Genomic DNA, 185,040 nt, shown 5'->3' with positions numbered 1-185,040 from the left:
CCAGCCAGGTACCGGTCGAGCGCTGGTACGAAATCATCGGCGATCCAACCATCGCCGACGCCATCCTCGACCGCCTCGTCCACAATGCCTATCGCATCGAACTCACCGGCGAGAGCCTGCGCAAAAAGCGCGATCAGGCTACCGCTACCGCCTGAACTTGACCCCAAACAAGGACCCGATAATCATTCAACCAGACCCAAACGAAGACGTTCAGGTGGCCGACATCAAATCGGAACGCTGGCCGGCTTCAATTCGGAATCAGTGGCCGGATTCAAGTTGGAATGCATGGCCGGCTTCGTCGGAATCCGCAGCTGAGCCGAGCGGTGAACACCTCCCAGGATTTTTTGGTTCCATAGGGTCCCATACCGGGGGCCGGGGGTGGGCTGGCCGGTTCCTGGAAATGACCGGGAGGGTGTTTTCTGGTTCCCCTCAGGCTATCCAGGGCCGAGACCACCACCCGCAACGAATGATACATTATATCATCAACTCACGAGCCGTCCGCTTTTCTCGGTGGCGTCTTGTCCTTCATGACACCCAAGGAGCCGAATCGGTGCCGATGGGCGGCTTGACATGTTCCCACAAAACTTCCCACATGGGTCAAATTCAGCCCCCGGCTTGTCCGCTAAGTCATTGATTTTCATAGATCCGATACTGAGGGACTGCTCGTCCAGGTCCCCCAGCCATCCTTCGGTCACTCATCTCATTGCGGATACGGACCCTGGGGTGGCTTGCCGCGTTGGCCAAATCCCCCCCCCGCCCGCAACACAACATTACAGGAAAGCGAGGCAGGGTTTTGCCCGCCATCTCGACCCTGCGGCGCGAGCGCGCTATGTGCGGTGCCGCTGGCAGCGCGTCTCCGGCGGGCCGGCCGGGGCGGACTCTCACGTGCCATCCACGCCCCGGCAGCGCGGCTGATGGCACGATGCCGATCTATTTTGAGGGGTTTGATATATATGGCGGAGCTCGCGCCACCGGACAGCACGCTCAGGACGCTGAAAACACCGACCCGTTTCGCGCTCTCCGCCGATCGCGGCTGGGGCCAGCGCTTCGGCCTGGCCTTCGTGGATCTGCGCGAGGGCGCGTCGCTCTACCGGCTGATCTGGGCCCTGGCCTTTTCTGAAATTAAGTTAAGATATCGCGGCTCGGCGATCGGCCCATTCTGGCTGACCATCTCCACCGGCATCCAGATCGGCGCCATGGCCTTCCTCTATGCCGATCTATTCCATACCGTCATCAAGAGCTACCTGCCCTATCTGGCGATCTCGCTGATCCTCTGGAACTATCTCAGCTCGCTGGTGGTGGAAGGCTGCACCTGCTTCATCAGCGCGGACGCGCTGATCAAAGGCACCCGCATGCCGCTGATGGTGCATGCGGTGCGCACGGTGCTGCGCAACACGATCATCCTGGCGCATAACATCATCGTCGTCATCGTCGTGCTGGTGGTCTTCCAGGTCAAGCAGAGCCTCTTCTCGCTGGCGGCAATCCCGGGCTTCGCCTTGTGGCTGATCGACGGGGTGTTTCTCTCTTTGCTGCTGGGCGCCATCTGCGCGCGCTTTCGCGACATTCCCCAGATCATCGCGGCGCTGATGCAGGTCGCCTTCTTCCTGACCCCGATCATCTGGCAGATCAGCGCCCTCAACGGCCACCCGGCGGCGCAACATCTCATCGAGATGAACCCGTTCAATTTCATTCTCAGCGTCGTCCGCAACCCGATTCTCGGCCTGCCTTTGACCTCCACGGATATTTTCGGCGCGCTTGGCGTCTCCGCCGCCATCGTCATCATCTCCCTGGTCGGCTTCGCCCGGTTCCGCGGCCGTATCGCGTTTTGGGTCTAGCAGCGTGACACATCTGACAGCCTTCAATCTCTCGATCGACTTTCCGCTCTATCATTCGGAGAGCCGCTCGCTCAAAAAAGCCCTGCTGGGCAAAATGTCCGCGCGCTTCGGCGTCGACAAGAAAAGCCGGCCGACGGTGCAGGCGCTGCGCGACATCTCTTTCTCCCTGAAGGAAGGCGACCGGCTCGGCCTGGTCGGCTCCAACGGCGCCGGCAAGACCACGCTGCTGCGCACCCTCTCGGGGATCTATCAGCCCACGATGGGTTCGCTCTCGATGGAGGGCAAGCTGGTCTCGCTGCTCGATCCCGGCCAGGGCATGAATATGGAGCTCTCCGGGCGGGAGAATATCCATCTGCGCGGCTATTTCCTCGGCCTGTCCAAGAGCCAGATCCGCTATCTGGAGCAGGATGTCGAGGAGTTCGCCGAGCTGGGGCAGTTTCTGGATATTCCGGTGCGCAACTATTCCTCCGGCATGGTCGTGCGTCTCGCCTTCGCCATGGCCACGGCCTTCCCGCCGGAAATTCTGCTGATGGATGAATGGCTGCTCGCCGGCGATGCCGCCTTCATGACCAAGGCGAAGGCGCGGGTGGAAGGCATGGTGCGCCATGCCGACATCCTGATCCTGGCCAGCCACTCCGCCTCCACCCTGGCCGAATGGACCAACCGGCTGATTTGGCTGGATAACGGCCAGATCCGGGCGGATGGCAAGCCGATGGACGTCTTCGAAGCCTATCTGCCCCGGCATGATTTCGAAGAGCTGCTGCGCGGCCAGCAGATGGCGAATCTTTGAGCCCCCGGCCAGCAGCTTGACGACGCCGACGGCCAGGATCGAGACGATGGGCGCCCGGCTGCATGCGGTGATCGTGACCTATAATCCGGACCTGGCCGGCTTCACCCAGGTGCTGGCGAACCTGGCGCGGCAGGTGGAGCGCGTTTCCATCATCGATAACGGCTCCGCCAACATCCAGGCGCTCGAAACCCTGGCCGCCGCGCACGCGGCGCGCCTCACCCGCTTTCCCGAGAATCGCGGCATCGCCGCCGCCCAGAACCAAGGCATCGCCGATGCCGCCGCGCAAAGCGCCGATTATGTGCTGCTGATGGACCAGGACACGGTGCTGCCGGACGGCACCGCCGCCTCCCTGCTCCAGGACAGCATCGATCTCGCCAACCAAGGCGTCAGGATCGGCGCCGTCGGCTGCGCCTATCGCGATACGCATGATGGCCGCCTCACGCAGATCTGGCGCGCGCGGGGCCTGCTGCTGCGCCGGCAGCGCGTCCACCCCGGCGATCCGCGCCTGCAGGAGGTCGATTGCGTCATCGCCTCAGGTTCGCTGATCCCGATGGCGACATTGCGCGCGGTCGGCGACATGGAAGCAGATCTCTTCATCGATCTGGTCGATATCGAATGGGGACTGCGGGCGAAGTCCCTTGGCTATCGCAGCTTCGTCAGCTTCAACCGGATCATGGCGCACACGCTGGGCAATGGCCGGCTGAAACTCTTCGGCAAAACCATTTCCGTGCACAGCCCGATCCGCAATTACTACTCGATCCGCAACAGCATCATGCTGGCGCGCAGAGACTATATCGGCATCGCCTGGCGCCTTTATTTCATCCGCCGGATCATTCCCTATTTCATCGTCTTCGGCCTGTTCGGCGGACAGACAAAATCCCGCCTGCGGATGATGACACGTGGGCTGCTCGACAGCCTGCGCGCCCGCACCGGCGGGCTCGGCCGGTGACCAAAAAACGCCTGCTCAGCCCTGCAATTTTCGATTGATGATCTGCGCCGCCCTGACCACCAGCCGCGACTTGGTGCGCAACACCATCGCTTGCATCCGCAACCGCTTCTTGACCTTCGCCGGCAGGAACGGATTGGCGCTCATCAGCCCCACATAATCCTCCATGATCTCGATCAGCTCGTCGCGATGCTTGGCCATCTTCTGGTCCTGCGGCGAGTTGGACGGCACGATGGCCCGCATCGCCTCGCCGAGCACCAGAGGGTTGAAGCGCGGCAGCAACAGATCCTTGACGAAAAACCGGTTCTTATCGGCATCGTCAGGGAAATTTTTCACGAGCTTGTGGATGTAGCGCAGCCGGCTGCGGCTCATCTTGATGCTGTAGGAGGTGCTGTTATTATTGATGCACCAGACCGTTACCGGTTTTTTCACGAAATAATTCGTATAGCCCTTGCGGAACATCCGCAGGAACAGATCGTCATCCTCGTAGCCGGTGAATTGCGGGTCGAACCCGCCGACGGCCTCGAACGCCTCACGCCGGATCAACGAGGCGGAGGGCAGCACATGCATATCCTGGCCCAGCATGTCGTTGAGGAATTTTTTCGGATGCTTGGAATGGTGAATCACGGTCTCGCGACGAACCACCAGCCCATCCTCGTCGGCCTCGACCAGATCCGCGTAAACCCAGCCAAAATAAGGGTCTTTACGTTTAACGCCGTCCAGCAGAATTTCGATATGGGTCTTCAGATAAAAATCGTCCTGGTCAAGAAACGAAATGAAATTGGAACGGGTCTGCTGCACACCGAAATTGCGCGCCGACCCCTGGCCGCCATTTTCCTTGTGCAGAACCGTAAACCCCATGCGCGCCGCGATTTCGTCCAGCGCCTGGGCTTCCGCCGGCGAGGAACCGTCATCCACCACGATGAATTCCGCCGGCGGGATGCTCTGCTCCAGCACGCTGCGCGCCGACCGCTCGATATATTTCGAGCCATTATAATAGGGGATGATGACGCAAACGGACATATCCATCGGGGTTTCCCCAAAACTCTGCTGCATACTGGCGGGACCTGCTGACCTGAAAACGTCTGATAAACTGGCACTTTACTTCGCAAGAACCAATGCAACCGTCTATAGACACCGCCGACCTTCCCGAATTTTAACGCATCGCACCAAAGCCCGGGCCGCCGCCGGCCCGCTGGCGTGCGGGATTGCCTTGCGGCTGGCGGCTGCCTTAAATCTTGCACATCTCTCCATCTCCGGACGCGCCCGGACCCACATCACGGAGTTGCCCCATGCCGCCCTTGACCCCGCCTTTCACGCTGGAGACTGCCATCGCCAAGGTTCGCCTCGCCGAGGATGGCTGGAACAGCCGCGACCCGGCGCGGGTTTCGCTGGTCTATACCCCGGACAGCGTCTGGCGGAACCGCGCCGAATTCGTCACCGGCCGGGAGGAGATCGTCGCCTTCCTCACCCGCAAATGGGCGAAGGAGCTGGATTACCGGCTGATCAAGGAACTTTGGGCCTTCACGGATCACCGCATCGCCGTGCGCTTTGCCTATGAATGGCACGATGATAGCGGCACCTGGTTTCGCTCCTACGGCAACGAGAACTGGGAATTCGACGCCCAGGGGCTGATGCAGCGCCGCTTCGCCAGCATCAACGACCTGCCGATCCGCGCCGAGGACCGTAAATTCCACTGGCCGCTCGGCCGCCGGCCGGACGATCATCCCGGCCTCAGCGCGCTGGGATTGTAAAGGATCCATCGCTTGCCAAGTTGAGGGGCGCTGCTAATCCTGCGCGAGGATGAAGGACCAGACATGCTGAAAGCCTATGCTTGCCACCACGCGCGGCTGCAGAGCCTGCCCCCGGCCGATTTCACCGATGCGGTCTGGTTCGATCTGGAAAACCCGACCGCCGAGGAATATGCCTTCGTCACCCGCCTGACCGGCAATTCCCTGCCGCATTACGATGATCTGGCCGAGATCGAGAATTCCGCCCGGCTGTCGGTGGAGGATGACGTGCTCACCCTGTCCCTGCCGGTGGTCACGCGCGTCGAGGGGCTGCTGGAGGACGGGGTGTGCGGCTTCGTGCTTTCGCCCAAGCATCTGATCACGCTGCGTTTCGCCCCCAGCGCGGTGTTCGCGCAATTCACCTCGCCGCCGCCGCCCGAAAACGTGCCGCCCAGCGCCCATCTCTTCGCCGGGCTGCTGGAGGCGATCTCCGACAAGCTGGCCGATGCGCTGGAGAAACTGCGGACCGAGCTGAACGATCTCAGCCACCAGATCTTTCATCACCGCATGGGCAGCCGCACCCCCTCGCGCAATGCCGAGCGGGAATTACAGGCCATCCTGGTCAAGCTCGGGCTCGATTACGACTCGCTCTCCTATCTGCGTGACTGCCAGCTCGGCATCGCCCGCATCGCCCCCTATGCCAGCGTGGCCGCGCCCTGGCTGGGCAAGCCGGTGCGCGAGCGGCTGAAATCCGTGCAGAAGGATGTCTCCTCGCTCAACGAATTCTCCACGCATTTGACCGACAAGATCCAGTTCCTGATGGATGCGACGCTGGGCTTCATCAACATCGCCCAGAACAGCCTGATCAAGGTGCTGACCATCGTGTCGATCATGGGCATCCCGCCGACGCTGATCGCCGGCATCTATGGGATGAATTTCAAGATCATCCCGGAGCTGAGCTGGACCTATGGCTATGCCTATGCCTGGGCGCTGATGATCATTTCCGCGGTTGCGCCGCTGATCTGGTTCCGTAAAAGAGGGTGGATATGACCGTTTTTTACACCCCCGAAGACGCCAGCGCCGCCAGCGCCATCGAAGCCATCGGCGCCGAGCTTGAGATGTTCGACGATTGGATGGAGCGCTACGAATTCATCATCGAGCTGGGCCGCAAACTGCCCCCCTACCCGGCCGAATGGCAGGATGAGGCGCATCGCGTGCGCGGCTGCCAATCCCAGGTCTGGCTGGCCGCCGAGGAGCAGGATGGCAAGCTGTTTTTCACCGGCGCCTCGGATGCCGCCATCGTCTCCGGGTTGGTGGCCCTGGTGCTGCGGGTGTTTTCCGGCCGCACACGGGCGGAAATCCGCGCCACCCCGGCGAAATTCCTGCATGATCTCGGGCTGATCGGGGCGCTCTCGACCAATCGCGGCAATGGCGTCGCGGCGATGGTGGAGCGGATCCACGATCTCGCCAGCGCCCCGGCGGCCGGCTGAACGCACCGGGGGCGCGCGGCCCCCGGGCAGATCACATCAATACCAGCCGCCCGGCACCCAGCGCCAGGCGCCATCAATCAGCGTCCAATGGCCGTCGCGCCAATGGTGCCAGCCGGGGCGGCGGCGGACATAATGGCCACGGATCCAGAGATAGCGGTCGCCATTCCAGTGCCAATGGCCGGGTACCCAGACAAAGGCGGCGCCGGGCGGGGGTGGCGGCGGCGGCTCGAAGCGCGGCGGCGGGACCGGGCGGAAGCCAGGCGGGGGCGGCGGGCCACCCGGCGGGGGCATCGGCTGGGCATTCGCGGCACCGGGCGCCAGCGCCAAGGCCGGCGCGGCGATCAGCGCCCCCACAAGCAGGCGGGACAACATGCGGCGTGTGGTCATGAACTCCTCCTGATACGCTGTTCAGGAGGGTTAGGCCCCAATCATGACAAAGCCGGGACGCTTGGGTAAGAAAGCGTTACGGGGTCGCCTGCGGCGCCAAGCGGCGGCGGTTGGCGCGCACTTTCTTGCGGTAAAGCTGCATCACTTCCGGCGCATTCAGCCCCGGCTTGCCGGACATCGCGGCATCGAGCATCAGCGCCCCGCTTTCATGCGCCGCCATCAGCTTTTCGGAGACCATCAGCAGCGTCTCATGCGGCGCGTCATGCCCGCCTTGCGCCAGCTTGGCCAGACGCAGCGCGATCACCTGCTGCGCCTCAAAGGCCAGCATCGCGCTCTGCATCGCCAGATTGGGCAGATCCAGACCAGGCCAAACCGGCCAAAAACCGGACTCAAAGGAAGGAAATTTCGTCATAACATCGATCTATATGGGTTTATGCTGCGCCGCAGCAATAAAAAACCACGCAATGCCCCCCTGCCCGGCTGGCATGGGCCCCCGCGCCCTATGCTCCTGCCTCTTGCGCGATCAGCTCCGCCTGCCGCGCCAGCCGCACCAGATCCGCCGCCCCGGGGCCGATCGGCAGCGCCGGGCGTGGTGCCGCACGCCCGTCCTCCAGAATCTGACGCAACCAGACCGCCCAGCCCCGCCACACATCGCGCTCCTGCGGGGCGATGGCGGGGCGCTCCAGCGCCAGCAGCGAAAGCCGCCCGGCCATGCGGCGCAAAGCCGCATCGGCGGCGGCAACCTTCACCATCGCCGGCTCGTGGCGCCCATGCGGCTCGGAGAGTATGCGCTGCAACGCGGCTTCGAGATTATTGCTGGCCAGGCCCGCGGCACGCCGCGCCGTCTCCGCCGCCCCCCAGCTCCCCTGCCCCAGCAAAGCGTCGATCACCGCCTCCACATAAGCGGCATGGGCGCGCCGCACGGTGCCGAGGAAGCTCTCCAGCTTCGGCGCTTCAAAGCCCGGCCAGAGCAGCGCGCTGCCCAGAACCGCCAGCGCCCCGCCGAGCAGCGACCACAGCACCCGCGAGGCAGCGACGAAGAATTCGCTCTCGCCCGGGCGCAATTTTTCCACCAGCAGCACCACCATCGGGGTGAGCACGGCGATATAGAGGCTGAAATTCACCGGCCGCAGCGCGAAGGCGCACAGGCTGAGCGGCAGCATGGCAAGCGCCAGCTGCAGATCGGTATGCACAAAAAACCCCAACGCCGCCGCCAGCACCCCGCCCAGCACGGTGCCCGCACAGCGCTCCGCCGTGCGCGCCCAGGTGGCGGCGAAATAAGGCTGCAGGCAGAAGACCAGCGTGATCGTCGCCCAATGTGAATAGATGCCGCCGAAGCGCGTGGTCACCGCCAGTACCGGCAGCGCGATCACCGCCGCCCGCAGCGCGTGCCGGAAGGCGACGGAGGACAAGGTGAAATTCTGCCGGATCGGTGAGAGCACCCGCCGGCGCAGCCCCACCGGGCTTGGCGCCGGCAGTGCCGCCCCTGTGGGCGGCGCCACCGCGATCAGCACCGCGAACTGCTCGGCAATCGCCGCCAGCACATGGCGCTCGGGCGCATCCGGCAAATCCCGCAGCGCCTGGCGCAGCCGCTTCAGGCTGGCGCGCTTGCGCGGCGTATCCAGCGGCCGGTCGGCGAGGATTTCCGGCTCCATCGCAGCCAGCCAGCCCGAGATCAGCCGCAGCGGCGCCACGCAGTCATCGCGCACCGCCGGGTCCTGCTCCAGCTGTTCGGAGAGCGCGATCAGCGCCCCGAAAATCCGGTCGAAACTCTCCAGCCGCAGCGAAAGCTGCGCCCCGCGCGGCGAAACCGGCCCGCGCCGCCGGAAGGTGGCATAGGCCACGGCCCGGGCATTTTCGATCGCCTCGCGCACCTGGCCGCGATATTCCAGCGCATGGGCGGAAAACGCCGCTTCGCCCTCGGCATGGCGGGCAAAGCGCACCAGCTCATTATTCAGCCGCGCCAGCCGCCGCGCCACCTCCGCCAAAGCCCGGCGTGAGGCGGCGTAAGGATGCGTCTCCCAGATCACCAGCGTCAAAATCACCGCCCAGCCGGCGCCGGCCAGGAAGTTCAGCCCGTGCAGCAGCGCCCAGCCCATGCCGGACTCCGGCGCCCCCAAAGCCAGCAACGCGGCGACGCTGCTGAGATTGCCCACCTGCATCCCGGCCTGGCCGTAAATCCGGGCAAAACTCGTGCAGAACACCAGAAACGCCGCCAGCGGCGCCGAAACCCAGGGGCTCTGCGCCCCCACCCAGCTGAACAGCGCATATAGGCTTGCCCCCAGCAGCGCATAGCTGATCACCGCCGGCGCGCGGCGTGCGGCCGGCCCGCCAGGGTCGGCATAGCAGGTCAGCAGCGCCCCCAGCGCCGCCAGCCCGAGCTGGGGCACGTCGAAGACCTGCCCCAGCAGCAGCGGCAGCGCCACCGCGCAAAAGGCCCGCAACCCTTCGGAGAGCGACAGACCCCGCAAATCCGGCTTCAGATTGGGGGCCGCCAGCTTCATTCAGCCAGCCTCAGCCGCCGAATTTGTTGGATTTGGGGAAGCCATTCGGCGGCAGCCGCCCGGCCGCCGCGCGCGCCCCCAGCCATTCGGTCAGCTTGCCCTCATTGCGCACGCGCTCGCCGATGCTCCAGCTCAACCCCTCGGCCAAGGTGAACACCTTGGCATCCGAAAGCCCGCCATCCTTGTATTTCTGCAGCTGCACGCCGGTGCCGCGCGGCATCTCCGGCAGCTGCTCCAGCGGGAACACCAGCAGCTTGCGGTTCTGGCCGATCACCGCGACATGGTCGCCATTCGCCGGCACGCACAGCACCCATTCCTCGCCGGGCTTCACCACCAGAATGGTCTTGCCCGCCCGCCGCTCGGAAGCCAGCTCCGCACCAGGCAGGATAAAGCCCCGCCCGGCGGAAGAGGCGACCAGATATTTCTGCTCAGGATCGGGCACGAACAGCATCAGCACCCCGTCCTCATTCGCCAGCTCGATGATCAGCCGGATCGCCTGGCCATCGCCGCGCCCGCGCGGAATGTCGGAGGCCTTGATGGTATAGACGCGCCCATTAGTGCCCAGCAGCGCCACCTTGTCGGTGGACTGGCAGGGCAGCATCGCGAACAGCTTGTCGCCTTCCTTGAATTTCAGCTCCGCGCCATCGGCCAGATGGCCCTTCTGGGCGCGGATCCAGCCTTTCTCGGAGAGGATGATGGTGATCGGCTCACGCTCCACCAGCGCCTCGGCGACGATCTCCACCATCGGCGCGGCCGCGGAAATCTTGGTCCGCCGCGCGCCCAGCCGCCCGGCGCCGAACTTCGCCTGCACCTCGGCGATCTCCTCGGCGATTTTCGCCCAGCGCTTGGTCTCGCTCTGCAGCAGCCCCTGCAGCCCCTTCTGCTCCGCGGTGAGCTTCTTATGCTCGTTGCGGATCTCCATCTCTTCCAGCTTGCGCAAGGCGCGCAGCCGCATATTCAGGATCGCCTCGGCCTGCACCTCGGAGAGCTCGAAGGTGGCGATCAGCTGCTCCTTCGGCTTGTCCTCGAAGCGGATGATCCGGATCACCTCGTCCAGATTGAGGAAGACCTTGATATAGCCATCCAGAATCTCCAGCCGCCTGGCGATGGCGGCGAGCCGATGGTTGGACCGGCGCACCAGCACCTCATGCCGGTGATCCGCCCAGGCGCGCAAAATCGCCTTCAGCCCCATCACTTTCGGGTTCCGTCCATCCGCCAGCACGTTCATGTTCAGGGAGAAGCGGGATTCCAGCTGGGTGGCGCGGAAGAGCGAGGCCATCAGCATGTCCGCATCCACGCTGCGGTTCTTGGGCTCCAGCACCAGCCTTATCTGCTCGGCGCTCTCATCACGCACATCCGCCAGCAGCGGCAGCTTCTTATCCCCCAGCAGCAGCGCGATCTGCTCCACCAGCCGGGATTTCTGCACCTGATACGGAATTTCGGTGACGACGATATTCCAGGTGCCGTTCTTCGCCGGCTCCTTCGCCCACACCGCCCGGGTGCGCAGAGAGCCGCGCCCGGTCTCATAGGCCGCCAGAATCGTCGCCTCATCCTCCACCAGCTCGCCGCCGGTGGGGAAATCCGGGCCCTTCATATGCGCCAGCAGCTCGGCCGTGGTGGCGTCCGGGTTGGCGATCAGATGCAACGCCGCCGCGCACACCTCCCCGGCATTATGCGGCGGAATCGAGGTCGCCATGCCCACCGCGATGCCGGAGGCGCCATTGGCCAGCAGATTCGGGAAGGCGCCGGGCAGCACCACCGGCTCCTGCTCCTCGCCATCATAGGTCGCGCGGAAATCCACCGCATCCTCATCGATGCCGCGCAGCAGATATTCGGCGATCTCGGTCAGGCGCGACTCGGTATAGCGCATCGCCGCGGCGTTATCGCCGTCGATATTGCCGAAATTCCCCTGCCCCTCGATCAACGGGAAGCGCGAGGAGAAATCCTGCGCCAGCCGCACCAGCGCCTCATAGATCGAGCTGTCGCCATGCGGGTGGAACTTACCCATCACGTCGCCGACCACGCGGGCGCATTTCTTGAAGCCCGAGCGCGGATCGAGCTTGAGCTGGTGCATGCCGTAGATCAGCCGGCGATGCACCGGCTTCAGCCCGTCGCGCACATCCGGCAGCGAGCGGGACATGATGGTGGAGAGCGCATAGGCAAGGTAACGCTCGGAGAGCGCGTTGCTGAGCGCCAGATCCTCCACCTGCCCGAAATCATCCGGCATCGCCGCGCTCCTTCTCCTCAAGCCTCAGGGAAAGTTGCTCATAAAGAGCCTCGCGCGCCGGCGGAAGGGGGCGGTGGCGGGCGCCGAACAGGTCACGGGCGAGAAAATGCCCGGTCAGGCGCAATGCCGCCACGCAATCCTTGAGGTCCGGCTCGCTCTCATCCAGCAAAAAATCCGGCAAGGGCAGCAGCCGGTTCGCCCAGTCCCCGGCCTGCGAGAGGGTCACCGCCCGCCCGGTGCGGGGCGAGACATAGGCCAGACGGTCATTGCCGCCGGCAGAGGAGGAAAAATCCAGCCCGAAGCCCAGCTCGCGCAGCAGCACCAGCTCCCAGCGGCAAAGTGCTGGCAGCGCGACGCCTTTGATCTCGATGCCCGCCAGCAGCCGCAGCAGCCCCTGGAAGGTCTCGGGCGCGGCCTCGCGTTCGGGCAGGGCCTGGGCGGCCAGCTGGCAGGCGGCGCGCAGCACAGCCAGGCTGTCCGGCTCCTGCATCGCCAGCGCCGCCACCGGGCGCACCAGCTCGCCGCTATAGGCGCCGAGCTGCTCGGGCAGTCGCGCCACCCATCGCGCCGCGACGATATTGCCTTGCTCCCAGATGCCGCCCTGCCGGCGCGAGGCCCCGCCCTTGGCCAGCCCCCGGCGCAGCCCGTCGGGGCTCAGCAGCGTGACGAGATAATCCCCTTCGCCATGGGGGACGCGCTCGACAACGATTCCCGGCCCCTCAATCTCCATGGCGTGGTCCCCAATGAGCAAAAGTTTTTGGAGGGCGGAGGCGGCCAAGGTTCCGCCGCCGCCCAGCGGCGGTGGAAAGCCGCCGGAGGGGTGGGGTGTTTTGTCAAAAACACCCCAAGAAAGTTCGGGGTGTGGGCGACGTCGTCGTCACCGCCCCAACGTTCTTCGCCGCTTTTTTGAAAAAAAGCGGCACCAAAAAACTTTTATAACATTACCTCAAAGCCGCTTTCGCCGTGCTCGCCAAAAGCTTCGCCGCCAACGGCAAGATCTCGTCGTTATAATCATAGGTCGGGCTGTGCAGGCCGGAGCTGGGGCCGTTGCCGACCCAGGCATAGGCGCCCGGCACATCCACCAGGAAACGGCCGAAATCCTCCGCCCCCATCGTCGGTTCCATGTCGCGGCGCACCCGTAGCCCGGCCTCGGCAGCGGCCTGGGCCATCAACTCCGCCTGCTCAGGCACATTCCCGGTCGGCGACAGCTCCTCGCCCAGCCACACATCCGCCTCCAGCCCCAGCGCCGTCGCCACGCCCTTCGCCGTCTCCGTCAGGCGGCGCTTCAGCAGCTCCATGCTCTCGGTGGTATAAGCGCGGATGGTGCCCTCCATCGAAGCCCTTTCCGGCACCTGGTTGCGGGCCTCCCCGGCCTTCAACATGCAGGTGGAAATCACCCCGGACTGGATCGGCGGCAGATTGCGCGCGACGATGCTGTTCACCGCCACGATCAACTGCGCGATGCCCTGCACCGGGTCGATGCAAAGATGCGGCATCCCGGCATGGCCGGCCTTGCCCTTCATCGTCACCACGAAATTCACCGCCCCGGCCATCACCGACTCCGGATGCACCATCACCGTCCCGGCTTCCAGCCCCGGCCAGTTATGGTAGCCGAAAATGCGCTCCATCGGGAAACGCTGGAACAGCCCGTCCTCGACCATCGCGTGCGCGCCCTTATAGCCTTCCTCGGCCGGCTGAAACACCAGATGGATCTGCCCGGACCAGTCCGGATCGTCCTTCAACAGCATCGCCGCCCCCAGCAGCGAGGTCGTGTGGCCGTCATGCCCGCAGGCATGCATCACCCCCGGCCTGGTCGAGGCGTAGGGCTTGCCGGTGGCCTCGGGGATCGGCAGCGCATCCATATCGGCGCGCAACCCCACCGAGCGGTTGGAATTGCCGCGCTTCAGGCTGGCCACCACCCCATGCCCGCCAATGCCGGCCTCGTAGGGAATCCCCAGCTCATCCAGCCGGGCGCAGACGAAGGCGGCCGTCTCGCGCTCCTGGCGGGAGAGTTCCGGATGGGTGTGAAGATGATGCCGCCATGCGGTCAGTGTGGTCGCGAAATCATCCGGCATAGCGCACTCCTCAACGCAGCAATTTCACAGCTCAGGCAACAACTTCAAGCAAAAGCTGTACCAGCCCCTTATATGGTGTCTCCTACGCCGCCACCGCCATGGCGATGTAGTTGACCGAGAGATCCCGGCTCACCGTAAACCCGGCCTGGCGCGGGGAATAGCTCAAGCCCGCCGTGTCGGTCAGGCGCAGCCCCGCCTGGCGGCAGAGCCGCCCCAGCTCCTCGGGCTTGATGAACATCTTCCAGTCATGCGTGCCCACCGGCAGCAGCCGCAGCACATATTCCGCCCCGAATTTCGCCACCGCATAGCTTTGCGGGGTACGGTTGAGGGTGGAGAGGAACAAAACGCCGCCCGGCGCCAGCAAGGCGCGCAGGCTTTTCAGGAATTCCAGCGGATCGGCGACATGCTCGATGATCTCCAGCGCGGTGACCACCGGGAAGCTCGCCCCCTCCGCCGCCAGCCCCTCGGCGGTGCCATGGCGGTAAGTGATGTTCAGCCCCTGCCCCTGCGCATGGCCCCGCGCCACGTCGATCACCTCCGCCCCGGCATCCAGCCCGGTCACCGCGAATCCGTCCTTGGCGAGGGCTTCGGCCAGCAACCCGGCGCCGCAGCCGACATCGAGAATCGAGACCCCCTCGCCTTTCGCCCGCCTGACGCGCTGCGCCACCCAGCCGGCGCGCACCGGATTGAGCATATGCAAGGGCCGCATCGGCCCCCGCGCGTCCCACCAACGCGCCGCCAACGCGTCGAACCGGGCGATTTCTTCCGCAATCACTGACCCCTGGCTCATTGCCCTATCCTTACTCCGCCGCTATGTGACGCCCCGGCCCGAATTCCACAAGGTTCCAGTTCTCAAGGTTTGTCCATGGCGCGCATCGTGATGAAATTTGGCGGCACCTCCGTCGCCGACCTCGACCGGATCAAGAATGTCGCCAAGCGCGTCAAGGCCGAGGCTGATAAAGGCAACGAGGTCGCGGTGGTGGTCTCCGCCATGTCCGGCGTCACCAACCAGCTGGTCGGCTATTGCCAGTCCCTCTCGCCGCTGTTCGATGCGCGCGAGTATGACGCGGTGGTCGCCACCGGCGAGAACGTCACCGCCGGGCTGCTCGCCATCGCGCTGCAGGAGCTGGGGCAGGAAGCCCGCTCCTGGCAGGGCTGGCAGGTGGCGGTGGAAACCAATGGCGAGCACGGCAAGGCCCGCATCGAGAGCATCGATGGCGAGGAGCTGATCTCGCGCATGCAGCAGGGCCAGATCCCGGTGCTGGCCGGCTTCCAGGGCATTGGCCCGGATAACCGCATCACCACTTTGGGCCGCGGCGGCTCGGACACTTCGGCCGTGGCGCTTGCCGCCGCGCTGAAGGCGGACCAATGTGATATCTATACGGACGTTGACGGGATCTACACCACCGATCCCCGCATCGTGCCGAATGCCAAGAAACTGCATAAGATCACCTACGAGGAAATGCTGGAGCTCGCCTCGGTCGGTGCGAAAGTGTTGCAGACCCGCTCGGTCGAGCTGGCGATGAAAGAGCGCGTGCGCGTGCAGGTGCTCTCCAGCTTCGCTGACAAGCCGGGCTCCATGGTTGTTGATGAGGAAGAGGTCGTGGAAAAGGAAATCGTTGCCGGCATCGCCTATTCGCGGGACGACGCCAAAATCACGGTGCGCCGCGTGCCGGACCGCCCGGGTGTCGCCGCCGCCGTGTTCGTGCCGCTGTCGGATGCGGCCATTAATGTCGACATGATCGTGCAGAATGTCGCCGCCGACGGCACCACGGACATGACCTTCACCGTCGGCAAGACCGACATGGCCCGCGCCTTGCTGGTGCTGGAGCAGGCCAAGGCCGAGATCGGCTATGCCGAGATCAACTCGGACCCGAATGTCGCCAAGCTCTCGGTCGTTGGCGTGGGCATGCGCAGCCATGCCGGTGTCGCCGGCACGATGTTCAAGACGCTGGCGGCGCGCGGCATCAATATCCAGGCGATCACCACCTCCGAGATCAAGGTCTCGGTGCTGGTCGCGGCCGAATATACCGAACTGGCGGTGCGCGCCTTGCACACCGCCTATGGGCTCGATGGCTGAGCATGGCTGAGCTGGACCAGACTGCCGCAAACGACACGCTGGACGCCCTGCAGCAGCGGGGTGCCGCCTTCCTTGGCACACGCCACGCCATTCTCGGCGGGGCGATGAGCTGGGTGTCCGAGCGGCATCTGGTCTCCGCCATCTCCAATGCCGGCGGCTTCGGCGTCATCGCCTGCGGCGCGATGCCCCCGGCTTTGCTGGAAAAAGAGATCGAGGCGACCAAGGCGCTGACCGACAAGCCCTTCGGCGTCAATCTGATCACCATGCACCCGCAGCTCGATGAGCTGGTGCAGGTCTGCATCCGCCAGCAGGTCGGGCATGTGGTGTTCGCCGGCGGCATCCCCTCGGGCGCGCATATCAAGGCGGCGAAGGATGGCGGCGCCAAGGTCGTCGCCTTCGCCCCGGCTTTGGTGCTGGCCAAGCGCCTGGTCAAATTCGGCGCCGACGCGCTGGTGATCGAGGGCTCGGAAGCCGGCGGCCATATTGGCCCGGTCTCGCTCACCGTGCTGGCGCAGGAGATCCTGCCGCATATCACCGACGTACCGGTCTTCGTCGCCGGCGGCATCGGCCGGGGCGAGGCGATGCTGGGCTATCTGGAGATGGGCGCGGCCGGCGTGCAGCTCGGCACCCGCTTCGCCGCCGCCAGCGAGAGCATCGCCCACGAAAATTTCAAAAAAGCCTTCATCCGCGCCGCCGCCCGCGACGCGCTGCCCAGCGTGCAGCTGGATGAGCGCTTCCCGGTGATCCCCGTGCGCGGGCTGATCAATGAGGGCACCAAGCGCTTCATGCGTCACCAGGCGGAGGTGGTGCAAAAATTCCAGTCCGGCGAACTGGACAAAGCCGCCGCGCAACTGGAAATTGAGCATTTCTGGGCCGGCGCGCTGCGCCGCGCGGTGATTGACGGCGATGTGGAGACTGGTTCTGTGATGGCGGGGCAATCTGTGGGCATGGTGACATCGGTGCAGCCGGTGGCCGAGATCATTGCGGCGTTGCGGGCCCAGGCCCTCGCCGCCTTGGTGGCGCGTGGCACAGGAGCATAATCCTCCTTCCACGCCGGCCACGCGCCGGCGCAAAAAGCCGAAATTCGGCGATACCAGGCAGCTTTTTGCCGCGCTGCGGGAGAATCTCGCCACCGGCACCGCCTCGCTGGCGGATTTCGCCAAGCTGGTGGCGGAGGGTCTGGTGGCCGATGCCACCGTCATTTACGTCACCCGCCCGGGCGAGATCCTCGAACTCGCCGCCACCCATGGGCTGAATGTCTCCGCCGTCGGGCGCACCAAATTGCGGGTGGGCGAAGGCATTGTCGGCCTCGCCGCCGCCTCCGGCGACGTGCAGAACCTGCCCGACGTGCAGAACCATCCCCGCTATGTCTACCGCGCCGAAACCGGCGAGGAGAACATGGCCTCGATGCTCGCGGTGCCGGTGAAGCGCGCCGGGCGCACGCTGGGCGTGATCGCGGTGATGTCCCGCGAGGTGCGCGCCTATGCGCCCGTGGAGGTCGAATCGCTGGCCACGGTGGCGATGCTGCTGGCCGAGATCCTGGCCCGCGCCGGCGCCGCCGATATCGGCCAGGAAGGCTTCTCGGATTCCCTGCCCCGCCGCTATGCCGGGCATGTGCTCTCCACCGGCATCGCCCGGGGCGCGGTGCTGGCCTATGGCGCCGCCGCCCCCATCGCCAAGCTGCTCACCGAGGACCCGGAGGCCGAGCTGGCCCGGCTCGATATCGCGGTGGAAGAGGCGAATAAATCCCTCGACGGGCTGATCAGCGCCAACATGCCCGGCGGCAACGCCTCGCGCGATGTGCTGGATGCCTACCGGATGGTGGCGCAGAGCTCCGGCTGGCTGGCCCAGGTCCGCGCCGCGATCAATGACGGCCTCACCGCCGAAACCGCTGTCGACAAGATCGCCCGGCAGCTGCGCGAGCGCATGCGCCGCATCGCCGACCCCTATCTGCGCGAGCGCCTCGCCGATATCGAGGACATGATCAACCGGCTGATGGTAGCGCTTGGCGGCATGGCGCCGAAGCCCGAGCGCGCGGATGGGATGATCCTGATCGTCCGCCGCCTCGGCCCGGCGGATCTGCTGGACTGGCACACGCGCGGCATCGCCGGCATCGCCATCGAGGAGGCCAGCGCCTCCGGCCACGCTGCCATCCTCGCCCGCGCCCTCTCCATCCCCACGCTGCAGGTGGATCGCGGCGCGGTGGAAGCCGCGGTCGAGGGCGACCAGGCGCTGCTGGACGCCGAGGACGGCACGCTGGTGCTGCGCCCGGAACCGGAGGTGATCCAGGTCTATGACCGTGCCATGGCCGCCCGCGACGAGCGCGCCGCCACCCTGGCCAGCTACCGGGACGTCCCCGCCATCACCAAAGACGGCACCGAGCTGAAGCTGATGATGAATGTCGGGCTGGCGCTGGAGCTGGACCAGCTGGACAAGACCGGCGCCGACGGCATCGGCCTCTACCGCACCGAAATCGCCGCCCTGGCCGCCGGCGGCATCCCGGATGTGGCCGGCCAGGCGGCCGAATATGGCAAGGTGATGGACCGCGCCAAGGGTCGCCCGGTGCAATTCCGCACGCTGGATCTGGGCGCGGACAAGCTGCTGCCCGGCGAGACCGCGCAGACCGAGGAAAACCCCGCCATGGGCTGGCGCTCCTTGCGCATCGGGCTGGACCGCCCGGCCATCCTGCGCCGCCAGCTGCGCGCTTTGCTGCTGGGCGCGCAAGGCCGGCCGCTGCGGGTGATGTTCCCGATGGTCGCCACCGTGGAGGAATTCCGCGCCGCGCGCGACCTGCTGGAGGCCGAGGCCGGGCGCATCCGCCCCGCGCCGGAGACGCTGGACGCAGGCACCATGCTGGAAGTCCCCTCGCTGCTCTTTCAGCTCCCCGGCCTGCTCGCCGAGGCGGATTTCATCTCGGTCGGCACCAACGACCTGATGCAGTTCCTCTTCGCCGCCGACCGCGGCACGCCGGAGCTGGCGGACCGCTACGACACACTTTCCGCCCCGGTGCTCGAGATGCTGGAAAAGCTGGTGACACTCTGCCAGGAGGCCGGCGTGCCGCTCTCCATCTGCGGCGAGGCCGCCGGCCGGCCACTGGATGCGCTGGCCTTCGCGGCGTTGGGGATCACCACGCTGTCGATGTCCGGTAGCTCGATCCTGAAGGTGAAATCCGTGCTGGTGCAGGCGGACCTCAACGCGCTGCGCCCGGTGCTGCGGGAATTGCGCCGCGCCGGGGCCGCCGGCGGGAGCATTCGCGAGCCGCTGGCGGTGTGGGCGCGAGAACATAATCTCGCAATTTGAGGGATATCCGATTCCGGGTTAAAAGACATGGATATGCCAGACCATATGACCGGACCCGACACCATGGAGCCTGAAGCCACCTATTCCGGCGCGCGCGTCGGTGCGGGCCTGCGCGAAGTGCGCGAGCGGCTGGGCTGGCAATTGCCGGATGTGGCCGAGGGCCTGCGCATCCGCCCGGAATTTCTGGTGGCGATCGAGGCGGGGGATCTCTCCTCCTTGCCCGGCACCGCCTATCGCACCGGCTTCGTGCGCACCTATGCCCAGGCTTTGGGGCTGGATGGCGAGGAGATCCTGCGCCGCTTCCGCGATGCCGGGCAGCTCGGCCAGGCGGAGAAAGCGGAAATCCAGTTCCTCGCCCCGGTGCCGGATCGCGGCGTGCCGAAAGGCGCGATCGTGCTGATCGGCATCGTGCTGGTCGTCGCCGGCTACGGGCTCTGGTATCGCCATACCGAGCAGCAGCGCCAGCTGGACCAGAGCGTCACCCATGTCCCGGCCGAGCTGCAGCCGCTGGCGACGCCTCCGAAAGTCACCCCGCCGCCGGCCACGGCGCCGGTTGCGAGCCCCCCAGGCCCGGCCACGCCCTCCCAGCCGGCAGCCAGCACCAGGCCGACCAATGCCCCCGCCGCGCCGTCCAGCCCGGCGGCGCAGGCTCCGGCCGGGCAGGCCCCCGCCGGGCAGGCTCCCGCTGGGCAAGCCCCGGCGGAACAGAGCGTAACGGCCCCGTCCAGCCCGGCGGCCAGCGCATCCGCCCCCGCCACGACCGCCCCCACCGCGACCACCCCGGCCAATGGCGCGGCACCCACCGCCGCGACCCAGGGCACCGAGATCACCGCCACCCAGGATGCCTGGGTGCAGGTCACCGATCCGGCCGGCAACATATTGTTCAGCAAAGTCCTGCACCCCGGCGAAAGCTGGCCGGTGCCGGACATGCCCGGCCTGAAAATGACCACCGGCAATGCCGGCGGCACCCTGCTCACCACCAACGGCCAGGCCGGCCAGCCGCTCGGCGCCCCGGGTGTGGTGCTGCATGGCTACCAGCTGACCCCGCCCGCTTCGGGCAGCGCATCCGCCCCGGCCTCCGCCGGGACCAGCCCCGCTTCCAGCGCGGCCCAATAGAGGAACCCTCATGAACTACCGCGAATATCAGCAGATCGACCGCCGCAAATCCCGGCAGATCAGCGTCGGCAATGTGAAGGTGGGCGGCGATGCGCCGATTTCGGTGCAGACCATGACCAACACCCTCACCCATGATGTCGAGGCCACCGTCGCGCAGATTTTGCGCGCCGAGAAGGCCGGCGTGGACATTGTCCGCGTCTCCTGCCCGGATGAGGAAAGCTCGGCGGCGCTCAAGCACATCGTCAAGCGGGTGAATGTGCCGATCGTCGCCGACATTCATTTCCACTATAAGCGCGGCATCGAGGCCGCCCAGAATGGCGCTGCCTGCCTGCGCATCAATCCGGGCAATATCGGCTCGCCGGAGCGGGTGAAGGAGGTCATCAAGGCCGCCCGCGACCATGGCTGCTCGATGCGCATCGGTGTGAATGCCGGCTCGCTGGAGAAGCATCTGCTGGAGAAATACGGCGAGCCCAACCCGGACGCGCTGGTCGAATCCGCCCTGGAACACGCCAAGATCCTGCAGGATCATGATTTCCACGAATTCAAGATCTCGGTGAAGGCCTCGGACGTGTTCATGGCCGTCGCCGCCTATCAGCAGCTGGCCGAGCAATGCGACCACCCGCTGCATATCGGCATCACCGAAGCCGGCGGCAAACGCGCCGGCACGGTGAAATCCTCCATCGGTCTGGGCTCGCTGCTCTGGGCCGGCATTGGCGATACCATGCGCGTCTCGCTCTCCGCCGAACCGGAGGAAGAGGTGCTGGTGGGCTGGGACATTCTGAAATCGCTGGGCATTCGCCATCGCGGCGTGCGCGTCATCTCCTGCCCCTCCTGCGCGCGTCAGGGCTTCAACGTCATCAAGACCGTCGAGACGCTGGAAGAGCGCCTGGCCCATATCGAAACCCCGATCACCCTCTCGATCATCGGCTGCGTGGTCAATGGCCCCGGTGAGGCGCTGATGACCGATCTCGGCCTGACCGGCGGCGGCGGTGGCCGGCACATGGTCTATGCCAACGGCAAGACCGACCATACCGTCTCCGACGAGGCGATGGTCGAGCATCTGGTCGAGCTGGTGGAAAAGAAGGCCGAGCAGATCGAGGCCGCGAAGAAGGCCGCGCTGATCCCGGCTGAATAGCAGCGAAACTTGCGAGTTTGAGACCGCCGGGGTGCAGCACCCCGGCGTTTTGTATTTGATGGATGGATGAAGATGGCGACTCTTTTGCAGCCGGTGCGCGGCACCAAGGATCTGATCGGCGAGGATGCGGCGCGGCATTTCCATGTCATCGAAACCGCCAGGCGCGTCACCCGGCTGTTCGGCTTCTCCGAATGGCAGACGCCGATCTTCGAGGATACCAAAGTGTTTTCCCGCACGCTGGGCGAAACCTCGGATGTCGTCACCAAGGAAATGTATACGTTCGAGGATCGCGGTGGTGATTCCGTAACATTGCGCCCGGAAGGCACGGCGGGCATCTGCCGCGCCTTGATCACCGGCGGCCTCACCCAGACATTGCCGCAGAAAGTCTTTTATGCCGGGCCGATGTTTCGCTATGAGCGCCCGCAGAAGGGCCGCTACCGGCAATTCCACCAGATCGGCATCGAGCTGCTGGGTGCGGCCTCGCCGCTCGCCGATGCGGAAGTCATCGCCGCCGGCTGGCGGATTCTGAACGAGCTGGGTGTGGCGAAAGATGTTGTGCTCAACATCAACACGCTGGGGGATGCCGCCAGCCGGGAGGCCTACCGCGCCGCTTTGGTCGCGCATTTCTCCGCGCATGCGGACAAGCTCTCTGAAGACAGCAAGCTGCGCCTGGAGAAAAACCCGCTGCGCATCCTGGATTCCAAGGATGAAGGCGACAAGGCGCTGGTTGAAAACGCCCCGCTGATCTACGACCATCTCACCGAAGAGGCTGCAAATTTCTATAACGGCCTGAAATCCAGCCTCGCCGCCTTCGGCGTGCCGTTCGCGGAAAATCCGCGCATCGTCCGCGGGCTGGATTATTACAACCACACCGCCTTCGAATTCGTCACCACCGCTTTGGGCGCGCAAGGCACGGTGATGGCCGGCGGGCGTTATGATGGCCTCGTCGAGCAGATGGGCGGCCCCAACGTGCCGGGCATCGGCTGGGGCGCGGGCATCGAGCGCCTCTCGATGCTGATCGAGCCCCCGCAAGCCGCCGCGCAACCGGTCATCATCATCCCGATGGGCGGCGAGTCCGAAGCCCCGGCCTTGGACATTCTCAACACATTGCGCGCGGCCAACATCGCCGCCGAGATCGGCTATTCCGGCAATGCCAAAAAGCGCCTGGAGCGCGCCAATAAATCCGGCGCGGCTTACGCGGTGCTGGTCGGCGCCGAGATCAAGCTGAAAAACCTCACCGACGGCAGCCAGGACGACGTCGCCCCCGCCACCCTGATCGAGCGCCTGCGCGGATGAGCGACGCGCTGGACAGCAAGCTCGACCGCATCCTGGCCCGCGCCGAGGAGCTGCGCTTCATGCTCTCTGGCACGCTGGCCGGCGAGGAATTCGTGAAAGCCTCCAAGGAGCTGGCGGAACTCGGGCCCGTCGAGGAACAGGTGCTCGCCTTGCGCGAGGCCGAAAAGCAGCGGCGCGAGGCAGAGGCCCTGCTCGCCGACCCGGATATGAAAGAGCTGGCCGAGGCCGAGCTGCACACACTGAAAGCCCAGATCCCCGAGCTGGAAATGGCGGTGCGCCTGGCCCTGCTGCCGAAGGATGAGGCCGATGCCCGCTCCGGCATCCTGGAAATCCGCCCCGCCGCCGGCGGCGACGAGGCCGGGCTGTTCGCCGCCGAGCTGTTTTCCGCCTACCAGAAATACGCGGCCTCCCAGGGCTGGCGCTTCGAGGTGCTGGAATATGATGAAAACGAGCTGGGCGGCGTGAAAGGCGCGATGGCCGAAATTACCGGCAAATCCGTCTTCGCCCGGCTGAAATTCGAATCCGGCGTGCACCGCGTGCAGCGCGTGCCGACCACGGAAACCCAAGGCCGCATCCACACCTCCACCATCACCGTCGCGGTGATGCCGGAAGCCGAGGAGGTGGATGTCGATATCAACGAGGCAGATCTGCGCATCGATGTCTATCGCGCCTCCGGTGCCGGTGGCCAGCACGTGAATAAAACCGAATCCGCCGTGCGCATCACCCACATCCCCACCGGCACCGTGGTGGCGATGCAGGAGGAGCGCAGCCAGCACAAGAACCGCGCCAAGGCGATGAAAATCCTGCGCTCGCGCATCTATGAGCAGCAGCGCGCCGCGCTCAGCGCCACCCGTGCGGCCGACCGCAAGGGCCAGGTCGGCACCGGGGACCGCTCCGAGCGCATCCGCACCTACAACTTTCCGCAAGGCCGCGTCACCGACCATCGCATCAACCTCACTTTGCATAAAATCGACCGGGTGATGCTGGGCGAGTTCGATGACATCATCGAGGCGCTGATCGCCGAGGACCAGGCGGCAAGGCTGGCCGCCCAAGAGTGAAAACTGAATGATCCCCACCGCCCAGGCCCTGGCCGAAATCACCGAGGCCTTGCGCCAGGCCGGGCTGGAGGCGCCCCGCCGCGAGGCCCGGGCGTTGCTCGCCGGCTGCCTGGGCACCAATTCCGCCGGGCTGCTGGCGCGCGACGCGGTCGACCCGGCCGCCTATCAGGCCGCCCTCGCCCGCCGCGCCGCGCGTGAGCCGCTGGCCTATATCACCGGCCATAAGGAATTCTGGGGGCTGGATTTCCTCACCACCCCCGCCACCCTCATTCCCCGCCCGGACACCGAAACGCTGATCGAGGCGGTGCTCGCCTCCGGCCAGCGCCCGGCGCGCATTCTGGATCTGGGCACCGGCACGGGCTGCCTGCTGCTGTCCGCCTTGCATGAGCTGCCGGAGGCCTTCGGTGTCGGGGTCGACCTCAACCCGAACGCCGCCACCCTCGCCCGCGCCAACGCTCAGCGCCTGGGTCTGGCGGCGCGCAGCGCCTTTCTCGCCGGCAGCTGGGCCGATGCGATTTCGCAGCGCTTCGATCTGGTGCTCTCCAACCCGCCTTATATCGAAACCGGGGATCTGGCCGGGCTGATGCCGGATGTGCGCGCCTATGAGCCCGCCACCGCCCTGGATGGCGGCGCCGATGGCCTCATCGCCTATCGCGCCATCATCGCCGATCTGCCCCGCCTGCTCACCCAAGATGGGCAGGCGGTGCTTGAACTTGGCATCGGCCAGGCGCATATGGTGGAGGAGTTGGCACGCCAGGCCGGTTTCGAGACCGTGCTGCGCCGCGATATTTCCGGCATAGAGCGCGCCATCAGCCTCAAATTCTGCAAATAAGCGATTGGCAGAATGAATTTTTACCGCTAAGCACGGGCGGCGCGGGCTGTTTTGTCCACGAGTCGCCGGGCATGAAACCGGCGCCAAAAAGGGCGTTGCATGTATATGCCGCACCGCGCAAGCCAGCAGACGAGGATAGACACGAGCCGATGAATATGAAGCGCATGCGTGGACGCAACCACCGTTCCGGTGGCGGCGGCGGCGGCGGGTTTCGCAACCAGCAGAATGGTATTCCGCTCAACCGTAATCATGTGTTCGACAGCTCCGGCCCGGAAATGCGGGTGCGCGGCACCGCTCAGCAGCTTTATGACAAATATACGCAGCTGGCCCGCGATGCCGCCTCCTCCGCCGACCGGGTGTTGAGCGAGGGATATTACCAGCACGCCGAGCATTATTTCCGTATCGTCAGCGCCATCAACGCCGCCCAGGGCCTGCCGCCCCCGGGCCAGGGCGGGCAGCAGAATAATGGCGAGCCGCGCTATCAGAACGGCAATCAAAGCGAGTATCAGGGCGAGGGCGAAGGCCAGGCCCCGCGTGAATACCGCAATGAGCCGCGCGAGCCCCGTGAAAACCGGGACAATCGCGAGCCGCGGGAATTCCGGGATAATCGCGAAAATCGTGATAACCGGGACAATCGTGATAACCGCCAGGAGCGCCGCTTCGAGCCGCGCAACCGTCCGGATTTCCAGCCCCGCGACAACCGCCAGGAAAATCGCCACGAAAACCGCCAGGACCGCCCCGAGCGCCCCTATCGCCCGGCCGCGCCGATCGCTGATACGCCGATCGATATCAGCTCCGCCCTGGAAGCTGAACTGCGCGCCGCCCAGCAGGAGCCAGCCGGCATCGGCGCGCAGCCCGAGGTGAGGCAGGAGCAGCCGGAGCCGCGCGCGATTCCCATCGTCGCCGATGCCCCGCCCGCCAACGCCCCGGAACTCACCTTGACCGAGCCTGAGGCCAAACCGGCGCCGAAGCGCCGTGGCCGCCCGCCGCGCGCCAAAGCCACCGAACCGGCGGCGGAATAATCTCCGCCGCCTCAATTCCCAAATAAAAAGCCCGGCACAAGCCGGGCTTTTTTCATGAAGTGACGGCAGGCGCTTTTATTTCGGCGCCAGCACCATCACCATCTGGCGCATTTCCAGCTTCGGCATCTGCTCGACCTTGGTTTCCACCTCCATGTCGCCACGGATGCGCTCCAGCACTTTCACGCCCAGCTCCTGGTGGGCCATCTCGCGGCCGCGGAAGCGCAGAGTGACCTTCACCTTGTCGCCTTCGCCGATGAAACGCTTCATCGCGTTCAGCTTCACCATGTAGTCATTATCGTCGATATTGGGGCGAACCTTCACCTCCTTGATCTCGACGACCTTCTGCTTCTTGCGCGCCTCATTACGCTTCTTCTGCTGTTCATATTTGAACTTGCCGTAATCGAGGATCTTGGCGACGGGCGGCTCCGCGTTCGGGCTGATCTCGACCAGGTCGAGGCCCACGGCGTAAGCACGCGCGATGGCGTCACGGGTGCTGATCACGCCGATCATTTCACCATCCTGGTCGATCAGACGAACCTGCGGGATTCTGATTTCTTCGTTAACCCGGGGGCCCTCGCGTGAGGGAGGGGTGGGTGGCGCTGGCGGTCTGGCTATAGGAAAGTCTCCTGTTTCGATTGCTGGGAACCGGCATAAGCCCAATTTGTGACGAAAAGCAATGCGCTATCGCTCATGGCCGGGGCCTGTATCGCTCAGATAACGCGAAGCGCGCGGATTTCAACGGTTTACTGTTCAGAACAGAAACTCGCGCCGCGCATTCCAGTGCTCCACCAGGGCACGGGCCTCGCGCGACTCATCCAGCAATTTTCCATGCTGGCGGGCCAGCTGCTCGGTCATGTGCAGGAAGGCGGAAAGCGCTTTCAGGCCGGGATCGCTCGGGGTCGTGTAAGAGAGCGGGCCGCCGAGATAGGCCAGGGGCGCCTCGACCGCCCGGGATTTGTCGAATTCCTGCGCGAAGAAGCCGGGATTATGCAGCAGCTCACCTGGCTTGTCGCGCAGCGTCTCATAGGGGGAGATATAATGCTGGGAGAAATAATCATCCTGGCCGCCAGCCGCCAGCGCCTTCATCCGCCCGGCCGCCCATTTCTGCATCGCCTGCCAGGCCGAGCGGCGCGGGTAATGCGCCAGCCAGGTTTCGGGCAAAGGCACCGGCGCCACCTCCTGGCCTTGCAGAAACACACCATGATTCCCCGCCCCCGCCACCAAGCCGGGAATTTTCGCCCGGGCGATGACCTTGATGACATGGCTGGGCGCGGCCATGCGCCAGCGCAGCCGCCAGGGCACCACCAGCTCCGCCGCATCCTCGCCGCCGACCTGGCCGTAATTCACCAGCTCCAGGCACAGCACCGGGGCATCGGCGGGCAGCAGCGTCACCAGCGGCGCGCTGGCCGGTGTGGCCACGAACTCATCCGCATCCAGAAACAGCACCCAATCCGCGCCCAGCACCTGCGACGCCGCCTGATAGCCCCAGCTATTCACCGCGATTTCATCGAAACTCACCGCATGGCTGCGAAACACCCGCAGCGGAAAGCCTTCCTTCAGCAGTTCCTGCAAGATCTCCAGCGTGCGATCCGTGCTGCCATTATCAAGAAACAGCATCTCATCCACATGCGCGGCATGGTGGCGCACGAACGCCTCGACGATATCGTCCTCATTCAATATCCGCGTGAAGGACACGATTTTAGTCACTGTGGCGCTCCGTCTGCGCCAGGATTTATGCGCAAGCGCCGTGCCGGCGTCCAGCCGCCTGCATCGTCTTGGCAAGCTGGGGATTTCAGGTGAAGACACCGCCATGAGCCTGTCCATCCGCCCCGCCGCGCCCGAGGATGCACCCGCCATCTGGGACATCCTCGCCCCCATGCTCGCCGCCGGCGAGACCTACGCCCTGCCGCGCGACTGGTCGCGCGCGCAGGCCCTGGCCTATTGGCTGGCGCCGGAGAAACACTGCTTCGTCGCCGAATATGAAGGCCGGATCGCCGGCACCTATTATCTGAAGGCCAACCAGGCCGGCGGCGGCGCGCATGTCGCCAATTGCGGCTATGTCAGCGCGGGCTGGGCCGGCGGGCGCGGCATCGCCCGGGCCATGTGCGCCCATTCGCTGGAACAGGCCCGCGCCGCCGGGTTTCGCGCCATGCAGTTCAATCTCGTGGTCAGCACCAATCACCGCGCCATACGGCTCTGGGAGCAGATGGGCTTTGCCACCATCGGCCGGCTGCCCGGCGCCTTTCACCACCCCAGCGCAGGCGATGTCGACGCCTTGGTGATGTTCCAGCGCCTCGCCCCTCTTGTCCCGGCGCATAAATAGAAAGTTATAGTATATCATCTTAAATATCCGACGCTTGATAATGATTATCATTTACATTTAAATGAGTGTCATCGAGGACGATGCGGCCTTCCGGCCGGACAACAAAGAGGGGTCATCATGGACGTTTTCACTTCATGGCGCGGGGCCAGCCTGGGCGCGCTGCTCACCGCGCTGGCCGGGCCAGCACTGGCGCAGCAGGCGGACAGCACCGGGCTGCTCGGCAATTGGGGCGGGCTGAAGCCGTCCCTCGCCGCGCATGGCGTCAGCGTCAACATCACCGATTCGGAAAATCTGCTGGGCAACACCACCGGCGGGCTGAAAACCGGCGCCACCATGCAGGGTGTCACCACCATGACCATGGATATCGACACCGCCAAGGCCTTCGGCCTGGCCGGCGGCAGCTTCCATGTCTCCGCCCTGCAGCTGCATGGCCGCCCGCTGAGCCAATATTATCTAGGCGACATCCAGACCGCCAATGGCAATGAGGGCGAAAACGCGTCCCGCCTCTGGGAACTCTGGTACGATCAGCAGATCGGCCCGAAATTCGACGTCAAAATCGGCCAGCAGAGCATCGATAATGAATTCATCGGCAGCACCTATACGGCGCTGTTCGTCAACACCATGGCTGGCTGGCCGGTGGTCCCCTCCGCCGATCTCTATGGCGGTGGCCCGGCCTATCCGCTCTCCTCGCTGGGCGTGCGCGGCCAGTTCAAGCCGAGCGAGCATGTCGCCATCCTGGCCGGCGTCTATGATGACGATCCCGGTGCTGGCGCCTTTACCGCCGACCAGCAGGCGCTGGATCCGCGTGGCGGCCGGTTCTCGCTGAAAAACGGCGCGCTCTGGATCGCCGAGCTGCAATACAGCACCAAGCTGCTCGGCCTGCCCGGCACATATAAACTCGGCGGCTGGTACGATTCCGCCAATTTCGCCGACCCGCTCTACGGCTATAACCATCGCGGCAATTACAGCCTCTATGGCGTGGTCGATCAGACAATCTGGCAGTCGCCCCAGCGCAGCGCGCAAACTTTGAACGTCTTCGGCCGCATCATGGGCGCGCCGTCCGACCGCAACCTGGTCGATTTCGGCTTCAATGGCGGCCTCACCCTCACCGCCCCGCTGCCCGGCCGCGACAATGACCAGGCCGGCATTGATTTCGGCGTGGCGCATGTTTCCTCGCGCGCCGCCGATGCGGATATCGCCGCCGGCGCCAGCCGCCGCCCCGGCACCGAGACGCTGATCGAGGCCACCTACCAGGCCCAGGCCACACCCTGGCTCGTGCTGCAGCCGGACATTCAGTACGTGATCAACCCGGCCGGCGGCATCGACAATGCGAACAACCCCGCCAAGAGGCTCGGCAATGAGCTGGTGGTGGGGCTGCGCGGCATCGTGACGTTCTGAAAGTAAGATGTGGGGACTTTTTGAAAAAAGTCCCCATCCCTCCGGCGGCTTTCCACCGCCGCTGCGTGGCGGCGGAACCTTGGCCGCCTACGCCCCTCAAAAACTTTTGCTCTACTGGGTCTCGGGCTATGCTGGGCCATGGCCCAAAAACAAAGCTATGAAAAAACCCTCCGCCATCTGCAGATCGAGCTGGTGAAGCTGCAACGCCACGTCATCGAACGCGGCCAGAAATTGCTGATCATCCTGGAAGGGCGCGACACCGCCGGCAAGGATGGCACCATCAAGCGCATCACCGAGCATCTCTCCCCGCGCGACATCCGCATCGTCGCCCTGCCCAAACCCTCCGATACCGAAACCACGCAATGGTATTTCCAGCGCTATGTCGCGCATCTCCCCGCCGCCGGGCAGATCGTGCTGTTCAACCGCTCCTGGTATAACCGCGCCGGGGTGGAGCGGGTGATGGGGTTCTGCACCGAGCATGAATACCATGAATTCATGCGCACCGTGCCGGTGTTCGAGGCCATGCTGGCGGAAGCCGGCGTCACCATCGTCAAATATTATCTCGATATCGACGCCAAGGAGCAGAAGGCCCGCATCGAGGCCCGCCGCGACGATCCGCTGAAGCAATGGAAGATCAGCCCGATCGATGAAAAGGCCCTGGCGCATTTCGACGATTACACCAAGGCCCGCGACGCCATGCTGCTGGCCACCGACAGCGCCGCCGCCCCCTGGATCGTGGTCCGCGCCGATGACAAGAAAGCCGCGCGCCTCGCCATCATCGCGGATCTGATCACCCGCATCGATTACAAGAACGCCAAATCCCACGCCATCGACGGCCAGATCCTCTGCCGCTTCGACGAAACCTGCCTGAAAAACGGCATGCTGGCGCGCTGAGAATTTAAAAAACCAAAAGTTTTTGGGGGGAGCGGGGACTTTTTTCAAAAAGTCCCCGCTTCTTTCTTTGCCTTTACGGAATCAACCGCTCCGCCTGCAACCCGGTAAACAGCTCAAAAAACGCCTCATCCGTCGGCTGATAGAGCGAAAACCCCAGCCGGCGGCTCTTCGACATATCCGTCACCACCTCGATCGGCCGGCCCAGATCCGCATCGGTATGCCAGGGCGAGGCGAGACGGCTCAGATCCGGCTCCACCAGCCTGGCCCGCGCGGCGATATCGGCCCAGCTGCCTTCGTCCTGCGCCATCTGCACCTCCAGCGGCCGATGCTCGCCGGTAAAGGGGGCGGGCTGCAGCCCGAACCAATCCGCGATCCGGCCCCACATCCAGGACCAGCGGAACACATCGCCATTCACCACATTGAAGGCCTGGTTGGCGGCCTCCGGCGTCTGTGCGGCCCAGAGCAGATGCGCGGCGAGCAGCCTGGCATCGGTCATATCCGTCAGCCCGTTCCATTGCATGGCCGAACCGGGGAAATAGAACGGCCGCTCCAGCGCCCGGCAGAGCGAGGCATAGACCGCCAGCGTGGTGCCCATATTCATCGCATTGCCCACCGCCTTGCCGATGATCGTATGCGGGCGGTGCACGCTCCAGCTGAAGCCGTCCCGCGCCGCGGCGGCGAATAATTCATCCTCCTGGGCGTAGTAGAAATTCTCCACATCCAGCCGGGGCTGGTCCTCGCGGAAAGGGGTTTGCGGCAGGCTGCCTTTGCCATAGGCCTCGAAGGGCCCGAGATAATGCTTCAAGCCGGTTACCAGCGCCACATGCCGCGTCGCCCCGCCCAGCGCGTTGAGCAGATTGCGCACCATCGCCGCATTCACCCGGATATTCTCCGCCTCGCTGTCCTGGCGCAGCCAGGTGCAGATGAAGACGATCTCCGGCGCCAGCCCGGCCAGCGCGGCTTTCGTGGCCTGCGCATCCAGCAGGTCGGCCGCCACCGGCATTATTCCCGGCTGGTGCTGCGGGCGGCGCGCCAGCCCCAGCACCTCCCAGCCCTGCGCCGATAAATGCGAGCAGGCCGCGCTGCCGACAATCCCACTCGCGCCCACCACCAAAGCCGTCTTCGCCATCGCATCTCTCCTTCAAGCTCCCCGCCACATGGGCAGCCCTGCGCCCCTCGCCAACCCGGACGCGTTGACTTTGCAGCGTCTTTGCACCTTCTCTGCGGGCATGAACGCGCATACAGACCTGCTCGCCGCCCTCTCCTTCGATGCCAACGGGCTCGTCGCCGCCATCGCCCAGCAGCATGATAGCGGCGAGATCCTGATGATGGCCTGGATGAACCGCGAGGCCGTGGAAGAAACGCTGCGCACCGGCCAGGTCTGCTATTATTCGCGCTCGCGCGCCAAACTCTGGCGCAAGGGCGAAAGCTCTGGCCAGACCCAGAAGCTGATCGAGCTGCGGATCGATTGCGATGGCGACGCGCTGTTGCTGCTGGTCGACCAGACAGGCGTGGCCTGCCACACCGGCCGGCGCAGCTGCTTCTACCGGGCGGTGCGCGAGGACGAGCTGGTCGAAATTGCTGCGCCGCACATCCATCCTGACACACTTTACGGCAAGGCTTGATCTGCAGCCGTTAAATCGGCGAAATGGACCCTAGAGCCATGAAACGCGGAGCGTGACGCGAACAGCGTGACACTCCGGGATAAAAACTAGGGAACCGATCCATGTCTGCGCAAACGCCCCGGCCTAATTTTCTGCGCCCCTTCCTCGCCGCCGCCGCCCTTGCCCTCATCATTGGCGGCCTCGCGGTCAGCCGGGTGGCCACCGCCGCGGACACCAAGGATTACCCCGCTGCCTCCCTCTCCGCCCCCACGGACCACGCGGCCCTGCTGGCGCGCGGCAAATATCTGGTCGATGCGGCGGATTGCATGCCCTGCCATACCGGCCCCGGCCAGGCGCCCTTCTCCGGCGGGCTGATCATGCACACCCCGTTTGGCGGCCTCTCCACCCCGAACATCACGCCTGACAAAACCACCGGCATCGGCAACTGGACGGATGCGCAATTCTACGCCGCCCTGCATGATGGCGTCTCGCCCGGCCACAGCTACGGGATTTTCCCGAAATTCCTGTATCCGGCGATGCCCTATACCTCCTACACCAAGCTCTCCTACCCGGATGTGATGGCGATCAAGGCCTATCTGATGAGCCTGCCGCCGGTGGACGCGCCGCGCGCCCCCAGCACCATGAGCTTTCCCTTCAACCAGCGTCCGGTGCTGCTGGGCTGGCGGCTGCTGTTCTTCAAGACCGGCCCGATGAAGATGAACCCGTCCTGGGACGAGCATATGAAGAACGGCGCCTATCTCACCATCGCGCTGGGCCACTGCCAGGAATGCCATACGCCGCGCAACATGTTGCAGGCGACGATGGACGACAAGCAGTTCGCCGGGGCGAAGATCGACAATCTCTATGCCCCCAACATCTCGTCCGACAAAACCTACGGCGTCGGCGGCTGGGCGAAGGATGATCTGATCACCTATCTGCATGATGACGGCAATCTGGTGAAAGGCTCGCCCTACGGGCCGATGGGCGACATGACCGACCATTCCACCAGCCTGCTGCCGGTCTCCGATATCGCGGACATCGCGGATTTCCTGCAAACCGCCACCAAGCCGCAGAACACCCCGCCCACCCCCGCCATCGCCGATGCGGATGCCTCGATCGCCCGCGGCCAGGCGCTCTATAAAATGAGCTGCGCCGGCTGCCACGGCCAGACCGGCGGCGGTCTGCCGCCGAAACTCGTCCCCAACCTCGCCGGCAATGACAGCGTCACCGCCGAACTGCCGGACAACGCCATCGGCGCCATGCTGGGCGGGCTGGGCAGCTGGGGCGCGCCGGCGATGAAGATGCCGGTCTTCGGCGCCCGGCTGAACGACCAGCAGATCGCCGACATCACCAACTATATCCGCACCGCCTGGGGCAATAAGGGCACCGCCAATGCCACCGCCGAGGATGTGAAGGCGCTGCGGGCGAAAACCCGTCTGCAAGGGGCTGGCAGCCTGCAGGCCGATAATCTCGGCTGCCCGGTGATCACCCCGAGCTCGGTCACCGATCCCGGCAATGGCTGGCTGAACATCTATCAGGGCGTCACCCCGGCCACCTTGCCCAACCGCACCAATGCCCTCATCGGCGCGGTGCGCGGCGCCAATAGCAGCATCAGCCCGGCCGACCTCACCAACACGCTGGTCGCCGCCTATTGCCCGGCGCTGGCGCGCGAGCACGGGCTGAGCCTGGCGCAGAAGCAGGCGGCGCTGAAGGATTTCATCGCCAGCGTGCAGCCGCTGGTGGCGGCGCATTAAGGAATTGCTTGAAAAAGATTTTTAAAAAATCACAAAAGTTTTTTGCGCCGCTTTTTTTCAAAAAAGCGGCATCAAGACAAAAGGCCGGACGCCCCTCTGGGGCGATCCGGCCTTTTGTCACGAAGGGGCGTTTTTGAAAAAACGCCCCTTCAACCCCCAAAAACTTTTGTCAGTTCCAGGGCCGGGCGCTTGGCAGGCCTGCCCGCTGCGGACATTCTGCGCGGCGTATGACCCTGCCGCCCCCCACCCCGCGCGCCAAGCTTGAACTGGAGACCGTCACCGGCGAGGACGCGCAGGCGGCGCTGCCCGACCTCGCCCGGCTGCGCATCGAGGTTTTCCGGGAATTTCCCTATCTCTATGACGGCGACGAGGCGCATGAGCGCGACTATCTGCAGACCTATGTGCGGGTGAAGGGTGCTGCCATCGTGCTGGCCCGAATCGGCGAGCGAATCGTCGGCGCCGCCACCTGCCTGCCGCTTTCCGCCGAGACCCAGGCGGTGAAAACCCCGTTTCTGGAAGCCGGCATCGATATTTCCGATATTTTCTATTTCGGCGAGAGCGTGCTGGAGAAAGCCTATCGCGGCCGCGGGCTGGGGGTTGGGTTTTTCGTCGCGCGCGAGCGCCAGGCCCGCGCCTATGGCGCCACCCTGGCGGCGTTCTGCGCCGTGCAGCGCCCCGCCAGCCATTGGCTGCGCCCGGATGGCTACCAGCCGCTGGATGGATTCTGGACCAAGCGCGGCTTCACAAGGCGCGAGGATCTGGTCTGCCAGATGAGCTGGCGGGATGTGGACGAAGCCGCCGCCAGCACCAAAAACCTAACCTTCTGGACCAAGCGCCTATGAAGCTCGCCCTCGCCCCGTTCGGGGTTTCCGCCCCCGCCAGCTTCAAGGCCTTTCTGATGCGGCTGGAGCGCCTGGCCGCCGAGGCTGCCCTGGCCGGGGCGGACATGCTGGTGCTGCCGGAATATGCCGCCATGGTCTGCGCCGGGGCGCAGATCAAAACCCCGGACATCGCGGCCGAGCTGCTGCATGTGGTGGACCAGGCCGAGCCGATCCTGAGCGGGCTGCGCGAGATGGCGATGCGCCACAAGCTGCACATCCTCGGCGGCTCGCTGCCGATGCGCGATGCGGACGGGAAAATCCGCAACCGCGCCCCCTTCATCGCCCCCTCCGGCGCCATGGGCTTCCAGGACAAGCAGGCGATGACCCGCTTTGAGGCTGAGGAATGGGGGGTTGCCGGCGGGGCCGCGCCTGTGGTGTTCGACACCATCTTCGGGCTGATCGGCGTGTCGATCTGCTATGACAGCGAGTTTCCGCTGCATGTGCGCGCCCAGGTGGCGGCGGGGGCGAAGCTGATCCTGATTCCCTGCTGCACCGCCTCCCCCGCCGGCTTCAACCGGGTGCGCCTCTCCGCCCGCGCCCGGGCGGTGGAAAATCAATGCTATACCGCCGTGGTGCCGTTGATCGGCAACGCCGCCTGGTCCGGCTCCATCGATGTGAATATCGGCCATGCCGCCCTTTTCACCCCCTGCGATACCGGCTTTCCGGATGACGGCGTCGCCACCGCCGGGGCGCTGAACGAGCTGGCTCTGGTTTTCGCCCAAGTCGATTTCGCCGCCATCGACGCGGTGCGCGCGCAAGGGGCGGTGCTCAATCACCGCGACTGGGCGCCGGTCGCCCCCGCTGAAATCGTAGCGCTGCGATGACCCGCATCTTCATCATCGCCGGCGAGGCCAGCGGCGACGTGCTCGGCATGCGCCTGATGCTAGCGCTACGAAACCTGGAGCCGGAGATCCAATTCTCCGGCATTGGCGGGGCGCGCATGGCGGAGGCCGGGCTGACCTCGCTGTTCCCGATGCAGGAGCTGGCGCTGATGGGGCTGGCGGAGATTTTGCCCAAGGTTCTGCATCTGAAACAGCGCCTGAAACAGACCATCGAAGCCATCCGCGCTCAGAAGCCCGATATTTTGCTGACCATCGACAGCCCTGGCTTCACCTTGCGGGTACTGAAAGCCATCGGCCCGGGCGGGCCGAAGCGGGTGCATTATGTCGCGCCGCAGGTCTGGGCCTGGCGGCAGGAGCGGGTGAAGCATTTCCCCGGCCTGTGGGAGGAGCTGCTCTGCCTGCTGCCCTTCGAGCCGGATTTCTTCGCCCCGCACGGGCTGCATCCGGTTTTCACCGGCCATCCGGTGCTGGAATCCGGCGCCGATGCCGGCGATGCGGCGCGCTTTCACGCCACCCACAAGCTCGCGCCGGACGCTGTGCCGCTGGTGCTGATGCCGGGCTCGCGCGCCACCGAAACCAAGCGCCTGCTGCCGGTGTTCCGGGACACGCTGGCGCTGTTGCAGCCGGATGTGCCGGGGCTGGTGCCGGTGGTGGCGGCGGCCGCGGGCATCGCCGAGGCGGTGGCGGCGCATATGGCGGACTGGCCGGTGCGGCCGATCATCGTGCGCAGCGTATCGGAGCGCTACGATGCCTTCGCCGCCGCCCGCGCCGCGCTGACCAAATCCGGCACCTCGACGCTGGAGCTGGCGATGGCGGGGGTGCCGATGGCGGTCACCTACCGGGTCAACCCGCTCTCGGCAATGATGGCCCGCCGGCTGATCAAGGTGCCGCATGTGGCGATGATCAATCTGCTGGCGGGGCGCGCCCTGGTGCCGGAATTGCTGCAGGAGGATTGCGCGCCGGCGCGGCTGGCGCAGACCGTGCGCGGCCTGCTGACCGATGCGGCGGAAGCCGCGGCCCAGCGCGCCGGCTTCACCGCCGCCCTGGCCAGCTTGCGCGCCCCGGAGGGCACGCCATCGGCGGCGGCGGCACGGGCGATTCTCGGCGTGGTTGCGGCCTCGACGGACCCGTAAATCAGTTCTTAACTTTTTCCTGCTTCACTGCGCCCATGATGAGACTCTGAACCTCCACCCCCCTGCCAAAACAGGCGGCCAACATGACCAGGAGAGCAGCATGAGTGCCAGCATGAGTATCGGCAGCGTCGGGCTGGGCAGCACCAGCAATGCGCTGGCCAGCGTCTTCAATTCCAGCACTTCAGGCGACACCACCAACGTCACCACCCTGCCGGACGGCTCCACCGTGACCACCGTGCGGGACAAGAAGGGCGATATCGTCTCCATCGCCACCACCCCGCGCACCCGCCCGCCGGAACCGGGCAGCGCCAGCGCCAGCCCCAGTGGCGGGATCAATCTGCTGGCCTGAGCCGGCCCTTCAGCCGTACCGCGCGCGGCGCTCGCCGAATGGCGTGGCAAGAGATACGCTGTAGGGGCAGCCTCTTCCAAAACACTGCCCGACTCGTAGGGCAATGGCATCGATCTTGCTAGCGCATCAGCGTTCGGCGGTTTTTTGTAAAAAAGCGGCCCTTCGGCGGGCTTCCACCGCCGCCTTGCGGCGGTGGTGGCTTTGCCGGGTTCGTCCAAAACTTTTGGCTTTTACTTTGCCGCCAGCGCCGCCTGCATCGCCGCCACGGCGGAGAGGTTGGTGATGCCGCGCGCTGTGGTGCTGGGCACGGCGATATGCAGCGGCTTCTCCAGCCCCAGCAGCATCGGCCCCACCGTCACCGCCTCGCCGGTCGCCTTGACCAGATTATAGGCGATATTGGCGGCATCGATATTCGGGAAGATCAGCAGGTTGGCGGTGCCGGTCAGGGTCGAATCGGGCAGCGCCTGGTGGCGGATCTGCTCGGCCAGGGCGGCATCGGCGTGCATTTCGCCATCCACCTCCAGCTCCGGGTCGCGCGCGCGGATCAGCCCCAGCGCCTTGCGCATCTTCTTCGCCGAAGGCGAGTTGGAGGCGCCGAAATTGGAGTGGGAGAGCAGCGCCACCTTTGGCGGCAGGCCGAAATGCCGCACCGTCTCGGCGGCCATCAGCGTCATTTCCGCCACCTCTTCGGCGCTCGGGTCCACATTCACATGGGTATCGCAGAAGAATAGCGGACCGGCCTGCAGGATCAGGGCGGTCAGCGCGAAGACGCGGCCCGAGCCGGTGCTGCGCGGCACGATCGGCAGCGCATACTGGAATTGCCGCCACCAATCGCCGGTGCCGCCGCAGATGGCGGCATCCGCCGCCCCCTGCTCCAGCAGCATCGCCGCCGTCACTGTCGGGCGCTTGCGCACATGCCGGGCGGCGGCATCGGGCGGGGTGCCGCGCCGGCCGACGCGCTTGGAATAGGCCGCCAGCAGCTGCTCGAAAAGCGCCGTATCCTGCTCCAGATCGACGATCTGCACGTCCTGACCAGGGCGCAGGCGCAGGCCGAGCGACTGGATACGCGCGGTCACCGCCTCGGTCTTGCCGATCAGGATCGGCTTGGCCAGCCCGTCATCCACCACGCTCTGCACGGCGCGCAGCGTGCGCTCATCCTCGCCCTCGGCATAGACGATGCGCGGCTTCGCCTTGCGCGCCACCTCGATCACCGGGCGCAGCAACTGGCCGGAGCGGAATACGAAGCGCTCCAGCTCATGCATATAAGCCTCGAAATCCGCGATCGGCTTGCGCGCCACGCCCTCATCCATCGCCGCCTGGGCGACGGCCGGGGCGACATGCAGGATCAGCCGGGGATCGAAGGGCTTGGGAATGATGTAATCCGGGCCGAACACCGGCGCCTTGCCGCCATAGGCGGCGGCGACCACGTCCGAGGCCTCGACATGCGTCAGCTCGGCGATGGCGCGCACGGCGGCCAGCTTCATCCCCTCGGTGATCGCGGTGGCGCGCACATCCAGCGCGCCGCGGAAGATGAAGGGGAAGCAGATGACGTTATTGACCTGGTTGGGGAAGTCCGAGCGGCCGGTCGCCATGATCGCATCCGGGCGGACGCGCTGGACGATCTCGGGCATGATCTCCGGCTCCGGGTTGGCCAGCGCCAGGATCAGCGGGCGCTCGCCCAGCAGATGCAGCCATTCCTCCTTCAGCACGCGCGGGGCGGAGAGGCCGAGGAAGATATCAGCCCCCGGCAGCACATCCGGCAGGCTGCGGGCGTTGGTCTCCCGGGCGACATCTTCCAGCGTCGGGTCCAGATTGGGGCGGCCTTTATACACCACGCCCTCCCTGTCGGTCATGGTGATGTTCTCGGGGCTGGCGCCCAGCGCCTTGAGGATGTTCACGCAGGAGAGTGCGGCGGCGCCGGCGCCGGAGGTGACGATCTTCACCTCCTCGATCTTCTTGTTCAGCACCGTCATGGTGTTGAGCACCGCGGCGCCGACGATGATGGCGGTGCCATGCTGGTCGTCATGAAACACCGGGATGTTCATCTTCTCGCGCAGGACCTGCTCGATCCTGAAACATTCCGGGGCCTTGATGTCCTCCAGATTGATGCCGCCGAAGCTGGGCTCCAGCCGCGCCACCGTCTCGATGAATTTCTCCGGGTCCTGCTCGTCGATCTCGATATCGAAGCTGTCGATGCCGGCGAATTTCTTGAACAGGACGGCTTTGCCCTCCATTACCGGCTTGCCGGCGAGCGCGCCGATATTGCCCAGCCCCAGCACCGCGGTGCCGTTGGTGATGACGGCGACGAGATTGCCGCGCGAGGTGAGGTCAAAGGAGCTGTCCGGGTCTTCCTTGATCAGCTCGCAGGGGGCGGCGACGCCGGGCGAATAGGCCAGGGCCAGATCGCGCGAGGTTTCCATGCGCTTGGTGGCGGTGATGGCGAGCTTACCGGGACGGGGGTAGCGGTGATAATCCAGAGCCGCTTTGCGTAAGGTCTCATCCATGTCTCGAACCCTCCCCCGAAATCAATGATCTGCAGGGTTCATGGCGCAAGCCGGCAGGGCTGGCAACTCGCCCCGCCATGTGATTTTTGAAGATCGCTAATTCTGGAGAAGAGAGCTTGGTGCGGTCGAGAAGACTCGAACTTCCACGAGGTTTCCCCCACAAGCACCTCAAGCTTGCGCGTCTACCATTCCGCCACGACCGCATCGAGGCTGCGGCGGGCCTATAGACTATGAACGCGGAGCCTGCAACAGGGGAGCCATGACGAAAAACGCTTTGGATTGGGAAATCTCGCCGGGCCTGACCGATTACGAAACCGCCCTCACCCGCATGCAGGCGCGGGTGGCCGATATCCGCGCCGGGGCGGCGGGGGAGCTGGTCTGGCTGGTCGAGCATCCGCCGCTTTATACCGAGGGGACCTCGGCGAAGCGCGAGGATCTGCAGGATGCGACGCGCTTTCCCACCTACAAGGCCGGGCGTGGCGGGCAATGGACCTATCACGGGCCGGGGCAGCGCGTGGTCTATGCGATGCTGGATCTGGCCAAGCCGCATGGCGGGGTGCCGGCGCGCGATGTGCGCTGCTATGTCGCCGGGCTGGAGCGCTGGGTGATCGCCACGCTGAAGGAATTCGGCATCAAGGGCGAGATCCGCGAGGGGCGGGTCGGCATCTGGGTGGCGCGGGCAGATGGCACGGAAGAGAAGATCGGCGCCATCGGGGTGCGGGTCTCGCACTGGATCACTTGGCATGGTCTGGCGCTGAATGTGGCGCCGGAGCTGAGCCATTTCGGCGGCATCGTGCCCTGCGGCATCGCCGAGCATGGGGTGACCAGCCTGAAGGCGCTGGGCGTGGATGTGGGGATGGAGGTGGTGGATGCGGCGCTGGCCCGGCACTGGGGGGAAATTTTCGGATGAAGATTTTCGTCTATGGCACGCTGGCGGACAAGGATGCGTTCGGGCGCTGCGCCGGCCGGCCGCTGCGCCATGAGCCGGTGCCGGCCCGGCTGCACGGTTTTGCCCGGGTGAAATTGCGCGGGGCGCGCTACCCTACGCTGCGCCGCGCCCCTGGCGCGCAGGTGCCGGGCATGGTGATGCGGATCAACGCCGACATGCTGATGCGGCTGCAGGCTTACGAATCGGTGCGCTACCGGCTGATGCGGGTGCGGCTGGCGGCGGCGGATGGGGCGCACCGGGCTTTGGTGTTCATGGGCGACGCGCCGACGCGCATCCTCTGGGCACCGGATTTGAGGCTGATGACACTGCGCTCGCGCAGTTTTTGAGATCAGGCTCGCGCAGTTTTTGAACAGCGTTGAGGGCGGGCGAAAAGCTTCCCATACTCCTCGTCAAAGACGGAAAGGTGAGGAAGATGGATGCCGAGACGCTGCGGGCTTTGCAGGCGCCGCTGAAACAGGATTACCGGGAGAACCCTGGCCATGCGCTGGTGCAGTCCCGGTCCGAAGGGGTGATCGAGCAGGAAAGCCTGACCTGCACGCTGGTCAATCCGCGCCCGGCCCAGGCGGGGCTGCATCCGGCGGCGGGCGGGCCGCAGGGCACGGCGTGCTCGGCGGATCTGCTGCTCGATTCGCTGGTGGCTTGCGCCGGGGTGACGCTGGCGGCCGTCGCCACCGCCATGGGCATTAAACTGCGCGAGGCGCGGGTGGTGGCGCATTCCTTCTGGGATGCGCGCGGCACGCTGGCAATCGACCGCGCCGCCCCGGTCGGGCTCGGGCCGATCAACCTGACCTTCAAGCTGGACACCGATGCGGATGAGGCGACGCGCGCCCGGCTGCTGAAAAGCACTGAGCGTTATTGCGTGATCTTCCAGACGCTGGCGGCGCCGCCGGCTTGTACGGTGACGCTGCTCTGAGAGTGCGGCTGTAAAAGGTGGGGACTTTTTGAAAAAAGTTCCCACACCCCCAAAAACTTTTGAATTTTCAGGAAAGCTGCGCGGGTTTAGCGCCAGCCCAGGGCAGGCGCGATGTGTTTCAGGATCGCCTCGATCACATGCGCATTATAGTCCACGCCGAGCTGGTTGGGCACGGTGAGCAGCAGCGTGTCGGCTTCGGCGATCGCCTCGTCGGCCCGCAGCTCCTCGATCAGCGCCTCCGGCTCGCCGGCATAGGAGCGGCCGAAGATGGCGCGGGTCTGCGCGTCGATCATGCCGATGCTGTCCTGGTCTTTGGCCTGACCGAAATACATCCGGTCCTGGTCGTTGATCAGCGCGAAGATCGAACGGCTGACGGAAACGCGCGGCGTGCGCTCATGCCCGGCTTCCGCCCAGGCTTCGCGGTAGGCGCGGATTTGTTTGGCCTGCTGGACGTGGAAGGGCTCGCCGGTTTCGTCATCCTTCAGGGTGGAGCTTTGCAGGTTCATCCCCTGCTGGGCCGCCCACACCGCCGTGGCGTTCGAGCCTGAGCCCCACCAGATGCGCTCGCGCAGGCCCGGCGCGTGCGGCTCGACGCGCAGCAGGCCGGGCGGGTTGGGGAACATTGGGTGCGGGTTGGGCTGGGCGAAGCCCTCGCCACGCAGCACCTCCAGCAGCACCATGGCGTGGCGGCGGCCCATATCCTTGTCCTGCTCGCCCTCGGCCGGAGCGTAGCCGAAATAGCGCCAGCCCTCGACCACCTGCTCGGGCGAGCCACGGCTGATGCCAAGCTGCAGCCGGCCGCCGGAGATCAGGTCCGCCGCCCCGGCATCCTCGGCCATGTAGAGCGGGTTCTCGTAGCGCATATCGATGACGCCGGTGCCGATCTCGATGCGCTTGGTTTTGGCGCCGACAGCGGCCAGCAGCGGGAACGGCGCGGCGAGCTGGCGGGCGAAATGATGCACCCGGAAATAGGCGCCATCCGCGCCCAACTCTTCCGCCGCCACCGCCAGGTCGATGGATTGCAGCAGCGCATCGGCGCCCGAACGGGTGCCGGACTGGGGCGCGGGGTTCCAATGGCCGAAGGAGAGAAAGCCGATTTTCTTCATCTGCATCACTTTGCGTCTGGGAGCGCCGCCTACTTGGCCCACGGGCTCGGATTTGCCAATTCCGGCCGGCCGTCTGGCCTGCCATGCGGATCTGGCAAGCCGCCCATCCGCGCCTATATGGACATTATGAAATTTTCCGTCCTCGACCAGTCCCCTATCCGCACCAACATCCTGCCGGATCAGGCGATCCGCGAGAGCATCGCGCTGGCGCGGGCCTGCGAGGGGTTTGGCTATCACCGCTACTGGCTCTCCGAGCATCACAGCTCCGGCTCCGTGGCGGGCTCGGCGCCGGAGGTGCTGGCCGCAGCGATCGCCAGCCAGACCAGCCGCATCCGCGTCGGCGCGGCGGGGATCATGCTGCCGCATTATGCGGCGCTGAAAGTGGCCGAGCAGTTCCGGGTGCTGGAAGCGATCGCGCCGGGGCGGATCGATCTCGGGCTGGGGCGCGCCCCTGGCTCGGATGGGCGGACAGCCTTGGCGTTGAACCCGAATGCGCGCCAGGCGGCGGATATGTTCCCGGCCCAGGTGCGCGATGTGATGGCCTGGTCCAGCGGCCAGGCGCTGCCGGTGGATCATCCGTTCCGTAGCGTGACCTGCGAGCCGCGCGGGCCGAATGCCCCCGAAATCTGGATTCTCGGCAGCTCCACCTACGGCGCCCAGCTCGCCGCCTGGTTCGGCCTGCCTTATGCTTTCGCCTATTTCTTCTCCGACGGCGCCGGGGCGGAGGAGGCGCTGCACGCCTATCATTCCCAGTTCAAGCAGCCCGGCCCGGAAGCGCCGCCACGCCGCGCCGCGGTAACAGTGTTCGCGCTGGCGGCGGAAACCGAGGAGGAGGCGCAATATTGGGCGAAATCCCGCGGCGCCTTCTGGGCGATGCGCAATCGCGGCCTCTATATTCCCCTGCCCTCGCCCGAGGAGGCCGACCAGATGGGGTTTTCCGAGGCTGAACAGGCGCAGATGCAGATCTCGCTATCGCGCAATTTCATCGGCACGCCGGCCCAGGTGGCGGCGCGGCTGCATAAGCTCGGCGGGGATCTGCAGCTGGATGAGATCGCCATCACCACCGCGGTTTATGATCCGGTGGTGCGGACCAGATCCTATGAGCTGCTCGCCAGGGCGTTTGGTCTCACTTAAAATTCGATGACGCGGGCTTCATGAGACGAACCTGTCAAATTTGAAAGCTTTAGTGTTTTGCATTGAATTCTCTCAGTCTCCGGACAAGATCCTAGTTCACGATACGCGTCCCAATCCGGGGACCGTTCCAAAAAGGATAAGGGATTTTGGGCGATGGTTTCTAAGTTTCGTGTTGCATTTGGTCTGTTCGCGATGGTTTCGATGGCGGCGGGTCTTGCTGCCTGCCACACCACCGCCGGCGTCGGGCAGGATCTCTCCCAGGGCGGTCACGCGCTGACCAACAGCGCCAATGCCAACGCGCCCAGCAAGCCCAGCCCCTGATCCGTCGCGCCGCCAGCTTCGCTGGCGCCGAGGCTATTCCCGCGTAAATCACAAATCTTGAATAAGGAGATACAACATGGACAAGGATCGTATTGAAGGCACCCTGAAGCAGGCCAAGGGTGCGGTAAAGGAAACCGCCGGCAAGGTCACCGGCGACACCAAGCTGCAGGCCGAAGGCAAGGCCGACAAGGTCGAAGGCAAGGTGCAGAACACCATTGGCGGGCTGAAGGACGCCGCGAAGAAGCATTAAGCGCTTCCAGACTCTTTCAGATGAAGGCGGCGGGGATCACCCCGCCGCCTTTTTGATTGTCAGGGCATCAGCACCTTGTCGATCACCTGAATCACGCCGTTGGACTGCATGACGTCGCTGATCGTGATTTTCGCTTCATCGCCCTTCGCGTCTTTCACCAGCAACCCGCCCGCCGGCGCGTTGCTGAAGGTGAGCGGCTCGCCTTCAACTGTCTTGAGATGCGCGGTGCCGCCACCTTGCTGGATCATGTTCTCGATATCCGCCGCGGTGTAGCGCCCGGGCACAACATGATAGGTGAGAATCTTGACCAGCTCAGCCTTGTTCTCAGGCTTCAGCAGCGTTGGCACGGTGCCCGCCGGCAGCGCCGCGAAGGCCTCATTGGTCGGCGCGAACACGGTAAACGGCCCCTTGCCTTCCAGCGTTGGCACCAGCCCGGCCGCCTTCACCGCCGCGACGAGTGTTGTGTGGTCCTTCGAGTTCAAGGCGTTTTGCACGATGTTCCGGCTGGGATACATGGCGGCGCCGCCGACCATGGGATCCGCCGACATGGATTGCGCCGACATGGATTGCGCGGCGGCGAGGCCAGGCAGCAGCAAGACTCCTGAAAAGGCCAAAGCAAGCCGCAATTTTTTAACAGACATCCGTCATTTCCTTGTTGGTTAGAACCTGAATGGTTCGTTAACAAATAGGATTACGCGCGCGCCGGGCGGACGGATTGCCGGAGGCGCGGGAATATGGATGAATTTTCGTCCATAAGCCCGCGAGAGTTTTAAGAGACTCTATAAAAACAAGCCTTTGGAAAATGATAAATGTTTTTTGGGTGCCGCTTTTTTTCGAAAAGGCGGCGATAGCGTGGGGGCTTTTTGGAAAAAGCCCCCAAAAAACTTTTTCAATTTTGCAACAGCCTTCAGCGTCAGGCTTGCAGCGCATCCAGGGCGCGTTGCAAAATCTCCGCCGCCGCCAGCTTATCGACGATCTCGGCGCGCCGCGCCCGGCTCACCCCGGCCTCAATCAGCCGCTCATGCGTCTCGGCCGTGGAATAGCTCTCATCCACCATCGCCACCGGCAGGCCAAGAAGATCGCTGAGCCCATGCGCCCAGTCCCGCGCCGCCTGGGCGCGGGGGCCGAGTGTCTGCTCGCCATCCAGCGGCAGGCCGATGATCAGCCCCCCCACCCCTTCGCGCACCGCGATCTCGCCGATCTCGACGGCGTTGAACTTCATCTTGGTGCGCTGGAGGGTGGTGTAGGGGCTGGCGATGCGCAAGCCGACATCGGAGAGCGCCACGCCGATGCGTTTGGAGCCGGGATCGAGCCCCAGCAGCCGGGAGCCGGGGGGCAGAAGGGATAAAAATTCGGACAGGTTGTAGAGCGCCATGGCCGCCTGTATGGTCCGCCCGGATTTTTTAGCCAAGGGATTTTGGTATGTCGCTGGACGCCGCAACGGTACGCCGGATTGCGAAACTGGCCCGGATCAGGGTGAATGACGAGGAGGTTTCCACCCTCCAGAATGAGCTGAACGCGATTCTGGGCTATGTGGAACAACTTGGCGAGGTGAATGTGGACGGGGTCGAGCCGCTCTCTGGCGGCGCGCAGATGGCGCTGCGCCAGCGTGAGGACCAGGTCACTGACGGCGACATGGCGGAGAAGATCCTGGCCAACGCCCCGGACCGCATCGGAAACTTCTTTGCCGTGCCGAAAGTTGTGGAATGAGCATGTTTGACCTGACCCTCGCCGGCGCCGCGAAAGCGTTGAAGGCGAAAGAGATTTCGGCCGTGGAGCTGACCAGCGCCTATAACGAGGCCGTGGCTGCGCTGAACCCGCGTTTGAACGCCTATATCACCACCACCCCGGAGCTGGCGCTGGAACAGGCCAAGGCCGCCGATGCTCGCCTGGCGGATGGCAGCGCCACGCCGCTGACCGGCATTCCCATCGCGATGAAGGATCTGTTCTGCACCGAGGGCGTGCGCACCACGGCGGGAAGCGCGATCCTGGAGCCGTTCGTGCCGCCTTATGAGAGCACGGTTTCGGGCAAGTTGAAGGCGGCCGGCGCGGTGATGCTGGGCAAGGCCAATCTGGACGAGTTCGCCATGGGCTCCTCCAACATCACCTCCTTCTATGGCGCGGTCGAGAATCCCTGGAAGCGCCAGGGATCGGAGGCCAAGCTGGTGCCGGGCGGCTCCTCCGGCGGTTCCGCCGCCGCCGTGGCCGCGCGCATCGCGATCGCCGCCACCGGCACGGATACGGGCGGCTCCATCCGCCAGCCCGCCGCCTTTACCGGCCTTGCCGGGATCAAGCCCACCTATGGCCGCTGCTCGCGCTTTGGCGTGGTGGCCTTTGCCTCCTCGCTCGACCAGCCGGGGCCGATGGCGCGCAATGTCGAGGATAACGCGCTGCTGCTGAACGCCATGGCCGGGTTCGATGCGAAGGATTCCACCTCCGCCGACCGCGCTGTGCCGGATTTCACCGCGTCGCTGACCCGCGGCGTGAAGGGGCTGAAGATCGGCATTCCCAAGGAATACCGGCTGGAGGGCACCAATCCTGAGATCCTGGCGCTCTGGGACAAGGGCATTGAGTGGCTGCAGGCGCAGGGGGCGGAGATCGTCGAGATTTCCCTGCCGCACACCAAATACGGCCTGGCTGTCTATTACATCGTCGCCCCGGCGGAGGCCTCATCCAACCTCGCCCGTTATGATGGCGTGCGCTACGGCAAGCGCGTCGATGGCGCGGATCTGATCGATCTCTACGAGCGCAGCCGCGCCGAGGGGTTCGGGGCCGAGGTGAAGCGGCGCATCATGATCGGCACCTATGTGCTGAGCCATGGCTATTACGACGCTTATTATCTGAAGGCGCAGAAGGTGCGGAACCTGATCCTGAAGGATTTCACCGACGCCTTCGGCCAGGTGGACGCCATCCTCACCCCCACCGCCCCCTCCGCCGCCTTCGGGCTCGGCGAGAAGATGGACGACCCGGTGACGATGTATCTCAACGACGTGTTCACCGTGCCGGCTTCGCTGGCGGGCGTGCCGGCGATGAGCGTGCCGGCGGGCCTCTCCGCTGATGGGCTGCCGCTGGGCCTGCAGGTCATCGGCAAGCATTTTGACGAGGAAACGGTGTTCGCGGTCTCGGCTGCCATCGAAAACGCGGCGGGCTTCTCGGCCCTGCCTGAAGTGCGAGCGAAATAATGGCCTATACACTTGAAGGCAGCACCGGCGCCTGGGAGGTCGTGGTCGGCCTCGAAGTCCATGCCCAGGTGATTTCCCAGTCCAAGCTGTTCTCCGGCGCCTCGGCCACCTATGGCGGCGCGCCGAATGCGCATGTCTCCTTCATCGATGCCGGCTTCCCCGGCATGCTGCCGGTGATCAATAAGGAATGCGTGGCCCAGGCGGTGCGCACCGGGCTGGGGCTGAAGGCGCAGATCAATCTGTTCTCGCGCTTCGACCGGAAGAATTATTTCTATGCCGATCTGCCGCAGGGCTATCAGATCAGCCAGTTCGCGCACCCGATTGTCGGTACCGGCACTGTCGAGATCGAGCTGCAGGACGGTACCATCAAGCATATCGGCATCACCCGGCTGCATCTGGAGCAGGATGCCGGTAAGTCGATGCATGACCAGCATCCGAGCAAATCAGTGGTGGATTTGAACCGTGCCGGTGTCGGGCTGATGGAGATTGTCTCCGAGCCGGATATACGCTCGCCGGAAGAAGCGGGCGCTTACTTGCGCAAGATCCGCCAGATCGTGCGCTATCTCGGCACCTGCGACGGCAATATGGAGGAAGGCTCCATGCGCGCGGACGTGAATGTCTCCGTGCGCAAGCCCGGCGAGGCGTTCCGCACGCGCTGCGAGATCAAGAACGTCAATTCCGTGCGCTTCGTGATGCATGCGGTGGAGGCGGAGGCGCTGCGCCAGATCGAGGTCTGGGAGAGCGGCGGCGAAGTGGTGCAGGAGACCCGCCTGTACGATCCCGCCAAGGGCGAGACGCGCTCGATGCGCTCCAAGGAGGATGCGCATGATTACCGCTATTTCCCCGAGCCGGATCTGCTGCCTTTGGTGCTGGAGCAGGGCTGGGTGGATGGGCTGAAGGCCGCCCTGCCGGAGCTGCCGGATGAGAAGCGCGCCCGCTTCTGCGCCGAATACGGCATCCCGTTCTATGATGCGGGCGTGCTGGTGGCCGACCAGGCGACGGCGGATTTCTACGAAACCGTGGCCAAGGGGCGCGATGGCAAGCTCGCCGCCAACTGGATCTCCGGCGATTTCTTCGCGGCGATGAACCGCACCGGCAAGAGCATCGAGAACCCGCCGGTGTCCGCCGCTGATCTCGGTGCGCTGCTGGATCTGATCACCGACAAGACTATCAATGGCCGCATCGCCAAGGATGTGTTCGAGGAGATGGTGGAAACCGGCAAGGCGCCGGGGGCCATCGTCGAGGAGAAGGGGCTGCGCCAGGTGACCGATACCGGCGCCATCGACGCGGCGGTGACCAAGGTTCTGGACGAGAACCAGGACAAGGTGGCCGAGTACAAGTCCGGCAAGGATAAGCTGTTCGGCTTCTTCGTCGGCCAGGTGATGAAGGCGATGCAGGGCAAGGGCAACCCGGCTCTGGTGAATGAGGCGGTGAAGAAGCAGCTCGGCTGATTTGCTCATGCCTGCCGCGCGGTTTTGCGCGGGCTGTGCTTGATACGGATCAAACCCCGCCCTCTGGGCGGGGTTTATGCGTTGCGGCCATGATGCAAGATCTGCCGCTCTCGGACGCTTATCAATTCATTGAACCCGGCCCGGTGGTGCTGCTGACCACGCAGATGCCGGGGCGAAAGCCGAATGTGATGGCGATGTCCTGGCATATGGTGCTGGGATTCGAGCCGGCGCTGATCGGCTGCGTGGTGGCGCGGGCCAATCACAGCTACGCGGCATTGCTCACACAGGGCGAGGCGGTGATCGCGGTGCCGCCGGCGGGGCTGGCGCGCATCGTCACCGGGGTTGGGAATTGCACCGGGGATGATACGGATAAATTCGGCAATTTCGACCTCACCCCCCTGCCCGCGGCCCGGGTCGCGGCGCCGTTGATTGGGGAGGCGATTGTGAACCTGGAATGCCGGCTGCGCGACCGCACGATGGTTAAGGCTTATGACATGTTCGTGCTGGAATGCGTGAAGGGCTGGGTGAACCCGGCCTTACGGGAGGCGCCGATGCTGCACCACCACGGCTATGGCGCGTTCAGCGTGGATGGTGAGCGGGTGACGCTGAAATCGAGAATGAAGTAGGGGGCAAAAGTTTTTGGGGGGCGGCCCTTTTTTCAAAAAGGGCTTCAAAGCGTTTGGGGGTTTTGTAGGGCGTTGCCAACGCCCCGAACGTTTTCGCCGCTTTTTTGTAAAAAAGCGGCACCAAAAAACTTTTATAAACTCAGAGTCGGGATCAGCCCGCTGGCCTCGGCCATGGCCCGGCTTTCAGCGATGGACGCACTCACCATCAACGCCGCCGCCAGAGCGTGCTTGCCCGCCAGCCCGTCCACCACCACCGGCTCGCCGTCCAGGCAGGCGGCGAAAAATGCCTCATGTTCGGCCGAAAGCGCGTCATGGTCCTGCCAGCCCGCCTGTTCGATGCCGAATTCCGGAAAGCCCGGCACTTTCACGCCAATCCCCCGCCCCACCAGGGTCAATTTCCGGGCCGAGAAATCCACGGTCAGATAGCCGGTCTGGGAGAAGATGCGCATCTTGCGCTCGGTCTTCAGCGAGATGCGGCTGGCGGTGATCGTCGCCACCGCGCCCGAGGCGAAGCGGATGCGGGCATTTGCGATGTCGTCGAAGGTGCTGGCCACCGGCGCGCCGACCGCGTCCACGCTCACCACCTCCGAGTCGGCCAAAGTCAGGATCAGATCGAGATCATGGATCATCAGATCCAGGATCACCGAGACATCCGTGCCGCGCGGCTTGAAGGGCGCGATGCGCACCGCCTCGATATAGAGCGGGCGGCCCATGCGTGAGGAGAGCGCGCCGTGTGCCGCGGAGAAGCGCTCCAGATGCCCGACCTGCAGCACCCGGCCCGCCTGCGCGGCCAAACCGATCAGCTCATCAGCCTGCGCCAGCGTCGCCGCGATGGGTTTTTCCACCAGCACATGCTTGCCCGCGCGCAAGGCCCGGGCGGCGTGCTCGTAATGATACTCGGCCGGGGCGGCGATGATCACCGCATCCGCCTCGGCCAGAATTTCCTCAACCGATTTCACCGGACAGCCCGCTTCCCAGGCCACCTCCTTGGCGCGGGCGGGGTTGGGGTCCGCCAGCCCGACGAGCCGGGCGCGCGTTGCCCCCGCCAGTTTCAAAGCATGGTAGCGGCCAAAATGACCCGCCCCGATCAAGCCCACCTGCAATCGCTCGCTCATATCTTAAGCGCTCTATTCCGCTCCGGGGTTGCGCGCAACGCTCTGCCCCGCCATACGGCAAGCGGTTTGGCATTTTTCGGAGCCCGTGTTGCTTTATTTCAGCCGTGCGAAGACTTTCGGTATCCTGCTTGTCGTCGCCCTCGGGGTGTTGCTCAGCCTGCCCAATCTCTGGGCGCGGCCGGGGTTTCTGCCCGCTTTCCTGCCCTGGAACCAGGTGCATCTCGGGCTCGATCTGAAGGGCGGCTCCTATCTGCTGCTGCAGCTGGATACGGATGCGATCCAGAAACAGGATCTCGGCCAGCTGGTCGGCGAGGCCCGGCAGACGCTGGTGAAGGATAATCTCGGCTATAAGGATCTGCACGCGGACGCCGCCAGCCATCAGGTGCTGCTGACCCCGCTGGCGGGCCAGGGGCCGCAGGCGCTGAAAGCGCTGCAGGGGCTGATCACCTATCTGCCGAATTCGCCGACGCCGAGCCTGGCCGTGGCGCAGCAGCCGGATGGCAGCATCGCCCTCTCCATCCCCGCCCAGGCGCAGAAAGCCCGCGACACCCAGGCGGTGCAGCAGGCCATTACCATCATCCAGCGCCGTATCGACGGCTCGGGCGTGCTCAACCCGCAGATCCAGCGCCAGGGGGACAGCCAGATCGTCGTGCAGCTGCCCGGCATCTCGGACCCGGAGCGGGTGAAGACGCTGATCGGCACCACCGCGCATATGACCTTCCAGATGGTCGATGCCAACGCCACGCCGGGTCAGCCCGCACCGCTGGGCGATGAGTGGCTGCCAATGTCCGATAATCCGCAGCAGAAGCTGGCGGTGCTGAGCAATGTCGCCGTCGATGGCGCGGATCTGCAGAACGCCCAGGCCAGCACCGATCCGCAGACCGGGCAATGGGTGGTGAATTTCACCCTCAATGCCGTCGGCGCGCGGGAATTCGCGGATACCACCACCGCCAATGTCGGCAAATTATTTGCCATCGTGCTGGACGGCAAGATCATCGAGGCGCCGGTGATCCGCGAGCCGATCACCGGTGGCTCGGGTCAGATTTCCGGCAATTTCACCGCCCAGTCCGCCACCGATCTGGCGCTGCTGCTGCGCGCCGGCGCGCTGCCCGCACCGCTGAACATCGTCGAAGAGCAGAGCGTGGGGCCGGAGCTGGGCGCGGATGCGATCCGCGCCGGGGCGATCTCGCTTGGCGTCGGCTTCCTGCTGGTGCTGTTCTTCATGGCGCTGTTCTACGGGCTGTTCGGCTGGTTCGCGAATATCGCGCTGGTGGTCAATCTGGTGCTGATGCTGGCCATCCTCTCGGTAATGGGCGCCACCCTGACCCTGCCCGGCATGGCCGGTATTTTGCTCACACTCGGCATGGCGGTGGATGCCAATATCCTGATCAATGAGCGCGTGCGTGAAGAGGTGAAGGGCGGGCGCAAGCCGCTGGCAGCACTTGAGGCGGGCTATAAGCGCGCTTACGGCACCATCATCGATTCCAACGTCACCACGCTGCTGGCGCACGTGACCTTGTTCATCTTCGGCTCGCCGCCGGTGCGCGGCTTCGCCGTGACCATCTGTGCCGGCATCATCACCACCATGTTCACCGCCACGGTCGTGGTGCGGCTGATTACCTCGCGCTGGTATGCCGCCCGCCGTCCCGCCGCCCTGCCCGTCTAGGACCAGCGATCATGTTCACCAAACCGGCTTTCCGCTTCGTCCCGGACGGGACCAAGATCCGCTTCATGAATGGCCGCTTCGCCGGCTTGATCACCTCGGCGGTGCTGTCTCTGGCCTCGGTCGTGCTGTTCTTCCATCCGGGCCTGAATATGGGTCTGGATTTCAAGGGCGGCGTGGTGCTGCAGGTGCAGACCCCGCAAAAGGCCGATTTCGCGGCCCTGCGCGGCGCCCTCGCCGGGGCCGGGCTCAGCGACGCGGCGCTGCAATCGGTCGGCAATCAGGGCGATCAGGTGCTGATCAGCCTGGAGAGCCGGGCCAATGCCGGCGCCACCCAGACCGCCATCGGCGAGGTACAGCAGGCGCTGGACAAGGCCGCCCCCGGTTCGAAAATCCAGTCCACCCAGGCGGTCGGCGCCTCGGTCTCGGACCAGCTTTTCACCCAGGGGCTGGAGGCGCTGGGGCTCTCCTTCGTGATGATCCTCGTTTATATCTGGTTCCGCTTTGAATGGCAGTTCGCGGTTGGCGCCGTGGTGACGCTGATCCTGGATACGACCAAGACCATCGGCTTCATGGTGATCACCCGCATCCCGTTCGACCTGGTGACCATCGCCGCGATCCTGACCATCATCGGCTACTCCACCAATGACAAGGTGGTGGTCTATGACCGGATGCGGGAGAATCTGCGCAAATATAAAACCATGGGGCTGCGGGATCTGATCGATCTCTCGATCAACGAGACGCTGAACCGGACCCTGGGCACCTCGGGCACCGTGTTCCTCGCCGCCCTGCCGCTGGCCTTGTTCGGTGGCGCCGCCCTGTCCGGCTTCGCCTGGATCATGCTGTTCGGCATCGTCGTCGGCACCTCCTCCTCCATCTTCATCGCCGCGCCCATCCTGCTCTTCCTCGGCGAGCACCGGCTGCGCCGCTCGGCAGCGCCGGTGAAAAAGCCATCCGATTGAAAAAAGAGTGAAATTTCCCTCGCACGGGGGGTTTAAGTCTGTTAGAACCGCCGAGTGTTATTTTTGAACAACTCTCGGTAATTTAGACATGCCCCCCAAGGCGGCCGGCATTGCCCTCGCCGACACGTTGCGTCTGCGCTACCAGCCCATTTTCCGCTTGCGCGATGGGGCGGTTTGCCATGCCGAAGTTCTCGCCCGCAGCCAGACGGCGGATGGCCAGCTGCTGGGGCCGCAGGCGATTGTGGAGATGATGTCCTGCCCGGACGCGGCGTTGCACCTTACTCTTGCGATCATGGACCGGGCGCTGGGCGAATATGTCGTGCATGGCTTGCACCGGCGGGGACTGGAGCTGGCCTTCAACCTGCCGCTGAATGTTCTGGTTTTTCCCGGCCTGATCGAACGGATCCGCACCGTGCAGGCGAAATATGGGCTGGAGGCCACGGCGCTGCGGTTTGAATTGACCGAGACGCAACCGGTGCGCGACCCGCCCGCCGCCCTGGCCAGCATCGCGGACTTGCGGGCGCATGGCTATCTGCTGGCGCTCGACGATGCGATACCCGGCATGGCCTGCCTGGAGGCACTGCTCGACGCGCCCCTCAGCGCGATCAAGCTTGACCGCTCCGTGGTCACCGATGAGAGCGCCGACGCCACCATGTTCATCCGCGCGATGACCGGCAGCGCCCAGCGCCACGGCCAGGATGTCGTCGCCGAAGGGATCGAGACGGCGGCGCAGATGCGGCGCATGCAGGCGCTGGGCGTCTCGCACGGGCAGGGCTATTTCTTCGCCTGCCCGCTGACCGCCTTGGACCTTGCGGAGATGCTGGCCACGGCGGCAGGCTGAGAGACTGTTTGAAAAGCCACTCTGGCGGCCGCCAAGCGGCGATTTGCTGCGCTCCGGTGCTCACGTACCTTAAGTACGCTCCGCTCCGGTGCTCGCAAATCACCGCTTGACGACTCACCATAGTGACCTTTGAAACAGCCTCTGAGTTTACGCCGCCGCGAGGGCGAAGCGGCGCTTGGAATCCTCCGCCATCCGCTCGATCCGCTGGCGCCAGGCGGGGCTGCTGGCGGCTTTTTCCAGCATCATCAGATTATCCGCATGCAAGCCGGCCGCCGGCGTCAGCTCATGCACCAGCCCTTCCTTTGAGAGCTTCAGCAGATGCGCCAGCACATTGCGCTGTGCCGCCGCCTTCAGGAACGGATCCGCCTTGGCGTAGAGATCCGCGGCGAGGGCGGCGACACTCCAATCCTGCCGCTTCAACGCCTCCAGAATGCTGCGCTCGCGCCGTTGCCGGTGGCCGAGCAGCTCCGCCGTCAGCCCCCTGGGGTCGCGCAGCAGCGGGCCGTGGCCGGGCAGGAAGAGATCATCGTCGCGCGCCAGCAGCCGCTCCAGCCCGCGATAATAATCCGCCATGTCGCCATCCGGCGGGCTAACGATGGAGGAGGACCATGACATCACATGATCGCCGCTGAACAGGATTTTTTCTCCCCCCTGCCCGCGCCAGGCGAAGCAGAGATGGTCCGCCGCGTGACCGGGTGTGTGCAGGGCGGTGAAGCCCTGCAGCTTGTCGCCATCCCGCAGGGGCAGATCCGGGTTGAAGTCCGCGCGCATCGGCCGGTGGAAGGCCGCGACCTTGGCGCCGGTCTGGGCGGCCAGGGCGGGCAGGCCGGCATAATGGTCGCCATGGGTATGGGTGAGCAGGATCAGCCCGAGCTTGCGCGCCCCGATGGCGGTGATGAGATCGCCGATATGCGCCGCATCGTCCGGCCCAGGATCGATCACAACCAGCCCCTCCGGCGTGTCCAGCAGATAAGAGTTGGTGCCGTGATAGGTCATGATGCCGGGATTATCGGCGACGATCCGGCTGATCCCGGGGAGGACATCGAGCACCACATGACGTTGCGGCACGGCTTCAGACAAAAAACCCATGCCCGCATCATGCTATGCGGGGGGATGATGGGCAATCACACATGGCTGTTTGAAACGCCACTCTGGCGGCCGCCAAGCGGCGATTTGCCGTGCTCCGGTGCTCACGTACTTTAAGTACGTTCCGCTCCGATGCTCACAAAACCCCGCTTGGCGACTCACTATAGCGACTTTTGAAACAGCCGATTATCCGCTGTGTCAGCCGAAATTATAGGCCAGCCACAACACGCCCAGCACCGCGGCGACGCAGACCACGCCCAGCACCACCGGCAGCACCGCGCCTTGCGACGGGGCGCGGCTGAGCCCGTGCGGAAAATGCCCGCCGGGGCCTTGGGAGTTGTGAAGATAATCTTTTATATTCATTGCCTTGACCCTCCATCTTGCGATGGCACGCGATATTCACAGACCGCTTTTTCGGACAGAGACTGACGCCGCCCGGCGATTGCGCCGGACTGATCCTCAAGTCCGACGATACGCCCCAGATCCTTTAAAATGCAATAAAAACCGTGCGGGTCATGGTTGCGGCGCGCGCCGGGCTTGGCCATCGTGAGGAAGCTGTATGAGGGGGATATTCATGGTCGGACGGCATCTCTGTTTTGCCATCTGTCTCGGGCTGCTGGCGGGTCCGGCTTTGGCGCAGAGTAGCGGCATTGTCGGGGCGGATCGCGACCCATCCTGCCAGGCGGTGGGGGGCATCGGCTCCTATACGGATTGCCGGCGCAATGGCGTGCAGATCGACCCCAGCTCCGGCCTGGCGCTGAATGCGCAGGACCAGTGCAATTCCGTCGGCGGGGTGAATGACGGCCAGGGCTGCTACCGCGACAATGTGCAGGTGAACCCACTGACCGGCATGAAGGCACAGCCGAGCGATCCGGGCTATGTCCCGCAAGGCGGACAGGGCCTGCCCGGCCTGCCGGGAGAGGGCAGCAATTAGCCGCCCTGTGTACTTGCAGGCGCAGCTGGGCCATCTATTTCCGCATGGCCATGCCGCAAGACCCTGACGCCCCCCTGCGCACAGCGCTTCGTCGCCACAAAGCCTTCGCCTCCTCGCTGCTGGTGCTGATGGCCGCCCTGGCCCTCGGCAGCTACTGGCTCCCCCCCTCCGGCTGGACCGAGCTGCTGCGCGACGCCGCCAAGGCCGGGTTCATCGGCGGGGTGGCGGACTGGTTCGCCGTCACCGCTTTGTTCCGCCACCCTCTGGGGCTGCCAATCCCGCATACCGCGATTCTGCCGGCGCAGAAGCAACGCCTGGGCGATGCGCTGGGGCGCTTCGTCGCCAACCATGTGTTCACCGAGGCCGATATGCGCCGGTTGCTGGCGGAGCTGGATGGTGCCGCCATTCTGCGCCGCTTCCTGGCCGACCCGGCTGCTTCAAGGCCGCTGGCCGAGGCGCTGGCCGGGATGCTGCCGAAGCTGCTGGCGAGCATCGAGGATGGCCGGGCCAGGCGCCTGCTCAACCGGCTGTTGCCCAAGCTGGTCGGCGGGCGCGCCGCCGGGGTGGTGGTGGCGCGCGCCCTGGCCGGGCTGGTGGAAGGCGGCAAGCACCAGGAGATGTTCAGCTTCATCCTGGCCCAGGTGAAGGAGATGCTGGCGGCACGGGAGGAAAATCTACGCGAGGCGATCAAGGAGCGCGTCGCCGAGCATGGCGGCAAATTTGTCGGCTGGGCGGTGGGGGCGGGCATCGCCAAGCGCGTGCTCTCGGCGGTGAATAGCGAGCTGGACAAGATCAGCCCGGACAGTTCCGAAATCCGCGACGCCTTCGATGAATGGGCACGCGCCGAAATCGCCAAGCTGGAGACCGACCCGGCTCGCGCCGCCGAGCTCGGCCAGGCGCTGCGCGGGGTGATGACGCATGAGACGGTGCAGGCCTGGGTCTGGGATGTCTGGGCGCGGATGCGCCGGGCGCTGGAGCTGGATGCCGCCAACCCGCATGGGCGCTCAGTGGCGGTGATCGAGGCGGCTTTGGTCAATCTGGCCGAGGTGCTGGGGCGTGACGAGGCCACCCAGGCGCGACTGAACGAGGCGCTGCGCGGCGGCGTGCTGCGGCTATTGCCCAGCGCCCAGGCGGAAGGGGCGAAATTCATCGGCCATGTCGTCGGCGCCTGGGATGCGAAGACCATCACCGAGAAGCTGGAGCTGCGGGTGGGCAAGGACCTGCAATATATCCGCGTGAATGGCACGCTGGTCGGGTTTGTGCTGGGGGCGGCGCTGAGCCTGCTGGCGCGGCTGGCTCCGGCGCATCCGTGAACGCAGCATAAGGCTTTGCGATATAATTAAAAATTTTTGGCTTTGAAAAGGCTGGGGGGTTGCAACGCGGTCGCCACCGCCCCAGCATTTTTTGCCGCTTTTTGAAAAAAGCGGCACCAAAAACTTTTACGACTTTACAATCCTTACCGGGATCGACTTGGCCGCCGGCGTGCCGGAGATCTCGTCGTGATGCCCAATCGGCAGCAGCGGGTTCAGCTCCGGGTAATAGCCGGCCAGGCTGCCGCGCGGCATCTGGTAGGGATACACGGTCAGCCCCATCACCCGGCGCTCCACCCCGTCATCCGCGATCGTCTCCAGGCCCACAATAGCCTGCGGCGCGATGCCGTAATCGCGCATATCCGCCTCATTCATAAACAGCACCATCCGCCCGTCATAGACGCCGCGATACCGGTCCGAGTTGGAGTAGATGGTGGTGTTGTACTGGTCGTGCGAACGCACGGTGGAAAGGCGGAACATCTCCGCGCCGCCAATCGGCTTATCCTCATCCAGCCCTTCGATGATCAGGAAATTTGCCTTGCCGGTGTCGGTCTTCCACTGCCGGGCGCGCGGCGGGTTGTTGAGGTGGAAGCCGCCCGGCGCCTTGATCCGCTGATTGAACCCGGCGAACAGATCCGGATACACATCCGCGATGCGGTCGCGGATGAGGTTATAATCCGCGATATACTCCGCCCAGGGCACCACGCTGTTGGGCAGCGTCGCCATCGCCATGCGGCAGACGATCTCGATTTCCGAGCGCAGATCGGCACTTGCCGGCTCCAGCACCCCGCGCGAGGCGGTGATGTTGGACATCGCATCCTCGATGGTGACGAATTGCGGGCCGCTGGCCTGGTTGTCGATCTCCGAGCGGGCAATGACGGGCAGGATCAAGGCCTGCTTGCCATGCACCAGATGGCCTCGATTGAGCTTGGTGGCGATGCCGACGGTGAGGTTCAGCCGGCGCATCGCCTCATAGGCGGCGAACGTGTCCGGGATGGCGTGGATGAAATTCCCGCCCATGCCGATGAACACCTTGGCGCTGCCCTCGATCATCGCCTTCACGCTCTCGACCACATGATGGCCATGCTCACGCGGCGGGGCGAAGCCGAATACTTCCTGCAACTTGTCCAGATAGGCTGGGGTCGGCTTCTCATCGATGCCGACCGTGCGGTCCCCCTGCACGTTGGAATGGCCGCGCACCGGGCAGATGCCAGCTCCGGGCTTGCCGAAATTCCCCCGCAGCATCAACAGATTGGCGATCTGCTGGATCACCCGCGCGCCTTGCTGGTGCTGGGTGACGCCCATGCCGAAGCAGATGATGGTGGCGTTGGAGGCGATATAGACATCCGCGCAACGCCGGATCTGCGCTTCCTCGATGCCGGAGACCGCGACGATATCCGCCCAGCTGGTGGCCTCGATATCCGCCTTCAGCGCCGCGAAGCCATGGGTATGGTCGCGGATGAATTCCTCATCCAGCACCTTTTCCCCGGCCGCATCGCGCTCGAACAGCACCTTCATGATGCCCTTGAGCAGCGCCACATCGCCGCCGATCTTGATATGCACGAATTCGCTGGAGATCGGGGTGGACTGGAAGGTGGCCATCTCCACCATGTCCTGCGGCTCGGTGAAGCGGATCAGAGCGCGCTCGGGCATCGGGTTCACCGCCACGATCGGCACGTTGCGCTTCCTGGCATGCACCAGCTCGGTCATCATGCGCGGGCTGTTGGTGCCGGTATTCTGGCCGATGATGAAAATCGCCTCGGCCTTGGCGAAATCGCCGATCACCACGGTGCCCTTGCCGATGCCGATCGACATTGGCAGGCCGCGGCTGGTCGGCTCGTGGCACATATTCGAGCAATCGGGGAAATTATTGGTGCCGAATTCGCGCACGAACACCGAATAAAGGAAGGCGGCCTCGTTGGAGGTACGGCCGGAGGTGTAGAATTCCGCCTCATCGGGGCTGGCGAGGGCGTTCAGCTCGCTGGCGATCAGCTGATAGGCATCGTCCCAGGAGACCGGCACGTAATGGTCGGTGGCGGCATCATAGCGCATCGGCTCGGTCAGGCGGCCTTGCTCCTCCAGCCAGTAATCGGACTGCGCCATCAGCTCGGTGACGCTGTACTGGGCGAAGAAGTCGCGGGTGACGCGCTTGCGGGTGGCTTCAACGGCCAGCGCCTTGGCGCCGTTCTCGCAGAATTCCAGCTTCTTCTCGCGGTCCGGATTCGGCCAGGCGCAGCTCGGGCATTTGAACCCGTCCGGATGGTTCATCTTCAGCAGCGCTTGGCTGCCTTTCACCACCACACTCTGTTCCAGCAACACCTTGGCGGTGGCTTTCGCCGCCCCCCAGCCACCGGCCGGCGCCTTATAGGTTTCAAAGCGCAGCTTTTCCGACATGATCACCACTCCCCAGCGGATTGTTCGTGACGCTAAATGAGTGTCCCTGCCCGCCGCGACAAGTTGCAATGCAGCAACACCGCCCCGCTTATTGCTCAGCCCTGGGTCGGTCTGGCCTCGTGCGCGTCCAGCCAGGTGATGGCGCGTTCCGCCAAGGCGTGGAAGGCGATGCCGATGAGCCCGCCCAGCAGCACCTCGCTGCCTCGCCAGATGCCGGTCTGGAGAATCGTATCGCCGGGATCGACGGTGAGCAGCACGATCGGCGCCGTCCACATCGAAACCCGCAAATTCGGCCAGAGCCGCACCAGCACGGCGCAGAAACAAACGGCCCCGGCCAGTTGCAACGGCACCGGCGCGCCAAAGGCGACCAGCGCGCCACCGATAATCACCGCCGAGACGACGCCGACGAGCGTGCCGGTGAGCCGCCAAAGCGCGGCGCGGCTGGTATCGTTGAGTTTTTCCTGGGAGACGATGATGCCGCTCATCGTCGCCCAGACCGGATGCGGCAGCCCGACGCCACGGGCCGCCAGATAAGCCAGCGCGGCCGCAGCTGAGCAGCGCAGGACGAAGGCTATGTGCCGGTAGATCTCATCACGTGTCATTCATCGCCCCGGCGCCTGGTTTCAGCCCGTGTGAGCTTCCAGGAACCGTGGCGCCTTGTCCAGATGAGGGGCACAGGCGGCGGCGATCGAGATTTTTGCGGCAATCCGACGGATGATTCGCGATTTTGCGCAATGCCCCGCGCCGCTTTTTTGCGGCCGGTTTTGACGCGGGCTGAAGCGCGGTGCGGGCCGATGAAAGAGGGGTTGGGAAGCCTGGTGCGGGTGGTCGGAATCGAACCGACACTCCATTGCTGGAACCGGATTTTGAGTCCGGCGCGTCTACCAGTTCCACCACACCCGCCTGGCTGCGCCTTCTGTAAGTGAGGCCAGCGGCGAAATCAACTGGCCGGGCCGCCCCTGCCCCCGCGAAGCGGCTGTTTTTTAAGCTGAACAAGCGCTTACAGGGCGTTGAGGAGAAAGCTGTCATTTATTTGCCAAGGGCACTTGCCAGCCTCCGGGGCGTTGTTTATAGAGCCGCCCACCGGTCCCGAATAGCTCAGTTGGTAGAGCAAGCGACTGTTAATCGCTCGGTCGTAGGTTCGAGTCCTACTTCGGGAGCCAGGTTTTTCAATGAACAATTTCGCTGCTTTCGAACCTGCTGGATTTGTTGGCCTGGCCAAAAGACAGGGCTGAAAAGCTCGTCCCAAACGGGCAAGCTCACAACGCCTTGGATAACGCCAGCGTAAACGCCGCGCGCTGCCAGGGCGAACGGCGCGACAGCTCCTGGTCTGACATCGTCAAAGTATCCGTGCCGTAAAAGCCCCTGCGCGGGGTTGGGGGCGCTCAGATCGTTTCTTATAGGGCCGCGGCGCAGGTCAGCGGCACAAAGGAGGGTTAAAGACGGCGATCACGCCGTCTCCGCCTCCCATACAGCGACCGCCCGGGTCCAGCCCGCCGAGCCATTCTTGATTTTGGTCGGAAAGCAAATGATCTCGAAACCAAAGGGCGGCAGCTCGGCCAGGCGGGCGAGCTTTTCCAGGTGACAATAGCCGATCTTGGCGCCGGCCTTGTGCCCTTCCCAGATCAACGACGCATCGCCGGTTTCGGCAAAGCGTCTGGCTGTAAGGGGAAAGGGCGCGTCCCAGCTCCAAGCGTCGGTGCCGGTGACACGCACGCCCCGCTCCAGCAAATATAAAGTCGCCTCACGGCCAATGCCGCAGCCTTTGCCCAGATAAGCCGGGGTGCCATATGCCGCGCCGGCGGCGGTGTTGATGACCACGATATCCAGCGGCCGCAATGTATAACCAATCCGCCGCAACTCCGCCTCAATATCCGCCGCGGTCGCCACGTAGCCGTCTTCCATATGCCGGAAATCCAGCTTGACGCCGGGACGATAACACCAATCCAGCGGCACTTCGTCGATCGTGATCGCGCGCGCGCCGTCATCCATCGTCGGATGATAATGCCAGGGCGCGTCGAGATGCGTGCCGTTATGGGCGGTGACCTGCAAGCTCTCAACCGCCCAGCCGGCCCCATCCGGCAATTGGTCTTGCGTGAGACCGGGGAAAAAATTCAGCACTTCCGCGACGCTTTGGGCGTGATCCTGATAGAGGATTTTTGGGCGCAGCGGCGGCGGGTCGGCCGGGGTGTCGTTATCGATGGCGACGGAAAGATCGAGAAAGCGTCTCATTCAAGGTCACTCCGGAAAAAGCGGGGGGAGGCGTTCAGTCGGCCGCCGGCAGAGCGGCGGCCTGAACGCGGATGGCCAGAGGCGCGAGCAAGGCGGGCAATATCAAGGCCACCAGCCCCCAGCCGCAAAAAGCCATGGCGCTCACCAGGCTGACCCCGCCATGGCGCAAGAGCAGGATGACAAGCGGGCTGAGGAATTCACCCAGGAACACGCAGCTATTGAAGCCCCCGGCGCCAACCCCGCGAACCTTTGAGGGCAGCGCCGCCAACGCCCAAGTGATCAGCCCCACCAGCAGCAGGCCGCACCCGAAGCCGTTCAAACAGCCGCCCAGAAGCAGACCGCCCTGCCCCTTGCTGACCGAAACCAGCAGCAGCCCCGCGCCAGCCGCGAAAAACCCGCCGCCGAACACCGGCACATAGCCAAAGCGCACCAGCAGGCGGAACAGCAAGGCGCCGGCCAGTACCGAGGCCTGGTTGCCGGCGGAAAGCAGCCCCGCCGTGGCCGGTGAATCGAGCCCCAGCCCGTGCAGAATGAAGCTGAGCTGAATGGGCACCATCAGCAGCGCGATACCGGTGACCAAGGCAAACGGGTAAGCCACGGCCAGCACCCGCCAGGGCAGCGTCTGCGCCCCCAGATGCGGCGTCAGCCGATGCGGCCGGGAGGGCTCCCACAACAGCTTCAATGCAAAGGGAAACATCACGATGCCGGCGACATAGAGCCAGAACGGCGTGCGCCAGCCAAACTCTCCCAGCGCGCCGCCGAGCCCGAAAAACACCGCGGCCGCGAAAGACGCGACCGCCCCCTGCAGGGAGAGCCAGAGCATACGGCTGCGGCCTTCGAAATAATCGCCGATCAGCGCGGTGCAGATGGTCATCACCACCGCCTCGGCAAGCCCCAGCCCGGCACGCGAGAGCACGATCGCGTGCAAGCCCTGCAAATAGAGCGGCGCGGTGCCGAACAGCGTGTAAACCAGCAAGCCGATCAGCAGCAGACGGCGTCTGCCGAATCTGTCCGCGAGCCAGCCGGCCAAGGGCGAAAACACCGCGATCATCAGGGCCGGGATGGTGAGCATCACCGGCGTCAGGGCTGCGACATTGGGGGTTGTGATGAAATGCGCCTGCACCTCGGCCAGCACCGGCCCAAGCAGGACCGCGCCCAGAATGGGCAGGCACGACCCGCACAGCAACAAAATACCTTGGCCGGTTCCGGCCTGGCGTTGCGTCTCGTTCATTCTCCGCTCCTTCAGCTGGCGTGCACCGGCGGGGCCGGCGGCGGCGGCGCGAATAACGGAAAGCCGATATTCACCCAGAGATTATTTTCCTTCGGCGCGTTTTTTGAAATCACGTCGAACTGATCATTGACGTTGACGATGAAGGGGATCTTCCCCAGGAACCGGCCGCTATAGGTAATGGAGGGGCCGATCCTGAAAATCTCCTGACGCGAACCGGGTATTGCCGCGCCATATTGGCTGTCGCGCTGATATTCCTGCAACCAGCCGCCGGTCACGCCAAGCTCGACCGGCCCGATATTCCAGCCGGCGATATAATCCGCCAGGTAGGCATCGCCGGAATGGTAATGGGTGCGCGTATTCGTGCTGTTGAAGAAGAGGCGGTTGGAAACGCCGATATCCAGCCCATGCGGGTTGTTGTAGCGCAGCGAGAGCACCGGCGAGTAGGTGGTATAGCCGGAGGCGATGGCGGGCTTGCTGGCGCTGTAGGCGCCGGTAGGTAGAATGAAGTCAAACCCGCTGGCGATTTTGAAATTCCGCGTCACGTTCCATTGCCCGAGAAACGGTGTGATGGTGAAATTCGCCACACCGGCAGTATGAAATTTCTGCCCGAATATTTCGGTGTTCAGCACCACGATCGGCGGGACGATTTGCGTGTAGAGACGCCCATTGCCCGGCAAAGTCACTGGCCAGCTGATCAGGATGCGCGGCGTGGTTGAAACGGAATGCACCTTGAAGGGAGGGATCTGCTTCTTGTTGCCGCGGCTATCCGTGAGATAGCCGGCGCCGGATACGTCGGTTTGGTCCAACAGGAAAATCCCCGGAATCGGCGGCAAGGAGGCAATGCCGATCGAGGTGGTGCCGACGGGATAAGGCGCGCTGTCATTTTCGAACGCCAAGGCCGGTGCCGCCGCGAGGCAGCATGAGAGGGCCACGGATAGTTTCAGGATTTTTTTCATTTCCCCAGACTTTCTCGTTATAAAGGCGCTTTGCGCGCCGCTTGGACGGTTGCGATCAATCCATAATCATGAACGTTTGAAAAATTTAGTTTTTATATGGCTCCCATTGAGCGTCTCTATCGGCAAAGCAATTTCGCCAGGACGGCTGATAAAATCATGAGATTTCCTGGCGCGGCGCGGCGACGACGCGTTGCGACAAGGCACCGAACGGCGCATGGCCATCGGCATCATAAGCCGTCATCGCGACCTCATCGCCAAACTTCAGGAAGGCGGTGCGCGGTTCGCCGTGCAAGATCATCTCGCCGCCGCGCATCTCCGCGATGCAAGCACTCCCCACACGCTGCGGCGCACCTTCCGAAACGGTTCCCGAGCCCAGCAACGTGCCTGCGCAGAGGCAGCGTGTGCGGGCGGCGTGGCGGATCAGTTCCGGAAAGCTGAAATCCATCGCCGCGCCATCGGGTTGGCCGAACAGCGCGCCGTTCAGGCTGACCGAGAGGCGCAATTTCACCCGCCCCTGGTCCCAGGCGGCCCCCAGCTCATCAGGGGTGATCGCCACCGGCGCGAAGCTGGTGGAGGGCTTGCATTGCAGCCAGCCAAAGCCGGTGGCCATTTCCCGCGCGGCAAGCGCACGCAGGCTCCAATCATTGGCGATTGTCAGCAACCGGATCGCCCGCTGCGCCTCCTCCAGCGTTGCCCCCATCGGCACATCGCCCAGGCATATGGCGAACTCGCCCTCGAAATCGATCCCCAACGCTTCCGAGGGAAATGGCACATCCTCGCACGGGCCGAGCAGGCTGTCCGATCCGCCCTGGTAGATCAGCGGCAGATCGCCCTGCACATTCTTCTCCAGGCGCAGCGCCCTGGTCATCAACGCGCCATGCGCCAGGAAGGCGGAGGCATCGAGCCATTGAAAGCTGCGCGGCAGCGGCGCCATCGCCTGCTCAGGGTCGAAAGCGAAGCTCTCGCATTGGCCGTCGTTCAAGGCCTGATACAAGTTGCGAAGCGCCGGTTCGCGCGCCTCCCACTGGTCCATCAGCGCCAACATGGTGGGCACGGGCGCCAGGCAGGCGCGGGAGAGATCACGCGAGACCACGGCCAGCCGCCCATCGCGGCTGCCATCACGCAAACTGGCCAGCTTCATGAGTCGCTCCCTTTTCTCAAATCGGCGCCGCCAGCGCCTGGTGGCTGTCGCGCATGATCCGCGCATGTTCCGCCTTGTCGCCACCCGTCCGCTCGATCACGCCCAGCCGTGCTGAGTTTTCCACCACCATGCGGCAGCGCTCCCAGCGCCGGGCCTGGAACCGCGCGAGCGCGGCCTCGATGCCGCCGCCGCCAGCGAGTTCCTCGGCCAGCACAATGCCATCCTCGATCCCGATACAGGCGCCCGAGGCCAGATGCGGGGTGGTGGCGTGCACCGCATCGCCCACCAGCACCACACTGCCCTGGTACCAGCTCTTCAGCAGCAGCCCTTCCAGCGGCCGGTAGATGATCTGCGACCGCGCGCCCAGCTGCGCCCTGATCGCCTGCAAAGCCGGGTCCGGGAATGGCGCCAGCAAGGCGCGCAGATGATCGACGAAGCCGGCCGGGTCCAGGCGCTCATGCGCCGCGCGGTCCTCGGTGACGAACAGATACATCTCCTCGGCGGAAACCGGATTCACCCCCGGCTTCACCCTGTCGCCCATCCACATCGTGCAGCGCTCGATCTCGGGCGGGCGCGGCAGCACCGCGCGCCACACACCCTGGCCGCTATAGGAAGGCGCCGGCGCGTCCGGGAACAATGACGTGCGCACCTTGGAATAAAGCCCATCGGCGCCGATCAGCAGATCATACCGGCCGGTGCCGCCATCGGTGAAGGCCACGTCCACGCCGGTTTCGGTCTGGCTGATGCTGGAAAAGGTCACGCCCAACCGCACCGCCACGCCAGCCGCGCGGGTGGCGGCGGCGAGAACCCCAGCCAGGACCGGGCGCATCACGCCGGCACCGCCCGGCACATCCGGCCCCGCCAGGCGCGGGGTGGGCAGCTGGCTGATCAGCGCCCCGGCCGGGGTGCGGATATCCACGCCATCAGAGCCATGGGCGACGCGCAAAAACGCATCCAGAACGCCGAGGGTTTTTAACGCCCGCAAGGTCGCCCCGCCCAGGCTGATCCCCGCGCCGTAAGCACGCCAGCCCGGGTCGATCTCAACCAGCTCGACCTGCATGCCCCGCTTGGCCAGCTCAATCGCCGCGGCCATGCCCGCGAACCCGCCGCCAATGACGAGAGTTTTCTTCGCCATTCCACTCATTTCGAAATATCCTTTGAGGTCAGAGGCGCGGATGCGGTGGGCAGGAGCCGCACCAAACCCTGCGCTGTCAGCTCCACCGGCAGGGAACTGAGCGACAAGCCGGCGCATGGCCCCGAAAGGCAATGGCCGGTTTCAATGTCAAACAAGGCGCCATGGCCGTGGCAGACGATATGCGCGCCGTCCGCATCCAGATATTCATGGCGCCGCCAGGCCATGCGCGCCCCTGGCCAATGCGGGCAGGAATCACGGTAGGCATAGACATGCCCGGCGCGGCGGACCAGAAAAATCGTATCATGCCCGTCTTCACCAGGCTCGACGCCGATGGCGCCGTCAACCGGTATCTCTGAAATATGGCAGAGCACCGTCATGCTCAGCTGGCCGGGCGGGCATTTGGCGGCGGACCGCCGGGCGCCCATTTCTCGCGGAACTGGAACAGATAAGCCTGGCTGGCTTCCGGCCCCATCGCCGTGGCGCGCGGCACCCAATGATCGTCATGCTGGTCCATATCCGCGTCGAATTCGGCGTGGCAGCCCATCGGGCAATTGAAATACCAGAACCAGTTGCTGCCGAAATGATGCCGCCCCGGCCCCCAGAAGCTCTGAAAGCCGCGCTTCACCATCTGCGTTCCCGCCGCCAGAACCTGCGAGGGGCTGGCCATGTGGAAGGCGAAATGCTCTATGCCTTTGATATGCGGCGGGCTTTGGATCAGGAACAAGGCATGATGATCCGCCATCCCGGCCGGACGCAGGAAGGGCCCGACATCGGTGAAACGATCCGTGCAGCGAAATCCCAGACGCTGCGTGTAGAAGGCTTCGGCCAAGGCCACATCGGGAACGAAATACACCACATGGGACAAAGTACGCGGCCGCGCCGCCGGCGCGCCGGGCGTCACACCGATGACATTCAGCCCGCGGCTTTGCGTGGAATTGGGGATGTTGGGCATCACCTCCGCCGGCACCTCCAGCGTCTTGCGCGTCGCCAGGCAGATCCGCAAGGCAAAGCCCAGATCATCGTAAAATCCGATGCTGCCATCGGCATGCCGGGTGACCTCACGGTCACGCGCCATCTCCTTGGCAACCGCCTCGATCGTATCCGTGTCGGCGGCGCCATAGACCGTCTCGCGCAGCATGGAACCCGTTTCCAGCGGTGCGGGCAGCTGCGCATCCGCACGCGGACGAATGCTGATCCAGGTACCATCCTCGGCGAGGAAATGCCCGCCGTCATCGCCGCGCTCCACCACGTCAAGTCCCATATTGGCGAGGAATTCATTGCAGGCGCCAACATCGTCAACACCGAAAACAAGCCCTTCGAGGCTGGTGATGTTCATGTCTCTCTCCGTGATATCGGTTCAGGCCAGCCGGCCGCCGAGGGTTTGCGCCACCCAATCGGCGATATAGTGACCTGCATTGATGGAATTATCGAAACTCGAATGCTGCACACCGCCTTCGCGATCGGTGAAAATCTTCAGCTCGCGCTTGGGGCTGTTGACCAGCGCGTCATAGGTGCGGCGCGCCATCTCCAGCGGAATTTGTGAATCCTTCTCGCCATGCGTGACCAGAAACGGCACCTTGATGCGGTCCAGAATCCCGTCGAGATGCACATTTTCCGCGATGGCCATGAAGTCATCGATATTCGCGGCACCCCAGACCCAGCAGACATGCTCCCAGTAATGGGGCACCGGAAAGCTTCCCTCTTTTGCCAGACGGCGCTTCTGCACCTCGCGCCAATCATGGTTCGCCCCCCAGGACACACCCATGGCAAAGCGCGGCTCGAAGGCCACGGCGCGCGGACAATAATAGCCGCCGAGCGACACGCCCTCCAAGCCGATCCGCTTGGGGTCGATCTCCGGTTGGGCCTCCAGCCAATCCACCACGACGCTGGCCCAATGCTCGGAATCATAACGTGCCGTTAGATTATGCAGGCGCAGCGCCTCGCCCGTGCCGGGCTGGTCGATCACCAGCGAGGACACACCCCGACTGGCCAGCCAGGCCGGAAGCCCGACCCGATATTTCATCTCTTTCGTGGAATCCAGGCCGTTGACCTGTACCAGCACCGGCGCCGGACCGCTGACATCTTGCGCCTGCACGAACAAGCCGGAAATCACCTTGCCTTCGTAAGGGATTTCCACGCGCCGGCAATTCTCCCGTGAGAGCGCAACGCCTTTTTCGAAAATTTCCAGAACTTTTTTGTAAAGCTCAAGCCGGCCAGGCGCGTTGCGCGATTGCAGGCGCTCGCAGGTCAGCAGATAGATGGCGGCGCGATTAAGCTTTTCACCGGCGGATAAAAGCCGCCCCGCGGCTTCGTCCTCCTGGGCGAGCTCGACCAGCTTGCCGGCCATGTTTTCCCAGGCTTCCCGGAAGGCCCGCGTGCCGGCTTCATCCGGGGCTTTCGCCGCCTCTTGCAAGGGCGCGCACATCTCCTCGATCTCGCCGATCCTGGCCCCCATCTCGATGGCGAGATCGACCGAGAGATTCCAAACATAATTTGTGGGAAAATAGCGAAACATGCAAATCTCCGCGCATACCCGCTGCTTGTGCGCGAGCTTACGCCTGATGAGAGTCAAAATCAGAAATCGAGCCCGTTCATCCGGGTCGGAACGCGAATAAATTATCCGCTCGGCAAAGACGAAATCCCCTCACAACTTTTGTTGTGCGTTCATTGCGCCAGGGGAGACGGCCGATCAAATCATCGTTTTGAATGAAAGCAATAAAAACTGTCTATGAGTGGGAAAATGCCGCATCGATCAAGGCTTGCAGCCTTTGCGCCTTATCCTTGACCAGCCCGCGCAACCATTGATTGCCGGGATCGTCATTCAGGTGAGCCGGCCAGCACATCACTTCCGGCAGTGTGGGAAAGGTGAAATCGGGCTTCACCACCCGCAGCCCCTTGCCGACCCAATGGCGTGCCAGCAGCCACGGCAGGCTTGCCACTAACGGCGTGCCGATGACGGCCGCCGCCAGATTGATATAGTTGGGCAGACGAAGCCGAATATTCCGAGTGATGCCCGCGCGCGAAAAATACAGATCAGACTGGCTGATATGGGAAGATTCGCCAAACTCAATGGCCGCATAAGGCATCGATTGAAACGCATCGAGCGGCAATGTGGCGCCGACCGCGTCATTTCCCTCCCAGATCACCGGGATAAATTTATCCTCGAACACGGTTTCAAAATGATCATTCGCGTTCACGAACTCCGGCGGATGAAACATCAGATCAAGCTTGCCCTCGGCAAATTGCTGCCTGACCGCGGCTGAAAGACTGACAATCTGGGTGTTGATGCGCGGCGCGCGGTGCAGCAGCTCTCGTTGAACATCGAGCACCAACGCATCGACGACATAATCCGAAGCGGCGATGACAATATCGGTCTCGGCTTCCGCGGGGTCGAAGCTGGAGCGGGTCAGCGCCACACGCTGCGCCTGGCGCAACAGCTCCGAAACCGGATCGCGCAGCCGGCTGGCCAAAGGCGTGGGCACCATGCGCCGCCCGACCATCACCAAAAGCTCGTCCTTGAAATGCAGCCTTAAGCGGGAGAGCGCGTTGCTGATCGTCGGCTGGGTGACGTTCAGCTGTTCCGCAACACGGGTGACATTTTCATGCGTCAGCAGCGCATCAAGGACGATCAGCAGATTCAGGTCCAGGCTATTGATCCGCATTGCGCCCCCTCCCTTTAGTTATCGACAAACCCAATCATCGCGCTGGCTCTGGTTGAACGCCGGCAGGCCACGCTATCACGGCCGGCGGCTATAACTCCATGGGCAAGCAGGGCGCGATTTCGAAGCGCACATAGCTCGGGTCAAGGAGGACACCCCCGCCACCCGCAGCCCCTTGGCGCCCCGGAGGCCGGCGCGGGCCTGTGCAGAAGCGGGACAACCCTGCATGAAACCATGCCTTGCATCCCAGACGATATTTATTGTAGCCTCATCATGAACGCGAAGATTGCGGCGGCGTCCTAAAAATCAAATCAAAGCTGCGAATAAACCAATGAGTTTTCAAAAAATCGCCTCTAAGACGGCACTGCTGACCCTGTTTTCCCTGGCGGCTTTCACGCCGGGCCAAGCTGCCTGTCCAAGCGGTGGCATCTATTCGTCAGCCCAGGCGCAGGCGGGCATGAGCGTCTATAATGATAAATGCGCTTCCTGCCATAATGCCGATATGTCCGGCAATTCCGGCCCGGCGCTGGCGGGGCCAAAATTTCAGGCCTATCTGCAATTCACCAAAATCACCGCTTCCCAGCTGGAATCATTTATCGCCACCCAGATGCCGGCGGATGCGCCGGGCAGTCTGACGGATACGCAATATAAGGATATTTTTGCCTATATCCTCTCCTATAACCATTACCCGGCGGGAACGGCCGATATGACGAATGACGGGTTGAGCTGCCTCAATATGCTGCCTTATCCCGGCAAGGCCCAGTAAGGGCACGTTTACACAAAATTCTGAGCCTATGCCTCAAAACCTTAAAAATCCAAGCTAAAAGCCAACACAATAAAAATCAGGGAGATTGAAATGAACAGTCCAAGGTTCAAGAAAACATCTGCAACCCTGGCTTCGGTTTTGGCCGGCACCGCGCTGTTGCTCAGCCTGGGCGCGGCGGCGGCGGACCAGCCGCCGGAAAATATGGGGGCTGAAACCGGCGGGGCGAAAGCGGCCGCCAGCGGCCCGGCGGTGAGCGCGAACACCAATGTCACCGATGAAATGACCGCGAATGCGGCGAAAACCGGGCAAAACTGGCTAGGCTCCGGCGATGGTTATGAAAATCACCGGTTTTCGCCTCTGAAACAGATCAACGACACGAATATCGCGAAACTCGCTCCGGTCGCCATCGCCCAGACCGGCTATACCGCCAGTTTCGAGACGACGCCGATGGTCAACAGCAAGCAGGCGCTCATTGCCATGAATGCGGCCACGGGCGAGACGCTATGGACCTACACCTACACGGACGGGCTGAACCAGATCTGTTGCGGCCCGGTCAATCGCGGCGCCACCGTCGCGAATGGGAATGTCTATTTCCTCACACTCGATAACAGCCTGGTCGATGTCAACGCCAATACCGGCGATCTGGTCTGGAAGGTGAATGTCGCCGATGCGCAGGCCGGCTATTCGGAAACCATGGCGCCGATCGTCTATAAGGGCCAGGTCATCATCGGCAGCGCTGGCGGTGAGTGGCCGATCCGCGGTTTCGTCGCCTCCTATGACGCCGCGACCGGCAAACAGAGCTGGCGCTTCAACACCACCAACGACAAAACCAGCTGGGCGGGCGATTCCTGGAAAACCGGCGGCGGCACGGTGTGGACGACCCCGGCCATCGACACCAAGCGCGGCCTGCTGATCTTCTCGACCGGCAATCCCAATCCGGATCTGGATGGCTCGCAGCGCGCCGGCGATAATCTTTACACCGATTCCATCGTGGCGCTGCACATCAAGGACGGCACACTGGCCTGGTACTACCAGGAAGTACCGCATGATGTCTGGGATTACGACGCCGTCAGCAACGTGGTTCTGTTCGATACGATGGACCATGGAAAGATGGTGCCCGCGGCCGGGCAAGCCGGCAAAACCGCGTTTTTCTACATCGTCAACCGTGAAACCGGCAAGCTGATCCGCAAATCCGAACCGTTCGACGAGCAGAAGAACATGTTCGCGCAACCGACCAAGGAGGGCGTGCAGAGCCTGCCCGGCGCCAATGGCGGCGATGACTGGGCCCCCCCGGCCTACTCGCCGCTGACCAAATATATCTATGTGATGGGCATGAATCAGCTGATGACCTTCACCACGGAGAATAATGCCGGCGATATACCGGGCCAGATCCGTCTCGGCAGCACCTTCAAAAACGTGCCGCACGGGCTGCAAAACGGCACCTTCACCGCCATCGACGTGAATAGCGGCAAGATCGCCTGGAACGTGACCGTGCCGCAGCCGACGATGGGCGGGGCCTTGGTCACCGCTGGCAACATCGCCTTCATGGGCGAGGGCAATGGCTGGTTCGATGCCTTCAACGCGAAAACCGGCAAGAAATTGTGGCATTTCTATCTGGGGGCGGGCGTCAACGCGCCGCCTGTCGCCTATGAGGTCAATGGCCGTGAATATATCGCCGTGGCCGCGGGCGGGAATTTCCAGATGACCTATCCGCTCGGCGATGCGGTGGCGATCTTCGCCTTGCCGCAAGGCTAAAAAAAGACGCTGTTCAAAAAGACCGCGTTATAATCAAGAAACCCGGTCAGATCTGTTGATCTGACCGGGTTTTGTCATGCGTCATTCCAAGCTTTTCGACTCAGGCCGCCTTGCTGAACAGCACCGCCTTGGTGATGGCATCGGCCAGCGCCTCGATCCCCTCGCCGCTGCGGGCATTGGTGGCCAGGAGCGGCTTGCCGGCGCGGGCGGTGGTCGCCTCCGCGAGCATCGAGTGGAGATCGACGCCGACATGCGGCGCCAGGTCGGTCTTGTTGATCACCAGCAAATCACAGCGCAGCACGCCGGGGCCGCGCTTGCGGGGGATATCGTCGCCGCCGGCGACATCGATGACGAAAATCCACCAATCGACCAGATCCAGCGAGAAGGTGGAGGCGAGATTATCGCCGCCGGATTCATAGATGATCAGCTCCAGCCCGGGATTGGCGGCTTCCATCCGGTCGCCGGCCAGCATGTTCAGGGTCGGGTCCTCGCGGATCACCGTATGCGGGCAGGCCCCGGCCTCGACCGCGCCGACGCGCTCAGGGTCGATCAGCCCGGAGCGGCGCAGCCGTTCGGCGTCCTCGGCGGTGACGAGATCGTTGGTGATGACGGCAAAATTCACGCCGCGTCGCTGCAGCACCGGGATCAAGGCTTCGATCAGGGCGGTTTTGCCTGAGCCCACCGGGCCGCCGATACCGATTCGCGCTGCTGTCATCTGCCCTCGTCACTCCATTCACGGGTTCGCCATCTCAGCAAACACCTTGGGCGCTGGCGCGTCCAGCCCCATCGCGCAGGGCCGGATGCCGGCCGCCGCCAGCGCCGCCTGCATGGGGGCGCCGTCCAGGCAGGCCCTGGCGTGCATCTGCCCCTGGCGGCCCAGATGATGGCGCTGCGCCGGATGGTCAGCGAGGCGGCGCAGCCAGATAGCGGCATGTTCGATCTCCGGCTCCGCCCAAAGCGCGCCGGGCAGATCCGCATAATGCCCACCCGCATCGCGGACCGGGATCAGGCGATGCGCGACGAGGCCAGCGCTGTCCGCATCCATGAAAGCGAGATTGCCGGACCAGCCGGTGGCCACTACCGGCTTGCCGGCCAGCATCGCCTCGGCCAGCACCAGCCCGAACCCTTCCGCGCGGTGCAGGCTGAGCACGATATCGGCCCGCCACAGCAAGCCAGCGAGGCGCGGCCGCGGCCAGTCCTCCGGGATGATGCGGATATTCGGCCCGGCCTGGGCCTGCACCAAAGCGGCCGCACGCGGGAAGGCCGCCGCACCCTGAAGCTTGACGATCAGCACGCGGTCCGCCCGCGTGCCGAAGGCCTGCCGAAACGCCGCGATGGCCGCCAGCGGGTTTTTGCGTTCCAGACCGGAACCCAGAGCGAGCACAACCAGCACCACCACCGCCTCTGGCGGCAGCGCCAGAGGCTCCGGCGCTACCGGGGCGGGCGGCGGGCAGAGGGCCAGAGGATAAGGCACCAGCCGTACCCGGCCGGGTAGCAACCGGCTCAGCGCCCGCGCCACGAACGGGGATGGCGCCCATATCTCATGCACATAGCGCGCCCCCGCCGCCCAGACGGGCGGCAAAGTCGGCAATTCCCAGACCCAGCTGCCGATGACATGGCGGCCGCGCAGAAAATCCGCGCCGCCACGGGCCAGCATCGGCGCCAGGCTGGGGGCGTTGACCGCCAGCAGCAAGGCGGCACCTGGTGGTACTTGGCCGCTGCGGGGATGGCCGATGCCCAGCCGAACCGGCGTGCCGCCATAGCCCAGCGCTGCCGCCGCCGTCGCGAAACACCGCGCCGCCTCGCCCAGCCCGGTCAGCGCATCCATCTCGCCCGCCACGGCAAGTCCGGTCGAGCGCGGCGGCGGGGTCGGATCGCAGGCGGGGGCCATATGCCCGGCGAGCCAGGCCAGCCCCTCCCGCCGGGCCTTTTGCGGCAGGCAGCGCCAGAGCCGATGCGGCAAGGATAGCGAACCGGTCACGTCACACCTCCAGTCGGGTTGCAACGATTCATCTTTTAACAACTTTTAGTTTAATTTCGACAACGTTTTTATTATGCTGTGCGTATGTCCGAACCGCTCTTATTGCCGTTTCGTCCGGTACAGCCTCCGGCGCTGGACGGGCTGGCCGCGCCCCTCGCCGGGCGGCTGCTCTGCGCCATGCGCTATGGGCCGCTCGGCGCCAGTTCGCGGCTCAGGCTGGGGCAATATATGCCGCTTCTGGCCAAGGCCGGCTTCAGCGTCAGCCAAAGCTCGTTTCTTGATGATGCGTATCTGCGCGCGCTCTATAGCGGGCGAGCGCGTGGCGGCGCGGCGCTGGCCGGATATCGGCGGGCCTTGTCCCTGCCCCAGGCCATCCGCCGGCATGATCTGCTCTGGATCGAGAAGGAGCTGCTGCCCTGGATGCCCTTCTGGCTGGAGCGCGGGGTGCTGGGGCAAACGCCCTATATTCTGGATTTCGATGATGCCTGGGCGCTGCGCTACGCGGCCTCGCCGTCGGCTTTGGTGCGGGCGGTGCTGCGCAACAAGTTCGGGCAGCTGCTGCGCGGCGCGGCCTTGTGCATCGTCGCCAACGAAACGCTCTATCGCTGGGCCGCCAGCGAGGGGGCGCGCCATATTCTGCTGCTGCCGACCGTGGTGGACATTGCCCGCTATGAGCCGCGGCCTCCGCCGGGCGGCCCATTCACCATCGGCTGGATCGGCACGCCGCTGACCGCTGCCTATCTGGACCTCGTCGCCGCGCCGCTGCGCCAGCTGGCGCAAGAGGGGAAGCTGCGGCTGCTGGTGATCGGCGCACCCGGTTTCACCCTGCCCGGAGTGGAGGTGGAGAGCCTGCCCTGGAGCGCAGAGAGCGAGGCTGAGCTGATCGGGCGCTGCCATGCCGGCATCATGCCGCTGCCGGACAGTGAATGGACCAACGGCAAATCCGGCTACAAGCTCATCCAGTATATGGCGATGGCAAGGCCCGCAGTGGGCAGCGCCATCGGCGCCAATACCCGCATCGTGCGCCCGGGCGAAACCGGCTTTCTCGCCAGCACCAGCGCGGACTGGCTGCAAAGCCTGCGGACGCTACGCGACGACCCTGCCCGCGCCAGCGCGATGGGCATGGCGGCGCGGCGGCGGGTGGAGCAGCATTACAGCCTCGCCGTCACCGCGCCGCTGCTGGTGGAGACGATCAGCGAGCTGCTTGGCAATAGGTTTGCACGTAGGGCAGAAACGCCGTCTGCAGCGCCGGCACGCTGAGCTTGAAGGTCTCCAGCCGGTAGGGCGCGTGGCGACGATACCCGCCGCGGGGCTTGGCTTTGATCTTGCCATCCATCGCCGTGCGGGCGGCCGCGGTGAAGGGCTCATCGAAATGCGCGTAGATGCGCTCGATCGCCGTCAGCGGGTCGGCGGTGAATTCCTCATACTGCATGTGCAGCTTGCGCGCCGCCGGCACATCCGCGCGCTGGTCGAATTCCAGCAGCAGGTTCGCGCCCTGCGTCCAGCGCGCCGCCACCTGTGCGCCGATCTCCCCGGCGTCGATATTGCGCAGGAAGGGCTTGCGCAGCACCTGGGTGAGATGCGCCACGGAGCCCAGCACGGCGATCGGGTCGCGATGCAGAATCACGAAGCGCGCATCCGGATACACATCCAGAATCGCATCCAGCGTGAAGGTGTGGTCCGGGCATTTCAGCACCCAGCGCGCGGAGGTGCCGTTTTGCAGGAATTGCAGGAATTTCTTGTGAAACACGAAGGCATCGCGATGGCCGTGGGTTTCCAGCCAGTCGAAATAGCCGGGCACGCGATGGGTGCTGTCGAAGCGCAGGCTCTGAAAGACATGCGAGGTGATCTCGCTGCATTCCTGCGGGCTGTCGGCATGGATCGGGTGCATGTCGCGAAAGCCAGGGGCCAGATCGTTGAACAGATCCAGCTGCTTATCGACGCTGATCACCCGCTTGTCGCCAGCCGGGTTGAAGCCGGCCGGGCGCGGCGCGGGATAGATCATCTGCCAGTTGCGTGGCACCTGGTTGTCAGGGTCTTCGGCCATCAGCGCATGCAGGAAGCTGGTGCCCGAGCGCGGCAGGCCGAGGATGAACAGAGGCGCCTTCACCGGCGTGGCGCCGAGGGCCGGATTGGCGCGGTGGGCATCCTCGATGGTCTGGGCGTTGCGCAGCAGCCGGGCGAAATCCCAGCGCAGCGAGACGCGGCCGAACAGGCTCAGCTCTGATTCGGCCTTAATGGAGGCGAGCAACGCCTCCAGCCCGGCGACGGAATCAGCAGTGGGCGTGGCCCCGGCGGTGCGGATCAGCGCCTGCGCGGAGGGCACCGCGAAGGCGCCATCCGGAATGACCTTATCGGCCAAATTGAAGCTCCGGCTCAAACACTTCGCCAGGGCTGACATCTCAGTGCGACTTCCGCTCGATCAGCTCGATCTTGTAACCGTCCGGATCCTCGATGAAGGCGATCACCGTGGTACCGAATTTCACCGGACCGGGCTCGCGGGCGATTTTCACCCCGGCGGCGCGCAGTTTTTCGCAGGTGGCGTAAATATCCGGCACGCCCAGCGCCAGATGCCCGAAGGCGGAGCCGAGTTCGTAGGTCTCGACGCCCCAATTATAGGTGAGCTCAAGCACGGTATTGCTGCGCTCATCGCCATAACCGACGAAAACGAGGGTATATTTGCCATCTGGCACCTCGTTGCGGCGCAGCTCTTTCATGCCCAGCAGTTCGGTGTAGAATTTTACGCTTCGTTCGAGGTCGCCGACCCGCAACATGGTGTGGAGGTACGTAAATTCGCTCATCGCCTGTCCTCTTCGCTCGCGTTCATGAACTTATGTTGAAACGCCCAACAAAAAAATATGTTCTTTGTTCGCTGTTTCAATAAGTTGCAGTTTCGAGGCCAATATGGTGCCGCCGGCTTCAAATGCCACCCCCCTGAGCCCAGCACGGGACGCATGGCTTATCGTATCCGGGCCGATCGTCGGCAGGTCGGCGCGGCGCTCTTGTTGCGGTTTGGCCATCTTCACCAGCACGCCGGCCGGGCCGGGGCGGGTGACGGCCGGGATGCGGGCGAGCATCGCATCGGTGCCCTCCACGGTTTCCACCGCCAGCACGATGCCCTGCTGGACCACGCAAGCCTGGCCGATATCGGCGGCACCGGTGAGCTTCAGCACCTCGATGCCGCGCTTGATGTCGGCCATCGCCTGGGCGTCCGGGCCGAGAGCGGTGAGCAGCCCGTCAGGGGCCAGCGCGTCGTTGATGATCTCATGCGCGCCGAGCACGTTGAAACCTTCCTCGGAGAGCACCCGGACGATGGCGGCGAGCAGCCCGTCATCGCCCAGGAACGCCGCCTTGCCGACGCGCGCCAGAAGTTTCGCCCCTTCGGCATCCGGGCGCAGCGAGAGGAAGGAGGGGCGCTTGACCGGGCCGATCATCACCAGATCCCGGCAGCCGCGCTCGCGGAAGGCGCGGATCATCGCGCCGATGGCGCCGAGCCGGAAGGCATGGTGCGGGAAAGGCTGCACGATCTCCGGCAGCGCATAGCCTTCCAGCGCGGCGATGAAGACCTCCCGCCCGGACGCCCGTGCCGCCGCCGCCACCTGGCCCGGCAACGGCCCGCCGCCCGCGATAATCCCCAGCGGTGAACTCATGCCCTCCCCCCTCTCAGATGCGTCGATCTTATGTGGCAAAAGTTTTTGGGGGTATGGGGGCTTTTTTCAAAAAGCCCCCATAAACGTCTGGGGTGGTGGCACAGGCGCTGCCTCAACCCCGAACCTTTTCGCCGCTTTTTTGAAAAAAGCGGCCCCTCCGGCGCCTTTCCAACGCCGCTAAAGCGGCGTCGGAACCTTGGGCGCCTGCGCCCAAAAACGTTTTATTCCTCGTCGCCCGCGACGTTGGTCAGGATCCCATGCTTGGACGGCGTGGCGATGAAGGCGAGGATCTCACGGACATGTTCATTGTCCTTGTAGGTCTCGCCGGCCTCGGCAACGCGCGCGGCGAACACGCCAGGGCCGCAGAACAGGAATTTATAGGCGTTATTGACCTCGGCCAGCGCCGCCTTCTCCAACCCGCGCCGCTTCAGCCCGATCAGGTTCAGCCCCAGCAGCTCGGCCCGGGTGCCAAAGACGCGGGCATAGGGGATGACGTCGCGGGTGACACCGGTGAGGCCGCCGACCATGGCGCCGGTGCCCACCCGGGTGAATTGCAGCAACGCCGCATTGCCGCCGATCACCGCGCGGTCACCGATCTCGACATGCCCGCCGAGGGCGACATTGTTGGAGATGATGACGCCATCGCCCAGCACGCAATCATGCGCGACATGGACGGTGGCCATCAGCAGGCAGTCGGCGCCGATGCGGGTGATGCCGGAGCCGGTGACGGTGCCGCGATGGATGGAGGCGTGCTCGCGGATCTGGGTGCGCGGGCCGATCACCGTCTCGGTCTCCTCGCCCTTATATTTCAGATCCTGCGGCTCCAGCCCGATGGTGCAGAAGGGGAAAATCTTCGCCCCGGCCCCTACCCTGGTGCGCCCGGAAATGGCGACGTGGCTGACCAGCTCCACCCCCGCGTCCAGCACCACATCCCGGCCGACCGTGCAGAACGGGCCGATTTTCGCATCCGGCGCGATGGTCGCGCCGGCTTCGATGAGGGCGGTGGGGTGAATCATGGGTGTTACCGTATCCAGCATGTCTTGTCCGCTTCAAGCTGCCCGGGCTGTAGCGGGGCGAAGCGTCCGAGGCCAATCAATTTCAATTACCGCTTATGTCTCGGCGCCGGCATTATGCCGGCGTCTCGTTCTCCATGATCATCGCGGTGATCGTGGCTTCCGCCACCATCGCGCCATCCACGCGGGCGGCGCAGGCGAAACGCCAGATCTGGCCGCGACGCTTTTCCTTGGTCACGGTGATGCGCAGCTGGTCGCCCGGCGTCACCGGCTTGCGGAATTTCGCGCCGTCGATGGACATGAAATAGACGATGGGAATCCCGGACTCCGGCCCCAGCGTGGCGATCACCATGCTAGCCGCCGTCTGCGCCATGCTCTCGATGATCAGCACGCCCGGCATCACCGGATGGCCAGGAAAATGCCCCTGAAAGAACGGCTCGTTGACGGTGACATTCTTGATGCCGACGGCAGAATGGTCGCGGCGGACCTCGACCAGCCGATCGACCAGCAGGAACGGGTAGCGGTGCGGGATCATGCCGAGGATCTGCTTGGTATCGATCATCTCGATATCAACGGGCGGAAGGGCGGGTGCAGTCTCGTCGGTCATTCTTTATCAGATCCCTGTTTTGGTCCTTTGCGCCCGGATTGGGCGAGTTTGCGCAAGGTGATGACCTCGCGGAAGAAGCTTTTCACATTCTGGGCGGGCGCGCCCAATACTTCCTCGCCGGCCGGCACGTCCTGCATCACGCCGGATTGCGCGCCAATGCGGGCCTTGTCGCCGATTTTCAGATGGCCGGTGAGCCCGGCCTGGGCCGCGATCATCACCCCCTGGCCGATCTGGGTGGAGCCGGAGATGCCAGCCTGCGCCACCACCACCGAAAAGGCGCCGATATTCACGTTATGGCCGATCTGCACCAGATTATCGATATGCACGCCCGGCCCGATGATGGTGTCCTGGGCGGAGCCGCGATCGATGGCGGAGTTGGCGCCGATCTCCGCGCCATCGCCGATCAGCACCCGGCCGAGCTGCGGCACCGGGGTGAAGCCGGTTTTGGAGATGGCGAAGCCGAACCCGTCCTGGCCGATGCGCGCCCCGGGATAGATCACCACCCGGTCGCCGAGGATGGCGTGGCTCAGCGTCACCTGCGCATGGATGCGGCAATCGCGTCCGACCACCACGCCGGGGCCGACATAAGCCAGCGCGCCGATGGAGGTGCCCGCGCCGATCTGCGCGCCTGCGCCGATGACCGCCCCCGCGCCGATCTCGGCCGAAGCATCGACCACCGCACTCGGATCGATCACCGCCGAAGGGTGAATGCCGGGCACAGCCTGAGGGAAGGGATAAAACAAAGCCGAGATTTTGGCCCAGCCGACATAAGGCTCGGGCACCGCCAGGGCGATGCAGCCTTCCGGCACCTTCTCCGCGAAATCCGGATGCAGGATGACGGCGCCGGCCTTGGTTTGCGCCAGCAAGCCGGCATAGCGGCGATTATCCAGAAAGCTGACATCGTCTGGCCCCGCGGTCTGCAGGGGGGCGACGCGGCGGATCAGACGCTCGGTTTCGGGCGCCTGAATGCCAAGCAGCGCCGCGAGGGCGCTGACCGGATGGGGCCCGGCATAGCGGAAGAACCGCTCATCGCCGGGTTTGCCAGTCTCTGCCATGGATCAGGGGCTGCCGTTGCCCTGGTCGCCCGGCTGGTCGACATGCATGCCCGGCGTCACCACGCTGGGCGGCACCTTCACGCTCGGCAGCAGCTTGTTCAGCTCGGTGGCGGTCTCGTCGGTGAGATCGAAGGCCGCGACGTTCAGCACCGCCTGCTCACGATGCAGCACCAGGTTCATGCCATGGGCCTGGGCTTCCTGCTTGACGATGCCAGCCAGCATCGCCTCGATCTGCTGCAGCGCCTGCTGACCGGAATTCTGGATGGCCTGGTTGCGCTCCTGGAACTTGGTCTGGGTCGCGGCGATCTCGTTCTGCAGCGCCTGCTCCTTCTTCTCCAGCTCGGCATCAGAGAGCTTGCCGCGCTCGGCGACGATCGCCTGCTGCTCGCTCTGGATCTTTTCGCGGGCCACTTGCGCGTCCTTCGAGAGGGCGGCCTGGCGCTTCTCGATCTCGGCTTGCACGGCCTGGGCGGCGGTGGATTTCTGCAGCACTTCCGGCACCGAGAGCACGCCGATGACGGCGGTCGGCGGCGGCGGGGCGGGCGGCAAAGCGGGCAGGTCCGGCACCTTGTACTGGGTCTGGTCCGGCTGCGCGGCGGCCGGGGCCGGTGCCTCGCTATGAGGGGTTTTCGGCTTGGCGGCAGGGGCGGCGCTATGCTGCTGGGCGCTGGGCGGCATGAAGAAGCCGGGCGAACCGGACGAGGCGGACTGGGCATGCGCCGCCGGTGCGGCCCCCAGCGTCAGCAGCGGCAGAACGAGCGCGTAACGGGAAAGAGCGGACACTTAGAACCTCGTACCAAAAGAGACGCGGAATTGCTGAACCTGATCGCCCTTCTTCTTCACCACGGGCTGAGCCAGCGACAAATTGATCAGGCCGAACGGCGTATTCCAGGAAATACCGACACCGGCGCCGACGCGCGGCGCGGAGCTGTTGAGCAGGGTGGCGTTGTTGAGCGTGTTGGCGCCCCACAGCGAGCCGACATCGACGAACGCGAATCCGGAGATGCCGATATCCTTGGAGATCGGCAGCGGGAAATGCAGTTCGGTGGACTGCGTCCACATATATTTGCCGCCGACCTGGCCGCCCTGGCTGGTGAGGGTGCCGGCGCTGTTATAGACCGGCTCGACATAGGGGCCGACGCCACCATCGGCGAAGCCGCGCAGACTATCGCCGCCAAGGAAGAAGCGGTCTTCGATCTTGTCGGTATAGCCGCGCATATCGGCCAGATAGCCGGCGGAGGCGGAGAATTTCAGCACCCAGGCCGGGTTGCCGAAGATATGCTCAAGCGGGATGTAATAGGCGATGTCCGGAGTGATGCGGAAATATTTCGCATCGCCGCCAAGCCCGGCCAGATCCGTGGTGATGTTCAGGCGCAGGCCCGAATGCGGGTTCTGGTCGTCATCCAGATAATCGAAGCTCAGCGTCTGGCTCAGCTGCGAGAGCGAGGATTTGCCGGCTTCGTTCTGGATATAGATGTTGGTGTTGGAGCCGGTCGGGATGTCGTAAATATTACGCTGGCTCACCGTGTAGGTGAAGGTCTGCCGCACATTATCGTTGAAGCGGTAGCCCAGGCGCACATCGGCGCCCATCGTGCTTTCCGAATAGGAATAGTTCTGCCCGACAGAGGTGTAGGAATTCGTCACCGTGCGGAAGATATCCCAGCCCGCGATCAGGTTGCGGTCGAGGAAATACGGGTCGGTCATGCCCAGATTGATCTGGGTGCCGCGCTGGGCGATCAGGGCGTTGATCGAGGCGTTGATGCCCGTCCCCAGGAAGTTGTTCTGGCTGAGGCCGGTATTCAGCAGCGCCCCCAGCGAGGTGGAGTAGCCGCCACCCAGCGAGAACTGGCCGGTGGCCTGCTCGGTCACCGCGGTGTTCAGCACCACCTGCTGCGGGGTCGAGCCCGGCTGGGTGGTGATCTTCTCATCCTTGAAATAGCCAAGGTTTTTGATGTTCTTGGTGGATTCGTCGATCTTGCTCTGGTTGTAGGCATCGCCGTCCGCCACCGTCATCTCGCGGCGGATCACCTTGTCCTCGGTGCGGGTATTGCCGGTGATGTCGACACGCTGGATCCAGACGCGCGGGCCGTTGACCACATTCAGGACGATGTCCATCGTGTGTTTCTTCTTGTCCAGCGACACCTGCGGGTTCACCGTGGCGAAGGCATAGCCGAGATTAAGGGCGCGCTTGTTCAGCGCGTCGATGCCTTCCTGCAGCGCATCGCCATCGAACCAGTCGCCCTTGGAGAGCGGCACCAGCCCGCGCAATTCCTGCTCGGGCAGGTTCTTGATCCCGGAGACGATCTTGATCGAGCCGATCCGGTAACGCGCGCCCTCATCGACCGTGAAGGTCAGGTAGAAGGATTTGCGGTCGGGGCTGAGGCCGGCATTGGCGCTCAGCACCTGGAAATCGGCATAGCCCTTATGGAAATAGAATTTATGCAGCAGATATTCGTCATACTCGACGCGCTGCGGGTTGTACTGGTCCGAGCTGGAGAGGAAGCGCCACCAGGCGCTCTGCCGGGTGGAGACCACCGTGCGCAGCGTGCCTTGCGAGAAATGCTCATTGCCGACGAAGGTGATGCGGCTGATCTTGGTCTCGAGACCTTCATCGCACTGGAACACCACATTCACGCGGTTATCCGGCAGCTTGACGATATTGGCCGTCACCTGGGCGTTGTAATAGCCCTTCTTGGCATAGGCATCGAGCAAGGCGCGGCGGTCGGCCTCGGCGGCGGCGGGGGTATAGACCGAGCGCGGCTTCAGGCTGACGGTGGCCTGGGCGACCTTGTCGGTCAGCTCGGTATCGCCGGAGAACAGCACCTGGTTGACGATCGGGTTTTCCACCACCGCCACATTCAGGTCGCTGCCCTGGCGGGTGATGTTCACGCTCTGGAACAGCCCGGTGGCGTAGAGCGTCTTCACCGACTGGTTGATGGCCTGCTGGTCGAAAGGCTGGCCGGGCTGTGCCACCATATAAGCGATGATCGTGCTGGCCTCGATCCGCTTATTCCCGGTGACATTGATCGCGGCGATGGTGCCGCCCGTGGGAACGGGCGCCACCGGCTTATTATGATGCGTGGTGGTCGCGGCCTGGGCCTGTTGGCTGGAGGCGGCGAGCATGGCCGGCAGCAGGCAGACGGACGCCAGAAGAACGGAGCGCGGCTTTAGCAATCGAAATCTCCCAAACCTAGAACCCCGGGCTGCCGGGACGTGCCATCTCGCGGCGTTTGGCACGGGTGAACGCCCTGAGCAAGGTGGCATCGCCCTGCGCCGCCGTTTAAACTTTGCCGTTCGCATCCGGGGATGATCCGGCAAAGCTTTGTTTTCGCCAACAACTTCATGCGTTTCGGGACGCCGGGGCGCCGCGCGGAACATATATTGCTCTAAAGTAAATGCGTGAACCAGGCGACCGCGCCGAGCCGGGTCAGATCATTAAATGTGACCAGCAGCACAAGCGAGAGAATGATCGCCACCCCCACTTTCAGCCCGGCCTCGCGCGCCTGCTCGGGCACCGGGCGGCGGATCAGCGCTTCCACCGCGTAGAACACCAGATGCCCGCCATCGAGAATCGGGATCGGCACCAGATTGACCAGGCCGAGATTGATCGAAAGCAGCGCCAGCAGGCTGATCACCGGAAGCAGGCCCAAAGCCGCCGCCTGGCCGGAGATCTGGGCGATTCCCAGCGGCCCCGCGAGGTCGCGCAGGCCGCGATGATCGACGATCAGCGTCGCCATGCCATGGAACCAGCCGGCGATCTGCGCCCCGGTTTCCCTGAAGGCGGTGGCGATCGCCGGGCCAGGGGCGAGGCGCTTGAGGCTGGATTGGCTACCGATGACACCGAGATGGCCGATCTTATCGCCATTCATGTTAATGTCGCCGACCGTGACCGGCAGAATCAGCCGCGCATTGCCGCGCTGGATGGTGAAATCCAGCACGGTATCGGGGTGCATGACCACGATCTGCTGCAGCTGGTTGAAATTATCGATCGGGTTGCCGCCGATCGCCAGCACCCTATCGCCCGATTGCAGATGCGACTCCGCCGCTGGCGACCCCGCCTGCACATCGCTCAGCACCGGCTGGGTGGTGAGCTGCCCGGCAGTCATGAACATGCCGGCATAGATCACCACCGCCAGCAGCAAATTGGCGAGCGGCCCGGCGGCGACGATCACCGCCTTGGAGGAGAGCGAGGCGGAGGCGAAGGAGCCGGGCTTGGCCGGGCCGCGCGTCTGCTCCTCGCCCCAGCCCTGCATCTTCACATAGCCGCCGAGCGGCAGCGCCGAGACCTGCCAGACCGTGCCGGATTTTTTCGCGGTATATTTCAGCAGCGCCGGGCCGAACCCGACGGAGAAGGTCTCGACGGTGACCCCCTGGCTGCGGGCCGCAAGATAATGCCCCATCTCATGCACGAAGATCAGCACGCCGATTTCGACGATGAAGGCGAGGATGGTGCGCAGCGTATCGAGCATGGGTCAGGCGGCCTTTGCGGCGGCAAGGTTGGTGGCGGCGAGGCGGGCCTGGGCGTCGATGGCGAGCACCGCGTCCAGATCCGGCAATGCCGGGGCGCCGAGGGATTGCATCACGCTCTCGACGATGCCGGCAATGTCCAGGAAGCCGATCTTGCGGTCCAGGAAGGCGGCGACGGCGATTTCATTGGCGGCGTTGAGCACGGCGGGGGCGCCGCCGCCGGCGGTCAGCGCCTCACGGGCCAGGCGCAAGGCGGGGAAGCGCTGCTCGTCCGGGGCGTGGAATTCCAGCTTCGCCACCTGCACCAGATCCAGCCGCGGGGCTTGCGTCGCCAAGCGCTGCGGCCAGGCCAGAGCGTGGGCGATGGGGATGCGCATATCCGGGCTGCCAAGCTGCGCCAGCACCGAGCCGTCGGCGTAACAGACCATGCCATGAATGACCGATTGCGGATGCACCAGCACCTCGATCTTCTCGGACGGAAGATTGAACAATCTTGCAGCCTCAATCACTTCGAGGCCTTTATTGAACATCGTCGCGCTGTCGATGGTGATTTTCGCACCCATCGACCAAACCGGGTGGCGCAAGGCCGCCTCGCGCGTCACCGCGCGCATCTCCTCCAGGCTGTGATTGAGGAACGGCCCGCCGGAGGCGGTGAGCACGATCTTGTCGACCGCCTTGGCGTTGCCATCGGCCATCGCCTGCATGATGGCGTTATGCTCGGAATCGACCGGCAGCAGCGTCGCCCCGGCGGCCTCGACCTCGCGCAGGAACACATCCCCGGCGGAGACCATGGATTCCTTGCAGGCAAAGGCAATGGCCCCGCCCTGGCGCACGGCGGCCAGGGTGGGTTCCAGCCCGATGGTGCCGGTGATCGCGCACATGGTCCAATCAGCCTTGCGGCCAGCCGCCTCCAGCACCGCCTCGCGCCCGCCGGCGACAGCGAGATTGCTGCCCGCGAGCGCCTCGCGCAGCGCCGGCAGCAAGGTTTCATCGGAAATGACGGTGATTTCCGGGCGGAATTGCCGGGCCTGTTCGGCCAGCAGCTTTACGTTGCGCCCGCCGATCAGCGCGCAGATTTGATAGGCGTCTGGATTTTCCGCAACGAGATCAAGAGTTTGCGTGCCGACACTGCCCGTTGACCCGAGAATGCTCAGCCGCTTCAACCCCATAACCCCACGCCTCCTTGCATGCAGACCGCGAGCAAAGCCGCCAGCGGTGCCGCCGTCAAAAATCCATCCAAACGGTCGAACAACCCGCCATGCCCGGGGATCGTTCGGCCGGAATCCTTCACGCCGAGTTTGCGCTTGATCGCGCTTTCCAGCAAATCGCCCGCCTGGGCCACCGCGCTCAAGCCCAGCCCGACGCCAAAGGCCGCCAGCGGCTGGCCCAAAGTGAAGCCCGCGAGCAGCGCCCCGCAGAGCGCGCCGATGACCAGACCGCCGACAGCGCCGCTGACCGTCTTGCCCGGCGAGATGCTGGGGGCAAGCTTGCGCCCGCCAATGAGCCGCCCAACCAGATAGGCGCCGATATCCGTGCCCCAGATCACCAGCAGCATATAGAACACATCCACCAGCCCGGCGCCGGGGCGGTGGCGCAGCCAGAGCAGCGCGATGCCACCAAGCCCGGCATAGGGCACGCCAAGGGCGGCAAACCGGCCGAAGACCGGCCAGGAGGCCAGACCGAGCGCCAGCACCGCCTCGATCCCCGCCAGCGGCCCGAACAGCACGCTCATCCCCCAGACGATCAGCAGCACCGCCGCCAGCGGCCAGGCATGGTCGCGCTTGGCCAGCGTCGCCCATTCATGGCCGAGCCCGGCCATCGCCACGCCGATCAGCAGATCCCAGGCGGTGCCGCCCACCCACATGCAGACCAGGGCCAGCGGCCCCATCACCAAGGCGGAGGTGGCGCGTAAAGCGAGGTCCGACCAGCGGCCCTTGGCGGGCTGGGGGGGCGAGACGTCAGACAGGGCGGGCACCGAATCGCCGCTCCCTGCCCGCGTAATCCTGCAGCGCATTGGCGAAATCCGCCGCGCAGAAATCCGGCCACAGCACCTTGGTGAACCAGATCTCCGCATAGGCGAGCTGCCAGAGCAGGAAATTGCTCACGCGCTGCTCGCCGGAGGTGCGGATGACCAGATCCGGGTCCGGGATGCCATCGGTATGGAGGAATTGCGCGAAATTCTGCTCGGTCAGCTCGCCCGGCTGCAGCCCCGCCGCCATCGCCCGGCGCGCCGCTTGCACGATCTCGGCGCGCCCGCCGTAAGAGAGTGCGAGCACCAAGGTCAGGCGCTTATTCTCGGCCGTGCGGCGCTCGGCGGCTTCCAGCTCATGCGCCAGCGTGTCGCCAAAGCGCTCGCGCTCACCGATCACCTTCAGCCGCACCCCCTCGGCATGCAGCTCGGCCAGCTCGGAGCGCAGATAATGTTTGAGCAGGAAGGTGAGGTCCTGCACCTCGCCGGCGGGACGCGACCAGTTCTCGGAAGAGAATGCGAAGAGGGTGAGGTAGGGCACGCCATGCGTGACCGCCGCCTCGATCGCCCGGCGCACCGCCTTGGCCCCTTCACGGTGGCCGGCCACACGCGGCAGCCCGCGTGCGGCGGCCCAGCGGCCATTGCCATCCATGATGATGGCAACATGCGTGGGCACTGAATGGGAGGCGGCGTCAGCCATCAGACCTGCCGGATATCCTTTTCCTTCTCCGCGAAACTGTCATCGACGCGCTTGATATAGCCGTCCGTCAGCTTCTGCACCTGATCGGCCCAGTCGCGCTCCTCATCTTCGGAGATTTCGGACTTCTTCTGCAAGCCCTTGATCTGCTCCATGCCGTCGCGGCGCACGCCGCGCACCGCGATGCGGGCGGCCTCAGCGTATTTATTGGCGGCTTTCACCAGCTCGATGCGGCGCTCCTCGGTCAGCACCGGCAGCGGCACGCGGATGATCTGGCCATCCGGCTGCGGGTTCAGCCCCAGCCCGCAATCGCGAATCGCGGCGACGGTGGCATTCACCATCGAGCGGTCCCACACCTGCACGGTGAGCATGCGCGCTTCCGGCACCGCCACGGTGGCCACCTGGTTCAGCGGCATCAGCGAGCCATAGGCTTCCACCTTCACCGGCTCCAGCAAGGCCGGGCTGGCGCGGCCGGCGCGCAGGCCGGAGAATTCGCGCTTCAGCGCTTCCAACGCGCCGTCCATGCGGCGGATGAGATCGGTTTTGATCGCTTCAATATCGGCCATGTTTAACGAACCTTCTTAGCTCTCGATGATCCGGGTGAAGGGGCCCTCGCCCCGCATGACGGCGGCAAAGGCGCCGGGCGCATGGATGTTGAAGACCAGGATGGGCAGCTTGTTCTCGCGGGAGAGCGAGATCGCGGCGGCGTCCATCACATTCAGGTCGCGGGCCAGCACATCCAGATAGGTCAGTTCCTCGTAACGCTTGGCGTCGCTCACCTTGCGCGGATCGGCGGAATAGACGCCATCCACCTGGGTGCCCTTGAGCATCGCGTCGCACTTCATCTCGGTGGCGCGCAGGGCGGCGGCGGTGTCTGTGGTGAAGAACGGGTTGCCGGTGCCAGCGGCGAAAATCACCACCCTGCCCTTTTCCATATGGCGCTCGGCGCGGCGGCGAATATAGGGCTCGCAGACGGATTCCATGGAAATCGCACTCTGCACCCGCGTCGGCACGCCGGCCTTCTCCAGCGCGGACTGCATGCCCAGCGCGTTCATGATCGTCGCCAGCATGCCCATATAATCGGCCTGGGCGCGGTCCATGCCGGCGGCGGCGCCGGCGATGCCGCGGAAGATATTGCCGCCGCCAATCACCAGACACACTTCGATGCCCATATTGACGACATCGCGCACATCGGCGGCGATGGTCTTCACCGTCTCGGTATCCAGCCCGTATTCGCGCTTGCCCATCAGGGCCTCGCCGGAGACTTTCAACAGAACACGTTTATAGCGTGGAGCTTCGCTCATGGGACGGCCTTTGGAACAGGGGCGGTGAAACCGGGACGGTAGAGAAAGGGCGGTGCCGGGCTTGAAGGCCCGGACCGCCCCAGGGGTAGCGCAAACGGAAGGAGGATTAAACCCCGGCGGCAGCCGCCACTTCCGCCGCGAAATCCGTGACTTCCTTCTCGATGCCTTCGCCGAGGGTGAAGCGCACGAAGCGGGTGATCTCGGAACCGGCCTTCTTGACCACGTCCTTCACCTTGCTCTCGCCGTCATGCACCCAGACCTGCTCGAGCAGAACCACGTCGCCGTAATATTTCTGCACCTGGCCCTGCACCATCTTCTCGATGATCGCATCCGGCTTGCCGGAGGCCTTGGCCTTCTCGATCAGCACGTTCTTCTCGCGCTCCAGCGCGGCCGGGTCGACCTCGGCGATGGTCAGCGCATCCGGACGGGTCGCGGCGACATGCATGCCGATCTGGCGGCCCAGCGTCTCCAGCGCCTCATTGGCGTTGCCGGAGAGGCCGACAATGACGCCGATCTTGCCCAGGCCCGGCTTCAGCGCGCCATGGATATAGGCGGCGGCGGTGCCCCCCGGAACCTCGATGACGGCGACGCGGCGCACATTCATGTTCTCGCCGATGGTGGCGACCATGTGCACGGTCTCTTCGGCGACGGTACGGCCGGTGCCGGGATAGGCGGCCGCCTTCAGGGCCTCCACGTCCTCGCCGGTGGTCAGCGCGACCTTGGCGACGGTCTCGACGAAATCCTGGAAGGCTTCGTTGCGGGCGACGAAGTCGGTCTCGGCATTGATCTCGACCATGGCGACCTTGCCAGCCCCCAGGGCAACGCCCACCAGCCCTTCGGCGGCAACGCGGCCGGACTTCTTGGCGGCGGCGGAGAGGCCCTTCTTGCGCAGCCAGTCGATCGCGGCTTCCTTGTCGCCGTTCGTCTCAACCAGCGCCTTCTTGCAATCCATCATGCCTGCGCCGGTGGTCTCGCGCAGGTCCTTCACCAGGGCAGCGGTAATTTCGGCCATGTGTTCGCTCCTCAATGATGTGTTTGCGCGGCGCCCCCTGCCGGGAGACACCGCGCCGATCCTTCAAAGCCCGCCCGGCCGTGCGGCAAGGCGGGGTAAAAATCAGGCCTGGGCCTGGGCTTCGTCCAGCACCGGCGCTTCGGCCGCGCCCAGATCGACGCCGGAGGCGCCCATCTCGGCGGAGATGCCGTCCAGCACCGCGCCGGCGACCAGGTCGCAATACAGGGTGATGGCGCGAATCGCGTCGTCATTGCCCGGGATCGGGAAGGTCACGCCCTCGGGAGAGGAATTGGAGTCGAGGATGGCGACGACCGGGATGCCCAGCTTGTTGGCTTCCTCGATGGCCAGCTTCTCCTTGTTGGTGTCGATCACGAACAGGATGTCCGGCAGGCCGCCCATATCCTTGATGCCGCCCAAAGCGCGCTCAAGCTTCTCGCGGTCGCGGGTGAAGTTCAGGATTTCCTTCTTGGAGTAACCATGCGTCTCGCCGGAGAGCATCTCGTCCATCTGGCGCAGGCGCTTGATGGAGCCGGTGATGGTCTTCCAGTTGGTGAGCATGCCGCCCAGCCAGCGATGGTTGACGTAATACTGACCGCAACGCTGCGCGGCCTCGGCCACGTGCTCGGCGGCGGCGCGCTTGGTGCCCACGAACAGCACGCGGCCCCCGGCGGCGGTGACGTCGCGGATCGCCTTCAGGGCGCGCTCGGCCAGGGGAACGGTCTGCTGCAGGTCGATGATATGAACCTGGTTGCGCACGCCGAACAGGAACGGCGCCATGCGCGGGTTCCAGCGGCGGGTGTTATGGCCGAAATGCACGCCGGCTTCGAGCAGCTGGCGCAGGGAAACGTCGGGGAGTGCCATTGGCAACCTCTTTCCTAAAAACTAATCCGGTTTATCCTCCGCGGGGGAAGCATCCGGCTCCATGAGGGAGCGAACACCGGACCTTGAGGCTTGCGCCAGGAAAGGCCCCCGCGTGTGAATTTGCCCACACCATGCGGGCGCGCGCCCTATGGCGTATTTTTTGGCGCAATTCAAGCAGGGCGGGGTAAAACCCAGGCTTCCCGCAAAAAAGACGCGGGGGGCTTTTTGAAAAAAGCCCCCCGCCCCCCAAAAAACTCTTGGGAAATTAGAATTTATAGCCGACGCCGAAGCCGACCACCGTGGGGTCCAGACCGGTCTGGGCGTGTACGGCGCCATGCAGCAGCCGCGCCGAGGTCGGCAGGATCATCTGCTTCACATCGACATTGATGCTCCAATTCCCCTGCACCGGCACATCGAACCCGGCATCGAAAGCGGGGCCAACGGCCGTGCGCAGGCCGAGCTTGTCAGAGGTGCCGAGCAGCTGCGCGGACGGGCTGGTGCCGTAGAAGAAGGCGACGGTGATGCCAACGCCGACATAAGGGCGCACCACGCCGATCTGCGGGAAGTGCCATTGCGCCGTCAGCGTCGGCGGCAGCACCCAGGTGGAGCCCAGCGTGCCGCCGGCCCCCAGCGCCCCGCCCTTGGCGGTGATGGTGTGGCGCGAGGTCGCCGCGATCAGTTGCACCGAGAGATTCGGGGTGAAGAAATAAGACGCATCCAGCTCCGGCGACACGCCGGTGGTGATGCCGAGCTTCGCGCCGGGCATGCCGGTGATGTGGCTGTCGATATTCTCCGGAATGACGCCGATCAGGCTGAAATGGGTCATGATATCGCCGGCCTTATAGCCGGTGGGGCCGGAGAGCAGGCTGTAGCCCTGCGCCATCGCCGGGGTGGCGGCCGCGCCGGCCAGGAGAGCAGCGGCGGTGGCCGCGCGGAACATGTTTTTCATTGCAGGAAGCTCCGATTGACTTGACGCTCATCGGATAGCCCCCGCTTTGCCGCCGGACTTTGATCTGAAACAAAAAATCCCGGCGGAGCCGGGATTTAAAGATCTGTTGCCGCAATGCAACAGGCGGGTATGGATCAGGCCAGCAGCGGGCCCCAGGACGGGTCGGAGGCGTAGGTCGGGGTGTTGACCAGGCGCTCATTGAAGCCATCGACGCCGATGGTCACCAGATTGGAGCTGTGGCCCGAACCGGTGGGGGACTGGCGGCAGAACATGATCACCCGGCCATTCGGGCAGAAGGTCGGGCTTTCCACCAGGAAGCCCTGGGAGATGATGCGCTCGCCAGTACCATCCGGCGCCATCACGCCGATGGAGAAGCCGCCCGAACCCCAGAAGGTATAGGCAATCAGATCCCCGCGTGGCGACCAGACCGGCTCAGCATACTGGCCGGGGCCGAAGGAGATGCGTTTCACCCCCGATCCATCAGCATTCATCACGAAGAGCTGCTGATTGCCGTCGCGATCGGAGTTGAAGACGATCTGCGAGCCATCCGGCGAATAGCAGGGTGTGACGTTGATCGAGCTGCTATCCGTCAGCTCGGTGGCGCCGCCGCCGCTCAGGCTGGTTTTCACGATGGCGGCACCGCCATTGCGCGAAACCGACATCAGCAGCGAATTGCCATCCGGGGAGAAGCGCGGGCCGATGGTCATTTCGCCGAAGCCGCCGACCAGCTGGGTGGCGCCGGTCTGCAGGTTGAACATATAGACCCGCGGATTGGCGCCGCCGCGATAGCTGACGAAGGCCAGCTGCTGGCGCGCCGGGTTATATTGCGGGGAGAGCGCCATGTTGGCGCCGTCGGTCAGGAACTGCACGTTGGCGCCGTCATAATCCATCACCGCCAGGCGCCGGACCGGGCTGGTGGTGGTGCCGGAGACCGAGATGAAGGCGACCCGGCTGTCGAAATACCCCTTCTCGCCGATCATCTGCTGATAGACGGTATCGGCGATGATATGGGCGATGCGCCGCCAGTTATCCTGGGTGGTGGTGTAGGCCGTGCCCTGCACCTGCGCCTGTTGCTGCACGTTCCAGAGGCGGAATTCCACCCGCAGCTGGCCGCCGCCGGCGTCCTGCACATCGCCGGTGATCAACCCCTGGGCGCCGAGCAGCGACCAGTTCTGCCAGACCGGGGTGCCGTTATTCACTGAGTTGGGCACGAAGCTGGACGGGTCGATGGCGCGGAACAGGCCGGAATGGGCGAGATCGTCCGAGATCACCTGGGTGATCTGCGCCGCCACGCCAGAGGCGCCGAAGGGCGAGACGGCGATGGGAATCGGCGCGTTCTGCGCGCCGCTGACATTGATGGCGGGGCCGTTATTGGCGGTGCCAGCCGGGGCAGTCTGCGCGAAGGCGGCGGGGGCCATGAGGCTCGCGGCACCAGCTGCGCCGAGCAGACGTCGGCGGGAGAAGGGCGGCAGCAGAAGACGCGTCATCATCGTACCTCTCAGGGCGTGAAGTTGAACAGGAAGGTGTTGACCTTGCCCAGCATATTGGAAGGCAGCGGCAACGTTGCACATTGATAATTCTCCACCGCGGCGACGGCGCGTTGCGCGTAGGCGGCGTAGATCGGATCGCCCATATTGCCTTGCGAGGCGGGCGCGATGACGGCCTGGCGCACGGTGCCGGAGGCATCGGTGGTCACCAGTAGCTGCACGGAGAAATTCTGCACCCCCGGCGCCCCGGCATCGATGCCCCAGCACGGGCGCACATGCGCGCCGATGGCGTTGCGGTCAGCCTCCGAGAGCCCGGAATTGGCGGTGCTGTTCGGGCTGCCGCCCCCATGCGGGGCGCCGCCCTGGTCCGGGTTATATTGCGCCGTCGGCGGTTTATCCTGCTTCTGGTTCACCCGCAGCTTGGACAGCGTGTTCAGCACATCCTTGCTCAGCGGCAGCGGATTTTTGACATCATGCTGCTGATGCGTGGCAGATTGCACGGCGGCCGGCGGCTTCACCTCCTTGGTCGGCTTCACCGGCTGCTTCACCGGCGGCGTCGGCTTTTGCGGCGGCGGCGGTTGCTTCACCGGCGGCGGCGGGGGCGGCGCCGGTGTCGGCGTCTCCACCGGCGGTGGGGGCGGCGGCGGCGGCGCAGGTGGGGTCGGCGCCGGGGGTTGCGGCGGCGCCGGCGGCGGTGGCGGGGGTGGCGGCGGTGGCGGGGCCACTGGCTGCGGCTTCGGCTGGGTCGGGTTCACCGGGCCCTTATGCACCACCGGCTGGTCCGAGGGGGCGGCCACGGTGCCCTTGTTCTGCGCCGTCTGCGGCTGGGTCGGGCCGACCAGATCCACGTCCACGCTCTCATCCGCCGAGGTGTTCAGCGGCTGCATGGGCAGCGTCACGATCGCGGCGATGATGATCGCCGCGTGGATGACGCCAGAAACAATCGCGCTACGGCGCAGATCGCGATCCACTTGTTACTCCCCTGCCCGGCTTTACTGACCGGGCTGCTGGGCCAGCAGCGAGACCTTGGTGAACCCGCCCTGCACGATATCGGCCATCACCTGCAGCATGGTGCCGTAATCGACCTGCTTGTCACCACGGATGAAGATGCGCTGATCGGCATTGTTCTTCGAGGCTTCCTGCAGCGTGCTGACCAGATTGTTCAGCGGGATCTCGCTGTTGTTCAGATACACCTTGCCCTTGTCGTCCACCGTGACGGTGATCGGCTTGGAATCGGCATTGGCCGGCTTGGCATTGGCCTGCGGCAGGTTCACCTGCACCGAGGAGGTGATCATCGGCGCGGTGACCATGAAGATGATCAGCAGCACCAGCATCACGTCCACCAGCGGGGTGACGTTGATTTCCGCCATCGGCCGGTAGCGGCGCTTGCCGCCCCCCGGCCCGCCGATGAGCCCGCCCGCCATTTACTTATGCTCCTCGGTCTGGCGGGAGAGGATGGCGGAGAATTCCGTGCCGAACCCTTCCAGCCGCCCGGCGAAGCGGGAGAGATCGTTGGAGAGCTTGTTATAGGCCAGCACCGCCGGAATCGCGGCAACGAGACCGATGGCGGTGGCGAACAGCGCCTCGGCGATACCCGGGGCAACCACCGCGAGATCGGTATTATGCATCGCGGCGATGGCGGAGAAGGCATGCATGATGCCCCAGACCGTGCCGAACAGACCGACGAACGGCGCCACCGAGCCGACCGAGGCCAGGAAGATCATGAACCGCTCCAACCGCTCCATCTCGCGCATGATGGTCACGTTCATCGCGCGGTCCACGCGCTCCTTCACCGCGGTGCGGCCGATATCGGTGCCGGCGATGCGCGCGGTGCGCTTCCACTCGCTCATCGCCGCGCCAAACACGGCGGCCATCGGGTTGGTGGGGTCGGCGCCCTCACGGTCGAACAGCTCATCCAGGCTGCCGCCGGACCAGAAATTATCCTCGAACGCATTGGCCTCGCGGTTGACGCGGCGCAGCGTCATCACCTTCTCGATAATGATCGTCCATACCCAGATGCTGGCGAGCAGCAGGATGATCATCACCAGCTTCACCACCGCATCCGCATGCAGGAACAGACCCAGCAGCGAGAGATTTGCCTGCGGCGCGGCCATCGCCGCCTGAGACACCGTTTGGTCCACTATCTTTCCCCGTTCAAAATTTCAGACGCGCGGCCCAATCGCGCGGAATTCGCGTCGCCCGGCCATCGGATACCCGTGCGCAACCCAGGCCGAGCTCAAGCACGGCCAGCGAGTCGCTGTCTCGCAGGAATTTCTGGCGTAGTGTAACGCTTGCCCCGCGCATCTCAGTGAATTCGGTCTCCACGCTCACCAGCTCATCGATCCTTGCGGGGCGCTGATAGAGCAGATTGACGCGATGCACCACAAACATGACTCCATATTGCGCCACCATCTCGGCATGCGGCGCGCCCATCTCGCGCAGCGCTTCCGTGCGGGCGCGCTCGGCGATGGCGAGATAGTTCCCATGGTAAACAATGCCCCCGGCATCCGTGTCCTGGTAGTAGATGCGCGTGGTGTAACGATAGATCAAGATCCTGCTCCAAGCCCATGATTAAAGCTGAAAAAGGTTTTAATGTGGCAGTGCGGCGCAATGATCTCGCCAGACGCACGTTCCGGTTGCGGATTACTCGTCCAGCAGGTCAAGCAGATCCGGCCCAGTGCGTGGCGGGTTAAGCCCCAGATGCTTCCAGCCCGGCTCGCCCAGCATCCGCCCGCGCGAGGTGCGCAGCAGCAAACCTTCCTGAATCAAATAAGGTTCTACAACATCTTCCAGCGTATCGCGGGCCTCGGCCAGGGCGGCGGCGAGGGTTTCCACCCCCACCGGACCGCCATTATGATGCTCGGCCAGACGTTTCAGATAGCGCATATCCATCGCGTCCAGACCGATCTGGTCGACATCCAGCCGGGTCAGCGCGGCATCCGCGAGCTGTTGTGAAATTTCCGCAACATTCGCCGCCGTGGCGAAATCCCGCACCCGGCGGGTGAGACGGCCGGCAATGCGCGGGGTGCCGCGCGAACGCCGGGCGATCTCGTAGGCGCCCTCGTAAGACAGGTTCATCCCCAGCTTCTGCGCCAGCCGGATGACGATGCCGGTCAGCTCATCGGGCGTATAAAACACCAGCCGCAGCGGAATCCCGAAGCGGTCGCGCAGCGGCGTCGCCAGCAGCCCGGCGCGGGTTGTGGCGCCGACCAGGGTGAAAGGCGGCAGATCGATGCGCACCGTGCGCGCCCCCGGGCCTTCGCCGATGATCAGATCGAGCTGGAAATCCTCCATCGCCGGATAGAGGATCTCCTCGATCGCCGGCTGCAGCCGGTGGATCTCATCGATAAACAGCACGTCCTTGGGCTGCAGATTGGTGAGGATGGCGGCGAGATCCCCGGATTTCTGGATCACCGGGCCGGAGGTCGTCTTGAACCCCACCCCCATCTCGTGGGCCACGATCTGCGCCAGCGTGGTCTTGCCCAAGCCCGGCGGGCCGTGCAGCAGCACATGGTCCAGCGCCTCGCCACGGGATTTCGCGGCGGCGACGAAGATTTTCAGATTCTCCCGGCTGGCCGCCTGGCCGGTGAAATCCTCCAGGCTCTGCGGGCGCAGCGAGGCTTCGCCGCTATCGTCGGCCAGGCGCTCAGGGGCTGTGATGCGGTCGCTCATGGGGTTGGATTTGCAGCTTTTTGAAAAAAGCTGCACCAAAAACTTTTGATTCTTGGGGCCAGTGCCGTCACTTGGCCAAGGCCTTCAGGCCGGCGCGGATGAGCACATCCAGGCTTGCATCTTCGCCGTGCGCCTCCAGCGCTTTCGCCAGCGCGGCTTCGGCTTCAAGGCGTTTATAGCCGAGATTGGTGAGCGCCGAGAGCGCATCGCCCGCCGCCCCCTTCACTACAGCCGCCGGCAATGCAGCAGCGCCACCGCCCGGCATCGCCCCCGCCTTGCTCTGCAACTCGGTGAGAATACGGATGGCGAGCTTCGGTCCCACACCCGGCGCCCGGGTCAGCGCCCCCTTATCCTGCCCGGCAATCGCGCCGATCAGCTGGTCCGGCGACAAGGCAGAGAGAATGCCCAGCGCCACCTTCGCGCCCACACCCTGCACCGTGGTCAGCAACCGGAACCATTCCCGCTCGGCCGAAGTGAAAAACCCGTAGAGCGTGATCGCATCCTCACGCACCTGCATCTCGATCAGCAGCGTCGTCAGCCCCTCCGGCAACGCGCCCAGCGTGCGTGAGGAGCAGAACACCAGATAGCCGACGCCATTCACATCGATGACGCAGCGCCCGTCCTCGATCGAATCGACGATGCCGCGCAGCCTCGCGATCATGACAGGCTCTTCCAGACATTCGAGGTCGAGCGCCGATGCGCGTGGCAGATCGCCACCGCCAGCGCATCCGCCGCATCGGCGCGTTTCTGGGTGGAGCCGGGCAGCAAGCGCTTCACCATCAGCCCCACCTGCTCCTTCTCCGCATTGCCGGTACCGACCACGGACATCTTCACCGTCTTGGCGCCATATTCGAACACCGGAATCCCCGCCCGTGCCGGGGCCAGCAGCGCCACGCCGCGCGCATAGCCGAGCTTGAGCGTCGCGGTGGCGTTGCGGTTGACATAGGTTTCCTCAACCGCCGCCTCATCCGGGGCAAAACGCGCCAGCAAATCGGCCAGCTTGGCGTCCAGATCCTTCAGCCGCAACGGCACATCCTCGCCGCCATCAGTGGCGATGACGCCATCCGCCACATGCACCAGCCGGTTGCCCTGCGCCTCCAGCACGCCCCAGCCGGTGAAGCGCAGGCCGGGGTCGATGCCGAGGATGCGAACGCTGGCAGCCCCGCCTGTTATTTTGCGCGCGGCCGCCCCACCATCCCCGCGCGCGTCCATTACGCCGAGAGCTTCGCCAGAACCTCGTCCGGCAGCTCGTAATTGGCGTAAACATTCTGCACGTCGTCATCATCCTCAAGCGTATCGATCAGCTTGAGCACGCTCGTGGCTTTTTCCTCGTCCAGCGTCACCGTCATGTTCGGCTGCCATTCGATGCCGGCCTCCGCCGGATCGCCGAAGGCCTGGGCCAGCGCGTCGCGAACCGCGAAGAAATTCTCCACCGCCGCCTGCACCTCGTGGCCGTCTTCGTCGGAGACCACATCATCCGCCCCGGCCTCGATCGCGGCTTCCAGCATCGCATCGGCGCTGGCGGCCGAAGCCGGATAGCGGATCGCGGCCAGGCGGTTAAACATGAAGGAGACGGAATTGGTCTCTCCCAGAGCCCCGCCGGATTTATTGAAGGCCGCGCGCACCACGGAGGCGGTGCGGTTGCGGTTATCGGTCAGCGCCTCGATGATGATCGCGACACCGGACGGGCCATAGCCCTCATAGCGCACGGATTCGTAATTCTCGGTCCCGCCGGCGCCGGAGGCCTTCTTGATCGCGCGGTCGATGGCATCGCGCGTCATGTTCTGCTTCAGCGCTGCCGCGATGCCCGCGCGCAGGCGGGGATTGGCGGCGGGGTCGGGCAGACCCTCCTTGGCCGCCACGGTGATCTCGCGGATCAGCTTGGCATAAATCCGGGCCCGCTTGGCGTCCTGCGCGCCCTTGCGGTGCATGATGTTCTTTGCATGTGAATGTCCAGCCATGGGCGGGCTTTAGCATCCGCCGCGCCAGGCCGGAAGCGCTGTTAAGCGCTGTTTCCAAGCATCCCGCGCAGCCGGGCCGCCAAAGCGTCCATGGTGAAGGGTTTGGCCATGATCTCCATGCCCGGCGCCAGCCCGCCCTCCTGAATCACCGCTTTCTCGGCATAGCCAGTCATGAACAGCACCTTCAGATTGGGGCGCAGCAGCCGCCCGGCCTCGGCGATCTGCCGGCCATTGAGCCCCGGCAGGCCGATATCGGTGATCAAGAGATCGATCGCCCGGCGCGATTGCAGCATTTCCAGCCCCTGCGGCCCATCCTGGGCCTGCAGCGCGGCATAACCGAGCGTGCCCAGAACCTCGACGATCAAGCCGCGCACCATCGCGTCGTCCTCGACCACCAGCACGCTCTCGCCGGTCGCCTCGTAGGCGATCTGCTCCGGCGCGACCTGCGCGGTGGGGGCGTCACATTCCAGGCAGCGCGGCAGATAGAGCCGCACGATGGTGCCGGCACCGGGTTCGGATTCGATCCGCAGAAAACCGCCAGATTGCCGGGCGAAGCCGTAAATCATCGACAGGCCGAGCCCGGTGCCCTGCCCCAGCGGCTTGGTCGTGAAAAACGGCTCGAACGCCCGCGCCAAGGTGGCGGCATCCATGCCGAGCCCGCTATCGGCGACGCTAATGCAGACATAGGCGCCGGATGCGATATCGCCCGGCCGGGCCAGCCCTGCCCCATCCAGCTCGGTATTCTTCGTGGCGATGACCAGCCGTCCGCCATCCGGCATCGCATCGCGCGCATTGATGGTCAGGTTCAGCACGGCGTTTTCCAGCTGGTTGGGGTCGCACAAGGTCGTCCACAGCCCATCCTGCAATGCGAGACGCAGCTCCACCGCCTCGCCCAAGGTCCGGCGCAGCAGCATTTCCATCGAGCCGATCAGCGGGTTCGCCGACACCGGCTTGGGGTCGAGCGGCTGTCGGCGCGAGAAGGCCAGCAAGCGGTGGGTAAGTGCCGCCGCCCGGTCCGCGGCGGCCATGGCCAGCTCGATGAAGCGTTCCAGCCCCTCATGCTGGCCGCGCTGCAGCCGCTTGCCCACCACCTCCAGGCTGCCGCTGATGCCTTGCAGCAGATTGTTGAAATCATGCGCGATGCCGCCGGTCAGCTGCCCTACCGCTTCCATCTTCTGGGATTGGCGCAGCAGCTCTTCCGCCTCGCGCTGGGCGCTGACATCGCGCCCGACAACATAGACGGCGCCATCCAGCGGGTCCGCCGACCAGGAAACCAGCACGGCGCGCCCCGCCTGGTCGAGAATCCGCCATTCCGCATCGCGCACCGGCCGGCCAGCGCGCAGCGCCTGTAAGGCGCGTGCGGCGGCGGGCTGGTCGGCCGCTGGGACCAACTCCAGCAACGGCGCCGCCAGCAGCCGCGCCTCCTCATAGCCGAGCAGCCGCCGCCAGGACGGGTTGACCGAACGCAGCCTGCCATCCGGCGTCATCGTCGCCAGCAGATCATTGGCGGACACCCAAATCTGTTCGCGCTCGGCACTCGCCGCCGCCGCCGCCGCCGCCGCCTCATGCTCGGCCGTCACGTCCCGTCCGAACCCGTAATGCAGCCCGCCTTCGGCGACATGGGTCCAGACCACTTCCCGCCGCCCACCTTCCCTGGCCCGCATGCCCACGCTGATCTCGCCGCCGCGCCGCGCCGCGCCCGGATCATAGAGGTGCCGGCGCAGCCGTTCCCAATCCTCCGGCATCACCAGCTCCTGCAGCATCCGCCCGCGGCTCTGCGCCTCATCCCAGCCCAGAACCTTGCTCCAGGCGGGGTTGACGGTGACGATGATGCCCTCCGCCCCGGTGATGAATTTCATCACCGGCGACAGCTCCCAGGTTTGCGCCAGCATGCGCAGGGCGGCACGCTGGTCGGTGATGTCACGCCCGACCGCATGGTTCAGCGCGCCATCCGGCACCACCTCCCAATCGACCACGCGGTAATGCCCATCCTTCATCAGGCAGCGGCACTCGAAGCCCTGGATCGTCTCCCCCTTGGCCAGCCGCTCAAAGACCTGGCGGGCCGCCACGTAATCCTGCGGATGGATGCAGGCGCGCAGCTTGCGCCCGCTCAGCTCCGGCTCGCGCCAGCCCAGCCCACGCTCGATCGCCGGATTGCTGTGCAGGATGACGCCGTGGGAATCGAAGGTGAGCATATAGACGCGGCTGAGCGTCCAGATCCGGTTGCGGGCCTCGCTGGCTTCGGCCTCGGCCAGCTTGCGGGCATGGATGTTCACATTGCTGCCAACCCAGCCTTCCACCGCGCCGCCGGCGCTGCGAATCGGGGTGGCGTGGATCAGGTGCCAGAAATATGTGCCTTCGGGCGTCCGCAGCCGGGCTTCGGCCTGATACGGGATGCCGGCCGCCACCGCCTCGGCCCAGCGCCGGGCGATGGCGCTGCGATCATCCTCATGCACCAAACCAGGCCAACCCTCGCCGCCATCCGCGGCCAAAGCAGCCTTCAGCCGGTCATTCATCCAATCCACCCGCCCATCCGGGCGCGCGGTCCAGACCTGGCCCGGCATCGCCTCGGCAAGGCGGCGCAGGGCCGGCAGTTGTGTCGGGGCGGACGGCAGGACGGCCCCATCCTGCGGTCCCAGCTTGAGGACAGCCAACACCGCCAGCACCTTCCCAGCATCCCCCATCAAGGGCAGGCACATCGCGCTCAGCCTCCCCTGGTCGGGCACGGTGCCGAGATCGACCATCATCGGCTGCAACCCCGCCCCCTGATCCGCGAACTGACTGAGGCTGACAATATCCGCCAGTTCCGGCCAGACGGCGCGCGCGCTCCAGCCCAGCATCGACACGCCGCGCGCGGCCATCAAGGGAATGCAGGGATCATTATACAGCACCACCCCCTCAGGCCCGGCGAGAATCGCAAGCGGCTGCGGCACCCGCAGGCAGGTGGCGACATGCGCCTTGAACGCGGCCGACCAGCCTTCGGCCGGGCCGAGACATGTCCGCGCCCAGTCGAATCCACCGATCAGTTCGCCCATTGCGCCGCCATGAGCGAGAAACCCAAGGCAATCCCCCTCGCGTCCGGCGGGGTCAGCTGGCAGATGTGAAGAAATCATCACCATTCCCACGACTATTCCATGCCTACCCGATGACCGCAAAACCTCAATTTTCTGACATTTTCCCTGAAAGCTTCATGAGATCCCCGCGATATACGGAAAGGCTGGCGCAAAATGGTTTATGTCAGGTGATTGACAGCGCCTTGTGGGCAGATTATCAGCCCGCCCACCGGGCGCGTAGCTCAGCGGTAGAGCATTCGCTTCACACGCGAAGGGTCACAGGTTCAATCCCTGTCGCGCCCACCATTTCTTCAAAATCAAAGCCTTACACATAGCCCCTCCGGGGCTTTTGGCGTTTTCGGGACAAAAGAATGCAGCCTTTCTGAAAAAAGACTGCACCCAAAAACGTTTGCGAATTTTTACGTCCGGGGAGCGGCTGATGCCGTGCCCCGGAAGCGAAATCAGGCGGCCTTGGCCATGCCGCGCAGCACGTACTGCAGGATGCCGCCATTCTTGTAGTACTCGACCTCGTCCGCCGTATCGACGCGGCAGAGCAGCTCGACCTCTTCCTTGGAGCCATCCGGGCGGGTGATGATCGCCTTGATGTCCATCCGCGGGGCCAGCTTGTCGAGGCCGACAATGTCCACGGTCTCCTCGCCGGTCAGGCCCAGGCTCTTGCGGGTCTGGCCGTTCTTGAACAGCAGCGGCAGCACGCCCATGCCCACCAGGTTGGAGCGGTGGATACGCTCGAAGCTCTCGGCGATCACCGCCTTCACCCCCAGCAGGAAGGTGCCCTTGGCCGCCCAGTCACGCGAGGAGCCGGTGCCGTATTCCTGGCCGGCGAACACCACCAGGGGCACGCCATCCTTCTTGTATTTCTGCGCGGCGTCATAGATCGGCATTTCCTGACCGCCCGGATAATATTTAGTGTTGCCACCCTCGGCGCCACCCATCATCTCGTTCTTGATGCGGATATTGGCGAAGGTGCCGCGCACCATCACATCGTCATTGCCGCGGCGCGAGCCATAGGAGTTGAAGTCCTTCTGCTGCACCTGATGCTCGGAGAGGAACACACCGGCCGGAGAGGATTTCTTGATGTTGCCGGCAGGCGAGATGTGGTCGGTGGTGATGCTGTCACCCAGCAGCGCCATGATCCGCGCCCCATGGATATCGCTCACCGGCTTGATCTCCGGGGTGATGTCCTGGAAGTAAGGCGGGTTCTTCACATAGGTGGAGCCCGACGGCCAGGCATAGGTGTCGGTGCCGCCGGTGACTTCGATGGCCTGCCACTCGGCCGGGCCCTTGAACACGTCCGAATAGCGCTCCAGGAACATCTCGCGGGTCAGCACCTTGCCGACGATATCCTGGATCTCCTTGTTGGAGGGCCAGATATCCTTCAGGTACACAGGCTTGCCGTCCTTGGAGGTGCCGATCTGCGCGGTGGTGATATCCTCGCGCATATTGCCGAACAGCGAATAGGCGACCACCAGCGGCGGCGAGGCCAGATAGTTGGCGCGCACATTCGGGTGCACGCGGCCCTCGAAGTTGCGGTTGCCGGAGAGCACGGACACCGCCACCAGCTTGTTGCTCTCGATCGCATCCACGATCGGGTCGGCCAGCGGGCCGGAATTGCCGATGCAGGTGGTACAACCATAGCCGACGGTCTCAAACCCGATCGCATCCAGATCCTCGGTCAGGCCGGACTTGTTCAGATAATCGGTGACAACCTGGCTGCCGGGGGCGAGCGAGGTCTTCACCCAGGGCTTCGGCGCCAGGCCCAGCGCCCGGGCCTTGCGGGCCACCAGGCCGGCCGCGACCAGCACGTACGGGTTGGAGGTGTTGGTGCAGGAGGTGATCGCCGCGATCACCACATCGCCATGGGTGATTTCGTAATTGGTCCCGGCGACGGCGCCCTTCGCCGCAACGGCATCGGCCGTCACGCCCAGGCTCTTGGTCAGCTCGGACTTGAAGGCCGAGGCGGCCTCCTTCAGCAGCACGCGGTCCTGCGGGCGCTTCGGGCCGGCGAGGGAGGGCATGACGGTGGAGAGGTCCAGTTCCAGCGTGTCGGAGAAGACCGGCTCATGCGCGTCGCGCCACAGGCCCTGGGCCTTGGTGTATTCCTCGACCAGCTTGATGCGGTGCTCGTCGCGGCCGGAGAGGCGCAGATAGTCCAGCGTGACCTCGTCAACCGGGAAGAAGCCGCAGGTGGCGCCATATTCCGGGGCCATGTTGGCAATGGTGGCGCGGTCCGCCAGCGCCATATCGGCCATGCCTTCGCCATAGAACTCGACGAACTTGCCGACGACCTTCTTCGCACGGAGCATCTGGGTGACGGTGAGCACCAGATCGGTCGCGGTGACACCCTCGGAGAGCTTGCCGGTCAGCTTGAAGCCGACCACGTCGGGGATCAGCATGGCGATCGGCTGGCCCAGCATCGCGGCCTCGGCTTCGATGCCGCCAACACCCCAGCCCAGCACGCCCAGGCCGTTGACCATGGTGGTGTGGCTGTCGGTGCCGTACAGCGTGTCCGGATAGACATAGGTCTTGCCGCCATTCTCGGAGGTCCAGGCGACCTGGGCGAGATATTCCAGATTCACCTGGTGGCAGATGCCGGTGCCGGGCGGCACCACGCGGAAATTATTGAACGCTTCCTGGCCCCAGCGCAGGAAGCGGTAACGCTCGGCGTTACGCTCGAATTCGAGGTCGATATTCTTCTGCAGCGCGTCGTGGGAGGCGGAGTAATCCACCATCACCGAGTGATCGATCACCAGATCCACCGGGATCAGCGGGTTCACCTTCTCCGGGGCGGCGCCCAGGCGACCAATGCCGTCGCGCATCGCCGCCAGATCCACCACCGCCGGCACGCCGGTAAAATCCTGCATCAGGATGCGGGCGGGCTTGAACGGCACTTCCTTGGTGGAGGACGCCTTTTCCTGCCAGGCGATGATGGATTTGGCGTCTTCCTGGGTGTAGCTGCCGCCGTTTTCAAAGCGCAGCACGTTTTCAAGCAGAACCTTCAGCGTCTTCGGCAGGCGCGAAATATCGCCCAGCTTGGCGGCCGCGGCCGGAAGCGAGAAATACTCGTAGGACTTACCGTCAACGGTCAGGGTTTTCTTCGTTTCCAGGCTATCGTGGCCGATCGCTGTCATGGGGCTCAACCTTTCTGCAGTTGCCGCTTGTGATTTGGACCGGCTTAAACCATAGCCGTACCCGCCCGTCCATTCCGTGACCAAGGATTTTTGCACCTGCTCACTGCCCAAAAACTCGCCATTTTCCGCGGAGATCGCCTTGTTCAGCAGGGTCTGAGCTTCGAGCTTCGCCCTGGCGGCATGCTTCTGCTGCGCGGGGCGAATGGCGCGGGCAAATCCAGCCTGCTGCGCGCCATCGCCGGGCTCACCCCTTTGGCCGCGGGTGACCTGTTCTGGGACGCTTTGCCCGCCTTCGCCGACCGCGAAGCGCATGCCCAGCGCATCGCCTGGCTCGGCCACCAGGATGCGGTGAAACCGGCGCTGACCGCCGGCGAGCATGTGCCAGCGTCCGCGCTCACCGCCGTGGGGTTGGAAAAATTCCAGGCTTTGCCGGCGCGTTTCCTCTCCGCCGGGCAGAAGCGCCGGCTTGCCATCGCCCGCGTGGTGGCGGCGGAGAAGCCGCTCTGGCTGCTCGATGAGCCAACCACGGGACTCGATGCCGCCTCGATCGACCAGTTTCTCGGGCTCTGCGCCGCCCAGCTCGCGAAAGGCGGCATGATCATCGCCAGCACCCATACCCCGATCGAGCTGCCCGGCACTGAGGGTCTGGCACTATGATCGGGCTGATCGCGCGGGAGCTGCGCCTCTCGATCCGGCACGGCGCCGAGAGCATGGCGGCCCTGCTGTTTTTCGTTATCGCCGGTACGCTGTTCGCCTTCGGGGCGGGGCCGGACCCGGTGGTGCTGGGCCGCATCGCCCCGGGCGTGGTCTGGGTGACCGCGCTGCTGGCGGCCTTGCTGCCGCTGGAACGGCTGTTTGGGCCGGATTTCGAGGATGGCACGCTGGACCTGCTGCTGCTCTCCGGCCAACCGGCGTCCTTGATCGCCGCCGCCAAGGCGATTGTGCACTGGCTGACCACCGGGCTGCCGCTGCTGATCATCGCCGGGCCGCTGGCGGTGATGCTGCGCCTGCCGGGCGAGAAACTGCCAGTGCTGCTGGCAACCTTGCTGCCGGGGACGCTGATTTTCTCGCTGCTGGGCACGCTGGCGGCGGCACTCACCACCGGGGCGCGGCGCGGGGCGATTTTGATGCCGCTGATCACGCTGCCGCTGATGATCCCGAGCCTGATCTTCGGCACCGCCGCCGCGACCAGCCCGCATCCGGCGGCGCCGTTTTATATGATTTTCGCGATGCTGCTGGCGGCCCTGCCGCTGGCGCCGCTGGGGACGGGATTGGCGCTGCGCGCCGCGGCGGAATAAGCAAGATGAAATAAGCAAGACGGGGGGACTTTTTGGAAAAAGTCCCCACACCCCCAAAAACTTTTATAACTTCAGGCCGTCGCCGGGAAAGACAGGCCCGATCCCGGATCGACAAAGGTCATCTTGTCGTGCACATCCTGGACGCCCGGCGCGTTCTCGGCGATGCAGACCACCGCCTGGCGCTCCTCATCCGAGAAAATGGTGCCATCCAGCATCACCACCCTATCCTTCACACTGATCCGCAAGCCAGCTTTCGGCGCCCAGTTGGCCTTGGCGATCTCCGCCTTGATATAGGCCAAAATCTCCGCATCCGTCCGCGCTTCCGGGTGGGTCTCGATCAGCTTCGCGGTCAGCGCCTTTAGCAGATCCGCACGGCTGACCACGCCGGTCAGCTTGCCATCCTCCAGCACCGGCAGGCGTTTGATATGCTTGCGCAGCATGATCTGCGCGACCTCGCCCAGCGACATTTCTGGCGTCGCGAAAATCGGGCTATGCGTCATTACCCCGCTGACATGGCGGGAATGGGTGGCGACATAATCCGCCGCCACCGAAGCCGGCTGCAGCAACGCCTTCAGCCAGCCCGCCGGGCTGCCCTCGGTGCCGATCTCGGCCCGGCGCAGCAGATCCCCCTCCGTCACCACGCCCACCAGCACCCCGGCCTCGTCCAGAACCGGCAGGCCGCTGACATGGTTGGCCAGCATGATCCGCGCCGCATCCGCAACACTGGTGCGCGGCTGTACCGAAAGCGCGTTGCGCGTCATCACTTCGGAAACATTCATGGCATCCTCCTGAATAGAGCCTACCTTATTCCTGGCAGGAGACGCTTGCGCGCGCCTTGATGCTTGTCAATTGGCGGCTTCGGCGATGTTTTCCAAGGCTTGCGGCCGTTGCAGAATGATCTCGTGAATGCTGGGGATCTCGATCAGCCCGTCCTTTTTCAGCTGGCTGAGCGAGCGCGAGACAGTTTCGATGGTCAGGCCGAGATAATCCGCCAGATCCGTGCGCGAGAGCGGCAAGGTCAGTTTCGCCCCCGGGCGCGGCAGCTTGCCGGCCCCGCAAATCTCCTGGCGCTGCGCCCAGCCGATCAGAAAGCTGGCGATGCGTTCCAGCGCGGTCTTGCGGCCCAGCAGCAGCATCTGCTGCTGGCTCAGCACCAGCTCATGCATCGCCACATCCAGCAGCTTGCGCTCCAGCGCCGGATATTCGGTGAACATGGCGCGCAGATTGGCGCGCGAGAACCGGCAGAGCTGCACGGTCTCGATCGCCTCGGCCGAGACCATGTTGGTTTCCAGCGACGCCAGCCCGATGAAATGGCCGGCCGTGGCAAAGCCGGTGATCTGCCGGCGCCCATCCGGCAGCGCCTTGAACAGCCGCACCGTGCCGGCATTCATATTGTAGAAATACTGCGCCGGCTCGCCCTCTTCCATGAACAGCTTGCCGGCCGGAAAAGTCACGCGCTGCGCCGCCCGGGAGAGAAACACCAGCTCATCATCGGAAAGCGCGTCGCACAGCCCCATATGGCGCGCGCCGCAATCATCACAGGCGGAGGCGGCCGGGCGCTCGGTCAGATTGATGGAGACCGGATGGCGCAGCGAGGCGATCTTGCCGAAGGAACTCATGCAGGGATGATTACCCGCTGGGACCGCGTTGATCCATATCAAAATCATCCCGGCGGGCCGGCAGGAGACGCAAAATCGTCAGCGCAACAGCAAGTTCCACCCCCAGACCGATCACGCTGCCCTCCGGGCCGGTCAGCCCGCCGGAGAGCCAGGCCGGCCCAACCGGCAGAGTGCTCAGCAGCGCCCCGGCGCAGCCCTGGCCGCTATCATGGGTGCCGAAGATCACGTTCTGGGCAAAATCCCAGCCGGTGTGAAAGCCGATCGGCCACCACAGCCCGCCAGTACGCTGACGAGCGAGGCATAAAATCATCCCGGCGCCGAACACGTTGAGGATGCCGGTGACGCTCTCGCCCCCATTGCTGACATGCAACAGCGCGAACACCAGGCTGGTGAGGAGCGCCGCCGGCCAAAAGCCGATGCCGCGCGCCAGGGCGACCAAAGGATAGCCGCGAAACCCCAGCTCCTCGGTCACGCCGACCAGCAATGAAACGACAAGCCACGCCGCCAGGCTGGCCAGAGACGCCACCAGCCCCAGCCCCTGCAAGCTGATCCGCGCCAGCCCGCCGCCCCAAAGCAGCCCGATCAGCAATGAAAGCACGGCGATACCGGCCGCCAGCCCCCCGGCCAGGGCGCGAACGGGCCGCGGCTGGCGCAGCCCGAACGCGGCGACCTCCCGCCCCTCGGCCCGGGCCATGGCCAGGCTGGCGAGATAGATCGGCACCAGCAGCAAAACCTCGTTGAGCAGGATGATGCGCGGGGTGAGCAGTGCCGTCGGCCTCACCCAGGGCGGCTTCAGCCAGGCCAGCCCGGCGATTTCGACCGCGACCAGCACCAGGGCGATCAACAGATAGGCGAGCCCGCGCCAGCCGGCGCGCACCCCCGCCGGTCCGCGCCACCACCCTTGGCCTGCTCTGCTCGTCCAATCCGCCAACGCCCCTCCACCACAGAAAAAAGGATGCTCCCTCGCGGAAGCATCCCTTTTCGGAAGCAGCTTGCCAAGGGCCGCAACCGGCCCAAGGCATCGAGATTACTCGGGAAGGGTCGCGTGGGTCATCGAGACGTTGCGCGCTTCCGGCCCGAACAGCATCAGCAGGATCAGCACCACGGCGACGACACCGCCGACCACCGCCAGCGCATAGCCGTAATCCCCGCCATGGCTCATCGCCATGCCAACCTGGATCGGCGCGTTGAAGGAGGCGACGAAATTGCCCAGCTGATAGACGAAGCCCGGGAAGGTGCCGCGGATTTCAGACGGAGAGAGCTCGTTCAGATGCACCGGCACCACGCCCCAGGCACCCTGCACGCCGATCTGCATGAAGAAGGCGGCGATGGCGATGGTGGTGAAATCCGAACCATGCGACCAGGGATAGAGGGCCAGCAGCGAGACGCAGCAGGCGCCGATGATGGCGTAGCGGCGGCCGATCTTCTGGCTCAGGAACCCGAACAGGATGCCGCCGATGATCGCGCCGGCATTGAAGATCAGCCCGGCATTGGCCATCTGGCTGTGGGTGAAGTGCAGCTGCTTGCCCAGGAACAGCTTGACGTAAATGTCCTGCGTGCCGTGGGAGAAGAAGTTGAAGGCGGCCATCATCAACACGCCATAGACAACCAGCTTCATGTTCTTGCGCAGAACCGTGCCGATGGAAACCTTGGTCGGGCGATGCTTCATCGCCTCGAAGGCCGGGCTCTCTTCCACCTGGGTGGCGATGTAGAGCACCAGCAGGGCCGGCAGCGCGCCGACGAAGAACATGCCGCGCCAGCCCAGCGGCTGCATTCCGAAATCGAACAGCAGCGTGGCCAGGAAGAAGCCGAACGGATAGCCGGCCTGCAGCAGGCCGGAGACCCAGCCGCGCCAACGATCCGGGATCGTCTCCATCGCCAGCGAGGAGCCCAGGCCCCATTCGCCGCCCATGGCGATGCCGAACAAGGTGCGGATGACCATAAAGGACACGAAGGACCAGGCGAAACCGGTCATCGCCTCAAAGAACGAATAGAGGACGATCACCAGCATCAGGATCGGCTTGCGGCCGTAAATATCCCCCAGCCGGCCGAACACGAAGGCGCCGATGGCGCGGGTGCCGAGCGTCAGGGTGATCGAGAACGCCACGGAGCCGATGGTGACGCCGAACGCCTTGGAGACGTTATCGAGGGTGAGGATCAGAATGAAGAAATCGAACGCATCCAGCGTCCAGCCCAAGAAAGCGGCCACAACGGCATTACGCGCCCGCCTGATATCGATAGCCGAGGTCCCCGACATGTCGTTTCCTTCCAAAATGTCATCCCATGCAAACCGGCAAAATAAAACTTTCGCCAGATACGCTCCGGTACAATAGAGCATCTATGGGGCAGAGATTTTTCGGAGGCAATTGCTTCAAGGAAAGTTTTTTATGAATTTTGGAATTTTTAACGCACTATACTGCAGCGCAGCATCATTTCGCCCACGCACGTGAAAAAAACGCCAGAAAAGCGTGACCGCACCTGGAGAAAATTAAATTCTACCAAGACCAAAGATTAAAATGTCTAAGAGAAAATTTGGTCGGAGTGAGAGGATTCGAACCTCCGGCCCCTGCGTTCCGAACACAGTACTCTAACCAGGCTGAGCTACACTCCGATGCGGCGAGCCTATAGCCAAGCCGGAAAACTTCCGCAAGCCCCCTCCCGCAGATCGGTGAGATGTTGGTGCGGCGCCACATGCCGACCCAGAAGCGGACATAAAGCGGTTACGTTTCTCGCGCTAAAACCGGCTGATTATCAATGAGTCATAGCCAAAACTGAAAGCCGGATGGTAGGACCACACGCATGTGCCTGATTTGCGACCCCACACGCCGTGACTTTCTGCGCCTGGGACTCGGCGCCGCCGGGCTTGCCGCCCTCTCCCGTCCGGCCCGCGCCGCCATGCAGAAGCCGCTGATCATGCTGGATCCCGGCCATGGCGGGCATGATCCCGGCGCCATCGCCCCTGACGGCTATTATGAAAAGACCATTACCCTGGCCACGGCGCTGGAATTCCACCACGCTTTGCTGGAGACCGGCCGCTACCGCGTCGCGATGACCCGCAGCAGCGATGAGTTCATCACGCTGGAGGGGCGCGTCAATCTGGCGCTGGCGCATAAGGCGGATCTGTTCCTCTCGATGCATTGCGATCATCTGCCCGAATCGGATCTGCGCGGCGCCTCAGTGTTCACCTTGTCCAACAAGGCCTCCGACCGGCTGGCGGCGGCGGTGGCGGCGGATGAAAACAGCGCCGACGGCCCCAGCGCCGGCCCCTCCGGCGTGTCCCCGCAAGTGGCGAATATCCTGGCCAGCCTGGAAACACGCGCCACCAAGATCGGCTCCGCCACCTTCCAGAACGACATCGCCAGCTCGCTTGCCGGCGACATCCCGCTGCTGCCGGACCCCAAGCGCAGCGCCAATTTCGCGGTGCTGCGCGACCCCTCCATCCCCTCCGTGCTGCTGGAGATGGGCTGCCTCAGCAATGCAGAGGATGAACGGCGCCTGCGCGACCTGCGCCAGCGCCGCCAGCTGGTGGCGAAGCTCACCCGCGCGGTGGACCATTATTTCACCGGCCCGGCCGGCGGGCGCATGGCCGGCTGAATTGCAAAGCTGTCATTTCGGCTCTCTCGCGGGCCATAAAACAAGGTGCTAAGAGCCGCGCATGTCCGATCAGAATGACGATTTCACGCCCGGCGAGCGGCTGGCGCGCCCGAGCCGCCAGCAGGCCCCGCAACGGCCAAAACCGCCCCGGGACCCGCGCGCGCCGAAGCCCCGCAAGCCTCGCGGCCTGATCGGCAAAATTTTCGCGTTCTGCGTCTCCAGCTTCTATAGACTGGCATTTGTCGTCATCATCGCCGGTATCGTCGTGGCGGGTGGCGGCTTCCTGTATTTCTCCTCCGGCCTGCCCAGCATCGACAGCCTGAAGACCTACAAGCCGCCTTTGGAATCGCGCGTTTATACCTCGAATTTCCAGCTGCTGGCGGAAATGGGCACGCAGCACAGCATCTATGTGTCCTACGACCAGATCCCGAAAGTCGTGCAGAACGCCTTCATTTCGGCGGAAGACCGGCTGTTCTGGGTGGAGCCGGGGATCAATCCGGCGGCGATCGTGCGCGCCGGGCTGACCGACATCACCTTGATCGGCTCCGGCCGGCGGCCCATCGGCGCCTCCACCATCACCCAGCAGGTGGTGAAGAACATGCTGCTGGATAATCACATCACCTTCGCCACCAAGATTAAGGAGGCGCTGCTGGCGATGCGCGTCAGCCAGGCGATGAGCAAGCAGCAGGTGCTGACGCTGTATCTGAACGAGGTTGATCTCGGGCAGAACTCCTTCGGTGTCGCCGCCGCCGCGCAGACCTATTTCGACAAGCCGCTCTCCCAGCTCGATGTCGCCCAGGCGGCGACGCTGGCGGCACTGCCGAAAGCGCCGACCAATTACAACCCCTTCCTCCACCCCGCCGATTCGCTGCAGCGGCGTAATTTCATCATCGGCCGGATGCTGGCTGATGGCGTCATCACCCAGGACCAGGCGACGGCCGCGCTGGCCGAGCCGCTGCTGCCGAAAGCCGGGCAGGCCCGCCAGGATCTGGTGAATGGCGGCTATTTCGCCGATGCGGTGCGCGCCCAGCTGGTGCAGAAATTCGGCGCCGACGCGGTGAATACCGGCGGGCTGATCGTGCGCACCAGCCTCAACCCGACGCTGCAGCAGGCCGCGACCACGGCGGTGCGCAACGGGCTGGAGGATTACGACCATATCTATGGCGGCTGGCACGGGCTGGTGAACCATCTCGCGACGCCCGATCTGGCCGATAACTGGCAGAAGCTGCTGGCCAAGCAATCCACCCCGCAAGGCATGCGCGAGGGCTGGCGGCTTGGCATCGTCCTTTCCGCCAGCGGCCCCAGCGCGCGCATCGGCACGCTCGACCCGGCGGACGGCAAGCCCGGCATCGGCACGCTGCCGATCGCCAATATGCGCTGGGCCCGCCCGCTGGTGAACGGCCATCCCGGCGCGCATCCCAGCTCCACCGCCCAGGTGCTGCATGAAGGCGATGTGGTGATGGTCTCCGGCGACCTCAACGCTTTGTCCCTGGAGCAGATCCCGCTGGTCCAGGCGGCGCTGATCTCGATGGATCCGCGCACCGGCCGGGTGCTGGCCATGGTCGGCGGCTGGAGCCATAATGTCAGCCCCTTCAACCGGGCCATCCAGGCGCAGCGCCAGCCGGGTTCCTCGGTGAAGCCGCTGGTCTATCTCACCGCCATGGAACAGGGCATCCAGCCCGACGCCCAGGTGCTTGACGGCCCCTTCGTGCAGACCCTGCCGGATGGCACCGTCTATCGCCCCGGCAATTATGAGCTGACCTTCGAAGGCCCGGTGCCGATCTTCCATGCGCTGGAGCAGTCGCTCAACCTGGCGACGCTGCACCTGGCGCGCCAGATCGGCCTGCCGGCGATCGCCAAAACCTTCCAGGATTTCGGCATCGTCGATAAAATGCCGCCTTATTACCCATCGGCCATCGGCGCCATCGACACCACCTTGTGGAAGATGGTCGCCGCCTATGCGACCATCGATAATTACGGCCGGATGGTCACACCCAGCCTGATCGACAGCGTCACCAACCCGGATGGCACGGTGCTCTATCAGGCGCCCGGCGAGCAATGCGCCAATTGCGTGAATGGCAACCCCGACCAGCCCCCGGTTCTGACCCAGACCGGCCAGCAGGTGGCGGATCCGGATTCCGCCTATCAGATGCAGGTGATGATGAAGGGCGTGGTGCTGCGCGGCACCGGTGTTCCGGCGGTGAAGGGCATTTCCCAGCCTGTCGCCGGCAAGACCGGTACCACCAACGATTTCAACGATGCCTGGTTCATCGGCTACACGCCGGGCATCGTCACCGGCTGCTGGACCGGCTTCGACACGCCGACCAGCCTGGGCAACAACGAGACCGGCGGCAATGTCTGCGGCCCGGTCTGGAATGAGTTCATGAAGGTGGCGCTCAAGGGCCAGCCGGATCTGGATTTCGCCACCCCGCCCGGGATGACCCTGCAGCAAGTGCCCGAACCGAACGGGCAGATGGTGACGGAAGCCTTCAAACCCGGCCAGAGCCCCGGCGCACAGAACCAGAATGGCCTGCTCGGCGGCGGCATGGATAACAGCCAGAGCGGCGCCCCGAGCCTGACCGCCCCCGGCCAGCAAGCTGCCCCCGGTACGCCGGCCACGCCCTCCACGGTCGAGAAATCTCTGGGCGGCCTTTATTGATCCGGAGATTTTCCAAAGAAAAACCCGCCATGAGGCGGGTTTTTCTTTGCCCGATGAGCGACTCCCGCGGGCAAATCAGCGTGCCGCCAGCCCCAGCACCTGGCCGTCGGCGCCCTGCAGGATCACCGCGACATGCTGCCCTACCGGGCGCGGCGCCCGCAACTGCAACGCGGCCCCGGACCAGGCGCCCAGAGGCACCATGGCGCGCACCACATTCACCTCGGTGATCAGCACCCCGCCATTCTCCCCGGCGCCGACATGGGTACGGTGCTGGTCGTCATAGCCAACCAGCAGCACCGAGCCGGTGCCTTTGCCGGCGGCCACCGAAATGCCGAGCTGATCCTGCCCGGAAATACCGATCGCCACATTCCCCGCGGGCGCCGCCTTGGCGGATTTGATCGCCGCGCGCAGCTCCGCCGCATGGCTGCCGACAAGCTGGCTTTGCCCATCCACCACCGCCTCGGGCGTATAAACCTCGGTGCTGTGGCGCAGGCTGGCATACCAATCCTGCCGGTCCGTGGCGCCGGGGAGCGAGTCGGTATCCTTCCAGCCCAGATCGTTCCAATAGGTCACGTCGAAGCTCAGAGGCAGAATATCCTTATCCTGCGCTTTCAGTTGGCCCAGCAGCGCATTCGCCGGCGGGCAGGAGGAGCAGGATTGCGAGGTGAACAGCTCCACCAGCACCGGACGGGCAAAGGCCGGCGACGCGGCCAGCGCGAAGGCGGCGGCCAGCGCCAGACGATGCGCCCTCACGAGCCGCTGAACCAGTTATAACCCTGGTCCTCCCAATAGCCGCCCGGATAGACATTGGTGACGGCGAGCTGGATGATCGATTTCGGGTTCTTGAAGCCGAGCTTGATGGGAATGCGCAGCCGCACCGGCGCGCCGAACGGCGCGGTGAGCGGCTGGCCCAGGAAATCCAGCGCCAGGATGGTCTGCGGATGCAGGGCCGATGGCATGTCGATGGAGCTGTAATAGCCATCGGCGCATTTGAAGCTGACATATTTGCAGCTTGTATCCGCGCCGACATGCGCCAGGAAATCGCTCAAGCGCACGCCCGACCATTGCCCGATCACCCGCCAGCCTTCGACACAGACGAAGCGTGTGATCTGCTCATGCTGCGGCAGGGCGCGCAGCTGGGCCAGGCTCCAGCCGGTCTTGCTCTGGATCTGCCCGCCCAGCTCCAGCTTGTAGCTCGCCGCATCGACGACCGGCGCCTGATCGATGGAATAGAACGCGTTGAAGCGCGGCGGCCGGGTGATCTGGTCCGCCCGGAAGGTGGGCGCCAGGGTGCGCGGGTCGAACAGAGCCTCCTGCACCCGGTCATTCCAGGCGGACATCGCATGCAGGAATTTATCGGCGAGGTCCGGATGCGCCGGATCCTCGTAATTGCAGCCCCCGAGCGGGGCGGCGGCGCCGAGCGCCATGGCGCGCAGCAGCAATGAACGGCGTTGGATCATGGCAGACGGCCTCCAGTGATCATCGGGGGCAAGGTTTTCGGCACCAGCGCCACCAGCAGAAGATGAACGAGGATGAACAGGCAGATCCCGGTCATCGCGAAAAAATGCACGTAACGGGCGATGAAAAACCCGCCAAAGGCATCACACAGAAACCAGAGCTGCACCGGCTTCCAGATCGACAGCCCCGAGAGCACCGCCAGCAGCCCGGCCAGCAGCACGCCCAGATACAGCAGGCGCTGCACGGCATTATAAACCCCGCGCTCATGCTTGAGATTGAAGCGGAACGCCGCCCCCAGATCCGCCAGCACCGCGCGCGGCCGGATGGGGAAGAATTTCCTGTAATGCCCGCTGGCCAGGCTCCAGACCAGATAGATCAGCCCGTTGAGCACCAGCAGCCACATCGCCGCCAGATGCCAGGCGATGCCCGCCCCCAGCCAGGCGCCGATACCGACGGGGAAATTGAAATTGAACAAGGGCGAGGCATTATAAATCTGCCAGCCGGAGCCAATCATCATCACCATCGCGATGACGTTGAGCCAGTGGGTCAGCCGCAAGGGCCAGGGATGAATGACGCGCGCACGCATGGCCGGCACTCCGTTCGGTTTTGAAAACGTACAGCCTTATACGCCATAGATGCCGGCCTGGATGCGGTTGATTCAGGCATCGAGTTCATGCCTCAACGGCATTGGCGCAGCCGGTCGTGAATGGGCCATCTCAGGGGCACCGGATCTTCCGGCCTCACCCACAGGAGAATTTCGATGTTGCGTTCACTTGCTTTCGCCGCTGCCATGTCCCTTTCCATGGCCGGCGCCGCCCTCGCCCAGACCAGCACCGGCATGAGCCATGATACGATGGGCAATAACGCCATGAGCCATGACAGCATGGGCAACAACGCCATGAGCCATGACAGCATGGGCAATAATGCGATGCAGCATGATGATATGGGCAAGACCAAAACCCAGGACAGCATGGGCAACGGCATGAGCCATGACAGCATGGGCAATAACAGCATGGGCCACAGCAGCAACAGCCAGTAACCGCCAGCACAGCGCCTCACGCCTTGGCGTGGGGCGCCGGAATGGGGACTCCCATGTCTTCTTGACGCTCCGGCGTCACTCTCAATACATAATACCCTACGCCACCCAGGAGGCCGACCATCGGCGATCTGACCCAGAAGCTGGATAGTCTGCGCGCAAGCCGGCGTGAAAATGCGGTCTGGGATGCGTCGTATCGCGAGCTTGTCGAAACCCTCGAAGCGGCCGGCATGGCGGAGCTGATCCTGCCCGAAGGGGCCATTTTCCCGGATTTCATGCTGCCGGATGCGCAGGGCGGGCTGGTCTCGCTCAACGGGCGGTTACGCCACGGGCCGGTGGTGCTTGGATTTTTCCGCGGCACCTGGTGCCCCTTCTGCAAGCTGATGCTCGAAGCCCTGGCCGAGGCGATGCCGCGCATCGCCGACATGGGCGCCTCGCTGCTTGCCCTTACCCCTGAAACAGGCCCCCTGCCCGCCGCCCTGCAAACCCGCCATGGCAGCCGGCTGGACGTGCTGTGCGATGTGGATTTCGGCGTCGGGCTGCAGGCCGGGGTGGTGTACCGGATTCCCCCCCTCTACCGCGCCGGGCTGATCGCCGCCGGGCTGGATATGGAGCTGCGCCACGGCAATGCCGCCTGGTGCCTGCCAGTGCCGGCGATTTTCATCATCACCCCGGATGGGCGCATCGCCCGGCGCTTCGTGGATATGGATTTCACCAAATGGCCGGAGCCAGAGGCCATTCTGGACGCGCTGGCGGGCCTGCGCTGATGGAACTCACCCAGGTCCGCTATTTTCTGGCCTTGTGCGAGACGCTGAATTTCTCGCGTGCCGCCGAGGCCTGCAACGTCACCCAGCCGGCCTTCTCGCGCGCAATCCAGAAGCTTGAGGAAGAGCTTGGCGGCGCCTTGATCTTCCGCGAACGTACCCTCACCCGCCTGACCGCTTTGGGCCAGGAGATGCGCCCGCATTTCGAGACGATGGTGGAGGCCGCCCAGGCCGCGCAGGCGCTCGCCCGCGCCCATCAGAACCCGGCCCCGCGCAGCCTGCGCATCGGGCTCGGCCCCGGCATCCCGGCCACGCCGATCACCGGCGCGGTGGCGGAGATTTTGCGCGTGCTGTCCGGCACCGAAATCCATTTCTCCGAGGCGCCATGCGGTACGCTGGTGGATGCGATGCTGGCCGACGCGCTGGATTGCGCCCTGCTCCCCGCCGACGCGCCGCTGCCCGAGCGGCTGAATCGCTGGCCGGTCTTCACCGACACCCCCCGGCTGATCTGCCCGGAAACCCATCCGCTTGCCCGCAAAAACCAGTGCGGCCTGGAAGATCTGGCAGGCGAAACCCTGCTGCTCAGCGATGAATGCGGCAATTTCGGCGAGGCGCTGGCGCGGCTGGCGGAACCGCCTTTGCGCACCCAGCGCCTGCGCGCCGGGCTGGGACAGATGCAGGAGCTGGTGCGCGCCGGGCTGGGCGTGGCCCTGCTCTCCGACCGTGCGGCGATCTCCCCGTCTCTGGCGGCGCGGGACTTCGTGGAGCCGGATCTGACCCGGCAGATTTTGCTCACCGCCGTCGCCGGCCGGCCGCTGCATCAGGCGGCGATGGGGTTTATCCGGCTCTGCCGGGCGAATGCGTTTGCGTAAAAATATTTAGGCGAAGGCGGCAAAGTCGCCGCCGCCAAAAGGATGAGGCGCTTTATCAGAGCAATATATGTTGAGGTTGACCCGGCAGCGTCAAGATAAACACATGAAATTGCACGTCAAAATAAAAATCAGAGGATCAAAGCAAAAAAGCTCGATGTCCCGGTTCAACCAGACCAGTCGTCAGCCCGGCTCGCCCTGCACCGGCTCCACGCCCTGGGCGCGGATCAGTTCGGTGGCTTGAATAATCGCCGCCTCGATGGCCGGCAGGTCGGTGCCCTTGGCAACCAGCGCAACGCCCCAGCCGCCATCGCGCTTGAACGGGTAGCTGCCAAGATCGAGCTGCGGGAACGCCTCCTGGATCGCCTCCAGCCCGGCGGCGATGCCGCCTTCCATCACCCCCATGCCGTGCACGGCCCGCATCCGGATCGCCTCGCCACGCGGCAGGGTGGCTTCCAGCGTCTTCATCATGGATTGCATGATCCGCGGCACCCCGGCCATCACATGCACATTGCCCATGGTAAAGCCCGGCGCGATGCTGGCTTCGTTCTTGATCGGCACGGCGCCGCGCGGCATCGTCGCCATGCGCTGGCGGGCTTCGTTGTAGCGCTCGCCCATATGGGCCTTCATCTCCTGGTCGGTTTCCTCATGCAGCTCCCAGGGCACGCCGAAGGCGGCGGCGATGCATTCGCTGGTGATGTCGTCATGGGTCGGGCCGATGCCGCCGGTGGTGAACAGCATGGTGTAGGCGGCGCGCAGCTCGTTCACCGCGCCGATGATCCGCGCAGCAATGTCGGGCACCACCCGCACCTCCTGCAGCCGGATGCCCAGGGCGGCCAAGCGCTGGGCGATGAACTGCACATTCACATCCTGGGTGCGGCCGGAAAGGATCTCATTGCCGATGATCAGGATGGCGGCGGTGGGGTTGCCGGCTTGTGCGTCGTTCATAGAAAATCCCTCAACATCGGTATCAGTGGACGGTCGGCGGCGGGCATCGGGTATTCGGCCAGATCCTGCGGCGCCACCCAGGCGAGTTTCTGCCCCTCGCGGCCGCGCGGCTCGCCCTGCCAGCGCCGGCAGAGAAACACCGGCATCAGCAGATGGAAACTGTCATAAGCATGGGAGGCGAAGACGAAGGGGGCGAAATCCTTAGGGTCGGTCTCCAGCCCCAGCTCCTCGCGCAGCTCGCGGGCCAGCGCGCCTTCCGGAGTCTCGCCTGGCTCCAGCTTGCCGCCGGGGAATTCCCAGAGCCCGGCCATCTTCTTGCCCTCGGGCCGGCGGGCCAGCAGGATGCGCCCCTGCGCGTCGATCAAAGCGGCGGCGACCACCAGCAAGGTTTTCGCCGCCTGTTCGGGCGGGGCCGCCTTGGCGTCCTGCGGCAGCTCGCGGGCCAGGGTAAAATGCTTCACCGGCAGCTTCTCGCCGGGGCGGCAGGAAAAGACGCGGTGGCCGTTATGGGTCTTGGTGAAGCCGAGATTGCGCAGCAGCGCCAGCGAACCGTCATTATCCGCCGCCACCACGGCGGAGAGATGGGTGATCGGCAGGCTGGCGAAGGCCCATTCGGTGAGCCGGCGCACCGCCTCCAGCGCGTAGCCCTGGCGCCAATGGGCGCGGCCGATCCAGTAGCCCAGCTCGGCGGATTTGCGGTCCTTGGAGAGTTTCAGCCCGGCGCAGCCCAGCAGCTCGTCACTGCTGGCATCGGTGATGGCGAATTGCTCGGCCCGGCCGGCTGCCCGGTCCGCCCCGGCCGCCTGGACCCATTCCGCTGCCTGCAGGGCGGGATAGGGAAAGGGCGCGTCCGGCACGCGCCGGCAGATGTCCCAGTCATTGATGAGACGATGAAAGGCGGCGACATCCCCCCCATGCAGCGGGCGCAGGGTGAGGCGCGTGGTGCGCAGCACCGGACCTGGCGGCAATGCGAGCCCGGGCATCAGCGAATCGAGGAGATCAGGCATGCTGAAGTCAGTGTAACCCGCAGTTGATCTTCCCGCCAGGACTGGGCAAGCATGTGCGCCATGAACGCTGAGTCCGAGACATTTTCGCAGACCATGGAGGAGATGGGCCGCCGTGCCCGTGCCGCCGCCGCCGCCCTGGCGCAGCGCCCAGCCGCCGCGCGCGATGCCGGGCTGCGCGAAGCCGCCTCTGCCCTGCGCGAAGCCGCCCCGGCGATCCTGGAGGCGAATGGCAAGGACATGGCCGCTTATAAAGGCTCGGCCGCGTTCGGTGACAGGCTGCTGCTGAACCCGGCCCGGGTGGAGGCGATGGCCAAGGGGCTGGAAGAGGTGGCGGATCTGCCCGACCCGCTGGCCCGCACCCTCTCCGAATGGACCCGCCCGAACGGCTTGCGCATCGCCCGCATCGCCCAGCCGATCGGCGTGCTGGGGATGATCTATGAGAGCCGCCCGAATGTCGGCGCGGATGCCGCCGCCATCGCGCTGAAATCCGGCAATGCCATCATTCTGCGCGGCGGCTCGGAGAGTTTCCATTCCGCCCAGGCGATCCACCAGGCGGTGACCGCCGGGCTGCGCGCCGCCGGGCTGCCGGCGGATGCGGTGCAGGTGGCGCCCTCGACCGACCGGCGCTTCGTCGCCGCCATGCTGGGGGCTGTCGGGCATATCGATCTGATCATCCCGCGCGGCGGCAAGACGCTGGTGGAGCTGGTGCAGCGTGAGGCCCGGGTGCCGGTACTCTCCCACGCCGAGGGGCTGAACCACACCTATATCCATGCGGCCGCCGACCCTGAGATGGCGCGTAGCGTGCTGGCCAATGCCAAGATGCGCCGCCCCGGCGTTTGCGGTGCCACCGAGACCTTGCTGATCGACGCCGCCATCGCCCCTTCCCTGCTGCCGGTGCTGGTGGAAGACCTCGCCAAGCTGGGCTGCGCCTTCAAGGCGGATGCGCAAGCGCGGGCGATCCTGCCGGCTCTGCCCGCCGCCGAAGAGAAGGATTTCGACACCGAATGGCAGGATGCGATCCTCACCATCGCCGTGGTCGACGGGCCGGAGGGCGCGCTTGCGCATGTGCGCGCCCATGGCAGCGAGCATACCGAGGCGATCATCACCCAGGATGAGGCGGTGGCGGAGGCTTACCTCGCGCGCTGCCCGGCGGCGGTAACGCTGTGGAACGCCTCGACCCAGTTCTGCGATGGCGGCGAGTTCGGCTTCGGCGCGGAAATCGGCATCGCCACCGGCCATATCCATGCGCGCGGGCCGATCGGGCCGGAACAGCTCACGACGTTCCGCTACGTGGTGCGCGGCACCGGCCAAACCCGCCCGTAACCCCGCCCCTTGCCCTTCAACACGCCAACCTATGGCCATCGGCACCGGCTGAAAATCGGGCTGCTCGGCGGCTCCTTCAATCCGGCGCATGAGGGGCATCTGCATGTGGCGCGCGAGGCGGTGCGGCATCTGGGGCTGGACCAGCTCTGGCTGCTGGTCTCGCCGGGCAACCCGCTGAAGCCGGCGAACGGCATGGCGAAGCTGGCGGAGCGCCTGGCGAGTGCCCGCAGGATCGCCGATGGCAGGCGGATCATCGCCACCGATATCGAGACCCGCATGGGCACGCGCTATACCCGCGACACGCTGCGCGGCCTCAAGCGCCGCTTTCCGCGCGTGCGCTTCGTCTGGCTGATGGGGGCGGATAATCTGATCCAGCTGCCGCGCTGGGGGCGCTGGCAGGAGATCATCCATGCGATGCCGATGCTCGTCGTCCCCCGCCCCGGCGCCACCCGCCAGGCGCTGGCCGGGCGCGCGGCAAAGCGCCACCAAAAAGATCGCCTTCCCGCGCGGGCTGGGTTATGTCTGGCGACAATGCGGGCGCCGGCCTGGATTCTCCTGCCCGTGCGGGAGAACGCGGCCTCGGCCACCGCATTGCGCCGCAGGATTTTAGAAGGAACGCAGCCATAACGCGCACGCCCACCCGCACCCCGGCCAGCCGGGGCGCCAAAACCACCGCCCCGCGTAAGCGCGCCGCCAAGCCGGCCGCCGAAACGGTCACCGACTCGATTGCCAGCATGCCCGGCACCCCGCGCAAGAAGGCCGCCATCGCCGGGCCGAAGCGCAAGAAGGCCGAGCCGAAGACCACCCCGGAATTTCTGGACAGGCTGCAGGCGGTCATCGTCACCACGCTGGAGGACGACAAGGCCGAGGAGATCGTCACGCTGGATCTGGCCGGCCGCGCCTCCTTCGCCGACCGCATGATCATCGCCACCGGCATCGCCGACCGGCAGATCGCCGCGATGGCGACGCATCTCTACGAGAAGCTGGCCGCGGCAGGGTTCCGCAAGCCGCTGACCGAGGGCGCGACCGGCACTGACTGGGTGCTGATCGATGCCGGCGACATCGTCGTGCATCTGTTCAAGCCCGAGGCGCGCACGCTCTACGGGCTGGAGAAGATGTGGTCCGCCGAGCTGGATGAGGCGGATAGCGAGGCTTGAGGCTGCTCGCCATCGGCAAGGCGCCGTCGAAGGCGCCGGAGATGGAGCTGTTTGCCCGTTACGCGAAACGCATCCGCCCCGCGATGGGGCTGGTGGAGTTCGCGGACGGGCAAGGCGCTCCCGCCGAGATCAAGCGCCGCGAGGGCGAGGCCATCCTCGCCGCGCTGAAGGCCGATGAATTTCTGATCGCATTGGATATGGATGGCGCGGCCCCGGATTCGCCGGGGCTGGCGAAGCTGCTGGCCGGCTGGCTGGAGCGGAGCAAAAAACTGGCCTTCGTGATCGGCGGAGCGGAGGGGCTGGACGCGCCGGTGATCGCCCGGGCCGGGGCCAAACTCTCGCTGGGCACCCTCACCTGGCCGCATATGCTGGTGCGGCCAATGCTGGCCGAGCAGATCTACCGGGCGCAGAGCATTCTGGCGGGGCATCCTTATCACCGGGCCGGACGGCCTTGAAATTTTAAAGGTTTTTTGGTGCCGCATTTTTTCAAAGAGGCGGCGAAAGCTTCAAGCCTGCACTTCATCCGTCCAGACGCGGAATCCATCCAGCGTATGGGCGCCGAAATGGGTGGTGATGGCGGTATCCGCCGCATCCATGCCGCGCGCGACCAGCACACGTCCAATCCGTGGAATATTGTGGCGCGCATCGAAGGTCAGCCATTGGCCGCCGATATACGCCTCGAACCAGGCGGAGAAATCCATCGGCGCGGGGTCTTTCGGCACGCCGATATCGCCGAGATAGCCGGTGCAATAACGGGCTGGAATGTTCATGCACCGGCAGAGTGTCACCGCCAGATGCGCGAAATCCCGGCAGACGCCGACACGCTCCTGATAGGCCTCGAAGGCGGTGCGGGTGTTGCGGGCGAAATGATAGCCGAATTTGATATGTTCATGGGTGAAGGCGCAGATCGCCTGCACGCGGTTCCAGCCGCCGATCACTGGGCCAAACCGCGCCCAGGCGATTTCCACCATCCTGTCGGTCTCGCAATAGCGCGAGCCGAGCACGAAGCGCAGCGTCTCGTCCGGGAGATCGGAAATCTCGTGCTGCCGGGCATCGGGGACGCAAAGATCTGGCGTGCCGGGGTCATCGATCAGCATGTCCGCACTCAGCCGGATCTGCCCGGCGGGTGCGACAAAACGCGAGACTTTATTGCCGAACCCATCACGATACTGACTGACCGATACCGGCGGATGAATGGCGAGCTTGTCAGACCCGGCGAGGTCGGGCACGCGTGACTCATGGATGCTCAGATGCGCGATCATGGGCGTGGGCTGAGGGTGAGATACGATAATCTCGTAGCCAAGGTGGATGCGCATGAAACCTCACGTTCGTTCAATCGGTTTCGTTCAATCGATATGGGGCGCTGTCAGGCGCGGATGAGCCAGCCCGGCCGCGTTGTAATCTGTGTTTAACGGTGAGGGTAAAGCGAGCTGAGCATGGGGCGACGTGGCATGGAAGGGTACAACGATGCCAAACCGGGGTTTTTTTGAATTGCGGCGCACTTCCCTGGTGCCCAGCATGGCCAAGCGGGCGGGAGTTTCATAAAACATCCGCGGAACGCTTATGTTAAGGACTGAAATGGCCAAGAAACCCGTGATGCTGGTGATCCTCGATGGCTTCGGCTGGAACGAGTCGCCGCAGGACAATGCCGTCGCGCAGGCGAATACGCCGCATTTCGATGCGCTCTGGGAGACCTGCCCGCGCGCCTTTCTCACCACTTCGGGCCGGGTGGTCGGGCTGCCGAGCGGGCAGATGGGCAATTCCGAGGTCGGGCATCTGAATATCGGCGCCGGGCGGACGGTGATGCAGGATCTGCCGCGCGTCGATGCCGCCATCGAGGATGGCGCGCTGGCCAGGAACGAGACGGTGCAGGGCTTCATCGCGGCGCTGAAGAAGAGTGGGGGCACCGCGCATCTGCTGGGGCTGGTCTCGCCGGGCGGGGTGCATTCGCACCAGGACCATGCGGTGGCGCTGGCGAAGATTTTGCACGAGGCGGGCATTCCCGTCATCGCCCATGGCTGGATGGATGGGCGCGACACCCCACCCCAGGCCGGGCTCGGCTATATGGAAAAATTCCTGGCCGGGCTGGGCGAGAGTGCCAAGCTGGGCACGCTGGTCGGGCGCTATTACGCCATGGACCGCGACAAACGCTGGGAGCGCGTGCAACAGGCTTATGAGCTGCTGGTGGATGCCAAGGGCGCGCATTTCCCCAGCGCCGAGGCGGCGATCCAGGCCAGCTACGAGGCTAAGATCACCGATGAGTTCATCAAGCCCGCCGTGATCGGCGATTATGGCGGGATCAAGGATGGGGATGGGGTGATCTGCGCCAATTACCGGGCGGACCGGGTGCGCGAGATCCTCACCGCGTTGCTCGACCCGTCCTTCGACGGCTTCCAGCCGCGCCAGCCCAAGCTGGTGGGGGCGGTGGGCATGACCGCCTATTCGGACGCGCTGGCGCCGTTCATGCAAACCATCTTCGCGCCGCAGCGCATGGATGATCTGCTGGGCGGAATCGTCTCCAAGGCCGGGCTGAAGCAGCTGCGCATGGCCGAGACGGAGAAATATCCGCACGTGACCTATTTCTTCAATGGCGGGATGGAGACGCCCTTCCCTGGCGAAGAGCGGATCATGGTGCCTTCGCCGAAGGTCGCCACCTATGATCTGCAGCCGGAAATGTCCGCGCCGGAGCTGACCGAGAAGGCGGTGGCGGCGATCAAGACCGGGACGTTCGACATGATCATCCTGAATTTCGCCAATCCGGACATGGTCGGCCATACCGGCTCGCTGCCCGCCGCGATCAAGGCGGTGGAGACGGTTGATGCGGGCTTGGGTAAGATCTGGGCGGCGGTGCAGGCGCAGGGCGGGGCGATTCTCGTCACCGCCGATCACGGCAATTGCGAGATGATGCGCGACCCGGAGACCGGCGGGCCGCATACCGCGCACACCACCAATCCGGTGCCGGTGCTGATCGCTGGCGGGCCGGCGGGGATCAAGCTGCATGACGGCATTCTGGCCGATATCGCGCCGACCCTGCTGAAGCTGATGGGCGTGGCGCAGCCGCCCGCGATGACCGGCAAGCCGCTGTTCGGCTGAGGTGAGGGTTAAGCGTCTCCTGCAAAATGCGGGGCTGGCCACGCTCTGGCTGGGCTGCGCGGCCCCGGCCTTGGCGAAGGAGCGCCATCTGGCTCCGCACCACCAGGACAGCGCCGACGCCGCCAAGCTGAAGAAAGAGCGCGCTGCCGCCGCCGCCGCGATCAAGGCGCATCAAGCGGCGGAAGCGGCGGCGGCGGCGCACCAGAAGGCGGTGGAACAGAAAGCCGCGGCGCTGGCGCAGCAGCAGGTGCAGGCCGCCGCCGCCTTGCGCGGGCTGGAGGACCAGACCTCCAAGGATGCCAACCAGCTCGCCATGCTCACCGCCGCCCAGAATGCCGCCGCCGCCCGGCTGGACCAGGCGCAGGCGGCGCTGAAGGCGCTGCTGCCGGTGATGCAGCGCCTCTCCGCCGCGCCCGCCACCACGCTGCTCGCCGCCCCGCAATCGCCGGTGGACAGCGTCCGCGGCATCGCCATTCTGCAAGGGGTGGCGCAGGAGGTCTCCGACCAGGCGCGGGCGGTGAAAACCGAGACCGCGACCCTGACCAGCGCCATTACCCAGGCGCAAGCCGCGCGCGAGGCGCTGGATGCCGCCGTGGCCGCGCAGCAGGCGGCGGAGGCAAAGCTCTCCATGGATATCGACCAGGCCAGGCAGGATGAGCAGGATGCGGCGGACCAGAAGGTGGCCGAGGCCGCCGCCGCCGCCAAGGCCAAGCATGAGCTGACGGATCTGGACCAGGCCATCGCCAATCTGGTGCCGAAAACCCCAGCCCCGGCGACTCCTGTAAACCTGCCCAGCGGCGGGGCGGGCGCGCCGGTGGCGGGGCATATCATCCAGCCCTATGGCGCCGCCACCGTGGCCGGCCCGGCCACCGGCATTTCCTACGCCGCCGCCCCGGGGGCACGCGTCACCAGCCCGTGCAACGGCACCATTCTCTATGGCGGCCCGCTCTCGGGCTATGGCCAGGTGGTGATCGTGGATTGCGGCACCAGCCTCTCCGCCGTGCTGGCGGGGATGAGCCATCTCGACGTCTCGCAGGGCCAGCGCATCGCCCATGGCCAGCCGCTGGGCAGCATGCAGCCCTTCAGCGCCGCCGATCCCACCCGCCAGCCGCGCCTCTATGTGGAGCTGCGCCGGGGTGGTGAGCCGGTGGACCCGACGTCCTGGCTGGCTTCCGGCCACTCTGGATAATCCGGGCGGGATGCTATCTAATAGGGCCAGGGCGATACGCCCGGCGTTTGAAGGGATAAATATATGCGTTTGCGCGGTGGTTTGATGCTCGGCGGGGTTTTCGTGGTCGGTCTGGCCGCCGGATCGCTGACACAGCCCCTCTCCCGCGCCTTCGGCGACAACGCCCCGAGCGACAGCACCTATCAGCAGCTCTCGCTTTTTGGTGACATATTGTCGCAGATCAAGCAGAACTACGTGATCGACCCGCCGACCGACAAGCTGATCTACAATGCCGCCAACGGCATGCTCTCCGGGCTGGACCCGCATTCCAGCTACATGAATGCGCAGCAATATTCGGACATGCAGGTGCAGACCTCCGGCCAGTTCGGCGGGCTGGGGCTGGAAGTGACCGAGGCCAGCGGGCTGCTGAAGGTGATCACCCCGATCGACGGCACGCCTGGCCAGAAGGCTGGGATCAAGCCGGGTGACATCATCGTGGAGATCGACGGCCACGCCACCGAAGGGCTGTCGCTGGATGATGCCGTCTCCAAGATGCGCGGCGCGCCGGGCACGCAGATCACCCTCACCTTGAAGCGCAACGGCGTGAACACGCCGGTGCATGTCACCCTCACCCGCGAGATCATCAAGATCGACGATGTGAAGAGCAAGCTGCTCACCAGCACCGCCGGGCCGGTCGGCTATATCCGCCTCGATAGTTTCGATGAGAATGCCGATGCGCATATCCGCGCCGCGGTGAAGAGCCTGAACAAGCAGGCGCATGGGCCGATCCATGGCTATATCCTGGATCTGCGCGACAATCCCGGCGGGCTGCTCGACCAGGCGGTGGCGGTGTCCGATGATTTCGTCACCAGCGGCGAGATCGTCTCCACCCATGGCCGCCATTCGGAGGACGACCAAGCCTGGTACGCCCAGGGCAATGACATCACCAATGGCGCGCCGATCGTGGTGCTGACCAATTCCGGCACCGCCTCGGCGGCCGAAATTGTCACCGCCGCCCTGCAGCAGAACCGCCGGGCGCTGGTGCTGGGCACCAAGACCTTCGGCAAGGGCTCGGTGCAAACGATCATCCCGATCGACAATGAGGGTGCGCTGCGTCTGACCACGGCGCTGTATTTCACCCCGTCGGGCAAGTCGATCCAGGATTACGGCGTGACCCCGAACGTAACGGTGGCGGACAGCGCCACGCCGGAGGACAGCTTCGCGCAGCTGCGTGAGACCGACCTGCTGCACGCCTTCACCAACCCGACCCAGCAGAAGGCCGCGTCACTGCCGCCGCCGCTGCCGCTGCCGCCGGTGGCCGCCAGCATCCCCAGCAAGCCGCCCGCCAACTGGCCGAAATTCGACCCGACCAAGCCGGCGACCGACTTCCAGCTGCAGATGGCGCTGAAGCTGATTGCCGACATGAAGCCCGCCTCGACGACGACGGCGGCAAACTGACAAAGTTTTTTGGGGCCGCTGGCGCGCCGATGAGCAAGCAGCCTTGCTGCTGTCTCTGAATCGGCCCGCCCAGCGCGGCTCAAAAATGCGGCGAAAACGCCGGGGCGGAAGCAACCAAGTTGCCACCACCCCAGACGTTCTGTGGCCCTTTTTGAAAAAAGGGCCACACCCCAAAAACTTTTGCAAATTTTAGGTGAGACGCCGCGATGACCGAGAAATCCTCCCTGCCCTATCGGCTCAATGTCGGCGTTGTGCTATTCGCGCAAGACGGGCGCGTTTTCGTCGGCAAGCGCAAGAACTACCCCGATGCCTGGCAGCTGCCGCAAGGCGGCGTCGATGAGGGGGAGGATCCGCGCGCGGCGGTGCTGCGCGAGATGAAGGAAGAGATCGGCACCGATAAGGCGGAGATCATCGCCGAGCATCCGGACTGGCTGGTCTATGACCTGCCGCCGGCGCTGATCGGGGTTGCCTGGAAGGGCAAATATCGCGGCCAGCGGCAGAAATGGTTCGCGCTGCGTTTCACCGGGCGCGACGAGGATATCGACCTCACCGCCGATGCCCATCCGGAATTCGAGGATTGGCGCTGGGTGAAACTATCCGAGCTGCCGGCCCTTGCGGTGGCCTTCAAGCGCGACATCTATGAGACGCTGGCGCGGGATTTCGCATCCCTCGCCGGCTGAACCGCCCGCCAGACCACCGCCAGCCAGAACAAGGATCACCCGCCGATGATGACCCTCACCGCCGCCGACGGCCATAAATTCCATGCCTATGAAGCCGGCAACGTCAACGCCAAGCGCGGGCTTGTCGTCGTGCAGGAGATTTTCGGCGTCAACCAGCATATCCGCAATGTCGCCGAGCGCCTGGCCGGGTTCGGCTACCGGGTGCTGGCACCGGCGATGTTCGACCGCGTCACCCCCGGGATCGAGCTGGGCTATGACCAGGAGGGCATCGCCGAGGGGCGGGCGCTGATGCAGCAAGTAACCCCCGAACAGGCGCTGCTGGATTTGCAGGCGACCGCCGCCGCCTTCGGCGAGGGCGAACCTGTGGGCATCATCGGCTATTGCTGGGGCGGCAGCCTGGCCTGGGACGCGGCGACGCGGACCAAGGGCTTCAAGGCCGCCAGCTGCTGGTATGGCGGCGCCATTGCCGCCAACAAGGACGCCAAGCCCAATTGCCCGGTGCAGATGCATTTCGGCACCGAGGATCACGGCATTCCGATGAACGACGTGCAGGCGATCAAGGCGGCGCAGCCGGGGGCGGATGTGTTCGTCTATGAAGGCGCGCAGCACGGCTTTGGCTGCGAGGCCCGGGCCAGCTATAGCCGCAAGGATTGGGAGCTGGCGGAGCTGCGGGCTCTGGCGTTTTTCGCCGAACATCTGCGCTGAGATCTCCTGCGTCGTAGAAGCGGCCGCCCTGGCGCCAGGGCGGCCGTCATGTCATTGATCCTTCTCGCATGGCCGGTTTGACAGATCGCCCTGGGATGGCATGATTTTCTTGCCAATATAAGCGTTGCCTTAAATATTCGAGACCATTCGTCAGCCGAGAAGGATTGACCGCCCATGGACATGCTCTCCGATCCCAAACGCCCGCATCGCCGCCCGCTGGACCCGATCGCGCCGGTCGCCCGGCCGAAGGGTTGCGATGTGGTCGGGCTGGTGCTGCAAGGTGGCGGCGCGCTGGGGGCGTATCAGGCGGGCGTCTATCAGGCGCTGCATGAGGCCGGGCTGGAGCCGGACTGGGTGGCGGGGGTGTCCATCGGCGCCGTGAACTCCGCCATCATCGCCGGCAACAAGCCCGAGCACCGGCTGGAGAAGCTGGAAAAATTCTGGATGGATATCACCGCCCGGGACCCCTACACCACCTGGTTCGAGGGCGATAATGCCCGCAAGCTGCGCAATGGGCTCTCGGCCATGCATGGCATGTTTTTCGGCCAGCCTGGCTTCTTCCGCCCGGTGCCGGCCTCGGGCTTCTTCGCCCCGCGCGGGGCGCGCTTCGCCACCGCACTGTACGATACCGCGCCCCTGCACCGCACGCTGGAAAAGCTCGCGGATTTCAAGCTGATCAATGAAGGCCAGATCCGCCTCGCGGTGGGGGCGGTGAATGTCGAGACGGCGAATTTCGTCTATTTCGACAATGCCGAGCGCGATCTGGAGCCCGAGCACATCATGGCCTCCGGCGCGCTGCCGCCGGGGCTGCCGATGGTCCGGATCGGGCGGCACCATTACTGGGATGGCGGGCTGGTCTCCAACACCCCGCTGCAGCATCTGCTGGATAATATCGGCTCGCAGAACCTGCTGGCCTTCCAGGTGGATCTGTTCTCCGCCCGCGGCGAGGTGCCGCGCGACATGCCGGAGGTTCTGGCCCGGCAGAAGGACATTCAGTACTCCTCGCGCACCCGCACCACCACCGACCATTTCCTGCAGACCCACCGGCTGAAACAGGCTTTGCGCGACGCGCTGGGCAAGGTGCCGGATAATGAGCTGACCAGCGAGCAGAAGCAGATGAAATCCGATCTGCGCCAGCTGCCCGAGATCAACATCATGCAGTTGATCTACCAGCAGAAAGCCTATGAGGGGGATGCGAAGGATTACGAGTTCAGCCGCATCTCCATGAAGGAGCATTGGCGCTCGGGCTATTACGACACCCGCAACACGCTGAACCATGGCGACTGGTTCAGCTTTACCGGGGAGCCCGGCATTCGCTCTTACGATCTGCACCGGGTGGGCGAATAGGGGGCCCCTCTTGCCTGCGCGGCACCGGCCATGGCAACCAAGACGCCCGGTGCAGCGTAGGAGTCGGCCGCGTTGAGTAGTGACCTGTTCGAGACCATCCCCGCCAAGGACAGCTATGGCGCGAAGGATATCGAGGTGCTGGAGGGGCTGGAGCCCGTCCGCCGGCGGCCTGGCATGTATATTGGCGGCACGGATGAGAACGCCCTGCACCATCTGGCCGCCGAAATTCTCGACAATTCCATGGACGAGGCGGTGGCCGGCCATGCCAGCACCATCGAGATGCGGCTGGATGAGGGCAACCAGCTCACCGTCCGCGATAATGGCCGGGGCATCCCGGTCGATCCGCATCCGAAATTCAAGACCAAATCCGCGCTGGAGGTGATTTTCACCACGCTGCATTCGGGTGGCAAATTCTCTGGCAAGGCCTATGCCACCTCAGGCGGGCTGCACGGCGTGGGCTCCTCGGTGGTGAACGCGCTCTCCTCAAGCTTCACCGCCGAGGTGGCGAAGGACCGCAAGCTGTACCGCCAGAGCTATGTGCGGGGCGTGCCGCAGACCAGGCTGGAGGAAGTGGGCGCGGCCCAGAACCGGCGCGGCACCACCATCGGCTTCGTGCCGGATACCGAGATTTTTGGGAGCCTGAGATTCTCCCCCGCCCGGCTGTTCAAGCTCTGCCGCTCGAAAGCTTATCTGTTCCGGGGGGTGAAGATCCGCTGGAGCTGCGATCCCAGCCTGCTGAAATCCGACTCGGAGGTGCCGGCCGAGGCGGAGCTGCATTTCCCCGGCGGTTTGCGCGATTCGCTGGCGGCCGAGCTGGGCAGCGCCCCCCTGGTGCTCCCGGAGATCTGGGCCGGGGAGGCGAAATTCGCGCCGATCGGCGGCCAGGAGCAGGGCAAGCTGGAATGGGCCCTGGCCTGGCTGGAACAGGGCGAGAGCAGTGTGGACACGTACTGCAACACCGTCCCCACCCCGCTGGGCGGCACCCATGAGGCCGGGATGCGCGCCGCCCTGCTGAAAGGCCTGCGCGCCTGGGCGGAGACGCGCGGCAATAAGCGCGGTGCGGCGATCATCGCCGAGGACGTGTTCGGGGGCTTGCGGGCCAAGCTCTCGCTCTTCATCCGCGATCCGCAATTCCAGGGCCAGACCAAGGAGAAGCTGACCACCCAGGAAGCCACGCGCCTGACCGAGACCTCGCTGCGCGACCGCTTCGACCATTATCTCGCCGGCGACCCGGCCAATGCCGATAATCTCCTGGCCTATGTGGTGGACCGCGCGGAAGAGCGCATCCGCCGTAAGGAGTTGAAGGACACGCCGCGCAAATCCGCCACAAGGCGGCTGCGCCTGCCCGGCAAGCTGGCCGATTGCGCCACGGAAAGCGCCGAGGGCACCGAGATCTTTCTGGTCGAGGGCGATTCCGCCGGCGGCTCCGCCAAGCAGGCGCGCAATCGCAACTCCCAGGCGATCCTGCCGCTGAAAGGCAAGATCCTGAATGTCGCCTCCGCCTCGGTGGAGAAGCTGAAGCAGAATCAGGAGCTGAAGGATCTGATCGAGGCGCTGGGCTGCGGCACCGGGACCGCTTTCAACCGCGCCAATCTGCGTTATGAGCGCATCATCATCATGACCGACGCGGATGTGGACGGCGCGCATATCGCCTCGCTGCTGATGACGTTTTTCTACCGCGAGCTGCCGGAGCTGATCCGCCACGGCCATGTCTATCTGGCGCAGCCGCCGCTCTATCGCCTGACGCAAGGGGCAAAGAGCATCTATGCGATGGACGATGCCGCGCGCGAAAAGCTGATGAAAAACTTCAAGCCCGGCAGCAAGGTGGAAATCAGCCGCTTCAAAGGGCTTGGCGAAATGCCCCCCGCGGTGCTGAAGGAAACCACGATGGACCCGGCCAAACGCACGCTGCTGCGCATTGTCGCGGCCCCTGAGGCGCGGGCGGAAACCTCGACGCTGGTGGATAGTTTGATGGGCAAGCGCCCGGAACTGCGCTTTCAATTCATCCAGGAAAACGCGGGCAAGGTGGAAGAGCTGGATATCTGATCAAACGCCGCTGGTCGCAACCGGGACGGCTTCGCACCTGTCCCGTTATGGGACGCTTTATGTGGCGTCAGCTTTTGAAATTCACTTCGTAAAGCATGGTGTCGGTTGCAAACCAGGCTTCGTGCCAGGCATTCGCCTCGAAATGAATCACCACGCCGGGGCGAAGCGCGATCTCGCCCGATTCGCAAACCAGCCAGCCCTGCCCTTCTGAAATCAGCACGAACTGCTCGAAATCATGGGCGTGGCGCGCGGCATGGGTGCCGGCTTTCACCGCCACGCGTTTCAAATCGCCTCCCGCCCCGGGGATCAGCCGGCGATCCGCCTTCGCATCGCCATAAGGTGCGACATCGTTCCAGGCATAATGCAAGGTTTTCGGCATCTTCATACCCCCGGCGCAGCGCATAAAAAAACCCGGACCAGGTCCGGGTTTCTTTATCGCAAATGCAGGTGCGATCAGACCAGCTTCTTCAGCGTCGGGGAGGCCTTGAAGCGCACGGTCTTGCCGGCCTTCACCTTGATCTCCTCGCCGGTGCGCGGGTTCACGCCCTTGCGCGCCTTAGTCTTGCGGACGGTGAAGGTGCCGAAGGACGGCAGGGTGAACTTGCCGTTCTTCTTCATTTCCTTAACGATCGCTTCGATCAGAACGGTAGCCGTACGGTTCGCGGCAACGCCGGTGATCTCGGCGGTTTCCTGAATGACCTCGGCAATGAACGCTTTTGACATTATACGCGCCTTTTCCTGTTGATCGGTCTGGCCGGAACGTCCGCGACCGAAGATTCTATGTTCAAACCAGGGACTCTTTGAATTTGCCCGGCTGGATGCGAAATATCTAGCCTTGGCCTGCGGAAAAGACCAGCCTTAAACCCCCTCGGGAGAAAGGTTTTTTCAAAAAAAGCGTGGCGCTGCGTCGCAAAAAATCGTTGCCACACGAAGCAATGCAGATTCGGCCGAGTTCAGAGGGGAGGGAAAATGGTGCCCAGAGCCGGAATCGAACCAGCGACACTGCGATTTTCAGTCGCATGCTCTACCAACTGAGCTATCTGGGCCCTTGGTCCAGGCTGCCTAACCGATTAGGCCGCCCCGATCAAGTTCGCTGGTGCTGTCACTGGGAATTGAACCCAGGACCTCTTCATTACCAATGAAGTGCTCTACCCCTGAGCTATGACAGCGAAACCCGCGAAGGTGCGGCGCTTCCTAGCTTGTTGCCGTTGGGCCTGCAAGTCCCGCGCGGGAAGTTTTTCTGTCATCATCCGCTACGGGTATATTTTCCTGTGGAAAATCGGCATCCTAGCCTCTGGCAATGCGGCCTGGCCGGCGGAAAACCGCCAGTTTGGGCCGATCCGGCGAGCAGCGTGAAAAAGGCCGTCGGGGTGCCCCGCCGGCCAGATCACAGACATGCCGGCCCGAATCGTGCCCTCAGGCGGCGCTGCGCGCGCGCAGGGCGCGCGGCAGCTGGCGGGCGGATTTCACCCGAGGCAGCGCCATCTCGCGGGCCTGGGCCGGTGCCGGGCGCTCATGCCAGTTATCGAAGGCGAAAACTGACACCTGATCCAGGAAGCTCTCCGCCGGCAACCCTTCGGCCAGCAGCAGCGCATGGTCGGCAAGCTCGACATGGTAATAGCAGAAACGCTCCGGCAGATTCGTCTCACGCCGGATGCTGGCGCCGTTGACCAGGGCGCCGGCCTGCACCAGCACGCCATCCAGCAGCAGCGCATGGTCCGGCGAGAGCAGCAGGTCGCGCCAGGGCAGCCCATTGCCGAGGGCACCGGCGGTGATGCGCACGGGCAGCACCCGCAACCGGTCGGCAAAGCGGCTGGCGATGGTCTGCACCCCCACCCAGCTCACCGGCGCCACCCGGCCATCATGGCAGAGCACCAGATCTCCTGCCCGCAGCATCTCGACCGCGACACCGCCGGTGGGGGTGGCGATTTCGGTCCCGGCCATGAAGCAATAGGCCGCCGCGCCGCCAGTGCTGAGATCCCAGTTATACGGCTGTGGATCGTTGGCGCCGCTGGAGACGTTGACGGTAATCGGCGTGCCAAATGGCAGCCAGGGCGTGGTGGAGAACAGGAAATATTGCTGGGTCGTCGCGTCCTCGAACACGAAGCCGATCACCTTGCCGTTGCCGGTTTCGCTGGCGGTGCCGATATAGACCTGCGTGTCGGTCTGGCCGACGATGAGGAAATTTTCCCCGCCATATAAAATCGGCGAGCTGGTGAGGGAAACCACCTGCTGCGTCTGTAGCGAAAATGGCAGACCAACCGAGACGCTACTGCCCCCATCGTCGCCGCTCAGCAGATAAAACGGGAATAGGTTTTCAGATGGGTTGGGTGGTGTTTGATCGTCTGTGTCGCTTCCACCCCAACCGTCTGTATCGGTTCCCCCCCAGCCGTTTGTGTCGGTTCCATCCGTCATCACGAAGCTCCTCTTATAAATTAGACGAGTTCGTGTTAATTTTTTAACAGATGTTATGAAATGATTTTCTTTGCTTTGTCGCAACAAGCTTAGGTTAAAGGAAATTTTCCTATTTGCTCAGCTCACGAAATAGTGAAGGCGGGATGTAGGCGCGGTGATCAGCCCGCGAACAAACCGCAGGCCGTTCATTTTTTTCGACATTTGGGCGTCAGGCCGCGTTAGTTCAGCTTAGCCGGGCGAACTGCGCGCCACTTTGTTGCAACGCCGCAAGCCCGGCGGCAATGCCAGCCCCGCTGGCGCGCTTGGGCTGGTTGATATGGCCTTCGATCACATCGCCATCCCGCGCCGCCTCAATCCGCGCCTGCACGATGGCGGCCGGCAGCCCGGCGCCTTCGTCGGAATTCAGCGAATAACCGGCCACGCGCACGCCCAGCGCCTCGATCCGCGGCACCATCGAGGGGGTGTAGAGCCCGGCGGCCCCGCGATACCATTGCGGCACCCGCCCGGTGGCCTGGGTGATGGCCAACGCCCCGCCATTGATCTCGGCCTGGATCGCGGGCCAGCTCCCGGCCACCTCCAGCCCGTAGACGCGCCTGGTGCCCAGGATCGGCGGCAGATGCCGCGCGCCATGGTTTTCCAGGGTGAAGATGTCCTTGTGCTGGAGGAAATAGGCCAGCCCCTCCGGGTTCATCCGCATCCAGACGGCGGTGACGAAGATGGTGGCCGGGATGCGGCACTCGACCAGAACCGCGGCGATCCGCATGTCAAAATGGCCGGGGCAACAATCCAGCGTCACCGCCACACGGCGCGGGCCGGATTGTGGTTGCAGCCGCAGCACCGGCTCCACCAGACCTTCTTTATCGAGCGGCCCCAGCGCCAAGGGGGCCGCCAGCCCGGCAAAGAGCAGCTGGCGGCGGTTCAGCCCATCACCGCAAAGGCCGCACATATCAGGCCTTGAGCACGCGGCCGGCGACAACCTCAAGACGCTTCAGCGCCTCCGGGTCGCGCGCCTCGGGGGCGGTGATCAGCGCGTAGGTCAGCGCGGTGTCGCAGCCATGCGCGCAAGCGGTGCGCGGTACGGCCAGGCGGGGGAGCACGTCCTTCACCAGGGCGCGGGCCTTGTCGGCATTGCCGAGCAGCACCTTCACCACCTGGTCGACGGTGACGGCGTCATGGTCCTCGTGCCAGCAATCATAATCGGTGACCATGGCGACGGTAGCGTAATCGATCTCCGCCTCGCGGGCGAGCTTGGCCTCGGGCATATTGGTCATGCCGATCACCGCGCAGCCCCAGCTGCGGTACAGGTTGCTCTCCGCCAGGGTGGAGAATTGCGGACCTTCCATCACCAGATAGGTGCCGCCGCGCGTATGCGGCAGGTCCAGCGCCTTCAGGCTGGCTTCCAGCGCATCGCCCAGACGCCCGCAAACCGGATGCGCCATCGACACATGCGCGACGCAGCCCGGGCCGAAGAAGCTCTTCTCGCGGGCGAAGGAGCGGTCGATGAACTGGTCGACGATGACGAAATGCCCCGGCGGCAGTTCCTCTTTCAGCGAGCCGACGGCGGAGAGGGAGAGAATGTCGGTCACCCCCAGCGATTTCAGCGCATGGATGTTGGCGCGGTAATTCAGCGCCGTCGGCGTGGTCTTGTGGCCGCGCCCGTGGCGGGGCAGGAACACCACCTTCTGGCCGTGGAAGGAACCGACGAGGAGCTCGTCAGAGGGATCGCCCCAGGGGGTTTCGACCTTGACCCAGCTGGTGTCTGTCAGACCGTCGATATTATACAGCCCCGACCCGCCAATGATGCCGATGACCGTCTGCTTCGTCTCACCCATAGCGCCACTCCAAAACATCAAACGTTTTTGGTGCCGCCCCGTCCCGATGACGGAGCGGCAAAGCCGCGTAGTCTGAATCGGGACGGCCAGCAACAGGCCAAAAAGCTGCGAAAAAAATGCCGCCTTTTTGAAAAAAGGCGGCACCCAAAAACGTCTATAAATATATTCAGCTCTTACGCAACCTTGCGCTTTTCCTGGTAAGGCGGGCGCTTCGGCTTGATCTTGCGCACCTGCATATCCGGATGGCGGGCCGGCTTCTTCACCGGCATCGCCTGGCGCGGACGCTCGCCGCCCGCCACCTTCATCTTGATACCGGTCAGCTTCTCGATCTGGGTCAGATAAGGCAGCTCGGTCGCGTCGCAGAACGCCACCGCCACGCCATCCGCGCCGTTGCGCGCGGTGCGGCCGATGCGGTGCACATAGCTCTCCGGCTCATTCGGCAGCTCGAAATTGATCACGTGCGAAACCGCATTCACATCGATGCCGCGCGCCGCGATATCGGTGGCAACCAAGGCGCGCACCTCACCGGCCTTGAACGCATCCAGGGCGCGCTGGCGCTGGTTCTGGCTGAGATTGCCATGCAAGGCGGCGGCCGAGATCTTGGAGCTGTTGAGCATCAGCGCCACGCGGTCGGCGCCGCGCTTGGTGCGGGTGAACACCACGGTTTTGGAGAATTCCGGCTGGTGCAGCAGCTTGATCAGCAGGTTGCGCTTCTCCGGCCCTTCTGCGAAATACACGCTCTGCTCGATGCGCGACGGGGTGGAGGCCACCGCCTCGATTTCCACGCGCACCGGCTCACGCAGCAGGCCATTGGCGAGCTTGGCGATTTCGGCCGGCATGGTGGCGGAGAACAGAGCCGACTGGCGGCGCGCCGGCAGCACGTTCACCACCTTGCGGATATCCGGCATGAAGCCGAGATCCAGCATGCGGTCAGCCTCGTCCAGCACGAAGAACTGGCACTGGTCGATCACCAGCTCGCGGGTGTTCATCAGATCCACCACGCGGCCGGGGCAACCCACCACGATGTCCGCACCGCGCATCATGCGCTGCACCTGGCCGAAGCGGCTGACGCCGCCCACGATCAGCACCGTGCGCAGGCCAAGCCCGGCGGCGAATTTCTTGATTTCCTGCTCGATCTGCACCGCCAGCTCACGGGTGGGGGCCAGCACCAGAGCGCGGGTCGAGAAGCGCTTGCTGTGCAGGCGGTCGGTCATCGCGTTGATCATCGGCAGGGCGAAGGCGGCGGTTTTGCCGGTGCCGGTCTGGGCGATGCCCAGAACGTCGCGCCCGGCCAGCGCGTGGGGAATGGCTTTCGCCTGGATGGGGGTGGGCTTGATGAAGCCCGCCGCGGTCAATGCGCCCAAAATCGGGGAAGCCAGGCCAAAACTCTCAAAGGTCAAATCAGTCAAAACAAACATCTCCACCGCCGAAGGCCCATGCCCTGGCGGTCAATGTCCGGTATCCCATGCGCGAATCTGGAAAAGGACGGTGCAAAACAGCCCGTAAAGGGCGTCCCCGCCCCGTATAAAGCCTGTGCCACCATGTCTCGTTCGCGCCATGGCGGCAGGTAAGTATCCCTTAGCCTTGCCGGCCAAGGCGACGCAAGCCCAGCCTTTGCAAAGCTGTGTCGCGTTGCACAAAAAACCCTCCCGCTGCACAGCGGGAGGGTCAATTCATGGCATCAAGCTCGTGTGCCTACGAGTCTTAATCCCCAGCCGCCGGGTGCATCACCGGGGCCTTCATCGGCTTGACGGCGGGGGCGGCGACCAGCTTGGGCGCCTTGGCCGGAAGGGCGGCCAGGATGGAGACGCCGACCGAGGCCAGATAAGGCATCGACTGGGTGAACAAAACCGCCACCCACAGCTTGGTCTCCAGCGTCGCCCAGTGATGGCCAAAGCCGACACCCAGCGCCGCACCCCAGGTCAGAGCCAGGATCACCAGCTCCTCGCGGGCCATCACCAGACCCTGCACCAGGGCCGGGGCGTTCTCCATCTTCGGCGTGCGCAGGAAGGGCAGCGAGTTGGTGAACAGGCCTTTCCACACCGCCTTGCCGATCGAGTGGCTCAGCGCCAGCCCGGCAACCGCAGCGCCCACCCGGTCCCAGAAGCCGCAAGGCACGCGGCTCTTATAGAGGGCCAGGATCTGCACGATCTTGAAGCCGAACAGGAAGATCGAGGGCAGCATGAACAAAGCGATCGGGAATTCAAACCGCACCGGATCCAGGATCAGCCCCAGCGACCAGACCAGACCCATGGCCAGGAAGGCGATGCCCAGCGCGTCGCCGAACCAGGGCAGCCAGCCGGTGATGAAGTGCCAGCGCTGGCCGGCGGTCAGCTCCTTGTTGAAGGGGTTGAACAAAGCCGCCGCATTGCCGCGAACAATCCGCATCGCGCCATAGGCCCAGCGGTAACGCTGCTTGCGGAAGGCGTTGTAATCGTCCGGCATCACGCCCTTGCCGAAGCTCTTCTTGGAATAGACCGCCTCGTACCCAGCGCGGAACAGGCGCAGACCCAGCTGGCTGTCCTCGCAGATGCACCATTCGGCCCAGCCATTCTCGTTCTGCAGCGCTTCCTTGCGGATCAGCGTCATCGTGCCGTGCTGGATGATCGCGTTGCGCTCATTGCGGGTGACCATGCCGGTATGGAAGAAGCCGGCATATTCCCAGAACATCATGCGCTTGAAGATCGAGCCGTCATTATCCCGGTAATCCTGCGGGGACTGGGTGAAGCCCACCGCCGGGTCCTCGAAGGCCGGGGCCATCGAGCGCAGCCAGTCCGGCTCGACCAGATAATCGCTGTCGATCACGCCGATCACCTCGGCATCCGGGGCGGTCTCACGCAGGGCGAAGTTCAGCGCGCCAGCCTTGTAGCCTTTGTACTTGCCTAGGGTGAAGAAGCGGAACTTGGGCCCCAGCCGGGCGCAATGCTCGGCCACCGGCTCCCAGACAGCCGGGTCCATGGTGTTGTTGTCGATCACCAGAACCTCGAAGCGGTCATAGTCCAGCGCGGCCAGGCTATCGAGCGTCTGCTTCACCATGTGAGGCGGCTCGTTGCAGATCGGCAGATGGATGGAAACCTTCGGCAGCTTGGCGCCAGCCGGGGCCGGCATCGGCTCAAAATGCCGCTTGGCGATACGGCCGAAGATGGTCTCGACCAGATCGAAACTGTCCGCGATCAACAGGAAGAGCAGCAGCCCCTGCCCCAGCGCCAGCCCGCTCCACACCGCGGCAGCCCCCAGCGAGAGATAGGTCTGGCCCATATACATCAGCAGCATCGCCAGCGTCGCGGTGAAGCCTTCCACCAGAGCCGCGAAGAGCAGCTTGCCGGTGAAGCGGATATCCGGGCGGCGGGAGAGCAGCGCCATGGTGGCGAGCAGGCTGGCCAGCGCCGCGCCGGCGGCGTACCAGATCCATTCGGGGTGATTCCAGACCGGGCCGGTCAGCGACCATTTCTGGTGGCGGCCCAGCGTGAACATGCCCCAGTAACCGGCGGCACGGCCCTCAAAGCTGGTCTTCCAGGGCTGGTCGAAGGCTTCCATCACGAAGTAATCGAGATGCTTCTGCTGCGCCAGATTGAAGAAATCGCGCAGGAAGCGGGCCTGGTTGATGTTGTTGGCGCGCGCCGCGCCGATATCAATACCGTCCGACGGCCAGCCGATTTCGCCGATCACGATCTTCTTGTTCGGGTACATCTTATGCACCGCCTCATAGCGGTTCATGCTGTCCTGCACGGCGATCTTCTCCGGCACACCTTCCCAGTAGGGCAGCAGATGCACGGTGATGAAATCGACCGAGTTGGCCAGCTCAGGATGCTTCAGCCAGACATGCCAGGGCTCGGCGGTGGAAACCGGCACATGCACCTGCTTCTCGACCGAGCGGATCTCGGAGACCAGCTCCGGCACGCTCTGGTCGCCACGCAGGATGGTCTCGTTACCGACCATCACCTGCTTCACGTCCGGGTTGGCGTTCGCCACCTGCACGACCTTCGCCAGCTCCTTGGCGTTGGCCTCGGGGTGACGGTCCAGCCAGGCGCCGAGTGTGACATTCAGCCCCATGCCCTGCGCCAGCGCCGGGATCTGCCCGAGATCGCCCTCGACCGTGTAGGTGCGGATATTGTGGGTGTGCTTGGCCGCCAGCGCCAGATCGGACTTGATCTGTGCCGTGGTCGGGTAATCGCCGGTCTGCGGGCTCTCGCCTTTATGGAAGGGCGAGAAGGCGAAGCCGCCGATCTCGCCGGTATAGGGCGCGATATTCGTCGCCGGGCGGTTGATGCCGGCCCAGATCCCGAACGCGACCACACCGACGCCGATGGCGGCCGCCCATGAGCTGGGGGACGCCCAGCCCTTGCGGGCCTTGCGGGTGGAGATCAGCGCCGTCTGGCGGCGAATTTGCGACTGGTACGTCATGGCGGTGTCCAAGCGATGTCCAAGCTGCGTCCCGGGAAAATCCCCGGATCGACAGCCAATATGATCGTCCAGTGCGGCAGGTGCTGGGCGCGAATGTGGCCCAACTAAGGCAAACAAAATTTAATCTTGTAACCAGATGTAGGAAGGATTTGCTCAAATTCCCCTTCTTTTGAAGGCGTTGTCTGGACAGCTTCACTTACGCTTTCAACAGCGCGCCCACCTTCATGGCATAATCGCGTCGGCTGCCATTCCGCGCTAGAAGCGGGCCATGCCTTTGATCGTGCAAATCCTGATTCTCGTGCTTCTGGTGGTTCTCAACGGCGCCTTCGCGCTGGCGGAGCTGGCGCTGGTCTCCTCGCGCCGGGCGATGCTGACATTGATGGAGCGCCAGGGGCTGCGCGGCGCCACCAAGGCACGGATGCTGGCGGATGACCCGCAGAGCTTCCTGCCCACCACCCAGTTCGGCATCACTCTGGTCGGCATCCTCACCGGTATGTTCGGCGGCGACCAGCTGGGCGAGCGCATGCAGGGGCCGCTGCGGCATGTGCCCTATATCGCACCTTATGCCGGGCCGGTCGGCGTCGTCGTCACAGTTCTCATTATCACCTATCTCACCTTGGTGTTTGGCGAGCTGGTACCCAAGCAGCTGGGGCTGCGCCACCCGGAACGGCTGGCGGTGGTAGTGGCCGGGCCGGTCTCGGTGCTGGCGAAAATCGCCGCCCCGGCAATCTGGCTGCTGAGCCGCACCACGGACCTCGTGCTGCGCCTGTTCGGCCCCACCCAGGAGGATAGGCGCGGCGTTTCCGAAGAAGAGCTGAAGGCGATGCTGGTGGAAGGCGCCGAAACCGGCGTGCTGGAGAATGAGGAGCGCGACATTATCGAACGCGTGCTGCGCCTGGCCGACAAGCCGGTGCGCGCGATCATGACGCCGCGCACCGAAATCGTCTGGATCGACCGCTCCGCCGGACGCGAGGACATCATCGCCCGGCTGCGCGCCGCGCCGCATTCCCGCTTCGTGGTGTGCGACGGCTCGGTCGATAACGTCACCGGCATCATTTTGGCGAAGGATGTGCTGGACCGCGTGCTGGGCAAGCAGGACGGGCCGATCATCTCCTCCGTGCTGCGCCAGCCGATGGCGATCCCGGACTCGGTCTCGGCGCTGGACGCGCTGGAGCGGCTGAAGGCGGATGCGCTCGGCATGGCGCTGGTGTTCGATGAATATGGCAGCTTCGAGGGCGTGGTGACGGCGGCGGACGTGCTGGAGGCGATCGTCGGCGATGCCGAGGATACCGGCCCCTCCTCCTATATCGAGCCGCCGGCGGACAGCGCCTATGAGCTGGACGGGCTGACCCCGGTGGATGAGATCAAGGCCAGGCTGCATCTGCCGGACCTGCCGAGCGAGGGCAGCTATCACACGCTGGGCGGGCTGATCCTGGCGCTGCTGCTGCGCCCGGCGGCGAAGGGCGATGCGATTTTGTTCGGCGGCTGGAAGTTTGAAGTGACCGAGATGGATGGGCGGCGGATTGAGCGGGTGCGGGTGACGAAGGAAGTGGCGGAAAATTCCTAAAAGTTTTTGGGGCCGACCCTTTTTTCAAAAAGGGTCGGAAAACGTTTGGGGTGGTGGCTACGCCGTCGTCACCACCCCCAGCGTTTCGCAGCCCTTTTTGAAAAAAGGGCCGCACCCCAAAAACTTTTGCAACTTATCCTAAGGCGACTTCCACCGCCCGGGCCACACGCAGCACCACGTCATCGCGATAAAGCGGTGCGGCAATCTGCACCGATGTCGGCAAGCCCGCAGCGTCCACGCCCATCGGCAGCGACAAGGCCGGTTGCCGCGTCAGGCTGAACAGCATCGTCCAGCTCGCCCAATGCTGCAGCAGCGCCTCCACCGCATCGCCATACGCGGCATCCACAGGCGGCGCGCCATGCGGTACGGCCGGGCAGAGAATCGCGTCCACCTCAAGCATCGCCATCGCATGCGCCGCCTCCACCCGCCCGGCTTCCGCCGCCAGCAGCTCCAGCCCCGGCACCTGCATGTAGCGCTCCGCCAGCGCCAGCAGCCCAGGATCGACCAACCCAAGCCGCTCCCGCGGCACGCCCGCGACGGTCTTGGCCAGCCCGGCGCCCCACAGCGTGGAGAAGATGGCACCACTATCGGGCAATGCCGGGTCGATCTCGACAATCCGCGCCCCCTGTCCGGTCAGGATCGCGACCGCCTCCTCCACCGCGCCCCAGGCGGCTTCGTCCGCGGGCGCATCAAAGCCGGGCCGGCGCAGAATGCCGATGCGCAGCCCCTTCACCCCGTCCTCCAACCCGGCGCCAAAATCGCGAGCTGGCTCCGGCAGGGAGAACGGGTCGGCCTTCTCGAACCCCGCCAGCACGGAAAGCAGCAGCGCCGCATCGCGCACCGAACGCGTGATCGGCCCCGCCACCGCCAGCGGGCCGAAGGCGCCCAGCTTCCATTGCGGCACCCGCCCGAAGCTCGGCTTCAGCCCGACCACGCCGCTCCAGGCGGCGGGAATGCGAATCGAGCCGCCGCCATCCGTGCCCACATGCAGCGGCCCGAAAAACGAGCCCGCCGCCGCCGCCGCCCCGGCCGAGGAGCCGCCCGGCGTATGCGCCACATTCCACGGGTTGCGGGTGATGCCGTTGAGCGGGTTATCGCCCGGGCTTTTCCAGCCAAATTCCGTGCTTGTGGTTTTGCCGATAATCACCGCCCCGGCCGCGCGCAGCCGCGCCACCAGGGGGGCATCCTGCGCCACCGGCGCCGGATCGGTCGTCTTGCTGCCGCGCCGCGTCGGCAGGCCGCGCACATCGATCAGATCCTTCACCGTCACCGGCACGCCTTCCAGCGCCCGCGCCTGCCCTTCCTGCCAACGCGCCGTGCTCTCGCGCGCCGCATCCAGCGCGGCACTGTTCAGCGTGGCGAAGGCGTTGATCTCGGGATTGCGCCGGGCGATCCGCTCGGTCACCCCTTGCAGCGCCTGCAGCGGCGTCAGCGCGCCGGATTTGTAGGCGTCCAGCAGCTCACCGGCATCCAGAACCGGGGCATCATTCACATCCATGGCGGCACCGGCAGGTTCTTGGCGCGCAAAAACTCCGGATTGAACAGCTTGCTCTGATAGCGCGCCCCGCCATCGCACAGCACGGTCACGATAGTGTGCCCCGGTCCCATCGCCTTCGCCACCCGGATCGCCGCGGCGACATTGATGCCGGCCGAGCCGCCGATGGAGAGCCCCTCATGGATCATCAGGTCATAAACCTGCTCCAGCGCCTCCGGATCGGGGATTTTCACCGCATCGTCGATCGGCGCGCCATTCAGGTTCTCCGGCACGCGGGACTGGCCGATGCCCTCGGTGATCGAGGAGCCGGTGACGGTGAGATCGCCCGATTTCACCCAGCCATAGAGCCCGCTCCCCTCCGGGTCCGCCAGCACGATTTTCACCCCTGGCTTGCGCTCCTTCAGCGCCAGCGCCACCCCGGCCAGCGTGCCGCCGGTGCCGCAGGCGCAGGTGAAGGCGTCGATCTTGCCCCCCGTCTGCGCCCAGATTTCCGGGCCGGTGGTGGCGCGGTGGCCCTCGCGATTGGCCAGATTATCGAACTGATTGGCCCAGACCGCGCCCATCTCCTCGGCCAGGCGGCGCGAAACATGCACGTAATTCCCCGGATCCTTGAAGGGTTTGGCCGGCACCAGCCGCAGATCCGCGCCGATCATGCGCAGGAAATCGATCTTTTCCTGGCTCTGCGTCTCCGGCATCACGATCACGCTCTTATAGCCCAGCGCATTCGCCACCAGCGTGATGCCGATGCCAGTATTGCCCGCCGTGCCCTCGACGATGGTCCCACCCGGCGCCAGCAGCCCGCGCGCCTCGGCATCGCGGATGATCGCCAGCCCCGCCCGGTCCTTCACCGAGCCGCCGGGCGAGCAGAATTCCGCCTTGCCCAGTATCTCGCAGCCCGTGAGGGCGGAAGCGCGCTTGAGCCTGATGAGGGGGGTATTGCCGATCGCCCCGATCAACCCGTCCGCCACTGTTTCCATCCGTTTCCGTCCTCGCTATGGTTGGGCCCAAAAGGCTAACGCCTGGAGGGTATTATGATCGAAGATGTGGCCCCGCGACAGGTCTGGGAAGCGCTGATGAGCAATCCCGATGCGCTGCTATGCGATGTGCGCACCAATGCCGAATGGAGCTTCGTCGGCGTGCCGGAGCTGAGCCAAGCCGGCAAGCAGACATTGCTGATCCAGTGGCAGGTGTTTCCCAGCATGCAGCCCAACCCGAATTTTCTGGCCGGGCTGAGTGCGGCGCATGCGACCCATGAATCGCATATCTATTTCATCTGCCGCTCCGGTGCGCGCTCCATGGCCGCCGCCCAGGCCGCCAAGGCGGCGGGGTTCAAGCATGTGTATAATGTGAAGGATGGGTTTGAGGGCCCGCCCGATGCGCGCGGCCATCGCGGCCTGGTGGCGGGGTGGAAAGCGGATGGGCTGCCCTGGAAGCAGGGGTAAATAGCTGTGAACCAACATCCCACCAAGCCAAATGCGGCGACGGCGTGGTGGGCTGGTACAATTCAAGACTTCACTCAGGTCACAGACGAACAGCTCATCGGCCAATTATCCACGCGGCTCGTTCGTGCTCACAGAACAAACGAAGCCGAACAGCTCAAAGCTTGGTCCTGGCAACTCCATCATCTCCGGCCCGTGCTGCAAGAGTTTCCCTCGCAATGGCGGATTTTATTTGAATATCCCTTACTGAGGCTGGGCCGCCGATTAGATGCGGTCCTGCTGACAGAGCGCGCAATCTTTGTCATCGAATTCAAGGCGCAAGGCCATGGGTTCGATCAAGCCGCCCGCCTTCAAGCCGAAGACTATGCATTCGACTTACGTGATTTCCATGCTGCCAGCCGGGATAAAATCATCATACCCGTGGTCATCGCTGGTGCTGGCACAGCCTCTCGTACGCAATCGGAATTTCTCTGGCACGGGGTCTCATGTGTTTATGAATCTCGCCCTGAACAATTTGGTGAGCTTGTCTTATCGATTTATAGCCGCTTGGCCGACCATACGATTGATATCGACCAATGGGAGCATGCGCCTTACCGCCCCGTTCCAACCATCATCGATGCCGCGCGCGCCATTTATGAAAAACACGGCGTTGACGACATTCGCTCCGCCAGGGCCGACGCCATCAATCTGAGCGAAACAACGGCCGAACTTCTCAACGCTGTTGAAGAGGCAAGACGGGATAAGAAATATATTATTTTGTTCGTCACCGGCATTCCTGGTGCTGGCAAAACCTTATGCGGCCTCGATGTCGCCTTTTCACCGCAGGTGGAGGGCACATTTCTAACTGGTACGCTGCCAATGGTATATGTTTTGAAAGCGGCTCTCGCGCAGGATAAGGCAAAGCGCTCTGAAATGAGCGAGCGCTATGCACGCCACCAAAGCAAAGCGAAAATCGAGAGTGTTGTTGGGTTCCTACGCGACACGCTCGCACGCGATAAGGCTCCAGCGGAACATGTGATCGTTTTTGACGAAGCTCAACGCGCCTGGGATGCGGAGTATGGCGCACGGAAATTCGACCACACCCAAAGTGAAGCTGCCATCATGTTGGATCTCATGCGCCGTCATGATGACTATGCCGTCATCGTCGCGCTGGTTGGTAATGGGCAAGAAATTAACACCGGCGAAGCGGGGCTTGCTGAATGGGGAAGGGCTCTACTGGCCCGCCCGGAATGGCATATCCGAGCCGCACCGAAGACGTTGAGCACCAACGTTGCGAAGCAGCTTCTGTTCGGTAAAGAGCAGCCAAAGACACTTCAAATCTCAGAAGCCTTGCATTTGAGTACGCCTATTCGAAATATCCGCTCTGCGAGTGCAGCCTCTTGGATCGACGCAACACTTTCGGGCGATCGGGCGTCAGCGCGCAGAATTGCATCTGACGACCTCCCAATATTTGTCACTCGCTCCCTCACTGACCTACGCAAAAGCCTCAAACTGCGGGCTCGTGGCCAGCGGCGCGTCGGCTTGGTCTGTTCGAGCGGTGCGAAGCGGTTGGTCGCAGATGGTATATGGCCTCGTTTCGCGCATCAGGAAGAGGCTACCGTCGCGAACTGGTTTCTTTGCCGCTGGCCCGATGTCCGCGCTTCTGACGCGCTGGAAATCCCCGCAACCGAGTTTGCGTGCCAGGGCTTGGAGTTGGATCATGTTGGGCTGTGCTGGGGTGGTGATCTCTTATGGACAGGACGATGGAATATCCGCAGCTTCCGAGGCACGAAATGGCTCAACGTGAAGTCTAACGAATCCCGGGCCTACACGATCAACAAATATCGTGTTCTGCTTACCCGGGCGCGCGCCGATACGATCATTTGGATACCGCGTGGCGACGAAAATGATGTCACCAGATGCCCGAAAGCATTTAATCAAACCGAGGAGTTCTTGTTGGAATGCGGCGCACACCGGCTACCGCCCGAACCGAACACAGTTCCAGAGGCAGCCGACGCATTACTTCTTTAGCCCTTGCAGAAAGCTGATTACGACTCAGCTATTCCGTCCCGCCCGCGCCAACTCCAACGGCCCGTTGAAAGACAATGTCTGGTTCGGGAATGGAATCTCGATCCTGGCCTCGTCGAAGGCCAACTTGATCGCTTCGGTGATCTCGCATTTGGTCACCCACCAATCCCCCGCCTTGGTCCAGGCGCGGAAGACGAAATCCACCGAGCTGTCCGAGAGCTGCAGAACCTTGATGAAGGGGGCTGGGTCTTTCAGCACGCGCGCATCCGCCTGCGCCAGCTCGTTCAGGATCGCGGAGGCTTTTTTCAAATCGCTGCAATAGGAAATACCGATAGTCAGGTCGATCAGGCGCGTCTGGATATTCGAATAATTGGTGATCGCCCCGGCCCAGACATCCTTGTTGGGCACCAGCACCTGCAGCCCGTCATAGGTTTTCATCTCGGTATAGAACAAGGTTACATCCAGCACCGTGCCGGCATGCGAGCCGGCACTGATATAATTGCCGATCCTGAACGGGCGAAAGACGATCAGCATGATCCCGGCTGCGAGATTGCTGAGCGTGCCCTGCAGTGCCAGCCCCACGGCGAGGCCTGCGGCACCCAGCACCGCAACCAGCGAAGCCGTTTGAATCCCGAAGCGGTTGAGCACGAAGATGAAGGCAAAGGCCAGTACCAGATAGCGCGCGATGGTGCCGAAGAAGCGGAACAGGCTTTCATCCAGATGCGGGCTCTTGCGCGCGTAGCCGACAATGTAGCGATGCAGCGCCCGCGAGCCGAGATGGGCGATTGCAAGAATGACGACGGCGTAAATCACATTCAGCAGCACGCCGATGATGCTGTTCAACGTGCTCGCGCTGAACAATGCGGTGACCGCATGGTTGATCGTCATGGATGTCTCCTTCTGCATCGGGTCAAATCATCGCGCCGCGAGATTGCTCGCCTTCGACTTGGCGATTTCGTCAGGACGTTCAATGGGCTGAAACGAAATCGCAAAGCCCGGCTTTAATCTTCGCCTAATCGCGGCCGCGTTGGAACACCACCACGCTCTCGACATTGTCCGAGAACGGGAACTGGTCGATCGGCGTTGCGGCCAGAATCTCATAGCCGGCATGGCGCAGCATGCCCGCATCCTGGGCCAGCGCGTCCGGGTTGCAACTTACATAGATGATCCGCTTCACCCCGGCCGGGGCGAGGAATTTCATCTGCGCGCCGCAGCCAGCGAAAGGCGGGTCCAGCACCACCACGTCAGCACCTTTGAAATCCGCGCTCAGCAGCGGGCGGCGATGCAGATCGCGCCTGGCGAAGGTGACGCGCCCGGCAAGCCCGGCATCGCGCGCGGCTTTGTCAGCGGCGTAGACGGCAGGCTCGTCGCCCTCATAGGCTTCCACGCGCGAATGCGGGGCCAGAGCAAAGCTCAGCGTGCCGCAGCCGGCATAAAGCTCCACCAGCCGGCTCTTGTTGCGCAGCTTCGGCAGCCCGGCCAGCATCGCCTCGATAATCGCCGCCTCGCCTTCCGGGCAGGCCTGCAGGAAGCCACCCGGCGGCGGTGTGACCGCCACCCCGGCAAAGCGCAGCACCGGCGGGCGCAGAATGATGATCGGCTCGGGCAGAGATTTCGGCTCGGCGACGCTGATGCGCGGCGCGTCATGCTCCTTGGCGAAGGCGATCAGGCGGGTACGGTCCGGCTGGGTCAGCGGCGCATCGGCGCGCAGCAATATATCCGGGCCGTTATCCAGCCAGTTGATCACCAGCGAAGCCTCGCGGCGAAAACAGTTCAGGCTGCGCAGCAAGGTGCGAAGCGGTTCCAGCAGCGCCAGGAAATCCGGCCGCAGCAAGGCGCATTCGCGCATATCGACGATTTCGGAAGAGCGCACGCGGTGCAGCCCGAGGCTGATCTCAGCCGCCTTGCGGGAGGCCGCCAGATCCACCCGCCGGCGCGTGTGCAGAGGGGCGGCCATTAGCGGCGCGATCTCAGCCTGGGCATAGCCAGCGCGGCTCAAAGCGCGTTCAAGCAGTGCCCGCTTGTCGGGCTTGGCGCGGTCATCGCTGGCACAGCCACCGCAGGCGCCGAAATGAATGCAATGGGACATCATCATGAATTTCAAAAGTTTTTGGAGGTGGGTGGAGATTTTTCAAAAAATCCCCACCGCTTTCGCCGCTTTTTTGTAAAAAAGCGGCACCAAAAAACTTTTATAAATTATGCCGCGAGATCGGAGCCGTTATCTTCCGGCCCATCCGGCTCGTCATCGCCCATCGGCCGGGCTTCGTCACGGCGGCGCAGCAGCATGAAGGCGGGGATCGAGTCGCCAAAACCGCGCACGGCCGGGCCGTGATCACGCTCACCGCGCTCGCCCCGGTCGCGGTCATTGCGGTCGCGCTCACGCGGCCGGCGGTCACGCTCCGGGCGCTCGGACCGTTCCGCGCGCTCAGGGCGCTCGGGGCGTTCCGTACGCTCCGGACGCTCGGCCGGTTTGCGCTCTTTCTCGCCATCCTTGGGCTTGGCAGCCTTGCGCTCACCACGGTCACGCTCACGGCCTTTATTATCCTTGCCGTCTTTACCGTCCTTGCCATCCCTCTTGGGCCCACGGCCCCGGCGGCGGCCATCCTCTTCGGACCACTCCACCTCATCCAGACCGGAAACCTCGATGCGCGGGATCGGATTGCCGATCAGCTTCTCCACCGCCTCCACCGCCAGCTTGTCCGCGGGCGAGGCCAGCGTATAGGCGTGGCCTTCGCGCCCGGCGCGGCCGGTGCGGCCGATGCGGTGCACATAATCCTCGGCATGGTGCGGCACGTCGAAATTGAACACGTGGCTAAGCCCGCCAATATCAATGCCGCGCGCCGCGACATCCGAGCAAACCAAGATCTTGATCTCGCCCGCCTTGAATTTCTCCAGCGTGGCAAAGCGCACGCTCTGCGGCAGATCGCCATGCAGCGCGCCGGCGGCAAAGCCATGCTTGCTCAGCGATTTGAACAGAATATCGACATCGCGCTTGCGGTTGCAGAAGACGATGGCGTTCTGCACATCCTCGGCCCGCAGCAGCCGACGCAGCGCCTCGCGCTTATCGATCTCGGAGACCAGCGCCAGCCCGGTGGTGATGGTGGTGGCCACCGAAGCCTGGCGGGAGACGGTGATCTCCTTCGGGTTGCTCAGGAAGGCATCGGCCAGGCGGCGGATTTCCGGCGCCATGGTGGCGGAGAAGAACAAGGTCTGCCGGGTGGTGGGCAGCATCGCGACGATGCGCTCGATGTCCGGGATGAAGCCCATATCCAGCATGCGGTCGGCTTCGTCGATCACCAGCACCCGCACATCGCGCAGCAACAGCCCACCGCGCTCGAACAGATCGATCAGGCGACCCGGGGTGGCGATCAGCACATCCACACCTTTGGTTAGCACCGCCTTCTGGTCGGCCATGCTCTCACCGCCGATCAACAGCGCGTGATTGAGCTTCAGATTCTTGCCGTACTGGACGAAATTTTCCGCCACCTGCAGGGCCAGCTCACGGGTCGGCTCCAGGATCAGCGAGCGCGGCATCCGCGCGCGGGCCCGCGAGCCGGCCAGGATTTCGAGCATCGGCAAGGTAAAGCCGGCAGTCTTGCCGGTGCCGGTCTGCGCCACGCCCAGCACGTCGCGCCCCATCAGCACCACCGGAATCGCCTGCGCCTGGATCGGCGTGGCGTGCACATAGCCCTTCTCCGCCAAGGCGTTCAGGATCGGCTCGGACAGACCCAGCGAGGCGAAGTCCGGCTTCTCTTCCGGCGCGGGCGCGGGATCAGCGATGCGCGCCTCCAGCTCGGCGGGCAGCTCAGCGTTGGGGTCTTGATGGTCGTCTTGTGTGTCGGACAAAAATAGCGTCTCTCGTGGTCGGGGGCGCAAGCCTGCGCCCGTGGTCGGGGCGCAAGCATGCGCCGAGCGCGGAACGCGCCCATGTCAATGCGCCTCGTATCGGCAAAGACTGCCAGGAAGTCAAGGATCGCGTCAGATTTCAGCCGGTTTCGGCGGGTCGAGCGCATCCAGGATCGGGCAATCCGGCCGGTCATCGCCATGGCAGCAGGCGGCGAGCTGTTTCAACGTGCGACTCATCGCCGCCAGCGCGGCGGCCTTCTGGTCCAGCTCCTCGACATGGCGCAGCGCGATCGCCTTCACATCCGCGGAGGAACGCGTGCGGTCGCGCCAGAGCGAGAGCAGCTGGCGGATATCCTCGAAGGAAAAGCCGAGATCGCGCGAGCGGCGGATGAAACCCAGCTCGTGCAACTCCGCCTCGCTGTAATGGCGGTAGCGGTTTTCGGTGCGCATGGGGGCAGCGATCAGCCCGATGCTTTCATAATGCCGGATCATCTTGGCGGAGACGCCGGTGATGGCCGAAGCCTGGGCGATGGTGACCAAACTCATGACGCCCTCCATTGCCGCAGCCGCAGCGCATTGCCAAGCACGCAGAGCGAGGAGGCCGCCATCGCCGCCCCCGCCAGCGCCGGGCTGAGCAGCCCGAACGCCGCCGCCGGCAGACCTAAGGCATTGTAAAACAACGCCCAGAACAGGCCCTGGCGCAGAATCCGCCAGGTCCGGCGGGCCAGATCCAAAGATGCCGGGGCCAGAGAGGGCGCGGCGCGCAGCAGCGAGATGGCGGCCGCCTCGATCGCCACATCCGCCCCCTGCCCCATCGCCATGCCGGCATCGGCGGCGGCCAGGGCGGCGGCATCGTTGATGCCGTCCCCCAGCATCGCGACGCGCTGGCCCTGGCTTTGCAAATTCACGATGATGTCACGCTTTTGTTCCGGCGTCGTCTCGGCCTCCACGCGCTCGATGCCGAGCGATTTGGCCAGAGCCTGCGCCACGGCGGCGCGGTCCCCGGTCAGCAGCAGGGTCTTGATGCCCATGGCGTGCAGCCGCGCCACCGCCTGCGCCGCATCCGGGCGCGGCGTGTCGGTAAAACCAAAAGCCCCCAGCGGCGTGCCGTCTGCCAACGCGAGGTAGGACCAGGTCAGCGCATCGCCTGGCGCCGGGGCGCGCGGCACTAGCCGGGAGGAGCCGAACAGATAGGCCACGCCGTCAACCTCGCCCTGCACGCCCTGGCCGGGCAAGGCCTTGAAGGCGGTGGCCGGGGCCACATTGTCCTGGCGCAAAGGCAGGCTCAGCGGATGGGTGTCCCGCGCCGCCAGCGCGGCGGCGATGGCGCGCAGCCGCTCCTCGGTCAGATCGGCCAGAGGCCGGATTTCGGCCAAACTCGGGCTGCCGGTGGTCAGCGTGCCGGTTTTGTCGAAGGCCAGAACCTCGATCTTCGCCGCCGCCTCGATCGCATCGGCATCCCGGAATAATATGCCCGCCTTCGCCGCCGCGCCGGTGCCCGCCAGAATCGCCGCCGGGGTCGCCAGCCCCAGGGCGCAGGGGCAGGCAATGACCAGCACCGAGACCGCGTTGATCAGCGCGGTGCAGACAGGCGCGCCATGCAGCAGCCAGCCGGCGAAGGTGAGTGCGGCAATGCCCAGCACCATCGGCACGAACCAGGCGGAAACCCGGTCCGCCAGCTTCTGCACGCGCGGCTTGGCGGCTTGCGCCTGCTCGATCAGCCGGGCCATCCGGTCCAGGAAGCTCTCACCGGGCGGGGCGGTGACGCGCAGCCGCAGCACCGCGTCCAGGTTCAGCGTGCCGGCCAGCAGCTTGGCCCCCTTGCCCCGAGGCTGCGGCAGCGCCTCACCGGTGACCGGGCTTTCATCCAGGCTGCCCTCGCCCTCCAAGATCTCGCCATCCACCGGCACCCGCTCGCCGGGGCGGATCAGGATCTCGTCATCCACGCGCAGCCTTGACGGCGCCACATCCTCGCCGCTGGCCAGATGCGCCAGCTCCGGGCGCAGCGCCTGCAGCCCCAGCACCGCCTTGGCGGCATCGCGCTTGGCCTGGCCTTCCAGATATTTGCCCAGCCGCACCAGGGCGATCACCGCCACCGAACTTTCCAGATAAAGCGGCCCGCCGGCAAACACATCCCAAAGCGACAGCCCGTAGGCGGCGGAGGTGCCCAGCGCCACCAGCAGATCCATATTGCCGCTGCCGGCGCGCAGCGCCAGGAACCCGGCCCGGTAAAAGCGCGCCCCCAGCCAGACCTGCACCAGCGTGGCGCAGATCAGCGGCACCAGCCTGGGCACCGGCATCACCATGCTGTCCAGCACCACCGGCACCGCCAGCAGGAAGGCGGCCATCAGCTCGATCTGTTCGCGCCAGCTGGCATCCGGCCGGACGGATTTCACCGGACCGGCGCTGTAGCCCGCCCGCTCCACCGCCGCCGCCAACGCCTCCAGCCCTACCTCGCCGCTGACCCTGACATGCGCGCGCTCCAGCGCCAGATTGACGCTCGCCGCCTGCACCCCCGGCACCCGTCCCAGCACTTTTTCCACGCGGGCCACGCAGGAAGCGCAGGTCATGCCGCCGATGCTGAGCTCGATATCGCGGGAGGGGGAAAGGGTCTGGTCCATCGCCTCCATATAGGGCTTCCCATGATGGGAGGGTCAAGGCTTGACCTTCCCATCATGGTCCCCCTTATCCAGCATAAATCACAGGAGACCCGATATGGCCGATTCCACCCCCCTGCAGTTCGACGTGCCCGATATGGATTGCCAAGGCTGCGTGCGCTCGATCACCGAGGCGCTGCGCAAGCTCGACCCGAACGTGCATGTGGTCGCCGATTTGGAGACCAAGCGCGTTGTCGTTGGCGGCGAGATCGATGCCGGCCGCGCCGCCGAGGCGATCGAGGCGGCTGGGTTTGACGTGAAGGCGGCGGGTTAAGCCACAGCTTTCGCCGCGCCTGCGCCGGATTTCTGCAAGGCCGCTGCAAACAGCCTTGCAGCGACGTGTTTTAACGTTTTTGTTCTTCTTTTGTTCTTGACTTCCCGGGCTGGAATGACCTTAATCAAACCAGAACGGAGCATGAACACACAATGTCTGCGTCTCGGGTACAAATCAAGCAGGAAGCCGGCTTTGGCGCGCTGAAAGGGCGCGGCACCGGGCTCAACCCCGCCAACCGCTTTGAAGCGGCGCGCCGGGACGCCTTCGATGATGGCTGGGACCAGGCGGAAGAGGCCGTGCGGCCGCAAACCAGCCTGATCCGAGATGCCACGCGCAGCATCATTGCCCGCAATGACAGCCCGGACCTCTCCTTCGAGACCAGCATCAACCCGTATCGCGGCTGCGAGCATGGCTGCATCTATTGTTTCGCCCGGCCCAGCCACGCTTATCTCGGCTTGTCCGCCGGGCTGGAGTTCGAGACCAATATCCTGTTCAAGCCGGACGCGCCGAAGCTGCTGGAAAAGGAGCTCTCCCGCCCCGGCTACAAGCCCAACGTGATCGTGCTCGGCTCCAATACCGACCCTTACCAGCCGGTGGAGCGCACGCTGGGTCTCACCCGGGCGATTTTGGAGGTGCTGGAGCGCTTCAACAATCCGGTCGCCATCGTCACCAAATCCGCCTTGGTGCTGCGCGATGCCGATATTCTCGGCCGTATGGCGGCGAAGGGGCTGGCGAAGGTGCATCTCTCCGTCACCACGCTGGATGCGGATCTGGCCCGGGCGATGGAGCCGCGCGCCGCCTCCCCCGCCCGCCGCCTGGCGGCGATCGCCGGGCTGGTCCAGGCCGGCATTCCCGCGGCGGTGATGGCCTCGCCGATGATCCCCGGCCTCAATGATATGGAGCTGGAACGTATTCTGGAAGCCGCCGCCGCCGCCGGGGCCGGCAGCGCCTACAGCATCATGCTGCGCCTGCCGCATGAGCTGGGCGAGCTGTTCACCGAATGGCTGAACAAATTCCTGCCCGAGCGCGCCGGCCATGTGCTGAGCCTGATCCGCCAGGCCCGCGCCGGGGCGCTCAACGATGCGCAGTTTCATTCCCGCTTTCAGGGCAGCGGCCCCTACGCGCAGCTGCTGCGCCAGCGTTTCAGCGCCGCCGTGAAGCGGCTGGGGCTGGATGAAGCCAGCTCACGCCTCGATATTTCGCAATTTAGTGTCCCCGGCCGGGCGCTGCCCAGCCAGCAAATGAGTCTTTTCTAACCCGTGCGTCCCGCGTCGGTCTAAACAGCGCGTCCCGCGCTAGCGGGAGCGTCCAGCGGGCAGAGTGCCCGCCCAATCCCAAAAGGAGTTTGGTCATGCAGTATCTGTTCTTCATCAATCCGAGCATCGTCATCGGCCTGGTCTCGGCCTTGGGCTGTGCCTATTTCCTCTGCATCTGTGCGGAGGAAACCAAAACCTTGCTGGCCTATCGCCGCTCTATGCGTCAGCCGGTCGAGAAGCTGGCCAGCCATAAGCGCGTGAAATTTCCGCGATTTCCACGCGATATGCGCCATACCAGCGCGCCCGCCCCGTATTTTGCGCCAACAGATGCGCGGTTTGCGACTTCCAGGCTTTGATCGCCTCCAGATCGCGCCAGTAGGACAGCGCGATCTCCTCATCACCCTCACTGAGGGCGTGAAATTCCAGGCAGCCGAACTCCTGCAACGCCATGTCGCGCAGGCGCTGCGCCACGGCGCCGTAGTCTTCATCCAGCTGGGCGATTTGCGCCCGGAAAATCACCACATACATCGCCCTGCCCTCACCCTGGCAGCGTGATGACGGGTGCCGCTCTGGTCAAGCCACGAATGAAATTCGCGCGCCCGGCCTTGGCATCGCGGTTTCCTTACATAAATGATCGGAAACGTTCATTTGGCCGGCGCCGCGCCGGGAAGGATTTCCCCTTTGAGTCAGCAATTGCATCTCGGCGCCTTCATGCGCCCGGTCGGCATCCACACCGCCTGGTGGCGCTATCCCGGCGCCTGGGCGGACGCGAATTTCAATCTCGACCATCTGGTGCAGCTGATCCAGACGCTGGAGCGCGGCCGTTTCGATGCCTTCTTCATGGCCGACCATCTCGGCGTGCTGAACATGGGCATGGATGCGCTCAAGCGCAGCGCCACCGTCACCTCCTTCGAGCCCTTCACGTTGCTCTCGGCGCTCTCGATGGTCACCAGCCGCATCGGCCTGGTCGCCACCGCCTCCACCACCTTCGATGCGCCCTTTCATATCGCCCGCCGCTTTGCCTCGCTCGATCATCTCAGCAAGGGCCGCGCCGGCTGGAACATCGTCACCACCTCCAACCCGGAATCGGCATTGAATTTCGGCGGCGAGGATCAGATGGAGCATGATGAGCGCTATCGCCGCGCGCGGGAATTCCATGATGTCGTCACCGGGCTGTGGGACAGTTTCGCCGACGATGCCTGGATCCGCGACCAGGAGAGCGGCGTGTTCTTCGATCCGCAGAAAATGCACCGGCTGGATCATCAAGGCGAATATTTCGCCGTGCGCGGGCCTTTGAATATCGCAAGGCCGGTGCAGGGCCGCCCGGTGATCGTGCAGGCCGGGGCATCCGAGGCCGGGCGCCAGTTGGCGGCGGAAACCGCCGAGGTGATTTTTGGGTCCGCCCGCACGCTGAAGGATGGTCAGGAATTCTATGCCGATATCCATAAACGCATGGCCGCCCTCGGCCGCGCCGATGATACCTTGAAAATTCTGCCCGCCGCCTTCGTCGTCGTCGGCCGCACCCATGCGGAGGCGCTGGAGAAGAAGCAGCGCCTGGACGCGCTGGTGCATCCGGACAGCGCCCTGCCCAACCTCTCAATGCGCCTGGGCGTCGATGCCAGCAGGTTCGATCTCGACGCGCCCTTGCCCGAACTCCCGCCCACCAATGCCAGCCAGAGCGCGCAGGCGCAGCTGGTGAAGATGGCGCGCGAGCAGAACCTCACCGTACGGCAGCTGGCGCAATATGTCGGCGCCTATGGCGGGCTCAGCTTCGTCGGCACGCCGGGTGAGATCGCCGATGGCATGCAGGAATGGCTGGAGAGCAAAGGCTCCGACGGATTCAACGTGATGTTCAACACCGTGCCGGAAGGGGTGAATGATTTCGTCAATCTGGTGGTGCCGGAACTCACCCGCCGCGGTATCTATCGTGACACCTATGCCGGCACCACGTTGCGCGAGCATCTAGGGCTGGCGCGGCCGGCGAACCAGTTTTTCAGCTGAACATCTGGACGCGAAACCGGTGGACATGGCGGCGCTTAACCTAGCCTCGGACCCGCGCGCCCGGCGCGGGTGATGACGACCACGCCGTCCCCCGCCTCCACCAGCAGCTCCGGCCCGGGGCGGCTGATCGTCTCGCCGCCGCGCCGGTTCAGCCCGACCACGAACAGGCTCCCCTCCGCCCCGCGCTCGATCTGTCCGATGCTCTGCCCGGCATAGGCGCTGCCCGCCGCCACCGGCAGAATCTCCAGCTCCAGCCCCAGCGTGCGCAGGCCGGTGCCCAGCACCTGCATCGGCACCGAATCCGTCAGCGCCGCGCTGCGCGGAAACAGGATCAGCTGGGCGATGCGCTCTGCGCCGATATGGGTCGGCTCCACCACCGCGCTCGCCCCGGCGCGCAGCAGCTTGCTCTTGGTACTGGCCGCCTCGCCGCGGGCGATGATCTCGATATCGGGGTTGAGATTGCGCGCCGAGAGGGTGATGAAGACATTCACCGCGTCATTCGGCACCACGCAGGCCAATGCCCGCGCCCGGCGCACCCCGGCCTCCTCCAGCACCTGCTCATCCGTGGCATCGCCGGCCAGGGTGAGATGCCCGCGCTCGGCCGCCTCCGCCAGCTTCGCCTCCTCGCGGTCCAGGATCAGAAATTCCGCCCCGCCCGCCTTCAGCTCATCCGCGAGCATATGGCCGATGCGCCCATAGCCGCAGACAATCACATGCCCGCTCATTCTGCCGATCTGCGATTTCATCCGCCGATGCCCCAATAATTGCTGGATCTGCCCGAAAGTGATGAACTGCACCAGCGCACCGGTGAGGAAGATCATGCCGGTGCAGCCGAGCATGATCGTCGCCAGCGTGATCGCGCGCAATTCCGGTGTGACGATCGGGTGCACCTCGTCATAGCCGACGGTGAACACCGTGATGATTACGAAATAGAACGCATCGCCGAGACTCCAGCCGGCAAGGCTGAAGGCGAGCGTGGCGGCCAGCACCACCGCCAGCATGAAGCACAGCCCGCCGATCAAATTGCGGGCCGGGCTGTCGGTGAAATGTCTCATGATACGGACAAAATAAAACCCTTTCGCGGGCGGGCCGCGAAAGGGTTGTTCTGCGCTTGTGGCAGGCGGGCCAGGGTCAGCCCCGCTTGTCGAGCGGCACGTAGTCGCGCTGCGGCGCGCCGGTATAGATCTGACGCGGACGGCCGATGCGGTTGGTCGGGTCCTCGATCATTTCCTTCCACTGGCTGATCCAGCCCACCGTGCGCGCCAGCGCGAAGATCGGGGTGAACATGGTGGTCGGGAAGCCCATCGCGCTCAGGATGATGCCGGAATAGAAATCCACGTTCGGATAGAGCTTGCGGGAGACGAAATAATCGTCATGCAGCGCGATCTTCTCCAGCTCCATCGCCAGGTCCAGCATCGGGCTGTCCTTGATGCCGAGCTCGCCCAGCACTTCGTGGCAGGTCTTCTGCATGATCTTCGCGCGCGGGTCGAAATTCTTATAGACGCGGTGGCCAAAGCCCATCAGCTTCACGCCGGAATTCTTGTCCTTCACCTGCTCGATGAAGGCCGGGATGTTATCCTTGTGGCCGATTTCAGCGAGCATCTTCAGCACGGCCTCATTGGCGCCGCCATGGGCGGGGCCCCAGAGCGAGGCGATGCCGGCGGCGATGCAGGCAAACGGGTTGGCGCCGGTGGAGCCGGAGAGACGCACCGTGGAGGTGGAGGCGTTCTGCTCATGGTCGGCGTGCAGGATCAGGATGCGCTCCATCGCCTTGGTCAGCACCGGGTTGGGCTTGTAATCCTCGGCCGGAACGGCGTGGAACATATAGAGGAAGTTTTCCGCATAGGAGAAATCGTTGCGCGGATACACGAAAGGCTGTCCGACATTGTATTTATGCGCCCAGGCGGTGATCGTCGGCATTTTCGCGATCAGCCGGTAGGCGGAAATCTCGCGCTGGCGCTCATCATGGATGTCGATGCTGTCGGGATAGAAGGCGGACATGGCGCCGACCACGGAGCAGAGCATCGCCATCGGGTGGGCATCGCGGCGGAAGCCGTTCCAGAAATTGCGGATCTGCTCATGCAGCATGGTGTGGCGGGTCACACCGTGGGTGAATTTTTCCAGCTCCGGGGCGGTCGGCAGGGCGCCGAAAAGCAGCAGATAGGCGACTTCCAGGAAGGAGGAATGCTCAGCCAGCTGGTCGATCGGGTAGCCACGATGCAGCAGCACGCCCTCATCGCCGTCGATATAGGTGATGGAGCTTTCGCAGGAGGCGGTGGAGCCATAGCTCGGATCGAAGGTGAAGATGCCCAGCTCGCTCTGGAGCTTGCGGACATCCATGCAGTCCGTGCCGAGCGAACCGCCCAGCACCGGCAGCTCGGCCTGCTTGTTGTTGAACGTAAGCGTTGCCGTGCCGACCTGTTTGGTCTCGGTTTGAGCCATGTGCTTCACCTTCTATTTTGACTTTTAGGGGCGTCGGAAAGGCGATCCCGACGGGACGAAACTGATGCAGCGTTATTCAATCCGCCGTCCCGTGTAAAGCCAGTGTGCCGCGCCGCAGCATGGCAGCCCCTCCAGAGCAGGGCGTTGAAATGGTTGGGAGCGCTACCGGCATATGTCACCCAATGCCGCAATTTTGCCGTAAAGGGTTCAAATCGCAGATGAAAGCCGGACGCTTGCGACAGGCTACCCGTGCGGCAGGGCTGCGCGCAACGCATAAGCGGCCTCGCAGCCCCCGCCTCCTGGCGCAAAAAGTCCTAGGCTTAGAGCATCAAGCTTTTAGCTTGATGCTCTAACTTTTGTTTTGGCGAGCAATTTCATGAGTTTAGGTTGACGCTGTCGCGTCAACCTAAACTCATATTGCTCTAAGCTCTCGAAGCGGCGATGGCGGCAGAACCTTCACCGCCTCCGTCCAAAAACTTTTTATTTCAATATCTTGTTTAGACCTCGAAGCTCAGTTCCTCGGGCCAGTCCGGCTTGGTCATGGCGCGCGGCATATGGATGCCGCATTCCGTCTTCGCCTTGCCGGCCCAGCGGCCGGAGCGTTTATCGGCGCCGGGCAGCGGCTTCATCGTGCAGGTGGCGCAGCCGATGGAGCTGTAGCCTTCCGCCTGCAGCGGATGCGCCGGCAGGTCATGCGCCGGGAAATAGGCTTCCAGCATCGCATCGTCCCAGAAAGCCAGCGGGTTGATGGTGATGCGCCCATCCGCGCCGGTTTCCTGCAGCTGCAGCTGCGCGCGGGTGGCGGACTGGCCGCGCTTGCGCCCGGTGATCCAGGCACTGAGCCCCTCCAGCGCGTCGTCCAGCGGGTTGGTCTTGCGGATGGCGCAGCACAGATCCGGGTCTTTCTCCCAGAGCCGGCCATCGGAATCATAGGCGGCGAGCTGCTTGCCCGAGGGGCGGATGGAGCGCACCCCGGTGAGGCCGAGCCGGGCGATCAGAATGTCCCGATAGGCCAGGGTTTCGGGGAATAATTTGCCGGTATCGAGGAAAATCACCGGCAGGCCGGGGTCGATCTGCGCCACCATATGCAACAAAATCGCGGACTCGGTGCCAAACGAGGACACCAGCGCGATCTGCCCCGGGAATTGCCGGGTCATCGCCTCGCGCAGAACGGACAAGGCATCGGTATTGAGAGGCAGGCTGTCGGGCATTTCGGATGGTCCAGAAAAAGAGTGCAACCGGATCGCGGCTATTTTGATTTCGGGCAGGAGAGCCAACAGCTCTGCTCGACGATGTCGTCGATGCGTCGGGCGGCTTCCGGCATCGGCACATGCTCCGCCTGCCAGCCCTGGCGCAGCGCCGCGATCTCCTTCACCCGCGCCGCCCAGCTCTCCGGAAAACAGGCTTCCAACCGCCGGCGCAGCGCGCCCGCGAGGCCAGGCGCCTGGCCGCCGGTGGAGATGGTGAGCAGGAAATCCCCGCGGCGGATTTCGGCGACCGAGTTGAAATCGCAGAATTCCGGCACGTCCTCGACATTGACGAGCACATTGGCGGCGCGCGCGGCCTCGGCCAGCGGGCGGTATTGCGCCGGCTCCAGACCCACCATCCACAGCACATGCCAGCCCGCAACCTCATCCGGGCGGGGCAGCCGGTTCAGCCCCGCCTCACCGGCCGCGTCCAGAATGGCTGGATCCGTGCTGAACACCGAAAGCCGCTGCGCCCCGGCCGCGCGCAGGCCGCGCAGACGGCGCAGGGCCGAGGCGCCAGCGCCAGCCAGGGCGAGGTTCAGGCGAGAAGGGTTGAGAGCCAATGGGATCATGGGGATTTAGAAAAGCATTTTACTGGCAGTTGCAATATCCCGCTGAAAATAAGGATTTCCTGCCAAACCTTGGGGGCAGAAAAAAATAATTTTGTTGAAATCGCGCATGCGGGACAAACAAAACCCAAAATACCCTGTAGATATATAGAGATTATCCAGTTTTTAATCCAGCGCGTCGGCGCGGGTTCAGGCGCGCAACGGCACGTCCTGCAATTCCGGCGTGGTCAGATCCATGCGGAATATCGTCCCGGCCGGGCCGGTGCGCAGCATCACCAGCTCGCCGCCATGGGCGCGGATCAGGTCGCGGGCGATGGCCAGCCCCAGCCCGGTGCCGCCGCTGCGGGCCGAGCCGCTGAAGGGACGGAACAGATTGGCCTGGGCCCGCGCCGGCAGGCCGGGCCCGTTATCGGTCACCAGCAGACGGGTCTGGGCGCCTTCCGTCTCGGTGCTCAGCGTGATCCTGGTCGCCCCGGCCTCGGCGGCGTTGCGGATCAGATTGGCGAGAACGCGGTAGAGCTGCGCCTGGTCGAGCTGCAGCACGAGCGCCGCCGGCACTTGGTTGACCACCGCCCATCCGCCATCCTCCGGCACCAGGCTCTGCGCCACCTCCTCCGCAAGCGCGTGCAGCCGCACCGGCGTGCGGTTGACCGGCGGCGGCCCCTCGCGCGCGAAATCGACCGTTCTGGCGACAAACTGGGTGGCGCGCTCCACGGCGGGGACCAAGGTGCGGGTGGCGCGCTGGACCAACGGGTCCTGCACGTCCTGCAGCCGGTCCGCGACCAGCAGCGCGGAGGAGAGGATGTTGCGCAGATCATGCGCGATCTTGGCGACCGAGGTGCCGACGGCGGCGAGCCGGGCATTGCGCCAAAGCGCGGCGCGTAGCTCATCCTGCATGATTTTCAGCTCCGCGGCGGCGCGGGCGATATCATCCTTCGGGTCGGCGGCCATCTTGTCGAGTGCCGCGCTGCCCTGCTCCTCCGGGGATTCGCGGAAATGAATGATCGCCGAAATCAGCACTTCCATCGGCCGCACCAGCAGCCAGTTGAGCACGGTATAGACCAGCAGCCCGGTCAGCAGCGCCACCACCAGGGCGAAATCGAAGCCGCTGCGGGCAAAGGCCTTCAGTTCGAGGGCCAGCGGCGTGGTATCGACCAAGACTTCCAGCATCGCGCCATCGATATCGGGGTCCGGCACCCGTACGGCCTCCTCGCGCGGCGCGCCGCCCGTCAATTGCTCCAGAGCGCGGCAGATACTGGTGAAAAACCCTTCGCGGGCGCTGTCGATCAGCCTGGCGCCGCGCGGCAATGGCGCATTGATCTGCCAGCGCAGCGCTTGATGATCCGGCATCAACAGCTTGAGCCGCTGCACCCCGGCATGGCGAAGAATGTCGTCGATGGTGGCGGCGGAGGGGTTTTGCAGCAGGGCGTAGGAGGCGAGACGCGCCTGAACAACACGCTGTTCCAGCCATTCCTGCCGGCGTTGACCAAGGCCCGGCAGCAGCACCAGCAAATCCATCAGCAGAATGGCGATGACGGTAACCCACAGCACCTTGGAGGACAGGGAAGCCGGCTGCGGCCGAAAATTCAACTGCCGCAGGCGCTTCAGCGAGATCATTCGCTGTGCAACGCTCGTTCGGCAGCCTCGCGGCCGGCGGCGAACAGCGCCTCCAGGAAGGGGCGGTCGGTATTCAGCTTGGAATTGAGCGGGTGGCGGGCCAGCGCCGCATCGGCGCTGACCTCGATCAGTTGCACCCGCTTGGGCAGCAGCGCCAGTTCGGCGTCCAGCGGTGCCTGGAAGGCGATTTCGTGCAGCCTGTGCACGATGTCGGCGGTGGCGGTGGGCACGCCGGGGCGCCGGCGCGGCTGCGCGCGGATCAACACCAGCCGCTCCGGTGCCGGCTCCAGCACCGGTGCCAGCGGCGGGTTGCAGCTATAGCCGCCATCCCAATAATGCCGGCCGCCGATCTTCACGGTGGGAAACATCATCGGGATGCAGGCCGAGGCCAGCAAGGCCTCGACGCCGATCTCGGCATTGCTGAAAATCGTCGCCTCGCCGCTTTCCACGTCGGTGGCGCCAACATAGAGCCGCGCCGCATCGGGAGCGCGCAGCGCGGCGACATCCAGCAGCTCGCGCAGCAGCGGCTCCAGCGGATTCTGGCCGAGCGGGTTGAGCACGCCGGGGTCGAACATCCGCAGCGCCTGGGTCAGCCCGCTCCAGGCGAAATCATTGCTGAAGGCCTTGGTGGTGTCCCACATCCAGTCCAGCGGCGTGGCGGGGATATTGCCGAGCAGATTGCCCTCCATCACCCGGCCCCAGAGCCGCGCCACGGCGGCGCGCGCGCCGGAGGGGCCGGCCTTCACCATCCCCTGCACCGCCATCGCCGCGATCATCGCGCCGGAGGAGACGCCGGTGACGGCATCGAAGCTCAGCCCGTCCTCCAGCAGCCGGTCCAGCGCGCCCCAGGTAAAGGCGCCATGCGCGCCGCCGCCTTGCAAGGCGAGAACGGTACGTGGACGGGCAGCGAAAAAATTCTTCATCTCGATCACCATTCTGTGACCGGAAACAACCGACTTGGCAAATTTTTACATCTCGGATGTGCAAGGCAGGACAACCGAAGGTGAAGTTGGCGAACCGGTACGCAGGGGGTAGCGGGGAAGGCAGAAGCCGCCGAGTCGGCCAGGATCAGGGCATCAGCCCCCTCGCCCCCGCCATGGCCCGCGCGGCAACCGGCGCGAAGCTGCTCATTGCGGGCAGCTTTATGACGCTTTCCGGAATTCCACAGGGCGCCGCGGCGGCGGGTTCGACACCATCTTGCCGCGCCAAGCGCCTGCGCGATTGACGCGGCGGTACTGCCCCGCCTATACCCCGCCAACCCCGCCGGACCAGGGATGGCCCGGTGAATGCTATTGTTTGTAAATTGCCGGAGTAGAATGCCGTGAAACGGACCTATCAACCTTCCAAACTCGTCCGCAAGCGCCGGCACGGGTTCCGCGCCCGCATGGCGACGGTCGGCGGCCGCAAGGTCATCGCCAACCGCCGCTCCAAGGGCCGCGCCAAGCTCTCCGCCTGATCGCGCGCCCACGCGCGCCGCTTATGCCCATGGCCACCGCCCAAACACCGCCCGCCCGGCTGACCCGGCGCGCAGCGTTTTTGCGCCTTGCGGCCAAGGGCAGGAAAACCGCCAAGCACGGCTTCGTGCTGCAGGCCGTCCAGGACGGTCAGGCGGAGAGCGTGCGTGTGGGCTACACGGCCACGAAGAAAATCGGCAACGCCGTCTGCCGTAACCGTGCCAAGCGCCGGTTGCGGGAGGCGGCGCGTCTGGTTTTGGCCGGCCGCGAGCTGCCCGGCGTCGAGCTGGTGCTGATCGCCCGGCGCGAGACCGGCGAGATGGAATTCGCGCGGCTGACGCAGAATCTGAAGCGCGCGCTGGACGAGGTGCTGGCATGAGCCCGGCCGCCTTGCTGCTCTCAGGTGCCGTGCGCGCCTATGAGCTGACGCTGCGCCCGGTGATCGGCGCCAATTGCCGCTTCTACCCCTCCTGCAGCGCCTATGCGCGCGAGGCTCTGGCCTGCCATGGCGCGGGCCGCGGCAGCCTGCTCGCGGCAAAGCGCATCCTGCGCTGCCACCCTTTCAATGCCGGCGGATACGACCCGGTTCCCACCCCGAAGGATAGCTGACCCTGATGGACACCAAGCGCCTCATCCTCGCCCTTGCCATATCCTTTGGCATTTTAGCGGTGTTCACCGTGGTGCAGGAGAAATTCTTCCCGCATCCCGCCCCCAGCCCGGCGCAGACCGTGCAGCAAGCGAAGGAAGCCGCCGGCACCAAGCAAGCGGCGATCGAGGCCGGTGCCCCCGGCACCGCGCAGAGCGCGCCCGCCAACGGGCCGCGCCTCGCCGTCGATGCGCCGATGCTCAAAGGCAGCATCGGGCTGACTGGTGCGGTGTTCGATGACGTGGTGCTGAAAGGCTATCACGAGACCATCGCCAAGGATTCGCCGCTGGTGCAGATCGAGGGCCGGCGCGGCGGCGACACCCCCTCCTACGCCCAGTTCGGCTGGACCGCGCCGGATGGCGTGAAGGTGCCCGATAACAGCACCGTCTGGACCCCCAGCGCGCAGACGCTGACGCCGGGTAGCCCGGTCACCCTCTCCTGGGATAACGGCCAGGGCCTGACCTTCCAGCTGCTGCTGAAGATCGACGATAAATTCATGTTCACCGTCATCCAGAACGTGGTCAACCACGGCGCGGCGCCGGTGAAGCTTTACCCCTGGTCACGCGTGGTGCGCGATTATCAGCCCAAGGTCGCCTCCAGCTGGGTGCTGTTCGATGGCCCGCTCGGCGTGTTCAACGGCACGCTGAAGCAGGAAGGCTATGGCGCGCTGAAGAGTGAGGGCGAGAAGAAGGCCGGCGGTGTGGCCTATTCCACCTCCGGCCCCGGCGGCTGGGCCGGCATCACCGACAAATACTGGCTGACCGCCGTGGTACCGACGCAGAGTGCCACGATGAACGCCACGATGAGCTATGGCACGGTGAGCGACGGCGATGGCGGCGCCTACCAGACCAGCTTCATCACCCAGACCCCGCTCGACGTGCCCGCCGGCGGCCAGGCGGGTTTCACCAGCCATCTCTTCACCGGCGCCAAGGTGGTGAAGATCCTGGATCAGTATCAGAGCCAGTATCAGATCCCGGCCTTCTACAAGGCGGTGGATTTCGGGCATCTCTATTTCCTGACCAAGCCGATCTTCTTCTGCCTGGACTGGCTGAACACCCTCACGGGCAATTTCGGCCTCGCGATCATCATCTTCACCATCGGCGTGAAGCTGCTCTTCTTCCCGCTGGCGAGCTATTCCTACCGCTCGATGGGCCGGATGAAGGCAATGCAGCCGAAGATCGCGGCGTTGAAGGAGCAGTATAAGGACGACAGCACCAAGCTCCAGCAGGCGACGATGGAGCTGTATCGCAGCGAGAAGATCAACCCGGCCTCGGGCTGCCTGCCGATGGTCGTGCAGATCCCGGTCTTCTTCGCGCTGTACAAGGTGATCTTCATCACCATCGAGATGCGCCACGCGCCGTTCTTCGGCTGGCTGCATGACCTCTCCGCGCCGGACCCGACGAACATCTTCAACCTGTTCGGCCTGATCCCGTTCGACCCGATGAGCATCAACCCGATCCTGCATGTCGGCCTGCTGCCGATCATCATGGGCGGCACGATGTATCTGCAGCAGAAGCTGAACCCGGCCCCGGCCGATCCGGCGCAGCAGAAAATGTTCCAGTTCATGCCGGTGATCTTCACCTTCATGCTGGCGCGCTCGCCGGCGGGGCTGGTGCTGTACTGGACCTGTAACAACATTCTTTCCGTGGGGCAGCAATGGCTGATCATGCGCAGGGCGATGGCGCCGAAGCAGACGGTCCCGGCAAAGGGCTGAATTTCGAAACCGCCGGGCCCAGCCCGGAGCAGATCGAGGCGGGGCGCAAGCTCTTCGCCTCCCCTTGCGAGTTCTTCTATGCCGCGCAGGCGCTGGACCATCTGCCAGAGCCGCGCGGCAATGAAATCGCGCTGGCGGGGCGCTCCAATGTCGGCAAATCCTCGCTGATCAATGCGATCACCGGGCGCAAGGCACTGGCGCGCGTCTCCCACCAGCCCGGCCGCACCCGGCAGCTGAACTTCTTTGAATGCCAGGCGGGGCCTGTGGTGCTGGTGGATATGCCAGGCTACGGCTATGCCGAGGCGCCGAAGGAGATCAAGCGCGACTGGCAGGGGCTGATGCTGGATTATCTGCGCGGCCGCCCCAATCTGCGCCGGGTGTTCCTGCTGCTGGATGCGCGCGTCGAGATCAAGGTTTCGGACGAGACGGTGATGGAGCTGCTCGACCAGGCGGCGGTGCCGTTCCAGATCGTGCTGACCAAGGCCGATTCGGTGAAGCCGGCGGCGCTGAAGCGCAAACAGGATGAGGTGCGGGCTTTGACCGCGCAGCACCCTGCCGCCCTCCCCCAGATACTCACCACGTCGAGCGCGGGCAGCATCGGCATCGAAGAGCTGCGCGCCGCCATTGCCGAATTCGTTGAATGAGGACGAGATGACCAGAGCAGACATCACAGACGCGACCCGCGAAGCGCATATCGTCACCAAGGTGCTGCCGTATCTGCGCCGTTATGCGGGTGCGACCATCGTGGTGAAATATGGCGGGCATGCGATGGATGGGTCGCTGGCCAATGAATTCGGGCGTGACATCGCGCTGCTCAAGCAGGTCGGCATCAACCCGGTGGTGGTGCATGGTGGCGGGCCGCAGATCAATGCGATGCTCAAGCGCCTCAACATCCAGTCCAGCTTCATCCAGGGGCTGCGGGTGACCGACGCCGCCATGGTCGAGGTGGTGGAGATGGTGCTGGCCGGCACAGTGAACAAGCAGGTGGCCGGGCTGATCAATGCCGCCGGGGCGCTCGCTGTGGGCATCTCGGGCAAGGATGGCGGGCTGATCCGCGCCCGCAAACTGCGCCGGACCTACAAGGACCCGGATAGCGCGATCGAGCAGGTGCTGGATCTGGGCTATGTCGGCGAGCCGATGTTCATCGATACCCGCGTCATCCACGCGCTGACCGGCGCCGGGCTGATCCCGGTGATCGCCCCGGTGGGGGCGGGCGAGGATGGCCAGACCTACAATATCAACGCCGATACCGTGGCCGGCGCCATTGCCGGGGCGCTGAACGCGCAGCGTTTGCTGATGCTGACCGACGTGCCGGGCGTGCTGGATAAGAGCAAGACGCTGCTGGCGGATTTGTCGCTGACGCAGATCCGTTCGCTGATCGCCGATGGCACCATCTCCGGCGGGATGATCCCGAAGGTGGAGACCTGCATGGAGGCGGTGACGCAAGGCGTGAAGGGAGCGACCATCCTGGATGGCACCGTGCCGCACGCGCTGTTGCTGGAGCTGTTCACCGAGCATGGCATCGGCACGATGATCCATAAATAACGCAGGGTTTTTCAACACAAACCGCTGAAAAACCGGGGGGTTGGCGCAATGACGCCGGCACCCCGTTTTTACGTGTCTCGCCGGCTTTTGCCCCCTGGAGACGATCCGGGCGGTTCAGAGCGCGGCCACCAGCAGATAAACCACCGCGCCGACCACAGCCGAAGCCGGGATGGTCACCAGCCAGGCCACCACCACGCGGCTCGCCACACTCCAACGCACCGCCGAGGCCCGCCGCGCCGCCCCTACCCCTACGACGCAGCCCATGATGGTATGGGTGGTGGAGACCGGCACGCCCAGCGCGGAGGCCGAGAACAGCATGATCGACCCGCCCGCCGAGGCGCAGAAAGCCTGGTGCTGGTCCAGCCGGGTGATCCGGCTGCCCATGGTCTGGATGATCTTCCACCCCCCCGCCAGCGTGCCCAGCGCCATCGCGATGTAGCAGCCAACCACCACCCAGCCCGGCACATGGAAATGCGGCCCGAGCAGCCCTTGCGAGAACAGCAGCACGGCGATGATGCCCATGGTCTTCTGCGCGTCATTGGCGCCATGGCCCACCGAATAGGCCGCCGCCGAAAGCAGATGCAGCGGCTTGAACATCGCTTCCGCTCCCCGCGCCGTCACGCGCTGGAACAGCCAGCTGGTCAGCAGCATCAGCGCCATCGAGACGAATAGCCCGACCAGCGGCGAGATCACGATGGCCAGCACGGTCTTGTTCACCCCGCCCCACACCACCGTATGCCAGCCCGCATGCGTCACCCCCGCCCCCAGCAGTCCGCCGATCAGCGCGTGGCTGGAGGAGGAGGGAATGCCGCGCCACCAGGTGAAGACATTCCAGGCCATTGCCCCCACCAGCGCGCCGAACACCACTTGCGGGGTGACCACATGCGCATCGACGATGCCCTTGCCCACCGTCGCCGCCACTTTCAGCCCGAAAATCCAATAGGCGGCGAAATTGAAAAAGGCGGCGAAGGCCACCGCCTGCATCGGACCCAGCAGCCTTGTGGAAACCACCGTGGCGATGGAGTTGGCGCTGTCATGCACGCCATTGACGAAATCGAAGGCCAAAGCCAGCGCCACCAGGGCGATCAGCAGCGGCAAAGCCAGCGTGGCATGCGCGATCATGGCGGCCTCAGGAATGGTCTATGACGAGGCCGTCAATCTCGTTGGCGACATCCTCGAACCGGTCCACCACCCGCTCCAGATGGCTGAAAAGCTCGCGGGCGACGATAAAGCCCATCGGGTTCGCCACGCCATGCGCCTTGAAGGCTTTCTTCAGCCCGGCGGCATGGATGTCATCCGCCTGGCCCTCCAGGCGCACCAGCCGCCCGGTCAGCTCATGCAGCCGCGCCGCGTTGGCGTGGATATTACGCAAGAGCGGCAGCGCCTCGCCCAGCAGCCGGGCGGAATCGGCAATGATGGCGCCCATGTCGCGCATCTCCGGCTCGAAGGCGGAAACCTCGAACAGAGCGGTGGCCCGGGCCGTCTGCTGCATCTCGTCGATGGCATCATCCATCGAGGAGATCAGCCCGGTAATGGCGCTGCGGTCGAACGGGGTGAGGAAGATGCGGCGCACGCTGCGCTTCACCTCACGGGTGATGGCGTCCGCCTCCTCCTCGCGCTCATTGATCTCGCGCATATGCTGGCCCATGCCCTCGCCGCCCTGCAGCAGGCGGGTCAACGCGCCGCTGGCGGCCAGCAAGGTCTGGCCATGCGCCTCGAACAATTCGAAAAACTGCCCCTTCTGCGGCAGCAGCGCCTGGAACCAATGAAACATCCGCAACCCGTCCTTCAAGCCCCGCAGCCGCTCCAGAAAGGCGGCGCGCTTATCCAAACTCGCCAGCTCGCTGCCGCGAAAACTGCGGATCAGCTGGCCCAGATCCACCTCATCCACCGCCTTGGCCGCCTCGCGCAGGGGAAACCAGCGCCGCTCGCGCTCGGCGCGCTCCGGCCATTCCTCCAGCAGCCCGGTGACGGCAAGCGGGAACACATCCACATCCACGAGCAGGGAGGCGCCGGTGCGCAGCAATTTCCGGTAGCGATAGCTGCCCAAAGCCGCCGGGCAGGCCGCGCCCTCGATCCCGGCTTCCTCGAACGCTTCCTGCGCGGCGGCGGCGTGCGGCGGCAGGCCCTTCATGCGGTTGCCCTTGGGCAGCACCCAGCGATGGGTGCGCCGGGAGGTGACGAGCATCACCTCGATCGGCGCATCCAGGGCGGTACCCGCGATACGGTAGGGGAGAGCGGCAATCTGGCGGATCGTTGAACCTGCGAACGTGAAAAAGACGGCTGAAAGCCGGGCTTATCCGCCGCTTCCCCTGTCACGTCAATGTCACATTTGCGCGCGTCAGTCAGCTCTCTTGCACAGGCACATGCACGAACCCGCTCATCAGCACCCGTGCCGAGCGGCTCATCACCGCCTTGGCCACCAACCAGGCGCCGTTCTCCTGCTTCGCCCCGGCGCCGACGCGCAGACTGCCCGAAGGATGGCCAAAGCGCACCGCCTCGCGCACACCGCCGCCGGCCGCCAGATTGACCAGCGTGCCCGGCACCGCAGCCGCCGTGGCAATGGCGACCGAGGCCGTGCCCATCATCGCATGATGCAGCTTACCCATGGACATGGCGCGCACCAGCACATCGATATCCCCCGCCGCGATTGGCTTGCCGGCGGAGGAGATGTAACCGGCGGGTTGCGCCACCCAGGCGAGCTTGGGCGTATGCTGGCGCGTGGCGGCCTCCTCCAGCGTCTTGATCAGGCCCATTTTCAACGCGCCATGAGCGCGGATCGTCTCCAGCCTGGCAAGCGCCGCGGGATCGCCATTCACATCATCCTGCAGCTCGGTGCCCTTATACCCCAGCGCCGCGGCGTTGAGGAAAATCGTCGGGATGCCGGCATTGATCATCGTCGCCTCGAAGCTGCCAATGCCCGGCACCTCCAGCGTATCGACAACATGACCAGTGGGAAACAACGCCCCGCCATCGCCTTCCTCGGCGGGGTCGAGAAATTCCAGCTCGATCTCGGCGGCGGGGAAGGTCACGCCATCCAACTCGAAATCCCCTGTCTCCTGCACCGCGCCATTCGTCATCGGCACATGTGCGATGATGGTCTTGCCGATATTCGCCTGCCAGATGCGGATGGTGGCGAAGCCGTCACGCGGCAGCCGCGCCGGATCGACCAGCCCGTTGCTGATCGCGAACGGCCCGACGGCGGCGGAAAGATTGCCGCAATTGCCTGACCAATCGACAAATGGCTTGTCGATGGCGACCTGGCCGAAGAGATAATCCACATCATGATCCGGCCGCGTGCTGGCACTCAGGATCACGGTTTTCGAGGTGCTGGAGGTCGCCGCCCCCATGCCGTCAATCTGCTTGCCGTAGGCATCTGGGCTGCCGATCACCCGCATCAACAGCGCATCACGCGCCGCCCCCGGCTTTTGCACCGCCGCCGGCAGATCCTGCAACCGGAAGAACACGCCTTTGGAGGTGCCGCCGCGCATATAGGTGGCGGGAATTTTAATCTGGGGGGCAAATGCCATGGCGCTCACTCCGCCGCCTGCGCGGCACTCAGGAAGTCCTCAGCAAAACGCTGCAACACCCCGCCGGCCTCATAGATCGAAACCTCCTCAGCCGTATCCAGCCGGCAGGTGACGATTTCATGCGACACCGTGCCATCCTTGTGATGGATGGTAAGCGTCAGCTCCGCACGCGGCTGCAGCGCGCCGGTGACATCATAAGTCTCAGTGCCGTCCAGCCCCAGCGTCAGGCGGGTGCGTCCTGGTTTGAATTGCAGCGGCAACCCCCCCATGCCGATGAGATTGGTGCGATGGATGCGCTCAAACCCTTCCGCGACAATCACCTCAACCCCCGCCAGCCGCACGCCCTTGGCCGCCCAGTCGCGCGAGGAGCCCTGGCCGTAATCCGCACCGGCGATGATGATCAAAGGCTGGCCGCGCTGCATGTAGGTTTCAATCGCTTCCCACATGCGCATGGTTTTGCCTTCCGGCTCCACCCGCGCCAACGAGCCCTTGCGTACCGCGCCCTGCTCATCGCGCACCATCTCATTCAGCAGTGTCGGGTTGGCGAAGGTGGCGCGCTGGGCGGTGAGATGATCGCCGCGATGGGTGGCGTAGGAATTGAAATCCTCTTCCGGCAGCCCCATCCGCGCCAGATATTCGCCCGCCGCCGAATCCGGCAGGATGGCGTTGGAGGGCGAGAGATGATCGGTGGTGATATTATCGCCCAATATCGCCAGCGGCCGCATATTGCGCAGGAGCCGCGCCCCGGCCAGCGCCCCCTCCCAGTAGGGTGGGCGGCGAATATAAGTGCTCTGGCCGCGCCATTCATAAAGCGGACTCACCTTGCGCCGGGCCGCGCGGGTGCCGAACATCGCCTCATAGACCGTGCGGAACTGCTCGGGCTTCACCGAGGCCGAAACCACCGCATCGATTTCCTCATCGCTCGGCCAGAGATCCTTCAACCGGATCTCCTTACCGCTTACATCATGCCCCAGCACATCGCGCTCGATATCAAAGCGGATCGTGCCGGCGATGGCGTAGGCGACAACCAAAGGCGGCGAGGCCAGAAAAGCCTGCTTGGCGTAGGGATGAATGCGCCCATCGAAATTCCGGTTCCCGGAGAGCACGGCGGTGGTGTAGAGATCGCGCTCGATAATCTCCTGCTGAATTGCCGGATCCAGCGCGCCGGACATGCCGTTGCAGGTGGTGCAGGCGAAGGCCACAATGCCAAAGCCAAGCTTTTCCAACTCTGCCGTCAACCCCGCCTCGTCCAGATACAGAGCCACCGCCTTCGAGCCAGGGGCGAGCGAGGATTTCACCCAGGGCTTGCGGGTGAGCCCGGCGCGGTTGGCATTGCGCGCCAGAAGCGCGGCAGCGATGACATTGCGCGGGTTGGAGGTATTGGTGCAGCTGGTAATCGCGGCGATGATCACGGCGCCATCCGGCATCTTCCCAGCTTCCTCCACCCAGGGTGCGGCCACACCACGCGCGGCAAGGTCCGAAACAGGTAACCGCTTATGCGGGTTGGAAGGCCCGGCCATGCTGCGCACCACGGAAGAGAGATCAAAGCGCAGCACACGTTCATATTCGGCCTGCGCGAAATCGTCAGCCCACAGACCATTCGTCTTGGCGTAGGTTTCGACGAGGACTAGCTGGGAGGCCTCGCGCCCGGTCAGGCGCAGATAATCGATCGTCTGCTCATCGATGGCGAACATCGCCGCCGTCGCCCCATATTCCGGCGCCATGTTGGAGATGGTGGCGCGGTCGCCAATGGTCAGGCTGCGCGCCCCCGCCCCGTAAAATTCCAGATAGGCACCAACGACTTTCTCACGACGCAAAAATTCGGTGAGGCTGAGCACGATATCGGTGGCGGTAATGCCCGGCTGCCTGCGGCCAGTGAGTTCGACGCCGATAATATCCGGCAGCCGCATCCAGGAGGCGCGGCCCAGCATCACATTCTCCGCCTCCAACCCGCCGACGCCGATGGCGATGACGCCGAGCGCATCCACATGCGGCGTGTGGCTGTCCGTGCCGACCAGCGTATCCGGAAACGCCACCCCATCCTGGGTGTAGATCACCGGGGAAAGCCGCTCCAGATTGATCTGGTGCATGATGCCATTGCCCGCCGGCACGACATCGATATTATCGAAAGCCTCGCGCGTCCAATTGATGAAATGGAAGCGATCGGCATTGCGGCGCTCCTCGATTTCCCGGTTTTTCTGAAACGCGTCTTTCTCAAACCCGGCATGCTCGACCGCCAAGGAATGATCAACAATCAGCTGCACCGGCACCACCGGGTTCACTTTCGCCGGATCGCCACCTTTTTCCGCGATCGCATCGCGTAGGCCAGCCAGATCCACCAATGCCGTCTGCCCCAGAATATCATGGCAGACCACACGTGCCGGATACCAAGGGAAATCGATCTCGCGCTTGCGTTCGATCAGCTGTTTCAGAGCCGCTTCCAGAAGCGCCGGGTCGCAGCGCCGTACCAGATTTTCCGCCAGCACCCGCGATGTATAGGGCAATGTCGCGTAGGCGCCGGGCGCAATCGCCTCCACCGCCTCGCGCGCATCGAAATAATCCAGCCCGGCCTGGCCGAGGGGCTTGCGGTACTTGCTGTTCATCGCTTGGGTTCCTGCAAATTCTGTTTTTCGATATTGAGCCGCGAGGTGCGGATATGCCGGCGCATCAAAAGCTCCGCGAGCTCACCGTCACCTTGCGCGATGGCGTCCAATATCCGGTGATGCTCGGCAAAGGCCAGCGCCGGGCGGTTGGGCATGCCGGCATATTGGATGCGATACATCCGGGCCAGCTGGTAAAGCTCATCGCATAACAGCCGGAACAGCATGGCATTGCCGCTGGCCTTGACGATGCGATAATGAAAATCGAAATCGCCTTCCTGCTGATAATAGCCGCGCCCGGCCTGGAAGGCTTCATCGCGCTCATGCGCGGCCAGCACCGCGCGCACCGCCTCCACCTCTTGCGGGCTCATCCGCTCGGCCGCCAACCTGCAGGCCAGGCCTTCGAGCGATTCACGGATCTGATAAAGCTCGTTCAGCTCCTCGCGCGACAGCGCCACCACCCTGGCACCGACATGCGGCACCCGCACCAGCAGTTTTTGGCCTTCCAGCCGGTGCAACGCCTCACGCAAGGGGCCGCGGCTGATGCCGTAGGCGCGCGCCAATTCCGGCTCGGAGATTTTCGCGCCGGGCGCGATCTCGCCTTTCACGATGGCGGCCTGAAGCTGGCGCAGAACCTGTTCGGTCAGCGTCTCGCTCTCAGGGCTTGGCAGCGCGTCTTTGTCCATATTGTTGACAGATTCCGTGCCTTATTGCGTCGATTTGGCAGTAATCTACGCATAATCGGCTAAACTGTCAACAATCCATCATTCGATCAAGCGGCCCTCAGCGTCAAAGAACGGAAACGGCCCGGCCCAGCCGCCGGTCAGCGCGGTATGGCTGACCAACCCGCCCGCCTCGGAAAACGCATGCAGTTGGTAGCCGCCCGGCTCCATCATGAAGGCCGACGGCGCGTCCTCGCGCAGATCCAGCACGACCTGATGCGCGGTGGAGGGCGCGATGGAGGCGATGCTGCCGGCCCAACCGGTGGTGATCGGCCGGTGCACATGCCCGCAAATCACCCGCAGCACCTGCTTATGCCGGCTGACGATGGCGGCGAAGGACTCCGCATCCGCGAGGCCGAGCTTATCCATATGGCCGATCCCGGTCGCGAAGGGCGGATGATGGAGGGCGATCAAGGTCGGGCGCTCCGGCTGCTCCTCCAGGCGCTGCGCCAGCCAGTCCAGCTGTCTCGCCCCAAGCGCGCCGCCGCCCTGCCCCGGCACCAGACTATCCAGCGCGATGATCCGCAATTTGTAGGCTTCGACGGTGTAGCAGGCCGGCCCCTCCATGCCGAGATAACCATGGCCGGGAAACGCCGCGCGCAGCGCCTCACGCGCATCATGGTTGCCGGGCAGCAGATAGAAAGGCTGGGTGAGCTTGGAAAGATGCCGCACCAGTCGCGCATATTCCTCAGGATGGCCGGTATCAACCAAATCTCCGGTGAACAGCACCAGGTCCGGCCGCATCGGCAGCGCCGCCAGATGGTCAAGTGCCGCCTCCAACGCCGCCGATGTATCCACCTTCCGGTAGGCGAGCTGGCCTTCGCGCTTGATATGCAGGTCGGTCAGTTGCGCGATGATCATGCGGCGGAACTTTCAGGCAGGATAATGAGATGATCGAGATCGAGCGACACCGGAACCATGGCCCCCGGCAGTGCCTCCAATCCAGGCGGCGCATCCAGCGCCATCGCCGTGCCATCAGGCAAAGTGACACTCAGGCGTGTGCGCTCACCCAGGAATTGCGCGGCCTCGATGCGCACCGGCACGCCTTCTGCCGCCACACGCAGCGCCTGCGGGCGCAGCATCACCTTGCAGCGCCCCGGCGCCTGCGCGCACGGCGCCTGCAGCCCAGCCACATGCAGCAGCCCAGCCGCGACATGTCCTGAAAATCCCGTGCTGGCGCCGATGAAATCCGCGACGAATGCATCCGCCGGCCGAAACCAGATTTCGCGTGGCGTGCCGATCTGCGCGATATGCCCTTTACGCATCACCACCAGCCGGTCGGCCAAGGCCATAGCCTCCTGCTGATCATGCGTCACATAGATGGTGGTGATGCCAAGCCCGCGCAGCAGCGTGTTGATCTCGCCACGCAGCGTATCGCGCAATTTCGCATCCAGAGCGGTCAACGGCTCGTCCAGCAGCAGCACATCCGGCGCGGCGGCCACGGCGCGCGCCAGGGCGACACGCTGGCGTTGCCCGCCGGAAAGCTGGGCGATGGCGCGGTTGCCGAGATCCGGGATGCGCATCATCTCCAGCATCTCGGCCACACGGGCCTGGCGCTGCGCCTTCGCAACACCGCGGATCTTCAAGCCATAACCAATATTTTCGGCGACACTCATATTCGGAAATAGCGCATAGCTCTGAAACACCATGCCGACATTGCGCTTCTCGATCGGCAAAGCCGTCACATCCCGCCCGCCGAAGAGAATGCGCCCGCCTGCATCCGGGCTCTCCAGCCCGGCGATCAGCCGCAGCAGCGTGGTCTTGCCGCAGCCTGAAGGCCCCAGAAACACCAAGGTTTCACCGGCATGGATGGAAAGATCCACCGGTTCCAAGACGCGCGTGGCGCCAAAAACCTTGCCGCATTGATGCAAGGTGATGTCAGTCGTCATGGTTTCTCTCCGGCGCGCGGCTTCGTAGCGCGCTGCAAGGCGAGCAGCAGCGGCACAGTCATGATGAAAAAGATCAAGGTATAGGCGCTGCCGATTTCCAGACGCATTGAGGCGTAGGCATCGGCCAGCGCCACCGGCAAGGTCTTGGTCAGCGGCGTGTGCAGAATCCAGGTGAGGTTGAATTCGCCCATCGATAGCGTGACGACGCTGAGCGCCCCCGCCAGAATACCGTTTTTGCAATTGGGCAACACCACGCCAAGGAAGCGCCGGGCAAACCCCGCACCGAGACTCGCAGCACCTTCCTCAAGCGTTTGTAAATCCGCCGAAGCCATCACCGCCAGCACCGCGCGGACCATGAAGGGTAGCGTGAACAGCACATGCCCAGCCAGGATGAACCAGATGCTCTGGCGGAAATCCCCCCAGCCATCATAGGCCACCACCAAAGCCAGCCCTGTCGCCAGCCCCGGCACGGCAACGGGCAGAATCAACGCCTCCTCCGCCAGCCGTGCCAGCCGGCCAGGCGCACGCGCCAGCGCATAGGCGGCGGGAATGCCGATCAACGCCGTCGCCACCAGGCAGAGCAAGGCGATTTCGATGGAGAGCAGGATCGTCGGCCAATACAGGCTGAGCACCTGCTCCACCCACTGAAAGGTCAGCCCTCCGCGTAGCCCCAGAAAGGCGTTGCGCATCAATCCGGAAAGCACAGAGTAGGCCATCGGCACCGCGATGAACAGGCAGGACGCCAAAGTCACCGCCGCCTGCAGCCAAAAGCCGAATTTGTAAGGTTTCATCATTGCATTTAACCGCTTGCGGCAACACCCGCGCCGGTCAGGCTGCGGGCCAGAAACAACGCCGCCCAGCTCACCAACCCGAGCAGCAAACTCAGTGCCGCGACCGAGGAGAGATCCGTGGTCAGGGTGAAATCCGTGTAGATCATCATCGGCAGCACGGTCACGCGCGTTGCCAAGGTGAAGGCCGTGCCAAACGCGCCCATCGAGGTGGCGAAGGTGAGTGCCGCCGCCGAGACCAGCGCCGGGCGCAAGGCCGGCAGCGTGATATCCCTGAATATCTCAAAAGGTTTTGCGCCCAGGCTGCGCGCCGCCTCCTCCAGCGCCGCATCCAGCCCGCGCGCTGCCGCCAGCATGGTCAGCACCACGCGGGGAATGGAGAAATAGAGATAGCCGAGAAACAGCCCCCAGACCGAGTAGGCGAACACGATCCGCCCACCATGCAAAGCGAGGCTGAGCTGGGTAACCAGCCCCTGCCGCCCACCCAGCATGATGATCATGAACCCTACCACTACCCCTGGAAAGGCCAAAGGCAATGTCAGGATCGATACCAAAAGCCCCTGCCCAGGAAATTCATGCCGGCCCAAAAACAGCCCGCAGATGCCACCAACTATCAGCGTCGCCAGCGTCACCAGAACGGAAAGAATGAAGGTGGCGAGCAGGCTTTGCAGATGCCGCGCATCGCCCAGCGCCAGCGCGTAGCCGGCCCAGCCATGCGCGCCCTGCCCGCCGACATGCAGAAAGATGCCGAACGGGACGACAAAGAACCCCAGAAACACCAGGACGGCTGGCAGGGCGAGCCCTGCCAGCCTGAGACGCGATGGCGCCATTAGGACACTTCAGCCAGATAGCGCGCGGCAAAGCCCTTCTGCGCCGCCGCAAGCGCCGCCAGATCCACCGGGCGCGCCCGGGCATAATCGGAAGCCGGCAGGAAGCGCGCCTCGATCTCCGGCGGCAGCGCCACCGGGCGGGCCGGGCGCAGATAGGCCTTCGCCCACAGCGCCTGGCCTTCATCGGAGAGGGTGAAGTCCAGCAGCTTCTTGCCGTTTGCCAGATGCGGCGCGCCCTTCAGCAGCGTCATCACATAAGGGAAACTCACGCTGCCTTCCCGCGGAATCACGAACTCCACCGGCGCCTTGTCGGTATATTTGGCGCGGTAGGCATCGAAATCATAGTCCAGCAGAATCGGGATCTCGCCAGAGAGCACACGGGCATAGGCGGTCTGCTTGGGCACGATCGGCTGGTTCGCCTGGAGTTTCTTGAAGTAGGTGATGGCCGGGGTGAAATCCGTGTAGCTGCCGCCCATCGCGAGATTGACCGCCACCGCGCCGACATAGCCGACCGCCGCGCTGGACGGGTCCAGATAGCCGATCAAGCCGCTATAATCTGGCTTCAGCAGATCCGCCCAGCTCTGCGGCACGGGCTTGCCGCCCAGCGCCGCCTTGTTGACGAAAAAGCCCAGCGTGCCGCTATGGATGGCGAACCAATAGCCGTCCGGGTCTTTCTGCCCGGCCGGCACCTGGTCGAACCCGGCCGGCTTGTAGGGCTGGGTCAGCCCGTCCTGCTTGGCCTGAATGCCAACCTGCCCGCCCAGATACATCGCATCCGCCACCGGATGCGCGCGCTCGGCCAGGGCCGCGGCCATCGCCTGGCCACTATTCTTGTCATCAGCCGGCACGAAAATGCCGGTTTTCTGCTGAAACGCCTTCAACTGGCCGGCCCAATCCGCCCATTCCGGCGGGCAATTATAGCAAATCGCCGTCTCCTGGGCGAAGGCGCGGCGGGAGATCGCGGTGCTGGCGGCAAGCGCACCGGTCAGCGTCAACATGGTACGTCTCAACATGGCGTGGTCACTCCTGGGGGGTTGCGGCCGCGAGCGACTGCCCGGGCCGGTAGCGATGGGAAAGGCGGATCTGCGCGGGCGGGCTGGCCTCGGCCAGGCGCGCCAGCAGATGCAGGAAGGCGCGCCGGCCCATCTCGCGGGCCGGCTGCACGATGGAGGCGAGGCTGGGACTGATCAGCTGGCCGACATTGATGCCGTCCATGCCGATGACCGAGACATCCCCCGGCACCGCCAGCCCGAGCGCGCGCAACCCGGCGATGGTGCGCAGCGCCAGCAGATCATTCGAACAGAACAGCCCGGTCGGCCGGCCAGAGGCGGTGAACACGCCGCCCAGCGCCGCCGCCGCCTCGGCATTGAAATCGGCCTCGATCAAGGCCGGCGCCGGCAGCCCGGCCTGCGCCACCGCCTGCATGAAACCGCGATGGCGACGGCGCGAACGGTCCGAGGCGAGAAACCGCCCCGCCACCATCGCCAGCCGCCGATGGCCTTGGGCGATCAGCGCGCGCGCCGCATCCGCCCCGGCCGCCTCGTTATCGACGGCGACGCTGGCGCGTTCCGGAAACGGCGATTCATTGTGAAACAGCACATAAGGCTGACCGGCCTCGTCCAGCGCATCCAGGGTCGGGCTGCGCTCGGCATCCGCGACGGTGACGATCAGCCCGGCCACGCGCTCGGCCAGCAGCCCCTCCATCGCCGCCCGCTCCTGGGCGGGGTCGTAATCGCTGGAGGTGATCAGCACCGTCCAGCCCGCCTCGCGCGCCGCCTCCTGAATCCCGGAGACGCTGTCGGCGAATACCGGGTTGGCGAGGGTGGGCAGCAACACGCCGACAGCCCGGCTCTGCCCCCTGCGCAGATCCCGCCCCATGCGGTTGGGCCGAAAGCCCAAGGCGCGGACCACCTCCTGCACGCGCTGCGCCGTCTCCGGCCTAATCCGCGCCCCGCCATTCAGCACTCGCGAGACGGTGGCGATGGAGACACCGGCCTGCGCGGCGACATCGTGCAAAGTGGGGCGGGGTTGCGATTTCATGCGGGCGCTTTAGCGCGCCGCCGATGACAATTTCGCGACAGTCCGGAAACGCTTTTATGAAAATGAAAACGTTTACATCATTTCCCTTATCCGGCGCGCAGATACATCCCGAGCATCCGCGTCAGCTCCGCCACCAGCTCTTCCTCCTGCCCTGCCTTGGGCACCTGCTTCATCATCAGCAGCACCGGCATCGCCATCGCCGCCGCGCGGCCGGGGGCGAGTGGCGGCCTGGCTTGAAGCAAAACGGCTTCCACCAAAGCGCGGCTGCGCGCACGGAACGGCCGCGCCTGGCCCACCAGATCCGCACAAGCCTCCAGCAAGGAAGGCGCCAGCGCCCGGTCCTGCTCATGCGCGCGCAGCACCGCCAGCAGCCCGGCCGCCAGCGCCTCCGGGCTCAAACCCGGCGCGGCATCGCGCAGCGCCCCCAGACTTTCCTCCAGCCGCGCGGCATAGCGCTCCAGCAGCGCCATCGCCACGGCGGATTTGGAGGGGAAAAACTGGTAGAGCGAGCCGATCGGCGCCCCGGCGCGTTTGGCGATCTCGGTCATCGTCGCCGCCTCCACGCCTTTTTCCGCAAATAGGCTTGCGGCGGCTTCCAGCAGTGCGGCCACACGCTGCACGCCGCGCGCCTGCTTGGGCGCCTTGCCGGGCTGGGTCGCGCTTGACGAATGTGAGGACACGCTCATATATCCGAATGTGAGGAAATCCTCATAATACAGTCCCCCTTATCTGAAAAGGCTGTTGCCATGACCGAGCTTGATCCCGCCCGCACCGCCCTGGTGCTCATCGACCTGCAGAACGGCATCACCGCCCTGCCCACCAGCCCGCGCAGCGGTGCGGACATCGTCGCCCGCACCCTGCCCTTCGTGGAAAAATGCCGCGCCGCCGGGGTGCTGGTGGTGCCGGTGCATGTCGGCTGGCACGCGGATTTCGGGGATGCGCTGCGCCAGCAGGTGGACGCCCCCGGCAATCACGGCACGCTGCCCGATGACTGGCTGAATTTCGTCGAAGGTCTGGTGCAGCCGGGCGATGTCACCATCATCAAGCGCCAATGGAGCGCCTTTCATGGCACCGAGCTGGACCTGCAGCTGCGCCGCCGCGGCATCACAAATATCGTGCTCTGCGGCATCGCCACCAATATCGGCGTGGAATCCACCGCGCGGCAGGCCTGGGAGCATGGCTATCAGCTGGTGCTTGCCGAGGATCTCTGCACCTCGCTCGGCGACGGCGCGCATGAATTCGCGATCAAGACGATCTTCCCGCGCCTCGGCCTGGTGCGCCAGAGTGCGGAAATCAACTTCAAGGCCTGACCGGAAAGCCGCACCGGTCATACCGGGGCGGCAAATAGTATACCGAAAGCGCGAAAACCGCTTAAAAAATATTGAAAATCAATAGGTTGTGCTGGCGGAGGAGATGGGATTCGAACCCACGATACGCCTTGACAGCGTATAACGGTTTAGCAAACCGCCGCCTTCAGCCTCTCGGCCACCCCTCCGGTGCACAGCGTCGCCTGAACGGCACCAGCCCGACGCTCATAATCGGCGGGCGCGCGAAGGTAAAGCCCAGGATGAAGAATAATCGTCGCGATTCAGCCGGATCTCGCACGGCACGGCCTGCCGGGCCAGCGCCCCGAGGAAAAAGCCGGTCCGGCATGAGGTGGCCGGGGAGCGGATTTATGCTGCGCCGCAAAATTTCTCTTGCACTGCAACATGAGTTTAGGTAAAACGATTTTACAGGGTGAGTTTTCTCCCCTGTTTCTTGGACGTTTCCTCCCTAAACTTGGCGGTGCTTTATGCACCGCCTTTTTTTTACTCTGCCGCTTGCTTGAAGTACGGACCAGGCAGGCCGCCTTGCCGCAGGGTCTGGATCACCTCCGCCAGAATCGCGGAAAGCCGCGCCTGCACCGCCTCGAAGCCGGGTTTGCGGGTATATTGGCGCTCATTCATGTAAAGCCCGCGCGCCAGCTCGATCTGCATCACCTGCACCGCCTCATGCGGGCGGCCATAATGGCGGGTGATGAAGCCGCCAGCGTACGGGTCATTCCGGCGCACCGAAAATCCCTGCCCGAGAAATTGCCCTTCGATGAAGTTCGACCAGGCCGGGCGGCAGCTGGCGCCGTGCGCGTCGCCCAGAATAATGTCCGGGCGCGGGCTCAACCGGCTGAACGGGGTGGGCATGGAATGGCAATCCAGCACCAGGCAATAGCCGAACCGCTCCAGATTTTCCTCGATCAGCCCGGCCAGCGCCTCGTGAAAAGGCCGCCAGCAGCTCTCGATTCGCGCCCGCGCCTCCTCGAAGAACAGCTTGCGGGCATAGATCGGCTCGCCAGTGCCGACGATCCGCGCCAGCGTGCCCAGCCCGCAGGCTACACGCGGGCTGGCGATATTCACGTAATCGGGCAACCGGTCCGCGAACATGTTGGGGTCCAGCTCCCAGGGTTCGCGATTCACATCGCACCAGGCGCGGGGAAATTCCGCCGCC

The 185,040-nt window shown here is 64.6% G+C and carries 177 protein-coding genes and 8 tRNA genes (1 of these 185 running past the window's edge); 76 read left to right on the top strand and 109 right to left on the bottom strand.

Going from position 1 to position 185,040, the window contains the following annotated elements:
- The 4 genes from T331_RS18190 to T331_RS0111525 form a co-directional block, all read left to right on the top strand.
- Positions 1-155 (top strand): ATP-binding protein (locus tag T331_RS18190; protein WP_035179962.1); only part of this gene is annotated, 155 nt, incomplete at its 5' end.
- A 798-nt stretch (positions 156-953) separates the two neighbouring features.
- A complete protein-coding gene (locus tag T331_RS0111535) occupies positions 954-1,835 on the top strand; it encodes an ABC transporter permease (RefSeq protein ID WP_026440117.1) in 882 nt (293 codons plus the stop codon).
- 4 nt (positions 1,836-1,839) lie between these two features.
- Positions 1,840-2,625, top strand: a complete 786-nt coding sequence (locus T331_RS0111530) for an ABC transporter ATP-binding protein (protein WP_026440116.1) — start codon at positions 1,840-1,842, stop codon at positions 2,623-2,625.
- A gap of 16 nt (positions 2,626-2,641) precedes the next feature.
- Entirely contained in the window at positions 2,642-3,574 is a 933-nt protein-coding gene (locus tag T331_RS0111525; protein WP_244876945.1) for a glycosyltransferase family 2 protein, read from the top strand.
- A gap of 15 nt (positions 3,575-3,589) precedes the next feature.
- Here the strand turns inward: T331_RS0111525 and T331_RS18185 are convergent, their stop codons facing one another.
- A complete protein-coding gene (locus tag T331_RS18185; protein ID WP_244876944.1) occupies positions 3,590-4,600 on the bottom strand; it encodes a glycosyltransferase family 2 protein in 1,011 nt (336 codons plus the stop codon).
- Between the two features lie 263 nt (positions 4,601-4,863).
- Here T331_RS18185 and T331_RS0111515 point away from each other — a divergent pair, with 263 nt between their 5' ends.
- The 3 genes from T331_RS0111515 to T331_RS0111505 all read left to right on the top strand — a co-directional run bounded on the left by T331_RS0111515 (position 4,864) and on the right by T331_RS0111505 (position 6,791).
- Complete coding sequence (locus T331_RS0111515; RefSeq protein ID WP_026440114.1) at positions 4,864-5,325, top strand: nuclear transport factor 2 family protein; 462 nt, start codon at positions 4,864-4,866, stop codon at positions 5,323-5,325.
- A 63-nt stretch (positions 5,326-5,388) separates the two neighbouring features.
- The gene (locus tag T331_RS0111510; RefSeq protein ID WP_051622339.1) at positions 5,389-6,351 is read left to right on the top strand and encodes a magnesium transporter CorA family protein; all 963 of its coding nucleotides are present in this window, start codon (positions 5,389-5,391) and stop codon (positions 6,349-6,351) included.
- Entirely contained in the window at positions 6,348-6,791 is a 444-nt protein-coding gene (locus tag T331_RS0111505; RefSeq protein ID WP_008492681.1) for a SufE family protein, read from the top strand. Before T331_RS0111510 ends, T331_RS0111505 begins: the two co-directional genes overlap by 4 nt.
- Positions 6,792-6,827: 36 nt before the next feature.
- Here T331_RS0111505 and T331_RS18180 read toward each other — a convergent pair whose 3' ends face one another.
- The 7 genes from T331_RS18180 to ubiG all read right to left on the bottom strand — a co-directional run bounded on the left by T331_RS18180 (position 6,828) and on the right by ubiG (position 14,774).
- The gene (locus T331_RS18180; RefSeq protein ID WP_155992696.1) at positions 6,828-7,178 is read right to left on the bottom strand and encodes a YXWGXW repeat-containing protein; all 351 of its coding nucleotides are present in this window, start codon (positions 7,176-7,178) and stop codon (positions 6,828-6,830) included.
- A 76-nt stretch (positions 7,179-7,254) separates the two neighbouring features.
- On the bottom strand, positions 7,255-7,590 hold the full coding sequence (locus tag T331_RS0111495) for a hypothetical protein (RefSeq protein ID WP_211248719.1): 336 nt from the start codon (positions 7,588-7,590) through the stop codon (positions 7,255-7,257).
- A gap of 88 nt (positions 7,591-7,678) precedes the next feature.
- Positions 7,679-9,682, bottom strand: coding sequence for an FUSC family protein (locus T331_RS18175; protein ID WP_051622337.1), 2,004 nt, complete (start codon positions 9,680-9,682; stop codon positions 7,679-7,681).
- A 10-nt stretch (positions 9,683-9,692) separates the two neighbouring features.
- Entirely contained in the window at positions 9,693-11,909 is a 2,217-nt protein-coding gene (gene parC / locus T331_RS0111485; RefSeq protein ID WP_026440111.1) for a DNA topoisomerase IV subunit A, read from the bottom strand.
- Complete coding sequence (recO, locus tag T331_RS0111480; RefSeq protein ID WP_026440110.1) at positions 11,899-12,639, bottom strand: DNA repair protein RecO; 741 nt, start codon at positions 12,637-12,639, stop codon at positions 11,899-11,901. The genes parC and recO overlap by 11 nt, the downstream gene beginning before the upstream one ends.
- Positions 12,640-12,850: 211 nt before the next feature.
- Positions 12,851-13,984: a M20 metallopeptidase family protein gene (locus T331_RS0111475; RefSeq protein WP_026440109.1), complete on the bottom strand. Its 1,134-nt coding sequence runs from the start codon at positions 13,982-13,984 to the stop codon at positions 12,851-12,853.
- 82 nt (positions 13,985-14,066) lie between these two features.
- The gene (ubiG, locus tag T331_RS0111470) at positions 14,067-14,774 is read right to left on the bottom strand and encodes a bifunctional 2-polyprenyl-6-hydroxyphenol methylase/3-demethylubiquinol 3-O-methyltransferase UbiG (RefSeq protein WP_008492674.1); all 708 of its coding nucleotides are present in this window, start codon (positions 14,772-14,774) and stop codon (positions 14,067-14,069) included.
- 75 nt (positions 14,775-14,849) lie between these two features.
- On the opposite strand from ubiG, the gene T331_RS0111465 reads away from it, so the two are divergent.
- The 9 genes from T331_RS0111465 to T331_RS19950 all read left to right on the top strand — a co-directional run bounded on the left by T331_RS0111465 (position 14,850) and on the right by T331_RS19950 (position 25,823).
- A complete protein-coding gene (locus tag T331_RS0111465; RefSeq protein WP_008492673.1) occupies positions 14,850-16,064 on the top strand; it encodes an aspartate kinase in 1,215 nt (404 codons plus the stop codon).
- Positions 16,065-16,066: 2 nt separating this feature from the next.
- On the top strand, positions 16,067-17,104 hold the full coding sequence (locus T331_RS0111460; protein ID WP_051622336.1) for an NAD(P)H-dependent flavin oxidoreductase: 1,038 nt from the start codon (positions 16,067-16,069) through the stop codon (positions 17,102-17,104).
- Positions 17,088-19,364 (top strand): putative PEP-binding protein, encoded by a 2,277-nt coding sequence (locus T331_RS0111455; RefSeq protein ID WP_026440107.1) that lies wholly within the window; start codon positions 17,088-17,090, stop codon positions 19,362-19,364. The genes T331_RS0111460 and T331_RS0111455 overlap by 17 nt, the downstream gene beginning before the upstream one ends.
- Positions 19,365-19,409: 45 nt before the next feature.
- Positions 19,410-20,480, top strand: a complete 1,071-nt coding sequence (locus T331_RS20555) for a helix-turn-helix domain-containing protein (protein WP_026440106.1) — start codon at positions 19,410-19,412, stop codon at positions 20,478-20,480.
- Positions 20,481-20,490: 10 nt separating this feature from the next.
- Positions 20,491-21,615, top strand: coding sequence for a flavodoxin-dependent (E)-4-hydroxy-3-methylbut-2-enyl-diphosphate synthase (gene ispG, locus T331_RS0111445; protein ID WP_026440105.1), 1,125 nt, complete (start codon positions 20,491-20,493; stop codon positions 21,613-21,615).
- Between the two features lie 66 nt (positions 21,616-21,681).
- Positions 21,682-22,911 (top strand): histidine--tRNA ligase, encoded by a 1,230-nt coding sequence (gene hisS, locus T331_RS0111440; protein ID WP_026440104.1) that lies wholly within the window; start codon positions 21,682-21,684, stop codon positions 22,909-22,911.
- Positions 22,908-23,969, top strand: coding sequence for a peptide chain release factor 1 (gene prfA / locus T331_RS0111435; RefSeq protein WP_008492665.1), 1,062 nt, complete (start codon positions 22,908-22,910; stop codon positions 23,967-23,969). The genes hisS and prfA overlap by 4 nt, the downstream gene beginning before the upstream one ends.
- 7 nt (positions 23,970-23,976) lie before the next feature.
- On the top strand, positions 23,977-24,801 hold the full coding sequence (gene prmC, locus T331_RS0111430) for a peptide chain release factor N(5)-glutamine methyltransferase (RefSeq protein ID WP_026440103.1): 825 nt from the start codon (positions 23,977-23,979) through the stop codon (positions 24,799-24,801).
- 164 nt (positions 24,802-24,965) lie between these two features.
- The gene (locus T331_RS19950) at positions 24,966-25,823 is read left to right on the top strand and encodes a DUF4167 domain-containing protein (RefSeq protein ID WP_244876943.1); all 858 of its coding nucleotides are present in this window, start codon (positions 24,966-24,968) and stop codon (positions 25,821-25,823) included.
- 75 nt (positions 25,824-25,898) lie between these two features.
- Here T331_RS19950 and infC read toward each other — a convergent pair whose 3' ends face one another.
- Both infC and T331_RS0111415 read right to left on the bottom strand, forming a co-directional pair.
- Positions 25,899-26,438, bottom strand: a complete 540-nt coding sequence (gene infC, locus T331_RS0111420) for a translation initiation factor IF-3 (RefSeq protein WP_026440102.1) — start codon at positions 26,436-26,438, stop codon at positions 25,899-25,901.
- Between the two features lie 135 nt (positions 26,439-26,573).
- Positions 26,574-27,530, bottom strand: a complete 957-nt coding sequence (locus T331_RS0111415) for a glycosyltransferase family 2 protein (RefSeq protein ID WP_026440101.1) — start codon at positions 27,528-27,530, stop codon at positions 26,574-26,576.
- Between the two features lie 40 nt (positions 27,531-27,570).
- On the opposite strand from T331_RS0111415, the gene T331_RS0111410 reads away from it, so the two are divergent.
- From T331_RS0111410 to ppk2, 3 genes are all read left to right on the top strand, one after another.
- Complete coding sequence (locus T331_RS0111410) at positions 27,571-28,146, top strand: GNAT family N-acetyltransferase (protein ID WP_244876942.1); 576 nt, start codon at positions 27,571-27,573, stop codon at positions 28,144-28,146.
- A 117-nt stretch (positions 28,147-28,263) separates the two neighbouring features.
- Entirely contained in the window at positions 28,264-29,544 is a 1,281-nt protein-coding gene (locus T331_RS18165; protein ID WP_051622332.1) for a carbohydrate porin, read from the top strand.
- A gap of 138 nt (positions 29,545-29,682) precedes the next feature.
- Complete coding sequence (gene ppk2 / locus T331_RS0111400) at positions 29,683-30,438, top strand: polyphosphate kinase 2 (protein WP_008492657.1); 756 nt, start codon at positions 29,683-29,685, stop codon at positions 30,436-30,438.
- Between the two features lie 73 nt (positions 30,439-30,511).
- Here ppk2 and T331_RS0111395 read toward each other — a convergent pair whose 3' ends face one another.
- Complete coding sequence (locus T331_RS0111395; RefSeq protein WP_026440099.1) at positions 30,512-31,567, bottom strand: SDR family oxidoreductase; 1,056 nt, start codon at positions 31,565-31,567, stop codon at positions 30,512-30,514.
- Between the two features lie 100 nt (positions 31,568-31,667).
- Here T331_RS0111395 and hisI point away from each other — a divergent pair, with 100 nt between their 5' ends.
- The 6 genes from hisI to T331_RS0111365 all read left to right on the top strand — a co-directional run bounded on the left by hisI (position 31,668) and on the right by T331_RS0111365 (position 37,001).
- Complete coding sequence (hisI, locus tag T331_RS0111390) at positions 31,668-32,063, top strand: phosphoribosyl-AMP cyclohydrolase (RefSeq protein ID WP_026440098.1); 396 nt, start codon at positions 31,668-31,670, stop codon at positions 32,061-32,063.
- 101 nt (positions 32,064-32,164) lie between these two features.
- On the top strand, positions 32,165-33,796 hold the full coding sequence (locus tag T331_RS18160; RefSeq protein WP_051622331.1) for a c-type cytochrome: 1,632 nt from the start codon (positions 32,165-32,167) through the stop codon (positions 33,794-33,796).
- A gap of 227 nt (positions 33,797-34,023) precedes the next feature.
- Entirely contained in the window at positions 34,024-34,638 is a 615-nt protein-coding gene (locus tag T331_RS0111380; RefSeq protein WP_026440097.1) for a hypothetical protein, read from the top strand.
- A complete protein-coding gene (locus T331_RS0111375; protein ID WP_026440096.1) occupies positions 34,635-35,501 on the top strand; it encodes a carbon-nitrogen hydrolase family protein in 867 nt (288 codons plus the stop codon). Before T331_RS0111380 ends, T331_RS0111375 begins: the two co-directional genes overlap by 4 nt.
- On the top strand, positions 35,498-36,652 hold the full coding sequence (gene lpxB / locus T331_RS0111370; RefSeq protein WP_026440095.1) for a lipid-A-disaccharide synthase: 1,155 nt from the start codon (positions 35,498-35,500) through the stop codon (positions 36,650-36,652). The genes T331_RS0111375 and lpxB overlap by 4 nt, the downstream gene beginning before the upstream one ends.
- Positions 36,653-36,752: 100 nt before the next feature.
- Positions 36,753-37,001, top strand: coding sequence for a hypothetical protein (locus T331_RS0111365; RefSeq protein ID WP_155992693.1), 249 nt, complete (start codon positions 36,753-36,755; stop codon positions 36,999-37,001).
- 230 nt (positions 37,002-37,231) lie between these two features.
- Here T331_RS0111365 and T331_RS0111360 read toward each other — a convergent pair whose 3' ends face one another.
- Together T331_RS0111360 and T331_RS0111355 are read right to left on the bottom strand one after the other, a co-directional pair.
- Entirely contained in the window at positions 37,232-39,505 is a 2,274-nt protein-coding gene (locus T331_RS0111360; RefSeq protein WP_026440093.1) for an NADP-dependent malic enzyme, read from the bottom strand.
- Positions 39,506-39,622: 117 nt separating this feature from the next.
- Positions 39,623-39,708, bottom strand: a tRNA-Leu gene (locus tag T331_RS0111355).
- 56 nt (positions 39,709-39,764) lie between these two features.
- On the opposite strand from T331_RS0111355, the gene lipB reads away from it, so the two are divergent.
- The 3 genes from lipB (at position 39,765) to T331_RS0111340 (ending at position 41,367) form a co-directional block, all read left to right on the top strand.
- Complete coding sequence (gene lipB / locus T331_RS0111350) at positions 39,765-40,415, top strand: lipoyl(octanoyl) transferase LipB (protein WP_026440092.1); 651 nt, start codon at positions 39,765-39,767, stop codon at positions 40,413-40,415.
- The gene (locus tag T331_RS0111345; RefSeq protein ID WP_026440091.1) at positions 40,412-40,780 is read left to right on the top strand and encodes a gamma-glutamylcyclotransferase family protein; all 369 of its coding nucleotides are present in this window, start codon (positions 40,412-40,414) and stop codon (positions 40,778-40,780) included. The genes lipB and T331_RS0111345 overlap by 4 nt, the downstream gene beginning before the upstream one ends.
- Before the next feature lie 86 nt (positions 40,781-40,866).
- The gene (locus T331_RS0111340) at positions 40,867-41,367 is read left to right on the top strand and encodes an OsmC family protein (RefSeq protein ID WP_008492646.1); all 501 of its coding nucleotides are present in this window, start codon (positions 40,867-40,869) and stop codon (positions 41,365-41,367) included.
- Between the two features lie 86 nt (positions 41,368-41,453).
- Here the strand turns inward: T331_RS0111340 and T331_RS0111335 are convergent, their stop codons facing one another.
- Entirely contained in the window at positions 41,454-42,479 is a 1,026-nt protein-coding gene (locus tag T331_RS0111335; RefSeq protein ID WP_244876941.1) for an LLM class flavin-dependent oxidoreductase, read from the bottom strand.
- 120 nt (positions 42,480-42,599) lie between these two features.
- On the opposite strand from T331_RS0111335, the gene T331_RS0111330 reads away from it, so the two are divergent.
- The 3 genes from T331_RS0111330 to T331_RS18155 all read left to right on the top strand — a co-directional run bounded on the left by T331_RS0111330 (position 42,600) and on the right by T331_RS18155 (position 44,178).
- On the top strand, positions 42,600-43,607 hold the full coding sequence (locus tag T331_RS0111330) for an LLM class flavin-dependent oxidoreductase (protein ID WP_026440089.1): 1,008 nt from the start codon (positions 42,600-42,602) through the stop codon (positions 43,605-43,607).
- 153 nt (positions 43,608-43,760) lie between these two features.
- On the top strand, positions 43,761-43,928 hold the full coding sequence (locus T331_RS19485) for an entericidin A/B family lipoprotein (RefSeq protein WP_008492643.1): 168 nt from the start codon (positions 43,761-43,763) through the stop codon (positions 43,926-43,928).
- Between the two features lie 76 nt (positions 43,929-44,004).
- Positions 44,005-44,178: a CsbD family protein gene (locus T331_RS18155; protein WP_035179955.1), complete on the top strand. Its 174-nt coding sequence runs from the start codon at positions 44,005-44,007 to the stop codon at positions 44,176-44,178.
- A gap of 59 nt (positions 44,179-44,237) precedes the next feature.
- Here the strand turns inward: T331_RS18155 and T331_RS0111315 are convergent, their stop codons facing one another.
- Positions 44,238-44,819, bottom strand: coding sequence for a fasciclin domain-containing protein (locus tag T331_RS0111315; protein ID WP_051622330.1), 582 nt, complete (start codon positions 44,817-44,819; stop codon positions 44,238-44,240).
- Between the two features lie 272 nt (positions 44,820-45,091).
- Positions 45,092-45,553, bottom strand: coding sequence for a Holliday junction resolvase RuvX (gene ruvX, locus T331_RS0111310; RefSeq protein WP_008492639.1), 462 nt, complete (start codon positions 45,551-45,553; stop codon positions 45,092-45,094).
- Positions 45,554-45,600: 47 nt separating this feature from the next.
- Between ruvX and gatC the strand changes: the two genes are divergently transcribed.
- The 4 genes from gatC to T331_RS0111290 all read left to right on the top strand — a co-directional run bounded on the left by gatC (position 45,601) and on the right by T331_RS0111290 (position 49,437).
- Entirely contained in the window at positions 45,601-45,888 is a 288-nt protein-coding gene (gatC, locus tag T331_RS0111305) for an Asp-tRNA(Asn)/Glu-tRNA(Gln) amidotransferase subunit GatC (protein WP_008492638.1), read from the top strand.
- Entirely contained in the window at positions 45,885-47,360 is a 1,476-nt protein-coding gene (gene gatA / locus T331_RS0111300) for an Asp-tRNA(Asn)/Glu-tRNA(Gln) amidotransferase subunit GatA (RefSeq protein ID WP_026440087.1), read from the top strand. The genes gatC and gatA overlap by 4 nt, the downstream gene beginning before the upstream one ends.
- Positions 47,360-48,811, top strand: coding sequence for an Asp-tRNA(Asn)/Glu-tRNA(Gln) amidotransferase subunit GatB (gene gatB / locus T331_RS0111295; protein ID WP_026440086.1), 1,452 nt, complete (start codon positions 47,360-47,362; stop codon positions 48,809-48,811). The genes gatA and gatB overlap by 1 nt, the downstream gene beginning before the upstream one ends.
- Before the next feature lie 89 nt (positions 48,812-48,900).
- On the top strand, positions 48,901-49,437 hold the full coding sequence (locus T331_RS0111290; protein ID WP_008492635.1) for a flavin reductase family protein: 537 nt from the start codon (positions 48,901-48,903) through the stop codon (positions 49,435-49,437).
- A 131-nt stretch (positions 49,438-49,568) separates the two neighbouring features.
- On the opposite strand, the gene T331_RS0111285 is transcribed toward T331_RS0111290, so the two are convergent.
- Complete coding sequence (locus T331_RS0111285) at positions 49,569-50,552, bottom strand: Gfo/Idh/MocA family protein (protein ID WP_026440084.1); 984 nt, start codon at positions 50,550-50,552, stop codon at positions 49,569-49,571.
- Positions 50,553-50,637: 85 nt separating this feature from the next.
- Between T331_RS0111285 and secD the strand changes: the two genes are divergently transcribed.
- The 3 genes from secD to T331_RS0111270 all read left to right on the top strand — a co-directional run bounded on the left by secD (position 50,638) and on the right by T331_RS0111270 (position 54,018).
- Positions 50,638-52,218 (top strand): protein translocase subunit SecD, encoded by a 1,581-nt coding sequence (gene secD, locus T331_RS0111280; RefSeq protein WP_008492633.1) that lies wholly within the window; start codon positions 50,638-50,640, stop codon positions 52,216-52,218.
- Between the two features lie 11 nt (positions 52,219-52,229).
- Positions 52,230-53,177, top strand: a complete 948-nt coding sequence (secF, locus tag T331_RS0111275; RefSeq protein ID WP_211248717.1) for a protein translocase subunit SecF — start codon at positions 52,230-52,232, stop codon at positions 53,175-53,177.
- A gap of 88 nt (positions 53,178-53,265) precedes the next feature.
- Positions 53,266-54,018, top strand: a complete 753-nt coding sequence (locus T331_RS0111270) for an EAL domain-containing protein (RefSeq protein ID WP_026440082.1) — start codon at positions 53,266-53,268, stop codon at positions 54,016-54,018.
- A 147-nt stretch (positions 54,019-54,165) separates the two neighbouring features.
- Here T331_RS0111270 and T331_RS0111265 read toward each other — a convergent pair whose 3' ends face one another.
- The gene (locus T331_RS0111265; RefSeq protein ID WP_026440081.1) at positions 54,166-55,107 is read right to left on the bottom strand and encodes an MBL fold metallo-hydrolase; all 942 of its coding nucleotides are present in this window, start codon (positions 55,105-55,107) and stop codon (positions 54,166-54,168) included.
- Positions 55,108-55,302: 195 nt separating this feature from the next.
- A complete protein-coding gene (locus T331_RS19940; RefSeq protein ID WP_155992692.1) occupies positions 55,303-55,467 on the bottom strand; it encodes a hypothetical protein in 165 nt (54 codons plus the stop codon).
- Positions 55,468-55,678: 211 nt separating this feature from the next.
- Between T331_RS19940 and T331_RS0111255 the strand changes: the two genes are divergently transcribed.
- The gene (locus tag T331_RS0111255) at positions 55,679-56,038 is read left to right on the top strand and encodes a hypothetical protein (protein ID WP_026440080.1); all 360 of its coding nucleotides are present in this window, start codon (positions 55,679-55,681) and stop codon (positions 56,036-56,038) included.
- 44 nt (positions 56,039-56,082) lie between these two features.
- The gene (locus T331_RS0111250; RefSeq protein WP_008492627.1) at positions 56,083-57,351 is read left to right on the top strand and encodes a DUF445 domain-containing protein; all 1,269 of its coding nucleotides are present in this window, start codon (positions 56,083-56,085) and stop codon (positions 57,349-57,351) included.
- 126 nt (positions 57,352-57,477) lie between these two features.
- Here the strand turns inward: T331_RS0111250 and T331_RS0111245 are convergent, their stop codons facing one another.
- From T331_RS0111245 to T331_RS0111235, 3 genes are all read right to left on the bottom strand, one after another.
- Entirely contained in the window at positions 57,478-59,742 is a 2,265-nt protein-coding gene (locus T331_RS0111245) for an FdhF/YdeP family oxidoreductase (RefSeq protein ID WP_026440079.1), read from the bottom strand.
- 95 nt (positions 59,743-59,837) lie between these two features.
- Positions 59,838-60,344, bottom strand: coding sequence for an FUSC family protein (locus T331_RS0111240; RefSeq protein ID WP_026440078.1), 507 nt, complete (start codon positions 60,342-60,344; stop codon positions 59,838-59,840).
- A gap of 214 nt (positions 60,345-60,558) precedes the next feature.
- Positions 60,559-60,645: transfer RNA gene (locus T331_RS0111235), tRNA-Leu, on the bottom strand.
- A 184-nt stretch (positions 60,646-60,829) separates the two neighbouring features.
- Between T331_RS0111235 and T331_RS0111230 the strand changes: the two genes are divergently transcribed.
- Positions 60,830-60,905: transfer RNA gene (locus tag T331_RS0111230), tRNA-Asn, on the top strand.
- A 286-nt stretch (positions 60,906-61,191) separates the two neighbouring features.
- Here T331_RS0111230 and T331_RS0111225 read toward each other — a convergent pair.
- From T331_RS0111225 to T331_RS0111185, 9 genes are all read right to left on the bottom strand, one after another.
- Positions 61,192-61,974, bottom strand: a complete 783-nt coding sequence (locus tag T331_RS0111225) for a cyclase family protein (protein ID WP_008492608.1) — start codon at positions 61,972-61,974, stop codon at positions 61,192-61,194.
- Positions 61,975-62,008: 34 nt separating this feature from the next.
- Positions 62,009-63,205, bottom strand: coding sequence for an MFS transporter (locus T331_RS18150; RefSeq protein WP_008492607.1), 1,197 nt, complete (start codon positions 63,203-63,205; stop codon positions 62,009-62,011).
- 11 nt (positions 63,206-63,216) lie between these two features.
- A complete protein-coding gene (locus tag T331_RS18145) occupies positions 63,217-64,161 on the bottom strand; it encodes a SphA family protein (protein WP_051622329.1) in 945 nt (314 codons plus the stop codon).
- A 154-nt stretch (positions 64,162-64,315) separates the two neighbouring features.
- Entirely contained in the window at positions 64,316-65,302 is a 987-nt protein-coding gene (locus tag T331_RS0111210; RefSeq protein ID WP_026440077.1) for a fumarylacetoacetate hydrolase family protein, read from the bottom strand.
- Between the two features lie 16 nt (positions 65,303-65,318).
- Positions 65,319-66,437 carry an FAD-dependent oxidoreductase gene (locus T331_RS0111205; protein WP_211248716.1) on the bottom strand — a complete coding sequence of 373 codons (1,119 nt, stop codon included), beginning with the start codon at positions 66,435-66,437 and terminating at the stop codon, positions 65,319-65,321.
- 5 nt (positions 66,438-66,442) lie between these two features.
- Positions 66,443-66,862: a Rieske (2Fe-2S) protein gene (locus tag T331_RS0111200; RefSeq protein ID WP_026440075.1), complete on the bottom strand. Its 420-nt coding sequence runs from the start codon at positions 66,860-66,862 to the stop codon at positions 66,443-66,445.
- The gene (locus T331_RS0111195; RefSeq protein WP_026440074.1) at positions 66,817-67,773 is read right to left on the bottom strand and encodes a VOC family protein; all 957 of its coding nucleotides are present in this window, start codon (positions 67,771-67,773) and stop codon (positions 66,817-66,819) included. The genes T331_RS0111200 and T331_RS0111195 overlap by 46 nt, the downstream gene beginning before the upstream one ends.
- 21 nt (positions 67,774-67,794) lie before the next feature.
- The gene (locus tag T331_RS0111190) at positions 67,795-68,952 is read right to left on the bottom strand and encodes an alpha/beta hydrolase family protein (RefSeq protein WP_026440073.1); all 1,158 of its coding nucleotides are present in this window, start codon (positions 68,950-68,952) and stop codon (positions 67,795-67,797) included.
- 211 nt (positions 68,953-69,163) lie between these two features.
- Positions 69,164-70,099, bottom strand: coding sequence for a LysR substrate-binding domain-containing protein (locus T331_RS0111185; RefSeq protein ID WP_026440072.1), 936 nt, complete (start codon positions 70,097-70,099; stop codon positions 69,164-69,166).
- A 328-nt stretch (positions 70,100-70,427) separates the two neighbouring features.
- Between T331_RS0111185 and T331_RS0111180 the strand changes: the two genes are divergently transcribed.
- Together T331_RS0111180 and T331_RS0111175 are read left to right on the top strand one after the other, a co-directional pair.
- The gene (locus T331_RS0111180) at positions 70,428-70,862 is read left to right on the top strand and encodes a c-type cytochrome (protein WP_008492597.1); all 435 of its coding nucleotides are present in this window, start codon (positions 70,428-70,430) and stop codon (positions 70,860-70,862) included.
- Between the two features lie 90 nt (positions 70,863-70,952).
- Positions 70,953-72,617 carry a pyrroloquinoline quinone-dependent dehydrogenase gene (locus tag T331_RS0111175; RefSeq protein WP_026440071.1) on the top strand — a complete coding sequence of 555 codons (1,665 nt, stop codon included), beginning with the start codon at positions 70,953-70,955 and terminating at the stop codon, positions 72,615-72,617.
- 100 nt (positions 72,618-72,717) lie between these two features.
- On the opposite strand, the gene ureG is transcribed toward T331_RS0111175, so the two are convergent.
- Positions 72,718-73,332 carry an urease accessory protein UreG gene (ureG, locus tag T331_RS0111170; RefSeq protein WP_026440070.1) on the bottom strand — a complete coding sequence of 205 codons (615 nt, stop codon included), beginning with the start codon at positions 73,330-73,332 and terminating at the stop codon, positions 72,718-72,720.
- Between the two features lie 18 nt (positions 73,333-73,350).
- Positions 73,351-74,598 (bottom strand): glycosyltransferase, encoded by a 1,248-nt coding sequence (locus T331_RS18140; RefSeq protein WP_244876939.1) that lies wholly within the window; start codon positions 74,596-74,598, stop codon positions 73,351-73,353.
- A gap of 84 nt (positions 74,599-74,682) precedes the next feature.
- Between T331_RS18140 and T331_RS18135 the strand changes: the two genes are divergently transcribed.
- A complete protein-coding gene (locus T331_RS18135) occupies positions 74,683-75,858 on the top strand; it encodes a glycosyltransferase (RefSeq protein WP_051622328.1) in 1,176 nt (391 codons plus the stop codon).
- Here T331_RS18135 and T331_RS0111155 read toward each other — a convergent pair.
- From T331_RS0111155 to T331_RS19215, 27 genes are all read right to left on the bottom strand, one after another.
- Positions 75,791-76,960, bottom strand: a complete 1,170-nt coding sequence (locus T331_RS0111155; protein ID WP_244876938.1) for a sulfotransferase family protein — start codon at positions 76,958-76,960, stop codon at positions 75,791-75,793. The genes T331_RS18135 and T331_RS0111155 overlap by 68 nt on opposite strands.
- Positions 76,961-77,000: 40 nt before the next feature.
- Positions 77,001-77,399: a lactoylglutathione lyase gene (gene gloA / locus T331_RS0111150; RefSeq protein ID WP_008492590.1), complete on the bottom strand. Its 399-nt coding sequence runs from the start codon at positions 77,397-77,399 to the stop codon at positions 77,001-77,003.
- A 30-nt stretch (positions 77,400-77,429) separates the two neighbouring features.
- Positions 77,430-78,248, bottom strand: coding sequence for an LpxI family protein (locus T331_RS0111145; protein WP_026440068.1), 819 nt, complete (start codon positions 78,246-78,248; stop codon positions 77,430-77,432).
- Positions 78,249-78,469: 221 nt separating this feature from the next.
- Positions 78,470-79,264: an acyl-ACP--UDP-N-acetylglucosamine O-acyltransferase gene (lpxA, locus tag T331_RS0111140; protein WP_035179950.1), complete on the bottom strand. Its 795-nt coding sequence runs from the start codon at positions 79,262-79,264 to the stop codon at positions 78,470-78,472.
- A gap of 112 nt (positions 79,265-79,376) precedes the next feature.
- Entirely contained in the window at positions 79,377-79,823 is a 447-nt protein-coding gene (fabZ, locus tag T331_RS0111135; RefSeq protein WP_244876948.1) for a 3-hydroxyacyl-ACP dehydratase FabZ, read from the bottom strand.
- A 41-nt stretch (positions 79,824-79,864) separates the two neighbouring features.
- On the bottom strand, positions 79,865-80,923 hold the full coding sequence (gene lpxD, locus T331_RS0111130) for a UDP-3-O-(3-hydroxymyristoyl)glucosamine N-acyltransferase (protein ID WP_026440065.1): 1,059 nt from the start codon (positions 80,921-80,923) through the stop codon (positions 79,865-79,867).
- A 3-nt stretch (positions 80,924-80,926) separates the two neighbouring features.
- Positions 80,927-81,706: an OmpH family outer membrane protein gene (locus T331_RS18130; RefSeq protein WP_051622326.1), complete on the bottom strand. Its 780-nt coding sequence runs from the start codon at positions 81,704-81,706 to the stop codon at positions 80,927-80,929.
- Positions 81,707-84,097: an outer membrane protein assembly factor BamA gene (gene bamA, locus T331_RS0111120; RefSeq protein WP_008492583.1), complete on the bottom strand. Its 2,391-nt coding sequence runs from the start codon at positions 84,095-84,097 to the stop codon at positions 81,707-81,709.
- A gap of 212 nt (positions 84,098-84,309) precedes the next feature.
- Complete coding sequence (rseP, locus tag T331_RS0111110) at positions 84,310-85,392, bottom strand: RIP metalloprotease RseP (RefSeq protein WP_026440064.1); 1,083 nt, start codon at positions 85,390-85,392, stop codon at positions 84,310-84,312.
- Positions 85,393-85,395: 3 nt separating this feature from the next.
- Positions 85,396-86,559, bottom strand: a complete 1,164-nt coding sequence (locus T331_RS0111105; RefSeq protein WP_026440063.1) for a 1-deoxy-D-xylulose-5-phosphate reductoisomerase — start codon at positions 86,557-86,559, stop codon at positions 85,396-85,398.
- Complete coding sequence (locus tag T331_RS0111100) at positions 86,550-87,365, bottom strand: phosphatidate cytidylyltransferase (protein ID WP_155992691.1); 816 nt, start codon at positions 87,363-87,365, stop codon at positions 86,550-86,552. The genes T331_RS0111105 and T331_RS0111100 overlap by 10 nt, the downstream gene beginning before the upstream one ends.
- Positions 87,349-88,059 (bottom strand): polyprenyl diphosphate synthase, encoded by a 711-nt coding sequence (uppS, locus tag T331_RS0111095; protein WP_026440061.1) that lies wholly within the window; start codon positions 88,057-88,059, stop codon positions 87,349-87,351. The genes T331_RS0111100 and uppS overlap by 17 nt, the downstream gene beginning before the upstream one ends.
- Entirely contained in the window at positions 88,059-88,622 is a 564-nt protein-coding gene (gene frr, locus T331_RS0111090) for a ribosome recycling factor (RefSeq protein WP_008492577.1), read from the bottom strand. Before frr ends, uppS begins: the two co-directional genes overlap by 1 nt.
- Before the next feature lie 15 nt (positions 88,623-88,637).
- Positions 88,638-89,360 carry a UMP kinase gene (gene pyrH, locus T331_RS0111085; RefSeq protein ID WP_008492576.1) on the bottom strand — a complete coding sequence of 241 codons (723 nt, stop codon included), beginning with the start codon at positions 89,358-89,360 and terminating at the stop codon, positions 88,638-88,640.
- Between the two features lie 106 nt (positions 89,361-89,466).
- A complete protein-coding gene (gene tsf, locus T331_RS0111080) occupies positions 89,467-90,372 on the bottom strand; it encodes a translation elongation factor Ts (protein ID WP_026440060.1) in 906 nt (301 codons plus the stop codon).
- 102 nt (positions 90,373-90,474) lie between these two features.
- Positions 90,475-91,233 carry a 30S ribosomal protein S2 gene (gene rpsB / locus T331_RS0111075; RefSeq protein ID WP_008492574.1) on the bottom strand — a complete coding sequence of 253 codons (759 nt, stop codon included), beginning with the start codon at positions 91,231-91,233 and terminating at the stop codon, positions 90,475-90,477.
- A gap of 265 nt (positions 91,234-91,498) precedes the next feature.
- Positions 91,499-92,182 (bottom strand): OmpW/AlkL family protein, encoded by a 684-nt coding sequence (locus T331_RS0111070; RefSeq protein WP_026440059.1) that lies wholly within the window; start codon positions 92,180-92,182, stop codon positions 91,499-91,501.
- 134 nt (positions 92,183-92,316) lie between these two features.
- A complete protein-coding gene (gene tolB, locus T331_RS0111065; protein ID WP_244876937.1) occupies positions 92,317-93,669 on the bottom strand; it encodes a Tol-Pal system beta propeller repeat protein TolB in 1,353 nt (450 codons plus the stop codon).
- 11 nt (positions 93,670-93,680) lie between these two features.
- Positions 93,681-94,640: a hypothetical protein gene (locus T331_RS0111060; RefSeq protein WP_026440057.1), complete on the bottom strand. Its 960-nt coding sequence runs from the start codon at positions 94,638-94,640 to the stop codon at positions 93,681-93,683.
- A 21-nt stretch (positions 94,641-94,661) separates the two neighbouring features.
- Positions 94,662-95,093: a protein TolR gene (gene tolR, locus T331_RS0111055; RefSeq protein WP_008492568.1), complete on the bottom strand. Its 432-nt coding sequence runs from the start codon at positions 95,091-95,093 to the stop codon at positions 94,662-94,664.
- Positions 95,094-95,810, bottom strand: coding sequence for a protein TolQ (gene tolQ, locus T331_RS0111050; RefSeq protein WP_026440056.1), 717 nt, complete (start codon positions 95,808-95,810; stop codon positions 95,094-95,096). It abuts the gene before it with no gap.
- 13 nt (positions 95,811-95,823) lie between these two features.
- Positions 95,824-96,219 carry a YbgC/FadM family acyl-CoA thioesterase gene (locus tag T331_RS0111045; protein ID WP_008492566.1) on the bottom strand — a complete coding sequence of 132 codons (396 nt, stop codon included), beginning with the start codon at positions 96,217-96,219 and terminating at the stop codon, positions 95,824-95,826.
- 93 nt (positions 96,220-96,312) lie between these two features.
- Positions 96,313-97,341 (bottom strand): Holliday junction branch migration DNA helicase RuvB, encoded by a 1,029-nt coding sequence (gene ruvB / locus T331_RS0111040; protein ID WP_026440055.1) that lies wholly within the window; start codon positions 97,339-97,341, stop codon positions 96,313-96,315.
- A gap of 67 nt (positions 97,342-97,408) precedes the next feature.
- Positions 97,409-98,002, bottom strand: a complete 594-nt coding sequence (ruvA, locus tag T331_RS0111035) for a Holliday junction branch migration protein RuvA (RefSeq protein ID WP_026440054.1) — start codon at positions 98,000-98,002, stop codon at positions 97,409-97,411.
- Entirely contained in the window at positions 97,999-98,553 is a 555-nt protein-coding gene (gene ruvC, locus T331_RS0111030) for a crossover junction endodeoxyribonuclease RuvC (protein ID WP_008492563.1), read from the bottom strand. Before ruvC ends, ruvA begins: the two co-directional genes overlap by 4 nt.
- The gene (locus T331_RS0111025; protein WP_026440052.1) at positions 98,553-99,302 is read right to left on the bottom strand and encodes a YebC/PmpR family DNA-binding transcriptional regulator; all 750 of its coding nucleotides are present in this window, start codon (positions 99,300-99,302) and stop codon (positions 98,553-98,555) included. The genes ruvC and T331_RS0111025 overlap by 1 nt, the downstream gene beginning before the upstream one ends.
- Before the next feature lie 41 nt (positions 99,303-99,343).
- Positions 99,344-102,337 (bottom strand): hybrid sensor histidine kinase/response regulator, encoded by a 2,994-nt coding sequence (locus T331_RS19215; protein WP_051622324.1) that lies wholly within the window; start codon positions 102,335-102,337, stop codon positions 99,344-99,346.
- A 249-nt stretch (positions 102,338-102,586) separates the two neighbouring features.
- On the opposite strand from T331_RS19215, the gene T331_RS0111015 reads away from it, so the two are divergent.
- Positions 102,587-102,661, top strand: a tRNA-Val gene (locus T331_RS0111015).
- Positions 102,662-102,816: 155 nt separating this feature from the next.
- On the opposite strand, the gene acnA is transcribed toward T331_RS0111015, so the two are convergent.
- Positions 102,817-105,504 (bottom strand): aconitate hydratase AcnA, encoded by a 2,688-nt coding sequence (gene acnA / locus T331_RS0111010; protein ID WP_026440051.1) that lies wholly within the window; start codon positions 105,502-105,504, stop codon positions 102,817-102,819.
- A 90-nt stretch (positions 105,505-105,594) separates the two neighbouring features.
- On the opposite strand from acnA, the gene ccmA reads away from it, so the two are divergent.
- Both ccmA and ccmB read left to right on the top strand, forming a co-directional pair.
- Positions 105,595-106,161 carry a heme ABC exporter ATP-binding protein CcmA gene (gene ccmA, locus T331_RS0111005; protein ID WP_081822219.1) on the top strand — a complete coding sequence of 189 codons (567 nt, stop codon included), beginning with the start codon at positions 105,595-105,597 and terminating at the stop codon, positions 106,159-106,161.
- Positions 106,158-106,802 carry a heme exporter protein CcmB gene (gene ccmB, locus T331_RS0111000; RefSeq protein ID WP_026440049.1) on the top strand — a complete coding sequence of 215 codons (645 nt, stop codon included), beginning with the start codon at positions 106,158-106,160 and terminating at the stop codon, positions 106,800-106,802. The genes ccmA and ccmB overlap by 4 nt, the downstream gene beginning before the upstream one ends.
- A gap of 71 nt (positions 106,803-106,873) precedes the next feature.
- On the opposite strand, the gene T331_RS0110995 is transcribed toward ccmB, so the two are convergent.
- The 5 genes from T331_RS0110995 to T331_RS0110975 all read right to left on the bottom strand — a co-directional run bounded on the left by T331_RS0110995 (position 106,874) and on the right by T331_RS0110975 (position 111,032).
- Entirely contained in the window at positions 106,874-107,581 is a 708-nt protein-coding gene (locus T331_RS0110995; RefSeq protein WP_026440048.1) for a CBS domain-containing protein, read from the bottom strand.
- A 66-nt stretch (positions 107,582-107,647) separates the two neighbouring features.
- Positions 107,648-108,421: a Crp/Fnr family transcriptional regulator gene (locus T331_RS0110990; protein ID WP_026440047.1), complete on the bottom strand. Its 774-nt coding sequence runs from the start codon at positions 108,419-108,421 to the stop codon at positions 107,648-107,650.
- Between the two features lie 10 nt (positions 108,422-108,431).
- Positions 108,432-109,352: a CPBP family intramembrane glutamic endopeptidase gene (locus T331_RS18120; RefSeq protein WP_155992690.1), complete on the bottom strand. Its 921-nt coding sequence runs from the start codon at positions 109,350-109,352 to the stop codon at positions 108,432-108,434.
- 96 nt (positions 109,353-109,448) lie between these two features.
- Positions 109,449-110,678, bottom strand: a complete 1,230-nt coding sequence (locus tag T331_RS0110980) for an MFS transporter (RefSeq protein WP_008492552.1) — start codon at positions 110,676-110,678, stop codon at positions 109,449-109,451.
- Between the two features lie 276 nt (positions 110,679-110,954).
- Positions 110,955-111,032: transfer RNA gene (locus tag T331_RS0110975), tRNA-Pro, on the bottom strand.
- Between the two features lie 188 nt (positions 111,033-111,220).
- Here T331_RS0110975 and T331_RS18115 point away from each other — a divergent pair.
- Both T331_RS18115 and T331_RS0110965 read left to right on the top strand, forming a co-directional pair.
- Entirely contained in the window at positions 111,221-112,015 is a 795-nt protein-coding gene (locus tag T331_RS18115) for an N-acetylmuramoyl-L-alanine amidase family protein (RefSeq protein ID WP_008492551.1), read from the top strand.
- Positions 112,016-112,076: 61 nt separating this feature from the next.
- Entirely contained in the window at positions 112,077-114,674 is a 2,598-nt protein-coding gene (locus tag T331_RS0110965) for a penicillin-binding protein 1A (protein ID WP_026440046.1), read from the top strand.
- Between the two features lie 75 nt (positions 114,675-114,749).
- Here T331_RS0110965 and T331_RS0110960 read toward each other — a convergent pair whose 3' ends face one another.
- Genes T331_RS0110960 through T331_RS0110950 form a run of 3 tightly spaced genes read right to left on the bottom strand, consistent with a single transcriptional unit; the run spans position 114,750 to position 116,718 of the window.
- Positions 114,750-115,427, bottom strand: a complete 678-nt coding sequence (locus T331_RS0110960) for a DUF1223 domain-containing protein (protein WP_026440045.1) — start codon at positions 115,425-115,427, stop codon at positions 114,750-114,752.
- Positions 115,424-116,134 carry a molybdopterin-dependent oxidoreductase gene (locus tag T331_RS0110955; RefSeq protein WP_026440044.1) on the bottom strand — a complete coding sequence of 237 codons (711 nt, stop codon included), beginning with the start codon at positions 116,132-116,134 and terminating at the stop codon, positions 115,424-115,426. Before T331_RS0110955 ends, T331_RS0110960 begins: the two co-directional genes overlap by 4 nt.
- Complete coding sequence (locus T331_RS0110950; RefSeq protein WP_026440043.1) at positions 116,131-116,718, bottom strand: cytochrome b/b6 domain-containing protein; 588 nt, start codon at positions 116,716-116,718, stop codon at positions 116,131-116,133. Before T331_RS0110950 ends, T331_RS0110955 begins: the two co-directional genes overlap by 4 nt.
- A 174-nt stretch (positions 116,719-116,892) precedes the next feature.
- On the opposite strand from T331_RS0110950, the gene T331_RS0110945 reads away from it, so the two are divergent.
- From T331_RS0110945 to T331_RS0110935, 3 genes are all read left to right on the top strand, one after another.
- Entirely contained in the window at positions 116,893-117,171 is a 279-nt protein-coding gene (locus T331_RS0110945; protein WP_008492546.1) for a hypothetical protein, read from the top strand.
- A 227-nt stretch (positions 117,172-117,398) separates the two neighbouring features.
- Positions 117,399-117,935, top strand: coding sequence for a peroxiredoxin-like family protein (locus T331_RS0110940; RefSeq protein WP_155992689.1), 537 nt, complete (start codon positions 117,399-117,401; stop codon positions 117,933-117,935).
- Positions 117,935-118,804, top strand: coding sequence for a LysR family transcriptional regulator (locus T331_RS0110935; RefSeq protein ID WP_026440041.1), 870 nt, complete (start codon positions 117,935-117,937; stop codon positions 118,802-118,804). The genes T331_RS0110940 and T331_RS0110935 overlap by 1 nt, the downstream gene beginning before the upstream one ends.
- A 180-nt stretch (positions 118,805-118,984) precedes the next feature.
- Here the strand turns inward: T331_RS0110935 and T331_RS0110930 are convergent, their stop codons facing one another.
- Together T331_RS0110930 and mutT are read right to left on the bottom strand one after the other, a co-directional pair.
- A complete protein-coding gene (locus T331_RS0110930; protein WP_026440040.1) occupies positions 118,985-119,749 on the bottom strand; it encodes a competence/damage-inducible protein A in 765 nt (254 codons plus the stop codon).
- Complete coding sequence (gene mutT, locus T331_RS19210) at positions 119,746-120,756, bottom strand: 8-oxo-dGTP diphosphatase MutT (protein WP_211248715.1); 1,011 nt, start codon at positions 120,754-120,756, stop codon at positions 119,746-119,748. Before mutT ends, T331_RS0110930 begins: the two co-directional genes overlap by 4 nt.
- A gap of 51 nt (positions 120,757-120,807) precedes the next feature.
- Between mutT and T331_RS0110920 the strand changes: the two genes are divergently transcribed.
- The 4 genes from T331_RS0110920 to T331_RS0110905 all read left to right on the top strand — a co-directional run bounded on the left by T331_RS0110920 (position 120,808) and on the right by T331_RS0110905 (position 123,691).
- On the top strand, positions 120,808-122,079 hold the full coding sequence (locus T331_RS0110920) for a glutamate-5-semialdehyde dehydrogenase (protein ID WP_026440038.1): 1,272 nt from the start codon (positions 120,808-120,810) through the stop codon (positions 122,077-122,079).
- Between the two features lie 9 nt (positions 122,080-122,088).
- Positions 122,089-122,706, top strand: coding sequence for a nicotinate-nucleotide adenylyltransferase (locus tag T331_RS0110915; RefSeq protein WP_026440037.1), 618 nt, complete (start codon positions 122,089-122,091; stop codon positions 122,704-122,706).
- Positions 122,707-122,813: 107 nt separating this feature from the next.
- The gene (gene rsfS / locus T331_RS0110910) at positions 122,814-123,236 is read left to right on the top strand and encodes a ribosome silencing factor (RefSeq protein WP_026440036.1); all 423 of its coding nucleotides are present in this window, start codon (positions 122,814-122,816) and stop codon (positions 123,234-123,236) included.
- Positions 123,233-123,691: a 23S rRNA (pseudouridine(1915)-N(3))-methyltransferase RlmH gene (locus tag T331_RS0110905; protein WP_008492537.1), complete on the top strand. Its 459-nt coding sequence runs from the start codon at positions 123,233-123,235 to the stop codon at positions 123,689-123,691. Before rsfS ends, T331_RS0110905 begins: the two co-directional genes overlap by 4 nt.
- 51 nt (positions 123,692-123,742) lie before the next feature.
- Here T331_RS0110905 and T331_RS0110900 read toward each other — a convergent pair whose 3' ends face one another.
- Positions 123,743-124,498 carry a transglutaminase-like domain-containing protein gene (locus tag T331_RS0110900; protein WP_081822217.1) on the bottom strand — a complete coding sequence of 252 codons (756 nt, stop codon included), beginning with the start codon at positions 124,496-124,498 and terminating at the stop codon, positions 123,743-123,745.
- Positions 124,499-124,814: 316 nt separating this feature from the next.
- Between T331_RS0110900 and gpmI the strand changes: the two genes are divergently transcribed.
- The 7 genes from gpmI (at position 124,815) to parE (ending at position 133,733) form a co-directional block, all read left to right on the top strand.
- Entirely contained in the window at positions 124,815-126,329 is a 1,515-nt protein-coding gene (gene gpmI, locus T331_RS0110895; RefSeq protein ID WP_026440034.1) for a 2,3-bisphosphoglycerate-independent phosphoglycerate mutase, read from the top strand.
- Between the two features lies 1 nt (position 126,330).
- A complete protein-coding gene (locus T331_RS0110890; protein WP_026440033.1) occupies positions 126,331-127,518 on the top strand; it encodes a murein hydrolase activator EnvC family protein in 1,188 nt (395 codons plus the stop codon).
- Between the two features lie 63 nt (positions 127,519-127,581).
- The gene (locus T331_RS0110885) at positions 127,582-128,955 is read left to right on the top strand and encodes a S41 family peptidase (protein ID WP_026440032.1); all 1,374 of its coding nucleotides are present in this window, start codon (positions 127,582-127,584) and stop codon (positions 128,953-128,955) included.
- Between the two features lie 206 nt (positions 128,956-129,161).
- Positions 129,162-129,635, top strand: a complete 474-nt coding sequence (locus T331_RS0110880; RefSeq protein ID WP_026440031.1) for an RNA pyrophosphohydrolase — start codon at positions 129,162-129,164, stop codon at positions 129,633-129,635.
- A gap of 45 nt (positions 129,636-129,680) precedes the next feature.
- Complete coding sequence (locus T331_RS0110875; RefSeq protein WP_026440030.1) at positions 129,681-130,340, top strand: dienelactone hydrolase family protein; 660 nt, start codon at positions 129,681-129,683, stop codon at positions 130,338-130,340.
- A gap of 174 nt (positions 130,341-130,514) precedes the next feature.
- Positions 130,515-131,687, top strand: a complete 1,173-nt coding sequence (locus tag T331_RS0110870; RefSeq protein ID WP_008492528.1) for a patatin-like phospholipase family protein — start codon at positions 130,515-130,517, stop codon at positions 131,685-131,687.
- 72 nt (positions 131,688-131,759) lie between these two features.
- A complete protein-coding gene (gene parE, locus T331_RS0110865) occupies positions 131,760-133,733 on the top strand; it encodes a DNA topoisomerase IV subunit B (RefSeq protein WP_026440028.1) in 1,974 nt (657 codons plus the stop codon).
- Positions 133,734-133,800: 67 nt separating this feature from the next.
- Here the strand turns inward: parE and T331_RS0110860 are convergent, their stop codons facing one another.
- The 9 genes from T331_RS0110860 to T331_RS0110815 all read right to left on the bottom strand — a co-directional run bounded on the left by T331_RS0110860 (position 133,801) and on the right by T331_RS0110815 (position 142,384).
- Entirely contained in the window at positions 133,801-134,112 is a 312-nt protein-coding gene (locus T331_RS0110860; protein WP_026440027.1) for a cupin domain-containing protein, read from the bottom strand.
- A gap of 74 nt (positions 134,113-134,186) precedes the next feature.
- Positions 134,187-134,456 carry an HU family DNA-binding protein gene (locus T331_RS0110855; RefSeq protein ID WP_008492525.1) on the bottom strand — a complete coding sequence of 90 codons (270 nt, stop codon included), beginning with the start codon at positions 134,454-134,456 and terminating at the stop codon, positions 134,187-134,189.
- 247 nt (positions 134,457-134,703) lie between these two features.
- Positions 134,704-134,779, bottom strand: a tRNA-Phe gene (locus T331_RS0110850).
- Between the two features lie 48 nt (positions 134,780-134,827).
- Positions 134,828-134,902, bottom strand: a tRNA-Thr gene (locus T331_RS0110845).
- A gap of 247 nt (positions 134,903-135,149) precedes the next feature.
- Positions 135,150-135,962: a Hint domain-containing protein gene (locus T331_RS19205; protein WP_008492523.1), complete on the bottom strand. Its 813-nt coding sequence runs from the start codon at positions 135,960-135,962 to the stop codon at positions 135,150-135,152.
- 409 nt (positions 135,963-136,371) lie between these two features.
- The gene (locus tag T331_RS0110830; RefSeq protein ID WP_026440026.1) at positions 136,372-137,094 is read right to left on the bottom strand and encodes a polysaccharide deacetylase family protein; all 723 of its coding nucleotides are present in this window, start codon (positions 137,092-137,094) and stop codon (positions 136,372-136,374) included.
- Between the two features lies 1 nt (position 137,095).
- Complete coding sequence (locus T331_RS0110825; protein ID WP_026440025.1) at positions 137,096-137,980, bottom strand: S-methyl-5'-thioadenosine phosphorylase; 885 nt, start codon at positions 137,978-137,980, stop codon at positions 137,096-137,098.
- A gap of 173 nt (positions 137,981-138,153) precedes the next feature.
- A complete protein-coding gene (locus tag T331_RS0110820; RefSeq protein ID WP_008492519.1) occupies positions 138,154-139,398 on the bottom strand; it encodes a DEAD/DEAH box helicase in 1,245 nt (414 codons plus the stop codon).
- 286 nt (positions 139,399-139,684) lie between these two features.
- A complete protein-coding gene (locus T331_RS0110815; protein WP_026440024.1) occupies positions 139,685-142,384 on the bottom strand; it encodes a glycosyltransferase in 2,700 nt (899 codons plus the stop codon).
- 268 nt (positions 142,385-142,652) lie between these two features.
- On the opposite strand from T331_RS0110815, the gene T331_RS0110810 reads away from it, so the two are divergent.
- Complete coding sequence (locus tag T331_RS0110810) at positions 142,653-143,951, top strand: hemolysin family protein (protein WP_026440023.1); 1,299 nt, start codon at positions 142,653-142,655, stop codon at positions 143,949-143,951.
- A 133-nt stretch (positions 143,952-144,084) separates the two neighbouring features.
- Here T331_RS0110810 and T331_RS0110805 read toward each other — a convergent pair whose 3' ends face one another.
- Complete coding sequence (locus T331_RS0110805; protein WP_026440022.1) at positions 144,085-145,449, bottom strand: amidase family protein; 1,365 nt, start codon at positions 145,447-145,449, stop codon at positions 144,085-144,087.
- Positions 145,440-146,423: a cysteine synthase A gene (locus tag T331_RS0110800; protein ID WP_008492515.1), complete on the bottom strand. Its 984-nt coding sequence runs from the start codon at positions 146,421-146,423 to the stop codon at positions 145,440-145,442. Before T331_RS0110800 ends, T331_RS0110805 begins: the two co-directional genes overlap by 10 nt.
- A 54-nt stretch (positions 146,424-146,477) precedes the next feature.
- On the opposite strand from T331_RS0110800, the gene T331_RS0110795 reads away from it, so the two are divergent.
- Positions 146,478-146,888, top strand: coding sequence for a rhodanese-like domain-containing protein (locus T331_RS0110795; protein ID WP_008492514.1), 411 nt, complete (start codon positions 146,478-146,480; stop codon positions 146,886-146,888).
- Between the two features lie 6 nt (positions 146,889-146,894).
- Positions 146,895-148,895, top strand: a complete 2,001-nt coding sequence (locus tag T331_RS0110790) for a DNA/RNA helicase domain-containing protein (protein ID WP_081822215.1) — start codon at positions 146,895-146,897, stop codon at positions 148,893-148,895.
- Between the two features lie 24 nt (positions 148,896-148,919).
- On the opposite strand, the gene T331_RS18100 is transcribed toward T331_RS0110790, so the two are convergent.
- The 5 genes from T331_RS18100 to T331_RS0110765 form a co-directional block, all read right to left on the bottom strand.
- Positions 148,920-149,780, bottom strand: coding sequence for a mechanosensitive ion channel family protein (locus T331_RS18100; protein WP_244876936.1), 861 nt, complete (start codon positions 149,778-149,780; stop codon positions 148,920-148,922).
- Between the two features lie 124 nt (positions 149,781-149,904).
- On the bottom strand, positions 149,905-150,981 hold the full coding sequence (locus T331_RS0110780) for a class I SAM-dependent RNA methyltransferase (protein ID WP_240376492.1): 1,077 nt from the start codon (positions 150,979-150,981) through the stop codon (positions 149,905-149,907).
- A gap of 107 nt (positions 150,982-151,088) precedes the next feature.
- Entirely contained in the window at positions 151,089-152,738 is a 1,650-nt protein-coding gene (locus T331_RS0110775; protein WP_026440020.1) for a DEAD/DEAH box helicase, read from the bottom strand.
- A 132-nt stretch (positions 152,739-152,870) separates the two neighbouring features.
- A complete protein-coding gene (gene cueR, locus T331_RS0110770; protein WP_035179984.1) occupies positions 152,871-153,284 on the bottom strand; it encodes a Cu(I)-responsive transcriptional regulator in 414 nt (137 codons plus the stop codon).
- Complete coding sequence (locus tag T331_RS0110765) at positions 153,281-155,359, bottom strand: heavy metal translocating P-type ATPase (RefSeq protein ID WP_035179981.1); 2,079 nt, start codon at positions 155,357-155,359, stop codon at positions 153,281-153,283. The genes cueR and T331_RS0110765 overlap by 4 nt, the downstream gene beginning before the upstream one ends.
- Positions 155,360-155,453: 94 nt before the next feature.
- Between T331_RS0110765 and T331_RS0110760 the strand changes: the two genes are divergently transcribed.
- Entirely contained in the window at positions 155,454-155,669 is a 216-nt protein-coding gene (locus T331_RS0110760) for a heavy-metal-associated domain-containing protein (RefSeq protein WP_035179940.1), read from the top strand.
- Between the two features lie 152 nt (positions 155,670-155,821).
- Complete coding sequence (locus tag T331_RS0110755) at positions 155,822-156,925, top strand: PA0069 family radical SAM protein (protein ID WP_051622321.1); 1,104 nt, start codon at positions 155,822-155,824, stop codon at positions 156,923-156,925.
- A gap of 216 nt (positions 156,926-157,141) precedes the next feature.
- Here T331_RS0110755 and T331_RS0110750 read toward each other — a convergent pair whose 3' ends face one another.
- Positions 157,142-157,453 (bottom strand): antibiotic biosynthesis monooxygenase family protein, encoded by a 312-nt coding sequence (locus T331_RS0110750; RefSeq protein WP_026440016.1) that lies wholly within the window; start codon positions 157,451-157,453, stop codon positions 157,142-157,144.
- A gap of 153 nt (positions 157,454-157,606) precedes the next feature.
- On the opposite strand from T331_RS0110750, the gene T331_RS0110745 reads away from it, so the two are divergent.
- Positions 157,607-158,926, top strand: a complete 1,320-nt coding sequence (locus T331_RS0110745) for an LLM class flavin-dependent oxidoreductase (protein WP_322786132.1) — start codon at positions 157,607-157,609, stop codon at positions 158,924-158,926.
- A 35-nt stretch (positions 158,927-158,961) separates the two neighbouring features.
- Here the strand turns inward: T331_RS0110745 and T331_RS0110740 are convergent, their stop codons facing one another.
- The 6 genes from T331_RS0110740 to T331_RS0110710 all read right to left on the bottom strand — a co-directional run bounded on the left by T331_RS0110740 (position 158,962) and on the right by T331_RS0110710 (position 165,724).
- A complete protein-coding gene (locus tag T331_RS0110740) occupies positions 158,962-159,981 on the bottom strand; it encodes a potassium channel family protein (protein WP_008492503.1) in 1,020 nt (339 codons plus the stop codon).
- Positions 159,982-160,057: 76 nt separating this feature from the next.
- Positions 160,058-161,368, bottom strand: a complete 1,311-nt coding sequence (gltA, locus tag T331_RS0110735) for a citrate synthase (RefSeq protein WP_008492501.1) — start codon at positions 161,366-161,368, stop codon at positions 160,058-160,060.
- A 497-nt stretch (positions 161,369-161,865) separates the two neighbouring features.
- On the bottom strand, positions 161,866-162,579 hold the full coding sequence (locus T331_RS18095) for a phosphoadenylyl-sulfate reductase (protein ID WP_035179938.1): 714 nt from the start codon (positions 162,577-162,579) through the stop codon (positions 161,866-161,868).
- 38 nt (positions 162,580-162,617) lie between these two features.
- Positions 162,618-163,187, bottom strand: coding sequence for a precorrin-2 dehydrogenase/sirohydrochlorin ferrochelatase family protein (locus T331_RS0110725; RefSeq protein WP_026440014.1), 570 nt, complete (start codon positions 163,185-163,187; stop codon positions 162,618-162,620).
- Between the two features lie 186 nt (positions 163,188-163,373).
- A complete protein-coding gene (locus T331_RS18090; protein WP_051622319.1) occupies positions 163,374-164,801 on the bottom strand; it encodes a sensor histidine kinase in 1,428 nt (475 codons plus the stop codon).
- Positions 164,798-165,724 (bottom strand): patatin-like phospholipase family protein, encoded by a 927-nt coding sequence (locus tag T331_RS0110710; RefSeq protein WP_244876935.1) that lies wholly within the window; start codon positions 165,722-165,724, stop codon positions 164,798-164,800. The genes T331_RS18090 and T331_RS0110710 overlap by 4 nt, the downstream gene beginning before the upstream one ends.
- 398 nt (positions 165,725-166,122) lie before the next feature.
- On the opposite strand from T331_RS0110710, the gene rpmH reads away from it, so the two are divergent.
- Genes rpmH through argB form a run of 6 tightly spaced genes read left to right on the top strand, consistent with a single transcriptional unit; the run spans position 166,123 to position 170,160 of the window.
- The gene (gene rpmH, locus T331_RS0110700; RefSeq protein WP_026440011.1) at positions 166,123-166,257 is read left to right on the top strand and encodes a 50S ribosomal protein L34; all 135 of its coding nucleotides are present in this window, start codon (positions 166,123-166,125) and stop codon (positions 166,255-166,257) included.
- A gap of 23 nt (positions 166,258-166,280) precedes the next feature.
- Entirely contained in the window at positions 166,281-166,634 is a 354-nt protein-coding gene (gene rnpA, locus T331_RS0110695; protein ID WP_008492495.1) for a ribonuclease P protein component, read from the top strand.
- Positions 166,631-166,864, top strand: coding sequence for a membrane protein insertion efficiency factor YidD (gene yidD / locus T331_RS0110690; protein ID WP_008492494.1), 234 nt, complete (start codon positions 166,631-166,633; stop codon positions 166,862-166,864). The genes rnpA and yidD overlap by 4 nt, the downstream gene beginning before the upstream one ends.
- A 5-nt stretch (positions 166,865-166,869) precedes the next feature.
- Positions 166,870-168,615 carry a membrane protein insertase YidC gene (gene yidC / locus T331_RS0110685; RefSeq protein ID WP_026440009.1) on the top strand — a complete coding sequence of 582 codons (1,746 nt, stop codon included), beginning with the start codon at positions 166,870-166,872 and terminating at the stop codon, positions 168,613-168,615.
- The gene (yihA, locus tag T331_RS0110680) at positions 168,558-169,259 is read left to right on the top strand and encodes a ribosome biogenesis GTP-binding protein YihA/YsxC (RefSeq protein ID WP_008492491.1); all 702 of its coding nucleotides are present in this window, start codon (positions 168,558-168,560) and stop codon (positions 169,257-169,259) included. The genes yidC and yihA overlap by 58 nt, the downstream gene beginning before the upstream one ends.
- A gap of 7 nt (positions 169,260-169,266) precedes the next feature.
- Entirely contained in the window at positions 169,267-170,160 is an 894-nt protein-coding gene (argB, locus tag T331_RS0110675; protein ID WP_008492490.1) for an acetylglutamate kinase, read from the top strand.
- Between the two features lie 114 nt (positions 170,161-170,274).
- Here argB and T331_RS0110670 read toward each other — a convergent pair whose 3' ends face one another.
- The 12 genes from T331_RS0110670 to T331_RS20290 form a co-directional block, all read right to left on the bottom strand.
- Complete coding sequence (locus T331_RS0110670; protein WP_035179935.1) at positions 170,275-171,282, bottom strand: inorganic phosphate transporter; 1,008 nt, start codon at positions 171,280-171,282, stop codon at positions 170,275-170,277.
- A 7-nt stretch (positions 171,283-171,289) separates the two neighbouring features.
- Positions 171,290-172,348, bottom strand: coding sequence for a DUF47 family protein (locus tag T331_RS0110665; protein WP_211248714.1), 1,059 nt, complete (start codon positions 172,346-172,348; stop codon positions 171,290-171,292).
- A gap of 157 nt (positions 172,349-172,505) precedes the next feature.
- Positions 172,506-173,690 carry a 2-methylaconitate cis-trans isomerase PrpF gene (prpF, locus tag T331_RS0110660; protein ID WP_026440005.1) on the bottom strand — a complete coding sequence of 395 codons (1,185 nt, stop codon included), beginning with the start codon at positions 173,688-173,690 and terminating at the stop codon, positions 172,506-172,508.
- A gap of 5 nt (positions 173,691-173,695) precedes the next feature.
- Entirely contained in the window at positions 173,696-176,293 is a 2,598-nt protein-coding gene (gene acnD, locus T331_RS0110655; protein ID WP_026440004.1) for a Fe/S-dependent 2-methylisocitrate dehydratase AcnD, read from the bottom strand.
- Positions 176,290-176,976: a GntR family transcriptional regulator gene (locus tag T331_RS0110650; protein WP_026440003.1), complete on the bottom strand. Its 687-nt coding sequence runs from the start codon at positions 176,974-176,976 to the stop codon at positions 176,290-176,292. The genes acnD and T331_RS0110650 overlap by 4 nt, the downstream gene beginning before the upstream one ends.
- A gap of 78 nt (positions 176,977-177,054) precedes the next feature.
- Positions 177,055-177,873 (bottom strand): phosphodiesterase, encoded by an 819-nt coding sequence (locus T331_RS0110645; RefSeq protein WP_026440002.1) that lies wholly within the window; start codon positions 177,871-177,873, stop codon positions 177,055-177,057.
- On the bottom strand, positions 177,870-178,901 hold the full coding sequence (locus tag T331_RS0110640) for an ABC transporter ATP-binding protein (protein ID WP_026440001.1): 1,032 nt from the start codon (positions 178,899-178,901) through the stop codon (positions 177,870-177,872). The genes T331_RS0110645 and T331_RS0110640 overlap by 4 nt, the downstream gene beginning before the upstream one ends.
- Complete coding sequence (locus T331_RS0110635) at positions 178,898-179,692, bottom strand: ABC transporter permease (RefSeq protein WP_322786131.1); 795 nt, start codon at positions 179,690-179,692, stop codon at positions 178,898-178,900. Before T331_RS0110635 ends, T331_RS0110640 begins: the two co-directional genes overlap by 4 nt.
- An 8-nt stretch (positions 179,693-179,700) precedes the next feature.
- Positions 179,701-180,519 (bottom strand): ABC transporter permease, encoded by an 819-nt coding sequence (locus T331_RS0110630; protein ID WP_026439999.1) that lies wholly within the window; start codon positions 180,517-180,519, stop codon positions 179,701-179,703.
- Positions 180,519-181,532 carry an extracellular solute-binding protein gene (locus tag T331_RS0110625; RefSeq protein WP_026439998.1) on the bottom strand — a complete coding sequence of 338 codons (1,014 nt, stop codon included), beginning with the start codon at positions 181,530-181,532 and terminating at the stop codon, positions 180,519-180,521. The genes T331_RS0110630 and T331_RS0110625 overlap by 1 nt, the downstream gene beginning before the upstream one ends.
- A gap of 7 nt (positions 181,533-181,539) precedes the next feature.
- The gene (locus T331_RS0110620; protein WP_026439997.1) at positions 181,540-182,559 is read right to left on the bottom strand and encodes a LacI family DNA-binding transcriptional regulator; all 1,020 of its coding nucleotides are present in this window, start codon (positions 182,557-182,559) and stop codon (positions 181,540-181,542) included.
- An 86-nt stretch (positions 182,560-182,645) separates the two neighbouring features.
- Positions 182,646-183,245 (bottom strand): TetR/AcrR family transcriptional regulator, encoded by a 600-nt coding sequence (locus tag T331_RS20290; protein ID WP_035179932.1) that lies wholly within the window; start codon positions 183,243-183,245, stop codon positions 182,646-182,648.
- A gap of 60 nt (positions 183,246-183,305) precedes the next feature.
- Here T331_RS20290 and T331_RS0110610 point away from each other — a divergent pair, with 60 nt between their 5' ends.
- Positions 183,306-183,869, top strand: coding sequence for a hydrolase (locus T331_RS0110610; protein WP_026439996.1), 564 nt, complete (start codon positions 183,306-183,308; stop codon positions 183,867-183,869).
- 92 nt (positions 183,870-183,961) lie between these two features.
- On the opposite strand, the gene T331_RS0110605 is transcribed toward T331_RS0110610, so the two are convergent.
- Together T331_RS0110605 and T331_RS0110600 are read right to left on the bottom strand one after the other, a co-directional pair.
- Positions 183,962-184,054, bottom strand: a tRNA-Ser gene (locus tag T331_RS0110605).
- 313 nt (positions 184,055-184,367) lie between these two features.
- Positions 184,368-185,040, bottom strand: partial view of an N-formylglutamate amidohydrolase gene (locus T331_RS0110600; protein WP_244876934.1) — the 3' portion only. It continues 200 nt past the right edge of the window; 673 of the gene's 873 nt are visible here — the last part of the coding sequence; its start codon lies off the right edge, out of view; the stop codon is at positions 184,368-184,370.

Origin of the sequence: Acidocella facilis ATCC 35904 (assembly GCF_000687875.1) — a bacterium.
In the GTDB taxonomy this organism is placed as follows: domain Bacteria; phylum Pseudomonadota; class Alphaproteobacteria; order Acetobacterales; family Acetobacteraceae; genus Acidocella; species Acidocella facilis.
The sequence above is the reverse complement of the archived record's forward strand: the minus strand, read 5'-3'. Positions and strand labels throughout refer to the sequence as shown.

Bases quoted from the DNA above. Each gene is read 5' to 3' on its own strand.
- lpxD (WP_026440065.1), bottom strand. From the start codon at position 80,923: ATGGCAGAGACTGGCAAACCCGGCGATGAGCGGTTCTTCCGCTATGCC.
- gatB (WP_026440086.1), top strand. From the start codon at position 47,360: ATGGCCTATACACTTGAAGGCAGCACCGGCGCCTGGGAGGTCGTGGTC.
- T331_RS18090 (WP_051622319.1), bottom strand. From the start codon at position 164,801: ATGATCTCGCTGAAGCGCCTGCGGCAGTTGAATTTTCGGCCGCAGCCG.
- T331_RS0111245 (WP_026440079.1), bottom strand. From the start codon at position 59,742: ATGTCGGAAAAGCTGCGCTTTGAAACCTATAAGGCGCCGGCCGGTGGC.
- T331_RS0110950 (WP_026440043.1), bottom strand. From the start codon at position 116,718: ATGCGTGCGCGCGTCATTCATCCCTGGCCCTTGCGGCTGACCCACTGG.
- T331_RS19940 (WP_155992692.1), bottom strand. From the start codon at position 55,467: ATGAATATAAAAGATTATCTTCACAACTCCCAAGGCCCCGGCGGGCAT.
- ureG (WP_026440070.1), bottom strand. From the start codon at position 73,332: ATGACAGCAGCGCGAATCGGTATCGGCGGCCCGGTGGGCTCAGGCAAA.
- T331_RS0111465 (WP_008492673.1), top strand. From the start codon at position 14,850: ATGGCGCGCATCGTGATGAAATTTGGCGGCACCTCCGTCGCCGACCTC.
- T331_RS0111365 (WP_155992693.1), top strand. From the start codon at position 36,753: ATGAGTGCCAGCATGAGTATCGGCAGCGTCGGGCTGGGCAGCACCAGC.
- T331_RS18115 (WP_008492551.1), top strand. From the start codon at position 111,221: ATGTGCCTGATTTGCGACCCCACACGCCGTGACTTTCTGCGCCTGGGA.
- mutT (WP_211248715.1), bottom strand. From the start codon at position 120,756: ATGCCTGATCTCCTCGATTCGCTGATGCCCGGGCTCGCATTGCCGCCA.
- T331_RS20290 (WP_035179932.1), bottom strand. From the start codon at position 183,245: ATGAGCGTGTCCTCACATTCGTCAAGCGCGACCCAGCCCGGCAAGGCG.
- T331_RS0110750 (WP_026440016.1), bottom strand. From the start codon at position 157,453: ATGTATGTGGTGATTTTCCGGGCGCAAATCGCCCAGCTGGATGAAGAC.
- T331_RS0110995 (WP_026440048.1), bottom strand. From the start codon at position 107,581: ATGAATGTTTCCGAAGTGATGACGCGCAACGCGCTTTCGGTACAGCCG.
- ppk2 (WP_008492657.1), top strand. From the start codon at position 29,683: ATGGCCCAAAAACAAAGCTATGAAAAAACCCTCCGCCATCTGCAGATC.
- parC (WP_026440111.1), bottom strand. From the start codon at position 11,909: ATGCCGGATGATTTCGGGCAGGTGGAGGATCTGGCGCTCAGCAACGCG.
- T331_RS0111395 (WP_026440099.1), bottom strand. From the start codon at position 31,567: ATGGCGAAGACGGCTTTGGTGGTGGGCGCGAGTGGGATTGTCGGCAGC.
- T331_RS0110830 (WP_026440026.1), bottom strand. From the start codon at position 137,094: ATGTGCGGCCTTTGCGGTGATGGGCTGAACCGCCGCCAGCTGCTCTTT.
- secF (WP_211248717.1), top strand. From the start codon at position 52,230: ATGTTCACCAAACCGGCTTTCCGCTTCGTCCCGGACGGGACCAAGATC.
- ruvX (WP_008492639.1), bottom strand. From the start codon at position 45,553: ATGGCGCTCTACAACCTGTCCGAATTTTTATCCCTTCTGCCCCCCGGC.
- lpxA (WP_035179950.1), bottom strand. From the start codon at position 79,264: ATGATTCACCCCACCGCCCTCATCGAAGCCGGCGCGACCATCGCGCCG.
- T331_RS0110800 (WP_008492515.1), bottom strand. From the start codon at position 146,423: ATGGAAACAGTGGCGGACGGGTTGATCGGGGCGATCGGCAATACCCCC.
- T331_RS0110765 (WP_035179981.1), bottom strand. From the start codon at position 155,359: ATGGACCAGACCCTTTCCCCCTCCCGCGATATCGAGCTCAGCATCGGC.
- T331_RS20555 (WP_026440106.1), top strand. From the start codon at position 19,410: ATGACCGGACCCGACACCATGGAGCCTGAAGCCACCTATTCCGGCGCG.
- T331_RS0110650 (WP_026440003.1), bottom strand. From the start codon at position 176,976: ATGGACAAAGACGCGCTGCCAAGCCCTGAGAGCGAGACGCTGACCGAA.
- prpF (WP_026440005.1), bottom strand. From the start codon at position 173,690: ATGGCATTTGCCCCCCAGATTAAAATTCCCGCCACCTATATGCGCGGC.
- T331_RS0111070 (WP_026440059.1), bottom strand. From the start codon at position 92,182: ATGAAAAACATGTTCCGCGCGGCCACCGCCGCTGCTCTCCTGGCCGGC.
- yidC (WP_026440009.1), top strand. From the start codon at position 166,870: ATGGACACCAAGCGCCTCATCCTCGCCCTTGCCATATCCTTTGGCATT.
- T331_RS0110945 (WP_008492546.1), top strand. From the start codon at position 116,893: ATGTTGCGTTCACTTGCTTTCGCCGCTGCCATGTCCCTTTCCATGGCC.
- T331_RS0111185 (WP_026440072.1), bottom strand. From the start codon at position 70,099: ATGCGGATCAATAGCCTGGACCTGAATCTGCTGATCGTCCTTGATGCG.
- T331_RS0111265 (WP_026440081.1), bottom strand. From the start codon at position 55,107: ATGGGTTTTTTGTCTGAAGCCGTGCCGCAACGTCATGTGGTGCTCGAT.
- gltA (WP_008492501.1), bottom strand. From the start codon at position 161,368: ATGGCTCAAACCGAGACCAAACAGGTCGGCACGGCAACGCTTACGTTC.
- T331_RS0110755 (WP_051622321.1), top strand. From the start codon at position 155,822: ATGTCTGCGTCTCGGGTACAAATCAAGCAGGAAGCCGGCTTTGGCGCG.
- T331_RS0111240 (WP_026440078.1), bottom strand. From the start codon at position 60,344: ATGACACGTGATGAGATCTACCGGCACATAGCCTTCGTCCTGCGCTGC.
- T331_RS0111205 (WP_211248716.1), bottom strand. From the start codon at position 66,437: ATGGCGAAGAAAACTCTCGTCATTGGCGGCGGGTTCGCGGGCATGGCC.
- lpxB (WP_026440095.1), top strand. From the start codon at position 35,498: ATGACCCGCATCTTCATCATCGCCGGCGAGGCCAGCGGCGACGTGCTC.
- T331_RS0111380 (WP_026440097.1), top strand. From the start codon at position 34,024: ATGACCCTGCCGCCCCCCACCCCGCGCGCCAAGCTTGAACTGGAGACC.
- gatC (WP_008492638.1), top strand. From the start codon at position 45,601: ATGTCGCTGGACGCCGCAACGGTACGCCGGATTGCGAAACTGGCCCGG.
- T331_RS0110630 (WP_026439999.1), bottom strand. From the start codon at position 180,519: ATGGCGCCATCGCGTCTCAGGCTGGCAGGGCTCGCCCTGCCAGCCGTC.
- acnA (WP_026440051.1), bottom strand. From the start codon at position 105,504: ATGACAGCGATCGGCCACGATAGCCTGGAAACGAAGAAAACCCTGACC.
- T331_RS18095 (WP_035179938.1), bottom strand. From the start codon at position 162,579: ATGCCCGACAGCCTGCCTCTCAATACCGATGCCTTGTCCGTTCTGCGC.
- T331_RS0110740 (WP_008492503.1), bottom strand. From the start codon at position 159,981: ATGAGACATTTCACCGACAGCCCGGCCCGCAATTTGATCGGCGGGCTG.
- T331_RS0111375 (WP_026440096.1), top strand. From the start codon at position 34,635: ATGAAGCTCGCCCTCGCCCCGTTCGGGGTTTCCGCCCCCGCCAGCTTC.
- T331_RS18160 (WP_051622331.1), top strand. From the start codon at position 32,165: ATGTCTGCGCAAACGCCCCGGCCTAATTTTCTGCGCCCCTTCCTCGCC.
- rpsB (WP_008492574.1), bottom strand. From the start codon at position 91,233: ATGGCACTCCCCGACGTTTCCCTGCGCCAGCTGCTCGAAGCCGGCGTG.
- T331_RS0110610 (WP_026439996.1), top strand. From the start codon at position 183,306: ATGACCGAGCTTGATCCCGCCCGCACCGCCCTGGTGCTCATCGACCTG.
- frr (WP_008492577.1), bottom strand. From the start codon at position 88,622: ATGGCCGATATTGAAGCGATCAAAACCGATCTCATCCGCCGCATGGAC.
- hisI (WP_026440098.1), top strand. From the start codon at position 31,668: ATGAACGCGCATACAGACCTGCTCGCCGCCCTCTCCTTCGATGCCAAC.
- T331_RS0111315 (WP_051622330.1), bottom strand. From the start codon at position 44,819: ATGTCTGTTAAAAAATTGCGGCTTGCTTTGGCCTTTTCAGGAGTCTTG.
- tolR (WP_008492568.1), bottom strand. From the start codon at position 95,093: ATGGCGGGCGGGCTCATCGGCGGGCCGGGGGGCGGCAAGCGCCGCTAC.
- T331_RS0111180 (WP_008492597.1), top strand. From the start codon at position 70,428: ATGAGTTTTCAAAAAATCGCCTCTAAGACGGCACTGCTGACCCTGTTT.
- acnD (WP_026440004.1), bottom strand. From the start codon at position 176,293: ATGAACAGCAAGTACCGCAAGCCCCTCGGCCAGGCCGGGCTGGATTAT.
- yidD (WP_008492494.1), top strand. From the start codon at position 166,631: ATGAGCCCGGCCGCCTTGCTGCTCTCAGGTGCCGTGCGCGCCTATGAG.
- T331_RS0111330 (WP_026440089.1), top strand. From the start codon at position 42,600: ATGAAATTTTCCGTCCTCGACCAGTCCCCTATCCGCACCAACATCCTG.
- tsf (WP_026440060.1), bottom strand. From the start codon at position 90,372: ATGGCCGAAATTACCGCTGCCCTGGTGAAGGACCTGCGCGAGACCACC.
- uppS (WP_026440061.1), bottom strand. From the start codon at position 88,059: ATGGCTGACGCCGCCTCCCATTCAGTGCCCACGCATGTTGCCATCATC.
- T331_RS0111340 (WP_008492646.1), top strand. From the start codon at position 40,867: ATGGATGCCGAGACGCTGCGGGCTTTGCAGGCGCCGCTGAAACAGGAT.
- T331_RS0110980 (WP_008492552.1), bottom strand. From the start codon at position 110,678: ATGTCGGGGACCTCGGCTATCGATATCAGGCGGGCGCGTAATGCCGTT.
- T331_RS0111285 (WP_026440084.1), bottom strand. From the start codon at position 50,552: ATGAGCGAGCGATTGCAGGTGGGCTTGATCGGGGCGGGTCATTTTGGC.
- T331_RS0110940 (WP_155992689.1), top strand. From the start codon at position 117,399: ATGGCGGAGCTGATCCTGCCCGAAGGGGCCATTTTCCCGGATTTCATG.
- T331_RS0111505 (WP_008492681.1), top strand. From the start codon at position 6,348: ATGACCGTTTTTTACACCCCCGAAGACGCCAGCGCCGCCAGCGCCATC.
- T331_RS18135 (WP_051622328.1), top strand. From the start codon at position 74,683: ATGTCCGAACCGCTCTTATTGCCGTTTCGTCCGGTACAGCCTCCGGCG.
- T331_RS0111360 (WP_026440093.1), bottom strand. From the start codon at position 39,505: ATGGATGAGACCTTACGCAAAGCGGCTCTGGATTATCACCGCTACCCC.
- ubiG (WP_008492674.1), bottom strand. From the start codon at position 14,774: ATGAGCCAGGGGTCAGTGATTGCGGAAGAAATCGCCCGGTTCGACGCG.
- T331_RS0110920 (WP_026440038.1), top strand. From the start codon at position 120,808: ATGTGCGCCATGAACGCTGAGTCCGAGACATTTTCGCAGACCATGGAG.
- T331_RS0110900 (WP_081822217.1), bottom strand. From the start codon at position 124,498: ATGATCGCGCATCTGAGCATCCATGAGTCACGCGTGCCCGACCTCGCC.
- T331_RS0111460 (WP_051622336.1), top strand. From the start codon at position 16,067: ATGGCTGAGCTGGACCAGACTGCCGCAAACGACACGCTGGACGCCCTG.
- T331_RS0111105 (WP_026440063.1), bottom strand. From the start codon at position 86,559: ATGGGGTTGAAGCGGCTGAGCATTCTCGGGTCAACGGGCAGTGTCGGC.
- ispG (WP_026440105.1), top strand. From the start codon at position 20,491: ATGAACTACCGCGAATATCAGCAGATCGACCGCCGCAAATCCCGGCAG.
- pyrH (WP_008492576.1), bottom strand. From the start codon at position 89,360: ATGAGCGAAGCTCCACGCTATAAACGTGTTCTGTTGAAAGTCTCCGGC.
- T331_RS0111250 (WP_008492627.1), top strand. From the start codon at position 56,083: ATGGCCATGCCGCAAGACCCTGACGCCCCCCTGCGCACAGCGCTTCGT.
- gatA (WP_026440087.1), top strand. From the start codon at position 45,885: ATGAGCATGTTTGACCTGACCCTCGCCGGCGCCGCGAAAGCGTTGAAG.
- T331_RS0111225 (WP_008492608.1), bottom strand. From the start codon at position 61,974: ATGAGACGCTTTCTCGATCTTTCCGTCGCCATCGATAACGACACCCCG.
- T331_RS0110855 (WP_008492525.1), bottom strand. From the start codon at position 134,456: ATGTCAAAAGCGTTCATTGCCGAGGTCATTCAGGAAACCGCCGAGATC.
- T331_RS18100 (WP_244876936.1), bottom strand. From the start codon at position 149,780: ATGACGATCAACCATGCGGTCACCGCATTGTTCAGCGCGAGCACGTTG.
- argB (WP_008492490.1), top strand. From the start codon at position 169,267: ATGACCAGAGCAGACATCACAGACGCGACCCGCGAAGCGCATATCGTC.
- ccmB (WP_026440049.1), top strand. From the start codon at position 106,158: ATGATCGGGCTGATCGCGCGGGAGCTGCGCCTCTCGATCCGGCACGGC.
- T331_RS18165 (WP_051622332.1), top strand. From the start codon at position 28,264: ATGGACGTTTTCACTTCATGGCGCGGGGCCAGCCTGGGCGCGCTGCTC.
- hisS (WP_026440104.1), top strand. From the start codon at position 21,682: ATGAAGATGGCGACTCTTTTGCAGCCGGTGCGCGGCACCAAGGATCTG.
- T331_RS0110860 (WP_026440027.1), bottom strand. From the start codon at position 134,112: ATGCCGAAAACCTTGCATTATGCCTGGAACGATGTCGCACCTTATGGC.
- T331_RS0110625 (WP_026439998.1), bottom strand. From the start codon at position 181,532: ATGTTGAGACGTACCATGTTGACGCTGACCGGTGCGCTTGCCGCCAGC.
- T331_RS0110620 (WP_026439997.1), bottom strand. From the start codon at position 182,559: ATGAAATCGCAACCCCGCCCCACTTTGCACGATGTCGCCGCGCAGGCC.
- T331_RS18175 (WP_051622337.1), bottom strand. From the start codon at position 9,682: ATGAAGCTGGCGGCCCCCAATCTGAAGCCGGATTTGCGGGGTCTGTCG.
- gloA (WP_008492590.1), bottom strand. From the start codon at position 77,399: ATGAGCGAATTTACGTACCTCCACACCATGTTGCGGGTCGGCGACCTC.
- lipB (WP_026440092.1), top strand. From the start codon at position 39,765: ATGACGAAAAACGCTTTGGATTGGGAAATCTCGCCGGGCCTGACCGAT.
- T331_RS0111270 (WP_026440082.1), top strand. From the start codon at position 53,266: ATGCCCCCCAAGGCGGCCGGCATTGCCCTCGCCGACACGTTGCGTCTG.
- rnpA (WP_008492495.1), top strand. From the start codon at position 166,281: ATGCCCATGGCCACCGCCCAAACACCGCCCGCCCGGCTGACCCGGCGC.
- ruvA (WP_026440054.1), bottom strand. From the start codon at position 98,002: ATGATCGCGAGGCTGCGCGGCATCGTCGATTCGATCGAGGACGGGCGC.
- T331_RS0110990 (WP_026440047.1), bottom strand. From the start codon at position 108,421: ATGAGTTCCTTCGGCAAGATCGCCTCGCTGCGCCATCCGGTCTCCATC.
- T331_RS0110780 (WP_240376492.1), bottom strand. From the start codon at position 150,981: ATGTCCCATTGCATTCATTTCGGCGCCTGCGGTGGCTGTGCCAGCGAT.
- T331_RS0110955 (WP_026440044.1), bottom strand. From the start codon at position 116,134: ATGATCCAACGCCGTTCATTGCTGCTGCGCGCCATGGCGCTCGGCGCC.
- ruvB (WP_026440055.1), bottom strand. From the start codon at position 97,341: ATGAGCGACCGCATCACAGCCCCTGAGCGCCTGGCCGACGATAGCGGC.
- T331_RS0110635 (WP_322786131.1), bottom strand. From the start codon at position 179,692: ATGAAACCTTACAAATTCGGCTTTTGGCTGCAGGCGGCGGTGACTTTG.
- prfA (WP_008492665.1), top strand. From the start codon at position 22,908: ATGAGCGACGCGCTGGACAGCAAGCTCGACCGCATCCTGGCCCGCGCC.
- T331_RS18180 (WP_155992696.1), bottom strand. From the start codon at position 7,178: ATGACCACACGCCGCATGTTGTCCCGCCTGCTTGTGGGGGCGCTGATC.
- recO (WP_026440110.1), bottom strand. From the start codon at position 12,639: ATGGAGATTGAGGGGCCGGGAATCGTTGTCGAGCGCGTCCCCCATGGC.
- T331_RS0110665 (WP_211248714.1), bottom strand. From the start codon at position 172,348: ATGCTCGTCACCTCCCGGCGCACCCATCGCTGGGTGCTGCCCAAGGGC.
- T331_RS0111025 (WP_026440052.1), bottom strand. From the start codon at position 99,302: ATGGCTGGACATTCACATGCAAAGAACATCATGCACCGCAAGGGCGCG.
- gpmI (WP_026440034.1), top strand. From the start codon at position 124,815: ATGGCCAAGAAACCCGTGATGCTGGTGATCCTCGATGGCTTCGGCTGG.
- rsfS (WP_026440036.1), top strand. From the start codon at position 122,814: ATGCCCGGCACCCCGCGCAAGAAGGCCGCCATCGCCGGGCCGAAGCGC.
- T331_RS0111200 (WP_026440075.1), bottom strand. From the start codon at position 66,862: ATGGGCGCCCGGCGGTCCGCCGCCAAATGCCCGCCCGGCCAGCTGAGC.
- T331_RS0110965 (WP_026440046.1), top strand. From the start codon at position 112,077: ATGTCCGATCAGAATGACGATTTCACGCCCGGCGAGCGGCTGGCGCGC.
- fabZ (WP_244876948.1), bottom strand. From the start codon at position 79,823: ATGATCGATACCAAGCAGATCCTCGGCATGATCCCGCACCGCTACCCG.
- T331_RS0110760 (WP_035179940.1), top strand. From the start codon at position 155,454: ATGGCCGATTCCACCCCCCTGCAGTTCGACGTGCCCGATATGGATTGC.
- T331_RS0111475 (WP_026440109.1), bottom strand. From the start codon at position 13,984: ATGCCGGATGATTTCGCGACCACACTGACCGCATGGCGGCATCATCTT.
- T331_RS19950 (WP_244876943.1), top strand. From the start codon at position 24,966: ATGCGTGGACGCAACCACCGTTCCGGTGGCGGCGGCGGCGGCGGGTTT.
- T331_RS0110805 (WP_026440022.1), bottom strand. From the start codon at position 145,449: ATGGATGTGAATGATGCCCCGGTTCTGGATGCCGGTGAGCTGCTGGAC.
- T331_RS0111335 (WP_244876941.1), bottom strand. From the start codon at position 42,479: ATGCAGATGAAGAAAATCGGCTTTCTCTCCTTCGGCCATTGGAACCCC.
- T331_RS0111145 (WP_026440068.1), bottom strand. From the start codon at position 78,248: ATGAGTTCACCGCTGGGGATTATCGCGGGCGGCGGGCCGTTGCCGGGC.
- T331_RS0111255 (WP_026440080.1), top strand. From the start codon at position 55,679: ATGGTCGGACGGCATCTCTGTTTTGCCATCTGTCTCGGGCTGCTGGCG.
- T331_RS0110930 (WP_026440040.1), bottom strand. From the start codon at position 119,749: ATGAACGACGCACAAGCCGGCAACCCCACCGCCGCCATCCTGATCATC.
- T331_RS0111175 (WP_026440071.1), top strand. From the start codon at position 70,953: ATGAACAGTCCAAGGTTCAAGAAAACATCTGCAACCCTGGCTTCGGTT.
- T331_RS0110670 (WP_035179935.1), bottom strand. From the start codon at position 171,282: ATGATCGCGCATGCCACGCTGGCTTTGCCGCTGCTGATCGCCCTGGTG.
- T331_RS0110725 (WP_026440014.1), bottom strand. From the start codon at position 163,187: ATGATCCCATTGGCTCTCAACCCTTCTCGCCTGAACCTCGCCCTGGCT.
- yihA (WP_008492491.1), top strand. From the start codon at position 168,558: ATGGCTGATCATGCGCAGGGCGATGGCGCCGAAGCAGACGGTCCCGGC.
- T331_RS0111195 (WP_026440074.1), bottom strand. From the start codon at position 67,773: ATGAACATCACCAGCCTCGAAGGGCTTGTTTTCGGTGTTGACGATGTT.
- T331_RS0110825 (WP_026440025.1), bottom strand. From the start codon at position 137,980: ATGGGTGAGACGAAGCAGACGGTCATCGGCATCATTGGCGGGTCGGGG.
- T331_RS0110820 (WP_008492519.1), bottom strand. From the start codon at position 139,398: ATGTTTGTTTTGACTGATTTGACCTTTGAGAGTTTTGGCCTGGCTTCC.
- T331_RS19485 (WP_008492643.1), top strand. From the start codon at position 43,761: ATGGTTTCTAAGTTTCGTGTTGCATTTGGTCTGTTCGCGATGGTTTCG.
- T331_RS0110810 (WP_026440023.1), top strand. From the start codon at position 142,653: ATGCCTTTGATCGTGCAAATCCTGATTCTCGTGCTTCTGGTGGTTCTC.
- T331_RS18155 (WP_035179955.1), top strand. From the start codon at position 44,005: ATGGACAAGGATCGTATTGAAGGCACCCTGAAGCAGGCCAAGGGTGCG.
- T331_RS0110645 (WP_026440002.1), bottom strand. From the start codon at position 177,873: ATGATCATCGCGCAACTGACCGACCTGCATATCAAGCGCGAAGGCCAG.
- T331_RS0110885 (WP_026440032.1), top strand. From the start codon at position 127,582: ATGCGTTTGCGCGGTGGTTTGATGCTCGGCGGGGTTTTCGTGGTCGGT.
- T331_RS0110875 (WP_026440030.1), top strand. From the start codon at position 129,681: ATGATGACCCTCACCGCCGCCGACGGCCATAAATTCCATGCCTATGAA.
- T331_RS0110710 (WP_244876935.1), bottom strand. From the start codon at position 165,724: ATGAAGAATTTTTTCGCTGCCCGTCCACGTACCGTTCTCGCCTTGCAA.
- tolB (WP_244876937.1), bottom strand. From the start codon at position 93,669: ATGACGCGTCTTCTGCTGCCGCCCTTCTCCCGCCGACGTCTGCTCGGC.
- T331_RS19215 (WP_051622324.1), bottom strand. From the start codon at position 102,337: ATGGGCGAACTGATCGGTGGATTCGACTGGGCGCGGACATGTCTCGGC.
- T331_RS0110935 (WP_026440041.1), top strand. From the start codon at position 117,935: ATGGAACTCACCCAGGTCCGCTATTTTCTGGCCTTGTGCGAGACGCTG.
- T331_RS0111190 (WP_026440073.1), bottom strand. From the start codon at position 68,952: ATGTTTCGCTATTTTCCCACAAATTATGTTTGGAATCTCTCGGTCGAT.
- cueR (WP_035179984.1), bottom strand. From the start codon at position 153,284: ATGAGTTTGGTCACCATCGCCCAGGCTTCGGCCATCACCGGCGTCTCC.
- T331_RS18150 (WP_008492607.1), bottom strand. From the start codon at position 63,205: ATGAACGAGACGCAACGCCAGGCCGGAACCGGCCAAGGTATTTTGTTG.
- T331_RS0111210 (WP_026440077.1), bottom strand. From the start codon at position 65,302: ATGAAGCTGGCCAGTTTGCGTGATGGCAGCCGCGATGGGCGGCTGGCC.
- prmC (WP_026440103.1), top strand. From the start codon at position 23,977: ATGATCCCCACCGCCCAGGCCCTGGCCGAAATCACCGAGGCCTTGCGC.
- T331_RS0110880 (WP_026440031.1), top strand. From the start codon at position 129,162: ATGACCGAGAAATCCTCCCTGCCCTATCGGCTCAATGTCGGCGTTGTG.
- T331_RS0110795 (WP_008492514.1), top strand. From the start codon at position 146,478: ATGATCGAAGATGTGGCCCCGCGACAGGTCTGGGAAGCGCTGATGAGC.
- T331_RS18145 (WP_051622329.1), bottom strand. From the start codon at position 64,161: ATGAAAAAAATCCTGAAACTATCCGTGGCCCTCTCATGCTGCCTCGCG.
- T331_RS0111515 (WP_026440114.1), top strand. From the start codon at position 4,864: ATGCCGCCCTTGACCCCGCCTTTCACGCTGGAGACTGCCATCGCCAAG.
- ruvC (WP_008492563.1), bottom strand. From the start codon at position 98,553: ATGGACGCGCGCGGGGATGGTGGGGCGGCCGCGCGCAAAATAACAGGC.
- T331_RS0111345 (WP_026440091.1), top strand. From the start codon at position 40,412: ATGAAGATTTTCGTCTATGGCACGCTGGCGGACAAGGATGCGTTCGGG.
- T331_RS0111495 (WP_211248719.1), bottom strand. From the start codon at position 7,590: ATGACGAAATTTCCTTCCTTTGAGTCCGGTTTTTGGCCGGTTTGGCCT.
- T331_RS0110815 (WP_026440024.1), bottom strand. From the start codon at position 142,384: ATGACGTACCAGTCGCAAATTCGCCGCCAGACGGCGCTGATCTCCACC.
- T331_RS0110870 (WP_008492528.1), top strand. From the start codon at position 130,515: ATGGACATGCTCTCCGATCCCAAACGCCCGCATCGCCGCCCGCTGGAC.
- T331_RS0111290 (WP_008492635.1), top strand. From the start codon at position 48,901: ATGATGCAAGATCTGCCGCTCTCGGACGCTTATCAATTCATTGAACCC.
- T331_RS0111535 (WP_026440117.1), top strand. From the start codon at position 954: ATGGCGGAGCTCGCGCCACCGGACAGCACGCTCAGGACGCTGAAAACA.
- rseP (WP_026440064.1), bottom strand. From the start codon at position 85,392: ATGCTCGATACGCTGCGCACCATCCTCGCCTTCATCGTCGAAATCGGC.
- T331_RS0110640 (WP_026440001.1), bottom strand. From the start codon at position 178,901: ATGACGACTGACATCACCTTGCATCAATGCGGCAAGGTTTTTGGCGCC.
- T331_RS0111510 (WP_051622339.1), top strand. From the start codon at position 5,389: ATGCTGAAAGCCTATGCTTGCCACCACGCGCGGCTGCAGAGCCTGCCC.
- T331_RS18185 (WP_244876944.1), bottom strand. From the start codon at position 4,600: ATGGATATGTCCGTTTGCGTCATCATCCCCTATTATAATGGCTCGAAA.